Here is a 230686-nt window from a genome sequence, read left to right as displayed (position 1 = left end):
CCAAGCGTCTGACGATAGCATTGAGCAAGCGATCGGGCGCATGAAAGGCAACTTTAGCGAGCTGGTGCGGCTGCAGTTGGAGCAGACACGATATACCAACCCTGTGATCGGCACGGTGGTGGATTATATCAAACAGCATTACAACGAACCCCTGACGCTGACGTATATCGCCAATAAAATGCACATGAGCAAATCTTATCTGTGTTACCTGTTTAAGCAGGAGACGGGGATCAACCTGCACCACTATATCAAAGATACCCGGGTCAAGAAAGCCAAGGAAATCATCTGCGGCGGAAGCAAGAAGATTTATCAGGTCGCTGCCGCGGTCGGCTTTGAAAACGTCAGGTATTTCAGCACGATCTTCAAGGATATCACAGGCTTGTCGCCCGTCGACTATAAGAAACAAATGCAACGGGGCGAACATTTGGCAGGACTATGAAAGCAGTCGTATTGCACGGGAAAAGCCATCTTGATATCGAGGAGATACAGGACGTGCGGGTGCGAAAGCCGCAGGAGATCCGCATAAAGGTACGCTTCGCGGCCATGGATGAGCGCGAGAAGCGGGTGTTTGCGGGAGAGGAAATGCTTGCGGACAGCTCCGAACCGCAGATTGCGGGCAGCATGATGTCCGGGGTCGTTGTGGAAGTGGGGGATGAAGCGGCCCGGTTTGGGTTCCAGGTAGGGGACAGGGTGGCGGGAAGCGACGTAGGGCCATGCGGGAACTGCGCCAATTGCCTGATCGGCCTTGAAAGCGCGTGCCTGGACATGCAGCAGGTGGGAGGCGTATGTTCACAATTCGTGGTTTTGGATAAAAACCAGTTGGTCAAAATTCCCGACGGACTTGGTTATGCGGAGGCTTGTTTTGCTATTCTGCTGGCAAAAGGGACGAAAGCTATCGAAAAAACGAATGCCGAGCCCGCGGGCGCGCTCGCGATCCTAAGTGAAAGCGGCATCGGCATCATGCTCCTGCTGCTGGCCATGCGTACGGACATCGGTAAAATAGCCCTAGTCGACCAGTCAGCATACAGGAGGAAATTGGCAGGCCTGCTGGGGGCGGATCACGTGATCGATCCCCAGACACAGAATTTGTGGGAGGCGGCGGCAAAGATCACGGACTCAAGGGGGTTTTATGCCGTGCTTGATACTACGGCAAAGGAAGAATTGCTGATGCCGATGTTTTACAACATCAAAAAAGGCGGCATGCTGGTATTATTATCGGATCACCATGCAAACCAAGTATTTTCGTTCAATATGCTGCATGTCACGCAAAATTGCCTGAAAGTTGTCGGGTTGAGCGGCTTTTCCATGAAAGACCTGTGGAAAGCGGTGAATGTGCTTGGCAAGTACGGGATCGGGCGGATCGTCAGGGAATATCCCATGGAGGAGGCCAATGGAGCGATGCGGGACTGCGTCGATGGCAGGAACGTATTGCCGCTGCTCCGTATGGAGGGTTGACGGAAACAAATTTATCCGGCAGTCAATGAATGGCTGCCGGGCTTTTTTATTTTCCATACCAGTATTGGAGCTGTTCTTCCGTAAGGCTGCTGATGACCCAAAAATCGTCGGATAAGTCCTGCCGCGTATATTTTGCGAGCGTATCGTCTGTGATGGCAGTACAGGGCAGAATATTGAATTTGGCGACGGATTCGCCCTGCAGGATGGCAATGGCGGAGCGTAACCCCTCGGCAGCGATCCAAGTGGGATAGCCGGGGGCAATACTGCTGAAACCGGTTGGGCGCAGGGTCGTCCATAGCTTTAGGAAACCGTTGTTGGATTCCCCGGTAATGGGGACAAGCTCGTATCCGTTTTCCAGCATAACCTCGATCGCACCCTGGCTCAATGCGCCGCCGTGGGAAAATACGCCGTCTATCTTATCGTACTTGGACAGCGCATCCTGCATGATCTCGCGTCCCTGGTCGTACGACCATTCGGAATAATATGTTTCCAGGACGTTGATATTGTCGCCGTGGTCGGGAAGGGAGTGCAGGACGTCAAGCCAGGCTTGGTGGCGGTCGTTGGTGATCTGGTTGCCCTCCATACCACTGATGATGATGATGTCGCCTTTGCCGTCAAGCTGTTCTAAAAACCAGGTGGCGCTGATATAGCCGAATTCATAATCGTCCACGCCAATATAGGCGGTATAGCTATCCTCCCCCTGTATCCTCGTGCTGATAATGATAACGGGGATCCCCGATTCTATGGCCTGTTTTGTAAGGTGGCTGGTGGCGATTGGAGAATCTGGGGCGACCAATAGTGCGTCGACCTGCAAATCGATCAATTCCTGTATATCGGCCTCCTGCTGGGCAGGGCTGTCGCTTGCATCGCGGATAATGAGGTCGACGCCTTGGCGCTCGGCCTCGGCGGTAAGCTCGTTGGCCATTTGCACACGCCAGGTATTCGCCAGCGAAATATTGGAAAAACCGATTGTGTATGGGCCGTCCTTTTTAAAGGATTGGGTATCTAAAATAGCATCGTTGCCCGAAGGCGCGGCAGGTACCGTACTTTCTTCGGAAACGGGCGCATTAAGAATGGTAGCCTGTTCCTGCTCGCGGGAACGGATATAGAACAACAAACAAACCACCGTTATGGCAAGCAGTATTGTGATAACCAAAACAACACAATATTTTTTCTTTCCAGTCATAATAGAACATTCACTTTCAAAATAATCCTTTATGCCAGGGATGATTCGGGCCGAAGAAGATAAGGCCAATGATCCATGAAGAATGTAACATCTATCAGTTTAAGGTAATCAAATTATAACATATCTTCCAACATTTAAAAATATGAATATATTATGGGGCACACCCGCAGCAACCTAAATATTTTGAACGATTTCTTTTGGGTAGGGCTCAAAAAGGAAGTAATATTTTGAACCATTCGAAACCGTGTTGCATTTTTATTCGATCATTTAGCACCTATAATACACATAACTTCAAAACATTTTATGGATACAGGCAAAATCGAACGATCCCCGAAAGCTGATTTGCAGAAATGCAAAAGTAAATATTAGGAGGAAGAATATGAAGAAAAGAGTTATTGTACTTGCCGTTGTTGTAATGATGGTGCTTGCGGTATTCGCGACGGGCTGCACGACGGCTGAACAGGCTGCAGAAGGTTCGGGCAGCGCTGAAACAAGCGCTCCTGTGGCGGAGGAAAGCGCACAGGAATCATCAGGGGCCGGCAGTACGCAAAAAGCAACGGACGGCGCTGCGGGCGACGGGAGCGCAGCCGCGGCGGACGGGTTTGTGGACTGGGAAGTCGTAGGGACAGCCAGCGGCGAGAAAGTGGATACGACCGAATTTAAAAAGGATGGCCCGTATAAGATCGGTTTTTCAAACTTCTCTGTAGACAATACGTGGCGCGTGCAGATGGTAACGGAATTGGAAGAAGAAGCAAAGAGACAGGGCATTGAATTATATGAAGCGGATGCAGGCGGAGATATCTCCAAGCAGATATCCGACATACAGGATTTGCTGGCCAAAGGTATTGATGCCCTGTTATTGGCGCCGAATTCGCCGACCGCGACCAATGTCGTGACAAAACAGGCGATCGCGCAGGGGATTCCGGTTATTACGTTCAGCTCGCAAATCGAGGATGAAACGGCCTATACGGCGTATATCGGCTGCGACGATTATGATTTTGGTAAAGTAAGCGCGGAGTTCCTGCTGGATAAAATCGGCGGCAAAGGCAAAGTCGTCGTATTGAGCGGCATGGCAGGGAACGATATCACCGCGCAAAGGACACAGGCCTGGGAAGACGCCCTCGCGGCATTGCCGGACGGCGGCGCGGGGATCGAAGTTCTGGCGGAATATTTCACGGACTGGGATTATGCCAAAGGGAAACAGGCGATGGAAACCGCACTGGCTGCATATCCGGAGATCGACGCGGTGTTTTCGCACGGCGGCGCGGTAGCGCAGGGGGCGATCGAAGCGATGCAGGCGGCAGGACGAGACCTGGTGCCAATTACAGGGGAAACGAACAACGGCTTCCTGAAGATGTGGCTGAACCTCAAACCGGAAGGCTTTGAGAGCGTAGGCCCCGGCTATCCCTCATGGATCGGCGGCGAAGCGCTGCGCATCGCGCTCAAGTGTTTGCAGGGCGAGGAAGTCGACAAAAGCCTTATCTTTGAAAATTCCGTGGTGACACAGGATACGGTGGAGGAATATGCACGGCCGGATCTCTCGGATTCTTACTGGGGCATGAGCGCTCTTCCGGAAAGCCTGCTACAAGAGCTGTATGGAGAATGATATGACCTAAGGTAAGTTGGAGGCCGGGCGGCGCCGGAAAAACGCCGTCCGGCAGCACCAACGCTAAGAGGCGGATGTGAGGAGAAGTCTTGTGGAAACATTATTGGAAGTAAAAAATATCAAAAAATCATTTGGCGATAACGTTGTGCTGGAAAATATCGATATGAGTATCCTGAAGGGTGAGATCCACGCGCTGGTCGGGGAAAACGGCGCGGGAAAATCGACCCTGATGAACATCATTTGCGGGGTGCTCTCCAAAGATGAAGGGACGATCTGCCTGGAGGGAAAAGCGGTAGATGTACAAAACCCGCTACAGGCGAGCGATTATGGCATCAGCATCATCCACCAGGAATTCAACTTGATCCCGCATTTGTCGGTTGCGGAAAATATTTATTTGGGAAAACAGCCTTTACGCACCAAGCATTTCATCGATTCCAAGAAGATACACCAGAGTGTGCGGGAACTAAGCAAGCGCCTGGAGGTAGATATCCGGCCGGATACCTTGGTAAAAGAATTGAGCGTCGCGCAGCAGCAGATGGTGGAGATCATGAAGGCGCTCAGCGTGGATGCGAAGCTGATCATTATGGATGAACCGACCGCGGCCCTTACGCCGCAGGAGGTGAAATTCCTCTTTGACATCGTGCAGTCGCTAAAAGCACAGAACAAATCCATTATTTTTATTACGCACAGGATCAATGAAATCATGGAAATATCCGACAGGATCACGGTGCTCAAGGACGGTCATATGGTCAGCACCGTGAATACGGGGGAAATCAGCAGGGACGACATCGTAAACATGATGGTTGGGCGCAAGGTGGACAGTATCTTCCCTGCGTTTGAAAAGGATAAATGCGGCGAGACCGTACTGGAAGTGGACGGCCTTGTCGTCAAAAAGGGGAAGCAGGGCGCGAGCTTTGCCGTAAGGAAAGGGGAAATCGTTTCGATTGCCGGGCTGGAAGGCCAGGGCCAACGAGAGGTCATCAGGGCAATCTTTGGGCTGGAAACCATACTTTCGGGAACGGTGAAGCTGCACGGGAAGGAACTGCGGATCCGGTCGACAAAGGATGCGGTGCAAAATAAGATTGCCTTCCTAAGTGACGACAGGAAGCAGGAATGCCTGTGCCTGGGCCTACCCATTTATAACAATATCTGTTTACCCATTTTAAAAAAAATATCCAAAAAGGGCCTGTTCGTAACGGCCAACGAGGAAAGAAAGCTTTCAAAAGAGATGGTAAAGCAATTGCGCATCAAAACGACATCTCTGGACTTGGAGGTACAGTCGCTTTCCGGTGGGAACCAGCAAAAAGTCGCTTTGGCCCGCTGCCTAGTGGCGAAGCCGGGACTTCTGATCATCCATGAACCTACAAGGGGGATCGATGTCAACGCAAAAATGGAAATTTACCGGTTGTTGCGTGAGCTTGCGGACAGCGGCGTAGCGATACTGATGGTTTCCAGCGACCTGCTGGAGACGATCCATACCAGCAACAGGATACTGGTATGCTACGACCACCATATCATCGGGGAAGTCGATCCTGAAAGCGCAACGGAAGAAGGGATCATCAACCTGGCAGTGGGCAACAAGGCGCAAACGAAAACAGCCGGATAACATGCAGACGAAAGGGTAGCAGAGATGAACAGTATGGCTTTAAAGCAATTTGTAAAAAAGAATGACGCCATTGTGACCGTTTACATTGTGCTCATTATTGAAATCATCATTGGGCTTTTGGTAAGTAACCGTTTTATCAGCGCCGTCAATTTAGGCAATATCTTTGAGCAGGCGGTAGGACTGGGCATCGTATCGATTGCACAGGCATTGATCATCCTCACCGGGGGAATCGACCTCTCGCTGGGCGCGATGATCAGCGCGACGTGCGCGATGCTGTCGGTGATCACGGCCGACAGCCCGGTGGGAATACTGATCGGGATCGTGGTGGCACTGGCTTTCGGCATCGGCTTTGGCGCCTTGAACGGCTGGGGCATCACCACGCTCAAGGTACCGCCGTTCGCGATGACGCTGGCAACGATGTCGGTGCTGACGGGGATCGCCCTGGTATTCCGGCCTACGCCGGGCGGCTCCGTACCCTACGCCTTGACGGAGTTCCTGACCTACCGGCTGGGGGTGATACCGGTAGGGATCCTGATCATGGTTGCGTTTTTTGCCATCATGATCACCGTCCTGGGAAAAACGCGTTTTGGACGTAACATCTATGCGGTGGGCGGCAGTGAACGCACTTCGCAGCTATCGGGCATCAACACCAAAAAAGTAAAAATTGCGGTATATGCGCTAGGCGGTATGCTGGCGGCGATCGCAGGCATCTACCTGACCGCAAGGATGGGTACGGGCGACGCGTCGCTTGGAAAAAATTTCTCGCTCGATTCCGTCACCGTCTGCGTACTGGGCGGGCTGAGTCTTGCGGGTGGCGTAGGCAGGCTTTCGGGAATCATAGCGTCCACGTTCGTTATGACTATTTTGAACAACATATTGAACCTCGTTGGGGTCGATTCGTATTGGCAATACGCGCTAAAAGGAGCGATACTGATCCTCATTGTGCTGATATATGCGGTCAAGGATCGTAAGGAGAACTAGGGAACCGGATGAAGGAGACAGTAACATGAATGAACATTCTCTTGAAAAAGAAAAAAACAGTTTGGGGAAAGTATTGCATAAGATACCGCCTGTTTTATGGGCGCTGGTCATTGCGGTCGTGGTATTGGGGATCGTTTCGCCATCATCGATCGAAGGCGCGCATTTACTCGACTTTACGCGGCAGGCAGCCCCCCTGATCATCGTGGGCATAGGCCAGACGCTGGTGATGCTGATCGGCGGTATCGACCTTTCTGTAGGCGCGATGATGTCGTTTACAACGGTCATGGCGTCGGGCTTGATGATGGGGCATCCGGAAAATGCAGGCTTTGGCGTGCTCTTATGCATCTTGATCGGCATCGGCGTGGGACTGGCAAACGGGCTGTTCTGCGCAAAGCTGCGGATGCCGCCGTTTGTGACGACGCTCGGCATGAGCATGCTTTTGTTTGGCGTGATGATGATCATGTGCAACGGCGCGCCGAGCGGGAAGATCCCGGAGAACCTGCGGTTTTGGGCGACAGGGTTTATCGCAGGCATCCCGAGCGCGTTTTATGTATGGATCCTGATCGCCGTGGTCGTGATGATATTGATCAAACTCACGCCGCTGGGACGTTATATTTTCTGCACAGGCGCCAATGAACGCGCGGTAAACCTAGCCGGGCTGAACGTCGTGAAAATAAAGCTGATCGCCTATGGACTGTGCGGCCTGCTGGCGGCATTGGCAGGACTGGTTTTGGCAGCCTATATCGGCACGGGCAGCCTTACGGTCGGGGACGACTACCAAATGGATTCCCTGACCGTGGCTATACTGGGCGGGGCCGCCTTTGACGGAGGCAAGGGCTCCATTGTGGGGACGATACTGGCTTCGCTGTTCCTGATGGTGCTGTTCAGCCTCATTGCGGTGCTGAACCTGGATATCGCGATCAGGACGATGATCAAGGGGATCATACTGGTGTTTGGTTTCCTGCTGAACAATTTGCAGGGACAGCGCGGCCGGAGGCGCAAAAAGGTAAAAGCGGCAGTGAACTGCGCGGAATAAATGGAAAAAAATATAAATATATAAGGAGGAGATCAAAAATGAAAGCAGCAATCGTAAGAAAGCACGGTGAGATCAACGTTGAGGAAGCACCCGTACCGGAGATACAGGAAGGCGAAGCATTGATCAAGGTTAAGTACAATGGAATTTGCGGCTCCGACCTGCACGTGATGGCAGGGGAGCACAAAACGGCCGCGCTGCCCGTTATCATGGGGCATGAATTTGTCGGCGAGCTGGCGGATTTTAAATCGAAAGAAGCGGTCGACCTGAAGGTCGGCGACCATGTGGCGGCACAGCCGTATAATTCCTGCCGTACCTGCGAAGCATGCATCACAGGGCTGGAAAATGTGTGCTCCAAACTAAGCATCATCGGCGTGCATGAGAACGGCGGGTTTGCGGAATATGTGAAAGTACCGCTGCGCAAAGTATTCAAGCTGCCGGAAGAAATGGATTTGAAACTGGCGGCGCTGATAGAGCCGTTGGCGGTTGCTGTCCATGATGTGCGGCAAAGCAATTTCCTGGTGGGGCAAAGCGCGTTTGTGATCGGCGGCGGCCCGATCGGGATATTGATTGCCCTGGTCGCACGCTTAAGCGGCGCCTCCAAAGTAGTGATCAGCGAGATCAACGAATACCGCAGCAATTTCGCACGGGAGCTTGGTTTTCAAGTGATCAATCCGGCGGAAGAGGATGCTGCCGCCGCTGCGCTTTTGATGACGCAGGGCAAGGGCTTTGACGCGGTATACGAAGTTTCAGGGACTGCGCCCGGCGCCGCGTTGATGACGAAGGTATGCAAAACGGGTGGCAAGGTCGTGATCGTAGGCGTACCGACCCAGCCTGTGCTTGTGGATACGATAGACGTATTTTCCCGCCAGCTGAACATCATTGGCGTACGGATACACAGCCAGCTCAATTTTGGCGCCGCGATCGGCATCATTGAATCGGGTGTGATCGACGAAGCCCTGGAAAAATTCATCACAAAGGTCTACAAGCTGGACGATGTGAAGGAAGCGATGGATTATTCCTACAATGATAAGGAACACTTCAAGGTACTGCTGCAGGTGTATTGAGCAGTTAGCCTGAAAGGAGCTTATGATGGCAAAAATAAATAGTGTGACAGGGCCTCTGGATACCCGGGACCTGGGGAGGACGCTGATGCACGAGCACATCCTGATATGCGACTGGTCGGTGCGGATAGCGAACAAAAACTGGTTTGACAGGGATGAGCTGGTGCGTATGGCGGTACGCGAACTGCAATTGACGAAAGAGACGGGCGTCAAGACCATTGTGGATTGTACGCCGATCAACCTCGGACGGGATGTCGATATCTTAACAGAAGTAGCCGACAAGTCGGGGATGCAGATCATAGCGTCGACGGGCTTTTACTGCCAGGAGGAACCGTGGATGATTGGGAAGCCGGAATCCGAGCTGGTGCGCGTGATGGTGGACGACATTGAAAAGGGGATGCAGGGAAAAGCGGTTAAAGCAGGTATCATCAAGGTGGCGACAGACGATACGCTGGGCCTTACCGAAAACAACATCAGGGTATTAAAAGCTGCGGCAAAAGCGCATTTGGAGACAGGCGTACCCATAACGACACATTCCAACGCAAAGCAAAAGACCGGGCTTTTGCAGCAGGATATCTTTGAAGAAGCGGGCGTGAACCTGAAAAACGTCGTGATTGGGCATGTGGGCGACAGCAATGATATCGGCTTTTTGGAAGAGGTGCTGGGGCGCGGGAGCTTTATCGGTATGGATCGCTTCGGCGACAATAATTTCAACCCGCTCAGGAAGCGGATCGATACGCTCGTCAAAATGATTAAAAGAGGCCATGAAAGCCATATCATTTTGTCGCAGGACAGCGACGTGTTTATTGATTTTGGAGCCAACACGTGGGAGATCAAGCGGAAGAAAACGCCTGAAAACCGTACGCCCGAGGAACGCGACCTAAGGTATATCGACAGGCTGGTATTACCGGAGCTGCGGAAAAGCGACGTGACGGAAGCACAGATAAACAAGGTGCTGGAAGATAACCCGAGAAGGGTATTTGAACAAGGAAATTGAGGGGTGACAAAACTATGTTGAGTCAAAAAGAAATTCTGGAACTGAAGCGTTTTGCGGCAAAGATCAGGATCGAGACGGTACGTGAGATCGGTTTGCTGGGGGTCGGGCACATCGGCGGCACCATGTCTGTGGCCGAATTGATCGCAGTCCTGTACGGGAAGGTGCTGAAGATCGATCCCAAAAACCCTGAATGGGAAGAGCGCGATTATTTTGTAGTGTCAAAAGGCCATTGCGGGCCCGCTGTGTATGCGGCGTTGGCGATGAAAGGGTATTTCCCGATGGAATGGCTGGAAACGCTGAATAAGGACGGCACGAACCTTCCCAGCCATACCGACAGGCTGAAAACGCCCGGTGTTGACATGACGACCGGATCGCTGGGCCAAGGCGGGTCGCAGGCGGCGGGAATCGCGCTGGCCCTGAAAAAGGACAACAAGCCCAATTACGTCTACACCTTGTTCGGCGACGGGGAATGCAACGAAGGACAGGTATGGGAAATGGCCATGTTCGCCAACCAATTCAAGCTGACCAACCTGATCGCGTTTATCGATTACAACCAGCAGATGCTGGATGGATTTACCAAAGAGCAGAACGACATCGGGGATGTGGCGCAGAAGTTTGCGGATTTTGGCTGGTATGCACAAAGCATCGACGGGCATAACGTGGAAGCGATCTACAAAGCGATCCAGAACGCCAAAGCACAGGGCAAGGCGCCTTCCATGATCGTACTTAACACAGCCAAGGGAAAAGGGATCAGCTGGGCGGAATTAAAGCCCGGCAATCATAATATGCCTGTTTCACGCGAATTGATGGAAGAGACAATCGCAGAATTGCAGAGTGTCTTGGAGTCGATCCGATAGAAAGGAAGGAAAGTATATGAACATCAAACTGGCAAAAGAAAATGTTCTCGAAACAACTGAGATGAGAAATGCATATACGGATGCATTGATCGAGCTGGCGGAAAACAACAGGGATATTATTGCCTTGGACTGCGACTTGATGGGCGCGATGGGTACGGCACGGTTTTTGAAGCGTTTCCCAGATCAAACGGTAAACTGTGGGATCCAGGAGGCGAATATGTACGGCGTGGCGGCGGGGATGTCGCGGCTGGGGAAAATACCGTTCGCGCATACGTTCGGCGTGTTTTCGGCCAGGCGTGCCTGCGACCAGATTTATGAGTCGTGCTGCTATCCCCGGCTGAATGTAAAGGTGGTGGGCAGCGATCCGGGCATCTCGGCGCAGATCAACGGCGGGACACACATGGCATTTGAAGACCTGGGAATCATGAGGAGTTTCCCGACGATGACGGTGATCGAGCCGACGGACTCTACGGTCATGAAATGCATGGTCAAGCTGGCGGCTGAAACATATGGGAATTTCTATTTAAGGCTGGTTCGCAGGAGCGCAGTCAAGGTCTATGAAGAAGGATCGGTTTTCGAGATCGGAAAAGCAGTGCCGATCCGTGACGGAAAAGACGTTACGCTGATCGCGATGGGCCTGTGTGTGGCGGAGTCCATCAAAGCGGCAAAGCTGCTGGAGGAAAAGGGGATTTCCGCACGCGTGATCGATATGCTCACGATCAAGCCTTTAGATGAGCAAGCGATTGTTGAAGCGGCGCGCGACACCGGGGCGATCGTAACGGCGGAGAACCACTATACGGAAACAGGGCTGGGAGCGGCAGTCTCGGAAGCAGTCGTACAGAACTATCCCGTACCAGTGGAAATCGTCGGTATGCCGGATACCTTCGGCGAAGTCGGCCAGCTTGAATATCTGAAGAAAAAATTTGGCATGACAGCGGAGGATATTGCGACCGCGGCGGAAAAAGCGATCCGAAGGAAACAAAAATAATGAACGAAGTAGTAATCGTAAGCGCCTGCCGTACGGCGATCGGAAACTTTATGGGGGCATTGCAAAATGTCCCCGCCAGGGAATTGGCCATCACTGTCGGTAGGGAAGCGATAAGCAGGGCCAACCTTTCCCCGGAGATGATTGACGAGATTTGCATGGGGCAATTGTATACCGGTATGCAGGGCTCGCTGCCCGCCCGGCAGGTTTCCATGAGAATCGGGATGCCGGAGAAAAGCAATGCCGTCAACGTGAACCAGAACTGTGCATCGGGTATGCGCGCACTGGAAATCGCCTGCCACAATATCATGCTGGGCAAGACGGATTTTGGACTGGTCGTGGGAGTGGAAAGCATGACGAATGCGCCGTACCTTCTTCCCAAGGCGAGGATGGGGTATCGCATGGGGCCGGGCAGCGTGGAGGACAGCATGCTGTGCGACGGGCTTTATGACGAACTCGTGGGCGGGCATATGGGGGTCACGGCGGAAAACGTGGCCGAAAGATACAAGATCACGCGCGCGGAATGTGACGAGCTGGCAATGCTGAGCAACAACAGGGCGGTCGAAGCGATCGACCAAGGGCGCTTCGAGCGGGAAATTATCCCTGTGACGGTCAAAAGCAAAAAAGGTGAAACCTGCTTCTGCAGGGATGAACACCCGGTGCGCATAGACAGCATCGACGAGATCGGCGGATTGCGGCCGGTGTTCAAAAAAGAGGGGGTTGTTACGGCGGCAAACGCATCCGGGATCAACGACGGGGCGGCTGCGGTCGTGGTGACATCGGCAAAAAGGGCGGCAGAATTAGGGATCAAGCCGCTGCTCAAGCTGGTCAATATCTGCGGGGAGGGTGTGGCCCCGGAGGTGATGGGACTCGGCCCGGCGGTAGCGATCCCCAAATGTTTAAAGCAAGCGGGCATGCGGTTTGAAGAAGTGGAGTATTGGGAGATCAACGAAGCGTTCGCGGCCCAGTGGCTGGGCGTTGGACGCATGCTGGAAGAAAATGGGATATCCCTTGCCATGGACAAGGTCAATCACAATGGCTCGGGCATTGCCCTGGGGCATCCCGTGGGATGTACCGGACTGCGCATCGTCGTTTCCCTGCTGCATGAAATGCAGCGGCTGGATCTCAAGAACGGCGGGGCGTCATTGTGCGTGGGCGGCGGCCCGGCGATGGCATCGCTTTGGACACGGGCATTTTAAATGGATGGGAGAATATGAGCTATGATGACGGGAAACGAATACAGGGAAAGCTTGAGGAAGCTTAAACCGGTCATATATTTTGAAGGAAAAAGGATCACGGTTGACGACCCGATGATCGCGCCGCACGTGAATGCCGCAGCCATGACCTATGACGCTGCGCATGACGCGCTCACGGAGGATCTGGCGACAGCCACCTCGCATATCAGCGGGGAGAAAATCAACCGTTGGACACATATCCACCAGAGCCAGGAAGATTTGGTGAAAAAGGTAAAACTGCTGCGCATGGTCGCCCAGCGTACAGGTTCCTGCTTCCAGCGCTGCGTAGGATGGGACGCACTGAATGCGCTTTATTCTACCACCTATGATATGGACCAGAAGCTTGGGACGGATTACCACCAGAGATTTGTCAAATATCTGGAGTATGTCCAGAAAAGCGATATCATGGTCGCTGGAGCGATGACGGATCCCAAAGGCGACAGGGGGCTTGCCCCCTCGCAGCAGGCAGACCCGGATCTCTTTGTACATATTACTGAAAGGCGCGAGGACGGCATCGTCATACGCGGGGCCAAAATGCACATGACGGGCATGGTGAATTCCCATGAGATGCTCATTATGCCCACCGCCGCGATGAAGGAAGAGGATCGGGACTATGCCGTTTCCTGCGCGATCCCGGTGGACGCACCCGGCGTGACGCATGTTTTTGGCCGCCAGACGAACGACGACCGGAAGAAATGCAAAATGGATCAGGGCAATTGCATGTACGGGATCGTAGGCGGGGAGGCGATCACGATCTTAGAAGACGTATTCGTGCCGTGGGACAAGGTGTTTATGGCTGGGGAATATGAGTTCTCCGGTTCCCTCGTGGAGCGTTTTGCCACGCTGCACCGCCAAAATTACGGTGGATGCAAAAGCGGGGTGAGCGACGTTGTGACGGGTGCTTCGGCCGCGATGGCGGAATACAACGGCGCGGGAAAGGCCTCCCACATAAAGGATAAACTCATCGAAATGATGCACCTGACCGAAAGCCTGTACTGCTGCTCTGTAGCATGTTCCGCAGAAGGCGGCAAGCTGCCGTCGGGCGCCTATTATCCCGACCCGATGCTGGGAAATATCGTAAAACAGAATGTGACCCGAAATATCTACGAGATCGACAGGCTTAGCCACGATATCGCGGGAGGACTGATCGCGACCTTGCCCTCGGAACAGGATTTCGAGGATCCCGAGATCGGCGGGAAGCTGAAAAAGTATTTGGCGGGCAAAGCCGATTATCCTGTCGAGGACAGGTACCGGATGGCGCGGCTATTAGAAAATATGACGGGCGGCACAGCGCTGGTGGAAAGTATGCATGGGGCGGGTTCGCCGCAGGCGCAGCGGATCATGATGTACCGCATGGGCAACCTGCCGATGAAAGTAAAGCTGGCGCAGGATCTGGCGGGGATCGACCGGGAAAAGGAAAAGAAGTAAACGGGAAACGTGTGGAAAGGCAGCAAAGGATATGGAAAAAATACTCGTCGCGGGAGCCGGGACAATGGGCAGCGGGATCGCGCAGGTTTTTGCGCAGGCCGGTTATTGCGTCCTGCTGTACGATATCGGGCAACCGTTTGTCGACAAGGGGATCGAAAGGATAGAAAAGACGCTTTCCAGGATGGTTGGAAAAGCGCTGCTCGAGGGAGAGGACAAGGCGAAGATACTGGGCAATATCGCGCCGCTTTACGACCTTTGCGGGGCTGACGGGATCAGCTTGGCGGTTGAGGCCATCAGCGAGGACATGCAGGCGAAAGTACGGCTGTACGGGCAGCTTGACGATATCTTAAAGGATGGCGCCCTCATTGCCTCCAATACCTCGGCCCTCAGCATCACAGAGCTGGCGGCGCAAACCAAAAGGCCGGAAAACTTTATTGGGATGCATTTTTTCAATCCTGCCAACACCATGAAGCTGGTCGAGGTCATCAAAGGGCTCCAGACTTCGGACGCGACGCTTTACAAGGCGAAGGAATATGTGCGGCGGATCGGGAAGACGGGCGTGGAAGTGGAAGAATCCCCCGGCTTTGTCGTGAACCGCATGCTGGTGCCCATGATCAACGAAGCGGCCTTCCTGCTTAGCGAGGGCATAGCGAGCGCCAACGACATCGATTATGCGATGAAGCTGGGAGCCAACCATCCGATCGGCCCGCTGGCACTGGCAGACCTGATCGGCGTGGATGTATGCCTTGCCGTGATGGAAACGCTGTATGAAAAATTTGGAGATACCAAGTACAGGGCGTGCCCGCTGCTGCATAAGATGGTCGCCGCCGGTTATTTGGGCAGGAAGACGAAAAAAGGATTTTACGCATATTGATACGGGGCGGAAGAATGAAATCGATTAAGGTGGAAAAAAAAGAGGGGATCGCGATTCTGACGGTCGACCGGGCGGAAAGTATGAATGCGTTAAGCAGCCAGGTGATCGCGCAAATGCATGCTGCGCTGCAGGAATTGGACGCCGACGCGTATGTGCATGCGGTCATCCTTACCGGGGCTGGGGAAAAGGCCTTTGTTGCGGGAGCGGACATCGCCGAACTGGAAAGCATGTACATCCATGACGTAGCAAATTATATCGGCAGCGGACAATCCCTGCTTTTCAAGCTGGAGCAGATGAAAAAGCCGGTAATCGCCGCCATCAATGGATTTGCGCTGGGCGGCGGCTGCGAGCTGGCCATGGCGTGCGACATCCGTATTTGTTCGGAAAATGCCCGCTTCGGCCTACCCGAGGTAACGCTGGGGATATTCCCGGGTTTTGGCGGTACGCAGAGGCTGCCGGGGATCGTTGGCAAATCGCACGCCATGCGGATGATATTGACCGGGGACACGGTCGATGCGCAAACGGCGGAAAAGATCGGCCTGACAGACCTTGTGACGACCAGGGAAGGGCTGATGCCCGAGGCGGAAAAGCTTGCGAAGCGGATACGCGCCAATGCGCCGCTTGCAGTAGAATATGCGAAAAAAGCGGTCAATTACGGCGCGGTAAGCAGCCGGGAGGGATACGGCTATGAAATGCGCCTTTTCTGCGAATGCTTTGCGACCGGCGATAAGGAGGAAGGAATGAGCGCCTTTTTGGAAAAGCGCAGGCCCTGTTTTCAGGGAAAATAGACAGAATGGATGAAATGGAGGAATGGAAGATGAATTTGCCGATGTTTGATTTGACGTCAAAGGTGGCGATCGTTACGGGGAGTACCAAGGGGCTGGGACGCGGTATAGCCAACGGGCTTGCGCAGGCGGGCGCAAATATTGTCGTTTGCAGCAGGACAGCCGGTGAATGTGACGCGGTGGCACGGGAAATCAAGGAGACATATGGGGTAGAAACGCTGTCAAAAGCGACGGACGTTTCGAGGCCGGAATCAGTCGAAGCGCTTCTGCAGGCAACTCTCGATAAATTTGGGAAGATCGACATCCTGGTGAACAACGCGGGTACGGCCGTCACCAAGCGGGCGGAGGAGCTCACGATAGACGAATGGGATCGCGTGATGAACGTAAACCTCCGGGGCGTATTTATGCTGACGCAGGCCGTCGGCAAAAAAATGATCGCGCAAAAGGCGGGGAAAATCATCAACATCGCTTCCATCTTCGGGATCGTGGGGGATAAAGCGGTATTGCCTTACCTCGCAAGCAAGGGAGCGGTGCTGCAGATGACGCGGGGGCTGGCGTTGGAATGGACAAAGTACAATATCCAGGTCAATGCCGTTGCGCCGGGTTATGTGATGACGCCCATGAACGAAAAAGAACTGGGCGAGGAGAAGGTCTACCAATATATCACCGGAAAGATCCCCATGCGGCGTTTGGGGAAAGCCGAAGAAATTGCGGGGGCGGTCGTTTATTTGGCCTCTGAAGCGGCAAATTATGTGACGGGTTCGACGATCGCCGTAGACGGCGGATGGCTGGCGCAGTAAGGCGAAGAGGGGAAAGCTATGACGAATTGGAAGAAACAACATGATAAAAGGACAACGCTCAAAGAAGCGGTGTCGCGGTTTGTCGCGGACGGGTCGAGCATTTGCTTCAGCGGTATGGGCGGGGCGCAATGCGTGGCGCAGACCTATGAAGTGATACGGCAGGGAAAAAAAGACCTGACGCTGATCGGCGACAGCCCGTGTGAAGCGGGGGATCTGCTGGCCGGGGCGGGCTGCGTCAAAAGAATGGAGATCGCGTTTTGCTCTTACGCCGTAGCGGGGCTGGGATACAATTTCCGCCGTGCCGTGGAGAGCGGGATCCCGCATAAGGTAGAGGTCGTGGATTATTCAAACTATACCATCGGGCTGCGTTTCCTCGCGGGGGCGCTGAACATTCCCTACATGCCCTCCCGTTCGCTGATGGGTTCCGACCTGCCGACGTACAACAAGGATATCAAAATAGAAAAGGATCCATATACGGGGGAGCTGGTCTCGCTCGTTCCGGCAGTTGCGCCGGATACGGCCATCATACACGTATCGAGGGCCGACAAGCGGGGGAACGGACAGATGTTCGGCTTCTCATCAAACGCGGAAAACATGGCCAGGGCGGCAAAGCATACGATCCTGACCTGCGAAGAGCTGGTCTTGACGGATGAGATCAGGAAAAACGGGAATTTGACGATCATACCGGAGTATTGTGTCGACGCGGTCGTGGAGCTTCCCTATGCCTGCCACCCATGGAACATGCCTTTTGCTTACGCGTACGATATTCCTTTCCATGCCCGGCAGCTGGAACAGTTTGCCCAGCGGGAGGATTTTTTGAAGTGGCTGGACGAATGGTGCTACAAAACAGGCAGCCATGAAGGATACCTGGAAAAGGTAGGATATGGACGGCTTTCCGAACTGGCGCGTGTCGAGCGCAGGTTCAGCAAGCTTAGATATTGAGGAAAGGAACAAAACCATGGCAGAATATGCAAAAGAATACAGCATGTCCGAATTCCTTGTGGTTTCGTCGGCAAGGGAGATCAAAGAAAATGATACCGTTTTTGCGGGAGTCGGGATCCCTACGCTGGGGGCTTTGCTGGCAAAAATGACGCATGCGCCAAGCGCAGTCATCGCGACGGAATCAGGCAGCATCGGGCCGGCGCCCAAGCGGATCATATTGGGCATCGGGGACAACGCAGGGGTGGAGGACGCATTGGTGGATACGTCGCTGTGGCGCCTTTTCAGCGACCAGCAGCGGGGCTTTTTTGATATCGGTATGCTGGGCGGCGCACAGGTCGACAGGTACGGAAACTTAAACAGCACCGCGATTTTCGGCGGGGGAGACTATTTCCATCCGGCGGCGCGGCTGCCGGGGAGCGGCGGGGCCAACGATATCGCCTCTTGTGCGCTGCGCACCATCATCACGCTGCCGCTGCAAAAACGCAGGTTTTTGGAACGCGTAGACTATATCAGCTCTCCCGGATACCTGGATGGATACGATTCGCGCGAGAAGGCGGGGCTCAAGCAGGGCGGGCCGTCCGCCATCATTACCAACAAATGTATTTTCAGGTTCGACGAAGTGACGAAGGAAGCCTATTTGGCGAGCGTCCATCCCGGCGTGAGCGTAGAGGACGTGAAAAACGAAGTATCGTGGGATCTGAAAGTGGCGGACGACGTACGGGAAACGGAGCTGCCCACGGTAGAGCAGATTAAAATCATACGCAGTTTGGATCCGCAGGGCATCTATATCGGGAACGGGTTAAAAGAGATCACGTTTGAAAGCTATATTAGGATGCTGGAAAATTCTTTGGAAAACTTTTGAGGTAGTGATGGAGATGGAATTTACAAAAGAAAATGACTTAGTACGGCAGATGGTCAGGAAATTCGCCGAAAACGAGGTGGCGACGGTCGCTGCCGAGATCGATAAAACGGAGCAATTCCCGCTTGATACGGTGAAAAAAATGGCCAAATACGGCCTGATGGGGATGTCGTTCCCAAGCGAATACGGTGGGAATGACTCGGACTTTGTGAGCTATATCATCGTCATGGAGGAACTGGCGAAGGCCTGCGGCACGACCTCTGTCATCGTGGCTGCGCATACTTCGCTGTGTGCATCCCCGATTTTCAATTTCGGTACAGAGGAGCAAAAGAGAAAATACCTTCCCGGCCTGCTTTCAGGGGAAAAGCTGGGCGCGTTTGGCCTGACCGAACCAAATGCGGGTTCGGATGCGGGAAGCCAGCAGACGATGGCGGTATTGGAAGGAGATCATTATATCCTGAACGGCTCTAAGGTATTCATCACAAACGCGGGCTTTGCGGACGTTTACATCATTTTTGCGATGACGGACAAGGCCAAGGGAACGCGTGGGATATCGGCCTTTATCGTAGAAAAAAACTTTCCGGGCTTTTCAATCGGGAAGATCGAGGAAAAATTGGGCATACGCGCATCGTCGACGGGGGAGCTGGTTATGGCCGACTGCAAAGTGCCGAAGGAAAACCTGCTGGGTAAAGAGAACAAGGGCTTTGGCGTGGCGATGGCTACGCTGGACAGCGGGAGGATCGGGATCGCGGCGCAGGCGCTGGGGTTTGCGGAAGCGGCATACGCACAGTGCCTGGAACATGTAAAACAGCGCCGGCAATTTGGCAAACCGCTGTCAAAATTCCAGGGGCTGCAATGGTATTTGGCGGATATGAACGTACAGGTAGAAGCGGCAAAGCTGCTGGTCTATAAAGCGGCGTTCAAGAAGCAGCAGGGGCTGCCCATATCGCTGGATGCGGCGCAGGCCAAATTGTTTGCGGCCCAGACTGCCAATGCGGTGGCGACAAAAGCGATACAGGTACTCGGCGGCTATGGATATACGATGGATTATCCGGTGGAACGGATCATGCGCGACGCGAAGATCACAGAGATATACGAGGGGACTTCCGAAGTGCAGAAAATGGTGATCGCCGCCAATATATTGAAATGAGGAGCAAAAGCAGATGAATATCGTTGTTTGTATCAAGCAAGTGCCGGATACCAATGAAGTGCGGATCGATCCCGTGACGGGGACGCTGGTCAGGGACGGGATCCCCACTATCATAAACCCCGACGATCTGAGCGCGCTGGAGGAGGCATTAAAGACCAAAGAAGAGCTGGGCGCGCATGTCCTTGTCATGACAATGGGGCCGCCGCAGGCGGAATACGCGCTCAGGGAAGCGCTGGCGATGGGGGCCGACGAAGCCGTGCTGCTCACGGACAGGCAGTTTTCCGGGGCGGATACGCTCGCTACCTCCAGGGTATTGGCGGCTGCCGTCAGGAAGCTGGGATATGCTGTGGACATCATCTTTGCGGGCAGGCAAGCGATCGACGGGGATACCGCACAGGTGGGGCCGGAGATGGCGGAGCACCTTGGACTGCCGCAGGTAACGTATGTGGAAGGCATGAAGGTTCAAGGCGGCAGGCTCGTTGTCAAGCGGTCGCTGGAGGACGGATATGAATGTATATCGGTGAAAATGCCCGTGGTGCTGACTACGATCAAAGAATTAAACGAGCCGCGGTATATGGGTATCAAAGGGATATCCGGCGCGTTCGGTAAAGAGATCAGGCAATGGGGCGCAGGGGATATCGGTCTAGACCCGGCGCTTTTGGGGCTCAGCGGTTCGCCTACGCGGGTAAAGAAATCTATGACGAAAGAGCTTCGGCAGGTCGGGCAGCCGTACGAGGCGCCGGCAAAGGAAGCCGCGGGATATGTTGCGGGCGTGCTAAAAGAGCTGCACATCTTGTAGGCATAGTGAGGATGGAGGGACTTATGGAGAAGGAAGAATATAAGGGTGTGTGGATTTTTGCGGAGCAGCGTGAAGGAGCGCTGCAAAAGGTGTCCTTGCAGATATTGGGCAAAGGGCGTGAACTGGCGGACGAACTGGGCGTGGAGCTGACCGCCGTATTGCCGGGCGAAGGGATCAAAGGGCTGGCAGGCGAGCTGTTTGCCCACGGCGCAGACCGCGTACTGGCAGTGGAGCATGCCTTCCTGAAAAACTATACGACGGACGCTTATACAAAGGTCGTCTGCGAGCTTGTGAACGAAAGGAAGCCGGAAATATTTATCATTGGGGCAACGAATATCGGCAGGGACCTGGGGCCGCGCGTCGCCGCGCGCCTTGAAACAGGGCTCACGGCGGACTGTACGGGGCTCGCGCTTTGCCCGGACACCGCCAACCTCCTGATGACACGGCCCGCTTTCGGCGGCAACCTGATGGCGACGATCATCTGCCAGGAGCACCGCCCGCAGATGTCTACGGTGCGGCCGGGCGTGTTTGAGATCCCGCAGGGTTGCAGGACGGGAAAAGGAATTCTGGAAGAAATCATACCGGACTTAATGCCGGAGGATATCCGTACGGATATCGTGGAAATCGCCAAAGCGGCAAAGCAGGTCGTAGATATTGGTGAGGCCAAAATTTTGGTATCCGGCGGCAGGGGCGTCGGCTGCAAAGAAAATTTTTCGCTGTTGTACGACTTGGCGGATGAGCTTAACGGGGTCGTGTCCGGATCGCGTGCGGCAGTGGACGCGGGCTGGATCGATAAAGCGTACCAGGTAGGGCAGACGGGCAAAACAGTGCGTCCCCAGGTATATATCGCCTGCGGGATTTCGGGAGCGATACAGCATTTGGCGGGGATGCAGGAATCCGATTATATCATCGCCATCAACAAGCAGATCGACGCGCCGATCATGCAGGTCGCAAACAGTGCGGTCGTCGGGGATATGCATAAGGTGATCCCGGAGCTGATCGCAAAAATAAAAGAAATAAAGAGTATGGAAACGACTTGTTGAAGGTTGGCGGTTATGAGGAAAAAACTCGGTGTACTGACAAGCGGCGGAGACACGCCGGGCATGAACGCAGCCATCCGTTCCGTGGTTTTGGCTGCGGATGACAATGGTTTTGTGGCCATGGGCATCAAAAAAGGATACGCCGGGCTGATCAGCGGCGACGTATCCCGTATCAAACCGGAGGACGTCCGGGATATCGCCAATATGGGCGGTACGATCCTGAAAACGGCGCGATGCCGGGAATTCATGACAGACGCCGGCCGGCAGAAAGCCCTCAATGTCATCAAAGCATACAATATCGAAGGGATGGTCGTGATCGGAGGGGACGGGAGCTTTGCGGGAGCCGAAGTCCTCGACAGGCACGGCATACCGACGGTCGCTGTCCCGGCAACGATCGACAACGATTTGCCTTACACGGATTTTACGATCGGCTTCGATGCGGCCGTGAACCTCGTGATCAGCGAAATGGCGAAGATACGGGACACGATGAATTCACACGAACGTATCGGCGTGATCGAAGTGATGGGGAACCAATGCGGGGATATCGCGCTGTATGCGGGGATCGCCGGCCCGGCCGAAAATATCGTGATCCCGGAAAAGGAAAAAGACCTGGACGAAATCTGTGACAGGCTGGTCTCGGAGCGTATCAAAGGCAAAACGGCGAGCCTTGTGCTGGTTGCGGAGGGAGCGGGCAGCGGGATAGAGACCGCACAGTATATCCACGATATGACGGGGCTGGAGGCAAAGGCCATCGTACTCGGATATACCCAAAGGGGAGGAAGCCCCAGCGCCGCCGACAGGATGAGGGCCTCGTCGTTTGGGATACACGCCGTGCAGCTTTTAGCAAGGGGGAACGGCGGACGGGCCGTCGGGATCAGGAACAATAATCTTTTCGATGAGGAGATCAAGGCCGCGCTGGCAACGGAGCCAAGGGCGCAAACGCAGCTTTTGGAAGAGTACAGGATCCTTTCAAGGAACGGCTGATGTGAAAATATACAGGACATTTCAACCATCTGTAGCAAAAAAGCCCACGCAATCGCGCGGGCTTTTTTGCTTTTACAGCGATCCCCTTAAAATCTTAGGAAAAAAATACTTGACACCAGAAACTGTAAGCGCTAAAATTACATTAAACTGATACAAAATAAATTACATATGGAGAAAAAATATGAAACGAAAATGGATGGGATTGATGCTCACAGGCGTGGCTGCGGTCATGGTGCTCGCGGGATGTGCCCCGGCAGGGGACGCGGGGAGCAAAGGAGTAGAGGATGGCGTAGCGGCGGAAACGACAGCCGAAATGGCCTACCATAAGATCGACGCGGAAGAAGCAAAGCGGATGATCGGGGAAGGGGACGTGACGATCGTGGATGTGCGCAGGCCTGAAGAATATGCGGAGAAACACCTTGAGGGGGCGCTCAACATCCCCAATGAAACGATCGGGGAAGAGCCGCCCGCAGAGCTTGCGGACAAGGATGCAAAGCTGGTCGTGTACTGCCGCACAGGAGTGCGCAGCAAGCAGGCGTCCGATAAACTGGTAAAAATGGGTTATCATAATGTATACGACATGGGCGGGATCGCCGATTGGCCGTATGAAACGGTAAGTTAAACAAGGAGGCATGGTATGAAAAGGCAGGGAAAAACGATTTTAATATCGCTGTTGGTTGCGGCGGCATTGATGATAGCGGCGTGTGCAGGGCCGGCGTCCCCGGACGCGGGCGCACCGCAAACACAGGCGCAAACAACGCCGGAGCCGTCGGCAAATGAGAAGGAAACACAAACGGCCGCCCCGGAAGTAACGCCGCTGTTTGGGGCGTTCAAAGCGGAGGATTCAAACGGAAATGAAGTGACGCAGGAAATTTTTGCCGGGCATAAGCTGACGATGGTCAACATCTGGGCAACGTTCTGCGGGCCGTGCCTGCGCGAGATGCCCGAGCTTGGGGAACTGGACGAGGAATACCGGGATCAGGGGTTCCAGGTCGTGGGCATGCCGACGGATGTCATTGACCAAGACGGCGCGATCGACCCGGAGCAGGTGGCGCTGGTCAACGAGATCGCCGAAAAAACCGGCGCGGACTATCCGCACATCTTGCCTACGCAGGAGCTGGTCGACGCGAAGCTGGGCAGCGTGACGGCGGTGCCGGAAACGGTGTTCGTGGACGAAAACGGAAACCAGGTGGGAGAGTCTTACAGGGGCGCGCGCGACAAAGCCGCATGGAAGGAGATCATAGACGGCCTTCTTGCCTCCATGCCGGAGCCAGACAAACCCGCGGAGTAAGAAAAGCTTGATTTTTGCATACGCATCATTTATGATTGCATTGTTGAAAAAATTGCTGGAAGGGAATGTTTTATGACAGGCGAATTTACCATAGCTGTCCATGCGCTGGTTTATTTGAACCACAAGCAGGAAATGCTGAGCAGCGACGAGCTTGCAAAAAATGTATGCACCCATCCGGCGCGCATCCGCAAAGTGATGTCCAAGCTCAAAAAAGCGGGGCTGCTTACCACAAAAGAGGGCGCTGTCGGGGGGTATGCCTTCCGGCTTGACCCAAAAGGGGTGACGTTACGCATGGTGAGCGACGCGCTCGAAGAGCCGCTCGTTGCGGCGGGGTGGCGCTCGGGCAACGCGGACATGAAGTGCCTGGTGGCGTCGGGCATGGCAGCGGTGATGGACGGGATTTACGCCGGCCTAGACCGGGCGTGTAAGGAACGACTTGGCAAAATCACGATTGCGGATATTGACGCAATGATTTTTAAGGAACATTCAAAAACCGGCTCCTGAAGCCGGCAAGGGTATCTTTTTATCCCGCCCCGGGAGGGCGGGATTTTCGTTTTTTCGTCGTTTGCGGTAGTCTGGAACACGTTAAAATGATATAATTGTAACGCAAAAGAAATTATAGACGGAGGATCAGTGAATTGGGCGGTGTTTTCGGCGTAGCAAAAAGAGGGAATTGTGCATACGATCTGTTTTTCGGGACGGATTACCATTCACATTTAGGAACCTATCGCGGCGGTATGACGGTATATTCGGAAGGGCGGTTCCTGCGGGCGATCCATGGGATCCAGAATTCCCCGTTCCGTACGAAGTTTGAGCGGGATGTAGAAGACCTCACCGGGCCGATGGGTATCGGCAGCATCTCTGATACCGCGCCGCAGCCCCTTACCGTACGTTCGCATTTGGGCACTTATGCCGTTGCAACGGTGGGACGCATCAACAACGCCGACGAGATCATCCGCAAATGCTTCCAAAACAGCTTTGCGCAGTTTTCGGAAATGGGGAACGGCAAGCTGAACCCTACGGAGCTGGTGGCGGCTCTGGTGGGAAGCCAGGCGACGCTGGCGGAGGGGATCCGCTATGCACAGGAACATATCGAGGGCTCCATGACCATGCTGGTGCTCACCCCTGACGGCATTTATGCCGCGCGGGATAATGTAGGCCGGACATCGCTGGTGCTGGGCGAAAAGGAAGACGGCTATTGCGTGGCCTCGGAAAGCTTCTCCTACCTGAACCTGGGATATCGTGACGTGCGTGAATTAGGGCCGGCCGAGGTCGTCCTGATCACGCCCGAAGGGATCGAAGAAGTATTGCCCCCCAAAGAAGACATGAAGATCTGCAGTTTCCTGTGGACGTATTACGGCTACCCGACCACCTGCTATGAAGGCGTAAATGTGGAACAGATGCGCTATGAGAGCGGACAGCTTCTGGCCTCCCACGATTGCGTGCAGCCGGATATGGTCGCCGGGATACCGGATTCCGGTACGGCGTACGCCATCGGCTATGCGAATGCCTCGGGGATTCCCTTTGCCCGCCCGTTTATCAAATATACGCCCACCTGGCCGCGCTCGTTCATGCCGCAAAAGCAGGACTTGCGCAACCTGATCGCGCATATGAAGCTGATCCCGGTCGAGGGGTTGATCCGGGGGAAAAAACTGCTGTTGATAGACGATTCCATCGTACGCGGTACACAGATGCGGGAAACGACGGAATTTTTGTACGAGAGCGGCGCTAAGGAAGTACATGTGCGTTCGGCCTGTCCGCCGATCCTGTACGGCTGTAAATATTTGAGCTTTTCCCGCTCGACGTCCGATCTCGAACTGATCGCGCGCAAGCTGATCGCGCAGAAAGAAGGGGACGTTTCTGAAAAGGTGCTGCGGGAATATGCCGAGCCGGACAGCGCGCGCCACGCGGAATTGACGGAGCAGGTGTGCGCGGAACTGCATTTTACTTCCCTGCGCTACCACCGCTTAGACGACTTGCAGGCTTCGGTGGGGATCGACCCATGTAAAATGTGTACTTATTGCTGGAATGGGAAAGAATGAGCGTAAGGCGTCAAAAGGGCTTGCCTGCGGGACGAGCTCTTTTTTATTTTAATGAAAGTGTCAAGACAAAAATACGATACCTATCGAAAAAACGTATCGAACGTTTTTTTGCAAGCGAAAAATCAAGTTGAAAAACGCCCCGTTATGTGGTATACCAAGTGATAAGAAACCAATTGTGCGCGATGGTTTGCAAGCGAAATACAATCGTGCTTTTTTCTGCGAAGACGGCGAATGGGGTGAGTGCTTATTGTGAGGTGCCCTGCTTCAAAAAAGATATGTTTATCCAGGATATTGTGCGCTGCTTTATGCGCCTGCCTGTTGTTTTTTGCCTTGCCGCAGCCCGGGCGTGCCGCTCCGCAGAAAGCGGTAAGGGTAGGCGTATTTGAGCTGGAAGGTTTTTATGGCAAAGACGCAAAAGGGCGTGACGCCGGCTATGGCTTTGACTATTTGAACGAGATATCCCAATATTCCGGACTTACCTTTGAATATGTATATGGTACGTGGGACGAATGTTTGAAGCGGCTGGAAGCAGGGGAGATCGACCTTTTGGATTATGCCCTGAAAACACCGGAACGGGAAGCGAAGTTTGATTTTACCGCTTATCCTACGGGTACGAATTTCGGCCGCATGTACGCGCTTGATGAAAATGAGGCGCTGACCTTCAACGATTATGACGTTTTTGATGGGATCAGGGTCGGTTTTATGGAGGCGAACAGCAGGAACGAAGATTTCCGTACGTTTGAAAAAGAGCATGGTTTTACGGTAACAAAAGTCCTGTACCCGGATATGGCGTCGCTGGTCTATGCTCTGCACGCCGGCGAAGTGGATGCAATCGTGTCCAACAACTTCCGCAATACGGAAGGGGAAAAACCGGTCGCGCAATTTGCCCCGGCTTCTTTTTATATGATGACCGCCAAAGGGAACGCACAGCTGCTGGAAACGGTGGACGAGGCCCTGGAACAAATACAGATCGAAAAGCCGGGCTTTGATGAAGCGCTTTACCAGGAATACTTTGGAGGGCAATCGGAACAGCTCCTGCTGACGGCCAAAGAGATCGACTATATCAACAACGCCCCGCCGATCCGCTTTATCTGCGACCGGCGCTGGGCGCCGTTCGAGAGCCTTGGCGCGGATGGGCAGCCGCAGGGGATCAACGTGGATATCCTGCGCCTGGTCGCGGACAAAACAGGGCTGGATTTTGATTTCATGGGCGGATACGAGTATGACGAAGCCATTGATATGGTCGGCAGCGGCGAAGCGGATATGCTCCTTAGCTATGATAACAACCCGGACGAGGCGCGAAACCTGGGGATGTCCCTTTCCGACACCTTTTTAAAGTGTCCGATCGTGATCGTGGGAAGGACGGTCGCGGTCGCGCCGGATGCCGTATTCGCACTTCCGTCCATCTATGTGCCGCACAGGGAATATGTGCAGCACTACTACCCGCAAAATAAAATCGTATATTACGACAATGTGGAAGACTGCTACCAGGCGATCGAAGCGGGCGAGGCGGATTTTACGATGGAAAACCTGTATGCCGCCACCGACTCCATCCACAAGCGCTACCCGTCGCTGATGATCTCGGCGGTGACAACGCTTTCCGATGAATTTTCCTTTGCTTTCAGGGAGGACGCAGACCCTGTCCTGCTCGGCATCCTGAATAAGAGTATTCCTTCGATCACGGAGGCGCAGTTCAATTCGCTGCTTTTGGAAAACACCTCCGCACAGCAGGCGTCGCCGCTGATGGTTATGGTCGAGCAATACAGTACGCAGATCATAGCGGTCATGCTCGTTATTATCGGCTTGCTGATCGCCTCCCTCGTCTATATCGTCGTCAGCCAGAAAAAATATAAGCAGCGCCTGTGGAAGATGGCGTATATCGACCCGCTTACGGGGCTGGGGAACCTGAATAAATTCAAGGCGGACGCACAAAAGCTGCTGGAGCAGAACGGGAAGGTTACCTATAATATCGTGAAGCTCGACATCAGGGGCTTCAACCTCATCAACGAAATTTACGGATTTGACGAAGGGAACAGGGTGCTGTGCGGCGTTGCAAAGGCGATCGGGATGCTCGCCGATCCGCGGACGGATGTATATGGACGCTTGAACGACGACGAGTTCGCCCTGTTGAAGGCATATGAAGGGCCGGATAGTGCGCGGCGCGATACGGAAGAAGATTTTGAGCGCTTCAAAAAAGAGAGCAGCCGGATCACGGGGCGCAACCTGCTTTTTTCCGTGGGTCGCTACATGATCGGGCAGGGTGAAACGGATATCGAGTCGATCTTTGAAAAAGTCAATTATGCCCATAATTTAGCGCGCAAAAGCCCGGATGGGCGCGAGCAGGTGGATTACGACAAAGAGCTCAAGGAAAAGGCGATCCGTACGCAGGAGATCGAATCTACCATGGAAGAAGCGATGGCGCGCGGGGAATTCCGCGTCTATTTGCAGCCAAAGTACCGCTTGCGGGATGAGAAATTGGTGGGGGCGGAAGCGCTTGCGCGTTGGCGGAAGAAGGACGGAAAGCTGGTCGATCCGGTGGATTTTATCCCTGTCTTTGAAAAAAACGGCTTTGTCGTCAAGCTTGACCTGTATATGTTCACACAGGTGTGCGCGATCGTGCAAGGCTGGATAGATGAGGGGCGGGAGCCGGTGACGGTATCCGTTAATTTTTCACGCCTGCACCTAAGCGACCCCGGTTTTGTGAAAGGGCTTTCGCGTATTGCGGATGAATACGGCGTACCGAAGAAATACCTGGAGATCGAGCTGACGGAAACGGCGATCGTCGGTAACGAGGCGGCCTTCAAAAAGGTGCTTGACCAACTCCACGGCGAAGGGTTCGCGTTATCAATGGACGATTTTGGCTCCGGCTATTCGTCGCTGGGACTGCTAAAAGACCTGCTCGTGGATGTGATCAAGATCGACCGCGCGTTTTTTGCGGGGAGCAGTGACAAGGAACGCGCGAACACGGTGATCCGCAATATTATCAAAATGGCCGACGAGCTTGGGATACAGACGGTTGCGGAAGGAGTGGAAAGCGCCGGTTACGTTGATTTCCTGCGGGATGCAGGCTGCGGGATCGTGCAGGGATATTATTTTGCAAAACCCATGCCAGCGGAGGATTTTTTCTCCGATTGAAAGAAATGATATTGAAATCCGCCGGCCTTTGTGATAGATTATTAAAACAGCGGTAAGAAGAAAAGGAATGGTGAGGGGTCATGGTTCAGTTTTCATTGTTTGGATTGGCAGATGCGAAAATAATAGCGGGCGAATATGCGGCGCCAGGACAGGATAAAAAAGCCGACGGCGCAGGCCGCATAGACATGCACCCGATCCACTGGATCTGGGACGAGCCGCTTAGGAGATATACGGAAATGGATTTCGATCCGATCAGTTACAGGGATTGTTGAATATCGTTTGGCGAGGCGGCGCATCCGGCATAGGGATGCGCTTTTTGTTTGCCGTGCGGCGCATTGACACGGTTTGTGAAATCTCTTACAATAATAGTGATTGGAGAAAGTTGCATGCACAGTGTGATCATTGTCGACCAGGATCCGATGGTATCTTACCTGATTCGCGGATATGTGGAAAAGGACGGCGGGTTTTGCGTTGCAGGGGAGTTCCGGAAATTAAAAAGTGCGCTTGCGTTCCTTGATAAAAATGACGTTGACCTGATGATCCTCGATCTGTGCGTCCCGGATTATGACGGCGGATTGCTGGAAAAGGCGCTGCTTAACGAAAGCTGCGAAACCTACCTCATCGTGGTGACGGCGGCAAGGGATGCAGGCGCGCTGCAGGCCGCGGCGCATCTGGGCGCGGTCGATTATCTGGTCAAGCCGTTTTCCTGCGAACGCTTAAAGGAGGCGCTCGGGCGCTATACCGACCACGAGCAAACGGTGCGCGGGCTGCGTTCCGTGGACCAGGAAACGGTGGATCATTTACTGCACGCGGCACTGGGAGCAGAAACCGGATGCCCCAAAGGCACGGGCGGTATGGAACAAAGGATCTTGGAATATATGGAAGATAGGCCGGGGCAGGACGTCACCGTGAAAGAGCTTGCCGGACAGCTTACAAGTTCGGTTGTAACGGTGCGGCGTTATTTAAAGCGGCTGGCGGACGCGGGACGCGTCGTTGCGGACATCGATTACCATACGGGCGGGCATCCGCGCGTGCGGTACCGCCTGCCGTGACCGGGAGGAAAAAGGATGAAAACGAGGGAACCTGCCTACTACGAAAATGGCGGCCCCAATAACCTGTTAAGCGATCTTGACAAAGCGCGCGGCGTCCTTGAAGTGGTGATTGAGGCATCTTACGACGGCATCTATATCACGGACGGCAGCGCCAATACGCTGATGGTCAATACGTCCTACGAGATCATTTCAGGACTGAAGCGCGAGCAGGTGATCGGAAAAAATATGCGCGACCTGGTGTCGCACGATATCATCAACCAGTCGGGGACGCTGGAAGCGATCCGCACGCGGAAAAGCGTGACGCTGGAGCAGGAATTCCAGACGGGCAAGCGTGCGGTCATCACCAGTACGCCGACCTTGGACGAAACGGGCGAGGTCGTCATGGTCATGACGAACGTGCGCGATATCACAGAGCTGCATGAGCTGCGCCTGCGCCTGCGGGAAAACGAAGCGAACGTTTCCGAGCTGGAGGCCATGCGCAGGGAGCTTTTGGGAGACAGCGAGCTCATCGTGCGGGACCACGCCATGATCTCTATGATGAAGATGATAGACCGCGTTTGCAAGCTGGATACGACCGTACTGCTGACGGGGGAAACGGGCGTCGGCAAGGATCGGATCGCTTCTTATATTTATAAGGAAAGCAACCGCGCCAAGGAGCGCTTTATCAAGGTGAATTGCGGGGCGATCCCGGCGACCCTTATCGAAAGCGAGCTTTTCGGCTATGAGCGCGGCGCTTTTACAGGGGCCAACAAGGAAGGGAAGATGGGCCTTTTTGAGGTAGCGGATAATGGGACGATCTTTTTAGACGAGATCGGCGAGCTGCCGCCTGATATGCAGGTGAAGCTGTTGCGTGTGCTGCAGGAAGGAGAGATCGAGCGTATCGGCTCGAATAAGCCGGTCAAGGTAGACGTGCGCGTCATCGCCGCGACCAACAGGAATTTGGAAGAGATGCTCAAGGAAAAGACGTTCCGTGCGGATCTTTTTTACCGCCTCAACGTTTTCCCTGTGACCATCCCGCCGCTGCGGGAGCGCCCGGGGGATATCCTGCCCCTTGCTTACCGCTTTTTGGAGGAGCTGAACCATAAATACGGTATGCGCAAATACCTGACGCCGGCCGCCGAGGACGTGCTCGTGGAGTATCGCTGGCCGGGCAATGTGCGCGAGCTTAAAAACGTCGTGGAACGGGCGATGATCATGAGCAGTACGGACGAGATCACGGTGGGCAGCCTGTTTTTGCATGTGGCGTCGGCCGAAGCGCAGCTCTTGTCGAGCGGGGAGGGCATCGACCTGAAATCGCTGGTAGAGCGTATGGAGCTCGATTACATCAACCATGCCTACCAGCGCTGGGGAAACGTACGCGACGCGGCCAAAAGCCTGAATATGGATGCGGCGACCTTTGTACGCAAACGGAAAAAGTACCGGCAGAAACATATGCTGTTGCAGGAATGAAACGCGTTGCGAAAATGAAACGCATAAGCCCGGCACATCAAAAAAGCACGGTGATTTCTATATAAAACGTAAAACATTTAAAAATAACAGCGCGGATTGTTGCAAAAATAAAACAAATCGTGCTTTTTTTGCTGCTTTTTTGTACCGGATGGGCAAAGTGGAAGGGATTTCTTTGCCTGTTGGGAAAAAAAATCTGTTTTAGGGTATGTTTTTTTAATAAAAGGGGCGAAATGTGGAAAAAAAGTGCATTTTTTTCGGAATTGTGATATATTTAACATAGCTTGGCACGGTTTTTGCATATAATAATAGTGAAGAGGTTTTAGGAACAGGGGCCGTCCGGGTTCCGGACGGCCAACAAAATCGATCCGAAAATAGAAAGGAAACAGAATTATGGCACTTATGACTGGCGAAGAATACATTGAAAGTATTCGCAAAATCAATATGGAAGTTTACATGTTTGGGAAAAAGATCGATAGCCCCGTTGACGATCCGATCCTCCGTCCTTCGCTCAATTCGGTACGCATGACATATGACCTGGCGCAGATGCCGGAATATGAAGACCTGATGACGGTGACGCTGGAAGACGGGCGTAAGATCAACCGCTTCACGAACATCCACAGGAATACGGACGACCTGATCAAAAAAGTAAAAATGCAGAGGCTGCTCGGACAGAAAACAGCCGCCTGCTTCCAACGCTGCGTTGGTATGGACGCGTTCAACGCCGTATACAGCACGACCTATGAAACGGACAAGGCTTGCGGCACGAATTACCATGAGAATTTTGTTAAATTCATGAAGTATTGCCAGGATAACGACCTGACGATCGACGGCGCGATGACAGACCCCAAAGGCGACCGTTCCTTAGCGCCGCACGCACAGGCAGATCCGGATATGTACCTGCGCGTGGTGGAAAGGCGGCCGGATGGGATCGTCGTACGCGGTGCAAAGGCACACCAGACGGGTATGCTCAACTCGCACGAAGTGATCGTCATGCCGACGGTCGCGATGCGCGAAGAGGACAAGGACTACGCGGTCTCCTTCGCGGTTCCGCTGGACGCCCCCGGCCTGTTCATGATCATCGGACGCCAGTCGTGCGATACGCGTAAGCTGGAAGGAAGCGAGCTGGATGTAGGAAACGCAGAATTCGGCGGCGTGGAAGCGCTGACGATCTTTGACGATGTGTTCGTACCCAACGACCGTATCTTCCTCAATGGGGAAACGGAATTCGCCGGTATGCTGGTAGAGCGTTTTGCAGGCTATCACCGCCAGAGCTATGGCGGCTGCAAGGTCGGCGTGGGCGACGTGCTGATCGGTGCGGCTGCGGTTGCTGCCGACTATAACGGCGCTGCCAAGGCTTCGCACATCAAAGATAAGCTCATTGAAATGACGCACCTGAACGAAACGCTGTACGCATGCGGCATCGCCTGCTCGGCGGAGGGCAGCCAGACGGAGTCGGGCAACTATATGATCGACCTTCTGCTGGCAAACGTATGCAAGCAGAACGTAACGCGTTTCCCGTACGAGATCGTGCGCCTTGCGGAGGACATCGCCGGAGGCATCATGGTTACGGCTCCTTCCGAAAAGGATTTCCGCGACCCGAAGCTGGGCAAATATGTTGAGAAGTACTTAAAGGGCGTAGACAGCGTTTCGACGGAAAACCGCCTGCGCATCCTGCGTTTGATCGAAAACCTGGCCTTGGGCACGGCAGCCGTCGGTTACCGTACGGAATCCATGCACGGCGCGGGCAGCCCGCAGGCACAGCGCATCATGATCGCGCGCCAGGGCAACCTCGCAATGAAGAAGGAACTGGCTAAAACGATCGCGCATATCAAAGAGTAAAGAGAGATAAGGGAAAGGACGGGCAGGGGGATGCAGCAGGAATTGCTTAAAAAAATCGAACGGGTATTACATGAGCGTGTGCGCCCGACCCTGGGCGAGCACCAGGGCGATATCGAAGTCGTCGATTTCGAGGATGGCGTGCTTAAAGTGCGGTTTTTGGGCAAATGCAGCAACTGCCCCTCTGCTTCCCTGACCTTGGAATCGACTGTCGCGGAGGCGGTCAGGGAAGAAATTCCTGAAGTAACGGACGTGGTACTTGTGACGGGCGTCAGCGATGAGACCCTTGACCTGGCGCGCAGTATTTTAGCACAGAGAAGGGCGCAGCGGGAAAAGCAATGACGATAGGGATCAAATATTGCGGAGGCTGCAACCAGCGTTACGAACGTACGGAAATCGCGCGGAATTTAAAGAGGGATTTCCCGGAAAGCCGTATCGTTACGGCCGGAACGGGAGAGATTGATTTTGCGGTCATTATCTGCGGATGCACGAGCGCATGCGCCCTGCACGATACGATCGAAGGCCGCTACGGCAAAATGATCCTGACGGAAGAAAGCGGTTATGCCCCCCTGAAAGGGGAGCTTGACCGGATTGATAAGGAAATAAACCAAAAAACTGATTGAACGATGAGGGGAGATACAGCCGATGGATTGGAAGGAAATATATCAGTCGAGAGTTACGAGCGCGGAGCAGGCGGTGAAAAAGATCAAATCCGGCGACCGCGTCGTGATCGCGCATGCGACGGGTGAGCCGGTGCATGTGACGGACGCGATGGTAGCGAATGCGGATGCTTATGAAAATGTGGAGATCATCCACATGGTTTCGATGGGCAAATCCGCTTATTGCGCGCCGGGCATGGAAAAGCATTTTCGTCACAACGCCTTTTTCCTTGGCGGGACGACGCGTGCGGCCTGCGCGGAAGGGCGCGCGGACATCACGCCCGTTTATTTTTCAAAGGAACCGGAGCTTCTTCGCGGGGGCTGTAAGCCCGACGTGGCGCTGGTGACGGTGACGCCGCCGGATAGGCACGGTTATGTGAGCCTGGGTATTTCCGTGGACTATACGATGGAAGCGGTCAAGCAGGCGCCGGTCGTGATCGCGCAGGTCAATAAGTACATGCCGCGTATCCACGGGGATTCCTTCGTGCACGTTTCCGAAATTTCTGATTTCGTGGAGTTTGACGAACCGGTACTTGAGCTGCCCAACCCGAAGATCACGGATGTGGAACGCGAGATCGGCCGGAATTGCGCGTCGCTCATCAACGACGGAGACTGCCTGCAGCTGGGAATCGGCGCGATCCCGGACGCAGTGCTTTTGTTCCTGAAGGACAAAAAGGATCTCGGTATCCACAGCGAGATGATCTCGGACGGCGTGGTGGAGCTGGTGGAAGCGGGCGTTATCACAAACAAGAAGAAAACGCTGCATACCGGCAAGAGCATCCTGACTTTTGCCATGGGCACGCGCAGGCTTTACGATTACCTTAACGACAACCCGGCGGTAGGTATCTACCCGGTGGATTATGTCAACGACCCGCTGGTGATCGCGCAGAACGATAACATGGTATCCATCAATTCCTGCGTGCAGGTAGATTTGATGGGGCAGGTGGTCTCGACCTCCGTTGGGCATAAGCAGATCAGCGGTGTCGGCGGGCAGGTGGATTTTGTACGCGGCGCAGCGATGAGCAAAAACGGCAGGAGCATCATGGCAATGCCTTCGACGGCGGCCAAGGGCAAGGTTTCCAAGATTGTCAGCATCATCGATGAAGGCGCGGCAGTGACCACTTCGCGCTATGACGTACAGTTTGTCGTCACGGAATACGGCGTTGCCGACCTGCGGGGCATCACGCTGCGTGAGCGCGCAGTGCGCCTTATTCGGATCGCGCATCCGGATTTCCGTCCACAGCTCATCGAGTTTTTCGAGAAGAAGTTTTGCTGTAAATATGAGGACCAGGACTAAGGAAGGGAAAAAATTATGAAAGAACTGGCAATTAAACCGGAAATTTTCTCGTTTGATACCTGCAAGGAATTCTGCGAGGAATTTGGGATCGGTGAGGGAGACCTTATCATCACAAACGAATATATCTACAATCCCTATTTCACGGATTTGGGCGTAAAGGCCGACGTGCTGTACCAGGAAAAGTACGGTGCGGGCGAACCGTCCGACGAAATGGCGGAAGCGATGTATGCCGATATGAAGGGCGACTATAAGCGGATCATTGCGATCGGCGGCGGCACGATCATCGATATCTCCAAGATATTCGCGCTGAAAAACGTGAGCCCGATCCTCGACCTTTACGACAGGAAAGTAGAAATCGCCAAGGATAAAGAATTGATCCTGGTGCCGACGACATGCGGTACGGGCAGCGAGGTCACGAACATCGCGATCCTCGAACTCAAAAGCCGCCACACAAAACTCGGTCTTGCGGTGGACGAGATGTACGCGGACAGCGCGGTGCTCATCCCGGAGCTTTTGAAGGGGCTGCCCTTCAAGTTCTTTGCGACAAGTTCGATCGATGCGCTCATCCATGCGCTTGAGTCCAGCCTTTCGCCCAAAGCGACGCCGTACACGGAGATGTTTGGCTACAAGGCGATCGAAATGATCCTCAAAGGATACCAGGAGATCGCGAAAAACGGACAGGAGGCGCGCATTCCGCTCTTGAAAGACTTCCTGATCGCCAGCAACTATGCGGGCATCGCCTTTGGCAACGCAGGCTGCGCTGCCGTGCACGCGATGAGCTATCCGCTGGGCGGTACCTACCATGTCCCGCACGGGGAAGCGAATTACGCTTTGCTGATCGGCATATTCAAGGCATATATGGAGATCGATCCCAACGGGAAGATCAAAAAATTAAACAAATTTATCGCGGATATCCTCGGCTGCGGCGAAGATGTGGTTTACGACGAAATGGAGAAGCTCTTAAACCAGATCATCCAGTGCAAGCCGCTGCATGAATATGGCGTGAAGCAGGAAGAACTCGATACGTTCACGGACAACGTCATGGAAAAGCAGGGGCGGCTGATGGCGAATAACTATGTCGAGCTTTCAAGGGATAAGGTATACGAGATTTACAGCAGGCTCTATTGATTGGGAGAGGGTTTGATATGTATCGGATGACGGTGCTGAAAAGTGAATTCGGCCGGTTTGGGCGCTATGCGGATGCAAACGTGGGCGACGGCCGGTTTGCGATACGGATACTGCCGCTTTATGAAGGAATGGACGCCGGGGAGCTGTTGAGCGACCCGGTAGACCTGCTCGTTGTGGACGCGTGCACGGATCCGGCGGCGGGCCTTTCCCTAATGCGCCAGATCCGTCTTTGCGGCGTGCGTACGGAAATGATCGCCTATATCGCGAGGGGCGATTGTGAAACGCTCAAGGCGGTGCTTAGGCTCGGCGTCCTTGATTGCTTGGTCGATCCGCTGGATACGGATCGTTTCAACCAGGCGGTCGAACGCTTTTTGCACCGGGCGGCCCTGCGCGGCAAAAGCGGGCCGCTTTCACAAAAGGTCGTGGACAATTACCTGTACGGGGGCTGCGGCGGTCTTACGCTGCCAAAGGGATTGCAGCGAAAAACGCTCAACATGATCCGCGCGGTGTTCAACGCAAGTCCCAAAGCGCGTTTTTCCTGCGAGGACATCGTAGGGACGGTCAAGCTTTCACGCATCACGGTACAAAGATACCTGCAATACCTGCACGAGAACAACGAACTGACCCAGAAAATGAATTACAGTACGGGAGGGCGGCCATGCTCGCTTTACCAGTATAATCCGGGGTTGTTCGCATAGGGAATAAAAAAACCGGCGCCCATGGGCGCCGGTTTTTGTTTTGCTTATTTATCCTTGAATACGTCTTTTAAAATGTGCGGCGTTTGCTGGGCCGCGCACTCTTTGCAGCTGCGATTTACATATTCGCGCAGCATGGGGCGGAAGTCCGGATGGGCGCAGTTTTCGATGATCGCGTGCGCACGCTGGCGGGGCGTTAGGCACCGCAGGTCGGCATACCCGTATTCCGTCACCAGGAAATGTATATCGTGCTCGGTATGGTCTACGTGCGTCACGAAGGGAACGATACACGACAGCGCGCCGTTTTTCGCGGTGGACGGCGTCATGAAGATGGAAAGCCCGGCATTCTGGGCAAAGTCGCCGCTGCCGCCGATCCCGTTCATGATACGCGTGCCGTTGATGTGCGAAGAATTTGTGTTGCCGTAAATATCCACCTCGATGGCCGTGTTCATAGCGATAATACCAAGGCGGCGGATCACTTCGGGATGGTTGCTGATCTCCTGCGGGCGGAGCATGATCTTCCCGCGGTAATTTTCAAAATTCGCGTGGTACTGTTCCTCAAAATCGGGAGAGACTGTGAGCGAAGTACCGGAGGCAAAGGCGATCTTGCCTGCGTCGATCAGGTCAAAAACCGCGTCCTGCAACACTTCCGAATAGACCTTCAGGTCGGTGAAATCGGATTTTTTAAGCCCGGCGAGCACCGCGTTTGCCACGCCGCCCACGCCTGATTGCAGCGGGGGAAGCGGCACGCTCAGCCGCCCGGCCTGCGTTTCTTTGGTGATGATCTCGATGATATTGTCCGCGATCTTCTGGGATGTTTCGTCCACAGGCGGCACGGCGCGGCCGTGGTCGGGGATATCCGTGAACACGATCGCCGCGATCTTATCGAAATCGCAGGGATAATATTCCGTACCGATACGGTCTTCCGGATGGACGATGGGGATCGGCTGGGAATTTGGTACGCGCTCCACCGTATATACGTCATGGATGCCCTTCAAGGACTCCGGCTGCGAAGTGTTGATTTCCAAAATAACATGCTTTGCACAATCGATATAGGTGTTGGCCATACCGATGGACGTCGAAGGGATCAGGTGGCCTTCCTCGTCAATGCCGACGATCTCCACGATGGCAAAATCGATCTCACCGAAAAAGCCGTTTTTTGCCCATACGGCCATCTGGCTCAGATGTACGTCGAAATAGTCCACCTCGCCCGCGTTGATCGCGTTGCGCACCGTTGAATTCGTCTGGTAGGGGGTACGGCGTTTCATGGCGCCCGCCCGTACCAGCGCGCCGTCGATCTCGTCACCTACGGAAGCGCCCGTCATGACGGTAAGGTTAAGCTTTTCGCCCGTTTCCTCGACGCGTTTTGCGATCGCAAGCGGGACGGCTTTGGCGTGCCCGGCGGGTGTAAAGCCGCTCATGCCGATCGTCGCACCCGGATAGATGAGCTTGGCAGCGTCCTGCGCGCTCATTACCTTGCTAAGATATTTTTCACACTTGATTCTCTCGTTCATACTGCCCCTCCATTGTTAAAACAGGTATCCGTAACTTTTACAAATATACATTATACACTGAAAGAAAAAAGTTTGCACGCGATATGCCCTTTAGAATACCTTAACTAACTAAGAAAGCATCGTTATCGGCGGCGGGCTTTTTTTAGTTACAAAACGCATGGAAAATAATTTGCGCCGGAGGTTAGAAAGTATGCCGATGTGTTTAGTAATGGCTCATATTCAAGCGGGAAGGAAAATGTTATGGCAAAAATACGGTCTTTTTTCCAAACGGTAACCGGAGCGTCGTCGTTCCTGCTCAATAGTTCCCTGATCGCCATTCCCTATTTGTTGTTCCTGCGGCTGGTCGACGGGACAAACCTGGAGAGCATACTTCCGTTGGTGATATTTTATACGCTGCGTATGACGGGAGTATTTTTGCTGCACAGCATCAAAACCGGTGCGGGAAGCTATTCCATACTGATGTTTTCATTCGTGCTGGGGCTTGCAGGAGCGCTGTTCGGCATGCTTGGTACGCTGTATTTTCCGCTTTTCATCCTTTCCGCGATCCTGATGGGGCTTGCGACCGCCTTTATTAAGCCGGTCTTTACGACGCTGAATTTCCATAAGCGCGAAGAGAAAGCTGCGGGCGGCCCGGCGGAAAAGAAGAAGGGCAAGATGTTGCCGCTCGCATTTGTGGTGGTATTCCTGCTGGCGCTGATGGCGCTGCCGGGCAAAATACAGACGTTTGCTGTGATGCTGCTGTACCTGGTGCTGTTTGCCATGGCGATTTATTCGACTTCCCGTGACCCGGAATACCAATTCAAGTTTGTACACCTCAGGGATACCACCGTTTCGCTGAAAGGTGCGGCGGTCTTTATCATCTTCTTTGCTTTGCTGGCAGCCTTGCGCATTGCGCGCAGGACGATGGACGCAAAGCGGCTCGACCTGGTCGCCATCTGTTTTTCCGTCGCTTTTTGGATCGCGATCCTCATTGTTTTCCTGAAAAGGAAACGGGCGAAGCTGCCGTTGTGGCTCAATATCATATCGCTGGCAAACGGGATGTGCGGAAACTTCCTGTTCATCTTCGGGTCGTTTTACATCGGCGCGCTTTACGGGATCAATGCGGCGACAGCGCAGGTATATATCCCCTTCGTACTGGGGATGGGGGCAGCGATGGCATTTTCCGGGAAGGTACAGCGGTTGTTCAAAAACACCCCGCCCATCGTGGTGCAGGTTGTGGGGCTGTGCGCCAGCCTGACGCTCATGATGACCCCTTTCCTTTTTCCGGCCAGCGTTTTCCTGGTCAGCTTTTTCTTCAGCGGGACGAGCTCCTGGCTGGACAGGAAGTTTTATGAAACGGAGGCGATTCCGTATGAAAGGCGGCTGGTGAGCAAATATTCGCTGCAGGACATCGGCAGTATCACATACCAGTTTGTCATTGCCGCACTGATCCTGGCCATATTCCAATCCTACCAGCTGCCGACGGGCGCGTTCTTCACGCTGACGGAAAACGTAGTGCATTCGCAATCTCTTATCGCAGCGATGGATACCGCTAAATTCTGGGGCTGCCTCATTTTAGCCGCGCTCTTGATCGCCGCCCTGATCCATATGGGAAAAACCTGCGGCAACAAAAAGGAAAACAACAGACTTACAAAAAGAGGACGCAAAAAAGAGTAAATAATGTTTATAAGTATATAAGGCTTATTAGCAAATAAAATATTTAAAAATAAAGAAGCCAAAAAATAAAGGAGAAGTCATGAAAAAAAGAGAATGATCAGTATTTTACTCACTGTGGCTTTAGTCGTCGGAGTATTCAGCTTCGCTTCTGCCCAGGAGATATATACAACAAATGAGAGCGACAGCCAGGCTTTAGCGACGGATGTTTTTTCAAATCCAGAGATAATACCGGATGGGAACGATATAGAAACGGAAGTACCTGGTGAAAATGCGCTGCAGGACGATGAAAAGCCGGAAGCGGGTGTTCCTGAAAGTGAAGCAGGCGGGAGCAAGGAAGAAGCTGAACCCTCCGCATCTGCAGAGGTTCCCGGGCAGCCTGCGAAACCGGCACAGGAACCCCCGGCCGAAAGTAACGGCATGGTTATGCCGGCACAGGAGGAACTCCCGGCAGAGGAAGAGCTTTTGGCCGCTCCTTTGGCGGCAGGCGACGAAGCAACGCTGCGCAGCGACATCGCAAACGCCGCTCCCGGCGGAGTGGTAGAGATATCGGGCAATATCGAGCTTACGGGAACGCCCCTGACGGTAGATAAAAACCTGACGTTCCGCTCAACGGGAGGTACGGTTCAATTAACTGTTGGGGGAAACATCCGCCATATCGACGCCGCGGCGGGCGTTGCGCTGACATTCGAGGGTGTGGAGCTTGTGGGTAACGCACCCGCGGACGGCGGCGGGATCAACGCGCTGGGAGCGGTTACGCTGAATGGAGCGGTGCTCAAAAATTGCCAGGCTGCGCAAGGCGGGGGCGTCTACGCGGCGGGCGGCATCACTTTGAATGGTTCGACCCTGACGGGGAATAAGGCAACAGCGGGCAATGGCGGCGGCGCTTATGGAAACGGGGCTGTTTATGTAGCAGGCGGCGCCATCAGCTCGAATACAGCGACAGGCAATGGCGGCGGCATCTATTCGGCCGGCACTTTCACCCTGGTAAGCGGGACGATCAACGCAAACAATGCGGATAAAGGCGGCGGAACCTACACGCCTGCGCCAAACGCGTTCTTGCGCGGCGGCACGGTCAGCAACAACACGGCGACCGACGGCGCGGGATTTTACGGAGCAACTGTTCATATCCTGGGAGGCACGATAACTGGCAATCAAGCGGTAGAAACAGGCGGCGGATTATTTGCGGTCAGTGCTACGCTGGAAGATGGAGAGATCAGCGGCAACACAGCCGGCGATAACGGCGGCGGCATCCATACGGAACAGGATTTTGAAATCAACGGCGGCACGATCCATGGCAATACGGCGGCGACCGGCGGCGGTGCGGACGTATCCGGCGAGGCGCAGTTGAACGCCGGTGTGATTTCGGCCAACAAGGCTACAACAGGCGGCGGACTTTATGTGAACGGTGCTACGGATTATGTGGGCACGGAAATCAACGGGAATACGGCCGCAGACAATGGCGGCGGCATCTACGCGTATGGCGGTATCGTCGTATCGGGCGGAGCCCTGACAGGGAACACCGCAACGTCCGGCCATGGCGGCGGGATTTATGCGGCAAGTAATTTCAGCCTCCAAGACGGCACGGTCAGTGGTAACACGGCCGGCGCGAACGGCGGCGGGATCTATACAGCGGCCCCGAACGCATTCCTGCGGGGAGGCACGATCAGCGATAATACGGCGCGGCAGGACGGCGGCGGCTTCTATGGGCCGATCGCCTATGTAATGGGGAGCACGATCTCCGGTAACACAGCGCTGGTGGACGGCGGCGGGCTGTTTGTAGTCAGGATTACGGTAGAAAGCGGGCTGGTCAGCGGCAATACCGCGGATGGCAACGGCGGCGGGATCTACGCGGACGACTGGATAGAGATCAACAATGGAACGATCAGCGGCAATACGGCGGCAAACGGCGGCGGGATAAGCACGTTTGGGGATATTGACTTCAACCGGGGCTTTATCACCGGTAATACAGCGTTGGTGGACGGCGGCGGGATCTATGGAACCCTTGCCAATATCACGGTCAATTCCGGCGCGGTGTTTGCAGGCAACAGCGCTTCGCGCGCTTACCTGATCAAAGAAGAGGACAAGGCGCTGTATGCGACGAAGGTATTTACAACGCAACTGACCCAGCCTTTTACCTACGCATACAACAACTTTGATATCAACTATGTAGGGATCGCGATCGAGTATGTGGTGACCTTTGACACACAGGGAGGCAGCGCAATAGGGCCTGCCCTGGTGACCGCCGGTGATGCGGTGGCGCGGCCGTCCGACCCGGTAAGGGAAGGGTATACGTTCACCGGATGGTTCATGGATGCGGCGGCAACGCAGCCGTGGGATTTTACAACGGCAGTCAACGGCAATATGACGCTGTATGCGGGGTGGCTGGAAAATCCTGCCCCGGTGGTGACTTACACGGTAACGTTTGATTCGCGCGGTGGCAGTGCGGTCGCGCCGATCACGAATATTCCCGCTGGCAGCACGATCAATGCGCCGGCAGATCCTACGCGTGAGGGCTATACGTTTGATGGATGGTTCACGGATGAAGCGGCAACACAGAAATGGGATTTTGCATCTGGCGTCGTAAATGGAAATATGACCTTGTATGCCAGGTGGAACGCCGTTGCAGGGTCGTCGGCGACCTCCGCAACGGACACGCCGAAAACAGGGGACGCGGCTGACCTGTGGACTTATGTGTGGATCGCGATTGCAGGGACTGCGATCCTTGCGGGATTGTTGGTTAGAATGAAATACCAGCAGAAAAGAAAGTAACGGACAAAGGATCGAACAACATACGAAAACCGGCGCTGCTGATAGCGCCGGTTTTTCTATTGCTTTTTATTCGACAGATGCGCCTTGATGGCTTTTTCTATGTTCGCAAGGTCATGCAGGGATATCCTCAAATTAATCTTTACAAATAAGGGAGTTTTATTCCAATCATGATCCGATAAATCGATCGTACCGATAATGACATCGGCTTTGTCGATGGAATCGATAAAATGCAACATATATCGGTTGGAAAAATGGGTTTTGATATATTCCTCGATATACTTTGTATACATCGCCGTCATATCTGAAACAATAAAAACATTTATTTCAGGGAAATAATGGCAAAAGGGGGCAAGATATATGCAAGTCATCAAGCTATCTATTTTAAAAAATTCGGAAGTGAATTTATCCGCGCGGCTGCAATATTCCTTCCAGAACGATTCATAAATATCCAAATATTTGGGGTATTGATTTTGGAGCGTACCGAAATCAACGCCCCTAAATACCGATATAATAGCCTCGTCGGGAACGAACAAAGTCTCTGAAATAAAAAATTTAAAGAATTTTTCATAGATAAACTGTATTTGCCGCTTATCCAGTTTGGTAAAATATTTTTCAAACAACTCGATCCAAATAAGGGTATTGCCGGGCCGTATCGTTTGGTGCACGTTGTTCATATGAACGGATAAATCCAATTTATAAAAATCAGAGGAATAGACCGAAAATACAAGGTAAATCCAATCCAGATAAGACCAGCCGGATAAACAATCGGGGATGTCCTTGATCTCAACATTTTTCAGGATGTTTTCTTCCAGCGTGGACAATACGAGCGTTTTGTTTTTCTCGATTGCGTTTTGGATAACAAAAATCCAAAGGCCGAGTATTCCCGTTTGGTTATTGCCGGTTCCGAGCATTAAATACCGGGCAACCTTTTCGGCTTTTGCGAGGTAGGAGGAATCATTTTTCAGATATGGGATCTTTGATAGCTGCCGATGGAAAAAGAGCAGGAATATGAAGTGAAACGCCCTTATTTTCCGTTCCTTCCCGTTGATCTTGATTTTGCTGTAAAGGGAGATCTTAAGATCGTAATTCGCCAAAAAGGAATTGATGGTGCGGACCTTCCTTCGCAGCTGTGATTCGCTGATATAATGTAAATTGCAAAAATCCGTTGTTGAGCACTCCCGTTCCAGCAAAACAGTCCATAATATTTGATATGCCAAATCGGTTGAGAAAATATGCTGCATAATATCCTGCACCGTCACAGTATGCCTGGACAACCGAATCCCATAATGCCTGTTGACGTCCAAAGTAACTTCCTTTTGCGTATAGACGGAATCAATGGTCGCTTTTAACCGGGTACATGCCTTTTTTACCGTGGCGAGGCTGGCAGAACCGATTTGCCGGGTAAGCTCTGTGGTGGATAAATATCCGTCGGTATGCTCCAATATATCCAGAATATTGTTTTTGAGCAATATCATATTAGAAATTCCAAACATTGGTACGCTCCTTTATAAAAAAGTATACTCCAAAATTCAGTACAATCCATTGAATAGCTACAGACTATTAAAATGTGGGCAGGAAATCGAACCCTTATTCGTTATCATATAGATAGCAGATATGAAGAAGGTTTAAACAAATAATATCATATTGGCATGAACTTCCAATCACAAGTATACCGGAAATGGAAAACACTTCCGAAAAGCAAGGCGCCCGGCAAAGACAGGATATAGCGGCGACCAAAGGAGAGTGCGGGATATGACCGTCCAAACCAGGGAGGAATTGATGGAGCAGCTTCTGGAACTAAAACAGGAGCTGAAGAGAAGCAGGCTGGATCAGGAAAAATTGCGGCGCCGGGTAAACAGGCTGAAAAACGATATATACAGTATCAATACTATGTATGAGAATACCCTTCGGCTGCGGGATTTCGATATGGCTGAAAAAGAAAGGCAATATACATACAACCAGCTTCTGCTGGATGCCTTTCCGCATATTCTTGCCGTTTTGGATCAGGATATGAATTATGTTTTGGGAACGGACAGGCTGATCATGAAACGGATGAAGCTTTCCGATCCCCAGAAGTTGAAACGAATGTCCGCCCAAACGATCTTGAGGCTGATCCCGGACAAGGAATGGGTCAACCGGATCATGCTGCAAATCCATAATGCGCTTAGCCATACGGTTTCTTCGCGTTTCAGCGATAAGATCAATTTGCCGGGAGGCGATACGGTACACGTATCGACCACTTTGTCGCCGGCGATCGACAAAGAAGGAAATGTACAGGGGCTGGTACTGATGGTACAGGATATCACGGAAGTAGTCCTTGCAAAGGAAGCTGCGGAAGCCGCGGCACGCTCGAAGTCGATTTTTTTGGCCAATATGAGCCATGAAATCAGGACGCCGATGAATGCCATTATTTCGATCGGGCATCTCCTGAACGCATCGGAAAAAGACGACAACAGGAAAGAACACTTAAGGAACCTGCTGATGGCTTCGGAATCCCTGATGAATATCATAAACGATATCCTGGACTTTTCTAAAATCGATGTCCAGAAACTGGAAACGGTTTCGCAGCCGTACCGTGTGATCGACATGTTAAGCGAAGTGATCAACCTGATTGCTTTAAAAGCAGCGGAAAAAGATTTGGAATTTATGGTAGAGATAGACCCGCAGCTTCCCCGTGTGCTCATGGGCAACGACCTGCGCATCAAACAAGTACTGATCAATCTCCTGTCCAACGCAGTAAAATACACGAGGAGGGGACATGTCATACTTCGCGTAGGACAAACCAGAAAAAGGCAAGCGGTAAAACTGGTATTTACCGTGCAGGATACAGGGATCGGCATCAAAAAAGAGGAAATGCCCTATCTGTTTGAAGCTTTTACGCAACTGGACATAATCAAGAACAGGGGAATACAGGGAACGGGCTTGGGGCTTGCGATCAGTAAGGGGATCGCACAAAAAATGAACGGGGCTATTTCCGTCTCCAGTACCTACCGCAAAGGAAGCACGTTTGAATTTACGCTGCAACAGGAGATAGCGGATGAAACGCCCATTGTACGCGTAAAGGAGCCGCAAACAAAACGCGCCTTGGTCTTTGGAAATAGTACTTCGGCGCAAATGCTGGCAAATACCCTGAATCAAATACAGGTACGGTGCGACCTTGTAAGGACGGGGGAAGGGTTGGTACGGCATATGAAAGAACATAGGTATACGCACATGTTCTTTTGGGAAAGAGAATATAAATACTGCCCATACAAAATTCCGGACGCGGGCGCCAAACAGGTCATCGTCAAAAAAACGTTCCATATCCACGCGGGTGAAACGGATCAAAGCAATATCCTGCTAGAGCCGCTCCTCATTTCAGACGTGGTACATGTAATTAATCACGGTAAAGTCAAAAAGGGACATACACGGTGGGAAGAGGACACATTCCGGCAAATGAGGGTACGGGATGTTTCCGCCCTTGTTGTGGACGATATCGAGGTGAATTGCCTGATCACGCAAGAGATCCTGAGGCAATACGGGATGTGCGCCGATACTGCGCTAAGCGGGGCGGAAGCTTTGGAGCTCGTGCGAAAGAAGCGGTATGATATTATTTTTATGGATCATATGATGCCGGATATGGACGGCTGTGAGACGACCATGCGGATCAGGAACCTGGGAGGCTGGTATGCGGACGTGCCTATTATTGCATTAACGGCAAATACGGCGGAAGATATCAAAGAGCCGTTCGAGCAAAAAGGGATGGACGGATATATGGGCAAACCGCTGGAAATAAAGGAACTGAACCACATACTGCGTACATTCCTGCCGGGCGGCAAAATCATTTAAACAAAAAGAAGAGAACGGAACGCGTTATGAAATCAATTTATGCAACCACTGATGAGATCGATCTGGACTGTGCCGTAAGGGAATTGCTGGGGAAAATCGAAGCACAAGCGCCTTTGCTGAAAAATACCGTGGGGATCCTGTTTTATGATTATGAAATGGAGGGGGCGGAGCTGTGCGGGCGGTTGCAGGCAGCGTTGCATGTTGATATCCTTGGCTGTTCGACGATAGGCACGCTAAGCAACGAAAGCGGGTATTTGGATATGGCGGCGGCATTGACGCTGCTGACTGCGGACGATTGCGAATTCCACGCAGATATTACGCAAGGGCTTACGGATCAAAATTTCGTAAACAGCATCTATGGATCATACCGCAATGCCAAGGACAAGGCAACACGAAAGCCCGCGCTCATATATTGCCTGCTGCCTTGCAGGACGGAAATCATTTTTGACCACTATCTTGACGAGTTATCCAAAATGGCGGACGACCTGCCGATGATCGGCGGCGTGCCCACCAACCATGGAAAGCCTGGAAAGTCGATGGCCTTTAATGGGCGTTATTGTGCAAACAGCGCGATCACGCTGCTGATTTCAGGAAATATAAAACCTGTTTTTTCCATGGCGAATGTGGTAGAAACGTTATCCGGACCTAAAGGAACGATTACCAGGGCGGAGGGGACAACGATCTATGAAGTGGATGGGAAACCGTTTGCCGCATATGTCAAGAGCTATGGAATGGACATACGTGAATTCAATAAAAAAGAGAGCAGGGCATTTTTCCAGCAATATCCCTTGCTGATAGAAACAGGGGAAGGAAAGGCGGAAACCGGGCTGCCTTATGTCCGTATCATTGAAAGCATCGACTGGGAAGACGGCAGCGGGATTGCCTTTGCGAGTGTGCCGGAAGGGGCGAAGGTGACGCTGGCGAACCTGCACAAGGCAACCATTGCGGAAACGGTCAAAAAAGGGCTCGATGAACTGTTTGCCAAAATTGCAAAGTCCGGAGCCGAGTATTCGGTGATCCTGTGCATTACATGCGCGGCACGCCATTTTATTTTGAATCCATACTATGACATCGAAGGAAAACTCATACGGGAAATGGTTCCCGGTCAATACCAATTGAGCGGCTTTTACAGTTTTGGGGAATTGTGCCCCATCTCTGTTGAAGATGGAAAAGCAAGAAACCGGCTGCACAACGGATCGATCGTTTTTTGCGCCCTCTAGCGATCGCCATACAGCGAAAGAAGCATTTTTAGCAAATGCTTTATTTTTTGAAATAGAACCCCATGGTTAAGGCAAAAAAGTTCCTTTTCAATTTTTTTAGTTACATAACATTGCAATTTTTTCAAAAACTACTATAATAAGACACGATAAACTTGTGAAAAAAATATCATTTTAATATATTTTATTTTAGGAGGATGGAACAAAAATGGCAAATGTGGCGGAAATTTTTGAAAAAGCGCGGATCGCGCAGGCAGAATATGAGAAAAATGCCAGCCAGGAACAGGTGGACGCAGCGGTAAAGGCGATCGGCCAGGTCGTTTATGACCGTGCGGAGGAGCTCGCGAAAATGGCGGTCGAAGAGTCCGGCATGGGCGTTTACGAGGACAAGGTTGCCAAGTGCAAAGGGAAATCCAAATGTATCTGGAACAGCCTGAAAGGCAAAAAATCCTATGGCATCATCGATGAAAACAAAGAAACGGGTATCATCAAGGTCGCAAAGCCGAAAGGCGTCGTAGGCGCGGTCACCCCGGTCACGAACCCGGTGGTAACGCCGATGTGCAACGCGATGTTTGCCCTGAAGGGGAAAAACGCGATCGTTATTGCGCCGCATCCGCGTACCAGCAACCTCAATAAATACGTTGTGGACTTGTTCCGTGCGGAGCTCAAAAAGCTTGGCCTGCCGGAAGACCTCGTACAGACGATCGAAAACCCGTCGCTCGACATGACGCAGGAAGTCATGAAGACGGCGGACGTGGTCGTGGCGACAGGCGGCGCGGGCATGGTGAAATCCGCTTATTCGAGCGGCAAACCGGCGCTGGGTGTTGGCCCCGGCAACGTACAGGTCATCATTGACCGCGGCATCGACTATGATGAAGCGGCCCGCATGATCATCGACGGCCGCAAGTTCGATAATGGCATCATCTGTTCGGGCGAACAGAGCATCATCGTTCCCAAAGACGAATATGAAAAAGTGGTCAAGGCGTTTGAAAAGAACGGCGCTTATTATATCGACGATCCTTCCGAAGTCGAGAAATTTGCACAGACGATCTTCCCCGGCGGTGTGATTTCCAAGGATGTAGTAGGGCAGAGCGTACAGAAGATTGCGGGCATTGCGGGCGTCAGCGTACCGGAGGGAACGAAGGTAGTCGTTTTGAAGGCGCGCGGCGTGGGCAGGAAAGACCTGCTGTGCAAAGAGAAAATGTGCCCGTTTATGATCGCGATCCCGTACGATACCTTTGAAGAGGCGATGGATATCGCTTATGAGAACCTGGATTACGAAGGAAAGGGACATACCTGCTCGATCCACTCTGGCGACATGGAGCATGTACGCATGGTCGGCGAGCATATGCCGGTCAGCCGTATCGTCGTGAACCAGCCTTCCTCCACAACGGCGGGCGGCGCGCTCACGAACGGTTTCTCCCCGACGACGACGCTTGGGTGCGGAAGCTGGGGAAACAACAGTATTTCGGAAAACTTAAACTACACGCACCTGATCAACGTTTCGCAGATCGGCCTTTACAACAAGGACAAAAAGATCCCGACGGACGAGGAAATCTGGGCGTAACCACAAACAGTAAACCTGCGATGGAGCCGATCTTTGGCTCCATCGCAGGTTTATCGAAAAGCAGGACGATATGGTTCAGATAGGGATCGAACAAAAACAGGTACAGGCCCAGGTTTTGGGCCAGCAGCTGCAGCAGGCGCTTTTTTTGCTGAAAATGAATGCGCTGGAATTGAACGACTATCTGAAGCAAAGGGCGACGGAAAACCCTGTGCTGGAGCTTGCGGAAGCACGGCAGCCGCTGGCGGGCGAACTATTCCGCCTGGCGCGGGGCGGACGCGCGGTCGGTATGGATTCGAGGGAAGCGCCAGGGCGGGACATTGCCGGCAGGACGTCGTTAAAAGACGACCTGAAAAGGCAGCTCGGGACAGGAAAGCTTGGACGGCGGGAAAAACAGGCCGCGCTGGCGGTGATCGAAAGCCTCGATTCCAAAGGTTACTTCACGGAGAGCCTGAGGGAACTGGCGGATTTTTTACAGATATCCCACAAGCAGGCACAAGAAGCGCTGGCAACCGTACAGGCACTGGAACCTGCGGGGGTCGGTGCGCGCAATACACAGGAATGCCTGGTATTGCAGCTTGCGCGCAGGGGGGTCAAGGAGCGTTATCCTTACGAGATCGTCCGCCATCATATGCGCAGGTTGGCACAGGGGAAAATAAAAGAGATCGCGCGTATCCTCCGGATATCGGAGGAAGCATGTCAAAAGTATTGTGAAACGGTGCGTTCCCTGCATCCGTCCATAAACAGTATGGACGACGGGGAACCGCTGCAATATGTCTGGCCGGAGATCGGCGTGGTATGCAAAGAAGGCAGGCTGGCCGTCGAGCTGAAGGAGGAAAGGCTCCCAAAGCTGTCGCTCAACCCGGAATACCGGAGGCTGGAAGAGGCGGACGAGGAGACCAGGGAATATTTACGGGAACGGTATAAAGAAGCGAACCGCATGCTAAGCTCGCTTGAACTGTGGAAGACGACGGTGCGGCGGGTCGCGGAAGCGGTCGTTTCGGCACAGGAAAGCTTTTTCCTGCGGGGTGAACCCCTAAAGCCGATGCGCCTTTGCGACATTGCGCAGGTTTTAGGGCTGAACGTATCCACGGTGAGCCGGGCCGCGGCGGGGAAGTACCTGATGTGCGAAAGTGGCGTATACCCGCTCAAGTATTTCTTTGCAAGGGGCTTTCCCTTGGAAAACAAAACGGTGAGCAGCGACCACATCTGCCGCCTGATCCGCGAAATGCTCGCGGACGACGTATCGCTTTCCGATGTGGAGCTGGCGAAGCGGCTGGGCGAAAAGGGGATCGGCATTGCGCGGCGCACCGTTGCAAAATACCGGATGAAGATGGGCATCGAATCGGTTTACCACCGAGTGAAGATATTGTAAAAAACGCTATATTTAGGAGAGAGATATGGATTTCACATTAAGCAAAGAACACCAGATGCTGCAAACGCTTTTCCGCGATTTTGCAGAAAACGAAGTGAAACCGCTCGCGGAGGAACTGGACGAAGAGGAACGTTTCCCGGTCGAAACGGTTGAAAAGTTGAAAAAGTATGGCTTTTTGGGCATACCCTTCCCCAAGGAATATGGTGGACAGGGCTGCGATACGCTTGCGTACGTGATGTGCGTGGAAGAGCTTTCCAAGGCATGCGCGACGACGGGAGTTATCGTGTCGGCGCATACGTCGCTGGGCTCCAATCCCATCAAGCAATTCGGCAGCGAGGAGCAGAAGCAAAAATATCTGGTTCCGCTTGCGAAGGGGGAAAAGCTGGGGGCATTCGGCCTTACGGAAGCGGGTGCGGGCACGGATGCGTCCGGCCAGCAGACCAAGGCTGTGCTGGAAGGCGACCACTATGTACTCAACGGCAATAAGATATTTATCACCAACGCCGGGTACGCGGATATCTACATTATTTTTGCGATGACAGACAAATCCAAAGGCAACCACGGTATTTCCGCGTTCATCGTGGAAAAAGATTTCCCGGGCTTCTCGGTCGGGAAAAAAGAGCGCAAGATGGGCATCCGCGGCAGCGCCACGGCAGAGCTGATCATGGAAAACTGCATCGTCCCCAAGGAAAACCTGCTGGGAAAAGAAGGGCAGGGCTTCAAGGTCGCGATGAACACGCTGGACGGCGGCCGTATCGGTATTGCCGCACAGGCGCTGGGCATTGCGGAAGGCGCTCTTAATGAAGCGATCGTCTATGTCAAGGAAAGAAAGCAGTTTGGACGCCCGCTCTCCAAATTCCAGAACACGCAATTCGTGATCGCCGACTTAAAAGCGAAGGTCGAGGCGGCGCAGCTGCTCGTTTACCGTGCGGCGATCGCCAAGGATACGCAGGAGCGTTTCTCTGTGGAATCCGCGATGGCAAAGCTGGTGGCGGCGGAAACGGCAATGGAAGTAACGACCAAGTGCGTACAGCTTTTGGGCGGCTACGGATATACAAGGGATTACCCGCTGGAGCGCATGATGCGCGATGCGAAGATCACAGAGATCTACGAGGGAACCAGCGAAGTGCAGCGCATGGTTATTTCCGGCGCGGCGCTCAAGTAAACGGAAGGGGGAAAACACATTGAATATCGTTGTTTGCATCAAACAGGTTCCGGATACGAATGAAGTAAAGCTGGACCCGAATACTGGGACGCTCATCCGCGAGGGTGTGCCGTCCATTATCAACCCTGACGACAAGGCGGGCCTTGAGGCCGCGCTGCGCCTGAAGGATTCCATGGGCGCTAAGGTAAGCGTGATCTCTATGGGGCCGCCGCAGGCGGATCTCGCCCTTAGGGAAGCGCTCGCGATGGGCGCAGACGAGGCGATCCTGGTTACGGACAGGGCGTTTGGCGGTGCGGATACATGGGCGACGTCGTCCACGCTTGCGTCGGCCATCAAGAAACTGCCCTTTGACCTGATCATCACAGGCCGCCAGGCGATCGACGGGGACACGGCGCAGGTCGGCCCGCAGATTGCGGAGCATCTGAAACTGGTCAATATCAGCTATGCGGAGGAGATCAAGGTCGAGGGCGACAGCGTTGTCGTGAAGCGCCAGTATGAGGACAGGTATCATATCCTGAAAGCAAAAATGCCGTGCCTTTTAACCGCGCTTGCGGAGCTCAACGAGCCGCGTTACATGACGCCCAAGGGCGTATTTGACGCGTACCGTGAGCAGGAAGTCAAGATCTGGACGCTGGAAGACCTTGACGTTGACAGGAGCAATATCGGGCTCAAGGGTTCCCCGACGCACGTGTTCAAATCGTTCACCAAGCCGCTGAAGGCTGCGGGTACGGTTGTGAATACGGATGCAGCGGAATCGGTTGAATTCCTGATGGAAAAACTCCGCAGCAAGTTCATTATTTGACGGAAAGTGGTGATATGATGAATATACAGGATTATAAGGGCGTATTCGTATTCGCACAACAGGAAGATAACAAGCTGACAAGCGTTTCCCTGGAGCTGGTCGGCAAGGGAAAAGAGCTTGCGGCGGACTTAGGCACGGAAGTGACGGCTGTCGTACTGGGCTCGGACATCGGCGCGATGGCGGAAAAGCTGGGGCGTTACGGCGCGGACAACGTGATCTTAGCGGACGATCCCGCGCTCAAGGTCTATATGACAGAGCCTTACGCGCATGTTCTGACGGAAATTATCAAGGCCAAAAAGCCGGAGATCGTACTTTACGGCGCAACGGCGATCGGCAGGGATCTGGCGCCGCGCGTATCCGCGCGTGTACATACCGGCCTCACGGCGGACTGTACGGGGCTTGAGATCGATCCGGAAACAAAAAACCTGCGTATGACGCGTCCTGCGTTCGGCGGGAACATCATGGCGACCATCATCTGCCCGGATTACCGTCCGCAGATGGCAACGGTGCGCCCGGGCGTGATGCAGCGTATTTCTCCCATCGAGTCCCAGGCCAAGGTGGAAAATTATCCGGTGAACGTTCCCAAAGAGAGCGTGAACGTGGAGATTCTCGACATCATCAAAAAGGTGAGCGACAAGATGGATATCCAGGACGCGAAGATCCTCGTTTCGGGCGGCCGCGGGATGGGCTGCCCGGAAAACTTCAAGCTGCTCGAGGATCTGGCGGAAGCGTTTGGCGGCGGCACGACGGTGAGTTCGTCGCGCGCGTGCGTGGACGCGGGCTGGGTGGAAAAGGACAGGCAGGTCGGCCAGACAGGCAAGACGGTACGTCCGGATTTATACATTGCATGCGGCATTTCCGGCGCGATCCAGCACCTGGCGGGCATGGAGGATTCCGAAGTGATCATCGCGATCAACAAGGACGAGACAGCGCCCATCTTTGAGGTGGCTGACTTCGGCGTGGTAGGCGATGTGACAAAGATACTGCCGCTGTTCACCGAGCAGGTGAAGCGTGCGATCGCAGAGAGAAAAGACGCGTAAAGGCATATTGAAACGAAAAGGGCATCGGGAGCCGATGCCCTTTTTTATGTACCGTTTCCTCAGGTGCGCGCGCTTTGCTCCGCGATGCCTAAAAATCCGCGCAGGGGAGGCGAGAGGTGCTTTTCGCGGTGGTATACCGTATAGTTGGTGTTCTGCAAATGCATGTCCCGTATGCCTGCCTGTACCAGGCTGCCGCCCGTAAGCTCGCTTTGCACCAGGAGGGCGGGCAGGATAGCGATGCCAAAGCCGTTTTGCGCCGCACGGATCAGGGCCTGGGAATCCACGCTTGTCCATTTTGGGTCGCAGACAAGGCCGTGCAGCATGAGCGCGCTGTCGAAAACATCGCGCACGGAGCTTCCTTTTTCGCGCAGCAGCAGCTCCGCGTTGGCGAGGGATTGCGGCGTCAGGGGAGCGGGAAGCGGATAATCCGGCGCGCATACCGCCACGATATCAAAGGCGGAAAAAGGATGCTCCGCAAGGCGGTTATCAGAGATCGCGCCCTCGATCAGGGCGGCGTCGATATCGCCGCGAAGAAGCTTTTCCGTGTTGTGCCGCGCGGTATCGACCTCGATGCGCACAGGGGTATTGCTAAATTCTTTTTGAAATTCGCGCATGATACCCGGCAGCAGGAAGTTTGCAATGGTGATACTGGAGCCGATGCGGATGGGGGAAGCGAATTCGAGGCTGCCGCTGCTTCGCTCGAGGTCTTCGTATAATTCCACGATCGCCGATGCTTTGCCGTAAAAGGCCCTGCCTGCGCCCGTTAAGGATATCCCGCGCGCGACGCGGTCAAAAAGGACGCAGCCTGTTTCGCGTTCCAGCTCTGCGATCACATGTGAAACGGCGGGCTGGGTCATATAAAGGCTTTGCGCTGCCTTGGTAAAGCTCATTTCCTTGCATACCGTACAAAACACGCTTAGATGACGCAAATTCATGATTTGTTTCCCTTCCTGATACATTACTAATTTATTATAGATATAATAAAATAATAACATTTTATTTATGGATATACAATTGTTAGAATGAATGCGGAGGGAAGCTATGGAAAAAAAGATATCGCTGTGGTGGCTGTTTGGCATCAACCTGTTCATCAGTGCATTTACCTTTGGCGGCGGCTACGTGGTCGTGCCGATGATACGGAAATATTTTGTGGAAAAAAAGCAGTTGTTTGGGGAAGAAGAGCTCATGAACCTGGCGGCGGTGGCACAGTCCTCGCCGGGGGCGATCGCCGTCAACCTTGCAACCGTGACGGGCTTTTCTACCGCGGGGAAAAAGGGCGCTTTCATCGGTTGTATCGCAGCGGTGATCCCGCCGCTCATCATCCTGACGGCGGTATCTGTTTTTTATGCGGCTTTCCGCGATAATCTGGTCGTGGCGGCGGCGCTCAAGGGAATGGAAGCGGGCGTATGCGCGCTGGTGGTCGACGTGGTGATCGATATGGGCCGTGCGGTATTCAAGGAAAAACAGCCGGTGCTTTCCTGCCTGCTGCCATTGTCCTTTGTGCTGGTTTTCTTCCTGCAGGTCAATGTGATCGCCGTGATCCTGGGGAGCGCTGCGGTGGCGTTCGCCGCGGGCTGGCTCAAGAGGAGGGCGGGGAATGGAACTGTTGTTTAACCTCTTTGCAAATTTCCTGCAGGTGGGCCTTTTCAGCTTTGGCGGCGGTTATGCGACGATACCGCTGATCCAGCAATACATCGTGGACGCGCAGCAATGGATCACCTTCCAAGAGCTGACGGATATCCTGACCATCTCACAGATGACGCCCGGCCCCATAGCCGTCAACACGGCCACGTTCGTGGGAACGCGTATCGCCGGTTTCCCGGGGGCGCTGGCTGCGACCTTGGGCTGTATCTTGGCGGGCGTGCTCTTGTCGTCCACCCTTTATTACCTGTTCCGCAAATACAGCGGGATCGACGGGGTGACCGATGTGTTAAGCGGCTTGCGCGCCTGCTCGGTAGGGCTGATCGCTTCTTCGGCGTGCACCATCCTCTTGATCGCGCTCACGGGAACCGCCCAGCCAACGGCCCTTGATATCGACCTGATGACGGCCATCCTTTTTGCCGCGTCTTTATTCCTATTGCGTAAATTCAAGATGAATCCCATGCTCGTCATGCTTCTTTGCGGCGCGGCAGGCGTGGGGATTTACCTGCTGGGCACAGCGCTGCCATAAGGCGGAAATCCCGGAGGCAAAAAGCCTGGGCCATACTGCAAAAGTAAGTGAAAAACATATCAAACTTTACATATGTGAAAGAATAAACAATAATTTGGTTAAAATTCACGTCTATTTTACATGATTATGTAGATATCTATTTACAAAACACGGATGATTTGTTAAAATATACACAATCTAGTTTTTTATTACGCAGTATGTGTGAAAAAAAAGACAAATAATAGAAAACAAGAGGAGAAATTTGGAATGAAGGAGCTTAAGGATGCCGCCCGCAGGCGGATAGGACAGGCAGTTTTCCACCTGTGGTAAGGGTGGGGCTGCGCATAACGATTATGCTTGGAATTGTGCTTACCAAAACAGAAGAAGGAAGTAAAAAAAGGCGTACATGCCGGATACGACCAGCAAAGCCTGCTGGCGGCATGGAATGCCTGCTTTTTATGTATAAGGGGGATTTTTAATACAATGAGCAGGAAGGTAACGATCATCGGCGCGGGCAGCGTCGGGTCGACGATCACATACACGATGGCGGTGACAGGACTTGCCTCTGAAGTGGTGATGATCGATGTGAACACGGAAAAAGCACTGGGCGAGGCGATGGACGTTCGCCAGGGTACGCCTTTTTGTTCCCCGATGAAGATTTATGCGGGGACATACGAGGACGCGGAGGGATCGGATGTTGTAATCATCACCTCCGGCCTGCCGCGCACGGCGGGACAGTCGCGCATAGACCTGGCGCAGACGAATGTCGATATCATCAAGCAGATCACACCGGAGATCGTCAAGCACGCGCCGGATGCGATCTACATTTTGGTGAGCAATCCGGTAGACGTATTGACTTATACGTTCTGCAAGGTGTCCGGGTTGCCGGAACGCCAGATTATCGGCTCGGGTACGATACTCGATACGGCGCGCCTGCGCACGAGGATCGCGGAATACCTTTCCTTAAGCCAGAAGAATGTACATGCGTATGTGCTGGGGGAACATGGCGACAGCTCGTTTGTGCCATGGTCTATCGCGCAGGTCGGGAGCGTCAATTTCCTTGACTATAAAAAGCGTTTCAACTGCAAGGATATGCTCCAGCCCGATATCGATACGGAAGAGATCGAACGCTATATCAAAACATCCGGGGCAAAGATCATTGGCCGCAAGGGAGCGACGTTCTATGCGATCGCAATCTCGGTATGCACGATCGTGGAATGCCTTTTCGGCAGTGTGAACACGGCGATCACGGTTTCCTCCATGATGCATGGGGAATACGGAATTAATGACGTGTGCCTGTCTATCCCCTTCCTTGTAGGGCCGGACGGCGTATGCGGAAACGTGCTCCCGCCGCTTACGGACGGGGAAGTGGAAAAGCTGCGCCACAGCGCGGATGTATTGAAAAACGTAATCAGCCAGGTCAATTTATAAAATAAAGTTTTGGGAGGCAAGGGCAATGGAATATCGTATTGAATGTGATTCGATGGGCGAGATGCAGGTAAGAGCCGACCGTTATTGGGCGGCTCAGACACAGAGAAGTCTGCAAAATTTTGAGATCGGTGACGAGGTCATGCCGAGGGAGATCACCCATGCATTCGGCATCTTGAAAAAGGCTGCGGCGATCGCCAATTTCAATTTGGGCAAGCTGAGCGAGCAAAAGCGCCAAGCGATCGAGCAGGCATGCGACGAAGTAACGGCCGGCAAACTGAATGGCCATTTCCCGCTGGTGGTATGGCAGACGGGCAGCGGTACGCAGTCCAATATGAACGCGAACGAAGTGATCGCAAACCGCGGCAACGAGATCGCGGGGGAAAAGCTGCTGCATCCCAATGACGACGTCAACATGTCGCAGAGCTCCAACGATACGTTCCCCACGGCAATGCACATTGCTGCGGTGCTGAACATCGAAGATAAACTGATGCCGGAAATGGATCGCCTGATCGAGACATTCAAGCGGCTGGAAAAAGAAAACGAAGGAATCGTAAAGAGCGGGCGTACCCATTTGCAGGACGCGACGCCCATCGCCTTCTCGCAGGAGATCAGCGGCTGGCGCAATATGATCGAAAAAACGAAGGAAATGCTGAAGGCGGCGCTGCCGGGCCTTAAAGAGCTCGCGCTCGGCGGCACGGCGGTCGGTACGGGCCTGAACGCCCCCAAGGGTTTTGCGGAAGAGATCGCAAAGCAGGTGGGAAAGCTGACGGGCAAGGAATTCGTAACGGCGGCAAATAAATTCCATGCGCTGACCTCCAAGGACGACCTCGTGTTTGCGCACGGCGCACTAAAGGCGCTGGCGGCAAACATGATGAAGATCGCCAACGACGTACGCTGGCTGGCAAGCGGGCCGCGCTGCGGCTTAGGGGAAATATTCATCCCCGAAAACGAACCGGGCAGCTCGATCATGCCGGGCAAGGTCAACCCCACCCAGTGTGAGTCCATGACGATGGTCGCCGTACAGGTGATGGCAAACGACGTGGCGGTAGGCATGGCGGCATCACAGGGGAATTTTGAACTGAACGTGTTCATGCCGGTATGCATCTACAATTTCCTGCAGTCGGTAAGGCTTTTATCCGACGGACTGCGTTCGTTCAACGACCACTGTGCGTCGGGCATCAAGGCGGACAGGGAAAAGATGAAACATAACCTGCACAATTCCCTGATGCTGGTAACGGCATTGAATCCGTATATCGGCTATGACAACGCCGCCAAGACGGTCAAAAAAGCGCATAAGGAGAACATCTCCCTAAAGGAAGCGTGTGTCGCACTGGGCTTTTTGACCGCTGAAAAATTTGACGAAGTGTTCCATCCGGAAGAGATGGTTTGACAAAAGAGGAGAAGGAAACAATATGGTTTTTAGTTATTATCCGGGCTGTACGCTGAAGACAAAGGCAAAAGAGCTGGATGAATATGCACGCAAATCCGCACAGGCGTTAGGCGTGGAGCTTATAGAGCTGCCCGAATGGCAGTGCTGCGGCGCAGTATACCCCATGGCAAAGGACGAGATCGCGACCAAGCTTTCGGCCGTACGCGCTCTTGATAGCGCAAAAGGCTTGAAGCAGGAGCTCGTTACGCTTTGCAGCGCTTGCCACCATGTGTTGAAACGCGTGAACAACGATATGCGTACAAATGACGATATCCGCATGAAGGTCAACAATTACCTGAAGCTTGAGGAAGACTACGCGGGAGAGGCGACGGTGCTCCATTACCTGGAGATGCTTCGCGACCGCATCGGCTTTGGTGAATTGCGAAAAAAAGTGAAGAATCCGCTTACGGGTAAGAAGATCGGCGCTTATTATGGCTGCCTGCTGCTGCGCCCCAATGACGAGATGCAGTTTGACGATCCGGAAAACCCGTCCATCATCGAAGACTTTATCCGGGCGATCGGCGCGGAGCCTGTCATTTATGCTTACCGCAACGAATGCTGCGGCGGTTATGTGGTGATCGAGGATAAGGACGCATCCAAAAAGATGTGCAATAACATCCTTTCTTCTGCGCAGGCCAAGGGTGCCGAAATGATCGTGACGGCATGTCCGCTGTGCCGCTACAACCTTGATCAGAACAGCGCAGGGTATACGGTTTCGGTGCATTATTTTACGGAGCTTCTGGCAGAGGCGCTCGGCACATCGGAAGGGGGCGGCGCGAAGTGAACATGAGCAGTGAAGATATGCGCGAGCAGGTATTGCGCATGAGCGGTGTTGACCCCAGGAAGTGTATGACGTGCGGGAAATGCTCGGGCACCTGTCCTGCATACGACGAAATGGAATACCATCCGCACCAGTTTGTATCCATGGTGCGCAAGGGGCGCATCGAAGAGCTGATGAATTCGGAGTCCATTTTTAGGTGCCTGTCCTGCTTTGCCTGCATAGAGCGTTGCCCGCGCAGCGTGGAGCCGGCAAAGCTGATCGAGGCGGTACGCCTGCTGAAGATCCGTTCGCAGGGCGAAAACCACCTCAAGGTCACGGAAATACCGGAAATACTGGATGAAGATATGCCGCAGCAGGCAATCACCAGTGCGCTTAGGAAATACAACAAATAACAGGAAGGGAATGAGATTTTCTTGCAGAGAATAGGAGTATTTGTCTGCTGGTGCGGCAGCAATATCGCGGCGACGGTCGACGTCGAAGCGGTCGCGCAGGCTTTGAAAAGCGAGCCGGGCGTCGTATATACGGCAGACTATCAATACATGTGCTCGGAAGGCGGGCAGTCGAAGATCAAGGAAGCGGTCAGGGAACACCATTTGACGGGCATCGTGGTCTGTTCGTGTTCGCCGAGGATGCACGAAGCGACGTTCCGCAAGACGGCGGTCGCAGCGGGGATCAACCCGTACATGGTAGAGATCGCAAACATCCGTGAGCAGTGCTCGTGGATCCATAAAGACAAGGCAGAGGGTACGGAGAAAGCCATTATCCTCGCAAAAGCGGCGGTCGCAAAGCTCAATTTGAACGCGCCGCTGACGGCGGGCGAAAGCCCGGTCGTAAAGCGCGCGCTGGTCATTGGCGGCGGCATCGCCGGCATTCAGACAGCGCTCGATATCGCGGATGCGGGGTATGAAGTGGATATCGTGGAGAAATCCCCGACGATCGGCGGCAAGATGGCGCAGCTCGATAAGACGTTCCCCACGCTCGACTGTGCGGCGTGTATCTTGACGCCAAAAATGGTGGACGCTGCCGCGCATGAAAAGATCAATATCTATACATACAGCGAAGTGGAGAAGGTTTCCGGCTTTGTGGGAAACTTTAAGGTGGATATCCGCAAAAAGGCGCGCAACGTAAACAGCGACCTTTGTACGGGCTGCGGGCTTTGTACGGAAAAATGCCCGTCGAGAAAAGCCAAGAGCGAATTCAACATGGGGCTTTCTTGCCGCGGCGCGATCTATATCCCCTTTGCACAGGCAATCCCCAATGTACCGGTGATCGACCACGACGCGTGCATCCACTATAAGACAGGGAAATGCGGGCTGTGCGAAAAGGTGTGCAGCGCGAAGGCGATCGATTTTGACCAGCAGGACGAAATCGTGACGCGCGAATACGGCGCGATTATTGCGGCGACGGGCTTCAATCCGATTTCACTGGAAAAGTTCGACGAATATGGCTATTCGCAGAACCCGGACGTGGTCACATCGCTGGAGTTTGAACGCCTGACCAATGCGGCAGGGCCGACCAAAGGCGTGCTGCTGCGTCCGTCCGACGGCAAGCACCCCAAAAAGATCGTGTTCATCCAGTGCGTAGGTTCGCGCGATACGTCAAGCTGCGGCAAGACGTACTGCTCGAAGATATGTTGCATGTATACCGCGAAGCACGCGATGCTCACGCGGGAAAAATATCCGGATACGCAGGTGACGGTATTTAATATCGACGTGCGTACGCCGGGCAAGAACTTTGACGAATTCCAGCGCCGTGCGGTAGAGCAATATGATGTGAACTATATCAAGGGAATGGTCGGCAAGGTCGCGGAGCAGGACGGCAAGCTGATGGTACAGGGCTCCGACCTGATCAGCAACACGCAGGTCACGATCGACGCGGATCTCGTTGTATTGGCCGCGGCCATCGAGCCGGACAAGACGGCGCGCAGCTTAGCGACGATGCTCACAGCGAGCATGGATACCAACGATTTCTTTACGGAAGCGCATCCTAAGCTGCGCCCGGTGGAAAGCCCGACGGCGGGCGTATACCTCTCCGGCGTATGCCAGGGGCCGAAGGATATCCCGGAAACGGTCGCGCAGGCAGGCGCTGCCGCGGCCAAGGTGATCGGCCTGCTTGCCAAGGATAAATTGAGCTGTAACCCATGCGTTGCCCTCAGCGACGAGCTGCTGTGCAACGGGTGCAGCGCGTGTGCAAACGTCTGTCCGTACGGTGCGATCGATTATATCGAAAAAGAAGTGAACGACCACGGCGTGCGTGAGGTGCGCCGTTTGGCGCAGGTCAACGAGGCGGTATGCCAGGGCTGCGGCGCATGTACGGTCACATGTCCTTCGGGTGCGATGGACCTGAAAGGATTTACAAACAGGCAGATTATGGCGGAGGTGGATGCGATATGCAAGAACTGAATGAAGCAAAAAACAGCGAATTCAAGCCGCTGATCGTCGCTTTCTGCTGTAACTGGTGCAGTTATGCGGGGGCGGATCTCGCGGGAACGAGCAGGCTTTCCTATCCGGCGGACGTGAAGATCATCCGCGTGCCGTGCTCTTGCCGTGTGAACCCGATGTTTGTACTGCGCGCGTTCCAGCGCGGGGCGGATGGCGTGATCATCAACGGCTGCCACCCGGGCGACTGCCACTATTCCACGGGGAACTACTACGCGCGGCGCAGGCTCGCCCTGCTGTTCAGCATGCTGGATTATCTGGGTATCGAAAAGGGACGGACGCGCGTGGAATGGGTTTCCGCTGCGGAAGGACAGAAGTTCGCGCAGGTGATGAACGATTTTGCAAAGACGATCCACGAGCTGGGCGAGAACAAGAGGCTGGAGGATTTGAGATGCAAGGAATAGAGAAGATCATAAAAGACAGGGCGAAGCGGCTGCTTGAAGAGGGCATCGTTGACCGCGTGGTCGGCTGGAAAAAGGGCGAGTACGGATATGACAATACGCCCGCCGTATTTTACGGCGGCGACCTTTCAGGCCTCGTATACAACAGCTTTTGCGGCGCAAACCTGAGCAAATACCTGATTGCGGAAAGCAAGAAGGACGGGAACATCATGGTTCCCTTAAAGCCGTGCGATACCTACAGCTTCAACCAGCTCGTAAAGGAGCACCGGATTGACCGCTCCAAGATCTATGTGCTGGGTATCCCGTGCCATGGCATGGCGGATAAGGATAAGATGCACGCCAAGGGGATCAAAGGGATCACCGGCGTGAAGGAACACATCCACATCAAGGGCGTGGAAGACGAAGAGGACGATTACAGCGAATTGCAGGTATCGACCGTTTACGGCGACAAAACGTGCAGGACGCAAGATGTGCTGCTGGAAAAGTGCATGGCCTGCAAGAGCAAGAAGTGCGTCGTGTTCGACGAAGTCGTGGAGGACGAACAACCGCTCCCCGAACGTGCTTACGACCGTTTCGGCATGGTGAAACGCCTCGAAAACATGACCCCAGACGAGCGCTTTGCGTTCTGGCGCAGCGAGCTTTCCAAGTGTATCCGCTGCAACGCCTGCCGCAACGCGTGCCCCGCGTGCTCGTGCTTAAAGTGCGTGTTTGACAACGACGATTCGGGCATCAGCAGCAAGGCGAACGTGGATACGTTTGAAGAAAACATGTTCCATATCATACGCGCATACCACGTGGCGGCGCGCTGTACGGACTGCGGCGAATGCAGCCGTGTGTGCCCGCAGGGGATCCCGCTGCACCTTTTGAACCGTAAATTCATCAAGGATATCAACGATTTTTACGGCGAATACCAGGCGGGCAGCGACGACGAATCGCCGTGGCCGTTGGTTCAGTACCGGCAGGACGATATTGAGCCGGGCGCGCATAAAGGAGGCGGGAAATGATGAAAAAATTGCCTATGAGCCGTATTGGCGAGCTTTTTTCCGCAATCGACGAGAAAAAGGAATTGTACCTGCCCGTTTTCAAGGCGGGAAAGACGAATTACGAACGCTGGACGAAGGATGCGAAGGTAAAACTGAATGTGCTCAATACGGTGAAATCGCCTAAGGATATGTTTTTTCCGCAGAGCGAAGACCTCGTGGCTTTCAAGATGCAGGATAAAAACATCGAAGTGCTGCCGCCGGAGGAGCCGGATACGCCGTTCGTGGTGTTCGGCGTGCGGCCGTGCGACAATAAGAGCCTCGATATACTGGATATGGTGTTCCTTGCAGAGCCGGTGGATACCTACTACAAGGCCCGGCGTGAAAACGGCGTGGTGGTAGGGCTTGCGTGCAGTGAGCCGGAGGAAACGTGCTTTTGCGGTGCGTTCGGCATTGACGCGACGCAGGCAAACGGAGATGTTGCGACGTGGATCACGGGCGACACCCTGTACTGGAAGCCGTTAACGCAAAAGGGTGAGGAACTGACAGCGCAGGTAGAATCGCTTTTTGAAGATGCAGAGGACAGCGAAATTGACGGGGCTGTCGCGAAGGCCAAAGAGATACTGGATCAATTGCCGTTAAAGGATTTGAGCCTCAAGGGCTTTGACGGGGACGCGACGGGCAGGCTGTTTGACTCGCCAAAATGGGAAGAGCTTTACCGCGCGTGCATCGGCTGCGGGACGTGTACTTTCGTATGCCCGACCTGCCAGTGTTACGATATCCGCGATTTTGATACGGGACACGGCATAAAGCGCTACCGCTGCTGGGATTCGTGTATGTATTCCGATTTTACGCGGATGGCGCATGGGAATCCGCGCAAGACGCAGCTTGAACGCTTTAGACAGCGCTTTATGCATAAGCTGGTCTATTTCCCGGCAAACAACGGCGGGGAATATTCGTGCGTGGGCTGTGGGCGGTGTGTTTCCAAATGCCCGATTTCCATGAACATCGTAAAGGTAATAAAAGCTTTGGGAGAAACAGAAGATGGCAAGTAATCTAGATATAGACAGGAAGGATACGCTCATCCCGGACATCGGCGTCATCACGGACATCAGGAAGGATACGCCGGACGTCAAGACGTTCCGCGCGCAGGGGAGGAGCGGCGGCGTATGCTTTGCGCATATGCCGGGGCAGTGCGCGATGCTTTCCATTCCCGGCGTGGGGGAGGCGATGTTTTCCATTACCTCGTCGCCCACAAACACGGAATTCATGGAATTCAGCATCAAAAAGTGCGGCTGCCTGACGGACTGGCTGCACCAGATGGACGTCGGACAGCAGATCACGATCCGCGGGCCGTACGGCAATGCGTTTCCGGTAGAAACGGAACTTGTGGGCAAAGACCTGCTCTTCATCGCAGGCGGCATCGGCCTTGCCCCGCTTCGTTCGGTGATCAATTACGTGCTGCACTACCGTGAGAAGTATGGCAAGATCGACATCGTCTATGGGTCGCGCTCCATGGAAGACCTGGTGGATTTCAATGAAATTAAAAACGAGTGGAGCAATGCAAAGGATGTGCAAGTACACCTGACGATCGACCAGGAGGAAGGCAAGTGGGACGGACATGTCGGTTTTGTTCCAAACTATGTCAAGGAGCTTGGCTTTCAGACGGACAGGACGGCGCTCGTGTGCGGGCCGCCCATCATGATCAAGTTCACGCTGCAGGCCTTAGAAGAGCTGGGGTTCGATAAAAAGCAGGTATATACGACGATGGAGCTGCGCATGAAGTGCGGCGTGGGCAAATGCGGACGCTGCAACATCGGTTCCAAATATGTGTGCAAAGACGGCCCGGTATTCCGTTGCGACGAGCTTTCGGAACTGCCGGATGAATATTGAGAGGAGAGACAGGGTAATGGAAGAAATGGTAAATGTCTTTCTGATGGGCAAAAAATACAGCGTCCCGTCAGGCCTTACCATCATGGGGGCAATGGAATATGCGGGATACCAGCTTGTGCGCGGGTGTGGCTGCCGCAACGGTTTTTGCGGCGCGTGTGCGACGATCTACCGCATCAAGGGCGATAACACCTTGAAGTTCTGCCTGGCGTGCCAGACAACGGTGGAAGATAACATGTATGTTGCGATGCTGCCGTTTTTCCCGATCGTGAAGCCGGTTTATGATATGGAGCAGACGAAACCGACAGAGCAGATCATGATGCAGCTCTATCCGGAGATTTACAGCTGTATCGGCTGTAACGCATGCACCAAGGCGTGCACGCAGGAATTGAAGGTCATGCAGTATATCGCGCATGCACAGCGCGGCGAATATGAAAAATGTGCCGAGAAATCCTTTGACTGCGTGATGTGCGGCGTATGCTCCGCGCGTTGCCCGGCCGAAATTTCCCATCCGCAGGTGGCGCTTCTCGCGCGCCGGCTGACGGGGAAATACCTGGCGCCCGAATCAAAGCACCTGACCGAGCGCGTCAAGGAAATCGAACACGGTGATTTTATCAAGCTCTTAGAGGATGTGGCAAACAAACCCATCGAGGAGCTGAAAGAGCTTTACAACCACAGGCAGATCGAACAATAAGGAGGCGGGGTTAGTATGTTTACACCAGAAATGCTTGCGTCCATCGAAAAGGTGGAGGAGACGAGACAGGCAAGGATCGGCGTGGAACCAAGAAGAATGACCGCCGACGAAAAAGAAGCGCTATTAAAGCAGTTCCACCCGGATTACCGGGAGGACAGCTTTGAGGCGCTTAGGATCGGGCCGAATCAAGGGGACAAGGTACCGAAAGAGCTGGCGGCGCTGCTGCAGGCAAACAGCAGGGTCAAAGGTTTAGACCTTGATCTTGAACGGGTGGAGTACGACGTGGATGTGCTCATCATCGGCGGCGGCGGCGCGGGTGCGTCAGCGGCGGTCGAGGCGCATAAGGCCGGCGCGAACGTCATGGTCGTGACCAAGCTGCGGATGGGCGATGCGAATACGATGATGGCAGAGGGCGGTATCCAGGCGGCGGACAAGCCGAACGATTCCCCGGCGATCCATTATCTGGACGCGCTTGGCGGCGGGCACTATGCAAACAAGCCCGAGCTTTTAAAAAAGCTGGTCACGGAAGGACCGGGCGCGGTCAAATGGCTGAATGAGCTGGGCGTGATGTTCGACAAGGAAGCGGACGGTACGATGATCACTACCCACGGCGGCGGTACGTCCCGCAAACGGATGCACGCCGCGCGCGACTATTCGGGCGCGGAGATCATGCGCGTGCTGCGCGACGAGGTGATGAACCGCCAGATCCCAATCGTAGATTTTACGGCGGCGATCGAGCTGCTCCTTGATGAAAACGGCAGGGCTGCGGGCGCGGTGCTGATGAATATGGAGACGGGCGAATACATGATCGCGCGCGCGAAGACGGTGATTATTGCAACAGGAGGCGCAGGCAGGCTGCATTATCAGGGCTTTCCGACATCCAACCATTATGGCGCGACGGCGGACGGCCTGATTCTCGCCTACCGCGCGGGCGCTCCGCTGCTGTATGCGGATACGCTGCAATACCATCCTACAGGCGTCGCTTTCCCCGAACAGATCTTCGGTGCGCTGGTGACGGAAAAAGTCCGTTCTATGGGCGCAATGCTGATAAACTCCGAAGGGGAAGCGTTCATGCATCCGCTGGAGACGCGCGACGTGGCGGCCGCCTCCATCATCCGGGAGTGCAATGAACGGCACAAGGGCGTAGAAACGCCCGAGGGATATGGCGTGTGGCTGGATACGCCGATGATCGATATCATCCATGGCGAGGGGACGCTGGAAAAACGGCTGCCCGCCATGCTGCGCATGTATATGAAATACGATATCGACATGCGCAAGGTACCGATCCTCATTTATCCGACGCTGCATTACCAGAACGGCGGCATCCGTATCACGGTGGACGGGCAGAGCCAGGTCGAAAACCTGTTTGTCGCGGGGGAGGCCGTAGGGGGCATCCACGGCAGGAACCGCCTGATGGGGAACTCGCTGCTTGACGTGATCGTATTCGGCAGGAACGCGGGCATCCATGCGGCGGAGAAAGCAAAGTCCGTCCATGTCGGAGGGCTGACCTTGTCGCACGTCGACGCGTATGCAAAGGAGATGGAGCAGGCGGGCATCGTGAGCGATAAAGTATCTCCGCTGCTGCTTCCGACGTACACGCACGGCAGGGAGAAACGCCAGACGGAATAAAGGATAAGCAAAACAACCCTTCTTAAGTGAAGGGTTGTTTTTGATTCTGTGCATATGCTACAATCTATGATGTAAAAAATAATCCAGTATGGGAGCCAGGATATGGAAAAGAAAAGGGTAAACATCAAAAAGTTGAAAAGAGAAGCCATCATCCCCACCTATGGCTCGGAATTTTCCGCGGGAGCGGATCTTTATGCATGTGTAGAAGAGGATATGATTTTAAAGCCGGGCGATACGCGGCTCATCCCCACGGGCATCGCGCTCGAGATACCGGCCGGCTATGCGGGCCTCATTTACGCGCGCAGCGGCATTGCGACAAAGCGCGGCCTTGCCCCGGCAAACAAGGTAGGCGTTGTGGACAGCGATTACCGCGGCGAGGTGCTGGTATCCCTTCATAACCATTCGCAGGAGGCGCAGATGGTCGCCCCCGGCGAGCGGATCGCGCAGCTTGTGGTCACGCCGGTGCTGGCAGTCGATTTTTGCGAAGTGGAAGAGCTGGAAGAAACGCGGCGTGCAGGCGGCGGGTTCGGCTCCACGGGGAAATAGGATATGGGTATCGTAAAGTTAAGCCCGGCCTTTAAGGACTATCTTTGGGGCGGGGAAAAGCTGAAAACAAAATATAACAAGCAAACGAACCTGCGGCCGCTTGCGGAAAGCTGGGAATTGTCCACGCATCCGGACGGCCAGAGCACAGTGGTGACGGGGAAATATGCGGGCTGTACGTTTTCGGAATACCTTGCCGGAATAGGGAAGCCTGCGTGGGGAACAAACGCGCAGGAATTTGAGGACTTCCCGGTACTGATCAAATTCATCGATGCAAAGCAGTCCCTTTCCATACAGGTGCATCCCAGCGACGAATATGCGCTGCGTGTCGAGCGCGAATACGGCAAGACGGAAATGTGGTACATCCTGGATTGTGAGATCGGCGCATATCTATACTTTGGCGTTGCGCACGAAATCACCAAAGAAGAGTTCGGAAAGGCGATCGAAGATGATACGCTGTGCGGTCTGCTTAAGCGCGTGCCTGTCAAAAAGGGCGATGTGTTTTTTATCCCGGCCGGGACGGTACACGCCATCGGCGCGGGCATCATGATCTGCGAGATCCAGCAGAATTCAAATTCCACCTACCGCGTATACGATTTCGGGCGGCGCGATAAGCAGGGGAACCTGCGTGAGCTGCACATCGATAAAGCGCTTGCCGTGAGTAATTTGCAGCCCTCGGAGAGAAGCGTGTCAGGAAAAAAATGGATGGATGGGTGCGGCGCGGCGCATACGGCGCTTGCAAGCTGCCCGTATTTCACGACAGAGCTCATTACAAGTACGGGACAGGTAGTAGTTCATGCGGGAGAAGAAAGCTTTGTATCGCTGGTGATCCTTGAAGGCGCAGGCACAGCGGCCTGCGGGGATGACAGGATCGACTTTTTGGCGGGCGACAGCCTGTTTGTTCCGGCAAGCAGCGGGAAGGTCACGGTCATGGGCGAGTGCGCGCTCATTAAGACGACGGTATAGCGCATGTAGCGTTTTGATGTTACGATTTGATCGCGCTTGATTTTTTTTGATAATTATTGTAAAATCATACTATAGAATTTCACATGATTTTGGGGAGAGCTGAATGAAATATTATTTGGGGATCGACCTCGGCGGCACAAATATCGCGGCGGGCGTGGTTGACGAAAATTACAATATCATTGCCCGGCACAGTATTCCGACTGGCGCGCACCGTTCTTTTGAAGAGATCGTCGCAGACATAGGGCGCGCGGCAAAGGAAGTGGCGGAAAAAGCGGGCTTGCCGCTTTCGTCGTTTACCTCGCTCGGTGTGGGGAGCCCCAGCTATATCAATCCCAAAACGGGCCTTTTGGTATTTGCAAATAATATGAACTGGCGCAATGTGCCCCTCATAGAGGAGATCAAAAAGCATATCGACCGGCCTGCGTTTGTGTGTAACGACGCAGATTGCGCGGCGCTGGGCGAAGCGCTCGCGGGAGCGGCCAAAGGGTATAAAAACGCGCTGATGGTAACGCTTGGAACGGGCGTGGGCGGCGGTATGATCCTGAACGGAAAGATATTCAAAGGCGCTGATGGCGCAGGTTTCGAGCCGGGCCATACTGTCATCGTATACGGCGGCGTGCGGTGTACGTGCGGCAAAAAAGGCTGCCTGGAATCTTACGGCAGCGCAACGGGGCTCATCAACCAGACAAAAATGGCCATGCAGGAACATCCGGAATCCCTCATGCACAAATTTTCCAAAGACCACGGGGGCGAGGTAGATGGCCGCACGGCTTTTGAATCGGCAAAACAGGGAGATAAGGCCGCGCGCTGCGTCGTAGACCAATATATTTCGTATGTTGCGGTCGGTATCGGAAACCTGGTCACCGTGCTGCGCCCCGAAATTGTGATCGTGGGAGGCGGCATCTGCAACCAGCGGGAGTTTCTTTTGGATCCGCTTAATGAAAAGCTGCAGGATTATGTCTTTGGCGCAGCGGATGTGGGCGCGCCCAAAGCGGTCGCCGCGACACTGGGGAACGACGCGGGAATTATCGGCGCGGCGCTGCTCGAAGAATGCATGGAATAAAGAGCTGCAGGTGGGGAGAAGGATAAGAAAATGATTGCTTCTGAACGTAAATTGTACATCATGAATTGCTTGAATGAAAAGGGGATCATCAACTTAAAAGAGATCGCCAAGGAGCTTTCCATTTCAGAAATCACCGTGCGCCGGGATTTTGAGAAGCTGGAAAAGGAAGGAAAATTGAGGCGTGTGCAGGGCGGCGCGGCACTGGAAGAGGTGCTTGAGGACGCAGAGCTCACAATGAAGGAAAGAATATCCATCAACATGGATGAAAAACGCCGGGTGGCAAAATACGCCGCCGGCCTCGTGGAGGACGGGGACTGCGTTTTTGTCGATGCGGGAACGAGCATGGTACCTCTGGCAGAAAACCTGGTGAATAAGCGGATCCGGTTGGTTACATGCAACGAACTGATCCTGCGCAAGGTAACTAACCCGGCAGCCGAAATCATCGTTGTGGGAGGGAAATTCCTGCCTTACTACAGCATGACGGTCGGCCCGATCGCGCAGGACGTGTTGAAGCAGTTCCATTTCAGCCTTTCATTCATCGGCTGTACGGGGATCGACGCACAGCAGGGGGTCGTTTATACGACGGAGACGGAAAGTATGCTGATGAAGCGGATCGCCCTTGAAAATACAGACCGCTGCGTGCTGCTGATGGACGACAGCAAGCTGCAGGTGCGCGGGTTCCTGAAGTTTGCGGAAGTCGCGGATTTTTCCACGGTGGTGTGCAATGGCAGCCCGCCGGAAGGCGAGATGCCGGATAATATTGTGTTCGTATAAAGCGTGACAGGGCAGGAGCCGTGAGGCATCCTGCTTTTTTGTGGACACAGATCCTCAGGCTGCCGTATAATGGGTACAGGGAAACCCGAAAGGAAAAGGTAAATGAGCAAAACAAGGCAAAGCAAAATAATGCGTCTGGCGGCCCTGCTGGCCGTATGTTGCCTGCTGCTGGGCGGCGGCGTGGGATTTGCCCAGCCAAACACGGTAGAAGAAGTAGAAATATCTGCCTCTTCCTGGACACTTTATGACGATACGGAAATCTACCTGATATGTCCGACGCCGGGCGCTGTTGTTCGATATACGCTGGACGGCGCCGACCCAACGGAAACAAGCGAGATATATGACCCCGATACGCCGCTTTTAGCGGGGGATATCGCGCAGGCGCATACTGCGGGTGGTTTTCTTTTGAAAGCGCGCGCATACCTTGATACGGAAGCGGGAAATATTACAGAACAACAGTTTACGCAGGTATTATGCGCGCCGGTAACCTTTGCTCCGGACAGCGGCTTTTATACGGACGGTACCCAGATAGGGCTCGCCTGCACGACTCCGGGTTCACAAATATGGTATACCACGGACGGCGCCGATCCCTTTACCGCGGGAACGCTGTATACGGATGCTATAACGATTGCAGATGGTATGGAGGTCAACGCATTTGCAAAGGCGGCAGGCTACCAGGATGGTGAAATAGCGCAGGCCTGGTATGGTACGGACGGCGTCGATGCATACGAACCAAACGATACGCTGAAAGAGGCGGCGCCAATCACGATTCCTGCAAATATCCGCGCGACGATATCGAATGGAAGCGACCTGGATTATTATTCTTTTGCTTTGCCGCAGGGGGGGCGAACGCAGCTCGTGCTCACACAGCCGCAGGATGAAAGCTTCTTTTATAAGTATGAGCTGCGGCTTTTTGACGGAGATTGGAATAAGATTGACGTTGTCATGGACAGCACCGATGTCAGGATTGTGCGTTACCTGGCACCGGGAACCTATTATGTAATGGTAAAAAGCGGAGACCATTCGTATTCCAAGGCAGAGTATGGATTAAGTATATCGGCTTTGGAAAGCGATCGTTATGATTTTTCCGAATATAACCTGGTGAATGCTGCATTTCACCCGGATTCACGATTTGCCTTTGACCGGGGCCGGCGCGGGGACATCTTGAGCCCTGCGGCTGCCTATACGTCGGCGGCCTGCCTCTCGCGCTGGGATGGCTACCTGACGGAACAGCAGGATCCCTATGTACTCTATTACACCGAGGATGATATCGTTGACCGGTCGGATTCCTTTTACCATACGGGCATAGCGGCGTACCGCCTCAAGGACATGCTCCTGCTGCCGCAGCGCATGGACGCCCTTGACAATAGCTATTATAAAAATGCGATCTATACATATGGCGCGCTTTACTGCGGCATCATGGAAGAAGAGGAATATTACAGGGAAAACAAAACATATTTTTACCATCCGCCGGAGCTTACGGACGGTTCGGGGCATGCGGTCACGATCGTGGGCTGGGACGACAGCATCCCCAAAGAGCAATTTGCGGTACAGGTAGGCGGAGAGGAATATGTTCCTGAATACGACGGCGCATTCCTCGCGAAAAACAGCTACGGCGAAACAAGGGGGAAGGAGGGGTATTTCTATATCTCCTATTGCAGCGGATATTTTTCGAATAATCCGGCGGCCGTGATGAAGGCAGAGCCGCGCAGACAGGATGTCAACGTGTTGTACATGCACGATCCATACGGCTATACCGGGTTCATTGATGGGGAAGCCCCGTTTGGGGGCGGCGAAATGTGGGCGAAAAATGTCTTTACGGCATCTTCCGGCCAGACGCTCAAGTCCGTATCGTTTTACGCATTGGGCATGGAGCAGGAATACGATATTTGGATCGGGATCAACGGGGAAGAGATTCCTGCGGCAAGCGGCGTCCATCAGCATGCAGGGTACTATACGGTGGATGTGCGGGAAGGGATCAGGCTGGAAAAGGGGACGGAATTTTCCGTGACGGTAAGGCAGAAAAACATCGACGGGAAACAGGTGACGGCCGCCCTGGAAAGGCCCGCGGCAGGTTATGCCTCCCGCGCGACGGCTAAGGCGGGACAAAGCTTCCTGCGCATAGACGGCGGGGAATGGCAGGATATTTCACAAGAGCTTTCCGCCAATAATTGCATCAAAGTTTATGCCTGCGACGAAGCGGCGGGGGACGATGCGATCGTGACGGAGGAAACGGGCGGGGATGCTGCGGGAGTGCAGGCGGATACCATGCAAACGATGTCTTTGCCGGAAATACAAAATGGGGCGTTTGCCGGTGAAGATGGCGCTGTGCCTGCTTTTTTGCCTGCGGCGTTTGATTTGCGGAACATCGGTGCGGTCACGTCCGTAAAAAGCCAAGGGAATCCGCCGACCTGTTGGACGTTTGCAACAATGGGGAGCAGCGAAAGCGTGCTGCTGAAAGCGGGATCCGGGTTCGATACAGGCATATCCATTGCCGCGCATGCACAAACGACAGGCATTGAGGCCGGTGGAAACGCGGTGGCGGCAGCCACTGTGCAGCAGCCGTCAGGCAATGGCGGCAAGGTATACTGGCAGTTTTCAGGAGACCTCGGCGCGGTGGAGCTCAAAAACAGGGTGAGCGAGAGCGGCCAAAGCGTCGTACTGTTCGCTGCCCGCCATAAAGGGACGGTCAGGGCAACGGCGGTCAGTGCTGCCGACGGAACCAAAACGGCTGACATCGTCTTTGAGGTCAGGGAAAAGGAAGAACCGGCGTCCTCGCAGGAAACAGGCGGCGACGGCGGGGAGGAAGGCGGCAAGGCGCGTCCCAAAGCCCCGCTGACGCGGGATACGAGGAGCCTTATACCTCTTGCTTTGTTGGCGGGCAATGCAGGATTGTGCATCGCGCTGGCGGCAGGATGGCTGCAATACAAAAGAAGATAAAGCGGCATATGGCTGTGAGAAAAAGATTTTCCACTTGTGGAGAGTCTTTTTTGATTACTGGGATGATCGGAAATGATAAGTGAAAAGATGATTATACAAGCAAATGTGCACAAAATTTTTGTAAATAAATGATAAAAAATGATAAAAACAGATTGCAATTGTCATAGGGTAGGTATATACTAAATATAGAAATAAGCTATCATAATTTTGATAAAAAAAACATGTGGAGAAGTGAAGATGAAAACAACTGACGCAAGAAAAAAAGCAATATTGGAATCATTTAAAAACGGACTGATCGTGTCCTGCCAGGTGCAAAAAGACGACCCGATCTATTCGGAAGAGATGGTCGTAAAGATGGCGGAAGCCGCTAAATGGGCAGGCGCGGTGGGTATCCGTGCCAACACCCCGGAGCAGATCCGTTCCATCAAGGATAAAGTGGATCTGCCGATGATCGGTTTATACAAGATCTGGCACGACAATACGGACGTGTTCATCACGCCGACACTGGAAGCTGCGGTGCAGGTATGGGAAGCGGGCGCGGAGATCATCGCCATGGACTGTACGAACCAGATCAACCATCTGGGGAAACCGGCGTACGAGCTTTTGCCTATCGTTAAAAAGGAGATCCCCGAAGCGATGCTCTTTGCGGACGTCTCCAACTACGAAGAGGCGAGGCGCGCGATCGATAACGGCGCAGATATCGTAGGGCCGACGCTTTACGGATACACGAAGGAAACAAAGCACATCGAGCTGCCCGACCTGCGCGAGTTTGCGCGTATGTGCCGCGAAATGGGCGATGAAGCGTACATGGTGATGGAAGGCCACATCTATACGCCGGAAGATGCAATGAAATGTATTTATCTGGGCGCGCACGCCGTTGTGGTGGGCAGCGCAATCACACGGCCGCACCTGACCGCAAAACGCTTTGTAGACTTGCTGGGCGGCTACCAGGACAACTGGCGCGAGGCGGAACGCAAAAAGCACTAAGGTACGAAGATACATATGTTACGTTCGTCAGGAATGAATCTGTTTCGTGAAGTGGAAGCCGAAGGGAAACATCCTTAAGCAAAAGGGGCGCGCGGGGGAAATGTAATTTTCACCCGCGAAGCGAACTGAGTGAGCGTAACTTGGAAGGAGCGATTAGCATGGCAAAATTTGACGTGAACGGCGCGCAGAATGTGGAAGTGAGTAAAAAACTTCCCTGCGAAAAACCACTTGAAAAACAACTAGAGATCATGGAACAGTATACGGCAGCGCATCAGGCGTTCACGGGGCAGGCGAAAGAAACGCGCGAAGTGGAATGCCTGAAAGTACTTTATCCGACGCTGTTTCGCGAAATAGAACCGGAGGATAAGATCATCGGGCGGATCGACTTTTTGCCCATTGGTTTTGGCTGCGTCACATCGCTGGGCGGGGTAGGGCACTATTGCGTATTTAGCAAGCTGCTTGCTTTTAAAGAGGAGCTTGCGGATGAAAGCCTGAAAAAGCGTGTGGACGCCCTGTACGATTACTGGCTCGATCACGACGTAAAAACGCTTTACTGCAAGGACGTACTGACCGAAGATACCATCGGGCGTTTTATCGACGTCAACTATCCGATGATCGCGACGGCGCGCCTGTCGGGTATGATGCTCGATTACCAGAAGCTGATCGATCTTGGGATCGGCGGCCTGAGAAAAGAAATACAGGAGAAGATGAAAGGATCGCCGGACAACCACTTTTATACGGCGGCGCTTGCGTGCCTCGACCTGTTCGTGACATGCGCGGAGCATTTGCAGAATATGGCGTGGCGCCATATGAAAGGCGCGGACGCGAAGCGTAAAAAAGAGCTTCAGACCATCTGGGACAGCCTGGAAAAGGTGAAAACCGACAAGCCGGAAACGTTCCACCAGGCATTGCAGCTTTTCTGGCTGTATGCGCTGCTGGCGGGCGTAATCAACTACGGCCGCCTGGACGACTATATGGGGCCGTTTTTGCAGCATGACCTCAAGACGGGGCTGATCACCGAGGATGAAGCTTATGAATATGTAAAATCCTTATGGACGATGATCGAAAACCGCCGGACGACGGTCAACGGGCGTATCATTGTGGGCGGCCGCGGACGGCGCAACCCACAGGCGGCGGATGTATTTTTGCACATCGCGATGAAAGTGGCAAAAAACTGCCGTTATGTGGAGCCGCAGTTCACGCTGCGCATCACGGAGGATATGTCCGACCAGATCTGGGATGAAGCGCTGGACGCGCTGGGAGCGGGCGCTACCTATCCGACGCTTTACAACGACGATGTGAATGTGCCTGCCGTTATGTACGGTATGCGCATAGACGAGAAGGCTGCGGAGCAGTATGTGCCGTTCGGCTGTACGGAGTTCGTCATCCAGGGACAGAGCACGGGCACGCCCAATGTGTGCATGAACCTTTTAAAGCTGCTGACGATCACCCTAAACGAGGGCGTAGACCCAATGGACGGGCAGAAAAAATGCGGCCCGGTGAAGATCAAACCTTTGAGCGAGTTTAAGACGTTTGACGACCTGTACGATAACTATAAGGAGCTGCTCAATTACTACTTCGACCTTGCGGTCGACGCGCAGGTATATTCGTACAAGCTGATGAACGAGCAGGTATCGTTCCTGTTCACCAGCATTTTGACGGACGACTGCATTGCGCGCGGTAAGGCGCTTTTAGACGGAGGGGTACGCTACCTCGGCGGTACGAACGAGACATACGGCAACATCAACACGTCGGACGCGCTGTGGGCTATCAAGCACCTCGTATACGATACGAAAAAGTATACGCTCAAGGAGCTGAACGAGGCGGCGCTTAAAAATTTCGAGGGCTACGGCCAGATACGCAAGGATTGCTGGGAATGCGACAAATACGGCAACGACCTCGATACCGCGGACGGCATGGCGCTTGACCTGTACCATTTTGTCTCGCAGGGCGTGCGCGACAGGGGAATCGCGGCAGGGATGCAGTATTTCCTGATCGTGATCTCCAACAACCAGCTCAATACGGAATGGGGCAGAAAGACGGCGGCTTCCCTTGACGGGCGTTACAGCGGGCAGTACATGAACCCGGCCAACAACCCGCAGGGCGGCGCCAATACCAACGGCCCCACGGCGATGCTCAACTCGCTGGCGAAGTTTGAAGCCAAATACCACGGCGGTTCGGTACAGAACATCAAATTCTCCCCGTCTATGTTCAATGAGAACAGGGAGATGATCAAGGCGCTGTTCAAGACGTATTTTAAAAAGGGCGGCTGCCACCTGATGGTCACGGTGGTAAACAAGGGAGACCTTGAGGATGCGGTCGCGCATCCGGAGAACCACCAAAACCTCATCGTGCGCGTGAGCGGGTTCTCGGCGGTGTTCGTAGACCTCGAACCGGATATCCAGCAGGAACTGATGAGCAGGGTACTTTACGACGATAAGGAAGCATAACAAAACATGACGCAACAGTTAAAAACACTAGAGATCGAACGGTTTGCGATACACGACGGACAGGGGATACGGACGACTGTTTTTTTGCAGGGATGCCCGCTCTTCTGTCCGTGGTGCGCAAACCCGGAATCACAAAAATTGAAACGGCAGCTCCGCTATATGGAACACAAATGCGCAATGTGCGGCACATGCGCGCGCGTATGCCCGCACGGCGCGGTCACGATGCAGGAAGGAAAGCCGGTTTTTGACCGCGATAGGTGCGTGGTATGCGGGACATGCGGCAGGTACTGCCCGGCAGGGGCGATCGTGTATGCGGGCGACGGTATGGATGTTGGGGATATCTTAAAAACCGTGCTGCGCGACAAGGACTATTATGATACGACAGGAGGCGGCCTGACGGTTTCCGGCGGGGAGCCGTTCGTCCAGTTCGACGGTTTTTTGGAGCTGTTGAAACAGGCGAAACGCTCGGGACTTAACACCGCGGTGGAAACGACGGGCAATGTTTCAGAGGAAAAGTTTATCGAGGCGGAGCCGTACATTGATACCTTTTTATTCGATATCAAGCATTACGATGCGGATAAACTGAAACAGGCGGTGGGCGGGGACTTGCCACTCATCCTGAAAAACCTCGCGTACGCGGTTTCAAAAGGGGCAGATCGCGTCATCGCACGTGCCCCGGTGATCCCGGGCTTCAACTATGACGAGGAATCGCTGCGCGGGATCTTCGGACTGGTAAAAAAATGCGGCGTGAAAACAGTCCATTTGCTTCCCTACCACACGCTGGGACGGCGCAAGTACGAGCAGCTCGGCTGGAAATATACGATGGACGACGCCAAGATGGTTTCAAAAGAAGAGTTAACGCCATATCAGGAAATGGGCGAAAACATGGGACTTACGGTACAAATAGGAGGCTAATATGCAGGATTTGGTAAAAAGGCTGGAAGAGGCGACGCTGCCGAAGCTCCCTCAAAAAAAGGATTATAAGATCGGTATCATTGGCGCGGGCTTCATCGTGAAGAACTGCCATCTTGTCGCTTACAAAAAGGCGGGTTTTCACCCGTACGCGATCACTTCGCTGGATTTAGGGCAGAGTAAGGACGTCGCCGCCGAGCACGGCCTTGAGAAGATATACGGGGACTGGCACGATATGGTCGACGACCCGCAGATCGAGATCATCGACATCGCCGTACCGCCGCATGTACAGCTTGAAATGGTTCGATATATCTGCACCAAAAAACACATCAAAGGTATTTTGTGCCAAAAACCGATCGCGATGTCGCTTGCGGATGCAAGGGAGATCGTACGCCTCGGCAAGGACGCGGGAATACCCATCGCGGTTAATTCCAACATGCGTTACGACCAGTCCATGCGGGCTATGAAATATATCTTAGACCAGAAACTGATCGGAGCGCCGGTATTGGCGACCATCGACATGCGGGCGATCCCTGACTGGCAGGGCTTTTTGCGCGCGTATAACAAGCTGGAGATATTTTCTATGGGCATCCACCATGTAGACATCTTCCGCTACCTGTTCGGTGATCCGGAAAAGATCACCGCAGTATGCCGCACAGACCCGCGTACAAAGTTTGAGCACACAGACGGCATCGTGCAGTTTACTTATCAATATAAGGACGGTATGATGGCTACGAGCCTCGACGATGTGTGGGCATGGCCGGAAAAGCCTTGTAAGAAAGACAATTATATCCGTTGGCGCGTAGAGGGACTTGACGGCTTTGCGGAGGGTGAATTCGGCTGGCATAAACGCGAAGGTTTTGCGGGCAGCACCTTAAAGCTGACGTGTAAATCCTGCCCGGATGAGTGGATCGAGCCGAAATGGGATACGCAGTGGTTCCCGGACGCGTTCGTGGGGACGATGGCGAACCTGCTGTGCGCGGTGGAAGACGGTACGCAGCCGGAGATCAGCGCGGAAGACAACGTGAATACGATCGCCTGTGTGGAAGCGTGCTATCAATCCATCGAGGAAGAACGTACCGTTTATTTAAGCGAGATCATCGGTTAAGGAGGGGAAAAGGCAAATGATTGCGACAGGCATTTTTACAGGATATTATCCGGAAACGATCGACGATACGATCAAAAAAATCAAAGCAGGCGGGTTTTCATGCGTGCAGCTCGATGTGTCCTTTAAAGACTGCGACGCGGCCAAAGAAACGCTGACCAAGGAAAAGGCAAATATGATCCGCGATAAGTTCCGCGACGCGAACCTGCCCGTCGTGGCGGTCTCTGCGTACACGAATTTTGTGCATAGCGATCCGCTGCAGCGTAAAAAAAATATGGACTATATCAAAAGCATGATGGAGCGTGCGCTCGACCTCGGCAGCCCGTATGTGGCGAGCGAGACAGGCACATACTGCAAAGACAGCGACTGGGTATGGGACGACAAAAATGCGACGGAGCAGGCGTATGAGCAGGCGTGCGAGGCCATCTATGAGCTGACAAAGTTCGGGCGCGAGGTAGGCGCGGCGTTTATCATGGAGAATTACGTGAACAACGTGATCGGCTCCATCGAGCAAATACAGCGTGTTTTTAAAGATGTGAACATGCCTAACTTAAAGCTGATATGCGACCCGACGAATTATTTTAACCAGGACAATATAAACGACGTGGATGGACAGCTTGAGCGTATTTTCAACGCGCTGGAGGATAAGATGGTGATTGCGCACGCAAAGGATATCAAGCTTGCGCAGGACACGGGCGAAAAGCACGCGGATATCGATGCGGATGAATCCCACAGCTTCCGGGGTTCCGGGGCGGTTGAGCTGCCGGCGGCGGGGCTCGGGGTTCTCAATTACGATCTGTATATGAAGCTGCTCGGCAAATTCCATCCGAATATCCCGCTCATCATCGAGCATTTGGACGAAGGGGATATCCCGCGTGCAAAGGGCTTTGTTGACGCTACCCTCAAGCGGCAGGGAGTATAAATGATCACAACCAATACATCTGGGGATAAGAAAAAGCGCGTAACCGGAAAGGCTGCGCGCTTTTTCGTTGCAATTTACCGCTTATGGCACAGGATCGCCAGGATGCTCTTCAGAGAAATATTTTCGGATAGCTTCGGCCCGCGGACTGTCCGCAGCAGGCACAAGCTCAGGCGTGCCGAGATAAAAGCCCTGCATGAAGTCAATCCCATAGGTGATCAGCTTCCGCATTTCCGCGGCTGTTTCAACGCCTTCGGCAATGGTGAGGATATTCCTGTTGTGCAGGTAGGCAAGCAGGTTTTCCAATAGCATCTGGCGGTTCTGGTCGGTATCGATGTTGCGTATGATCGACATATCGATCTTGACGTAATCCGGATGGATGGACAGCAAGGCGGAATCGTTACTGTAGCCTGCGCCGTAATCGTCGATCGCGACCTGCGCATTCCACTTTTTGACATAACGCAGCTTTTGCGCGGTAAAGGATTCATTCAGGTGTTCGCTTTCCATCAGCTCAAAAACGATACGGTCGAGCAAACCGCTGAATTCTTCACGGAAAGCGAGCAGGTCTTCTTCATCCAAAATCTGGCTGGGAAGGGTATTGATAAAAATCTTACGTTTGGCCGCGATATCGGGATATTTCGCAAAGGAACGCATCGAACTGAACAACGTCAGCTTTTCCACGCGGTGCAGCTGCACCTGGGAATGTGCGATGCGCAGGAGGTCGGCAGGCGTGACCAGCATCTGCGAAGTAGGGCGCATCAGCGCTTCGTAAGCAAAAATTTCGCCGTTCCTCGCATTGACGATGGGCTGGAACGCGTAATCGACGGATTCCTGCTCGAGGATCAGGTTCAGCTCCTCGTTGCCGTGCAGAAGAAAGGCGTCGCGGTTGTAAAGCGCCCGGTCAAATTCCGCCACGCGGCCTTTTCCTGTGTTTTTGACTGTATACATCGCAAAATCGGCATACTTGATCAAGTCGAAATAGTTGGCGGCATCGTCAGGGTACCATGCTACGCCCACGGAGGCGTGGATACGCGATTCCGCGGATCCCGGGAGACTGATCAGCGTGGTGTCCATATTCGTTTTGACGGTATTGATGATCCGGCGTATTTCGTCTTTGCTATCGTATCCGTAAAGGAAAATATAAAACTCATCCCCGGACATACGCGAAACGATGGCGTTGTTATGCATCATGAACTGTTTCAGTACGTCCGCCGTCTTGCGGATATAGGTGTCGCCGTAATCGTGCCCGTAGGTATCGTTGACATACTTAAGGTTGTCGAGATCCCAAAGCATGAAAGCCGCGGTCTTGATGTCGGTAGCATGCCGGAACAGGTCTTGCATATAGGCGTGGAAGGCGCGGCGGTTCAACAGGTTGGTCAGCAGGTCGTAATCCCGTTCATATTCGATCTTGCGCTTTTCGAGCGTTTCCTGCGTGATATCGGAAAGCACGCCGAGGGAGGCGCTTCCTTTATTGATCACCTTCAAGCGGAGCCAGCGCACATCGCCCGACCCCAAGACGATCTTATAAATGTAGGTATTGGGTTCTGCATTGCGCTCACGGTGGATCGCGAAGGTATCCATTTGCTTCCTGAACTCCGAAGCCGGCATATAATACGAATTCAGGTCGGATTCTGGAAGGCCGAACAGGGAGAAGAAACGCCCGGTGATCAGTACCTGGTTCGTCGCGGGGAAAAACTCAAAGGCGCCGATGGGAATATTGGCAGCCTGTATGATCTGCGATAATTTGGAAGCGGCCTCCGAAACGTCGTGGTTCAAAGTCTCCACGGCATCCGCAAGGCTGTCGATTTCCGTGATATGCGTTTTGGGAAATACCACGGGCAGCTGTGCGCTGGAATTGCGCATGATACCCACCAAAGACGAGATGGGGCGTGTCAGCTTGCGCCCGACGACGTTGATGCAGATCAGCCCGAACACGATGGCGGCGCCAAGCGAAATAAGCACCATCACAATCACCTGGAAGGAAGAATCAAGCAGGTAACGTCCCTCGATGAAGCCGGACAGTACCCACTGGTCCTGCTCGAAAGGGGTATTGGTATTGTAAAGGCGCAAAGGCTGCACGTTGGCGTAAACAGCGCTGGTGACGCGTTCGTTTTCCGCCAGCTCATATATCCCGTCGTAATCGCTTTTATCCACCAGCGTCGTTGTGGGGTCGCTGCCGATGAACTGTTTTGCCATGGGGCCGCTCGTGAGAACATTGGCCAATGTTCCGGAACCGGCAGTACCGATGCCCAGGAGGTAGGAACCTTTACCGTTCATGTTGATCTCCTCGTAGGGCAGCAGGGAAGCGATATAATCCGTTGAAATGCTTGTGCCGAGTACGCCGATCACCGTACCGTCCTTCGTACGGAGCGGCCGTGTATAAGAGATCACGTTCTGCGATGAATCTGGGGAAACCCGGTAGGGCAAGCTCCAGTACCCAAGGTCTTTGACGTCCACGTCAGGGTAATACATTCCAGCGTCGAATGCTTTGTAGTAGTAGGCGCTTTTCGGATCGCCCGGATCCAATGTAAAATCAGGGCTCCAGGTACTGTTGAGGGGGAAGCCCAGTTGCTTGGTGACGGAGGAAGGCGCATACTCAATGAGCAAATCCGAATTGTCTGCGGAATTGGTGGCAGGATCCATATCTATAAAATAGATGCCGGATTTTGTCGCGGAGCCGTCCTGCCCATTGAGGATCAAAAAGGTTCCGCTGACGCCACATTCCCGCAGCATGGAAACAAGGTCGTCCGTGACCGCGCCCAAAACCTGCGTTTCGTCCGCGCGCGTAAGCTGCGCGGGCGAAATACCTTTCTCCGTAAGGAGCGTATCGATTTTATCAGTAATGGTGTCCGCGAAATAATCCAGATTGGCCCAATGCTGCACCATTTCGTTTTGCAGGTAGTTTTTGCGGCTTAAGGTACGGCTTGCCAGGATATCAAAGGAATTGCTGTTTAAGTGGCGGATGGCGCCGCCGAATAAAAAGATGCACGCAAACAAGAGCGCCTGGATGACCATAATGATCAAAAGGGGAATCATGAATTTCCGGAAAATAGATTTTTCTTTGACCTTAACGGACATAGATACCTCTTGTGCCAGCGCTCTTTTGCCGGTTTATTTCTGGGTGTCGTTTAACTTTTGTTTCAGTTCATCAAGCCATGCCTTGAAATTGTCATCCGTATCGTAAACGGCGACGGCTTCCTGGCGTCCCATGCCGCCTACCATCGCGGTTTCGACCGCTTCACGGTCTGCCTTCGCTTTGTCTATGAGGGCGTATTCCAAGGCGTTACGTGCCGCAAGACCGTTTTCAAAGGCCGTGCTCGTATAAAGCTGGTCGTTGTTTACTTCTTCGATAGAAGTAAGGATGGAAGCCTCGAGCGGGGCGTTGCGCTCCTCCTCGCTGGAAGAGAACGCTTTCTTTATCAATTCCGCGTTGTTTGCTTCTTTTTTGACGGGAAGGTAACCGGAACCAACGGAAAAGTCGATGTTGCGCTGGGCATCGGTAAACCATTTCAAAAATTCGGAAGCGGCGTATTCGGTTTTTTCGTCTGATTTGGTGACGACCATGCCCGCGCCCTGCTGGATGCTGTAGCGGTCGGCCCCTTCAAAACAAGGGTTCTGCAGAACCGTACATTCGATCGGATAGCTTTCATCATCATTGATGGTGACCTCGGTCGGGAAATAGGCCGACCCGCTGGTGGAGCATATCAATGCGATCAAATCACCGGTTTTGGCGTCGTCCGAACGGAATTTTCCGTATGCGCCGAAATAGCCGTTGATGTAGGGAACATAATAGTTGTCCCAGATCTTGCGCAGTGCCGTTTCGTCCAAATTGAAGGTGGCGTTGCCGTCGTCGCCCACGTCAAAGACGGAGACGCCCTGCTGTTTCATCCCGCTGATGATATAGTTTGCGACAGCATCCCTGCCGAAAAACGCCTTGCCGTCGTCCGGCGTATCGGTTAAGCTGTCCGTCCATTCGTAATACTTTTCGGCTGTTGCTGTTACGCCTTCGATGGTAGAAAGGTCGTCTTGCGTAGCGCCGGTCGCCTGGGCAAATTTATCCCAGTCGGTCTGGTTGACCATCATCACTTCCGTAGATTTTGCGATAGGGAAGATTTTTAAGGATTTTTCCTTGTCGAACCGCCCTTCTTCTATATAAGAAGGGAAGTATGCATCAAGTTCTTCCTTGGTGAAGTAAGGGTCGAGATCGGCAACCAGCCCGAGCTGGTCGACCGCGTATGCGGTATCGGAATAGGCCGCGAAAATATCAGGGATCTCGTCGGCGCCTACTTTCTTATTGGAAGCGTCCACCACCTTGTTGAGCAGTTCGTCGATGCTGCCTTGGCTGAATGCCTCGACGATGATTCCCTTTTCAAGGCCGGCTGTTTCGTTGAATTCGGCGACAAGGTTATCAAAAGCGATTTTCTGCGGGCCATTATAGTAGTGCCATAATTCCAAAGTGACAGGATTGTCAGGATCGAGCTTCGAGGCAGTGCCGGCCGCCGAGCAGCCCGCCGCCAGAAATACAACCGCCAGTAAAGCGGCAATCAGCTTTAAGAAAGGTTTAAGCTTATTCAATTTGATTTCCCCCAAAATTTTGTTCCTTTTATAATAGCATACCTGATAGGAAAAGTACATATTTATAGAACGTCTTCAAGAAAGAAAAAAGAAGTGAGAAAGTTTGCAAATGAGGGTTTACAACGAAGGGGGGCTATGATATTATAATACACGGAAAAAAGATTTCCTGAAGTGTGCGTAATGCTTTGTATTTTAAACCCACATTCTAAATCCGGGAATCCAGCGTCTTTTCAGCGGTGAGCACGTCTGCTGCGCGCAGGAAGCCTAAAGCTGGGAGCAGGATACCCACCTGCCGAGAGGCGGGTGTTAGGATTCAAAGCGTACGGCACTTTGGGTCATATTTTATAGATAGCCGAATGGTGTAACGGTAACACTAACGACTCTGACTCGTTCATTTAAGGTTCGAATCCTTATTCGGCTGCCACAAGCCCTTGCCTTTATGGCATGGGCTTTTTTTATTTGCAAAAATGCGGCGGATTCACTATACTGGATAAGGGAAATTTACGACAGGAGAAAGAAATGGGCAACAATTTTTTAGAAGGTTACGATGCGGTTATTTTTGATTTGGACGGTGTGATCATCAACAGCGAGCCGATCCATATGGACATCCTGAACGATATGGTAAGGCCGTATGGCGGCGAGCTTGAGACCTGGGACTACAATGAGAATTTTGTAGGAAAATGCGAACAGGACTGCTGGGGAGAGATCAAACGCCGGTACCAGATACCGTATTCGGTAGAAGAACTGATCGAGCGTTATGTGGACGGGATATCCCGCTATTTTGAAACGACGCAAAACCCGCCGGTGCTGCCGGGGGTAAGGGAACTGGTTGGCATGATCAGTGCAAAAAAAAGGAAGCTGGCGGTCGCTTCTTCCTCGTCAAAAAAGAATATCATGCTGTCTTTGAAAAGCGCAGGCATCCGGGACTACTTCGATGCGCTCGCGAGCGCGGAGGATGCGGGGCGGGGTAAACCGGCGCCGGACGTTTACCTGAACGCCTGCGAGGCGCTTGAGGTACAGCCGCATAAGGGCATTGCGATTGAGGATTCCGCCGCAGGCGTAAAGGCGGCGAAAGCGGCGGGGCTGTATGCGATCGGTCTTAAGAATCCGGATTCCGGCGAGCAGGACTTGTCCCTTGCGGACAGGGTGGTCGGTTCATTGGAAGAACTGCTGCAGTGAAGGAGAAAAGGCGTATGGGTGCAAGGGTATTGGTGATCGGGGGAAGCTATTTTATCGGCCGCGTGTTTTCCATCCTGGCGGCGCGTGAAACGGATTTTGAATTGTGCGTATTGAATCGCGGGCGTTTTCCGCTCAAAAATGGGAAAATCAGGGAAATCCGCGCAGACCGGCACGATGCGCAGGGGATGCGCGATGCCCTTGCGGGCGAGGTGCCCTTTGATGCGGTCATTGATTTTTGCGCGTACGATCCGGGGGATGTCCGCAGTGCGGTGCAAAGCCTGCCGGTCGGGACAAAGCAATACATCTACATCAGCAGCTGCAGCGTGTTTGCGCCGTCTGCGGGCGCTCCGAAAAAGGAGGACGCGCCGCAGATCACAGAGCAGGGGCAATATCCCGGCGCGGAATATGCGTACGGCAAGATGCTGCTGGAAAAAGAATTGAAGGCAGTGTGTACAGGAAGCGGGATAGCGTACACTATCCTGCGTCCTGCTTTTGTGTACGGGCCCTTCAACTATGCGCCGCGTGAGTCGTATTATTTTGAATTGATGGAAAAGGATCGGGAGATCCCGTTCCCTGTGGATTCACACTGTGCATTTTCCTTCGTCTATGTAAAGGATATCGCGCGTATCCTGATGGGGTGCGCGGCGAACCCGGCTGTATACGGGCAAACGTATAACCTTGCCGGGCCGGAGCGTGTCTCGTATCAAAGCCTGACGGAGCTGTTGGGGGCTTTGGCAGGCCGGCCCCTCAAGAGAAGGAACGTCACGGTGGAGGAAGTTTACCGCGAGAATATCCCTCTGCCGTTCCCGCTCGATGCCGACGAGCTCTACGACGGGAACAAAATCAGCGAAGCGATTGGGTTTAGATATACGCCGTTTGATACGGGGCTTGCCGAAACGTACCAGACCTTCCTTAGGTCGCGCTAAAATTTTGCGCCGCAGGTTGCGGAAACAGCACTTATTTGATAAAATATATTGGTTAAGTTTTGAATAGGTTTCAGGGAGGCGGATGTATGTCTGAATTGATGAAGATAACGATTGGGGATTTGCTCACAAAACAGGCGGAGCGCTATCCGGATCATGAAGCGGTGGTGGCGCCATATTTGGGAATCCGCTATACCTATAAGGAGTTCGACGAGCTGACCGACAGGGTCGCGCGCGGCTTTATGGGCATGGGGATCGAAAAAGACGATAAGGTCTCGATCTGGGCGAGCAATTACCCGGAATGGATCATTACACAGTTTGCGACCGCCAAGATGGGGGCGGTCATGGTCACGGTCAATACGAATTACAAGCAGTTTGAGCTTGAGTACCTCTTAAAGCAGAGCGATACTAAGGCGCTCATTATGATGCAGGGGGTAAGGGACAACAATTATGTCGACCATATTTACGGCCTGTGCCCGGAACTTAAGGAATGTAAGCCGGGCGAGCTTAAGTCGGAAAGGCTGCCTTGTTTGAAAAATGTGATCTTTCTCGACAAAGAGGACAAGCCGGGCATGTTCGCCTGGGGCGATCTGTTTGAATTCGCAGAGAAGGTGAGCCCGGAAGAGCTTGCGCAGCGCAAAAGCGAACTGGACATCCACGACGTGATTAACATGCAGTATACGTCGGGTACGACAGGGTTTCCCAAGGGCGTCATGCTGACGCACTACAACCTCGTCAACAACGGGATGGCGATCGGCGACTGCATGAAATTTACGCCCAACGATATCCTGTGTATCAATGTGCCGCTGTTCCATTGCTTCGGATGCGTGCTCGGCGTTATGGCCTCGTATACGCATGCCGCGACGATGGTGCTGATCGACCACTTTAACCCGGTCAAGGTCATGAACGCGATCCAGACGGAAAAATGTACCGCGGTGCATGGCGTGCCGACGATGTTCATTTCCATGCTCGACCATCCGGATTTTGAAAAATACGACTTTTCCACGCTGCGTACGGGCATCATGGCAGGTTCGCCGTGCCCCATCGAATTTATGAAGCGCGCGATGACCGATATGAATATGAGCGAGATCACCATCACATACGGACAGACGGAGTCTTCTCCCGCCATCACGATGACGACGACGACGGATCCGATCGAAGTGCGCGTGGCGACGGTAGGGAAGAAAATACCGGGCGTAGAGGCGAAGATCGTCGACCCGGAAACGGGCGAGGACGCGCCGTTTGACGTGCAGGGAGAGATCGTGGCCCGCGGATATAATATCATGAAAGGCTATTATAAAATGCCGGAGGCGACGGCGCAGGCGATCGATAAAGACGGATGGCTGCATACGGGCGACCTCGGTACGATGGACAAGGACGGGTACTTCAAGATCACCGGGCGCCTAAAGGATATGATCATCCGCGGCGGCGAAAACATTTACCCGCGCGAAATCGAGGAATTTTTATACACAAATCCCAAGGTGCGCGACGTGCAGGTGATCGGCGTGCCGGACAAGCGCTACGGGGAAGAGGTGCTTGCCTGCGTCATTCTAAAAGACGGCGAAACGGCGACGGAAGAAGAGATGGTCGATTTCGTCAAGAACGGCCTTTCCCGTTTCAAAGCGCCGCGTTATATCCGCTTTGTGGACAGCTTCCCAATGACGGCAAGCGGCAAGATACAAAAGTATAAAATGCGCGAGTGGGCGATCGAAGAATTGGATTTGAAGGATGCGGCAAAGATCGAAACCGCATAACGTGGCATAGCAAAAATGATTGATAACATTGCAATACATAATTTGTTCGGCATAGAAGGGCTCAATATTGCCTGGTACGGCATCATCATCGCCTGCGGGATCGTTGCGGGTGTGGCGCTCGCCATATTTGAAGCAAAGCGCAGGGGCTATACCGCGGAGTTATTGATCGATTTTATGATTTTGGCGCTGCCTCTTTCCATTGTCGGCGCGCGCATCTATTATGTGGCGTTTGAATGGGAATATTTTTCCCAGCACCCGGAGCAGATCGTTGCGGTCTGGCAAGGGGGCATTGCGATCTACGGTGCGATCATCGGCGGCATCGTTGCCGCGCTGATCCTTTCTAAATGGAAAAAATTTCCGCTGGGACGCTTGCTTGATGTGTGCGCGCCCGGGCTTATTTTAGGGCAGGCCATCGGACGGTGGGGGAATTTTGTCAACCAGGAAGCGTTCGGCAATGTGGTCACCGATCCCAACCTCCAGTTTTTCCCGTACGCGGTGTATATCCAGGAGCGCTGGACGGGAACGGAAATGATCGTCAACCAATGGGTGCAGGCGACTTTCTTTTACGAGAGCATGTGGGACTTAGGCGTTCTTGCGTTATTACTCATCTATGCGCGGCGTGCAAAGCATGACGGCAATGTGTTCGCCATGTACCTGATCGGCTATGGGATCGGCCGTTTCTGGATCGAAGGCATCCGCATTTCCACGCTGCAGCTGTGGCCGGGCATGCCCGTTTCGCAGTTCTTATCCATAGTCCTGATCGCGATCGGTGCGGTCTATATCCTTGCAATGAGGAAGCGCAATAAGCCGAATGTCCTGTATGAAGGGCAGTATTGCCAGGATTTCAAGAAAAAGGAAGCATAGACAAATGTAGCCGGGCGGGATTTTCCGCCCTTAAATTTTATCTTCATGAGGTGTGTACCATGAGAAATTTGACCATGATGACGGATCTTTACCAGCTTACAATGATGTACGGTTATTTCAAGGCAGGAAAGCACAGGGATAAAGCGGTCTACGACCTGTTTTTCCGCCGCCAGGGAGACGAAACCAATTATGCGGTATGCGCGGGACTGGAACAGGTGATCGAGCTGATCAACAATATCTCCTTTGCACAAGAAGATATCTCTTACCTGCGGTCGCTAAACCTGTTCGGGGAGGATTTCCTGGAGTTTTTGAAAGATTTCCGCTTCACAGGAGAGATCATGGCGATCCCCGAAGGGACGGTCGTGTTTCCCATGGAACCGCTTCTGCGGGTATGCGCCCCCATCTGTGAGGCGCAGCTCATCGAAACGGCGCTTTTAAATATCGTCAACCACCAGACGCTGATCGCGACCAAGGCGAGCCGCGTCGTTTATGCGGCGCAGGGCGATCCCGTGCTGGAGTTCGGCCTGCGGCGGGCGCAAGGCCCGGATGCGGGGATATACGGTGCGCGTGCGGCGCTCATCGGGGGCTGCAGTTCTACCTCAAACGTCCTGACGGCGCAGATGTTCGGCGCAACGGCGGCAGGTACGCATGCGCACAGCTGGGTGATGAGCTTCCCGGACGAGCTGACAGCCTTCCGCGCCTATGCGGAAACGTTCCCGCAGAATTGCATGCTGCTGGTGGACACCTATGATACGTTGAAAAGCGGCGTACCCAATGCGATACAGGCTTTCCGCGAGCTGCAGGAAAAAGGCTATGAGCCGGTGGGGATCCGCCTGGATTCCGGCGACCTCGCATACCTTTCCAAGCAGGCGCGCAAGATGCTGGACGCGGCGGGCTTCGCACAGGCGCGCATTTTTGCTTCGGGCGACCTGGACGAATACACGATCGCCGACCTAAAGCAGCAGGGGGCGAAAATCGATGTGTGGGGCGTGGGCACCAAGATGATCACCGGGCACGACCATCCGGCGCTGGGCGGCGTGTATAAGCTGAGCGCGGCGGAAACGCCCGGCGGGGAAATGACGCCTAAGCTGAAGATCAGCGAGAACGTCTGGAAGATCACCAATCCGGGAATCAAAAAAGTCGTGCGTATCTATGGAAAATCAGACGGCATGGCGATCGCCGACCTGATCATGCTTGCGGATGAAGCGATCGACGAAAGCAAACCGCTGACTATTTTTGATCCGCTGGAAACATGGAAAAAAATGACGCTCACCGATTTTACGATCCGCGAGCTGTTTGTGCCGGTATTTGAGGACGGCAAGCAGGTCTATACCTCGCCCTCCTTAAAGGAGATACAGGAATACGCGCGCGCCGACATGGCAACCTTCTGGGACGAATTCAAGCGCATCAAGCGTCCGCACCTGTACAAGGTGGACCTTTCCGACGGGCTTTATAACCTGAAGAAAAAGCTGCTGAATAAGTGATGGCGGCGGTCGGGGCAGGACGGCGGCAAAGGATGGAATAGAAAACGTGAAAAGCCGGGCATCAGCGAATATCCGGCTTTTTTTGTCCTTGTAAAACAAAAGCAACGCCTTATAAAAAAGCGCCGCCTCTGCATAATTGGTCCCCACCAATATAACAATGTGATATTGTTATTTTAGCAAAAAATGGAAGAAAAAGCAACCAGCAGTCCAAAGCACTGAAAAAATGAAAGACAATATTTTCCAAATTGCAAAAAATACTGATTTCAGGTCGAAAAATAAGAAAAAATAGCTTGTTTTTGAATTTTAATGATGATATAATGTCATCCATAAGGTGTATTTACCAAAAAATAATTTGGAGGTCAAACTATGTCGTACGTTGAAAGAGTTTTAGACAGCGTGAAAAAGAAAGACGCGGGCCAGGCGGAGTTCATCCAGGCGGTCAGCGAAGTACTTCCGGCGCTTGAACCAGTGCTGGCAAAGCATCCTGAATATGAGAAGGCGAGCCTTTTGGAGCGTTTGGTGGAACCGGAACGCGTCATCATGTTCCGTGTGCCGTGGGTGGACGATAAGGGCAATGTGCACGTGAACCGCGGGATGCGTGTGGAATACAACAGCGCGCTCGGGCCGTATAAAGGCGGGCTGCGCCTCCATCCTTCCGTAAATCTTGGGATCATTAAATTCCTGGGCTTTGAGCAAGTACTCAAAAACAGCCTCACGGGAACACCGATCGGCGGCGGCAAAGGCGGCAGCGATTTTGACCCCAAAGGAAAGAGCGACAATGAGATCATGAGCTTCTGCCAGTCGTTCATGTCGGAGCTTTACCGCCATATCGGCGCGGATACGGACGTTCCGGCCGGGGACATCGGCGTGGGCGCACGAGAGATCGGTTTCATGTTCGGTATGTACAAAAAGCTCAAAAACCGCTACGAGGGCGTGCTCACGGGCAAAGGACTCGAATACGGCGGCAGCCTCGCTCGCAAGGAAGCGACAGGTTACGGCCTTATTTACTTTATGAAGGAAGCGATCGAAGCAAAGGGCAAATCCTTCAAGGATGCGACGGTCGTCATTTCCGGTTCAGGCAACGTTGCGATCTATGCGACGGAAAAAGCACAGCAGTATGGCGCAAAGGTCGTTGCGCTCTCCGATTCCAACGGTTATGTTTATGACCCGGACGGTATCAAGCTGGATATCGTAAAAGAGATCAAGGAAGTCAAACGCGGCAGGATCAAAGAATATGCAGATGCAGTCAAGGGCGCGACCTATACGGAAGGATGCAAAAACATCTGGACGGTAAAATGTGATATCGCCCTGCCGTGCGCAACGCAGAACGAGCTTGACGAGCAGAGCGCAAAGACGCTCGTCGAAAACGGCGTATATGCGGTGGGGGAAGGCGCGAACATGCCCACGACGATCGAGGGGACGAATGTGTTCCAGGATGCCGGCGTGCTCTTTGCGCCCGGTAAAGCGGCGAATGCCGGCGGCGTAGCGACGTCTGCGCTTGAAATGACCCAAAACAGCATGCGCCTTCCGTGGACGTTCGAGGAAGTGGACGAAAAGCTGCACCAGATCATGATCAACATTTACAAGAGCTGCTATGCCGCGGCAAAGGAATACGGTTACGAGGATAACCTCGTGGTCGGCGCAAATATCGCGGGGTTTGAGAAAGTGGCCAAGGCAATGATGGCGCAAGGCGTTGTCTGAGCGTTTTTTAAACGGGAAAACATGCAAAAAATGCGGGGAAAGATCAATTTCTCCGCATTTTTCGTTTCATGAAAAAGAGTCTTGTTTATATTTAATACTGGGAGTAATATGGAAATATCATAACAGCAATTCAGTAATGGAGGTATGAGAGGTTGGAGATTCAGGTAAGATATGATGACCAGGCAAGGGAGATCAAGGTAGGGCTTGACGGCGATCTTGATCTTAACAGCGTCAATGATTTCAAAATGCGCATGGACGAAAGCATCGAGGAGTACAAGTCGGGCGTAAGCATCGACTGTTCGGCGCTGCGGTATATCGATTCCACAGGGCTTGGCGTTTTGGTGAGTATTTTGAAGAAGGTGAAGGAATACGGCGGGACAATGAAGATATTGCAGCTTAAGCCATATTTATTCAAGATATTTGATGTAACGGGACTGACTAAAGTATTTGAGATAGAGGTGGCTTAAAGATGGCTGAGATCATTGAAATGCGGTTTCCCGCAAAACGGGAATACATCAAGGCAATCCGGCTTGCGGTTTCCGGTATTGCGTGCAATATCGAATATACCGTTGACGAAATTGAAGATTTAAAAACATGTGTTGCGGAATCGTGCATCCTGTTTTTGTGCGGACAGACCTGCGAGGGGATCGAGATCGGGATCGAGTGTACTGACAGCATCAGCATCAGGGTGAAGGGCCTCGAAATCAGTCCGGTATGTGAAGAGTGCGAGGATTGTACAGGCTTCAACGAAGAGATCAGCAGGCTGATGATCCAGTCCCTCGGTGAGGAAGCCCGGTTTGTGGAGCGGGATGGCATGCTTCATGAGATCGCCTTCAAAAAGTCTCCGGCGGTGTGAAGATTTGCAAGTAGAAACGAGGGACTGTAAAGTGACGGATTATGCGGCAATGGACAGCGATAGGCTGTTTGAATTGTATATTGAGACCCATGATGTTGACATCAGGAATATCTTGATCGAGCGTTTTTTGTATATCGCCGAGATCGCAGCAAAGAAATTTGCGGGCCGGGGCGTCGACTACGAAGACCTGTTCCAGGTGGCGAGCCTTGCGCTTGTAAAAGCGATCGAACGGTTCGAGCCGGAACGGGGGATCAAGTTTTCGAGCTATGCCACGCCTTCGCTGATCGGTGAGATCAAGAATTATTTCCGCGATTCTTCACGCGTCATGCGTTTGCCGCGGCGGGATACGGAGCAGCTCAAAAAGATCAAGCTTTATGTACAGGAATATATGGCGCAGCATGGACTGAAGCCGTCGCCTAAAAAGATCGCCGAACACCTGGATCTTTCGGTGGAGCGCGTGCTGGAAGTCTTGGAAATGCAGCAGGCAGATAATGTGCTTTCCCTGGACAGCGCGCTCGCGGACAGCGAGAATTTTTCGCTGGGGAATGTATTGGGACAGGATGACGCAAGCTTTGAACATATCGAAAACCACGATTTTATCAATTATTGTATGAGCCTCTTAAATGATACGGAGAAAAAGATCATTGAACAGAGGTATCTAGGCAACAAGACCCAAAAGCAGGTGGCGGATATGTTGAATGATTCACAGATGCAGGTCTCGCGTATGGAGCGTAAGATTCTGGGTAAGCTGGCTGCGGTATATAAGAAATAGCGTATATTAAGAAAACTTAATGTACGGATACGTTTTGGGATACAGCCGGTGGTTACATATAATGTAAGGACATACAGGATATAGTAGTGTCCGGCGGTTTGGTATATGGTCAGAGGGAAGCAAAAGTGCGGATAAAAAAATTATTGAGCAGTTTTACAGAGCTCAACGACACAATAGAATGTATTATAAACGGCGTAGAGCAGGAAGTACAGCTTGACGACGAGCAGGAATACCGGATCAGGCTCGTATTGAATGAGCTGGTCATGAATATTTTCAAATATTCCGACGCGGATAGTGTCAACGTATACGCGGACTATTGTGATATGCAGCTTAAGATCCGGCTGGAAGACAATGGCAGCGGGTTTGAAAGCAAAAAAGTCATGGAACGCAACGTGAAAAACGAGAACCTCCTGATGTGTGAAAGCGGCAGGGGTGTTTTTTTAGTAAAGGTGATGGCGGACAGCCTGAGCTACAGCGAGATCGGCAATGCAGTGGCGGTCACCTTAAAGCTGGGCTGAGTGTGATCTGGAACTTGTATACAATAAGATAAATGTGGTATAATTGCAGGAAAGTGTCAACAAGATGTAGAATATATCGTTTGACAGTACGGCTAGGGAAAGGTTGCTTATGGCGGTAAAAAGAAGACCTCCTGCAAGGCGCGCAAGGCGAATCAATCCAAAATTCTACGTGTTTCTGGGCATCGTCGCAGCTGCGGTGATCGCTGTTGTTTTTTTTATCACCAATACGAATACGGCGCTGGTGGAACAAGGGGAGATCATGTTTGAAAGGGCGCTTCCTGTCGTTGTGGTGCGTGATGAGCAGGTCGTTTCCGCGCAGAATTACGGAAAGCCCAATTACCTGGTGCAGGAAGGCGAGCGCGTGGAAGCGGATGCCGATGTGGCCGAGGTCTATAAGGGCGGCTATAACGACAAGGTGATCACCGAACTTTTGGAGATACAGGCAAAGATCGAGGAATACCAGGAGAACCTGATCAGCACTGACGAGCAGCTGCTTTCGTATAACAGCCAGATCGCACAAAAGGCTGCTGATATGCGACAGATCGTGAACGGTGAGATGGAAGGCGATGTGGTAACGGCGGAAGGCGAATTGAAATCGCTGATGGCGCAAAAGCAGCAGTACCTGCGCGATACGGTGACGGCCGATGCGACGCTCAATGATTTTTACAGCAAGGAAACGGAGCTGCAGGGACGCGTCAACGAATGGAAGGAAGCAGTCAAAGCACCGGAGGCCGGAGTGGTCAGCTTTTATTTTGACGGTGCGGAAACATTGCTCAATGCGGATAATATCTCAACGATCACATCCGCGGATGTCGATGAGATATTGAACGGCGGGGCGGATGAAGGCCGGAATACGTCAACGGACGACGCGGCGGAAAAACCGCTGTTCCGCCTGGTCAACAACTACCAGTGGTTTTTGGTGACGCAGTCGGATACCGAGATACCGGAATTTGCGCAGGGCAATGTATTCTCGATCGCCTTTGACGATTACCTCGACAAGCCCTATTCGGGCACGGTCGTGGGCACGGTCAAGGAAGAGGACGGTTACATTTATGCCCTGGAGATCACGGACGATATTGGCCAGCTGCTGAACGCGCGCAGGACGGACGCCAAGGCGTTTGCCAAATTTGAAGGTATGAAGGTGCCTGAAAAGGCCATACAGGAACAGGACGGGGTAACAGGGGTCACGGTCGTTGCGGGCAATGACAAGACCTTCGTCCCTGTAAACGTGAGAATTATCAAGGATGGAAGTGCGATTATAGAACCGGCAGAGGCAAACAGCATCCTGACCGTCAACCAGCACGTAGAGGTGTAGGAAATGGATTTAGCGGAAAATATAAAAAACGTACAGGAAAAGATAGCGGATTATGCGGGCCGGGCGGGCGTACCGGCGGAAGGGATACGGCTGGTCGCGGTATCCAAAACGGTAGACGCGGACGTGGTAAGGCAGGCATACGGGCTGGGGCTTGATACCTTTGGCGAAAATCGCGTGCAGGAGTTCCTGCGGAAGAGCGAAGCGCTGCCAAAAGATATTAAATGGAATTTAATTGGACAGTTGCAAACAAACAAGGTTAAGTATATAATTGATAATGGAGTAGATTTAGTACACTCCTTGGACAGGCTCCCGCTCGCACAGGAGCTGCAAAAGGAATGCGTCAAAAAAGATGCTTTTATTGATGCATTAGTACAGGTAAACATCGCAAAGGAAGAAACCAAATCCGGGCTTTATTTAGAAGAGGTCGAAGACTTTTTTGAGCAGGCCGGGGGTTTTGACAGGATACGCTTCCGCGGTTTTATGACCATTGCTCCATACACGGACGACCGTGCTTACCTGCGAAAAATATTTGCGCAAGCAAAGGCGCTTTATGATCACTGGAAGCCGCATTTCAAAGGGTTTGATTATCTTTCCATGGGGATGTCGGGCGATTATGGCGAGGCGATCCTTGAAGGCGCAAACATGGTGCGTGTCGGTTCCGCAATATTTGGCGAAAGAATCTATAAATAAACGCTGGGAGGCTTTGATTCATGGGAAAAATGGGCGATAAATTACTATCCTTCATAGGGCTTGAACCGACAGACGAGGAAGTAGACGACCGTTATTATGATGAACAGGATGATTTGCAAGACGATATGATGGGTTTTCCTGAAGACGACTTTGTACCGCCTGTTGAAGAAAAGAAAGTCAAAAAAAGAGGAGAGACAGCAAAAGTGGTTGGGATTCCTGATACGAGCAAAGTCAGGGTGTTGATCTATAAGCCGGTTTCGTATGAAGATACGCAGAGCATTATCGACCACCTGAAGGAGAAAAAACCGATTATCGTCAATTTGGACGAGTTGGATACGGATGTCGCGCAGCGCATCCTCGATTTTGTCAGCGGGGCGGTATATGCCCTAAACGGCAACATCAGGAAGGCTGCCCGGAATATCTTTGTGGTCGCGCCTTACAACGTAGACGTATCGACAAATACGGCGGAAGCGGCGACAGATGAATTCGGCTTCAGCTATCTGGAACGTGAATAACGATAAAACGAGCGGGGGGAACGCCTGATGAATATAACGCCGAAAGATATTCTGGAAAAAGAATTTGGAAAAAAATTCAATGGATACGATCCGGAACAGGTTGATGAATTCCTGGACGAGGTGATCAAACAGTTTGAATCCCTGATGGAGGAAAACGAGAACATTATCGCAAAGAACGAGGAAATGAAGTCTGAGATCGCGCGATTGAAGCAGAAAACGGATAAGCTGGATAATATCGAAGACAAGCTGATGTCTACCGTAATTACGGCGCAGCGCAACGCGACGATGTATATCGAACGTGCGGAGATGCAGGCGCAGAAGATAATGGATATTGCGAACCAGAATGCAAAAACAGTGATCGAAAGCACGCAGCTGAGGATGGAAGCGGCTAAACAGGAACTGAAAAAATACGAAAAGCAGATTACTGATTATAAAAAACGTTTCCGGATGTTTTTGGAAGACCAGATGTCCTATGCGGAAACAAAGCTGGACGACGAAGCCCTGGTGGGGCACCAGGCGGCGGAGATCAGCCAGTCGATCAGCAACCTCACAAACCAGATGGCGGACCTTGATACGTCGTCCGTGCGTGAGTCCATCCACTTAAACGAGATCTTAAAGCAGTCCAAGGAGGACACGGTGAACGATTTCCGCAAGAGCACGGCAGATTTGCAGGATATCGTAAACGAGATCATCGACGACTGACCAAAAAAAAATGATAAATACCGCCCGTTTTTGCGGCGGTATTTTTTTTCGCCTTTGAATATGATATAATACGACGTAGATTTGCGAACGGAGAAATGGTAATGATTTATGTGTTGTTGATTGCCGCGATCGTAGCGGGAGACCAGGTCGTAAAGATGGTTGTGGCCTCCACCATGGCGGTAGGCCAGTCCTTTCCCCTAATCCCGGGGTTTGCCAATATCACCTATATGCAAAATACGGGTGCAGCCTTCAGCTTGTTTTCGGACGCTACCTGGGTGCTCGCCCTTTTGTCGGGCGTGATGGCGGTGGTCGTGATCTGCATTTTATTCAAATATAAAAAGAAATTCAAATCCAACTTGTTCAACCTGGCGATGGCCTTCATCGCGGGCGGCGCGATCGGCAACCTGATCGACCGCGTGGCGCATGGATATGTGATCGATATGCTGGAATTCGATTTTGTCAACTTCGCGATCTTCAACGTGGCGGATTCCTTTGTCTGCATCGGCGCGGTCATGCTGGGTATCTTCGTGATATGGTTCTGGGACAAACATAAAAAGGCGGAGAAGGCAGATGACGGACAGTCATAAGGTCATTGCCGGGGAGCCTTGCGCGCGGCTTGATTCTTTTCTTGCAGGGGCATTTCCGCAATATACACGTTCCTACTTAAAGCAGCTGATCATGGACGGCGGTGTCTTGCTGAATGAAAAACCGGCGAAAGCAAGCATGAAGGTAAAGGCCGGGGACGAAATTGTGCTCGACGTACCAAGGCGGCAGGCAACCGATATCCTGCCGGAAGATATTCCGCTTACGATCGTCTACCAGGATGAGGACATCGCGGTGGTCAACAAAGCGCAGGGCATGGTGACGCATCCTGCACCGGGCAACTACACGGGAACGCTTGTCAACGCCCTTTTATACCAGCTGGAAGATTTATCAGGCATCAATGGGGAGCTCCGGCCGGGTATTGTGCACAGGTTGGACAAGGATACCTCCGGGCTTTTGGTGGTGGCAAAAAACGACGAAGCACACAAATCCTTGAGCACGCAGATCGAAGAAAAAACAGCCAGCCGCGTTTATCAGGCGCTTGTGTACGGCAATATCAAGGCCGATGAGGGCGTGATCACGACGCAGATCGGACGCGACCCGCGCGACCGGAAGAAAATGGCGGTACTGCGCAGCGGCGGGCGCGAAGCGGTCACGCAGTACAAGGTGCTTGCGCGCTACGAAGGATATACACTGGTGGAATGCACGCTCAAAACGGGGCGGACACACCAGATACGCGTCCACTTAAAGCATCTTGGTTTTCCTGTGGTGGGCGACCCCGTCTACACAAAAAAGAAAGACAAGTTCGGCCTGCGCGGGCAGCTGCTGCACGCCTGCAAGCTGGGGCTTACCCATCCGCGGACGGGGGAACGGATGGAGTTTTCGGCTCCCCTCCCGGATTATTTTGAAAATGTACTTCGTTCGCTCAAAAAAATATGAAAAACGCATTGAATCCCCGGGTGTGATTTGATATACTGGTACAGGAGAAAATAAAACCTTTAAACTGGTCCGTTGAGAGGCCGTAAGGTGTACATAAGAAATGCTTTTTGTGTGCCTTGCTGCGTCTTGAATCAAGATGTGACAAGGTATTTTTATGGGAGTTTCAGGATGGAAAGCGTAAAGAAAACAACGATCATGGACAAGGAAACGATGCAGCGCACCTTAAAGCGCATCGCACACCAGATCATTGAAAATACGGACGGTGCGGACGGCCTGTATATGATCGGCATCCAGCGCCGCGGCGTTACCATTGCAAAGCGTATCGCTTCGTATATCAAAGAGTTTGAAGGGGTGGATATCCCTTTGGGGACGCTCGATATCACGTTTTACAGGGACGACCTCTCAAAGGATTCGGAGCAGCCGGTCGTGGGCGCGACGCACATCGATTTTGATGTTACGGATAAAAAGATCGTGCTGGTGGACGATGTGCTCTATACGGGACGTACGGCGCGCGCGGCGATGGACGCGATTATGGACATGGGACGCCCGAACTGCATCAAATTTGCGGTGCTTGTGGATCGCGGACACCGTGAATTGCCCATCCGCGCAGACTTTGTGGGGAAAAACGTACCGACGGCGACGCATGAGATCGTTTCCGTCAAAGTAGATGAATTCGACGGCGGGGAAAGCGTCGACATTTGCGACTCGAAAACAGGTATGTGAGCCTTATTCATGGATTGGATAAGGCTTTTGCATATATGGAATCATTATATATGAATTGGGAGGTATCATAATGGACAAAACAATCCAGCAACAACAGCAAGGATGGGGCAAAAAAGCGATCCTTGGCTTCCAGCACCTGTTCGCGATGTTTGGCGCGACGGTACTGGTGCCGCTTCTTACCGGCCTGAATCCTGCGGTGGCGATTTGCTGCGCGGGTATCGGCACGCTTATTTTCCACCTGATCACCAAAGGCAAGGTGCCGGTGTTCCTCGGCTCCAGCTTTGCCTTTATCGGTGTTATCATCATCGTGGCGACGCAAATCAGCGGCGTCGACCCGTCGGTGGAAGGCTTCCTTGCTTCGCCGGCTTACCAGGCGGCGCTGCCGTACGTGGCGATCGGCATCATTTCGGCAGGCGCATTGTACCTGATCCTTGCCCTCGTCGTGAAGCTGATCGGCGTCAAGCGGGTAATGGCGGTGTTCCCGCCGGTGGTGACCGGCCCGATGATCATGGTCATCGGCCTGACGCTCGCGCCTACGGCTTTTAACAACATCGTGACGGCCCCCGCGGCAGAGGGGATCCCGGATCTTTTGTGGATGCGCTGGGTGATCGCGCTGATCGTGGTTGCGACGATGGTCGTCATCTCCATCTTTGCCAAAGGCTTTTTCAAGCTGGTGCCCATCATCATTGCGATCGCGGTCGGGTATGTGAGCGCTGCCCTGATGGGACAGGTCGACTTTTCGGGTTTCCAGAACGGTGCGAACCTCGGCTTCCAGGTGCCGCAGTTCAATCTTTTCTTCACACATGAACTGGATCCCTCCAAAGTGGTTACCGCCATTGCCATCATCGGGCCAACGGCGATCGTCACCTTCATGGAGCACATCGGCGATATCACGACGAACGGCGCCGTGGTCGGCAAGAATTTCATCGAAGACCCGGGCCTGCACAGGACGCTGATGGGCGACGGTATCGCTACGATGGTCGCCGGCCTTCTGGGCGGCCCTGCGAACACGACATACGGTGAAAACACAGGCGTGCTCGCGGTTACCAAAAACTATAACCCGGCAACGCTGCGTATCGCTGCGGTCTTTGCCATCATCATCAGTTTCTTCGGCGTATTCACGGCGTTCCTCGGTTCCATTCCGGGCGCGGTCATGGGCGGCGTATCCATCATGCTCTTCGGTATGATCGCAACGATAGGCCTGCGGACGCTGGCGGAAGCAAAGCTTGACTTTTCGCACAGCCGCAACCTGATCATCGTATCGCTGATGCTGGTGATCGGCCTTGGGCTTTCGGGCGGCATCCAGTTTTCGGAGTCGTTCACGCTGTCCAACATTTTCTTGAGCGCGCTGGTGGGGATCATCCTAAACGCGGTGTTGCCCAAAAACATTTAACGGTGCTGCGGGCGGGGCCGCAGGCTCCGCCCGGCATCATAAAACAGGAGAAATATGACTTTATTAATCAAAAATGTAACGATATGCAACGCAGACAATGTGGAAGAGGACGCCGATATATTGATAGAAGGCGGCATGATCGGCAAGACGGGTAAAAATATACAGGCAGGAGCCGACCGTGTGGTTGACGGACAGGGGCTTCACGCTTTCCCGGGGTTTCTTGATTTGCATGCGCATTTGCGCGACCCGGGATTCACACATAAGGAAGATATCGTTTCCGGCACAAAGGCGGCTGCGGCAGGCGGGTATACCGCCATATGCTGTATGCCCAATACAAAACCGGTCGCAGACAGTGTGGAAACGGTTCGCTATATGATCGAAAAAGCGCATGGGGCAGGATTTTGTGAGGTTCTGCCCGTTGCAAGCATCACAAAGGGGATGCAGGGCAGGGAGCTGACGGATTTTGCAGCGTTGCTTGATGCAGGCGCGGTGGCTTTTTCCGACGATGGACTGCCGGTGACGGAAGATGGAATGGTTTTGGCGGCCATGGAAAAGGCGAAAAAGCTGGGTACTTTTTTGATGCTGCATGAAGAAGACCTGGCCCTGCGCGGCGAAGGCGTCGTGCACGAAGGGAGCAATGCCAAACAGGCCGGGATATGCGGTATCCCGCGTGCGGCGGAAGAATGCATGACGGCACGCGACATTATGTATGCGGAAAAAACGGGTGCGCATATCCACATCTGCCATGTCTCGACGGAGGGCAGCGTGCAGCTCATACGCCGGGCCAAAGGCCGCGGCATGCGGATAACGTGCGAAACCGGGCCGCATTATTTTTCAGCAACGGACGCGATGATACTGGACAAAAACCCCAACGCCAAGATGAACCCGCCGCTGCGCGAAGAACGCGACAGGCAGGCTGTTTGCCAGGGAATTGCGGACGGGACGATCGATGTGATCGCGACGGATCACGCGCCGCACAGCAGCAAGGAAAAAGCGATAGGGATAGAGAAGGCGCCCTTCGGCATCATCGGTTTTGAAACGGCGTTCGCACTGGCGGTGACAAACCTTGTGGATGTGGGGATAATAGACTGGAAGGATTTAGCAAGGCTGCTGTCAGAAAGGCCGAACGCGCTGCTAAAGCGCAAAGGCGGGAAAATCGCGGCGGGTATGCCCGCAGATATGGCGCTTTGTAATGTGCATGAAAAATATATTTACAGCGAAGGAAGCATCCTCTCCAAGGCAAAAAATACGCCGTTTATCGGTAAAGAGCTTTGCGGCAGGGTAACAATGACGATCCGGGAAGGAAAGGTCACATATGATAGACAAGCTGATTGAACAGATCATACAAAAAAAGAGCCCGATCTGCGTAGGGCTGGATACGAAATTTGAATATCTGCCGCAGGAATTTTTGTCGCGCGGGGATTTCATGGATCCGCTTTCTTATGCGGCGGACAATATTTTCCAGTACAACAGGGTGCTCATCGACGAGATCGCGGATATCGTCCCGTCCGTTAAAGTACAGGCGGCCTACTACGAGATGTACGGCTGTGAAGGCATGAAAGCCTTCCGCGATACGATCGCATATGCAAAGGATGCAGGCCTTGTGGTGATCGCCGACATCAAACGAAATGATATCGGCGCGACGGCGAGCGCCTATTCGAGCTCTTACCTCGGCAGGGCGAAGGTCGGCGAAAAGGAAGTCCCTGTTTTCGATGCGGATTTTGCCACAGTAAACGGATACCTCGGCACAGACGGGATCGCGCCGTTCACAGCCGATTGTGAAAAGTATGATAAAGGCATTTTCGTACTGGTCAAAACGTCTAACCCAAGCTCGGGAGAGCTGCAGGACAAGCAGATCGGCGGCAAAACGGTATACGAATGCATGGCCGGCATGGTGGCTGAATGGGGCAAAGACCTGATCGGGAAGTACGGGTATTCAGAGGTCGGCGCGGTGATCGGCGCGACCTATCCGCAGCAGGCGGAAAAAATACGCGGGAAGCATCCGTCGATCTTTGTGTTGATCCCCGGGTATGGCGCGCAGGGCGGCAGCGCACAGGGACTGGTTCCGAATTTTGACAAGCGCGGGCTTGGCGGCGTGGTAAACAATTCGCGTGCGATCCTTACCGCTTACCGGAATGAAAAATATAAAGGCATGGACTTTGCAAAGGCGGCGCGGCAGGCGGCGCTTGACATGCAGGAGGATATTTTGGACACGTTTGCGAAAAACGGGATTGGATATTAGTACCAATAACAATGCAGGGGAGCGAAAATAGATGGCTTATTTGACACTGGAAGACGGGACGATTTTCAAAGGGGAGTCCTTTGGAAAACAGGCGGACGTGATGGGTGAGGTCGTTTTCAATACGGGCATGACAGGCTACCAAGAGGTTCTTACGGATCCTTCCTATTGCGGCCAGATCGTGACCATGACCTACCCGCTGGTCGGCAATTATGGGATCGATGAGGAGGTATCCGAATCGGACGGGCCAAAGGTAAGCGCGTTCGTCATGCGCGAAAAGTGCAGCGAACCTTCCAACTGGAACAGCAAAATGACGTTGGAGGAGTATCTGGTCAAAAAACAGATCATCGGCCTTGCGGGTATTGATACGCGCGAGCTGACAAGGAAGCTGCGCGACAAAGGAACGATGCACGGGATCATCACACAGGTGCCGCCATCCGCTATGCAGATCGAGGAAATGAAGAATTATCATATAGAGCTGCCTGTGGAGCAGGTGACGTGCAAGGAAAAGTACCAGTATTCGCAGGGCAGCCGCTCCTTAGCGGTGCTCGATTTTGGGCTGAAACGCAATATCCTGCGCAGCCTTGAAAAGCGCGACTGTGCGCTTACCGTGTTCCCGGCGCTTACAGACCCCAAAGAGATCATAGCGGGGAACTTTGATGGGCTGATGCTGACAAACGGCCCGGGAAACCCGAAGGACAACGTGCAGATCATTGAAAACCTAAAGCAGCTGATCGGTAAGCTGCCGGCATTCGGCATCTGCCTGGGGCACCAGCTGGTGGCGCTGGCCATGGGTGCGGATACGGAAAAGCTCAAATACGGACACCGCGGCTCTAACCATCCGGTCAAGGATATGCAGCGCAACAAGGTGTATATCACCTCGCAAAACCACGGTTACACGATCATGAGCCGTTCCCTGCCGGCGTGCGCTGTCGTATCGCACAAAAACTGGAACGACCAAACGATCGAGGGCGTAAAATATATCGGTTATCCGATGTTCACGGTGCAGTTCCATCCGGAGGCAGCACCGGGGCCGGAGGATACGGCATACTTATTTGACGATTTTATGGAGATCATCGACAGGGAGAAGGCAAAAAAAAATGATTAACAAACACACGATAGAAACGGTTCTGTCAAACGAGCTGATCGCGGACAACACATACCTCCTGAAAGTGACGTGTACGGACGATTTCCTGCGGTATTTCCGTCCGGGACAGTTTGCGCATATCGAGATACCGCACGCAAAGGAGCTTCTGCTCAGAAGGCCGATCAGCATCAATTATGTGGATGAAGGCAAAAAGGAAGTGCATCTTGCTTATGCGGTCGTTGGCAAAGGTACGAGGCTGCTTTCCTTGGCGCGGGCAGGCGATACGCTGGATATCCTGATGCCGCTGGGCAACGGTTTCCAGCTCAAGGACGACATGAAAAAGGTATGGCTCATCGGCGGCGGGATCGGGATCGCCCCCCTAAAGTCGCTCAAAGTGAAATACCCTGACCGGGAATATTCCGCCTTCCTCGGATACCGCAGCGCAAGCTGTGTGTACGAGGTACAGGATTTTGAGGGGTTTGCCTCGACTTACGTCGCTACGGATGACGGGACGTTTGGCGAGCATGGCTTTTGTACCAACCTGTTAAAGGAGCGTTTGCAGGAAGAAAAACCGGACGTGATCCTCTCTTGCGGGCCGATGCCGTTCTTTCAGTCCCTTGCGCGCGTCCTTGAGGGGACGGACATCCCGGCGTATGTTTCCATGGAGCAGCATATGGGCTGCGGTACGGGGGGCTGCGCGGTGTGCGTGTGCAAAATAAAGGGACAGCACAAAAAAGTGTGTATCGAGGGCCCCGTATTCGATATGAAGGAGGTCGACGCGCTTTATGAGTGACATGAGAGTGAACATCGCGGGCGTACAACTCAAAAATCCGGTGATCACGGCATCCGGGACGTTTGGATATGCGGAAGAGTATAATCTGCATATGGACGTTTCAAAGCTTGGCGCGGTGACACTGAAAGCGCTGACAAAGGCGCCGCGGCTGGGAAACCCGCCTGTGCGCATTGCGGAGACGGCCAGTGGGGTACTCAATGCGGTCGGCCTGCAAAATCCGGGTGTGGACGAATTCCTTCGCTCCATTTATCCGCGCATCAAAAACTATGATACGGTCAAGATCGCGAATATCGCGGGGGCGTCCGCCGAAGATTATGCTTATGTGGCGGAGCGCTTAAACGATACGAATATCGCGCTTTATGAAGTCAATGTGTCCTGTCCCAACGTAAAGCAGGGCGGCGTGAGCTTTGGTACGGATGTATGCGCGATAAACGACATCGTAGGGGCGGTCAAGCGCGTGGCGAAAAAACCGCTGATCGTAAAGCTGACGCCCAATGTCACCAAAGTCGCGGATATGGCGAAAGCGGCGCGTGACGCAGGGGCGGACGCGGTATCGCTTATCAACTGCATCACAGGGATGGCGATCGATGCAAAAACGCGCAGGCCGATCCTTGCAAATGTTACAGGCGGACTTTCCGGCCCTGCGGTAAAGCCGGTGGCATTGCGGATGGTATGGGAGGTGTTCCAGGCAAAGCTTGGTATCCCGATCATCGGGCTGGGAGGCATCATGAGCGGGGAGGACGCTGCGGAATTCATGATCGCAGGGGCGAGCGCCGTTATGGTCGGCGCGGCAACCATGCGCAACCCTTCGGCTACAGCTATTATCCTTAGCGAGCTGGAGCAATACGCAAACGATATGGGGATCGAAAAGATCAGCGGGCTTACGGGCACGCTGAGCATATAGAAAAGGTGGTATGGCAATATGATGACGCGTGAAGAGATCATTGCGGTTTTTAAAGAAAAAGAAGTAATGTTGGAAGGGCATTTCCTGCTCACGTCGGGCAGGCATTCGGATAAGTACATGCAGTGTGCGAAGCTGTTCCAATATCCGGATGTATCGGAGCTTATTTGTAAGCAGCTTGCGGAACAGTTTGCGGATAGGAAGATCGACCTCGTGGTCGGGCCGGCGATCGGCGGCATCATCATGGCCTATGAGATGTCGCGCCAGTTGGGCGTAAAGAATATCTTTGCAGAGCGTGAAAATGGAAAAATGACGCTGCGCAGGGGTTTTACGGTAGAGCCGGGGACGAAAATACTGGTAACGGAGGACGTCGTAACAACAGGCGGATCCGTCAAGGAAGTTATTGCGCTGCTTAAGGATTTGGGTGCGGAAGTCGTGGGCGTGGGCAGCGTAGTCGACCGCAGTGCGGGCGCGGTAGACTTTGGCGTACCGTTCCGCGCGGTGCTTTCTATGGAAGTGAAATCATATGGGCCGGACGAATGTCCCATCTGTAAAGCAGGTGAAACGCCGCTTGTAAAACCGGGAAGCAGGGCGCTGCCGGTAAAATAAGGCAGTGAAAAGGCGCGCATACCGCGCGCTTTTTTTGTATCATTTTTTTGGCAGCAGGAAATGCTCCTGCGGGTCTTTGGGCGGCAGGTCAGCAAGCGCGATATCACCGGGACGCCGCAGGTAGCGTTGCAGCCACTTGTCAAACGGCCAGATCGCGGTGATGCTTTTAGGCAGCTGTTTTTTGAAATATTGGTTTTTGTCATACAAGAATAGCTGCATAAATCCCTTGCCGCTGTCCTTTTCGCCGAGGTCAGCATAAAAACTGCGGATTTCGCGCCCAAAGAGGTTATCCGCGCAAACTATGCAATATTTTCGCGTCAGTACGGTGGGCGGGATCCGTCGCCGGATGATGGATTCGATGTGAAAGTCGCACTCAAAATAGGCACGCGTGCTTTCATCCGGATAAAAGATATAGGCGATCAGTTTTTTGACGACATTTTTTTCGTACCATAAAAACATGGTCTCGTTCATCCGCACATACTCCCAGCCGCTGCAAACAGGGGTCATTTGCAGCTTGATGCGGTTTTTATTGGAAAGTGAAAACCAGCCGTTGGGCGAATGGCCGCGTTTGATGATATATTTGTCGGCGATGGTTTCATTCCTGTTCTCGTCCATATCGCTGCCGGAGCAGGAAAACAAATCATAAATCTGTTCGCTCGTCACTGGTATTCCTCCGCTTTGGGGATGTGCCCTTTGCCCGCGTCCACGTATACGGTAAAGTAATCGTCATAGATCACCTTGCCGGGGCGTGCGCCCGGCGGTTTTTTCAGGTTTTTGCGCTGCGTATAGTCGACAGGGGTCTTGCCCGACTGTTTGGCGCGCGAATGAGCGGCTGCAAGCTCGGCGGCCATCACGATCGTTTCGTCGTCGATATCGTTGAGCTGCGTGCCGTCGGTAAGCAGCAGGACATGCGAACCGGGCGTCTTTTGCGCGTGGAACCAGAGGTCTGTTTTTGCGGCAACGCGCATGGTCAGGATATCGTTCTGGCGGTCGTTTTTGCCTACGAGGATCGTATATCCGCTGGGGGACGTATAGGCGAGGGGGCGGGAGGAAGTTTCCTCTTCTTTCTTATTCTTGTTTACAGGCGCAAGATAACCCGCACGTACCAGCGTGTGCCTGATATCGGCGATCTCATCCGTGGACTCCGCATTCTCGGTGAAGTGGAGCACGCCTTCCAAAAATTCGCGCTCTTCGAGGGCTCTTTCCAGCCTTTCGCTGTTGAGCGCGGCGGCTGTCTTATACTTGGCGATTTTTTTATACAGCTTTTGAGCCGTCTCCTGCGGCGTACGCGAAACATCGAGCGGGATCGTGATCGTTTGCCCGGTTTCATAATCGACGGCCTCAAACGAAGCCATACCCTTTTTGAGGCGGTAAATGTTCGCGGTGATATAGTCCGCACGCTGCTGCAGTTTTTGCGCCTTGTTTGCATCCTGGAGGCTGGCTTCATAAATATGGATCAGCTTCTGCAGCTTGGAATAAAGCTTGCCTACCGTTTTTAACAGCGCATCGCGCTGCGCTGCGAGGCGGAAAATCTCCAGGCGGCGGCTGTAATAATAATCGAGCATCCCGTTTACCGAATCAAAATATTTACGCGTTTGCTCCGGATAGGTCTCGTAAGGAACACAGGAAAAGAAAACGGGAAGCTGATCCGCGTTGAATTGCACGCATGGGCGGGGATTTTTGACCGCTTCACGCAAAAAGTCCTGCATTACGCCCGCAAGCCGCTTTATTTGCTTTTCCGAAAGGGAGGAAGCGTCCTGCTCGCCGATCCCGGCCCGCGCGAGGATTTCCTGCGCCGTCTGCATGGAAAGACCGTCGAACGCGGAAACGATATGGGAGGTGACCTTGGTAGCCTTGCGGGTATGGAGGACTTCCTGAAGCGTATTTTGCGAAAGTTCCAGCGGATCGTATTTTTCCTGCGGCGGATTTTCGTACCGCACGCCGGGCAGCACCTGCCGTTTGCTGCTCACATCGACGGATACCCGGCGGATACTGTCGAGTATTTTTCCGCTTTCGTCCGTTAAAATGATGTTGGAATATTTGCCCATGACTTCTACGATCAGCTTGAGCGTCACGGGGTGGAGCATCTCGTCTTTGGAGGCGAGCGTAAAGGTGACGACACGGTCGAGCCCCCGCTGGCCGATGCCCGTAATATGCGCGCCGCTCAAATATTTGCGCAGGAACATGCAGAATACGGGCGGCGTTTTTGGGTTCGGCTTGTTCTGCCCCGTCAGGTAAAGCGCGCAGTCCCCGGCGTCCGCGGAAAGCACGAGCCTCAAAGTCCCTGCGCCGGCAGAATAAAGCTGCAGCACCACTTCTTCCTTGCCGGGCATCAATATTTTTTGTATCTTTGCGTCGCGCAGCTTTTCCTGCAGCTCGCCTACGCAGATTTTCATAGTTAAACCGTCTAATGTCATATGTTTTTCTCCTGTCAACATTATACCACAACAATTGAACGTGCAGGCAATGTATGCTAAAATGATTGCAGCAAATCAAGGGGAGGACAGCATGAGAAAAGATGGCAGGAATGCAGAACAGGCGCGGCCGCTCGATATGCGGGTGAACGTGCTGAAAAACGCACAGGGAAGTGTGATCATCAGTACGGGGGATACGCAGGTGCTGTGTACGGCAATGCTCGAAGAGGGGGCGCCGCCGTTTCTGGAAGGCACGGGCAAGGGATGGCTGACGGCGGAATATTCCATGCTGCCCGCATCCACGCCCATGCGCAAAAAGCGCGACGGACTGAAAAAGGATGGGCGCGGCGTGGAGATACAGCGGTTGATCGGCCGTTCGCTGCGCAGTGTGTGCGATTTTGAAGGGATGGGCGAATACACCCTTTATGTGGACTGCGACGTGCTCAACGCGGACGGAGGGACGCGTACCGCCTCCATCAGCGGGGCGTTCGTTGCGGCGGCGCTGTGTATCAAAAAGGCGGTGGATGCAGGCGTCCTCAAACGATCCCCGCTCAAACGCCATGTAGCGGCCATTTCCGCAGGGATCGTGGAGGACGAAGCGATCCTTGACCTGTGTTACAGGGAGGACAGCAGCGCGCAGGCGGACATGAACATGGTGGCGACGGACGACGGCAACATTGGGGAGATCCAGGTATGCGGGGAGAAGCGTACAATTACGGAAGAAGAATTTGAACAGCTCAAACAGCTGTGTAAAAAAGGGATCAGGGAGATCATTGCAAAACAGAAAGAAATTTTGAAAGGCGAGGGAATCGAGATATGAGCAAATTGATCATAGCGACAAACAACCAGGGAAAGGTAAGGGAGATCAAGGCGATACTGGGAGGCTTTTATGACGAGATCCTCTCTTTAAAGGACGCAGGCATCGTGGCGGACGTCGTAGAGGACGGCAAGACCTTCCACGAAAATGCCGCTAAAAAGGCGGTCGAGATCAGCAGGATGGTCGATGGGGACGTCCTCGCCGACGATTCCGGACTGTGCGTGGACGCGCTCGACGGCGCGCCGGGCATTTATTCCGCACGCTTCTCCGGCGAAGGGGCCGACGACCGGAAAAACAATGAAAAGCTGCTTTCCCTTGTGAAAAACGAGAGCAACCGCCGGGCAAGGTTCGTATGCGCGCTGGTTCTTGCCAACGGCGGCAGGGAGAAGCTGTACGTGGAGGATTGCGCAGAAGGGAAGATCATCGACGAACCGCGCGGCGAAAATGGTTTTGGCTATGACCCCTTGTTTTATGTAAAGGAATATGGACAGACGTTTGCGCAGATCCCCGCCGAGACAAAGAACGTGATCAGCCATCGCGCAAAAGCGCTTGAAAAGCTGAAGAAGGAAGTCGAAAAGCTGTGAGGGAATATGTCCACGCGCTCGTTTTGAGCGACACGCACGGGAATGCGGAGGCAGTCAAACGGGTGCTGGACGCATGCCCGCAAGCAGGGTACGTGTTCCATTTGGGCGATCATGTATCGGATGTGCGGCTGATCCATGAAAACAGCCGTGCGCATGTGGTAAACGTCAAGGGGAACTGCGATCCGGGAGAGGCGGTAAGCGAGTTTGAGGAAGTCGTTATAAAGGGGCAGAAGATCATCCTGACGCACGGGCATCTCCTGAAAGTCAAGTTTTCTTATGACCGCGCTTTTTATTATGCGCAGGAGCACGAAGCAAAAGCGATCCTTTTTGGCCATACGCACAGGCAGTATTGTGAATATATCGACGGGATTTGGATGGTCAATCCGGGAAGCGCGGGCGAATCCCCGGGCGGGGAAGCAGAATATGCCACGCTGCTGATCGGCGATATGGGGATTGTCCCCAAGCTAAAGAAGATTTGAAAGGGCTTTGCCAATAGCGGCAGGGCCTTTTATATATCCCCGAATGGGTGCTTTTTCACATAACGGCATACGGCCCATAAAATAAATGCGGGAACGCCCAGCAATACCAGAATCAATATCAGTACGACCATCCCTATCATCCCCCTACGTTTATTTATTGTAGGCCGAAAAAAATAAAGATGGCGTTAGAAAATGTTCGATGGAAATTAAAGATGTATAAAGAAAAAGCGGAAAAGCTTTCTTTTCCGCTTGACGTCCTATCTTATTGGTTTTGCGGCTGCTCAAAATCCTCGATCGATTTTGTGATGTTGTGCGGGATCGGCTCCCAATGGATCTTTTTGAACAGCGCAGCGATCGAAATCGGGATATACGTCAGGATAAAGAAGGGGAAGGTGAACGTATACAGGATCTTCTTAGCCGGTTTTGCATGGATCTCGTTCCACTCGGTAATGGTGGTAATGACGCCCATGACAAACAATATAACGTAAAAATTCGCAACCGACGAAAAAATGGAAGTCGCCGTTGTCGTGATGATCAGGGGATTGACCGTCGTCCCGTGGAAAGCGCTCAGCATAAAAATCAGGTTCATGATAATGCTGGAAAGCGTCACGAAGATCGCGGGGGCGATGGTGATGAACATATCGTAACAGCTGAAGCGGCGGTCGACGACAAAGCCTTTTACAAGACGCTTGCCATATTTTCCGAGCACCTGGTAAAAGCCCTTAGACCAACGCAGGCGCTGCGTCCACGATTGCTTCCATGTGCAGGGCTGTTCGTCATAAAGTTTGGCGCTGCCGCAGTAGCCGATGGTTTCGCCGTTGATCACATTGTCAACGGAAAATTCGATGTCCTCGGTAAGCAGGTGGTGCTTCCAGCCGTGGTTTTTGCGGATGATATCGTTATGGATCAAAAAGCCTGTACCGGAAATCGCGCAGCTGGTATTGAGCAACATGCGCGGATAATTCAGATATTTGGATTCGCGCAGGAACCACAGGGAATATCCGGCGGAGATCCAGTTGGAGGCATAATTTTTTGAGTTGCGGTAACAGGTGAGGATACGGTAGCCTTTGTCAAACTGATTATTCATCTCCGCAACGAAGTTCTCATCGAGAAGGTTGTCCGCATCGAAAACAAAATAACCTTCATAGGTATTTTCGCCGTAATCCTGTGCGATCTGGTTTAAGACATAGCTTAAGGCATATCCCTTTCCGACGAGCTGCGTATTGAAGCGCTCGTAGACGATCGCGCCTGCCCTGCGGGCTACATCGGCGGTATTGTCCGTGCAGTTGTCAGCAACGACAAATATATCGATCAGGTTCTGGGGATACTTCTGTTTTTTGATGCTGTCGATCAAATTTCCAATTACGGTATTTTCATTCCGCGCAGCGATCACGACCGCATAACGGTGGTTTTGTTTCGCGGTCATGGGCATAGGCTTTTTGTGGAAAAGCGCTACCGCAACATAGATGATCTGGTAAGCATACAGCGCTGTGAATACAACAAACAACGCCATGTTAAATGTGCTGATAAACGATAACAATTTTCAATCCTTTCCCTGATGTATCCAAAAGGATAGATCAAGCCTTAAACTTATATTCAATGCCAAAACCAGGCATCAGCTAACCCCATATATAAACCGTAGTTGATTATAATCACATCCGATTGTATTTACAAGATATTTTAATGATAATTCAATAAATATTAATAATTGGGATACAAGTAAGCGGCTTTCGGGGGGCGCGGTTGGCGACAAAAGTTTTTATTTGCAGGTTAGCGTATAAACAACGAAATGTTGTTGACTTTTTTAAGCCTGTTTGCTATAATTTTTAATTGTCAGCCGAGGCGTAAAATATTGTTTTTACGCGGCATACATCTGGTTATGCGCCTGTAGCTCAGTTGGATAGAGCAACGGCCTTCTAAGCCGTGTGCCAGGGGTTCGAATCCCTTCAGGCGCGCCATTGGATAATAATAAGCTACGTGGTGGGTATAGCCCAGTTGGTTAGAGCGCCAGGTTGTGGCCCTGGAGGTCGTGGGTTCGAATCCCACTACTCACCCCACTTTATTATCTGTGACGGCCTGCGATGGGGTATCGCCAAGCGGTAAGGCACAGGATTTTGATTCCTGCATGCGCTGGTTCAAATCCAGCTACCCCAGCCATTTAAAAGCAAACGGCATATGAAAAAATGCTGTACAAGATAATCGGGCCGTGCTATAATAATGAACGTTCCAAAAAATGACCCACTAGCTCAGTTGGCAGAGCACTTGACTTTTAATCAAGGTGTCCGGAGTTCGAATCTCCGGTGGGTCACCAAAGAAAAAGCCCTTAACTAGCAGAGTTAAGGGCTTTTTTGTTGCCCAAAATCATCGGATTCAAAAAAAGTAAATAAATGTCAGAGGAACATTATTGACTCATAAGAACATATGTGCTAACATGTAATTGTGCATGAAGCAGTGATAACAAGCCAAGGAAGGCATTATGTAAACCAGCAGAAGCTGTTATATAGGGTTACGTACATAGTTTATATCGGTCTTTTACGGATAGTAGGGATCAAAATGGAGGTTTGAGTTGTGAACGGTAGAATTGAAGCACTAAAAGACACGTTTCTTTCGGCTACGAGGATGGTGGATACCGAACGGGCAGTCCTTGTTACGGAAAGCTACAAAAACAATGAGGATAAATCTGATCCAATGAAGCGCGCGCTTTCCATACGCCACGTGATGGAAAACATGACGATCACGATACGTGAAAACGAGCTTTTGGTCGGGTGTCATACGCCGTATGTACGGAGCGCGCCGTTGTTTCCTGAATATGCGTCGGGGTGGATCTCTGCGCAGATCGGCGATTTCAGCACGCGCCAGGGAGACCAGTTCGCGGTGACCGACGAGCAAATGGCGGAAGTCCACGAATGTTTGAAGTATTGGAAAGGGCGGTCGCTTGACGAGCGTATTGCTGCCTGCGTGCCCGAGGAGCTGCAGCGCATTATTGATTATAATGTTTTTTATAATGCAAACTACCCCTCGCAATCGCCGGGACATATCGTCGCGAATTTTGAGTACCTGCTCAAAACAGGGTTTGATAAAATCATCAATATATGTAAGGAAAAGATAGCCGGGCTCGATATCAACGAAGATGATTTTATAGACAAGCGTGAATTTTATTTGTCCTGTATCGAAATTATGCAGGCGACGATCGACTATACGAAACGGTTTGCCGTGCTCGCGCGTGACCTGGCGGAAAAGGAAAAAGATCCTGCCCGCAAAGCGGAGCTTCTGCAGATCGCTGAAAATTGTGAGAATGTACCGGCGAAACCGGCATCCTCTTATTGGGAGGCGCTGCAGTTTGTTTTCATCGTCCAGATGACGATCCTGCTGGAAGGCAACGGCCTTGGCGTGGCGTTGGGAAGGATCGACAAATACCTTTATCCATATTATGAAGCGGATTTGAAAGCCGGCAAAATCGACCACGACGCAGCGCTGGAGTTGATGGAATGTTTCTACCTGAAACTGTCGGAATTGGATAAGATCGCTTCCAACGAGTCTACGGCGGTCAATACGGGGCCGGCCCACGGGCAAACGATCACGATCGGCGGAACGCTGGAAGACGGCAGTGATATCACAAACGATATATCGATCCTGATCCTTGAAGCAGACCGGGATGTGGGCCTTTCGCAGCCGGATATCGCTGTCAGGATCCATCGGAATACTTCGCAGCGCCTGATCGATGCGGCTACCGTAAATGTAAAATCCGGCCTGAATAAGGTAAAGATCTACAACGATGTACTGATCAAGGAAGCGGTTGAGCGGATCGGTTACAGCAAGGATGAATCGTACAATTTCAGCTTTTTGGGATGCAGCGAACCTGTGGTCGACGGAACGACAAACAGCTGGGGGAATTCCGGGCATATCAACCTCGTTAAATGCCTGGAGCTGGCGCTCAACGATGGGAAATGCATGCTCACAGGTGTCCAGATGGGGCCGCATACAGGGGAAGCGTCTGGCTTTAAGACGATAGACGACGTCAAGGCCGCATACAGGAAGCAGGTAAACTACTTCACAGATGCGCTGGTACAGTATGACCGGATCATCGATATGTGCCATAAAAAATACAGCTCTCTGCCGTTCTGTTCGGTGGTGATCGACGGGTGTATCGAAAAAGGCGTTGATTTTGAACGCGGCGGCGCCAGGTACAATTTCACTTCGCCGCTGGGCGTTGCGCCCATTACGGTCGGCGATTCCCTGATGGCGGTCAAAAAGCTTGTTTTCGATGACAAGAAGCTGGAAATGGACCAGCTGATCCATGCGCTCAAAAATGATTTTGCAGGGGAAGAGCCGCTGCGGATGATGCTGAAAAACCGTGCTCCTAAATTTGGCAACGATATTGACGAAGCGGACGAAATGAGCAGCTTTGCAATGGCGGTATACTGCGATGCATTGGAAAAATATAAGAATGCACGGGGCGGGATCTTTACCGCCGGGATCTATTACCTTACGGCCAATGTACCGAACGGTGAACGCACGGCGGCTACGCCGAACGGCAGGCATGCGGGCGAACCGCTCAATGACGGCGGGATCTCCCCGACGCACGGCGACGACAAGCAGGGTGCGACGGCCATCTTTAAATCTGCCGGGAAGCTGTGCAATGTACGTGCGGGCCATGGCTCGGTCTTGAACCAACTCCTGCATCCTTCCATTTTCAATGGCAAGGACGGCGAGCGCGTATTCGGCGAGTATATGCGCAGCATCGTGGATTGCGGGGTCTGGGAAACGCAGTTTAACGTGATCACGCGCGACGACCTTATCCGCGCGCAGCAGTCGCCTGATGAGTACCGTTCCCTCGTTGTCCGGGTCGCGGGCTACAGTGCGTTCTTTACAGTGCTGGGCAAAGGAGTCCAGGACGACATCATAGACCGTACGAGCCTGCTTGAGTATTGATATGGAAGGTTGCGTATTCGATATCCAGCGCTTTTGTGTGCATGACGGGCCGGGCATCCGTACCACGGTGTTTTTGAAAGGGTGTCCGCTGCGCTGCAAATGGTGCTGTAATCCGGAATCCATGCATGCAAAACCGGAGGTGCTTTTCAACCCGGAATTGTGTATCGGCTGCGGTGCGTGCGCGGCGGCTTGCACGGCAGGGGCCGTTCGGGGCGGCGATGGGATGGATCGATCCATATGCACCGGCTGCGGGAAATGCGCAGAGGAATGTTATGCCGATGCAAGATATGTAAAGGGCGGCTATATGACGCCCGCACAGGTGCTGGACGAGGTGCTCAAGGATACTACCTTCTACGAAAGGACGGGCGGAGGCGTCACGTTCAGCGGCGGGGAGCCGCTGCTCCAGGTGGATTTTCTGGAAGAAACGCTGGCGCTCTGCCGCGAAAATGGGCTGGGTACGGCGATAGAAACGTGCGGCAACGTTCCATATGCTTCTTTTGAAAGGATCGCAAATTTGGTCGACCTGTTTTTGTTCGATATCAAGAGTACGGACAGCAAGAAGCATTTGGAATATACCGGTGTGGAAAACAGGCAAATACTGGACAACTGCGAGCAGCTTGCGAAGATTGCAAAACGTGTCGTGGTACGCGTGCCGGTCATTCCTGAATTCAACTTTGATACAGGAGAGCTTGGGAATATCGTTCGCTTTGCGGAAAAGATCGGTGTGGATGAAGTGAATTTCCTGCCGTATCACAGGATGGCGGCAAATAAATATTCCTTCCTCAACCGTGCATATTGGGATCCGGGCATCGAGCGCCTGGACGAAAGTGAAGTGGAAAATTGTATCAAAGGCATCTTAACTTCCGTGAGGATGGAAATAGGCGGATAAAGCATAAAAAACTACGTTGGAAAACGTAGTTTTTTTGTTGCCGGCGTTATGAACACTTGTGTTTGCCGGGGTTTGCGGATAATATATAAGTGAATACAAGGTAGGCTGACCTGCCGTTTAAGGTCTTATCAATATGGGTATCTGGTTATTACAATAATTAGCAAAGAGGGGAGATCGCAAGATGGATAACGACGTATATTTTAATCCGACCAAGGTCTTTTTTGGCAAGGGGACGGAGCTTCTCGTAGGGGAAGAGATCGCAAAATACAGCCAGAAGGTACTGCTGCACTATGGCGGCGGCAGCGCCGAGCGTTCCGGCCTCCTGGACAGGATCCGGAAATCCTTGAAAGACGCGGGGCTGGCGGTGTTTGAACTGGGCGGCGTCCAGCCCAACCCGAGGCTGGGCCTCATATACGAGGGCATCAATATATGCCGCCACAACGGGATCGGCTTCATCCTTGCGGTAGGCGGCGGCAGCGTTATCGATTCTGCGAAAGCGATTGCCTGCGGCACGCCCAACAGCGACGACGTATGGGATTATTTTCTGGGCAAGAAAAAGGCCCTTGCGATCCTGCCGATCGCCACGGTGCTGACGATCCCGGGCGCGGGAAGCGAGTCTTCCAACGGCATGGTGGTCACGCGGGAAGATACGATGGAGAAGATGGCTTATGAGGACGAGCGTTCAAGGCCGGTGTTTTCGGTGCTGAACCCCGAGCTTACCTACACCGTTCCGCCGTACCATACGGCCGCGGGGATCGTGGATGCGTTTGCACACATCATGGAACGGTATTTCACCAATACGGAGGACGTGGACGTTACGGATCGCATGTGCGAGGGCGTGATGAAGTCTTTGCTGCGCTACGGGCGGACGGCGGTCACAGACCCGCAAAATTACAGGGCGCGCGCAGAAACGATGTGGGCATGCAAAATGGCGCATGACGGTACGCTGGGCGTGGGGCGCGAAGAGGATTGGGCCTCCCACATGATCGAGCACGAGCTGTCCGCGAAATATGACGTATCGCATGGCGCGGGGCTTTCCGTGATCTTTCCTGCGTGGATGAAGTATGTGTACTCCAACAAGCCGGAGCGCTTCGTACAGTTTGCGATGCGGGTGTTTGATGTGGAATATTCCTTTGACAATCAGGACTGGACGATCAAAGAGGGAATCAAACGCATGATGACGTTCTTCAAGAGCCTGAATATGCCGACTTCGCTGCGCGACCTGGGGATCAATGACAAGGATTCCCTAGGCGAGATGGCTAGGCGCTGTGTGGAGCATTGCGGCGGCAGCGTCGGGCATTTCGCGGAGTTGGGCGAGGCGGACGTACGCAACATTTTAGAGATCGCCTATTGACGAAAAGAAATAAGAAGGCTGCCCGCAAGGCAGTCTTTTTTATTTCATGCTGCGGTGGAATATGATAAGATAAGAAAAGAGACATAAGCGGAAGGAGCGCACGGCAGTATGCGTTTTTTACACACATCGGACTGGCATCTGGGCTTTTCGTTAAGCAATATGCCCATGATCGAAGAACAGAAACACTTTGCAGGACAAATATTGGATATCGCGCGCAGGAAAAAGGTGGATGCGGTGGTTATCGCAGGCGACATGTTCGACCACGCGGTCTCCAATCCTGACGCCATAGGCGTTTATAACGATACCATGACAAGGCTGTGCATGAAAAGCGGGGTCCCGGTCATTATCTGCGCGGGCAACCATGACGGCGCTGCACGGCTTTCCTCCTGCGCGGATTTGCTGGGCAAGGCGGGCCTGCATATCGCGGGAAGCATTAAAAACGGGATACCATCTATAACGCTGGAAGATGCAACGATCCATATCCTGCCTTTCTTTTCCATAGAAGAAGCGCGTTACCTGTACCCGGATGAAGAAATCAGGAATTACGATATGGCCATGCGCGCGATCATAAAGCGCCTGCCGCTTGGAAAAGGACGCAATATCCTGGCGGCGCATTGCTTTGTCAGCAGCGCGGAAGTATCGGAAAGCGACCGTTCGGCGATGGTCGGCGGAGCCAATATGGTGGGCGCGGACGCGTTTGGCGTATTCGATTATGTTGCGCTGGGGCATTTGCACAAGCCGCAGGACATCGGCGAAAACATACGTTACTGCGGTTCCCCGATGAAGCTGTCTTTTTCGGAAGCGGAACAGGAAAAGAGCGTGACGATCGTGGATACGTCGGATATGTCGCGGGAGCTGGTCAGCCTTTCCATGGTCAACGATCTGCGCGTCTTAAAGGGAAGCTACCGGGAGATACTGGAACGCGCCGGGAGGGACGGTAAATCATCCGACTATATCAAGATCGAGCTTGCGGATGAATATGCTCATATGGAACTGCGCAATACGCTCAGCGAATATTACCCGAACCTCTTATCGCTGGCAGGCAAAGAATTTGAGGGCGGAAAGGAAAGCGACCTGTCTGTGGAGCAGGTGGCGAGCCTTAGCCCGCTGGAGATCATGATGAAGTTTTACGAGGAATACTCCGGCGGACAGCAGCCGAGTGAAAAGCAGGTGGAATGGTTTTTAAAGGCGCTCTCCGTAAAGAAGGAGGGAAAGCTGCAATGACGCCTGAAATTTTGAGCTTTGAAGCGTTTGGCCCGTATGTAAAAAAGCAGGAGATCGATTTTTCCGTATTCCGAAAGACGGGCCTGTTCTTGATACATGGAAGGACGGGCGCGGGCAAGACAACTGTGCTGGACGCAATGACCTACGCCTTGTTTGGGGAGAGCAGCGGCGGCGGGCGCGGGGATTTTGCCGCGATGCGCAGTGATTTCGCGCCTGATGAACAAAATACATGTGTCAGCTTTGTTTTCAGTATACGCGGGAAGCGTTATAAATTTACGCGGGAATTGCGCGTGCGTACCAAGCGTAACGGGGAAAAAGAGCTGCAGGCGGCACAGGATGCTTTTTTTGAAGATGAGGCAGGCAGCTTTGTACCGTTTTTTGAAAACCCGGGCATCAAGAACATCCGGCAAAAGGCGGAGGAATTGTTGGGGCTCACCTGTGAACAGTTCCGGCAGGTTATTTTACTTCCGCAGGGGAAATTTGAAGAACTGTTGGTGGCGGATTCCGCAGCGAAGGAAGAGATCCTGGTAACGCTTTTCAAAGCGGAGCAATGGCAGGAGCTGACTGACTGGCTGTGTGACAGGGCAAACGACCTGAAACGGGAGAAGGAAGCGCACGAGCAAAAGATCAGGAGCATCCTTGAGCAGCACGCATGCGACAGCGTAGAGGCCTTGCGTGGGTCATTGGAGGAAATGCGGAAGCAGGAAGCGGGGGCGAAGGCGCGGCAAAAGGATACGGCCACGCACCTTGGGCAGGCGAGAGCAGCCTTGCAGGATGCGCAAACGGTAAAGAACCTGTTTGACGAACGGGACGGTGCGGAAACCAAATGCATGCAAATTGCGGGACGGGAGAAAGAGACCGCCCTGCTGGAAGAGAAGATCAGCCGTGCGCTGCTGGCGGAGGAAATATTGCCGCTGCGCAAGGAAGCGGCGCAAATACAAGGACAGAAGCAGCAGTGGGAAGAAAAGCAGCGACAGGCGGAACACGAAAAGCTGGAAGGAGAAAAAAGACTGGCGCAAGCGGTGCAAAGGCTGCAAGCGGTCTTTCGCAGTATACGGGAGGAGCAAGCGGCGCTGGTGAAAGCGGCCGCCCAACTGAAAGGGCAAAAAGCGATCCGGGAGGCAGAATACCAAAAAGCATTTGAAGCCTATATGAAGGATGCGGCCTTTGCGCTCTCGGAAGGGCTTACCGAAGGGCAGGCATGCCCGGTGTGCGGAAGCGAGCACCATCCAAGCCCTGCGCGGCATTCGGAAACCAATACGACGCTGGAGCAGGTGAATGCCGCCAAAAAAGAAATCGGAAGGATCGACAAGCAGCTCCTGGCACAGGAAAAAGAGGGACTTGTATTGCAGCATCTTTCGCAGGCCTGCGAAACGTCGATCGAAAGGTATTGCAAGGATCAAAAGCAGGATACAGGTACGGCACGGGAAGATAAGGCAAACCTGAAGAAGTGGACGGCGGCGGCAGACGAAGCGTTCCAGGCCCTGCAAGCGGCCGCGGCGGCATATGATCTGGCAAAGCAGGAAAACGAAAAGCTCCAATCCGCCTTTGCGGCTGCGATGGACGTCTTTAAAGAGGCGTGCCTTGCGCGCGGGTTCCAGACGGATGAACAGTTCCGCGCGAGCTGCATGAGCAAGGAGGAACGCACTGCGGCGCAGGCAAGCATACAGGACTACCATGTACAGTTGAAGGTGGCACAGCAGGCGCTGGAAAACCTGGAAGGCAAGATTGCGGGGCTACAGAAGCCGGATACGCAGGCGCTGCAAAAAGAGGTGGAAGAAAGGGAGCGGGAAAAACAGGAAACGGATACGCTGCTGGCCTCTGTACAAGCAAAGGCCGGATTGATCGGCGATGCTCTGAAGAAGGCGTCCGCAGCACAAAAGGAATTGGAGGAAAAGGCCGCGGAGTATGTGGAGCTGGATGTGTTTGCCAAGCTCTTGCGTGGGGATAAGGGCGTTGGCCTTAAGCGCTACGTGTTGGGCGTAATGCTTTCTGCGATCACAGGACAGGCAAACCGGCTGCTTAAAAAGGCGCATGACGGGCGTTACCAGCTCTACCGGACGGCGGAGGGGCAGGGCCGTGCGCGCAAGGTCGGGCTGGATTTAGAAGTTTTCGATGCATATTCGGGTGAACGCAGAAGCGTCAAAAGCCTTTCGGGCGGGGAAAAATTCCTGGTTGCGCTTTCACTGTCGCTGGGGCTTTCCGCAGTGGTGCAGGCGCAGAGCGGGGGAATACGGATCGACGCGATGTTTGTGGATGAAGGCTTTGGTTCGCTTGATCCCTCGTCCATCGAAAACGCGCTGGATATCCTTGCAAGCATCCGCGGCGGGCAGCGGCTGGTGGGGATTATTTCCCACGTTCAGCTCCTCAAGGAGAACATAGACGCTTCCATCGAGGTCAGAAAGCAGCGCGCAGGAAGCGAAATTGTGGTCAACATCTGACAAAAATGTTATTGAAGGCCGGTATATGCAGGAGTATAATATCGATAAAACGAATGGGGGGACAGCAAATGGCATTTGATAAGATGGACTGGCATGCAGGGAATTTTCCGGACAGTATTGCATATGAGTGTGCAGGAACCCACATCGGTATGTACCTGGCATGGCTGATCGAGAATGACCTGATCGATGAAGAATGGTACGAAGAATTTGATACGGAGATGGACAAGGTAAAAAACCGTGAGATAACGGGACGGGATCTTCTTGTAGAGTGCTTTGACGAGAGCCTGATCGAAGATATGATGACGGACGAGGCGCTCGAATTCACCGCGGATTATTACGATTCTCAATATATAGACGATTATGCGGACGTATTGGGGCAAGAGGACGCGGACTGCGAATTTGCCGTCTATTTGCACGAAGACACATGGGAAAACTACGACCGTGTGGAACCGGTCGTCAGTGCAAAGTTTGAAAAATGGAAAAACAAGCAATTCGATTGAATGTCAGGTCACGCCGCGCAGGAAATGCCCGCGTGTGAATGCTCCGGGGGGTTTGACCGCTTTGCCCTGCAGGGCAAGGCGGTATTGCCGGGCGATGTTTAAGCATTCCTGCGGGGTCTCTATCGTGAACTTGAGCCGCAGGACGTCGGCGCTCACCTGGCCCAGTTTATCCGCCATGAAAAGCGGCAGGGGATTCAAAATGGAAACGCAGCACCCGTCGCCTGATTTGACGATGGGGAAGCGTTTGCCCATACGGTCTGTAAGAAACAAGTTGCCGTTTGCGCGGCAGCTTTTTTTGTCGCATTTGACGGGACAGTGGATGGTGGTCATGAGCGGCAGATGGCCATAGACGACCACTTCCGTGGGGAGTGGGGAACAAAGATCCCTGATCTGCGCCAGGTTGAGTTCTGCACTCAAGGTTGCGCGCTCATATTCAAGGCCATGCAGCACATGGAGCGTTTCGCTGTTCATGACGTTGAAGGACAGGTCGGCAACCTTATGCGCGGCAGCCTGATGCAGAAGGGTGGCATACATTTCACCATCAAAAGGCGGAAGGGCTTGCGGGCTGCGGCAGGAATCGACAAGCGGGTGCACGCCGATGCACCGCTTATTCGACCGCTGCGCTTTTTGTACGATCTCCTGCGCCCATGGCGCGTCTGCGGGAACATACAAAATATCAACGTCCTCAAGGACGGCCAGCGCTTGTCCTTTGGTCAGCAGTTGTGCAGCCAGCATACGGGGCTTTTTCTTTTTTCCTGTGGGAAGAGGAGTATATTCGCCGAAAGAAGCGTTGCCTGCAGGCATCACAGGCCGCTTGCCGGGAGCGGCTGTACCGCGCGGCCCTGCTTTGGGCATTTGCATACTGAACGGACGGGAAGTGAATCCGCGCCTGCTGAATGCCTTTAAAAGGTCGTCTTTATCCTTTTGCGTGATCTTGCCGCCGTCAAGGGCCTTGCGGTAAATACGCGTTACCGCAGCAACGTAGTGCGCGGGCTTCATGCGCCCCTCGATTTTGATGCTGGCGATCCCGGCATCTTTGATGCTGCCGATGTAGTCGACCAGGCACAGATCCTTTGGACTCAACAGCCGTCCGGATTTGTTTCCCAGGCGGTAATCGAGACGGCAGGGCTGCGCGCATAGCCCGCGGTTGGCGCTGCGCCCGCCAAACATACTGCTCATCAGGCACTGGCCGGAATAACACACGCACAGCGCACCGTGCACAAAGATCTCCAGCTCCGCGCCCGTCTGCTTGCGGATATCGCAGATTTGCGCAAAGGAAAGCTCGCGTGCGAGGATCACGCGCTCAAAACCGAGGCCTGTAAGCGCCTGTACGCCGCTTGCATTATAAGCGGTCATCTGCGTGCTCGCATGGAGCGGGATGCCCGGGCATAAACGTCTGAGCAGCATAGCGCAGCCAAGATCCTGCACGATGAAAGCGTCGATGCCGGCTGCCGCCGCTTCGTCGGCAGTGCCGATCCAATCGGGGATTTCGCGGTCGCGCACCAGCGTATTGAGCGCCAGGTATAGCTTGACGCCTGCCGCATGCGCATAGGAAACAGCCTGCGAAAGATCGCCGAAATTTTCCGCGAGGTTGCGCGCACTGAAATTTTGTGCGCCGATATATACTGCGTCCGCACCGTTTTCCACGGCCGCTTTTAAACTGTCAAACCCGCCTGCGGGAGATAATAATTCCATAACAATATTATACAACAACTTGTCAACAGCAAGCCGCCTTGATTTCGCGCGCGTTTTAGTATATAATAAATTGTTTTTGAAAATAAAGGAGATTGAACAAAATTGGTAAGAGAAGATTTGAGGAATATTGCGATCATTGCGCACGTAGACCACGGCAAGACGACGCTTGTGGACGAAATGCTCAAGCAGGGCGGCAGCTTCCGCGACAATCAGGTGGTGGCAGACCGCGTGATGGACTCCGGAGATTTGGAGCGGGAGCGTGGGATTACGATCCTGGCGAAAAACACCGCGACTTTTTATAATAATGTAAAGATCAACATTGTGGATACCCCCGGTCATGCCGACTTTGGCGGCGAGGTAGAGCGTGTGCTCAAAATGGTGAACGGCGTGGTGCTGCTCGTGGACGCGTTTGAGGGGCCGATGCCGCAGACAAGGTTTGTGCTGCAAAAGGCATTGGAGCTCAACCACCGTGTGATCATCGTGGTCAACAAGATGGACAGGCCGGACGCGCGGTTAAACGACGTGGGCGACGAAGTACTGGAGCTTCTTTTGGAGCTGGACGCAACGGACGAACAGCTCGACAGCCCGATTATCTATTGTTCGGGCAGGGACGGCACGGCAACGGTGGATCCCAACCACCCGGGCAGCGACTTAAAACCGCTGTTCGATACGATATTGAACTACATTCCCGCGCCGGAGGGGGACGAGGATGCGCCGCTGCAAATGCTCGTTTCGTCCATCGACTACAACGAATACGTCGGGCGGATCGCGGTCGGGCGCATTGAACGCGGCGTCATCAAGCAAGGACAGGACGTGTCCCTGTGCGATTATCACGCGGAGGACTTATGCGCAAACGGCAAAGTCACGGCAATTTACCAATACGACGGATTGAAGCGCGTGCCGGTGGAAAGCGCAAAGGCGGGGGATATCATAGCCTTTTCCGGGTTGGAGAATGTGAATATCGGCAATACGGTGTGTGCACAGTATGAATTTGAGCCGATCCCGTTCGTAAAGATATCGGAGCCGACGGTAGAGATGACGTTTTCTGTCAACAACAGCCCATTTGCAGGGCGGGATGGGAAATACGTTACGTCGCGGCATTTGCGTGACCGCCTGATGAGCGAGCTGCGCAAGGACGTATCGCTTGCGGTGCACGAAACGGATAGTGCGGAATCCTTCCGCGTGCTCGGGCGCGGCGAGATGCATCTTTCGATCCTGATCGAAACGATGCGCCGCGAAGGGTATGAATTCCAGGTGGGCGCGCCCAAGGTGCTGTATAAGACAGTGGACGGGCATATGTGCGAGCCGATCGAGCGGCTGCTTGTGGACGTCCCTGCGGAAAGCGTGGGTAATGTCATTGAAAAACTGGGTTCAAGAAAATCGGAAATGGTGCATATGACGCCGCAGGGAGAGCGGATGCGCATTGAGTTCAAGATCCCCGCACGCGGCCTTTTTGGCTATCGCAGCGAGTTTTTGACGGATACAAGGGGCGAGGGGATACTCAATACGGTATTCGACGGGTACGAGCCGTATAAAGGAGATATCGAGAAGCGTTCGCTGGGTTCCCTGGTCGCATTTGAGACGGGGGATTCCATCACCTATGGGCTGTATAACGCACAGGAGCGCGGCACCCTGTTCATCGGTGCGGGCGTACCCGTGTATATGGGGATGGTAGTCGGCTGTTCGCCCAAAAACGAAGACCTGGTCGTGAACGTATGCAAGAAAAAGCATGCCTCCAATGTCCGTGCGTCCGGCAGTGACGACGCGCTGCGTTTGGTACCGCCGAAGAACATGAGCCTTGAGGAAATGCTTGAATTTTTAGGCGACGACGAGCTTTTGGAAGTCACGCCGAACAACCTGCGTATCAGAAAGAGGATACTGGACCATCAGCAGCGCATGAAGTCCAATAAGAAATAATATGGGAATTACAAAAAAAGTTCTGGAAAACTGCAAAAGGCCACGGGGAATGATGGGCAGGCAAACCATCAAAAGGATGAATAAAAGCCATGCGGAGCTTACGGCATGGGGATTTTCCCAAATCGACATCGGAAAAAGCGACGTCATATTGGACGTCGGCTGCGGCGGCGGGAAGGCGCTTAAGCTGTTGTCAAAAAAAGCGGCAAACGGAGCCCTTTACGGCATCGATTATTCGGAAACATCCGTTGCCTGCGCCCGCCGGGAGAACAAAGCGGACGTGCGAAGCGGTAAAATGGACATCTTGCACGGAAGCGTTTCCGATATGCCCTTTCAGGATGGATTTTTCGATTTGGTCACTTCGGTGGAAAGCTATTACTTCTGGCCAGACCTCGACCATGATTTAAAGGAAGTCCTGCGCGTGTTAAAAGAAGGCGGAACCTTTTTGATCGTGGCGGAAATGTACGACCATGCAGGGCAGAGCGAAAAGGATAAGCAGATTGTCGATTTGCTCAACATGCATAACAACACCCCCGAAGAGCTTCAGGATATGCTGGGCAGGGCCGGATACCGCGGGGTATGCGTGGAGGAAAACAAAGAACGCGGCTGGATCTGTGCAAGGGGAATCAAATAAGAAACAAAAAAACGGCAGGGCGCCGTTTTTTTCTTGGACGTATTATTTGGAAAGTTTGCCTAACATAAAGGCCATGTTTTCGCCCAGCGTCTTTAAGGTGCGGGCGGCTTCTTCGTCCTTTTGCCATTCGCCTTTTTCATAGGCCATGGTAAAATTCCAGTAAGTAGAGCTTACGATGGGCATCTGGTTGATGGTGAACAGGTAATTGATCGCCGCCATAGTAAAGTTGGATCCGGCGCGCCGCGCGGTCACGACCGCAGCGCCCGGCTTGTTCTTCAGCGTAAACCCGTTTTCACGGGTGATGCGCCCCAAACGGTCGATGAGAGCTTTCGTTTCGGTGGTCATACTGCCGAAATAGACGGGCGAGCCAATGAGGATCCCGTCGGCGGCGTTTGCGGCGGCAATGAAATCGTTCATTTTATCTTTTTCAATTGCACACTTATTGTTGTGGACACGCATACATTCTTTGCAATCGAGGCAGCCGTAAAGCAGATTTCCCCCCACCTGCACGATTTGCGTATCGATGCCGCGTGCATCGAGCTCGTCGCATACCATTTTCAGGCTGTGGTATGTATTCCCGTCCCTGCGCGGACTTCCGTTAAAAGCAACTACATTCATAAAAGCCACCCCTTTTCAGATATTGGATACGCTAAGTATAGCATGAAAGGGAAAATGTGAGAAATAAAATTTATCTAAAAAAACGGAAAAGCGGTTTGAAAAGAAAAGATTAGATGATATACTGTTAACGGTATTTTACTTCATATTTATATTTTATGTAGGTTAAAGGAGAACTCGATGGAATTTCTTGTGAACGGCATTATGGCGCTTACGTGGCAGCAAGTAATTATGTTTGTCATAGGCGGCGTGTTGATTTTTCTGGCAATTTCCAAAAAGTTGGAACCGGCGCTTTTGCTGCCAATGGGGTTTGGCGCAATCCTTGTCAATATCCCGCTTTCGGGCGCGGTTGACCAGGTGATGGCAGGCGTAGGAAATGTAAACGGCATCGTTGACTGGCTGTTCAGCGTAGGGATCGAAGCATCGGAGATGATGCCATTGCTCCTGTTTATCGGGATCGGCGCCATGATCGATTTTGGCCCGCTGCTCAAAAACCCGAAGCTGCTCTTCTTTGGGGCGGCCGCCCAGTTTGGTATTTTTGCTACCATTACAGCATCGGCGGCGCTCGGGTTTTCGATCCAGGATGCGGCTTCGATCGGCATTATCGGTGCGGCTGACGGCCCGACGTCCATTCTTGTATCGCAGGTGCTGGGCAGCGGCTTTGTAGGGCCGATCGCCGTTGCGGCATATTCGTATATGGCGCTGGTGCCCATCATACAACCGATGGCCATAAAGCTGGTCACCACCAAAAAAGAGCGGGCCATCAAGATGGAATACCATGGTGAAGATATTCCAAAGATTGCAAAAATATTGTTCCCGGTCGTTGTAACGATGATCGCGGGGCTGGTCGCGCCGGCGTCCATCGCGCTGGTCGGATTCCTGATGTTTGGGAACCTGCTGCGTGAATGCGGCGTACTGGATTCGCTTTCGGAGACCGCTTCTAAAGTGCTGGTCAACCTGATCACATTACTATTGGGTATCACGATCGCATCTACGATGAAAGCGGAAGCTTTTGTTACATGGCAGACACTGATGATCATGGGGCTCGGCTTGGCGGCGTTCTTCTTCGACACGATCGCCGGCGTTATGTTCGCGAAGCTGGTCAACGTATTCAGTAAAAAGAAGATGAACCCGATGATCGGCGCCGCAGGGATATCGGCATTCCCGATGTCTGCGCGTGTGGTGCAAAAGATGGGGCTTGAGGCAAACAACCAGAACCATCTGCTGATGTTTGCGGTAGGAGCGAATGTTTCAGGGCAGATCGCTTCTGTGGTCGCAGGCGGCGTCATCCTCGGTCTCGTACCGATCATGATGTAGGGAAAGGAAGGCTGTTATTATGAACGAAGTATTGATAAATTCTCTGGATTTGATGTGGAAGGGCATGCTTTCCATCTTTGTCGTGATCGCGGCGATCTGCATTGTTGTCATGATCATGAACAGGGTAACCAGGAAGAAAAAACAGAAAGAATAACCGTGGAATACGAGAAGATATTGGAAGGCCGCTTTATCAGCCTGTACGGCAGCGCATTATTGCCGGAAAGCCTGCGTGTATATGATGGCCTTGACTATGCAATCTCATTTGCCGTCCCGCTGCCGGATGCGGTCGTTGATGCGGTGGTGGATGGGCCGACAAAAACGTATTTCCACCATTACAGGACGTGCAATGCGTTTTTAGACCAGACTGCTTTTTTGCTGGTGCAGGCGATCAGGCGGGAAGGGTATGACGCTGCTTATGTCCCGGCCTCGCAGTCCGTGAGCGGAGGCGGGTACCGCGGCCTCCTGCCGCATAAAGCAGCGGCCCGGCTGTGCGGCCTCGGCGGGATCGGCGACAACGACCTGTTCATGACGCGCGAATACGGCTGCAGGGTACGGCTGTGTACGGTGCTCACAGATATGCCCCTTGAAACAGCGAACGTGAGAGAGAACCCCTGCCTGCATTGCGGTATGTGTGCAAGGGCTTGCCCGAGCGGGGCGCTTTACGGAAGGGAATGGAGCGAAGGGATCGATGTCCGGGAGATCGTGGATGTCGAGATGTGCAGCAGGCACATGAAGAAGGCGTACCAGGGGATCGGCAGGGGCGCCGTATGCGGGATATGCATGGCGGTTTGCCCGGTAGGCAAAAAGAAATAAGTGTTTTAAGAGCTTGCAGCAAGGGTATTATTAAAATCGTCATAAAAAAATTATTAATAATTTATTACAAAACTATTTACAAACGAAGAATGGCGTTGTATAATGAACCAAAGCTATAAATTTAGACATAAACTCATGACGAGTGAAAACAGAGGAGCGTAATATGAAAAGTATTATATCTAATGTTAAGGATGGTCTTTTGAAGACGGTTGGCACCGTAAAAGGCAAACTGTCGGAAGTGACCGGCAATATCTCTAACATGAGAAAAGTACAGAAGAGAAAAGTATTGAGGACGTATCAGAATACGGCGGTAAAACGCAGCGGCGGCGTTTCCCCCATGCGTGCGTCCCGTATGGGCAGCGCGGCGTCCCCGCAGCCGACAGGCCGTGTGGTTCGCAGGTATGCTGCTAAGAAAGTCAATATGAAGCGTTTCACAGCGGTCATCGCGATTGCGCTTGTGGCAGTCATGGTACCGGTGATGGTATTGGCGGCCAATGGCGATGCCACGCAGACGCCCGAACCGGAAACAACACCGGTAGTAGCGGCTGCAGCGACGGCAGAGAGCCCTTCGGAAGCTCCACAGGTCTCCGAAACGAAGCAAGAAACGACGCAGGTATCGGAAGAGAGCAGTTCACTTACGGCTGAATCGGTCGAAACACCGGAAGCTACGGCAGAACCGGAACCGACGCCCGAGCCAACGCCACAATATGTGACTCTGACGGCAGGCATGAACGATCCTTCTGTCCCGGCATTGCAGCAGCGCCTGATGGATCTGCATTACATGTCCCAGGATCAGACAACGGACTACTTTGGACCTGCAACGCTGATGGCTGTACAGGCTTTCCAGCGCAAGCATGGCCTTGACGTAGACGGTGCGGCGGGGGCTGAAACGCAGGCGGCGATCTTCTCTGCCGATGCAAAAGAATATACGGCGGCCCTTGGCGCTGATGGCGACGATGTGTCCCGTATCCAGGAAAGATTATTAGAGCTTGGTTACAATGTAAGCGTAACAGGCCATTTCGGTGAAATGACGGATAAGGCTGTAAGGGAATTCCAGCGCATGTGCGGCCTGACGGACGACGGCAGCGTTGGCAGCGTGACAAAGGATGTATTATTCTCTGATAATGCTGAACCTTCGACAGCGAAAGTTGAGGCCGATAAAAAAGCGGCTGAAGAAGAAAAGAAGAAAGAGGAAAGCAGTTCCTCCAATAAAGGAAACGGTTCTTCCAGCAGTGATAAGGGCAGCAGCTCTTCCGGCTCTTCGGGTAGCTCCTCAAGTGGCGGCTCCTCGTCGGGCGGTTCCAGCAGCAAACCTTCTTACTCTGCTGATCCGGGTAACGTTGAAGCGTTTATAGACGTAGCAATGGCCCAGGTTGGCAAGCCGTATCGCCTCGGCGGTAAAGGCCCGGATTCGTTTGACTGCTCCGGTTTCGTATACTATGCCCTCAGGGAGAGCGGCAACGGCATCGGATATATGACCTCCGGTGGTTGGGCAGGCGCAGGTTTCACGACAGTAGGCTGGGATGATCTCGAACGCGGCGACATTCTCTGTTTGAGCGGACATGTGGCGATCTACCTGGGAGACAACACGGTGGTGGATGCTTCTTCGAGTTCTGGAAAGATCGTAGTCAGAAGCATGGGTTCTTACTTCTCAAATAACTTCATCTGTGCGAAGAGACCCCTCTAATCGTAAAGTTAAAATCTTGAAGAACGGATGCGAAAGCATCCGTTCTTTTTTCTGTTCTTGTATAGTTCATACTTATTTGATATAATGTTTTGTCAGCAGGAGGTTTTGTATGGCAAAATACGCTTTAGGGTTGGACATCGGTTCTACTACCATTAAGATTGTCTTAGTAGACGGTGACAACACCATTTTATTCGATAGATACAGAAGGCATTTTTCGGACGTACGCGGCGAGCTTTTAAATCTTTTCAAAGAGATTGCGCAGGAATGCGGCGAATATGAGGTCACCTCGGCTATCACAGGCTCTGGTGGCCTTACTGTTGCAAATCTGCTTGGCCTGCCGTTTGTGCAGGAGGTAGTTGCGGGAGCGCGGGCAACGCAAAAGTATATCCCGCAGGCGGATGTCGTTTTGGAGCTCGGCGGCGAGGATGCCAAGATCACTTACATGAAGCCATCCTTAGAACAGCGCATGAACGGTACCTGTGCTGGTGGTACGGGCGCATTCATCGACCAGATGGCCACGCTTTTGAATACTGACCCGATGGGGCTTAACGAGCTTGCAAAGTCCTATCATACCCTTTATCCGATCGCTGCACGCTGCGGCGTGTTTGCCAAGACGGACGTGCAGCCGCTGATCAATGAAGGCGCGGCCAAGGAGGATATTGCCGCGTCTATTTTTCAGTCCGTAGTGAATCAAACGATATCCGGCCTTGCATGCGGCCGGCCGATCCGCGGGAACGTAGCTTTCCTCGGCGGGCCTCTTCATTATTTGACGGAGCTGCGGCAGCGGTTTATTGAGACGTTGCATTTGGAGGGGGAGGCGATCATCCATCCGGACAATTCGCATTTGTTTGTGGCGCTGGGCGCCGCCCTGATGGCGGAGGGAAAAACTTTCCAGGTCAAGGAACTGCCGGATATGCTCACCGCAGCAGGGGAAGGCGCGCACGAAACGCGCCGTTTGCGTCCGCTGTTTGAGTCGGATGAAGAATATGATGCCTTTACAACGCGGCACGCGCAAAAGAACGTGCAGCGCGCAGAGATCGGCAAGGCTGACGGGGCATGTTATCTGGGGCTCGACGCCGGAAGCACGACGATCAAGGCGGTATTGATCGACGACCAGTACCGTATGCTTTATTCGCACTATCATTCCAACGAGGGCAATCCTCTGGATTCTGCGGTAGAAATCGTAAAGGATGTTTATGACAAACTGCCTCCAAAGGCTTATATTGCCGGCGCCTGCGTCACCGGTTACGGCGAAGCGATTATCAAGGAAGCTTTGAAGCTTGACCTCGGCGAGATCGAGACGATGGCACACTATAAGGCGGCGGAATTTTTTAATAAGGATGTAGACCTGATTATTGATATCGGTGGACAGGACATGAAATGCCTGCGCATTAAAAACGGCGTGGTGGACGGGATCATGCTGAATGAGGCATGTTCTTCCGGCTGCGGCAGTTTTTTGCAGACCTTTGCATATTCCCTCGGCATACCGATCCAGGAATTCGCGCAGGAGGCGCTTAAATCTCGCAACCCCGTTGATCTGGGGACGCGCTGCACGGTATTTATGAACAGCCGTGTGAAGCAGGCGCAAAAGGAAGGCGCTACGGTGGGGGATATTTCCGCCGGCCTTTCCTATTCCGTAGTTAAGAATGCGCTCTACAAGGTCATCAAGGTCAAGGATCCGGCTGATTTGGGCAAAAATATCGTTGTGCAGGGCGGCACATTCAAAAACAATGCGATCCTGCGTACGTTTGAGCTGGAGCTTAACAGGGAAGTCGTACGCCCGGATATCGCGGAGCTGATGGGTGCGTTTGGCGCGGCCCTGCTGGCCAAAAAGGAGATGCAGGGGAAACGTTCGTCGATGCTCGGGCGTGATGAGCTTTCAAACTTTACCTATAAGGGGAGCTTTGCCCGCTGTGGGAAATGCGAAAATCGTTGTATGCTCACGATCACGACGTTTGAGGACGGCAGGAAATTTGTTTCCGGCAACCGGTGCGAAAAGGGGAGCGGCGTCGTGAAGAAGAACGACATGCCGAACCTTTACGATTATAAGCTCAAGCGTGTCTTTGACTATGAACCGCTGCCGGAGGACCAGGCGCCTAACGGGACGATCGGGATACCGCGAGCGCTGAACATCTTTGAAAATTATCCGTTCTGGCACGCGATGTTTACCAAACTAGGCTTTCGGGTGGTGCTTTCTGATCCGTCCAGCCATGCGATTTTTGAAAAGGGCATGGAGACGATCTCGTCCGATACGGTTTGTTATCCGGCGAAGCTGATCCATGGGCATATCGAAAACCTGGCGGAAAAGGGAGTCAAAAAGATTTTCTATCCGTGTATTCCTTTCGAGCGCAAGGAATTTGGCGATTCCAACAACCATTACAATTGCCCGGTCGTCACATCCTATCCGGAAGTGATCAAAAGCAATATGGACGTCCTTTCCCGAAACGGCATCGAATTCATCAATTTCTTCGTAGCGCTCGACGAGAAGGAATTCATGCCGCAGAAGATCATGAAGGAATTCGGAAAATACGGGGTCACGGAGCAGCAGGCGCGCGAAGCCGCAGACGCCGCGTATGCGGCGCTTGACCAGTTCAAGCAGGATATGCGCGACCAGGGCGAAAAAACGCTTGCATGGCTGCAGGAGACCGGAAATACGGGCATCGTGCTCGCGGGACGTCCTTACCATGTGGATGCGGAGATCAATCACGGGATTCCGTCGCTCATCACGAGCTATGGCCTTGCTGTGCTCACGGAGGACAGCGTAGCGCATCTGGGGCATTTGGAGCGCCCGATCCGCGTGATGGACCAGTGGGCATTCCATACGCGCCTTTATGAGGCTGCCGCGGCCGTTGCACGTTATGATTGCCTGCAGTTGGTGCAGCTCAATTCGTTTGGCTGCGGCCTGGACGCGATCACGACAGACCAGGTGCATGAAATCATTGAAGCGGCAGGAAAAATTTATACGGTATTGAAGATCGACGAGATCAGTAACCTCGGCGCCGCCAAGATCCGGCTGCGCTCCCTGATCGCCGCTTTAAAAGAACAGAAAGAAGATGCTATAGAGCATCCGGGCAAAAAAGAAGAGACCAAAAACGCAGTGTGGCGCCGACGTATCTTTACCAAGGAAATGCGTGAAAAGGGGACGATCGTCTGTCCGCAGATGGCCCCGCTGCAGTTCCAGTTCTTAAAACAGGCGTTTGATCCGACAGGTTACAACTTCAAGGTGTTGACGGAGGTGACCAAGGAAGATATCGATGTGGGCCTTAAATACGTCAACAACGATGCGTGTTATCCGACGATCATCGTCGTAGGGCAGCTTGTGAACGCTTTTCTGACGGGCAAGCTTGACCCGGACAATACGGTTATCATGCTGACGCAGACAGGCGGCGGATGCCGTGCTTCCAACTATCTCGCGTTCCTGCGCAAGGCGCTCAAAGAAGCGGGTTTCCCGCAGGTCGTTGTCGTATCCATTAACTTCTCAGGTTTGGAGAAAAACCCCGGCTTCCGCTTTACGCCGGGCCTTGCAATGCGGCTGCTCCTTGCGATTCCGCTGGGGGATCTGCTGCAAAAGCTGCTGCTCGCGACCCGGCCTTACGAAAAGAACAAAGGCGAGACAAATGCGCTCTTTGATAAGTGGGTTGGCAAAGTGCAGGATATCGTGCAACACACGCGCTATTTCGGTTACCGTAAGGCAGCGAAACAGATGGTCAGGGACTTCGAGGCGGTAAAGCGTACGGATGCTGTCAAGCCGAAGGTCGGCATCGTAGGAGAGATCTTGGTAAAATACCATCCGGACGCCAACAACCATGCGATCGAGGTGATCGAGCGGGAAGGCGGCGAAGCGGTGATGCCTGCCCTGATGGAATTTTTCACCTACAGCCTTTACAGCTGCAAATTCAAGCATGAAGAAATGGGCAAATCCAAAGGGGTCTATAAGGCGTCCATGTTTGGTATCTGGCTGGTAAACTGGTTCCGCAACCCCATCCAGCGTGCGCTCAGGAAGAGCAAATATTATACGCCTTATCCGAATATCCAGCATCTGGCGGAGCAGTCGGAAGAGATGATCTCCTGTGGAAACTGCACTGGGGAAGGGTGGTTTTTGACTGCGGAGATGCTGCACCTGATCGAGGAGGGGGCGCCCAACATTATTTGCGTACAGCCCTTTGCCTGCCTGCCCAACCATGTCGTGGGCAAGGGCATGATCCGCGGGATCAGGAACAAGTATCCGCAGGCGAACATTGTCGCGGTCGACTATGACCCGGGAGCGTCCGAGGTCAACCAGTTGAACCGTATCAAGCTGATGATCTACAGCGCGTTCGAGAACTTAAAGCTGCAGCAGGAACAAAAACAGGGATAAACGGCAACATGCTGTCAAGACGGTTTGTACAAGCCGTCTTTTTTGTTCGTTTTTTTGACAAAAATTCAGTAAATGAACGCAAAAAATTCAAATGAACGGATGAGAGCGTTGACGATGTTCATTTATAGTGCTATAATATCATGACGGAAACAAGTGAACAGAAATTATACTTTTTCGTTCAGGGAAAATATGCGTAAAAAAACACCCCGAAGGGTGTTTTTCACCTAAAATTTATTTGTTTTGGACTGGAATGAAAAAGTATGAGTAATGATACTGGGGGGGTAGGGATGAAACGATTTCTGATAATTCTATTGGCTGTTTTATTATGCATTTCGTTTACCTCCTGTTCAGGTAAAGGAGAGAACACGGTCGTGATCTACTCCAGTGCGGAACAATACCGCAATGAATTTATTCTTTCACGCCTTAAAGAACAATTTCCACAATACGATATCATACTTGGCTATATGCCGACAGGCAACCAGGCCGCCCGCCTGTTGGTGGAAGGGGAGAAGTCTGAATGCGACATAGCCTACGACATGGAATATGGATATGTCGATAAATTAAAGGACGTTTTTGCAGATTTGTCGGATTATGATATGTCGCGTTTTGAACCGGATATGCTGGACGAGGATCACAAGGTTTTACCGGAATGCCGGAACGGCGGTTGTATTGCCGTCAATGTGGATATTTTAAAACAAAAGGGTTTACCGGAACCTAAAAACTATGGGGATTTATTGAAACCGGAATATCACGGCCTGGTATCCATGCCCAACCCGAAATCGTCCGGGACAGGATATATGTTTTTGAAAAGCCTGGTCAATGCGTGGGGAGAAGAACGGGCTTTTGATTACTTTGATCAATTATCCCAAAATATTTTGCAGTATACCTCCTCCGGCTCGGGGCCGGTCAACGCCCTGGTGCAGGGCGAAGCTGCGATCGGCCTTGCGATGACGAGCCAGGCTGTGAAGGAAATCAATAATGGAGCGCCGCTTAAAATCCTGTATTTTGAGGAAGGTTCTCCGTATTCCCGTTACGGCATAGGCATGGTAAAGGGAAAGGAAAACCGCCAGTGCGTACGGGATGTATTTGACTACCTCGATTCGACGTTGGTAGCCGAGGATAAAGAGCTGTTCTTTCCTGAAAAAATTTATAAGGATATTGATTTCGAGATGGAGAACTTCCCGAAAGATATTAAGTATGCGGATATGAGCAACGATACCAAGGCAGAAAAGGAACGTCTGCTGGAAAAGTGGGTACACTAGATGAATGAAAAACTTGTAGTTGAGAACCTTTCAAAGGTGTTTGGGACAAATGAGGTGCTGCACGGCATCGGTTTTACGGTGCGCGAAGGGGAATTTTTATCCGTGCTGGGGCCATCCGGCTGTGGCAAGACGACGCTTTTGCGCATGCTGATCGGCCTTGAGCAGCCCACGGACGGCAAGATATACAAGGACGGCAGGGATATCACGAACAGTGCGCCCTTTGAAAGGGGCATGGGTATCGTATTCCAGAACTATGCTTTGTTTGAAAACATGACCGTTCTCGGCAACGTAGAGTATGCGCTCAGGAAGAATCCGGCTTTTAAGGAAAAAGCCCGCGAAACGGCGGAACATTTGATTGAGCAGGTCGGGCTCGCGGAGCATAAAGAGAAGCGGCCGGGCAAACTTTCTGGCGGGCAGCAGCAGCGCGTGGCGATCGCGAGGACACTGGCCTTAAACCCTGACATCATCTTGTTTGACGAGCCAATGTCTGCGTTGGATGTGGATACGCGCCTTTCGCTGCGCGGCGAGCTGAAAAATATCCAGAAAAAATTTGGTTCGACGATGATCTATATCACGCACGACCAGGAAGAGGCGTTTGCGATGTCCGACCGGATCATGGTTTTAAACGAGGGCAAAGTGCAGCAGCTAGATACCCCCAGAGGCATCATCGACCATCCGGCCAACGACTATGTGGAACGCTTTGTAATCCACAATATCCAGTTGAAGATCGACTCACTGATCCAGTTTGCGAGGACAAAGGTATGAGCCTGCGGAAAAAGGGCCTGTCGGGCGTAAAATTACTGTTGGCTGTGTTCTTTATTGTCGCTGTACTGCTGCCGCTCATTTATATGCTCACGACAATGGCGGGGGAAGACGTCGGCGGGCTGGTCACCTCCGAAGGGTTCGCGACGGCGCTGGGACATTCCGTGTGGGTGTCGCTGACGTCTACCTTGATTTCCGTGGGACTGGCAGTCGTGCTTGCATGGTTCATCGAACGTTCCGCCATACGGTGTAAGGGCCTTTTTACGATATTGTTCACGCTGCCCATGCTTATCCCGTCCATATCGCACGGCATGGGGCTGGTCGTGCTTTTCGGTTCTAACGGCGTACTGACAAACCTGCTGCACATCGATGGCAATATATACGGTTTCTGGGGTATCGTGATCGGCTCGGTGATGTATTCGTTCCCGGTGGCTTTCCTGATGGTGTCGGACATGATGCGCTATGAAGACAGTACGCCTTACGAAGCGGCTTCCGTGCTCGGGATATCCAAGGTCAACCAATTCAGCGCGATTACGCTGCCATATATGCGCAAGCCAATGGTATCCGTTATTTTTGCGGTGTTTACGTTGGTCATTACAGACTATGGCGTACCGCTCACGGTAGGCGGCCAATTCACAACGTTGCCGGTGATGATGTACCAGGACGTCGTCGGGCTCCTGAATTTCGGCAAGGGAAGTGTGATCGGCCTTATTCTGCTTGTTCCGGCGTTTATCGCCTTCCTGATCGACCTGCTGGATAAAAACAAGGCGAGCCTTTCCTATGTGATCAAACCTTTCCGCATCCTGAAAAACAAAATAAGGGATGGGATCGCTTACCTTTCGTGCAGTATCGTCAGCCTGTGCATCCTGCTGCCCATCGCGGCCTTTGCGGTGCTGACCTTTGTAAAAAAGTACCCGATCGATATGTCGCTCACGCTTGATAATATCACCAAAACAATGGAGATCGGCGCAGACAGGTATTTGGCAAATTCGCTGATCATCGCGGCATGCGTTTCCGTGATCGGTGTTGCGATCGCCTATATCACGGCTTATATGACGGCGCGTGTCCCTTCCAAATCGTCGAAAATGCTCCACCTGGTCTCTATTATCACACTGGCGATCCCGGGACTGGTACTGGGCCTTTCCTATATGATATTTTTCAACGGCTCGTTTATCTATGGCACGCTCGCGATCTTGATACTGGTCAACATCATGCACTTTTTTGCTTCACCCTACCTGATGATGTACAATACGTTCGGCAAGCTGAACCAGAACCTGGAAGCGGTCGGGGCAACGCTGGGCGTTAGCCGGGGGCGCATCATCCGGGACGTGCTGATCCCGCAGTCAAAAGCGACGATCGCAGAGATGTTCGCATACTTTTTTGTCAATTCGATGATGACGATCTCCGCGGTGTCATTCCTCTCGACGTTTACCACGCAACCGTTGTCATTGATGATCACGCTTTTTGAGGCGCAGATGATGCTGGAGAGCACGGCGTTCGTTTCGCTGCTGATCTTGGGCGTCAACCTTGCGCTCAAGGGTGGGATCAACCTATATAAGAGAAATTTGAGGAAAAAGGAACTGGCATGAATTTAACGAGGAATCAATTCGATCTTTTGACTTGCTTGGAAAAGAACGGGGCGCTGACGCAGCGCGAACTTGCAAAGCAGCTGAATAAGGCGCTGGGAACCGTCAACAAAGGCATGGCGGAGCTTTTGCAGCTTGGCTTTTTAAAGGATGGCACGATCACGAAAAAGGGGCTGCAGGCCTTGGAGCCTTACCGGGTAAAAAGGGCTGTTTTTATCGCCGCGGGGTTTGGATCGCGCATGGTACCGATCACGCTCAACACCCCCAAACCGCTTGTGCGGGTACATGGCATGAGGCTCATCGATACGCTGCTGGATGCCGTCCTTGCGGCTGGCATCGAGGAAGTGTATGTGGTGCGCGGTTACCTGGCGGAGCAGTTCGACCAGCTCCTGTATAAATACCCGAATATCCGCTTTATTGAAAACCCGGTATACAACGAGGCCAATAATTTATCATCCGTTATGTATGCGCGCGGGCTGCTGGGAAACGCCTATGTGCTGGAAGCAGACCTGCTGCTTTACCATCCGCAGATCATTACCAAATACCAGTATTGCTCCAACTATTTGGGCGTGCCCGTCAAAGAAACGGACGACTGGTGTTTTTACAGTGCAAACCATAAATATATCACGAAAATGAGCGTCGGCGGTACGGACTGTTACCATATGTTCGGGATATCCTATTGGACGCAGGAAGATGGCGCGCGCCTTTCCGAATGTGTAAAAAACGTATACGAAAGCCCGGGCGGCAAAGAGCGCTACTGGGACCAGGTTCCGCTCGAATATCATTTAAAGGATTTCAACGTGGAGATCCGGGAATGCAGTTTTGACGATATTATAGAAATCGATACCTATAACGAGCTGAAAAAGCTCGACCCCACTTACGGCGAGGTTTGAGCTTTTGTAATGCTAACGTTTTCGCTGCCTGCAAGAAACGCAAGCAAGCGTTCTTTTTGCGCCATGGCGTCTTGATAACCGACCTGGTATTGTGCGGAAAGCTTTTGCGGATCCTTTTCCATCCGGCCGGCGATGATCGGCTGGGTAGGACGGATGATGAGTGCGTTGCCGTTTTTTTCTTCCCATTCGGCGAGGCGGATGCTTTCATTGTAGTACTGATAGCGGTTGACGACAGTATGGGCAAATGCACGATGGGCGGGGTAGCGTACATAGGCGTACCAGCCCATTTTACTTTTGTGGTGCCGGAACCCGGCGTTGCGCGTCAGGACGATCACGTTTTTCCGGTTGCCCCTGCTAAGGGAATAAGCGATCGGTACGGAATCGCTGGCGCCGCCGTCCATCAGCTTATGCCCGTCGACATGTACGATGGTGGAAGCCATGGGGATCGCCGCAGTCGCGCAGAGGTATTTCATATCGGCTTCGTCGTTTAAATCGTGCAGCTGCCGGTAAAAGGGCTTGCCGTCCGCGACATTGGTCGCCACGATCGTCAGTTTTTTACGTGAGTGTCGGAACGCGCCATAATCAAACGGGATGATATTGCGCGTTACTTCATAAAATACATATTTCATGCCAAAAAAAGAACCGGTGGTCAAAAAATTCCAGAGGCTCAAGTATTTACGATTGATGCAGGTATTGTAGATTTCAAGGTTCCTGCCGTACTGGCCCGAAACATAGGAGATCGCATTGGCCGCTCCTGCCGAAACGCCTATGATGTCCTCCATCTGTATGCCCATCGATAAGAAAGCATCCAAAACGCCCGCCGTGTAAGAGCCGCGCATGCCCCCGCCTTCCAAAATCAAACCTGTTTTTGCCATATGCCGCCTCCTTGCTCTGCCTATTATAACTTTTTTATCAAATAAAATCAAAACTGTGGTAGAATGGTTACAGGGGAGAGTGAAGAATGGGAGCATTGATTGGGATCGTGATTGCAGCAGCTGCCTTGTGCTGTATCTATTTTTTTATGACTTCTACGAAAGCGTCGGAAAATGCCGGCTGGATGAAGGAATACCGCTATGCGCACCGCGGGCTGCACAATGAGCGGATGCCGGAGAATTCGTTGGAAGCTTTTCAAAACGCTATCGACCACGGCTATGCGATCGAGCTTGACGTGCACCTGTCAAAAGACGGGCATGTCATGGTTTTCCATGACGATACGCTTGCGCGCGTCACGGGGGAAAGCGGAAAAATTGAGGATTATACGCTCGCGGAATTGAAGCGAATGCGGCTTGCGGGCACGCAATGTACGATACCGACGCTTCGGGAAGCGCTAGCGCTTGTGGATGGCCGTATGCCCCTCCTGATTGAGACAAAAAACACAGGCGGCGCCGGGCAGTTGGAGGTCAGCCTGTATCAGATCATGCGGGAATACCGCGGGAAGTATGCGCTGCAGTCCTTTTCGCCTTTTTCGATGCGCTGGTTTAAGAGCAATGCGCCGGAGGTTTTGCGCGGACAGCTTTCGGCAACATTTTCCTATGGGGCGGAGGAGATCCCAAAATGGAAGCGCTCGATGCTGAAGCATTTGTGTACGAATTTTGTTTGCCGTCCGCATTTCATCAGCTATGAAATGGAGGGATATTGCCTTCCTGTCGTACAGCGGATGCGCAAAAACGGCTTGCCGCTTTTGATTTGGACGGTTCGCTCGGAGGAAAACAAGGAACGCATCCTCAAAAATGCGGATGCCGTGATCTTCGAGAATTTTAACGCGTGAGGAAAAACGATGAAAGAAATGATGCAAAACAAACAAAACAGGGTGATTCCCATCTTATTGGTGGTCTGGGGCGCGCTTTCTTATTTGGTTTTAATCCCGCAGGTCTGGTGGCTGGGGCTTGCCTTCGCCGCGCTGGCGGTGATTTGGGGCGGCATTACGCTTAGGCGGTATCACATGTTTTCCGTGGTTGCCGTACTGCTGGGGATCGTAGCATGCCTCATTTATGTTTTTAGCAGGTAAGGATTATCATATTGGCATGGAAGGCGCCGGGATTGACGGTGCTTTTTCACATCAGGGGCTATTCTGAAAAAAGGGTGGCAAATACTATCCTTTTCAGATAAAATATGTATATCAAAAATAATGGGAGGGCGTTTCCTTGTTAAAGCTATATAAGGGCCTCGGTAAATATGCCGGCCAGCTTCTTTTGCTCGTGCTTTTGTTGTTGGGGCAGGTGTTTGCCCTTTTGATGCTGCCCAATATGATGTCCACTATCATCGATCAGGGGGTTATCGTAGGGGATATGGGCTATATCACCACGGCCGGCCTGATCATGCTGGGGATCTCTTTGGGAGGGTCTGCCTGTGCCATCGGCGTAGGCTATTTTGCATCCAAAGTCGGCGTAGGTTTTTGTACGGATGTGAGGAAAAAACTTTTCCATAAGGTCGGGGAATTCACAATGGCGGAATTCGACAAGGTCGGTACGGCGTCGCTTACGACCCGGACGACCAACGATATCATGCAGATACAGGATTTTACGATCATGCTGTTCCGCGTGATCATCCTGGCGCCCATCATGTGTATCGGCGGGGTCGCCATGTCCATGCAAAAGAACGCACAGCTTGCGTGGGTGATCATTGCCTGTATGCCGCTGATCGTGGTGTTCCTTGTGCTGGTTATGCGCAAAGCGTTCCCGATTTTTAAATCCGTGCAATCAAAGCTTGACCAGGTCAACCTTGTGATGCGCGAGAACATCACGGGTGTGCGCGTCATCCGCGCGTTTACCGCGGAAGGCAGGGAGGAAAAAAGGTTTGAGGAAGCCAACGAGGTCATGACGCAAACGTCCATCAAATCCCAGACGCTGCTTTCTACCCTGATGCCGATCTTGATGCTGATCGTCAATTTGGGGACGATCGCCGTCGTCTGGTTCGGCGGGCAGCAGATCGCGCAGGGTTCCCTTGCGGTAGGGGACTTGATGGCGTTTATCCAATACCTGGTACTGATCATGTATGCGCTCGTGATGATGTCCATGATTTTTGCCATGATGCCGCGTGCCAGCGTATGTGCAGACCGTATCAATGAAGTGATGGATATCGAGCCGGATATCGTGAACAGCAAGAATCCCCGGATGCCGCAGGAAAAGACGGGCGTCGTGGAATTCAAAAACGTTACCTTCAAATATGGCGATGCGGAAAAGCCGGCGATCGCCAATATATCCTTTTGCGCCCAGCCGGGGCAGACGACGGCGATCATCGGCGCGACGGGGAGCGGCAAGTCTTCCGTCATTATGCTGATCCCGCGCCTTTACGATACGACGGAGGGCGAAGTGCTGGTCGACGGCGTCAACGTGCGCGACTACGATGTGCATGAGCTGCGCAGGCGCATTGGCTATGTGCCGCAAAAAGCGGTGCTGTTCTCCGGTACGATCAAAGAAAACATTGCCTATGAAGATGAGGACATGCCGGAAGAGAAGTTGGAAAAGGCGGCGCGGATCGCGCAGGCGGATACTTTCATCGAGCAGAAGAAAAAAAAATACGACGACCCGATCGCCCAAGGCGGCTCCAACGTGTCCGGCGGCCAAAAGCAGCGCCTTGCCATTGCGCGCGCATTGGCAACGGACGCCAGTATTTATGTGTTCGACGACAGCTTTTCCGCGCTCGACTTCAAGACGGATGCAGCGCTTCGCAAAGCGATCAAGGAAAATACGCAAGGGGCCACGGTCATCATCGTGGCGCAGCGTATTAATACGATCATCGATGCGGACAACATCCTTGTGCTTGACAAGGGGCGGATCATCGGGCAGGGTACGCACGACGAACTGGTAAAGACATGCGGTGTCTATGCCGAGATCGCACGTACGCAGATGTCCTGAAGGGGGTGTTTTATTGTGAAAACGACGAATAAAAAGCAAGATGCTGCAAATAATAAGGCAAAAAATTTCGGCGGCACGGTAAAGCGCCTGCTCGGTTTTTTTGCACCGTATAAAAAACAATTGGTTGCCGTACTGGTTTTCGCCCTGTTGGGAACCTTGTTCCTGATCATTGGCCCCAAGGTGTTGGGCGAAGCGACCAATACGATCTTTGCCGGCGTGGCGAGCGCGGCAGAGGGCAATGAGGCGGGAGCGGGGATTGATTTTGTACGCCTATCCAAGATACTGGCTTCGCTTGTCGTCATCTATGGCCTTTCCGCGCTGTTCACATATATGCAGCAGCGCGTAACCGCACGGGTGGCGCAGCGTACGGTGTTTGACCTGCGCGAGGCGGTCGACCATAAGATCCAGCGCCTGCCGCTCAATTATTTCGATACGCATACGCATGGGGATATCCTGTCCCGTACGACGACGGATATCGAGCGGATCAGCGCGACGATCCAGCAGTCCATGACCCAGCTGATCACAGCGGTTTTCACGATCATCGGCATCATCGTCATGATGTTCTCCATCAGCTGGCAGATGACGCTGATCGCGTTGCTGGTTTTGCCTGCGGCCTTGTTCTTATCTTCAATGGTCGTCAGAAAATCGCAGAAATACTATATCGGACAGCAAAATAAGCTGGGCAGCGTCAACAGCTATGTGGAGGAGATGTATTCCGGCCATAACATCATCAAGCTGTACAATACGGAACAGCGCACGGAAAACGAGTTCGACGAGATGAACGATGCCCTTTACGAGGATGCGCGCCGTTCGCAGTTTGCTTCCAGTATCCTGATGCCCATCACGAACCTTGTGGGCAATGTCGGTTATGTAGGGATTTGCGTACTGGGCGGCATTATGACCTCAAACGGTACGCTTACCGTTGGTGCGATCCAGGCTTTCATCCAGTACATGCAGCAATTCACGCAGCCGATCGTGCAGACGTCGAATATCATCAACCTGCTGCAATCTACGGTTGCCGCCGCAGAGCGCGTATTTGAGCTGTTGGACGAGGAAGAACAAGAGCCGGAGAACAAAGAGCTGAAAACGCTTGAGGATATCAAGGGAGAGATCACCTTTGACCATGTGCGCTTTGGCTATACGCCGGACAGGATCCTTATTTCGGACATGAACGTGCATGTTTCCCCCGGGCATAAGGTGGCGATCGTAGGGCCGACGGGCGCGGGCAAAACGACGCTGGTTAACCTGCTGATGCGCTTTTATGAGCTCAACAGCGGCAGTATACAGGTGGACGGTATCGATATCCGCGATATCTCCCGTAAAAACCTGCGCCAGCAATTCGGCATGGTACTGCAGGAAACGTGGCTGTATTCCGGGACGATCCGTGATAATATCCGCTATGGGCGGCCGGAAGCAACGGACGAAGAGGTATATGAGGCCTGCCGCATGGCGAATGTGGATTCGTTTATCAGGACGCTGCCGGGCGGCTACGACATGGTCATTAACGAAGAAGGCAGCAATATCTCGCAGGGGCAAAAGCAGCTGCTGACAATCGCGCGTGCATTCTGTGCACGGCCGCAGGTGTTGATTTTGGACGAGGCGACGAGCTCGGTCGATACCCGGACGGAGAAGCTGATCCAGGACGCAATGGACAAGCTGACGCAGGGGCGTACGAGCTTCATGATCGCACACAGGCTTTCCACGATCAAGGATGCGGATATCATCCTCGTGATGAAGGACGGGGATATCATCGAGCAGGGGAGCCATGACGAGCTGATGGCGCAGAATGGATTTTATACGGGACTTTATAACAGCCAGTTTGCGTAACGCTTAAAAAGAAAAATGGAAGGGAGTGCTGAAGCGATGACGGAAGATTTTTACCAATTTACAAGTTCACGCCTTGACAGTCTCTCCAACACGGAGCGTCAGATTTTTAACTATGTCGTCAAAAACATGCACAAGGTCAAGAAAATGAGCATCCGTGAGTTGGCGACAGCCTGCTTTGTGTCGACTACCACCCTGTTCCGCTTTGTAAAAAAGCTCGGCTTCTCCGGATACGCGGAGTTTACGGCGATGATACAGCTGACGGAAATGTCCTCGCGTGAGATCACGATCCCCAATGTGATGCACAAGGAGAACTACCAGGAAGAATACCTGAAAAATGTGATCGAAGCCGTAAAGGTGATCAGCAACGACAAAATCGAAAAGTTCAACCGGATCATGGATCGTTATCCCAAGGTATATATTTTAGGGTGTGGGCTTTCCGAAGATGTGGCGCGCTACATCCGCCGTATCCTGATGGTGCTCGGCTACGACGTGGAAACGCCGGTGGAGGATTATGAGATCGCATCCATCGTCAAGCGCATCAAAAGGGAGGATGTGTTGCTGGTGCTTTCTTATTCGGGCAACAACAAAATCCTGGCGCGCTACATCGAGCAGATCGTAACGGTGGCGACGCCGACAATCATTTCCATCACGCGTGCGGACAACAATATCATCCAGAACATGAGCGATTTGAATTTTTATATCTTTGCGGACGACGTTTCGTATGACGACCTTGACATCACGTCGCGCTGCGGCATGATCGCGGTCATCGAAACACTGATGTACAAGCGGATCACCGAACAAAAATAAGCAATAAAAAAGCGCATGCCATATGTATGCGCTTTTTTGTATTCTTTAAAACAGCCCGAGCGTTTCGCCGTTTTCGTCGATATCGATGCTGATGGCCGCCGGCTGTTTGGGCAGGCCGGGCATACGCATGATGTTCCCGCACATGGCTACGATAAAGCCCGCGCCTGAATTGAGGCGAACGTCACGCACTTCGAGGCGGAAACATTCCGGCGCTCCCAGTTTGGAGGCATCGTCGGAAAAAGAATACTGTGTCTTTGCAATGCACACAGGGAGGTTGCCATAGCCCTGTTGCTCAAACATATGCAGTTTTTGTAAGGCCTTTCGTGTAAAATCAACGCCTTCGGCGCCATAGATCTTTGTCGCGATGCCGCGGATTTTTTCTTCAATGGACTGCGCATAGTCGTATGGATGGCTGGGAGAGGAATGTACGGGGATCGCCTCCTCGACCAATTGCGCCAGCTCGATCGCGCCTTCCCCGCCCTTGGCCCATACGTCGCACACCGATGCCGGAATGCCGAGATGGCCGGCGTGCTGCACGAGCGCCTCGATCTCCGCTTCCGTATCAGAGGTGAAACGGTTGATGGCGATCACTACCGGGAGCCCGTAGATATCCGTTAAATTGTGAACATGGCGGTCGAGGTTCACAAGGCCGCGCTTCAGGGCATCCACATTTTCTTCCGACACCAGATCCTTTTTGACGCCGCCGTGGTATTTCATTGCGCGCGCCGTGACGACAAGGACAACGGCGTCCGGCCAGATATCCGCATTGCGGCATTTGATGTCCAAAAATTTTTCCGCGCCAAGGTCTGCGCCGAAGCCCGCTTCCGTGACCGTGTAGTCTGAAAAGGCAAGGGCCATCCTGGTTGCAAGGATACTGTTGCAGCCGTGGGCAATGTTGGCAAAGGGGCCGCCGTGCATAAAGACGGGGGTATGCTCGAGCGTTTGTACCAGGTTCGGCTTGAGCGCTTCCTTTAAAACAACAGCCATGGCGCCGCCCGCCTTCAGGTCTTTGGCAAAAACGGCCTCGCCGTCCAGGTTGTAGCCGATGGTGATATTGCCCAGGCGTTTTTTCAGGTCGGCCAGGTCGGTCGCCATACATAAAATGGCCATGACCTCTGAAGCCGCGGTGATATTGAATCCATCTTCACGCGGTACGCCGTCGCTGCGCTGCCCGAGCCCGCATACGATGTTGCGCAGGGCGCGGTCGTTCATGTCCATACAGCGTTTGAACACGATATTATTGACGTCGAGACGCAGCTCGTTCCCATGGTAAATGTGGTTATCGATCATGGCGCACAACAGGTTGTTTGCAGTCGTCACGGCAGAGATATCGCCTGTGAAATGCAGGTTGATATCCTCCATGGGGATCGCCTGTGCATATCCGCCGCCCGTCGCGCCGCCCTTGATGCCGAAGATCGGCCCTAAGGAAGGCTCGCGCAGGGCAAGGCAAGCTTTTTTCCCATTTCTGGAAAGACCGTCGGCAAGACCGATGGATACGGTCGTTTTGCCTTCGCCGGCAGGGGTAGGGCTGATCGCGGTGACCAGGATAAGTTTGCCGGATGGAGCTTCCTGCATTTTTTCAAGCGCTTCCAGGGAAACTTTGGCAATGCTTTTTCCGTAGTGGATCAGGTATTCTTCGTCAATGCCCAGCGTCTCCGCTATGCGGTCGATTGGCTCGGCGGTAATGGAATTTGCTATTTTTAAGTCGTTGTTCATCGTGTTTTCTCCTCAAATCATATGCGAAATTGCAGCAAGTATTTCTATTTTGATATATATATGGGAGTTTGTCAACCAACGGGGATGTGCTATAATAACCTTATGAAAAGAGAACTTGATTTTGTAAACATAGACGGAAAGTATTACGGCGGAGATCAAAACTGGCATACGCATCCGATGATGAAGCTGGGCGGATGCTCGGCCGTATGTGCATGTGAAGCCTGCATTTACCTGGCCAAAGAATTCCCGCAATTCAAAAAGCTGTATCCTTACGACACGGAGTGTGTGACAAAGGAAGATTTCCTGCGCTTTTTTGAAACGATGTTCCAGTATATCCATCCGGGAATCGGCGGGCTTACGAGCATTGATAAATTTGAAAAAATGTTCATGAAATATATTGCGACGACCGGGGTGGATGTTACGCTGAAGAAGCTGCCGGGATGCGAGGCCCCCCTTGCGGCGCGTCGGTTTGTAAAGCAATCCATAGATGGCGGCCTGCCGGTCATGTACCTGATGCTCAAGCACGCCGACCCGGGCTTCGACGAATACGAATGGCATTGGTTCAACCTCACGGGATATGAGGAAAAAGGGGAAGATATGGAAGTTACCTTTGCGACGTGGGGCCAAAAGCATGTCTTTGATTTTGACAGGGCATGGGATACGAAAAAGTGCTGGCGGGGCGGTATGCTGAGCATAGAAATATAGTGTCTGTTTTCAATGAAAAAACTTTACATCCGGCAGCGTTTTTACTATACTATTATAAGGTGTTTTTGCGAAAGGGGCAAACAGGGCAAATATGAAGAAAAAACTTATACTATTATTGGCGGTTACCATGGTGGCTGCATTCATCTTTAGCGGCTGCAACGGCGCGCAGGAAATCAAGCGCCCGGAGCCGGACGGAACGACAACAGAGGCGACGGGTTCCTGCCAGGCCGTGCTGAATGGGGATACATTGACGGTCTCAGGGGAAACAAACCTGATGGACGGTACCAACGGTATTATTTCCGTTCTGAATGCAAACGGCATTACGCTTGAGCAGCAAAAGATCACCAAAAACGGCGATAACCTGACATGGGATTTCAAAGTCGTGGACGAATGGCCGGAAGTGGTATATGGTTTTATCACGTTCGATACGCAGAAAGCGGACGGACAGCCGGATGAAGTCAAAAAGGCATACGGCAATAAATTCCAGAACCTGACAGGGAAGCATACGATTTGGGATCAGAAAGGCGTCATCGCGGTATTCCAAAGTGAAGAAGTCAAAGTAAAGTAGAATAGACCCGGGGCTCTGTGCGGCAGCATGGAGCTTTTCTGTGTGGAAAGTTGGTGTAAGGATGGATCAGATCAAGGAAATTGCGCAGAGATTGCGTGCACTTCGTGAAATCGAGGAGATCACGCCTTTAGAAATGGCGGAACTTACCGGAAAGACGGAAGAAGAATATCTGGAATATGAAGCGGGAAACAGGGACTTTCCGTTCAGCTTCCTGTATACGGCCGCAAACCGGCTGGGGATCGACATCACCGAGCTTTTGACGGGTGAAAATGCGAAGCTGAAGACGTATTCGCTGGTCAGGAAAGGCGAGGGCCTGAAAATGGAGCGGCGCAAAGCGTATAAATACCAGCATCTGGCATATATTTTCAAAAACCGGCATATGGAACCGTTCCTGGTAACGGTGGAACCCAAGGATACGGATGCCGTTCAGAAAAATACGCACGAAGGACAGGAACTCAATTATGTTGTGGAAGGAAGTATGACGCTTTTCATACAGGATTCGGCAGTCCTGCTCCATGAAGGCGACGTCGTTTATTTTGATGCTTCCACGCCGCACGCGATGCGTGCGGAAAATGGGCAGCCCTGTAAGTTTTTAGCGATCATTTCCAAGTGAGGACAGGTATAAGACGCATGAGGATATTTGAGAAATACAGTACGACAGGATTTTCAAGCTACGAAGATTTTGCGCAAAGGTTCAAAACGATCGTGCCGGAGGATTTCAACTTCGCTTTCGATGTTTTGGACGTATTGGCAAAAGAACAGCCTGATAAGCGGGCGCTTTTGTGGACAAACGACGCAGGGGAAGAACGCATATTCACGTTTGCCGATATGAGCAGGCTTTCCAGCCAGGCGGCTAATTTCCTGAAAGCGGAAGGAATCAAAAAAGGCGACAAGGTCATGCTGATCTTAAAGCGCCATTATGAATTTTGGATCGCGATCATGGCGCTGCACAAGCTGGGGGCGATCGCCATCCCGGCGACGCACCTGTTGACCAAAAAGGATATCGTATACCGCAACAACGCTGCCGGCGTCAAGATGATCATCAGCACAAAGGACGGCGAATTAAAAGAACATGTGGAAGATGCGGTTGCGGATTCGCCCACGCTGGAAAAGAAAGTGATCGTCGGCGAGCAACGCGACGGATGGCTGGAGTTCTGGACGGAAATGGAAAAGTACGGCGATGTTTTCGAGCGCCCGCAGGGAGAGGAAGCAACGCATAACGACGATATCATGCTTTTATACTTTACATCCGGGACAACGGGTATGCCTAAGATGGTCGCGCACAATTTTGTGTACCCCCTGGGGCATATCGTGACGGCTGTATATTGGCACAATGCCGACCCTGACGGTATGCACCTGACGGTTGCGGAAACCGGCTGGGCCAAAAGCGCATGGGGTAAGCTCTATGGGCAATGGCTGGCGGAAACCTGTATTTTCGTATATGATATGGACAAGTTCGTGCCCGACAGGCTGCTCAAGAAAATCGAGCAGTACAAGATCACGACGTTTTGTGCGCCGCCGACGATCTACCGGTATTTCATCAAGGAAGACCTTACAAAATACGATCTTTCGTCGTTGAAATATGCAACGATCGCCGGGGAACCGCTGAACCCGGAGGTATATTACCAGTTTTTGGAAGCGACAGGGCTCAAGCTGATGGAAATTTACGGCCAGACAGAGCTCACCGTTACGATCGGCAACTTTATCTGGATGGAACCGCGTCCGGGCTCTATGGGGAAACCGAATGCGATGTACGATATTGATATCATCAATGAAAAAGGGGAGTCTTGCTCTCCCGGCGAAACAGGGGAAATCGTCGTACGTACGGATAAGAAAATCCCGACGGGGATGTTCCTTGGATATTACAAAGACGACGAACTCACGCGGAAAGTTTGGAACAATGGGCTTTACCGTACGGGAGACGTTGCATGGAAGGATGAAGAGGGGTACTTCTGGTATGTCGGACGTGCAGACGACGTCATCAAGTCTTCCGGGTACCGCATTGGGCCGTTTGAAGTGGAAAGCGCGCTGATGGAGCATCCGGCGGTATTGGAAACGGCGATCACCGGCGTGCCGCATCCGGAACGCGGACAGATCGTAAAAGCAACGATCGTCCTTGCGGAGGGCTATGAGCCGAGCGACGCGCTGAAAAAAGAGTTGCAGGATCATGTTAAAAAGTCGACCGCACCGTACAAATACCCGCGCGAGATCGAATTCGTAACGGAATTGCCTAAGACTATCAGCGGGAAGATCAGGCGTGTGGAGCTGCGGGAAAAAGACAGTAAATAGTTTTTAAGCAATGGGAAGTATCACATCATTACATATGCTTTTATAAAGAAAGGAAGGTATCTTCAATGGAAGAAACAGTAAAAAAAGAGCAATTGTCGAAGAAACGGGCAAACTGGGGAGTGATAATCGTTTCGATCCTGTTGGTCTTGGTCGCAGTAGGGTTTTTTGTATCATTTTTTGGGTTCATGTCAACATACGCCGCAACAGCGGGCGCAACTTTGTCTTTGGAGATTTATCTGAATAATGTATATATCGTCGGCGGCTTCGCATTGATAGCGATGGTATTATTTATTCTCTCTATCTTTGTGGCCAGGGAAAAAAGGGAAGTTTTTTCGAAGGTGTTCATGTGGGGCGTGCTGATTTTAAGTACGATGTATTCAACGACATTTTTTTCAAGCTGGGCGCAAGCTGCGACGAATATCAACTTCTATGCAACTTATATCCCTTGGATCGTGCTTACAGTCGCAGCGGTCACAATGGTTGCTGGCTGGGACAGTAGCGACAAAAAAAGAATCAATGCGATTCAGTGGGCATGCTTGGCAGCATCGGTGGTCATGTCTGTTATTTTCTTTGTTATCATGCTCACGTCGTTGATGTCTACTGAAGCCTTGGCAATCTATAATTTGGTCGTGGCACTGTCTATTAATGCAGCGCTCAACCTTTTTATCCTTTTGCTCGCGTTGATCACGCGCAGTAAGCGGACGTTTGACAAGGTGATTTTTGCCATGAGCGACGAGGAAGCGGATATCGTAGAGCGCATTGAAGCGCGCGTGGACGAGATCGCGGACGAAGTAGAAGAAATGGCTGCAGAAGGCGAAGCGTTTGTGGAAGCGAAAGCAGCTGCGGAGATCATGGAAGAAGAAGCGGCACAGGCGGAAGAAAAAGCAGCGGAAGAAGAAGTGGTCATCGAAACGGAGGTCGTAGCCGAAGAGACGGTGGAAGACAAGCCGGAAGAAGAGAAATAAGAAGGTAAAAGCAAGGAAATAAAACACCCGCAGGTTATCTTGCGGGTGTTTTGGCTTGTGAATAGACAGAAATTTATGATATAATATAATATCTATTGTTACGAAGAAGAGGATGCTGTTGCGATGAAAAGTTATCGGAAGATTCTAGAGCTCAATATACCAAACAGAAGGCAATTTATAAACATTACGCCGCATGTAAAAGAAGCGCTTGCAAAAAGCGGGATCAAAGAAGGCTTGTGCCTTGTCAACGCCATGCATATTACGGCGAGCGTGTTTATCAACGATGATGAAAGCGGACTGCATGCAGATTTTGAAAAGTGGCTGGAAGGGCTGGCGCCGGAAAAGCCGTACAGCCAGTATGCGCATAACGGCTATGAGGACAATGCGGACGCGCACCTGAAGCGCTCGATTATGGGGCGCGAGGTCGTTGTTGCGGTCACGGACGGAAGGCTGGACTTTGGGCCATGGGAACAGATATTTTATGGCGAGTTTGACGGAAAAAGAAACAAAAAGATTATGATCAAGATTATTGGGGAATAATGTGGAAATGACTGAAGAGGGCCGGAAAACAGAAGCGGAAGAAGCCGCAGGGGAACAACCGCAGCGCAGAAAAGGTACTGCCGAAAGGATGTGGGCTCCGATCAAGCTGCATCTTGACGAAGATTACCAGTATATGACGAAAAATGTTTTTTTGCGCTTTTTATACTATTTTGCCATGTTTGTGGGAATGCCTTTTGCCTATCTGTTTTTTAAGATACGCTGGGGGTTCCATGTGATCGGAAAAGAAAATGCCAAGCTGGTGAGGAAGACCTCGGCCATCACGGTGGCAAATCACGTGCACAATATGGATTCGCCGATGCTTACGTATGTCTTTTATCCCAGCGCGCCTTATTTTGTGGCATTGAAGCATAACTTTGAGGCCTTTATTATCGGAGGGCTGGTACGCGTGTTGCGTGGGGTTCCACTGCCGTCTGACCTCAAGAACTTCGAGCGCTTTTTCGAACAGATGAACGATACGCTTCAAAACACAACGCGCAAGGTACACATTTATCCGGAAGCGGAGATATCGCCGTATTGCAAGGGACTGCGGAAATTCAAAAACGGTGCGTTCCATTTTGCGGTAAAAAACGATGTGCCGGTACTGCCGCTGACCTTTGTTTTTCCCAAGAAGAATAAAATTAACCTGATTGTCGGCAAGCCGGTCTATTTAAAAGACGTGCCGGGAACGGAGGGCTTAAAAGAGCCTAAACAAACGGTTCTTATGTGCCGCTATGTAAAAGAACAGATGCAAAAAATGATAGATGACTATTATGGAGGACTGAAATGAAAATCAGAAAAGCAGTGATCCCGGCGGCGGGCCTTGGAACCCGCTTTTTACCCGCGACAAAGGCGCAGCCGAAAGAGATGCTGCCTATCGTCGATAAGCCGACGATCCAATACATCGTGGAAGAAGCGGTTGCCAGCGGGATCGAAAGCATTGTCATTATCACTGGCCGGAGCAAACGTGCGATCGAAGATCATTTTGATAAATCGATCGAACTGGAGCTGGAACTCAATAAAAAGGGAAAATGCGACTTGCTGCAGCTTGTAGATGATATCGCAAACCTCGTCCATGTGATGTATGTGCGGCAAAAAGAACCGCTGGGTCTCGGCCACGCGATTGGTACGGCGCGCGACTTTATCGGCGATGAGCCGTTCGGCGTGATCCTGGGCGACGATATTGTCAAAAGCAATCAGCCGGCGCTTAAGCAGCTGATCGATGCCTATGAAGAATGTGGTTCCACCGTGATCGGCGTACAGAAGGTGGCGGCAAAGGATACGGATAAATACGGTATCATCGCTACAAAGGATATGGATGGGCGGCTGCACAAGGTGGAACAGTTGGTCGAAAAGCCGTCAAGCGAAGAAGCGCCGTCTGACCTGGGGATCATGGGAAGGTATGTCATCACGCCCGAGATATTCCATGCGATCGATAACACGCAGCCCGGAAAAGGCGGCGAGATACAGCTTACGGACGCGCTGCAGAACTTGCTTGCAAAGGAGCCGATCTATGCCTATGAATTCGAGGGAAAACGCTATGACGTAGGCGACAGGCTGGGATTTTTGAAAGCGACGTGCGAGTTCGCGCTGGATCGTGACGATTTAAAACAAGATTTTGGGGCTTACCTGAAAGAGCTAATGGAGGAAATGAAATGAGCGACATTGCAAATATTGCCTTAGCACCATCCGGAAAACAGAAAATTGAATGGGTCAAGCGCTATATGCCTGTTCTTCGGAGCTTTGAAGAAGAAGTGGCGCCGCAAAAGCCGTTTGCCGGCTATAAGATGTGCGTCTGCTGCCATCTGGAGGCGAAGACCGCCTACCTGATCCAGGTGATCCAGGCGTGCGGCGCACAGGTTGCCGCGTGCGCTTCCAACCCGCTTTCCACACAGGACGACGTGGTGGCGGCGCTTGTATCCGGCGGGGCGGACGTTTATGCGATCCACGGTGAAACACCGGAGGTATACGAAGGGCATATCAGGAGCGCATTGCTGACGAAGCCCAACCTGATCGTTGACGACGGCGGAGATGTGATCACCATGCTGCACGAGCAGCTGCCTGAGCTGATCGAACATGTCATTGGCGCCAGCGAAGAAACGACGACAGGCGTACTGCGCCTGAAGGCGATGGAAAAGGCGGGCGCACTGAGAATCCCGGTGATTCCGGTAAACGATGCGCAATGCAAATATATGTTTGATAACCGCTATGGCACGGGACAGTCCGTGTGGGACGGCATCATGCGTACGACCAACCTGATCGTTGCGGGCAAGCGTGTGGTTGTCGCGGGATATGGCTGGTGCGGAAAAGGTGTCGCCAAACGTGCGGCTGCCCTTGGTGCGCGCGTCATCGTGACGGAGGTCGACCACATCAAAGCAACGGAAGCCTTGATGGACGGTTTTGACGTGATGACAATGGACGATGCGGCGCCGTTAGGAGACATTTTTGTTACGGTTACGGGCTGCGACGATGTGGTCGTGGCACGCCATTTTGACAAAATGAAAGACGGCGTGATTCTTGCCAATGCAGGACATTTTGACTGTGAAGTCAATGTAGGGCAGCTTCGCGAGATGAGTGATAAAGTAGTTGAGATGCGCCACAATGTGGAAGGCTATGTGCAAAAGGACGGCAGGATATTGAATGTGATCGCCGGCGGACGGTTGGTGAACCTCGCATCCGGCGACGGACACCCGGCGGAGATCATGGACATGAGCTTTGCCCTCCAGTTTTTAGCGCAGAAATATATTCTGGAAAACCATAAATCCATGAAGCCGGGATTGATGAACCTGCCGAAGGATATCGACTACAGTGTGGCAATCCGTAAACTCAAAGCAATGGGCGGCGCTGTGGATGTTCTTACGCCTGCGCAGCGCAAATATTTATATGGGGAATAAACAATGAAAATCAGGATAGAAAATGCGACGGTCATCACCAACAACGAGAATAAGGACGTGCTGCGGCATGCGGAAATACAAGTCGACGGGGAGCGGATCGTGTATGCAGGAGCGGCAGACCATGCGCCTGCCACGGAAGCGGATCGCGTGATCGACGCACAAGGAAACCTCGTGATGCCCGGTTTTTTTAATACGCACACGCATGTACCGATGAATATGTTTCGCTCGTATGCCGACGACCTGGACTTAATGACATGGCTCAATACGCGGATCTTCCCTGCGGAGGATCGCTTGACTGATGAGATCGCCTATTGGGCGAGTATGGCTGCGATGTGCGAAATGGCCGCGGCAGGTATCGTTGGGTTCAATGAGATGTATTTCTTTATGGGTTCTGTTGCAAAAGCGGCACAGGAAAGCGGTTTGCGCGCCGTGCTTTCGCGCGCGGTTGTAACGCCTGCAGAGAACGTCGCGCAGCGTACTTTTCGGGAGGGCGTGGAGCTGTTTGAAAAGTATAATAACACAGGCAGGCTGAAAGTATATCTTTCGCCGCATGCACAGTATACGGTCAACAACGAGATGCTCGAAAAGATCGCTAAGGAGGCCGCGCGGCTTCAAACGGGGATCCATATGCATATTTCGGAAACGAAGGGCGAGCATGAAAATTGCCTCAAGGACCATGGCATGACGCCCATTGAACTGAGCGAAAAGCTGGGGCTTTTAGATGTTCCGTTCCTCGCGGCCCACTGCGTGTGGATCAGCGAACACGATATGGAGCTTATGGCGCAGCACGGATCGTATGTGTTAAGCTGTCCGAGGAGCAATTTAAAGCTCGCAAGCGGTATCGCCCCATTAAGCCGTATGCTGGAGCGGGGCGTACGCGTTTCGCTTGGGACAGACAGCGTTGCTTCCAACAACAAGCTTTCCATTATGGAAGAAATGACATATGCGACACTCTTGCAAAAGGGAACGACATACGATCCCAAAGTGATGCCGGCCGCGCAGTCAATCGACCTTGCCACGCGCCAGGGAGCGCGGGCAATGGGCTTTGAGAGCGGCGTAGTCGAAGCGGGCAAAAATGCGGACATCATTATGCTCGACACAAGCGGTATCCGCTATACCCCCGATTATGATATCGTCTCAAACGTCGTGTACAGCGCGGACGATACGGATGTTTGTATGACAATGGTCGGGGGGGACATCGTCTACGAAAATGGACGCTTCAGCTTTGCGGATGTCGAGGAGATCAAGGCAAAGTTGCATGAATACTCTGCGGTCATGAAAGCGATTTAAAAATACGGAATAAGAGTAAAATGAGGAGAAATATGTTCAAAAAACGTTTGCTAATGATCATTTGCCTGGTATGTACCGCTGCCTTGCTGCTCGCTGCATGTGCTGTTTCGCCGGATACACCCTCGGCGGAAGCTACCACCGGTGCACGGGTGGTTAACGGAACCGTGGAGGGGGGAGACGCGTCTTTGGGGAATGATGTCAACCTCAAGGATATCAATATCGAAAAGCAAGGCGACAACACGGTGATCACGATGTCGTTTTTGAACGGTTCACGTACGGCGGGGGTCGATGAATCCAAACTTTCGTCAGTGCCCCGGTATGCGCTTACGGTGCTTCCGTCGCCAGTCAGGCTGCAGGTAGACCTCAATATCGGATTTTGGGACTATTCCAACAAGAGCGAGTGGTTTACGGACAGTGTGATCTATGGTATGTTCAATACGGTTCATTCGGACAGCAACAACGTATCGGTATACTTCCAGATGAACGAGGAAGTGGCGGCGACAGTATCAGAAGATGCCGACAGGCTGGTCATTACGCTCACACCGGAAAAGACAAGTACGGAAAATGCTTATTTCGTAGGCCTGAATGCCTATGAGGAATATGAACAGAACCTGATCACTCCGGGCCTCGGTTTCACGCCGACGATGTGTGAGGGATTGTCGGATATCATATTGGTATCCTCGCCGAAGCGGGATGAAGCGTCGGCCAATAAGCTGGCGGAGGAAACAAACTTAAAAATCGCAAGCGTCGCCCCTGCCAAAAAGGCGTACGTCTTTGAGATGAGTATGGATGCTTTGCCTGTCTACAATAAAGAGGTGGATGCGCAGGGCATACAGCAGGATCCGGTGATGATGGTTGCCGGCGCGCCCATTACGCTTCCGGTTCTGGTGGAAAACGGAAGGTATTTGTGCCAGATGCCGGAGGGAAGCATTTTATACGCGCGCTCGTATGTGCCGAACGCCAACGAGGATACGGAGCAGGTGCTGAAGGAAAAGTTGTGGCGGATTGAGACGAACGGAAAGAAAACACAACTTGAGCTGCCGGATTTCTACGGCATAGAAAAAGCGGAGCCCTCGGCGGATGGCAGGTACGTTGCGATCCTTGATTCCGGGATCGAGAACAAGGTACTGTATGTGTTTGATACACAGGAGAATGTATTGCATAACCTGGGTGAGGAAGGGTTTGGCGATGCAACGACCTCTTTCGTATGGGATGCGGAGCAGCCTGTCATCTATGCCATGAAGGGCCTGGGAACGTTGCAATTGATGAAGTACGATTTTTCTGTTGACGATGCCGACCGGGTACAGGCGGTCGAGGAGAAGAAAGGCGCGGAATCCAAAATCGCGCTGCGCAACGGAAAGATCTATTTTGCGGATAAAACGGAAAACAACGGACTGGGCATGCTATATTCGCTGGATCTTAAAACCCGGGAACGTGCGGAAGTCACGGCAGGGATCGATTTTGCGGTTTCGCAGGATGGGGCCAACCTTGCTGTGCTGGTGCCTGTGCAAGGACAGGAAGAAGATATCAGTTATAATGTGCAGATGCTGAATACGGGAACGGCGGCAGCCACGGACGTGATCAGTGATGTCCTCATCAACAGCATGGCGTTTGGCGCGGATAACGATACGCTTTACTTTACGACGCCGACCTATGACGGGACAACGGAGCAATATCCGTTCGCGGTGGTCAAATACTCCGTATCCAAGGGCGAGCTGGCGCTGGTCGGCTATTCCAAGACGTCCGAAATCGTTCCGGGCACTAAGACCGGTGAGCTTTATGTGGTGGACTATTTCAACCAGGGAGATAATAGCTTTTACATCACTTATCTTTATGAGGACAAATAGGGAGCAGGGAATCGGGGGCCGCAACGCGTTTGCGGTCTCTTTTTATAAGGAAGAATAATATGAAAACGATTTTGACGGCAATCAACGCAAGCTATGTGCATACCAATCCGGGGATCCGCTCCCTTGCCGCTTCCGTCAACTATGCGGATACGAAATTCTGCGAATACAACATCAACCAGCCATTGGCGGATATCCTACAAGACCTCTTAAAGCAAAAGGCGGGGTGTGTTTGCTTTTCCTGTTATATATGGAACATCAACATCGTATTGCGCATTGCGGAGGATTTGAAACGGATAGAACCCAGGTGCGTGATCATACTTGGCGGGCCGGAGGTTTCATTTGCCGCGCGCGAGGTGATGCATGGCGCGTCCTTTATCGATTATGTCCTGTGCGGCGAGGGGGAGGAACTTCTTCCGCGCCTGCTGGAGCTGATCTCTGCAGGCGGCATGGTCGGCGGGCTCAAAGGTATCCTTTATCGAAAAGATGGCAAAATCTGCGGCGATGATACTTATGCGGTTGTCGCGGATATCGAAAAGCTGCCGCCGCCGTTTGCAGGCGAGCAGGATCGGTATGACGAAAACCGTATCTATTATTATGAATCGTCGCGGGGATGCCCCTTTTCCTGCGCTTACTGCCTTTCCGGTGTGACGCCCGGCGGCGTAAGGGAAAAATCCGTTTCCAAGGTCAGGGAAGAGATCGGCCTGTTTGTAAAGCGCGGCGCCCGGCTTGTGAAGTTTACAGACCGGACGTTCAATGCGAACCGCGAACGCGCTATGGCAATCTGGCGTTATGTAATCGAGGATACGGGAAACACCTGCTTTCATTTTGAAGTAGGTCTCGACCTTTTGGATGATGAGGCGCTTGCCCTGCTGCTTAGGGCGCCGAAAGGCAAGATACAGCTGGAGGCGGGCGTGCAGTCTTTAAACAAGGACACGCTTTGCGCGGTGATCCGCAAAACAGATATCAAGCGACTGAAAAACAACGCGCGTTCCGTTATGCTGGGCGGAAATATCCATTTGCACCTCGACTTGATCGCAGGGCTTCCATGCGAAGATATGCAGAGTTTTGAACGTTCGTTCAACGAGGTATATACGCTCTATCCCGATGCGCTCCAACTTGGCTTTTTGAAGCTGCTCAAAGGAACGAGCCTGCGGAAAAGGGCGGGGGAGTATGGCATCGCCGCCCGCAGCTATCCGCCGTATGAAGTATTGAAAACCGCAGATATGCAGGCGGAAGAGTTGCTGCTTTTGCGCGGGATCGCAGGGCTTGTAGATCGATACTACAATACCGGCAGGATGCGGCGCGCGTTTGATTTTGTGACAAAACAAGTGATGCAGCCGTTCACATGGTATTTTGAGCTCTACCGGTATGCTGAACAAAACGGCTGCGCGACACGGCCGGTAAGTGCCCGCAGCCAGTTTGAGCTGGTGATCTCCTTTGCGGAGGAAAGCTTAAGCAAAGGGCAGCTCCAGTCCTTTCTTAAGGCGCTTAAAGATGATTACCAAGCGGCAAAAGTCAAGGGGACGCCGCCGCTAAAATTTCTTGAAATTCATTAAATAATTTTTAAAGAAACTGTTTACAATAAAAAAATTTCGGTTATAATAAATATGAAGGTCAAAGAAAGTCAAAGAAAGGAGGCGCGAATATGTCGGTATTGAGCGATCATATTGAGGATTTCATCAAGGAACTATTGATGGAGGACGAAGGAATGGCGGAGCTGCAGCGCAATGAGCTTGCGCAGCGTTTTCATTGCGCGCCCTCCCAGATCAATTACGTCCTGACTACAAGGTTTTCCCCAAACCGGGGTTACATTACGCAGTCAAGGCGGGGCGGAGGCGGCTATATCCGTGTCATCCAGCTCGATGTGGATGAAAGCGAGTATATCAGCGATATCATCGATGAAAAGCTGCAGGGAGGCATAGGCATGCGCCAGGCGGCAGAGCTTGTGGAAGGCATGCGGGAAACGGGACTGATCGATAAAAAGTCGAAAAACCTGATCCTGGCGGCAATATCGGATAAGGCGCTATGTGTACCGGGTGAAATAAGGAATGAACTACGGTCATGTATTTTAAGGGAAATTTTGATATCAACACTTTTAAAGGAGGACGATTGATATGTTATGTGATAAATGTAAACAAAGGGAAGCGAATGTACATATACAGCAGAGTGTGAACGGCGTCACTACGGAACGGAACCTGTGCAGCGAGTGTGCGAGCAAAGAGCCGGGCTTGATGAATGCGTTCTCACCGGAAAGTTTTTTTGGGGATTTGTTTGAAACGAGCTTATTGAAGCGCGGTTCCGGCAGGCTTAGCAATATGTTTGGTATGGGCAGCCTGTTAGGAGGCGTTTCGGCAGCGCCGCGGGATCGGCGCAGTATGGAATTTGATGACGTCGGCGGCCCGCTTGTGGGCGGGATCGAATTGCCGGAAATCAACCTCGGTAAGCCGGAACCTGCAGACACAAAAGAACAGGCGACAAAAAAGGCCGATGATTTGAAGGCGCAGCTCCAAGCGGCGATTGAGGCAGAAGATTTTGAAAAAGCCGCAGAACTAAGGGATAAGATCCGCGCAAAAGAAGCGGGTAATAAAGAAGGGAAAACCGATTAATAAGGTTGTTTAGGACAGGCTGGTTCGTTTACATTAGTAACAAAGCAAAGAAAGGCCAGCAACGATTGGCGTGCCGTTTGCCGGAAAAACGGCAGCTGCCGTATCCCGGGACGATAAGGCGATACGGCAGAGTTTAGGAGGATTATTATGAGCAATATGTCTGGATTCACCGCAGGCGCGCAGGAAGCCGTAAATAAGGCGGCGCAATTTGCCAGCGGGATGGGAGAAAATTATGTAGGAACGGAGCACCTTTTGTTGGGGCTTGTCCTAGAAGGCGGTACGGCTGCGGAAATTTTGGAAAAGCAGGGTATCAACGAAAGGAACGCAAGGGAATATATCGAATCCGTTTCGGTTGACGGCGGTTATGGAAATCCGCAGGTCATGGGATATACGCCCCGTACGAAAAAAATCATTGAAATGAGTGTGGCGTTTTCGCGCCAATTAGGACAGAATTTTGTGGGCACGGAGCATATGCTGCTCGCGCTTATCAACGAGAGGGAAAGCATGGGGTTCCGTATGCTGCATGACCTGAATGCGGATATGGCGGCAATGCAGCAGGAAATCCTCGCGATTGCGCAGGGTGCTCCTTCTGCCGGGGAAGAAAAGACAAAATCCCCTACGCCCAAGCTTGACAAGTTTGGACGCGACCTGACGCTCGCGGCCAAAAACAACGAGCTTGACCCTGTGATCGGCAGGGCCGGGGAGATCGAACGTATCATCCAGATCCTCAGCCGGAGAACGAAAAACAATCCTGTGCTGATCGGTGAACCGGGCGTCGGTAAATCGGCGATCGCGGAAGGCCTGGCGCAAAAGATCGTGGAAGGCAATATCCCGGATATGCTGAAAAACAAGCGTGTCGTCATGCTTGATTTGGCAGGGATGCTGGCCGGCTCCAAGTTCAGGGGCGAATTTGAAGAACGTTTAAAGGATGCGCTTGACGAATTGCAGCAGGACGGCAATGTGATCCTGTTCATCGACGAGCTGCATACGCTGATTGGCGCCGGCGCGGCCGAAGGCGCAATGGATGCGGCAAATATCTTAAAACCGATGCTTGCACGCGGCGAGATCCAGGTGATCGGCGCTACGACGATCGACGAATACAGGAAGCATATAGAAAAGGATGCGGCACTGGAACGCAGGTTCCAGCCGGTCAATGTGGGGGAGCCTACGCCGGATGAAGCGCTGCAGATTTTGGAAGGATTGCGTGACCGCTATGAAGCGCACCATAAGGTGACGATCACCGATGAAGCGCTGAAGGCGGCAGTCGACCTTTCGACGCGCTATATCATGGACAGGTTTTTGCCGGACAAGGCGATCGACCTGATCGACGAGGCGGCCTCCAAGGTGAGGATTTCGATGTTTACTTCGCCGCCGGATCTGCGCGAGCTGGAAGAAAAGCTGGAAGAGATCGGCAAGGAAAAAGAAAACGCGATTGCGCATGAGGACTTTGAAAAAGCAGCCAAACTGCGTGATGAGGAAGCGGATACCAAACGCGACATCGAGCATTGTTCGGAAGAATGGCGCAAGGCTGTTGCCAAGGAAAAGGGGATTGTGACCGAAGAGGATATTGCACAGATCATTTCGAGCTGGACACATGTGCCTGTGAGTAAGCTGACAGAGGATGAAAGCAAAAAGCTGCTGAAACTTGAAGGTATGCTGCATGAGCGCGTGATCGGCCAGGACGAAGCGGTGACGGCAGTCGCCAAGGCGATCCGCCGTGCGCGTGCAGGCCTTAAAGACCCCAACCGGCCCATTGGTTCGTTCATCTTCCTGGGGCCTACAGGCGTCGGAAAAACGGAGCTTACAAAAGCACTGGCTGCATCGATGTTTGGTGATGAGAACGCGATGATCCGCCTTGATATGTCGGAATATATGGAGAAGCACAGCGTATCCAAGCTGGTTGGTTCGCCTCCGGGATATGTCGGTTATGATGAAGGCGGCCAGCTGACGCAGGCAGTACGGACAAAACCGTATTCGGTCGTGTTGTTTGACGAGATCGAAAAAGCGCATCCGGATGTATTTAACATCCTGCTGCAGGTTTTGGAAGACGGCAGGCTGACGGACTCCAAAGGCCGTACCGTAGACTTTAAGAATACGATCATCATTATGACTTCCAATGTAGGCGCGCATGAGATCGCCAAGAGCAAGATCGGGTTTACGAACGGCGATGAGGCTGATATGGAGCAGCTCAAAGAATATGATGAGATGAAGGAGCGCATGATGGAGGCGTTAAAAGAGACGTTCCGTCCGGAGTTCCTCAACAGGATCGACGATATCATCGTGTTCCACAAGCTGACGGAAAAGGATACGCAGCAGATCGCAGAGCTGATGCTGGGTAGCGTGGTCAAGAGGCTGCAGGACAGGGAAATCGACCTTACCTATACGAAGGACGCTGCAAAGCTGATGGCCAAAGACGGTATGAGCGACCAGTATGGTGCGAGACCGCTGCGCCGGATGATCCAGCAGACGGTAGAGGACAAACTCTCGGAGGAGATCCTTGCCGGCAAGATCCAGATCGGCGATAAAGTAAAGATGTTCGTTGAAAACGGAGATGTTGCATTTAAAAAAGAAAGTTGATATAATGTAACAAAGTTCAAGTGCGGCAAAGCGCAAGCTTTGCCGCTCTTGTAATATTTTAATCTTGATATCTACGAAAGGACCTTGGGATTCGAATGGAATTACGCAGCGGTTTGTTGATCCTGATAGCGTTTCTGTTTACGTTTTTCATGACGTATACGACAACGCCGCTCGTCCGTAAATTTTCGATCAAGGTCGGCGCAGTGGATATTCCAAAAGATAATAGAAGGATGCATAGCAAGCCGATCCCAACGATGGGGGGGCTTGCTATATTTGTTGCCTTTGCCTTTGGGGTGATGGCTTTTGTGCCGCTTGATTCCACTTATGTCGGCTTGCTCCTCGGCGCCCTTATGATCACCATCATGGGCATGTTTGACGATATTTATGACCTGAAGGCGTGGATCAAGCTGTTGGTACAGATCGGCGCGGCATTGGTCGTGTGCTTTTCGGGAATCGTCATCAAGCAGGTGACGCTTTTTGACCAGATTATATATTTTGGGAACTGGGCGATCCCGATCACAGTGCTGTGGATCGTAGCGATCACCAATACGATCAACCTGATCGATGGGCTCGACGGGCTTGCCTGCGGGATATCCGCGATTTCTTCCCTGGCACTTCTGGCCGTGTCGCTGCTTTCCGCTGGGAATCCGACGGTCACCGTGATCGCGGCTGTTTTGGCTGGTTCGTGCCTGGGCTTCCTGCCTTACAACCTGAACCCGGCAAAAATATTCATGGGCGACGTCGGTGCTACGTTCCTTGGTTTTGTGCTCTCGGTGATTTCCATCCAAGGCTTCTTCAAGGTGAATGCGGTGGTTTCGTTTGTGATCCCGTTCCTTGTATTGGGCCTGCCGATTTTTGATACGTTATTTGCGATTATCCGCCGGGTATTCAAAGGGCAAAGTCCTTTCCATGCGGACAGGAAACACCTGCACCACCGGTTGGTGGACATGGGTATGAACCAAAAGCAGTCCGTTGTTTTGCTATACGCTATTTCCGCGCTGCTTGCAATTTCGGCAATTTTATTTGCAGAAAGAATGTTTGGCGCGGCGGTGATCGTGTTGGTCGTATCATTTGTGATCGGATGTATCAACTGGTTTTCCATGAAGAGGGATCATATCGAGATGCTTGAGAAGCTGGACGCGGAAGCAAGCGAGGAAGAGCAAGCAAAAAAAACAGAAGAGAAAAAGCCGCAAGCATAACTATGCCATGCGGTTTTTTGATAGGGGTGCTGTGAACGAATGAAGGGCTGCGAAGACAAAACCTGCCTTTATGGGGGCGAAACGGTGTGTAAAGACCACCCGCAGATCAGGCTGCGCGGGGAGATAGACAGCTTGCTTGCTTATGCCGTGTATGCGCTTGCATTTGCAAAAGAGCGGGGCGATCGCCAAGCGGCGGACGATTTGCGGGATGTTGTACGCGTGATACGCGATCTCATGCGCGCGGAAGCATGCGCTGTGCCGTTGGAACTTAACGGTATGATTGGGCTCACGCTTGACGAACTGCAGGACTACTCTTATCATCCCCAGCAATATTTAGGCGCCGGGCATGTGTTCCCGGATGAAAATTCGGACATGATGTTTGCCGTCCTCAACCTGCTGCGGACGAAAGTCAGGCAGGCGGAGCGCATCTGCATTGCCGCAGGGCTCGGCGCATATGCGAACGCAAGCATCCAAAAGGGATTGAACCGGCTGTCCTCTGCTGTGTATATTATTATGCTCAAGCATAGTATGAAATAATTAAATGGAACGAATCGAAGAAAGGGAGAAATGTTTATGAAGATTACGCAGGGATTAACATTTGATGACGTGCTGCTGAAGCCGAAGAAGAGCGATGTGGTACCGAACGAGGTTGATGTTTCCACCTACCTGACCCCTAGGATCAAGCTGAACATTCCAATCATGAGCGCCGCTATGGATACGGTTACGGAAAGCGGCCTTGCGATTGCGATCGCACGTGAAGGCGGTATGGGTATCATTCACAAAAACATGTCCATTGACAAACAGGCGGAAAACGTCGACAAGGTAAAAAGAAGCGAACACGGCGTCATTACGGATCCGTTTTTTCTTTCGCCGGATCACAGTGTTTCGGATGCGGATCAGCTGATGGGGCGTTATAAGATATCAGGCGTGCCGATTGTAGAACCGGATGGAAAACTCGTGGGGATCATCACCAACCGGGATATGCGTTTTGAAACGGATTATTCACGCAAGGTAAGCGAAGTGATGACGAAGGATCATCTGATCACGGCACCGATCGGTACGACACTCGACGAGGCGCAGGATATTTTAAGGAAATATAAAATCGAAAAGCTCCCGCTCGTGGATGACAACGGAAAGCTGATGGGGCTGATCACGATCAAGGATATCGAAAAAGCGATCCAGTACCCGATGTCCGCAAAAGACAGCGGCGGCAGGCTGCTGGTAGGCGCCGCCGTTGGTACGGGCAGCGGAACATTGGAACGTGTGGAAGCATTGGTAGCGGCAAAGGTAGATGTGATTGCGGTCGATACGGCGCATGGCCACCAGCAAAATGTCCTTCATATCGTGGAGAAGATACGCAATAAATTCCCGGAGATCGATATCATCGCAGGAAATTGTGCGACAAAGGAAGCGGTGCATGACCTGATTTCCGCAGGCGCGACGTGTGTGAAAGTAGGGATCGGCCCAGGTTCGATCTGTACGACGCGTGTGGTAGCAGGGATCGGCGTACCGCAGCTTTCGGCAGTGATCGAATGTGCGGAAGAAGCGGCGAAAAGCGGCAATAAGATCATTGCCGACGGCGGTATTAAATACAGCGGGGATATTACAAAAGCGATCGCGGGCGGCGCGGCAGCCGTCATGATCGGCAGCTTGTTCGCCGGGACAAAGGAAAGCCCGGGAGAAATGGAAATTTACCAGGGAAGAAGTTTTAAGGTGTACCGCGGTATGGGCTCCGTATCGGCGATGCAGCAGGGCAGCGCAGACCGTTACTTCCAGGAAGGGTCACAAAAACTGGTTCCGGAAGGCGTAGAGGGCCGTGTACCGTTCAAGGGGCCGCTTGCAGAAACAACATACCAGATGGTCGGCGGTTTAAAGTCCGGCATGGGTTATTGCGGTGCGAAGGACATAGAAACGCTGCAAAAGAACGCCGAATTCATCCAGATCACAGGCGCAGGGCTTTTGGAAAGCCATCCGCATGATATCAGTATCACGAAGGAAGCGCCGAATTACAGTGCGCAGTAAATGAACGGGCCACAGCAGGATTTCAGCAGACTAGTCGCATATATGGAAGAATATCCGTACGCGGCCCTTGCGTTTTCCGGTGGAACCGCATCCGCATTGCTGGTGTGCGCCCTTTATGAGTCGCATGGAAAAGGTGCGCCGCTGCTGACGGCTAATACACCGTTTTTTACGCAGGAAGAAATTTACCGTGTGCACGAAGTACTGGATGATTTTCCCAAAATGCGCAGTGAGCGCGTGGCGATGCCGGAGCTGCTTGCTGTGCGGGAAATCATCGGGGCATCGGCAAAAAAACGCTGTGAAGTGTGTGCATGCGAAATCTCAAAAAGATTGTTTTACGCGGCGCAGGGGGTTGGCGCGCAGGTTTTGTTCGACGGAAAGGCGGCAGGAGCCCACAGCTGCACGATCTTAGCTGGAAGCGTCCGTGAGGTGCAAGCGATCAGTCCGCTGTTGGAGCTCGGATATACACGGCAGGATGTAGAGGCCATGTTGCGCGCGATCGGAAGGACATATTACATTCGGCCGGCAAATGGCTGCCTGGCGTGCCGCTTTGCACCAGGCGTAGACATCGACGCGCAAAAGCTGGATTTCATTGAAGAAGCGGAAAAGTATATCAGGCGGTATACGCGCAGCAGGATGCAAGTGCACATGGAAAAAAATTGCGTTCAGGTGATGGCGGAGGAACTGTTACAGGACAGTCAAAAACAAGATGTCGCGGATCGCCTTCTCCTGCAAGGGAAGGAACTGGGCATCTCGCATATTATTATCGACGACGGACTGAAATCATTTTGGAGGGATGCAGATAGATGAGGGAAACAATCATTGTGCTGGATTTTGGCGGGCAGTATAACCAGCTGATCGCACGCAGGGTGCGCGAAGCGCATGTTTATGCTGAATTGCTGCCATACCAGACAAGCGCGGAGACAATCAAAGACAAGAAGCCAATTGGAATTATTTTTACAGGCGGCCCCAAAAGTGTATATGAGGAAGGCGCGCCGGTTTGTGATACGGAAATATTCAATCTTGGCATCCCGATCCTGGGCATATGTTATGGAAGCCAGCTGCTTTCCATGAAGCTGGGCGGGCATGTCGCTTCGGCACCGGCGGGGGAATACGGACAAACGAACATCACGTATAGTGCGGAAAATGTGCTGTTGCAGGATATGGAAAAAGAATCCGTATGCTGGATGAGTCATATGGATTACATCGACAGGGCGCCGGAAGGATTTGCTATATTGGCAAGAACGGCCTCCTGCCCGGTGGCAGCCTTTGGAAACGACGAAAAGAAAATATACGGCGTGCAGTTTCATCCGGAGGTGCAGCACACGGTAAACGGACAAAGTATATTGGAGCATTTTTTATTTGATATATGCGGTGCAAAAGGAGATTGGGATATGAATGATTATGCAAAACAGTCGATCGAAGCGATTCGTGAGAAGGTAGGGGACAAGAAGGTATTGCTGGCCCTGTCGGGCGGTGTGGACAGTTCCGTATGCGCGGTGCTGCTCCATAAGGCGATCGGCAAAAACCTGACATGCGTCTTTGTGGACACCGGCCTCATGCGCAAGTATGAGCCCGAAGAAGTAGAGAACGTATTCAAAAAGCAGTTCGATATGAATCTTGTGCACGTCAAGGCGGAGCAGCGCTTTTTGGAGAAACTCGCAGGCGTTACGGAGCCGGAAAAGAAGCGTAAGATCATTGGCGAAGAGTTTATCCGTGTGTTCGAGGAAGAAGCGAAAAAGATCGGCAAGGTGCATTTCCTGGCACAAGGAACGATTTATCCCGATGTTGTGGAAAGCGGCGTGGGCGATGCAGCGCTTATCAAGAGCCACCACAATGTTGGCGGACTGCCGGATCATGTTGATTTTGAAGAAATCATTGAACCGCTGCGCGAGCTCTTTAAAGATGAAGTGCGCGAGCTGGGCGAAGAATTGGGATTGCCGCGCCACATGGTGTGGCGCCAGCCGTTCCCGGGCCCGGGACTTGCGATCCGCGTGATTGGCGAAATCACAAAAGAAAAGCTTGATCTCTTGCGCGACGTAGACTTTATCTTCCGCGACGAAATCGCAAAAGCGGAACTGGATGAAAAAATCTGGCAGTACTTTGCTGTGCTGACCGATATGCGCTCTGTGGGCGTAATGGGTGACGAGAGAACCTACGATTACACAGTTGCCCTGCGCGGCGTAACGAGCGTGGATGCGATGACGGCGGACTGGGCGCGCATACCGTACGACGTACTGGGTGTGATTTCCAACCGCATTATCAACGAGGTACCGCACATCAACCGTATTGTGTATGACATTACGAGCAAGCCGCCGGCAACGATTGAGTGGGAGTAAGGTTTTTGGCTTAACCATGCTGGTTTGAGCCGGACGGCGTTTGAGTGGGAATAGCATATTTTTTCAAAAAATAGGTGGTAATCATGACCACCTATTTTATATTTTTGGAGGTGTTATTCCCAATGGAAAAACAGACGAAAGAACCACAGGTAACGAGAAGGAAAGAATTATCGGAAGATAATGTGCCTGCCGCATTATTAAGTTAATGAGCGCATATATCACGCTTGAAATGTAAAGCGAAGAACATAGTAAAATGCCGAATAAAGTAAAGAAAATTAGAATATACACTGGTCGTTATTTATTTTCTAAATGAGTTTTGTATGCTATACTAAAAAGCAGCATCGACAATACATTTATATGAGGGATCAAAATCAGAAATTGAAGGTAGCAAAGAAAATACTGATCCAGATGTTGTTTTAGTTCGCGTATCTTCTTTCCGAACACTGAAAGCAGCATATCTTAACTATTTTCTGATATTGGGCAGTTTATTGATATTGATGGAAGGGAAGCGTTCACCATGAAAATGCCGGAAACAATCGATCCCAATATGCTTGCACCCTGCGGAATGAACTGTATGGTCTGTTATAAGCATTGTGATTCCCCAAAACCATGTGTGGGTTGTTTCTCAGTGAAGGAATACAAGCCGCCGCATTGCCGAAAATGCAAAATCAAGGACTGTATCAGGGAAAAAGGTATTTCGTATTGCTTTATGTGCGAAGAACATCCCTGTGCCGTAATCAAAAGGTTGGAAAAGGGCTATCGGACGAAATACCAAACGAGCCTGATCGAAAATAGTAAAGTGGCAAAGAAGAGTGGAGTGGAGAACTTTATGCGACAGCAGCAAGCTAAATATACCTGCAGCGTGTGCGGTGGTATTATTTCACTGCATGATGCAATGTGCAGCGAATGTCACGCAAAAAAACTGGATAAATAAAGGAATTCAGTTATTTCGCCTGTACAATAGTTCGTAATAATACGAACTATTAATTCGATAATCATATAATAATTCGTATTAATATTGCGGCCATGCCTTTAATTTAGTATGATACCTATATGAGTTTTTATACTTATATATTCTAATTGTAGGAGGTATCATATGGAAAAGTTTTTTAAACTCAAAGAGAATGGCACAAAAGCTTCAACCGAAGTCATTGCCGGTTTTACAACGTTCTTTGCGATGTCTTACATCATCTTTGTAAACCCGAGCATCCTTTCGGCGACAGGCATGCCTTCTCAGGCGGTATTCTTGGCAACGATCATTGCAGCGGCGATCGGCACGCTCGTAATGGGACTGTTTGCAAATGTACCGTACGCACAGGCTCCCGGTATGGGTCTCAATGCGTTCTTTACCTACACGGTATGCTTCGCACTTGGCTTTACCTGGCAGCAGGCGCTTGCTATGGTATTCATCTGTGGTATCGTAAACATTGTGATTACGGTGACCAAACTTAGAAAAGCAATCATCAAATCTATTCCGGAATCCTTGCAAAACGCGATTGGCGGCGGTATTGGTATCTTTGTAGCCTATATCGGTATCAAGAATGCTGGCATCATCCAATTCACATCCGATCCGGGTACGATCATGTCCATCAATGGCGCGCCGTTTGCGGCGGATGCGGCCTACTCGGGAATCACGAGCGTGGTTTCTTCGGGCGGTGCGGTTCCGGCATTGGTCACCTTCAATTCACCGGCAGTTATTCTCGCTATTATTGGTATCGTTCTGACGATCATCCTGTTGGTTGCAAAGGTGAAAGGCGCGATCCTCATCGGCATCATCGCGACAACAGTGATCGGTATCCCGATGGGCGTAGTTGACCTTTCTACAGTAAATTTCGCTGCGGACAGCTTAAGCGCTTCTTTCCAGGATCTCGGCACGACCTTTGGTGCCGCCTTCGGGCCGGAGGGGATGCAAACGCTGTTTGCAGATCCGGATAAGATACTCATGGTCATTATGACGATCTTTGCCTTCAGTATATCGGATACCTTCGATACGATCGGCACGTTCATCGGAACGGGCCGCAGGAGCGGCATCTTCAGTGCGGATGACATGAAGATGATGGAAACGAGCAAGGGATTCAAATCCAAAATGGATAAAGCCCTTTTCGCAGATGCGATCGCTACATCCGTAGGCGCTGTATTCGGGACATCCAATACGACAACTTACGTGGAGAGCGCGGCGGGTATCGGCGCAGGCGGGCGTACAGGACTAACCAGTGTAGTTACGGCGCTCATCTTCCTGGCGTGTATGTTCCTGGCGCCGGTCATGGGCATCGTGCCTTCCCAGGCAACCGCCCCGGCGCTTATTGCGGTCGGTATCATGATGATGGCAGCCTTCAAGGACATCAAGTGGGGGGACTTCGAAGAAGCGGTTCCTGCCTTCTTCGCGGGCGTGTTCATGGCGCTTTGCTACAGCATCTCTTACGGTATCGCAGCAGGCTTCCTGTTCTACTGCATCGTTAAGATCATTCGCGGTAAGGCAAAAGAGCTGCACCCGATCCTGATCGTGGCTACCATCCTGTTCGTCCTGAACTTCATTGTACTGGCCCTGATCTAAAAGAATATGTAAGTGGAGAGTTGAGCCGGCTATATGCCGGCTCAATCCTTCCACAGCTATTGATCAAGTTCTGAATTTAAAGGAGAGACAAAAATGAAAGTTGCAGTGATTATGGGTTCCAAAAGCGACCTGCCGGTATTGAAGCCGACGATCGATACGTTGAAGGATTTCGGTATTGAGGTGGAAGCGCATGTGATGTCTGCGCACCGTACGCCCGAACTGGCGGCGGATTTTGCGAAAAATGCAAAGGACAATAGTGTTGAAGTAATCATTGCCGCAGCCGGAAAGGCTGCCCATCTGGCCGGTGTTATCGCCGGACACAGTATTCTCCCCGTGATTGGATTGCCGATCAAGTCCTCTACGATGGACGGGCTGGATTCCCTGCTTTCTACCGTGCAGATGCCCGAGGGGATCCCGGTGGCTACCGTAGCCATCAATGGCGGTAAAAACGCCGCTTTACTGGCAGTGCAGATTCTCGCATTGAAATATGATACTTTAAGCGATTTATTATATAAATTTAAAGAAGACATGCAGCTCAAGGTTGTGGCTGCGGACGCTGAACTCAAGGAGGAGCTATAAGATGAAAAAAACAGAACAGTTATACGAAGGAAAGGCAAAAAAGGTTTTCAAGACAGACGATCCGGATTATGTGATCGTTGATTATAAAGACGATGCTACGGCCTTTAACGGATTGAAAAAGGGTACGATCGTAGGAAAAGGCGTTGTGAACAACAAAGTCTCGAACCATATGTTCAAGATGCTTGAAAAACAGGGGATCCCGACACATTTTGTAGAGGAGCTTTCCGACCGTGAAACGGTTGTAAAAAGCGTTTCTATCGTCCCGGTCGAAGTCATTGTCAGGAACATCGCCGCCGGCAGCATTTCCAAAAGGTTAGGCATCCCGGAAGGGACAAAGCTGAAATCCACGGTACTGGAATACAGCTATAAGGACGACGACCTCGGCGACCCGATGATCAACGATTACCACATCTACGCGATGGACTTGGCGACGCCGGAGGAAATGGCAAAGATAGCGGAATATTCCTTCAAAGTCAATGATATCATGACGGAATACTTAAAACAGTTCGGAATCGAGCTCATCGACTTCAAACTGGAATATGGCCGTTTCAAAGGCGACATTATCCTGGCAGATGAAATCTCACCGGATACCTGCCGCTTTTGGGATTCCAAAACAGGCGAAAAGCTGGATAAAGACCGTTTCCGCCAGGATCTTGGGAACGTCGAGGATGCGTACCAGGAGATACTGCATCGCCTGATGGGAGAATAAAGTATGCTTCTTGCACCAAACGCGCAATATGAACGTTGGAAGCCTGCGGACGACATTATGCCGGAGGAATGTGGTGTGTTCGGTATCTTTATGAACGATCGCCATTACGATCCGGCGGAAGCGGCCTATCTGGGGCTTTATGCCCTGCAGCACAGGGGGCAGGAGAGCGCCGGTATTGCGGTAACGGATGGAAAGTGCGTGAAGCAGCATAAAGGTATGGGCCTTTGCTCAGAAGTTTTTAAGGACAATCTGGACAAGCTGCTGGGCGGCCATATCGCCATTGGGCACGTTCGTTATTCTACGACGGGCGAAAGCAAAGGCGAGAACGCACAACCGCTGGTGATATCCTACCGCGGCGGCAAGCTTTCCCTGGCGCATAACGGGAACCTGATCAACAGTACCACGCTGCGGGAAAAGATGGAGGAGGAGGGGACGGTTTTCCAAACATCTCTGGATACGGAGGTGATGGCCAACCTGATCGCCAAATACTCAAAACGCGGCCTGTTGAATGCGATATCTGCTATGATGAAGGTCGTGAAGGGATCCTACGCGTTGATGATCATGACGCAGGATGAGCTTGTCGCTGTGCGTGATCCGCTTGGGATTCGTCCGTTGGCACTTGGAAAGCTGGACGACAATTACATCGTGGCATCGGAGTCGTGCGCTTTTGACGCTATAGATGCCGAGTTTGTGCGGGATGTCCGCCCGGGAGAGATCATCGTGGTCAACAAGGACGGCCTGAAATCCTATCAGGCGCAGTCATCGATGGAAACGGCCCTTTGCGTTTTTGAATACGTATATTTTGCCCGCCCTGATTCGGACATCGACGGTATCAGCGTATACCGTTCGCGTGAAAATATGGGAACGCGGCTGGCGCAGGCTTTTCCGATCGATGCGGATCTTGTCAGCGATGTGCCGGATTCGGCAACTCCGGCGGCGTCCGGCTATGCGGCGGAATCAGGCATTCCCTATGCGAAGGCTTTATCAAAGAATCGATACGTAGGCAGGACGTTTATCCAGCCGTCGCAGGCGCTTAGGGAACGCGGCGTCAAGCTGAAACTGAACGCTATGAAACGGAATGTTCATGGGAAGCGCCTGATCCTGATCGACGATTCTATCGTGCGCGGAACGACGAGCCGGAAGATCGTGGAGATGCTGAGGCTGGCAGGCGCGCGGGAAGTGCATATGCTTATCAGTTCACCGCCCGTTATTTGCCCGTGCTTCTTCGGTATCGATACGCCGTCGCACGATCAATTGATCGGGTCAAAGAACTCAGTGGAAGAAATACGCCGGATCATCGGCGCGGATACGCTTCATTATTTGTCGATCGGCGATTTGCTGAAAACAGTGGAAGGAGCCGGATGCAACTTTTGTACCGGATGCTTTGACGGGCATTATCCCATTGATATGAAAAGAGCATTGGAAGAAACGGAAGCGGTTGAACTGTCCGGTATAGAATAGGACGGTAACTGGAAGGAGATAGAAGAATGGCTGTAACATATAAAGACGCCGGCGTTGACGTTGAGCGTGGATATGAAGCTGTAAGGCTGATGAAAGAGCATGTCAAAAAGACGTTTGACGAAAATGTGATCACCGATTTGGGTACGTTTGGAGGCATGTATGATTTAAATAACGGTCAAGTGCTCGTATCCGGAACGGACGGCGTAGGCACGAAGCTGATGGCGGCTTTTGCTACGGGGAAGAACGACACGGTAGGGATCGACTGTGTAGCGATGTGTGCAAACGACGTCGTTTGCCATGGCGCACGTCCTTTGTTCTTCCTGGATTATATTGCTACAGGGGCGCTGGTGCCTGGCGTAGCTGCTGATATCGTGAAAGGGATCGCGGACGGCTGTATGCAATCCGGCTGCGCACTGATCGGTGGTGAAACGGCGGAAATGCCCGGGTTCTATCCGGAAGGGGAATATGACCTGGCAGGTTTTTGCGTTGGTATCGTCAACAAGGATGCTATCATCAACGGTTCTGGCATTACGCCGGGCGACAAGGTGATCGGCCTTGGTTCCACGGGTATCCATTCAAATGGATTTTCCCTTGTCCGTAAGCTTTACGCAATGGATCCTACCTTAAACCAAATACATATCGAAGAAACGGGGACGTCGCTTGGGGAAATGCTGCTGACCCCAACGAGAATATATGTAAAGTCCATCCTTGACCTGATTGGGCAAGTGGATGTAAAAGGGATCGCCCACATCACAGGCGGCGGTTTTTATGAAAACATCCCGCGCATCCTGCCGAAAAATGTGGATGCGAAAATCACGCTGGGCTCGTGGGACATGCCGTATGTGTTTGAAAAACTGATACAGGATGCACAGCTTTCACAAAAGGACGCATACAATACGTTCAATATGGGTGTCGGCATGGTCGTAGTGGTAAGCGCCGACCAGGCTGAAAAGACGATGGAAGCGTTAAAGGCATCCGGCGAAAGGGCCTACCTGATCGGCGAGATCACCGAGGGCAGCGGAGGCGTCGAGCTATGTTAAAGTTCGCTGTCATGGCGTCGGGCGGCGGTACGGATTTCCAGTCGTTGATCGACGCGGTAGAAGCCGGGCAGATATCCGCGGAGATATGCTGCCTGATCGCGGGGAAGCCGGGTATCTACGCGATCACGCGTGCGCAGGACGCAGGGATACCGGTAGCGGTCGTACAAAAAAAGTCTTTTGACAGCATGGAGCGGTTTGACGAAGCAATTTTAAAGACCTTACAGGAATTTGGAGCGGACTTCGTTGTGCTGGCGGGGTATTTGAGCATCATAGGAGAAAAGACGCTGGCCGCTTATCCCAATAAGATCATCAATGTCCATCCCTCGCTCATTCCAAGCTTTTGCGGGATGGGGATGTATGGGAGCAAGGTACACGAAGCGGCGATCGCATATGGCGTAAAGTTTTCCGGCGCTACGGTACACTTTATCGACGGACAGGCCGACACCGGCCCGATCATCATGCAGGCCGTCGTCCCGGTAAGCGAAGGGGATACGCCGCAGGACCTGGCTGCGCGCGTACTTGAGACCGAGCATAAGATCCTTCCGCAGGCAGTCGCTTTGATGGCGGAGGGGAAGCTGGAAACAGAAGGCAGGATCGTTAAAATTTTAAAATAGTTTGGAGGAGAATAAAATGGCGAAAAGAGCATTTTTGAGCGTATTTGACAAAACCGGTGTCGTTGATTTTGCAAAAGGCTTGATTGGCCTGGGCTTTGAAATCCTTTCGACGGGCGGTACACAAAGGGAACTGGAAAACGCAGGCCTTGCGGTGACCAATGTTTCGGAGATCACGGGCTTTCCTGAGTGCCTGGACGGCAGGGTAAAGACGCTGCACCCGAAGATCCACGCAGGGATATTGGCGATGCGTGGAAACGAAGAGCATATGAAGCAGCTAAAAGAGTTGGGCGTGGAAACGATTGATGTGGTCGCGGTGAACCTCTATCCTTTCAAGCAGACGATTTCCCAAGCGGATGTGACGCTGGAAGATGCGATCGAGAATATCGATATCGGCGGGCCGACGATGCTGCGCGCCGCTGCAAAAAACTGGCAGGATGTTGCGGTCGTCGTGGACGCTTCCGATTACCAGAAAGTATTGGATGAACTGAAAGCGGACGGCAGCGTATCGCGGGACACTAAATTTTATTTAAGTGCAAAAGTGTTTGAGAACACCGCGGCGTACGATGCGCTGATCGCACAGTATTTGAGGAAACAGATGGATGTGGAAACGCTGCCTGAAAAGCTTACGCTTACCTATGAAAAACAGCAGGAGATGCGCTATGGCGAAAATCCGCACCAGAAGGCCGCGTTTTACAAGGAGCCGCTGCATGTGGCAGGAAGCCTGGCCAATGCAGAGCAATTGAACGGCAAAGAATTATCCTTCAATAATATCAGCGATGCGGCGGGCGCCCTCGACTGCCTGCGTGAGTTTACAGAGCCGACCGTAGTGGGGGTAAAGCACGCGAACCCATGCGGCGTCGGGAGCGCGGAAACGCTTTATGACGCTTATATGAAGGCATATGAATGTGACCCTGTTTCTATTTTTGGCGGGATCGTGGCCTGCAACCGCGAGATCGACGAAAAAACGGCGAGCCAGATGAGCAAGATATTCTTGGAGATCGTCATTGCGCCATCCTATACGAAGGAGGCGCTGGATATCCTTTGCCAGAAAAAGAACCTGCGCGTTCTGCGCCTGCCGGAGATATCCGCGCCGCTGCCCAAAGATGGGCTGGACACCAAAAAGGTGCTCGGAGGACTTCTGGTACAAGGACTCAACGACAAGATGTTCGACGGGGATTTCAAAGTCGTTACGAAGCGCCAGCCCACGGACGAGGAGCTGGAAAACCTGGAATTCGCATTCAAGGTCGTTAAATATGTGAAGTCCAACGGTATCGCGGTCGCAAAAGGTATGGGAACGCTGGGGATAGGCCCGGGACAGACTAACCGCATATGGGCGGCGGAGATGGCGATCGAAAGAAGCGGCGAGGACGTCAGGGGTGCGGTTTTGGCATCCGACGCTTTCTTCCCCTTTGACGACTGCGTGGAAGTGGCGGCGCAGGCTGGCATTACGGCGATCATCCAGCCGGGCGGTTCGATCCGCGATGAGGATTCCATCAAAAAATGCGACGAGAACGGAATCGCGATGGTATTTACGGGCATTCGCCATTTCAGACACTAGAGGGTAGGATAACGGTCATGTATAAGATATTGGTAGTAGGCGGCGGCGGCCGTGAACACGCGATTTTATGGAAGTTGAAGCAGGGGAGCCGGGAAGTGGAGCTTTTCTGCGCGCCGGGAAACGGCGGAACGGCACAGCTTGCGGAAAATGTGCCTATCAAAGCGGACGACGTAGAGGGGATTGTCGACTGGGCAAAGCAAAACGGTATGGACATGGTGTTTGTCGCACCGGACGACCCGCTTGCGCTCGGCATGGTCGACGCGCTGCAGGAGGCTGGAATCCGCACATTTGGGCCGACAAAGGCGGCGGCGGAGATCGAATGGTCAAAATCTTACTCCAAATGGCTGATGAAAAAATATGGCATCCCGACCGCGGAATTCGAGGTGTTTGACGAAGCCGACCAGGCGATCGGTTATTTGAAAACGGCGAAATACCCGATCGTGGTCAAAGCGGACGGCCTAGCACTGGGGAAGGGCGTACTGATCTGTGAAGATTTTGAACAGGCAAAACAGGCGGTCAGTGATATCATGCTGGATAAAAAATTCGGCAATGCGGGGGCGCGTGTCGTGATCGAGGAGTTTATGACAGGCCCGGAAGTCTCGGTACTGACGTTTTGCGATGGCAAAACGATCGTGCCGATGCTGCCGGCGCAGGATCATAAACGTGCGTACGATAACGATGAAGGGCTGAACACCGGCGGCATGGGTACCTTTGCGCCGACGCTGAAGTTCACAAAGGAAATGCAGGAATATGCCCAAAAGGAAATATTTGAAAAAACGGTACAGGCTTTAAACGCCGAGGGCCGCATATTTAAGGGCGTTATCTTCTTTGGGCTGATGCTCACGCCGGACGGTGTCAAGGTGCTGGAATATAACGCGCGGCTGGGCGACCCGGAAACACAGTCTGTGTTCATGCTGCTGAATTCGGATCTTCTCGAGGTGATTGACGCGGTGATCGACGGTACCCTCGACCGGATGACCCTTGACTGGAAAGACGGAAGCGCGGTCTGCGTGGTCATGGCCTCTGGCGGATACCCGCAAAAATATGAAAACGGGAAACTGATCGAGGGGCTGGACAGTATAGAGGACGGGGTTGTCGTTTTCCATGCGGGGACAAGGAAAGAAGGCGGCAAATGCTACACCAACGGCGGCCGCGTGCTGGGCGTAACGGCGACAGGAAAAGACATCGCGGATGCACGGAAGAAGGCATATGCCAACATCGAAACAATCAACTTTGAAGACGCGCAATACAGAACGGATATCGGTATTAAGTAAAGGAAATGAAAAGCGCCTGCAAAAGCAGGCGCTTTTTGCTTTTTGTAAAATCAGGAACGTCCCAGGATCTTATCGGCGACATACAGGCCGTTTGCGGCAGCCTGTGAAAGGGAACGGGTAAAACCCGCGCCGTCGCCGGTCGCATAGATCCTGTCGAAACCATCCAGTTCAAAATCCTTGGCGTATGGCCGTGCAGAATAATATTTGCACTCGATCCCATACAGCAGCGTATCGTAATTGGCTGTTCCGGGGGCCACCTTATCGAGTGCATAAAGCGTTTCGATGATATTATCGAGCTGGCGTTTGGGCAGGCAAAGGCTCAAGTCGCCCGGCACCGCTTTCAGTGTGGGACGTGTCGTCGACTGGGCAAGGCGTTTTGCATCTGTCCTGCGCCCGGCGAGCAGGTCGCCGAAGCGCTGTACCAGTACACTGTCGCCGCTGATCAGGTTTGCAAGGCTCGCGACGTGGCGGGCATATTCAATGGGCTCCTTAAACGGCTCGGTAAAACGGATCGTCGTCAGGAGCGCAAAGTTGGAATTGTTGGTTTTCCGCGATTTATCACGGTAGGAATGCCCGTTGACCGTGAGCACGCCGTTGGTGTTTTCAGTGACGACGCTGCCTTTTTCATTGAAGCAGAACATTCGCGTCGTATCGCCGTATGCTTTGCTGCGGAACCAGATCTTAGGTTCGTAAATGTGGCGGGAAAAGTGTTCCCAGACGCTGGAGGGGAGCTCTACACGCACGCCGATATCCACCTGGTTATTCGTCAGCCCGACCTTGTTCTTTTTGCACCAGGCGGCAAAAAATTGGCTGCCTACACGCCCTACGGCAAAAATGATATCCTTCGCCTGGAATTCAAGGGATTCCTTTTTGGACTGCGCATATACGGTATGCGAGGATGCATCGACATCGGTTACCTTCGTATCTGTGTAAATATCGCACCTTTTTGCGATATGCTCGATCATTTTGCGCATCGTATCAAAGTTTTCATCCGTACCCAGGTGCTTTAGCTGTGCCTGGGACATGTGAAGGTCGTACTTCAAGCATTCGGATTTCAAATCGTTGTTGGGCATGAAACGCTCGGTTGTCGCCCCAAACGAAACGAGGAGCTGATCCGCCTGCTCGATATAATCAATGACTGTTTCAGGCTCCAAAAAGTCAGTAAGCCAGCCGCCGTATTCTGTGGAAATGACATATTTGCCATCGGAAAAGGCGCCGGCACCCGCCATGCCTTCCATGATAGCGCAGGAAGCGCACTTGATGCAGTGATCCGCCGTTTTTTTGATGATCGGGCAGATACGTTTGGAAATCGTGTGGCCTTTTTCCAGCAGGGCCACTTTGAGGGCAGGATTTTTTTCGGTGAGCCGATATGCGGACATGATCCCGCTGATCCCGCCACCGATGATAATAACATCGTATTTTTTCAATGGGAATACCTCGTATTTATAGTTTGAAAGCTTCTGTAATAGCTTTTACAGCCTTTGTCGTATCATCCTTGCCGATACAGAAAGAAATTTTCGTAGCGGAAGCAGAGAAGAGATAGGTCTTGATCTGCTCTGACGACAGGGCCTTAAAGAGCTTGGCGGTTACATTGGAATGTGTAAGCATACTGCGGCCTTCCAGCGTGAACTTTGTCAGGCCATGCTCCGCGTTTGCCTTGACGTCCTTTAAAGTCTTGAGGATGGAAAGCGCACGCTGCAACTCTTCCGCGGCCACACAGAAGGAAAGCGCCAGGGTATCGTCCGTAAGGAAACACTGCTGGACAAGGTCAATTTCGACATTCCCTTTGGAAAGTGCGTCAAAAATGGCGGACAATGAAGAAGGGGAACCAGGCGTACAGTTTACGCACAAAACAGCGGTGTTTTCTTCTGTATACAAACTCATGGTCGCGCCGACTTCGGATATGATATCAAACATCGAATAAAGACCCGCAGGCTTGCCCGAAAGGAATTTTGCGGCACGGATCGCGCCTTCCGCAAATATATTCCGGGAAAGGGCGGTGTGGTGCACCTCGATGATCTCGTCGTTGCCGATGAACAGCACGTCGTGCTGGCCGACGATCGTACCGCCGCGCACCGCATGGATGCCGATTTCTTTTTGCTCGCGTTTCGCACGCACCTTCGGCGTGCGGCCATAGATGTATTCCTTCGTATTCATAAAAGCGGTATTGATGTAATCCGCGATCGCGAGAGCGGTACCGCTGGGCGCATCGACCTTTTGGTTGTGGTGCTTTTCGACGATCTCGATATCAAAATCATTCCCCAGGAATTCCGCCGCTTTTTTTGCGAGCTCCATCTGGAGGTTGACCCCCAGCGACATATTCGCGGAAAAGAACACGGGGATATGTCCCGCGTATTTGACGATCATCATTTTATCGTTGGCACTGTAGCCTGTCGTGGCCAGAACGCAGGCGGCATTTTTTTCCTGTGCAAACGTAAGCAGGCCGCTTAAGGCGTCCGGGCGCGAAAAGTCGATGATCACGTCAACCGATTCGATGACATGCGTAAAATCCTCATAAACGGGGAAGGGATTTTCGTGTACACGCGGCATTTTGTCAACGCCTGCGACAACGACCATGTCCTCCGTCTGGCCAATATACGATACGAGCGTTTGCCCAAGGCGGCCGTTAACGCCGCTCAATAATACTTTAATCATGTTATGTTACCGCCTTTATCAGAGGAGACCGTATTTTTGCATACACGCCCTGAGCGCATCCGCGTTTGCCTGCGACATTTCTGTTAGTGGAAGGCGCAGCGGCCCCATCTCAAAGCCCATCAGCCGCATAGCCGTTTTAACGGGGATGGGGTTGACTTCCATAAACATCGCATTTGCCAAAGGATTGAGCGCAAGCTGCATTTCACATGCGGCAGCTACATCGCCCTCCAGATAGCGCATGACCATGTTGTGCATATACTTGGGCATAATGTTTGCAACAACGGAAATGACGCCCATCCCCCCTAAGGAGAGCAGGGGGACGACATGGTCGTCGTTGCCGCTGTAAAGCGAGGCCTTGCCGTTTGTGACACGGGCCACTTCGACGATCTGTGAAATATTGCCGCTCGCCTCCTTGATCCCGGCGATCCTGTCGTGGCAGCACAGCTCCTGGTATACAGCCGGGCAAATATTTACGCCTGTCCGGCCGGGGACATTGTACAGGATGATGGGAAGCTCGGTACTGTCCGCGACTGCGTTGAAATGCGCGATCAGGCCTGCGTTGCTGCACTTGTTGTAATAAGGCGTCACGGCGAGGAGCGCGTCCGCGCCAAGATCCTGCGCCATTTTTGCGCTGGCGACCACATGCGCGGTATTGTTGCCGCCCACGCCCGCAATCACAGGGATCCGTCCAGCCGTCTTTTCTACGGAGAATTTGATCACATCATGCTGCTCTTCCATCGTCATGGTGGAAGGTTCGCCCGTCGTACCGCATATGAGAAGGGCATCGGTTCCGTTGCTGATCTGGAATTCGATCAGGCGCTCCAGTTCGCTGAAATTGACGCCGCTGTCTGTAAAGGGGGTAGACAGCGCTACGGCGGATCCTTTAAAAATCGTAGCCATAATAACTCCTGTTTTTTATTTATTTTTGCATATCCATCCAAACCTGTGCGATCTGGACAGCGTTCGTTGCCGCGCCCTTGCGGATGTTGTCCGCAACGACCCACAGGTTCACGCCCGAATCAACGGAACGATCCCTGCGAATACGGCCTACATATACTTCATCTTTGCCGGCGATATCAAGCGGCATCGGATATACGCCTTTGCTTTCGCCCTGGACTACTTTATCCATCAGGACAATGCCGGGGAAATCCGCCAGCGTCTTTTTCAGGTCGTCCAAATCATAATCCTTCTCGAATTCCACGTTGATGGATTCGCTGTGCCCATGGAAAACCGGGACGCGAACTGTCGTAGCCGTGATACGCATAGCATCGTTATGAAGAATCTTGCGCGTTTCGTTGACCATTTTCAATTCTTCCTTCGTATAATCATCCTCATCAAAGACATCGATCTGCGGCAGACAGTTTCCAAAGATAGGGAAAGGAAACTTTTTGGGCGCATCGCCGTTGATGCCGTTTTCAAGGTCGCTGTAGCCGCCCATCCCGGCGCCCGACACTGCCTGGTACGTGGAATATACCACGCGCTTGATTTTATACTTATCATCGAGGGGCTTTAAAGCAACCATTGCCTGGATCGTGGAGCAGTTGGGGTTGGCAATGATGCCATTGTGCCACTCGATATCCTCAGGGTTTACCTCCGGCACGACGAGCGGGACTTTAGGATCCATACGCCATGCGCTGGAATTATCAATGACAAGCGCACCTGCTTTAACGGCACATGGCGCAAATTTTTCGCTCGTTCCGCCGCCTGCGGAGAAGAGGGCGATATCAATATCCTTGCCGTCGAAGCACGTTTCCGTGAGTTCCTCGATCGTATATTCTTTTCCCATAAAGTCAACCTTTTTGCCGGCGCTCCTCGCGCTTGCGAAAAGATAATAGTTTTCCACGGGAAGCTTGCGTTCCTCCAGTACCTGCAGGAACTTCCTTCCGACCATACCCGTTGCGCCTACGACGGCAACATTAAACTTCTTCATACGTTTCTCCATTCCCGTACGGGATTTATGCCCATACAATATTTAAATTTCCAGCGGGAAAACCCGCGTAAGCTCTTTGTAAAAAAAGAACGGCGCACTTCGCGCGCCGCAATCGAAATCTTTGCCTTGATTCAGTAGCAGCAGCGCAACACCACGAAAGCGGTGACAGTGATACAGCTGTTGACTGTATCCCCAGATGTAAGCGTACGGCACAACTTACTCTTCGGCGTTACGCCCTTTCTCACAAAATGCAACCGCCTCGCCGAAAGGCTCGATCATTTTGGATACTGATGCTATAACGCTCCTCTGTCTGTTCTGTAATATTATACATCATGGGGAAGAATGTGTAAATAGTTTATCCGTGAAATACTTGCGAAAGAGGCCCGGACAATGTATTATCATAATAGTAATTTTATTATAAACGGAACTGCTTATCTTTGGTAGGCATATGCGAGGTTGGATAGTGTGGAAATAAGGCATGAAGTAAAAGAGTGCTTGGACGAGCTGGTAAAATTGCGCCGTGACCTGCACCGGATCCCGGAATATTCGTTTGATACCTTTAAAACGTCGCAATATGTGACGGCGTATTTGAAGCGGCTGGGGCCGGATCAATTGACCCCTGTCGCAGGTACGGGAGTCAAGGCTGTTTTTATGGCCCGAAATCCGCAAAAGACGGTCGCGATCCGCGCGGATATCGACGGGCTGCGGGTGCCGGAGCATACTGGGCTTGCCTTTGCTTCCACGCATGAGAATATGATGCATGCGTGCGGGCATGACGGGCATATGGCGATCGCGCTCCTTTGCGCCAAACTCATCAGCAGGGCAAAAGACCGTATCAAGAATAACTATGTTTTCCTGTTCCAGCCGGCAGAGGAGACCGTCGGCGGGGCACAGCCGATGATCGAAGAAGGCGCGCTGGAAAACCCTAAAGTGGACGAAATATACGGAATCCATCTATGGCCGGACGTGCCGTTGGGCAGCGTGGGAATGAAGCCGGGGCCGGTCATGGCGCAAATGTGCGATTTCAATATTGATCTTGTGGGGAAAAGCGCGCATGGGGCAAAACCGCAGGCGGGGAAAGACGCACTTGTGGCGGCGGCGCAGTTGATCAGTGCAGTGCAGGCGATCGTTTCGCGCAGCATAGACCCATACGAAACGGCAGTCCTCACGATCGGACGTATGGAGGCCGGGCAGACGCGCAACGTGATTTGTGAAAAGGCGCACTTGGAAGGGACGATGCGCGCATTTGAACCATATGTAATAGACCTTATCAAACGCAGGCTGCATGAAATATTGGAAGGGCTGCATACGATGTATGGGATAGAATATACTTATTTTGAACCGATGGGATACCCGGCGGTCATCAATGATGAAAGCCTGTATGAGCAGGCGCGAAAACGGTTCCGTGCAGGGGAAACAATGCGGGTGAAGCCGTATATGATGGCAGAGGATTTTTCCAATTACCAGCAGAAGATTCCGGGGCTTTACTCGTTTATCGGCGTCGGTGAAGGTGAAGATACGCCGCCGCTGCACTCCGGCTGTTTTGATTTTAACCAACAGGCATTGTTAAATGGTGTAGAATATTTTTTGAGGGTAACGGATTTTGAGTAATCAGTTCCAGGCACTGGCAAGCGTTTATGATGAACTGATGTATGACGCCGGCTATGGCGAATGGGCGGCATATATATTGGATCTTTTGCAGAAAGCAGGTGTGGAGCCGGGCGGCAGCATACTTGAGTATGCATGCGGCACGGGCAATATCACGCTGCCGCTTGCAAAAAGCGGCTATCGGATGACGGCAATGGACATATCCGAGGAAATGCTCTTTGCGGCACAGGAAAAAACGCGTCAAAACGCGCTTCATGTGACATATGCCGCAGGGGATATGTGCGATTTCGCAGTCAATAAACCTGTGGATGCGGCTGTTTGCGCATGCGACGGCGTAAATTATGTGCTGGATGATGAGCGGTTGAAGGCGTTTTTGGGGCAGGCATACCGGAATTTGAAGCCGGGCGGCCTCTTGTTGTTTGATTTGAGCTCTGCCTATAAGCTGGAGCATGTGCTGGGGAATGAGTTTTACTTTGACGACGGCGACGGGCAAACGTATTTCTGGCAGAACGCGTACGACGAAGAAAAGAAACTGCTGGAAATGGATATCACCCTGTTTGTAGCAGAGGAAGGCCTGTACAGGAGGTTTGACGAACGCCACACGCAGCGTGCGTGGACGCAGGAAGAAATAGGGCAGGCGCTTGACGGGGCAGGGTTTGAAAAAATACGCGCATACTCGTTCTTGTCGGACGGGCCGGCGCGGGAATGTGACGAGAGAATACAGTTCCAGGCAACCAGAAAGGAATTAAGGGATGAGTGATATTTTAGTACGGGCCATGATCAACGGCGAGCTTGCGGTTTGTGCATGCAACCTGTCCGAAATGGTGGAGGAAGCAAGGGTGACCCATGATACGCTGCCGGTCGGCACGATCATTTTAGGCAGGACGATTGCGGCGGGAACGATGATGGCCTCGATGCTGAAAAGCAAAAATGACAAGCTTACGTTGATGCTCAACGGAGGCGGCCCGGCCGGGTCGATCATCGCGGTCGGGGACGCGCAGCTGCATATGAAGGCATATATTGCCAATCCCAAAGTGAATACGCCGCCGAATGACAAAGGCGGCTTCAATATCGCCGATGCGGTCGGAAAAGATGGCTTCGTCACTGTGGTCAAGGATTTAGGGCTCAAGGAGCCTTATATTGGAAAAACACCCATCGTAAGCGGTGAGATCGGGGAAGACGTTGCGAATTACCTGCTGACGTCCGAGCAGCAGCCTTCGATCGTCTATGTCAATACGTGGCTGGAAACGGATATGAGTGTGGTAAACGCGGGTGGGATCATCTTAAGGCCTATGCCCGGCTGCAGCGAGGAAACGCTGGAGGCGATCGAGCAAAGGGTGCCGGAGATTTCAAATTTTGCGATGTACATGTTTGCTGACACGACTGAAAACGTCTTGAAAAAAATATTTGACGGCCTTGCGCTGGATATCCTCGATACGCAAAAACCGCTGCTGCAGTGCGACTGTTCCAAAGAACGTTTGGAGCAGGTAGTGGTTTCGCTGGGGAGAAAAGAAATACAGGATATGATCGACAAGGATGATGGCGCGGAGATCGTATGCCGGTTTTGCAACAAGAAATATTGGTTTGATGCGCAGAAACTGGCTGATCTTCTAAAACAGGCAACAAAGGAATAGGAATGGGAAACGCAAAAATACTGGAATTTAACAGGCCGGCTGAATTTTATTCGCGGACGGCACAAAAAATGACGGAGTCCTCAAATTATCTGGGGGCGCTGTCCATGATGCGCCATGCGCTTGAAAAGGACAAGGACAATGCGGAATATACGATGCAGATGGCGGAGATACTGACAGGCCTCGGAAAATATGAAGAATCGAACAGCCTGCTGTTTGATTTGCTGCTCCACTCCGATGATTTGCGCAACGAGTGCTTTTTTGGGATGGGATGTAACTTTATCGGCTTGAATGATTTTGAAAAAGCGCAGGAAAGCTTTGAAAAGTATATGGATGAAGAACCATATGGGGAGTTTTCAGAGGAAGTCGAGGACTTCCTGATGCTGTTTGACGACGCGATGGAGTATGAGGATCAGTTTTTGGAGGACGCACAGGATCGCGAATATCAAAAGCTGGCGCAGCAAGGGAAACATTTGCTGGATAACGGGGACTACCAGGAGGCGGTCAATGTCCTTTGTAAGATCGATACCAATAATCCGGAATTATTATTTGCCAAGAACAATTTGGCCCTTTCATACTATTGCATCAAGGAATTGGATAAAGCGATCGAATCGGCCAAAAGCGTGCTGTCGGTGGATGAAAATAATATCCATGCCAATTGCAGCATGGCGATCTTCCTCATGGAAAAAGGAGAGAAAGCCCAAGCGGAGAAATATTTGAACAATGCGCAAAGCCAGCCTTTGGAGGCGCAGGATGATATCTTTAAGGTGGCGATCACCCTGTGTGAGTTAAAGCGGCACGAGGAAGCGCTGCAATACCTGGGGAATTTTTTACTGACCAGCCCTTATGATGAAAAGGCGTTGTTTTTCGCAGCCATAGCTTCCTACAATTTAAGGCGCTATACGGATGCGGTAAAATACCTGTCGGATATTGCAAAGCTCGACCCGAACGACAGCATTGCTTCCTATTATGTCAGCCATGTCAAAGCTGTGATGAAGGATGAGACGATGTTTGCGGAGCTGGGGTATATCTACCAAGTGCCGCCCAAGGAAGCGCGCAACCGAATGAAATACCTAAACGATTGCATCAAGCTGCCGGATCACGTTTTTCGTGATATGTGGGAATCTGACAGGAAGCTTGAGGACGTAATATTGTGGGGTCTTGAGTATGGCGACCTTTTCATCAAGCGCGCGGTCGCAGAGATCATTGGCGGATTCGGCGGGGAAAAGTCCGAGCGCATACTGCGGCGCTATATCCTGCGCAGGAACCAGCCCGATGAAGTCAAAAATGATATTTTTGTCATTTTGAAACGCATGGAGGCGGCGGAACCATATGTGGCCTATTTCAACGGCGGGATCGTGGAAGTGAAAGTGGGCATGCTGGACGCCGAGCCGGAATCGGACTACAAAAAGCTGTTCGACCTGCTGGTCAGCAAGGTAAAAGAGCATTATTCGGAGCGGATGGCGGGCAAGGCGGCCAGCCTCTTAAAAAAATACAAGGACATGGGGCAGGGCGGCAAATATATACCGGAAACCAATGAATTTGCCGCTGCCATTACGTTTGTGACCTTGTACTTCAGCGAGATGACGCATGAACCGTCGACGGTGGCCAAAATTTTTAACGCAGACGTAGAAAAAATGTCCGGGATGGTGATGGATATTATCAATGCCTTGGATAAAGATGGGGAAGAGGAAGAATGATTACATTTGAAGATATCAAAAACAATGAAAAAATCCGTATGATGGTGGAAAAAGCAAACAGTAACTTGGAAACGCTGGGGTATACGGATCACGGCCCGCGCCACGTGGGTTATGTCAGCCGGATCGCAGGAGAGATCCTTGAAAAACTTGGGTACGGCGAGCGGGAGATCGAGCTTGCGAAAATAGCCGGCTGGACGCACGACGTTGGCAATATGATCAACAGGAAATACCATCCGCTCACGGGGGCAACGCTGTTGTTCGACGAATTGCAGGGTATTGGCATGGATTTTAACGATGTTTGCGATATTTGTACCGCGGTGGGGGCGCACGACGAAGAAACGGGAGCGCCCGTTAGTTCCGTTTCCGCAGCGCTGATCATTGCGGACAAGGTAGACGCATATAAAAAGCGTGTCCAGAAAGCCGACCCCAACGATATCCACGACAGGGTCAACCTTTCGATTTACGAAACGGACGTCAGGGTATCGCAGGAAAAAAACCAGATCACCTTTGAACTGAAGATGAAGGAACACGCTACGCCTATGGAATTTTTGCAGATCTACCTGAAACGTATGCAGATGTGTGAGGACAGCGCCAAATTTCTGGGCTGTACCTTTAAGCTGGTGATCAACGGGCTCGTGATGAATAAAGTCGGGGGACACCAGTCGTGAAATACCGGTGTTATGCGTCCTGTGCGTTTGGTATGGAAGGGATCCTTGCAAACGAGCTGCGGGACTCTGGATTTGAAAATGTATGCGCGCAGGATGCGCGCGTTTATTTTGATGCGGATATACAGGGAATTGCGCGGGCGAATGTATTCCTGCGGACAGCTGACCGGGTCTATTGGGTGTTGAAAGAATTCAAAGCGCTTTCTTTTGAGCAGTTGTTTGAAGGGGTCGCCAGCATCCCGTTTGGAGATATCCTGCCCTCGGATGCGCGTTTCCCGGTGGATGGCAATGCGGTACACTCGGCCCTGGGCAGCGTTTCGGACGTACAATCCGTTGCCAAAAAGGCTGTCGTGAGGGCCATGCAGCGCGTATACAAACAGGAACGTTTCCCGGAAAACGGGAATGTGTTCAACCTGTACATCAACATCTTAAAGGATAGGGTGACGGTGGCCCTGAATACCAGCGGGGCAGGGCTCAACCGGCGCGGATACAGGCTGAAGAACGCACAGGCGCCGTTAAAGGAAACATTGGCGGCATCGCTGATCATGATATCGAAATGGCGGACGAGGGATTTTTATGATCCCCTGTGCGGCAGCGGCACGATCGCGATCGAGGCGGCGATGATGGCCAGCCACATGGCCCCGGGTATCAAACGCAGGTTCGATGCACAGAGTTATGATAATGAATTTAAAAAAGCGTTCCAGTTGGAACGGGAACATGCGAAAAGCCTTGTCATCCCGCCGCAGATGCAGGTGTTTGCCAGCGATATCGATCGCAAAAGCCTGGATCTTGCGCGTGAGCATGCGCACAATATGGATGTTGCACAGTGGATCCGTTTTGACCGCAGGGATGTGCGTGATTTTGTGCAGCCGAACCGCCCGGCTTCGGTGATCACTAATCCTCCGTATGCGGTGCGGATGGGGGAGGCAAAGGAAGTAGCCGCCCTGTACCGCGATATGGGTAAGGCGCTGTTGCCGCTTGAAGACACACTGGTTTTTGTGATTACGGCAGATGAACAGTTTGAGACCAAATATGGTGCCAAAGCGGACAAACGTCGCAAGCTGTACAATGGAAATTTGAAATGCACCTATTACCAATATTTCAGGAAACACAGGTGACGGCGGGTAAGACGGCGCTTTGAGGCTGTATGCCATACTTTTTTGTACCATAAACAAAAAACCTGACAACCATAAGGTTATCAGGTTTTTTTGGTCGGGGTGACAGGATTTGAACCTGCGACCTCTTCGTCCCGAACGAAGCGCGCTACCAAACTGCGCTACACCCCGACTTGGAGCCAACGAGCGGATTCGAACCGCTGACCTGCGCATTACGAATGCGCTGCTCTACCAGCTGAGCCACGTTGGCACTCCATGTGCTGACTTATAATATTTTATCAGATTTCAAATAAAAATCAACTGTTTTATGAAAAAATGTTTTTTGAAGTTTTTGGGAACTTTTTTTTCGCCTGCTGCGTCTAAAAATATGAAAGAATCTTAACAATTCTTTAATAAGCGGTTTTTATCGCTTTGCAAAATTGCGCTGCAAAGCCTGTAATGATATAATATTTGGAAAGAGAAAGATATTACAAAGCTGAAAAATTTCCGGGACGATCCGGGGGTTGGGAATAAAGATGAAAAAACTGCAAATAGGAAGGTATTTGAAATGTTTAAAAAAATTATTCTGATTGTTTTAACCGTGGCACTGTCGGTGGGGATGCTGGTGGTACCTGCTTTCGCAGCAGATAAGGAAGCGCGCGTTGTGATCGGCGCGGACAATACGGAATCGCAGATTGCGGACGTGTACAGCTTTTTCAACATCAACCGCGGCGACGTCAAGGAGCTGCAGGTTACAAACAGCGAGGAAAGAAATTATTTGAGCGGGATCGCGCCGGATGAAAAAATCGGCAATGTGGCCCTTTCGTGTGTCTATATTGAGCCCAACGACGGCGGTGGGATCGATATGAGCATCAACAACATCAACTGGGTAACGGAGAAAATGTACCAGTCGGCGCTTGCGACCGCGGGTATCACGGATGCAAGGGTCAAGATATCCGCTTACAAGCCGGTTTCCGGTACCGGGGCGCTTGCCGGTATCTATAAGGCATATGAGGACATGACGGGAAAACAGCTTGACGAAACGGCAAAGAGCACGGCAGTGGAAGAGCTGGTTGTAACGGGCGAGCTGCAGGACGCGCTGGGGGATGTGTCTTCGGATATTATCAACGACCTGAAAGGAAAGCTCAGCGAAACCAAAAATATGACGGACGACGAGATCGTCCAATTGATCAAGGACACGGCCGACAAGTATGAGGTAACCTTGACAGAAGACCAGATCCAGCAGATCTTAGAGCTGGTCAAAAAGTTCAATGAACTGAACATCGACCCGGATACGTTCCTGAACCTGTTCCAGGCAAAGCAAGGCGTGGAGGGTTTCTTTGAAAGCGTGGGGGACTTCTTCAAGGGGATCGGCGATTTCTTTGTCAGCTTATTTGGCGGCGGGAATTAAGCAATAGGAAAACCAAAGAGACTGCTGCTTTTGCGGCAGTCTCTTTTTTTTGCCCGGATGAGTATGTTATAATGTGTAGGAACGGATAACGCGCTTTCCGGCGGTTAGGAAAAGCGGAAAACGGGTTATCAATAATAAAGGGGTAATCAGGCGTTGGAAGATCGTTTCTCGGCTGGAAAAAAGGTCGCGGCACTGGGGATCGCGGTCAATATATTGTTATTGATATTCAAACTGGCAGCCGGGTATGCAGCGGGAAGTCAGGCTATGATTGCGGACGGCTTCAATAGCCTGGGGGATGTATTTGCCTCGGCTGTTACGATGTTTGGAAGTTTGTATGCCGCCAAACCAAAAGATGCGGATCATGTTTGGGGGCATGGAAAAGCGGAATATATCGCTTCCATGATCATTGGCTTCTCCATGATCGCAATGGCTATTTATACGATCAGCGGCTCGGCCGATTCCCTGATCCAGCAGTCCGCTTTGGAGTTTTCCTGGTGGCTCGTTGGGGTTGCCGCCGTGACGATCGGTGCAAAGGCCTGCCTGTATGTATTTTGCAATAAAAAGAGCAGGCAGTATAAGAGCGTGCTGATCAAGGCGAATGCACAGGATCACAGGAACGATGTGTTCGTAACGTCAGGAACGCTGCTTGCGATCTTTTTGAGCTTGCTGGGACTGCACTGGGTCGACGGCGTGATCGGTATCGCCATTTCCTGCTGGATCATCTACAGTGGACTGCTGATCATAAAGGATTCAGCCGGCGTACTGATGGATACGGGCAGCGATGCCAAGACGCTGGAGGAATATAAGGATGAGATATTGAAGATCGGCGGGATCGACCATATCGACAGTGTCAGCACAAAACCGGTCGGTGCGAAGATCATCCTGATCGTGAAGGTATCTGTCGACAAAAATATGACGGTTATAGAAAGCCATAAAATAGCAAAAGCAATAGAGCTCGAAATGATGCGTGACAGGCCGGAGATCGACGACGTGATCGTACATATCAATCCGGATTTGCCGCACCTTTAAGAGGGGAGTTTGGACAAAATGCAAAAAGAAATTGTGTTGAATATCAAGGGCATGAATTGCGCGGCTTGCTCCGCTTCGGTGGAAGGCGCGCTTTCTCGCGTAGAGGGCGTGATTTACGCGAGCGTCAACCTGGCGGCGAATAGTGCGGTCGTTGTTTCAGAGGAGGGCGTTACAGAGCAGGAGCTGATCACGGCGGTGGAAAAAGCCGGATTTGGCGCTTCCGTTGCCAAGGATGGGCAAATGGTCACGCAGGACGAGCACCGCTTCCATAAGTGGGAGATCATTTTAGCGATCGTTTGCGGAGTGGTCGTTATGTATATCGGCATGGGCGCGCACTGGAACTGGCCTTTGCCGTCTGTGGTTTCCCCGGACATCCAGCCGCTCAATTATGCGCTGATCCAGCTGATCATTACGATCCCGGTCATCTTTGCGGGAAGAAGCTTTTTTACAAACGGGATGAAAGCACTTACAAAAGGACATCCGACTATGGATACGCTTGTAATGCTGGGTACGGGAAGCGCCCTTGTATACAGCATTGTGATGACATGCTTTATCCCCACCGACGCGCACGCAGTACACAGTTTATACTTTGAGAGTGCGGCAGTAGTCGTTGCCCTGGTGCTTCTTGGAAAATACCTGGAGGAGAGCAGCAAGAACCGTGCCAAAAGTGCGATCTCCAATCTTGCCAGCCTTGTGCCGCAGGATGCCGTAATCATAAAAGACGGACGGGAACAAAAGATAAAGGCCGGCGATGTGAAAAAGGGCGATATCGTGCTCGTAAGCATTGGACAGCGTATCCCGGTGGACGGGGTTGTGAAGGAAGGGCAGGCCAGTGTGGACGAATCTACCCTGACGGGGGAGAGCCTGCCTGTTTATAAGGGGGAAGGATCCAAAGTATCGGGCGGTACGCTGGTTTCGGACGGCGTATTGCACGTCGAGGCGACAAATGTCGGAAGCAATACGGCGATTTCACAGGTGGTCAAGCTCGTCGTGCAGGCACAGCAGAAGAAAGCGAAGATATCACGTCTGGCAGACAAGATATCGGCAGTCTTTGTCCCTGCGGTGACAGCGATCGCAATTATTTCCGCGGTGATCTGGGCGATCGCAGGACAGGACGCTAATTTTGTGGTAAATATATTTGTTTCGGTATTGGTCGTCGCTTGTCCATGTGCTTTGGGGCTGGCGACCCCCATTGCAGTCATGGTGGGGACTGGCCGCGGCGCGCAAATGGGTATTTTGTTCCGTGGCGGGGATGTCGTGGAAACGACGGGAGCTGTGAACACGGTACTGCTGGATAAGACGGGGACAATCACCAAAGGACAACTGCATGTTACCAACGTCGTTGCGGAAAACGGGGATGAGGATACATTGGTACGCCTTGCCGCTTCCGCGGAATACGGCGCGACGCATCCGATCGCCAAAGCAATCATCGATTATGCGAAATTCATGGATATCGAACCGCGGAAACCGGAAAACATCAAAAATGTTGCGGGGCGTGGTGTGATCGCGCAGATCAAGCAGGGCGAGATCGTGATCGGTACGAAGGAATTCATGGACTTGCAGGGGATCCCCACAGAGGAATCCCGCACGCCGGGGACTACGCGCGTATATGTGGCTTTCAATGGGGCCATGCTGGGCGTGATCGCGTTGGCGGATGAGATCAAGGAGGATGCCGCCAATACGGTCAAGATGTTGCACCAGGCCGGGATCGAAACGGTGATGATCACGGGTGACAATGAAAAAGCAGCCCAGCTGATCGCGATACAGGCCGGGATCGACCGGTTTGTGGCGAATGTATTGCCGGAGGACAAGGCGGCAGAGGTGCAAAAGGTAAAAGACAGTGGGAAAAAAGTTGCCTTTGTAGGCGACGGCATCAACGATGCGCCCGCCCTTGCAACGGCTGACGTAGGCATTTCAGTATTTGGGGGTACGGATGTGGCGGCGGATTCCTCCGGGATCATATTGATGAAGGACGATACGGACAGCATCGCGCAGAGCATCCTGCTCTCACGCCGGATCATGCGGACGATCAAGCAGAACCTGTTCTGGGCCTTTATCTACAACGTGATCGGTATCCCGATTGCTGCGGGTGTTTGGTTCGCTTTTGGAGGGCCGACGCTCACGCCGATGTTTGCGGGGCTTGCCATGGCATTTTCCTCCGTATGCGTCGTTCTTAATTCGCTGCGGCTGTCGGTTTATAAGAAAAAAAAATCTGCTGAATGATCAGCAGATTTTTTCGGAAGTATCATTATATATTTAAACGCCGGAGGCGATTGTTTTTTCCCGCTTTTTGTTTATGCTTTGATTTTACAGAGAGAATTTTAACCCTCTGTGAATGATTTATGAATATTAAATGAATAATGAAAAAGACAAAAGCGGTTCGGTATGTTATAATAATCCATGCATGATACATGATAAAAAATACGCAGGAGGAACAACGCAACGTTATGAGCGTATATGATGATTTGAGCCTTTATGTGCAGCAGGGTCGTGTCAATAATATCAAAGAAATTATTGCGGCGGAGCTTGAAAAGGGCAGTAATCCCAAGGATCTGCTGCAAAACGGGCTTCTTGCCGGGATGTCGGTTGTCGGGGATAAATTCAAGAATAACCAGGTATTCGTACCGGAGGTCTTGATCGCCGCACGTGCGATGCAAGCGGGCATCGATGCGCTGGCGGTGGCGCTTGCGTCGGAAAAGATGGAAAGCAAGGGCAAGATCGTACTGGGAACCGTGAAAGGCGATTTGCACGATATTGGAAAAAACCTGGTGAAGATCATGATGGAAAGCAAGGGGCTGGAAGTCATAGACCTGGGCGTGGATGTATCTGCGGAGAAGTTTGTGGAAACTGCGATCAGCAATGATGCGCAGGTGATCGCTTGTTCCGCGCTGCTGACAACAACGATGTCGGTTATGAAGCAAGTCGTGGAGCTTTTGGAAGAAAAGGGACTGCATGGCCAGATCAAGGTCATGGTAGGCGGTGCGCCGGTGACCGAAGATTTTAAATGCAAGATCGGAGCCGACTATTATACTGCCGACGCCTCCAGTGCAAGCGACGTTGCTTTGTCGATTTACCAGTAAAATGAGTCGAAATTTGGAAAGCTGCCCTTAAGCGGGGCGGCTTTTCTTTTCAGGAGAAACAAATGTCGGGAATCATGACACAGGGCATTTTGCCCAGAGTAGTGAGCGATAAGACAGGATATGGCGTCGCAGTGGATATCGGTACTACGACGATCGCGGCTTATCTTTACGATATGGGCGCTAACAAGCGCCTTGCCGTAGAGAGCCGTATGAACGCCCAAAGCCGTTATGGCGCCGATGTGATCTCACGTATCCAGTATTGCGGCGAGCACAAAAAAGGTTTGCAGACGCTTCGGCAGGCAGTCATATCGGAGCTCAATGATATGATCCGAACGATGTGCGGCCTTGCGGAGATACCGGAAGATGATATTATCTACGGCGTTGTCACCGGCAATACGACGATGCTGCATTTGTTGTCGGGCTTGTCGCCGGAATCTATGGGCGTCCTTCCTTTCAAACCCCTGTCTGTCTTTGGGAATACCGTACCAATGGCCGGGCTCGGTTTGCATGCTGCAAAAGGAGCCATGTGCTACCTGCCGCCGTGTATGTCTGCCTTTGTGGGAGGGGATATTTCCTGCGCACTTTTGCCGGCGGGCTTCCTGGAAGGGCAGGACATCTGCCTGCTCATGGATATTGGCACCAATGGCGAGCTTGTGCTGGGAAACAAGGATTTCGTGTACAGCACCTCTACAGCCGCCGGGCCGGCGTTTGAGGGAGCGCATATCACATGCGGTATGGCAGGCGTCAAAGGAGCTGTGAACCGCGTATATGAGGAAGATGGGCAGTTGAAAACAGAGGTGGTCGGCAATACAGGCGCAAACGGGATTTGCGGCTCGGGCCTGCTGGATGCGATCGCGGTATTAAGGCGCAATGCCGTTATTGACGAGACTGGACGCATCACAGAGGTACATAAAGAATGGCAGCGTATGTTTGAGGGGCAGGAGGCCGTGCAAATAACAGATAAGGTCTTTCTCACGCAACAGGATATCAGGGAAGTGCAAATGGCGAAAGCGGCAATTGTTGCAGGAATAAGGGCTTTGTTGAAAAGTGCGAAGCTTACATGTACTGACGTAAAAAAGGTCTTTTTGGCAGGAGGGTTTGGGAATTATATGGATCAGCAAAGCGCCAGAGAGATCGGGCTTCTCCCATCAGGGTTCACAGAAGTGATCGGTTTGGGCAATGCCGCAGGCTCCGGGGCAATCATGACGCTTTTGAACGACTGTTACCGCAATGAGATGCAGGGTTTTTGCAGAAGGGCGCGGCACATTGAATTGGGGCATAACCCATATTTTATGGAAAAGTATATGGAAGAGATGTATTTTTGATATGAAGATTGAAATCATGGACGGCATTTATGCGGTCGGAAAACTGGATGGCTGGCCGCAAATTGGGCAAATGCGTGCAAACGGCTCCTTTTGCGCCGTAACGGTTACAGCGGATGAAACTTCTGTAGTGTGCAAGCAGGACAGTATGCCGCCATGCAGCGAAATACAGACGGATTTTGTTTTGATGAGGGTAGCGGGGGTGCTCGATTTTTCCCTGACGGGAATATTGGCGGGGATCAGCGATGCGCTTGCAAAAGCGCAGGTATCGATCTTTTGTATTTCTACCTACAATACCGATTATGTCATGGTGCGCGCTCAAAAACTGGAACGGGCGGTCAAAGCCTTGAAGGCCGCCGGATATGAAGTGCGCAAAGCTCAATAAGAAAGCAAACAAAAAGAACCGAATCAAGTCGTCCGGTTCTTTTTTTGGTGGAGATAAGCGGATTCGAACCGCTGGCCTCTTACATGCGAAGCAAGCGCTCTACCAGCTGAGCTATACCCCCACAAGATTTACCCCGTGCGTGATATATTCTATCAAAAAAGAAATAGAAATACAAGATAAAAATGAAAAATAAAAGCCGCTTTTTTAGGGCGGCTTTTTATCCGTTTAATCAGGTAAAGCGTTTGGCCCCAAGGAAGTTCCTGTTGTAATAGCCGGAGGTGATGCTGCTGATGTTTACACCGCCGCTGGAGGGGGCGCAATGGATCATGCTGCCGCCGCCAATGTAGATGCCGATGTGGCTGACAACGGAGCTCTTATCGGATTTGAAATAGATCAGGTCGCCCACGGAAAGGGAACCCATATCCGAAACATCGTCCCAGCTGGAAACATTGGAATAGCCCGCGGAACTGAGTCGGCCGGTAGCAACGCCCGAATTTTTCAGGCAATAATAGACGAAGCCGGAGCAGTCATAAGAATTTGGCCCACTGGAACCGTAGGAGTAGGGCTTACCCATCTGTGAGTTCGCAATGTCCAAGACGCGCTGGATCGTAGAGTTGGAGCTGCTTGCAGACGAACCGGAAGCTGAAGAGCTGTCAGAGGATCCGGAAGAAGAACTTTCAGAAGAGCCTCCCGGCGCAGCCTTCGCGTCGTCTGAATAGAGCAGGGCGCGTGTATTTTTGCCCACAACGCCGTCTACGCTCAGTCCATTGACGTCCTGAAAGCGCTTGACTGCGTTTGTGGTGATGCTGCCAAAATAACCGGTAGACGTCCCGTCAAAATAACCCAATTGGGAAAGACGATCCTGCATCGATTTGATATCGTCGCCGCTGTCTTGCGGATACATAGTGTAGTATTTGACGCTGTCCGAATAGAGCAGGGCGAGGTTTTCCGCCGTCATGATACCCGTTGCATCCAAATTATTGGTACGCTGAAATTTTTTAACAGCTTCTGTAGTCACCGGGCCATAATAGCCGGTGATGCTGGAATAGTCATAGTATTCGCGATCCTTTAAGCGCTCCTGCAGCTTTGAAATCTCCGAACCCTTGTCGCCGGGGTTCAGTGTGTTTGCGTTTTCAGCAGGGGCAGAAGAAGGATCCGCCGCAGCCTGGTTTGCCAAGCGGTTGCTGATGTTGCGCGAAGAATCGATTGCAAAATAATCGTCGCCGTAAACCGCTTTCCTTGTATCAGGGCCAGCCTTGCCATCGACGGCAAGGTCTTTCTCGGTTTGGATCTGAATGACCGCCGCCTGCGTATCCGTACCGAAGTAGCCGGTGGCAGGGGTTTTTAAGTAACCCATATCGTTTAACTTTTTCTGGAAATCATAAACCCAGGAATCCGAGCTATCTTCATCGCCGATCTGCAATACTTCGTGCCGTTCCACTGCAAAAGCCGAAATAGGCATGAATGCCATGATTGTAAAAGCGACGGTAACTGCTGCTGCCAGTTTCTTGATCATATTTCCTCCTAAAATCCCTCAATCTATAACGTGTAATAATTGTAACAATTTCTTAACAATTACACAATGGCGATATTTCACAAAATACAAGAAATAAGTTTAATGAATTGATTTTATTTGGATATATCAGTATAAATATATCAAAATGCTACGAAATGCTTTCAAATTCAATGTAATGCAGTGAAAATATGTATTTTTCTTTCTATATTATTTTGAATATGCATTACGATATAAAAAAGACGCACCGGGCGGTACGTCTTTTTTCGTCATTTTTTCCATTAATCGAGATGCTTTCCTTCAAGCTCCATATATGCCTTTAATGTTTTCATCAGGTTGTCGAAAGCTGCGGGGGTGAGGGATTGCTTACCGTCGGAAAGGGCATGTTCCGGATCGTTGTGCACCTCGATCATCAAACCGTCCGCCCCGGCAGCAATCGCAGCTTTGGAAAGGGGCTCCACCAGCCAATTGAGACCGGCAGCATGGCTGGGGTCGGCAATGACAGGTAGATGTGATTTGTTCTTCAGGACAGGGATCGCGCTTAAGTCAAAGGTATTGCGCGTAAATGTTTCAAAGGTGCGGATGCCGCGTTCACACAAAATGACATTTTCATTCCCGCCCGCCATAATGTATTCCGCGCTCATCAAAAACTCTTCGATGGTATTGGCAAGTCCGCGCTTCAGGAGAATAGGCTGCTTGAGCTTTCCGAGTTCTTTGAGCAAACGAAAATTCTGCATGTTGCGCGCGCCCACCTGGATCACGTCCACATCCTCGAAGTAAGGGATGTCGGAAACGCCCATGATCTCTGTTACGATCGGGATGCCGAACTGCTTTTTACATGCGGACAGCAAACGGATCCCGTCCTGTTCAAGCCCTTGGAAGGCATAGGGAGAGGTGCGCGGCTTATATGCGCCGCCGCGCAGGAAATTTGCCCCGCTTTTACAAATGTCGCGCGTGATCTCCAGCATCTGTGCTTCGCTTTCTACGGAACAAGGCCCGGCTATGACCGCAAAGTGACCGCTGCCGATCAGGTGTCCGCCTGCGTCGATCACAGTATCATCCGTATGGAATTTACGGTTTGCTTTCTTATATGGCTCTGAAACCCGCCTGACGTCTTCTACGATATCCTTGGCTTTGATGTTGTCGATATCCACAAGGGAGGTATCGCCGACAAGGCCGATGATCGTGGTATTGTCGCCTTTGCTCAGGTGGATCTTGAAATTCTGCTGCTCAAGATTATGGATCAGCTCATTGATCTTATTTTCAGGCGCCTTCTGCTTGACTATAATAATCACTTTGTCGTTACCTCTTGCATCTACCGGCGATAAATTGCTTTGCAGCCGGTTTTTTAACCATTATATAGTAATTTTATAAGATACGCAAAAAGAAAATTAATATTACTGAAAATTTACATAAATCTGACAAAAAAAGAGAACCTCCGGCAGAAGCGGAGGCCCCTTTATAAATATAGTACTGGAGGAATATTATACAAAAAAGCTTTTCTTTAGTGCTAGAATAACATGGTTTTTCGTGAAAGGGGTTGCAAATGGAAAAGGAAGCTTTGGGAATGGTGGAAACAAAAGGACTGGTTGGGGCCATCGAAGCAGCTGATGCCATGGTCAAAGCGGCAAATGTACGCCTGATCGGCAAACAGCAGATCGGCTCAGGGCTGGTAACTGTCATGGTGCGGGGCGACGTAGGCGCCGTTAAGGCTGCGGTGGATGCAGGCGCTGCCGCGGCAAAAAGGGTGGGAGACCTGTACGGCGTACATGTGATCCCCAGCCCGCATGGCGATGTGGAAAGCATCCTGCCCACGGTTTAAAATGTTTCATAAATTTCATTAATATGTGTTGGAGTGACACATAAATGAATTGAGGCTATTCAATAAGGAGGAAAATTATGAAAAAGTTAGTTGTATTGGTACTCGCTGTTGCAATGCTCGTAGCAGTATTCGCAGGCTGTACAGCTGCTCCGGCAGCTTCGGAAGGCCCAAGTGAAAGCGCGGCTGCATCTGAATCGGCAGCGGCTCCGTCCGAATCTGCCGAGGCTCCGTCCGAGTCGGCGGCTGCCGGCGGCGATGCCGCGATCCCGGAAGGCGTACAGGGCGGTAAAAAAATCGCCGTAGTACGCAATCTTGCAAATGGCGACCACACACAGCAGTTTTTAGCTGGCTGTGTATCTGAAGGCGAAGCCTTTGGATTCACGGTTGACACCTTTGTAACGGACGGCGACGATGCGAAAACGCAGCAGACGGTCGCACAGTGCATCCAGAAGGATTACGATGGTATCATCGTTTCCCATGGACAGCTGTCCTATTCCTATGACATGCTGAAACCCGCCGCCGATAAAGGCATGGTGATCTCTACATTCGATACGATGCCTTTCAAAGACGGTAATGCCGACAATGAACTGCTCGCAGGCGTAACGTCCACATCGCAGGATGACCAGAAGCTGGCGACGCTGTCCCTGACAGATATGATCGAAACAGTTGGCAAGAAGCCGATGAAGATTCTGAAGACGTTCATGGGCCCTGGCGTACCGCCGCTTGACAGACGTAACGAAGTTTATACGCAGATGGAAAGCGAAGGCCTGATCGAGACGTTGGAAACGATCGCACCTTCCGACAGCGCAAATGCACGTGGCGACATGACAACAAAGACGGCCGCGATCCTGCCGAAGTATCCGGAAGGCTCCGTAGACGCGATCTGGGGCTGCTATGATGAGCTCGCAAAGGGCGTCCTGCAGGCACTGAACGACGCCGGACGTACGGATATCCCGATGTTCACCATCGATATCTCCAACGACGACATCAACCTGATGCTCGAAAACCCGGATGTATGGATCTCCACCGCTGCGGTTGACCCGAAGCTGATCGGTATCGCCAATATGCGGCTGATCGCCCTGAAACTGGCTGGCGAAGAGACGCCGGATTACTACACGCTGGATGCACAGCTCGTTAAGACATCGCAGCTCAACAAAGACATCACGATGGAAAACCTGAACACAGTTGTTGACGGGTGGGGAACACTTGAGAGCATCTCTGACCTCAATACACCGTGGATGGACGCGCTCCGTGCCCAGAACGGGAAATAAGGGCCCTTACTCTTTATAATCACTATCACTAAATGAAATATACTGGCTTGCCCCGAAAAAGAGACACTCCATCTGATTCGGGGCGGCCGGTATAATCTAATGTAAGCAATTCTGTTTCAATTTTGTACTACTATTGATTCGTTTGATTAGATGGAGAGTCAACCAAATTTAAATTATTTATCGTTATGATAATTACACATACGACAGGCAGGTGATATGCAGATGGAGAACGTAAAAATAGAAATGAAAGACATTTCGATCGAATTCCCGGGCGTGAAAGCGCTGTCTAATGTGGATTTCACAATGGAAACGGGCAAATCGTATGCGTTGGTCGGTGCGAACGGCGCCGGAAAATCGACCCTTATGAAGGTTCTGGCAGGTGCGAACACTCACTATACGGGCCAGATCTATGCAAATGGGCAGCCGATCGAGATCAGGTCTCCGAAAGATGCGGTCGAACAGAAAATCGCGATCGTATACCAGGAGGTAGACACTGCTTTGATCCCCTATTTATCCGTAGCGGAAAACGTTATGTTTAATATTATGGTTAATGAAATGGGAAAAAAGCAGCTTGTAAAATGGAATGAAATCCGCAGGCAGGCGAAAGAGGTATTGAAACGCTTCAATGTTGATATCAATGTCAATACAGTGGTTTCGGAGCTGTCCCTTGCGCAAAAGCAGATGGTTCTGATCGCGCGTTGTGTAGCGGAAAATTGCCGGTTTTTGATATTGGACGAGCCGACAGCTCCGCTTTCCAACACGGAAACGGAGGAGCTGTTTCGTGTCGTACGGGAACTGATCCAGAACGAAAATGTCGGCGTCGTATTTATCTCGCACAGGTTAAACGAACTTTATGAGATCTGTGAGGAGATCACGATCATGAAGGATGGACAGAACGTGATCAGCCTTCCGCTGACAGAAGACCTTTCGGTAAACCAGATCGTGGAGTATATGCTTGGACGCAAATTTGATGAAAACTTTCCGAAACAAAAGGTTGAAATCGGGGATGTGCTGCTTCAGGTGGAAAACCTTACCGAGAAAGAAGAAAAAATCAAAGACATTTGTATGACGGTACGCCGGGGAGAGATCGTCGGGGTATCGGGGCTGGTTGGCGCAGGTAAGACGGAGCTGTGCAAAACACTGTTCGGAGCCTTGAAGCACAGCAGCGGAACCATCGAACTGAATGGCAAAAGAATCACTGTGAAAGACCCTCATGCGGCTGTCAGGAGCGGTTTGGCGCTCGTGCCCGAAGAACGTAGGAAAGAAGGCGTTTTGATCAAAGACCCGGTGTACAGCAATATCACGGTTGCGGCGATGAAAAAATATACGGGTGCGCTTTCCGTGGTCAATAAAGCCAAAGAAAAGGAAGACGCCAGGCAGATGATCAAGGACTTGGGGATCAAAACACCCAGTGAAAACCAAATCGTCGCATTATTATCGGGCGGGAACCAACAAAAGGTGGCCGTTGCGAAATGGTTGAATTCCGATGCTGAAATCTATATTTTCGACGAACCGACAAAAGGCGTAGACGTTGGGGCGAAACGCGATATCTTTGAGCTGATCGAGCGTCTTGCTGCGAATGGGAAAGGCGTCATTTACGCTTCCTGTGAGTTCAGTGAAATTTTGGCGATCGCAGACCGGACATACGTTATGTACGACGGGAAGATCGTAGCCGAGCTGGACGTCGAAGAGATCGGCGAAAAAGAGCTTCTATACTATTCCACGGGAGGAAATTGAGATGAATCCGAAAGAGGCTGCATTACAAAAGAAAAGTAAAGGTTCTCCGCTTGATTTTATAACAAACTGGGGAATGTTGTTGATTATTGCCGTATTGTTCATTTTCTTTACGTTTGCCATGCCGGGGATGTTTTTGACCGGCGACAACATGATCACAATACTGCGGAATATTTCGATTACGACAGTCATTGCCGTAGGCCTTACATTCTCGCTGACCGTTAACGGCATGGATCTTTCCATCGGCGCAAATGCCAACTTTGCGGATGCCTTCATTACGACGATGTTCGTATGGTACGGCGTACAGAGTATGGGATTGTCCATTTTAGCAACGGTAGTCGTATGTTTGTCCGTTGCGGCAGTCAACTGCCTGTTGATCGTAAAGCTCAAGATCATGGATATGATCGCCAGTTTGGCGACGATGTTCATCTTCCAGGGGGTGGCGCTTACCTATACGCGCGGAGGAGCGATTACGGAACGTATGATGCGCCCCGACGGTACGCAGGCGCCCGGCCTGATCCCGGCGGAGTTCAAGGCGCTTGGCAAGGCGGAATTCCTGATCCCGATCATGCTGATCGTCGTTGTATTCGCGTTTTTCTTCCTGACTTACACGAAGCACGGCCGCTATATGTACGCGGTTGGCGGGAATCCGGAAGCGGCGCGGCTGTCCGGCATTTCTGTCAGCAAGTACAGGGTGCTTGCCTATATGTTCTCCGCAATCTTTGCCGCCCTCGGCGGGATCATGCTGGCGGCTTACATCGGCAGTTCGCAGGTCAAGGCAGGCGACGCGTACCTGATGCCTTCCGTTGCGGCGGCGTATATCGGGTTCTCGGTCGCTGGAGCGGGAAAGGCAAATCCATTCGGTACACTTGCAGGCGCCGCGCTGGTCGGCCTGCTCGATAATGGGTTTATTATGATGTCCGTGCCATATTATGCGATGGATATTGTGAAGGGCGGCGTACTGGCTGCAGCCTTGGCGCTTACCTACGCCCGTAAGAAAAACTAGGTATCTGGATAGACGGAAAAAATATCATACGGCGGAGCTTTTATGCTTCGCCGCATGATATCAGCGATGAAGGAGGTAAGGGACATGGCTGGTTTCAATGAGTACTTTTTGATGGGTACGGACGATGTAATCGAATATGCAAAAGAAAAACTCGACATGTTTTCCGGGGATGCCGTATTGCAAGCAAAAGAGATCGGCGACGGCAACCTGAACTACGTGTTCAAAATATGGGAAGAAGCGACGGGAAAATCTGTGATCGTTAAGCAGGCGGGTGTGGAAGCGCGGATTTCTTCCGATTTCAAATTGTCCACAGACCGTAACAGGATCGAGGTGGAAATCCTGACCCTCGAAGGGAAGCTTTGTCCGGGATTGGTTCCGCACATTTATATGTACGATCCGGTGATGAACTGTTTTGCGATGGAAGACCTTTCCGACCACCAGGTCATGCGCAGCGCGCTGTTAAAGCACGAGCAGTTTCCGCAGTTTGCAGAGGATATCACGACTTTTTTGGTCAACAGCCTGCTGCTGACCACGGACAGGGTCATGGATTCCAAAGAGAAAAAAGAGATGGTCAAGCGGTATATCAATCCGCAGCTTTGTGCGGACATCTCCGAACCGCTTGTTTATACAGAGCCATATGACGACAACCTTGGAAGGAACCTTGTGTTCCCGCCCAATGCGGATTTCGTGAAGAAAGAGCTTTATGACGATAAAGCGCTTCAACTGGAAGTGGCAAAGCTCAAATATGATTTTATGAACAATGCACAGTCCCTGATACATGGCGACCTGCACACGGGTTCCGTATTTATTAAACAGGGGTCTACGCGTGTGATGGATCCGGAGTTTGCTTTTTACGGGCCGATGGGATATGATATCGGTAATGTGATTGCGAACATGATTTTTGCATGGGCAAATGGCGATGCGACGATCGGCGACGCGCAGGAAAAAGCGGATTATCTTGGGTGGATCGAAGATACGATCACCAATATCGTAGACCTGTTCAAGGAGAAGTTCATCAGGGCTTTCGACGCAAATGTGACTGAGCCAATGGCAAGGACACCCGGATACAGGGAGTATTTCCTGGATACGGTGCTTGCGGACACGGCTGGCGTCGCGGGGCTTGAAATGAACCGCCGTACGGTCGGCATGGCGCAGGTCAAGGACCTGACGACCATTCCCGACGAAGCGAAGCGCACGCGTGCGGAGCGCATCGTGATTTTGTGTGCAAAGGATTTTATCATGAACAGGACGCAGTATAAGACAGGCAAGGCTTACATCGATAAGTTAAAGTCGGTCGCTGTGGAAATCTAATTTTGCGAGGTACAAGCGAATGAAACAAAGCATTATGGAGTATGATACCGTTGCGCTTGATGACGAAAACAGCGCGCTGGTTATCATTGACCAGACGCAGCTTCCGTACAATACGGAAATCCTGCACCTGAAAGACCAGAAGAGTATCTGGGATGCGATTTACCTGTTGCAGGTGAGGGGAGCCCCGGCGATCGGCGTTGCAGCGGGGATCGCGATTTACCTGGCTGCCAAAGAGATCGACGCGGATAACTTTGATGATTTTTATAAACAGTTTGTAAAGGCGAAGGATTATTTGGATTCCGCCCGCCCGACAGCGGTGAACCTTTCCTGGGCACTAAAGCGCATGGATGATGTGGTACGTGCAAATAAGGATAAATCCATTGCGGAAATCAAAGAGATTTTGCACAAAGAAGCGGTCAAAATCAAGGAAGAGGATACATGGGTGTGCAAGACGATCGGCGAATATGGCTTGTCGCTTTTGAAGCCGGGGATGGGATTGCTCACGCATTGCAATGCAGGACAGCTTGCGACCTCCAAATATGGCACGGCAACGGCGCCAATGTATTTGGGGCACGAGAAAGGATATAACTTCCGTGTGTTCTGTGACGAAACACGCCCGCTGCTGCAGGGAGCGCGCCTGACCTCTTACGAGCTGCAAGAGTCGGGCATCGATACAACGCTGATCTGCGACAATATGGCTCCGTCCGTCATGAAAAAAGGCTGGGTGGATGCGGTATTCGTAGGATGCGACCGCGTAGCGAAAAATGGGGATACGGCAAACAAGATCGGTACTTCCTACGTTGCGCTGGCAGCGAAATATTACGGCATCCCGTTTTATGTATGTGCGCCGACCTCGACGATCGATATGAATTGTGCAAGCGGCGACGACATCCACATCGAACTTCGGTCGGCGGAAGAAGTAACGGAAATGTGGTATGAAAAGAGAATGGCTCCCGAAGGCGTAAAGGTGTTCAATCCGGCGTTCGACGTGACGGACGCACAGAATATCACGGGGATCATCACGGAATACGGCATTGCGTATGCGCCGTTTGAAGAATCTTTAAAGGAAATATTCGCGAAAAAAGAAACTGCTGCTAAGAAATAAGATTTTGTTTTTGAATCCTCCGAAAGCATAAAGTGAAGCACAGCAGGATGAAGACGGTATGGCCGGCAGGGCGATGCCGTATTTATTATATTGCTGCGGTAATAAAAAACCGCCGGCACAACATGCAGGCGGAATATAACAGAAATAAAACCTATGCCTCACATTCATAAAGATTGATCCCATGCTCTTCCAAAAACTCGTGCCAGTCTTCAGAGAGAGGCTCGTCCACGACGATGGCATCGATCTTGTCAAAATCACAAATACTCACGAAAGACACCTTGTTGAATTTGGAATGATCCGCAATCAAAAAGACTTTGTTTGCACGCTCAATCAAAAGTTTGCGGATGGCGGCGATATCCTCACCGGCTTCGGTAATCCCGTGCGTCATATCGAGGGAACGGCAGGAAACGAATACCTTATCAACATAGTATTCCCGTATGGTCTGGCGGGCCATTTTGCCGATAAAACTATAGTAGTTGTGCTGCAGCGTGCCGCCGGTCGCGATCAGGTTGATATTATCGTATTCTGCAAGGTAGTTCACGATTTTCAGCGAATCCGTCAAAACCGTCAGGCGCATATGCTTGATCTCGTTGCAAATGTGGAAAGCAGTCGTCGATGCATCTAGGGTGATCGTGTCGCCGTTGTGGATAAATTCAGCACACTTTTTCGCGATCTTCTGTTTGTTGGGCACCAGGATATTTTCGCGAAGGGCCATCTTGATTTCGTTGACAACCCCCTCCTGGATAAATGCACCGCCGTATGTACGGATCAGCACCCCGGACTCTTCAAGGGATTTCAAGTCCCGGCGTATCGTTTCTTCCGTGACGGAAAACTGTTTGGCAAGCTCTGATACGGTAACGTTCTTTTTCTCCAGAATCAGTTCCCGGATCTGGTTCTTTCTGGTTAATGCAAGCATTGGCATAACTCCTGTTTTATATTATGACATCCATGTTATACATAAGGAAAGGGATTCTATACAATAATTATACGAAATTTGGTACAGTTGTAAAGGGAAAAGCGGAAAATATTTTGTTTTCTAGATGAAAAATCAACTAAAACCAAATAAACAGAAAAAAATATCACACAAACACAGAAAAATACGGTATTTTTTATTGACAGTGCAGTCAAATAAATGTACTATTATAGTAATAAATAAAGAATTTTTACAGCGTTTATGTTATGACGGCAAAACAACATAACCAGGCACACATTTTTAATATTTTTTGCAAACGAGGTAAAGAACATGGCGAATTTTCCTTCGACTTTTGAAGCAAAAGAACAGATCCTTGAAATTGGACGGAGAATGTACCAAAAAGGTTTCGTCGCGGCAAACGACGGAAATATCAGTTGTAAAATTGCTCCGGATGTGATTTTGACGACGCCGACGGGCGTATCCAAAGGGTTTATGGATCAGGATATGATCGTGAAGATGACCCTGGACGGGGAAGTGTTGTCCGACGATAGCAAGTATAAACCATCGTCTGAAGTGAAGATGCACATCCGTGCCTATAAGGAGAATCCGGAAATCATGGCGGTGACACACGCGCATCCGCCGGTGGCGACATCGTTTGCAATTGCCGGTATCGGCCTTGACCAGCCTATTTTGACGGAAGCGATCATGGGGCTGGGAAGTATCCCAATCGCGAAATACGCAACGCCGGGAACCAATGAAGTGCCGGATTCCATTGCGCCGTTCTGCAGGGATTACAATGCGGTATTGCTCGCCAACCATGGCGCCCTGACATGGGGCACAAGCCTGATGCAGGCATTTTACAGGCTGGAATCCGTTGAGTATTATGCCACGATTATGATGTATACGGGAAATATCATCGGAAAAGCAAACCCGTTGAGCTGTGAGCAGATCGCTCCGCTTTTGGAAACACGCGCCAAACTTGGGATCCATGGCGGCGGTATTCCGGCCTGCGCAGTGAACACGACAAACGACAAAGACGTCATTCCGGCGTCCGGGCCGATTGGCGGCTGCCAGTGCGGCGGGGACAAGAGCAAGACGGTATATGGCGGAAATGCAAGCCGGCAGCCCGCTCCGCAGCCAGCACGCTCGGAAATCGACAACCTGGTGGATCAGGTAACGAACGAAATACTGGCCAAATTACGGTAAACGCTGTTTTGGCAGCCGGAGGAACAAGGATTTGAAAGTTATTGTGGCAGGGGGAGTGGCGGCAGGGATGTCCGCCGCTTCTAAAATAATACGAATACAAAAGGACGCGCAGGTAACCGTGTATGAAAAGGGCGGTTATCTTTCGTATGGGGCATGCGGCCTTTCTTATTATGTCGCCGGGTACAACGACGACCATACCAAAATGATCGCACGTACGCGGGCGGCTTTTGAGGAAATGGGGATCAGTACCTTTTTACATCATGAAATCATTGCTGTGGATGCACAGAATAAAGTGGTGACGGTCAAAAACTTAAAGACGGGCGAAACGTTCAAGGATATTTATGACAAACTGATGATCGGTACGGGAGCATCCGCGATCAAGCCGCCGATCCCCGGTATTGAGAAAAAAGGGATATACGTCCTCAAGACGATGGAAGACGGGCTGCGGCTCAAGGAAGTGATGGCCGGGTACGGGATCCAAAATGTCGTGGTCGTGGGCGGCGGCTATATTGGGGTCGAGGTTGCTGAAGCGATGCATGCCTTGGGGAAAAATGTGGTATGTATTGAGGCGGCCGACAAAATCCTCGCGCCGTTCGATGATGAGATCACTGCGATCGCGATGCAGGAATTGCAGGATAAAGGGATCGAAGTCCACACCGGTGAAAAGGTGATGGGATTTGGGGGGACGGAAAGCGTCAATGAAGTGATCACCGATCAGCGCAGTTATGTTGCGGACTTAGTGGTGGTTTCGGCCGGCGTGCGCCCCAATACGCAGCTTCTCGCGGGGACGGATGTAGCGTTGGAGAAAAATGGCGCGGTGATCGTAGACCGTGAGATGCGCACCTCGAATCCGGATATTTTTTCGGCAGGCGACTGTGCGATGGTTTACGACCTCGTGAAACAAAAGAATGTGTATTTACCGCTGGGAACGGCCGCCAATAAATGCGGACGGATCGCGGGTACGAATATTTGCGGCGGGCACGATGTATTCGTGGGCATGACGAGCTCGGCGGCGCTTAAGGTATGCGATATGCAGCTTGGCCGCACGGGGCTTGGGGAACGCGAGGCGATCGATATGGGTTATACGGTCGGCAGCGTGACGATCGAGGGCAGGAACCATCCCGCGTATTTCCCGGGGATGGAGCCCCTGACGATCAAGGTGATCTATGAAAAACCCAGTATGCGCATTTTAGGGGCGCAGCTTGCCGGCAAAGACGGCGCTGCGCTGCGGACAGACGTATTCGTAGTGGCGATCAATGCAGGTATGACGACTAAGCAGCTTGGCATGATGGATTTGATTTATTCGCCGCCGTATGCGGGCGTTTGGGATGCGATACAGATCGCATGCAATGCTGCGAAATAAGCGAGGGACATTGTGGGAAAAGTAATGAAACTACAGGACGCTGTTGCCCTGATCGAAGATGGCAGCGTACTTGCGATAGGCGGGAATGTCCTGCACCGCGCGCCTATGGCGCTTGTGCGGGAGATCGCGCGCCAGGAGAAAAAGGGACTGAAGCTTGTAAAGACCGCGGGGGCGATGGATGTCGACCTGTTGTGTTTTGCGGGATGTGTCGCAAGCGTAGATGCAGGCTTTATCAGTTATGAATCCAAATATTCGCTGGCAAACCATTACCGCTATGCGGTTCAAAACGGCGATGTGCAGGCACATGAGCACGCGTGCTATACGGTCATATCGGCATTGCGCGCCGCGCAGGCAGGTATTCCGTTTATGCCGGTGAAAGGGCTTATGGTAAGCGACCTGATCACCCAGAACGATTATTTTACGAAAATCACAGATCCTTTTTCAGGACAGGAAGTGACGGTGGTACGGGCGATCGTACCGGATGTTTGTATTTTACATGTGGAAGAAGCGGACGAGTTGGGAAACGCTGTGGTCACGCCGCCCCTGTTCGAGGATATATTGATGGCAAAGGCGTCGCGCAAAGTGATCGTTACAGCTGAAAAGATCGTACCGACTTCGCGGATCAGGCGTGAAAATGAGCGGGTATTGCTTCCGCATTTCCTTGTCAGCGCCGTGGCTTCCACAGAGCAGGGTGCGGCTCCTTGTTCGTGTTATCCGCTTTATGATATCAATAGGCGGGACATCGAAAGGTTCAAGGCGCTGAAGACACAGGAAGAGCTGGGGGAATGGCTAAAATCGTATGAATACGCAGACCGCGTATCGAGGGAGGTTTACTGATGATCGACAAAATAAGCGAACCGGCCCGGGATTACACGGCTGCGGACATTATGATATGTACGATGGCACGGCTGATACAAAACCGTGAGACCGTTTTTCACGGCGTTTCATCGCATATGCCGATGCTGGCCTTGCTGCTGGCAAAAAGCATGCATGCGCCCGATGCGGTATATTTGAATATTCCGGGCGGCGTAGACCCGGAAGTGATCAAAATTAAGGATTATACAAGCGCGGGCGGGGAGTTGTGCGAGGACGCGCAGGCAATGTTCCCGCTGCAGGATATCTTTGACCTTTCCATGCGCGGAGGGCTGGACGTTGCTTTTTTGAGCGGGATACAGTTTGATGAGCAGGGGAATATGAACGCTTCGGTGATCGGCGATTACAAACGGCCCAAAGTCCGTATGCCGGGCGGGGCGGGAAGCGCTGTGCTGATCCCGACGGCAAAGAGGGCGATCATCTGGCGTACCAAGCACGATGCGCGGACTTTCGTAAAAAATGTTGACTTTATAACGACGCGCGGCAATATCGATAAGATCGTAACGCCGCTGTGCGTGTTCCGTTTCCGGCAGGGTAAGCTGGAACTCGATACGGTGCACCCGACCGCTACCTTCGAGCAGGTACAGGACAATACAGCTTTCCCGCTTTCCCAAAATGCGGTGGGGATCACACCCGCGCCTACCGTCGATGAAATGTCGCTATTGAACCGCATCGATCCGCAGGGCATCAGGGAAATCGAGTTTGCAAAATAGTAAAAGGATCAATGGCCGCATCCCTTTGTGTTGGGGATGCGGTTTTCTTTTATTTTTGAGTACACAAACAAATAATTTTCGTGTATAATGACAAAAGACACAGTTTTGTTATATTCTTGTAATGAAATAGCCTTTTTTGGTGGGAGTTTGTATGAAAAACAAGTATTTCAAAAAAAGAAGGTATAACAGCCGGCCCGGCCGTGTAAAAAATTTTTTCCGGGATTTTTGGTCGAACCTTACGAAAATGTCCAAAAAGAATAAAATCATATTGTATGCGGGAACGGCCGTTGCAGCAGTCGCGGTGGTGGCCGTTGTATTGTCTGTAAATGGAGGCTTGCCCACGATGGCGATGGGCTCGAACGACCAGCAGGCACCTGCGGTACAGGAATCCGCTGCCGTTGCCGCTGTCCCTACGCTGCAGCCGATACCGGAGCCGACTCCTGCCCCTACGCCGGATCCGACCTTGAAAGAGGGCATGGAAAACGAAGAGGTTGCAAAGCTGCAGCAAAGGCTGATGGATCTCGGTTTCCTGCAGATCGACGAAACGACAAATTATTATGGGCCGGCGACTAACCTGGCAGTGCAGTATTTCCAGAGACAGCATGGATTGGAACAGGACGGCGTGGCCGGCCCGCTGACGCTTGCGCAGATCTATGCGGAAGATGCAAAGCCGTATACGCTGCTGCAGGGCACGGAAGGCGAGGATGTACAGAGCTTGCAGCGCCGCCTGCAGGAGCTCGGATATCTGGGGACGGTCTCAGGATATTATGGCACGGACACGATCGATGCGGTCAAGGCTTTCCAGTCGAGGAACGACTTAGGCGTCGACGGTAAAACAGGCGAGATGACGTTAAACCTGATCTATTCCCCGGACGCGGAGCCGACGGAGGAGATGAAACAGGCAGTACAGCGTAAGGGGAACATCGATTCCTTTATCAGTGCCGCGGAAGAAAAGCTTGGCTGTAAATATGTATGGGGCGCGGAAGGGCCTAACACTTTCGATTGCTCAGGACTGGTCACTTATTGCCTACGCCAGGCGGGGTCGAGCACAGGCCGTTACAACGCCGCGGGATTTTCGCAGAACAGCGCATGGGAGAAAATCTCCTTTGACAACCTGCAACGGGGAGATTTGATTTTTTATACCAATAATGCCGGGAACCGCGTAGGACACGTGGGGATCGTGATTGGCGACGGGATAATGATAGACGCGTCTTCCGCCAATGGCAAGGTCATCAAACGGACGTATGATTCCTCGTATTGGCGCTCGCATTTCGTGTGCGGACGCCGGCCGTGGTGAGGGCGGTAAAACCGTAAGATTAATTTCAAAAAACGAGGAACTTTTCAAGCGGATGTTACGTCTTAATTACAAAATGTAAAATAAGCGGGAATCATTATGACATGCAGGCAATGTAAAAATTTAATCAATGAATATTTTGACGGGGATACCCGCGTCAAAAACGAGGTCATGGCACACATTGCTTCTTGTTCCCGGTGTGAAAAATATTACCGGCAGATGCTGAAGATCGACAGGCAGTTAAAGCGCAGGATCGAGCAGCCTGTACCGGACGAATTCCGCTATGCGTGGAGGAACGAAATCCGCAGGCAGCCGAAAAAGAAAAAATTCCAATATAAATTTTTGATCCCGGCGTTAGCGGGAGCCTTATGTTGTGTATTTGTAATAACGGCTTTTGCAACGGGCGGGTTCACGATCCATTCACAAAGCAATGTTATGCTAAGCGGAGCGCAGCATAATGACGAGGCGGTTGCCGCAGCCCCCGAAGCGGCGGACGAGCCTGCAGCGAAGGATGCGGGGGAAGATGGCGCAGCGCAGGAAGAACAGGAAACACAGCAGCCTATCGTGGAATCCGAACTGACGGAAAGCACGACAGATTCCAAAGCAGCCCCGGCACCTGCGGCAACGGCAGAAAGTACGCCCCAGTCCGCACCGCCGCAGGCGGGAAATGGACGCGCCGCTTCCATGATGGATGCGGCGCCGGAAAAGATCCAGGCGGGCAGTGCGGTGGACAGGCAGGCACTGATCCAAAAAGGAAATGAACTGGGGATCGCGCTGCAGGAGCTGGAAAACAGCGTCTTGCTGCAGGACGATGGCACAGGTAAGATCGACCAATTGCTCAAGGACTTCTCCTTGAGCCGCAAAAACAGCGGGACAGACGTAGAAGTTGTTTTTGCATAAAATTGTTTCTCTGGAAAGGGTAGACGGATGTTACAAAGCAAAGAATATGAAAGCAAGCTCCGTTATATGATCCTGACGATGCCTGAAGTGATCAGCCGGGCGCCGGGAATCAAGATATTCGGAAGGACGCTGCGGTCTTTCCTTTTTACAACAGATACTTCCCTGATCAAAAACACGGACGCGGACGCGGTCATGGCCGTATATCCTTTTCCGCCGCAGCCGGCGATCAACCAGGCGATCCTGAATACTGCAAGTATCCCTGTGATGTGCAGTGTGGGCGGCGGTGAACTGGCCGACGACCGGGTGCTTCACATGGCGATGGAAGCTGAATGGGGAGGCGCGTTCGGCGCGGTGCTGAACCCTGTTGCAGATAACGAGCTTGTGGCAAAGCTCAAAAAGCGTATCGATATCCCCACGGTAGTGACCGTGGTATCCGAGCGGGAGGATGTGGAAAGAAGGATCGAAAGCGGCGCTGACATCCTGAACGTTTCAGGTGCTGAGAATACTTGTAAGATCATAGAGCAGATACGGAATAAATGTCCTTATATACCGATCATTGCGACGGGAGGGCCGACGGATGAAACGATCCGCGAAACGATCGAATGTGGTGCGGACGCGATCACGTACACGCCGCCTTCCAATGCGGAGCTGTTCCGTATGACGATGCAGGTATACCGCGAAAAACTGTAAGAAAAAGGCCCCGGAGCTTCCGGAGCCTTTTTTATATTCCAGATCAATCAGGAACCGCTTGTGAACTGGCCTGTCGCAATGCCGTAAATAACGAAGATCGCAAGGAAAACGATCAAACCGATGAGCCAGAATTTCACGAATACCCGCGTGGAAAGGCCGAGCTTGCGTTCCACCGCACGCTGTATGAGCAGCACAGCGGCAAATACGATGACAAACAGGTATTGCAGCAATACGTTGTCTGAGCCGGAACCAAAGGTGATACAAAGCCATATTGCACCGCCCGCGGCGATCCCTAAGATAGCCTGGATGATATTGATCGTTTTTTGTGAAAACTTGGATACGTGGGTGATAACGGGAAGGGTATCCTCTTCCTCTTCTTCAGGAGTTTCCGTGTCCGCGTTTTCGTCCTGGACTGTCAATTCGGTTTCCGGTGTTTCTTCCTGCGCTGCCGGAGTCTCCTGTTCTTCTACTTTCTCTTTATCTGTTTCGCTCATGGGACACATACCTCACAATTTGATTAATTTATAGCGACTTCAATATTATATATAATATTGCCCCGTAACACAAGAATTTCAGTGCAACAATAAAAAAAGATTTCCTTTTTCAGGGGATATCTGTTAAACTAAGAATATACATTTTATCCTATTTTTTGAATTTTAAAGACTTCACATAAATAATTACACTTGGAGGTCTGGTTATATGAAAGAATACAATCCACAAGACATCTTGAACATAGCTGTCGTCGGGCACGGCGGTGAAGGAAAGACCACGCTTACAGAAGCGATGCTTTTTGATTCCGGTGCGCTGGAGCGTATGGGAAAAGTGGAAGACGGAAACACGGTAACAGACTATGACAGCGAAGAAATCAAGAGGCATATTTCAATCGGGATGGGTCTTGCGCCTGTCGAGTGGAAAAATAAAAAAATAAATTTGATCGATGTGCCGGGTTATTTTGATTTTGAAGGCGAAGCGGTTGCGGCGTATGAGCTTGCGGATAGCGCGCTCATTGTTTTAGGGCCGAACGGTGTCGTTCCGGTAGGTGCGCAAAAAGCATACGACTATTGCGTGAAGCATGATATCCCGCGTGCGTTCGTCATCAATCAGATTGATAAGGAAAACACTGATTTTGCAAAGACGGTCGGCGCGCTGGGGACAAAATATGGCGCTGCGGTAACGGCAGTACAGATGCCGATCATGAACAGCGGAAAATTTGAAGGCGTGGTAGACCTGATCGATATGAAAGGATACCTCTTTGACGGGAAATCCCTGAAAGAAACGGATATCCCGGCGGATATTGCGGACGAGGCGAACGCGCTGCGGGAAACCCTGGTAGAAAATGCCGCGGGCAATGACGAAGCATTGATGGAAAAATTCTTTGACGGGCAGGAATTGTCCAAAGAGGATATCATCAACGGCATGCGGGCAGGCATCCTGCAGGGAACGGTTGCTCCTGTTTTTGCGGCCGCTGCAGCAAGCGACCTGGGCGTAAACGTACTGATGGACGGCCTGCTGGCACTGATGCCGTTGGCCGCTGAAATCGCTCCGATATACGCAGAAGACGCGAGCGGTAAGGAAATCGAGCTCAAGAGGGATCCGGCAGCCCCGTTTGTAGCGCATGTCTTAAAGACGATCGCCGACCCGTTTGTTGGAAAGCTTTCGATTATTAAAATCGTACAGGGAACGCTTACCTCGGATATGACGGTCACCAATGGAAATACCAGCAAACAGGAGAAATGCTCGAACCTGGGCATGATGCGCGGCAAAAAGCTGATCAATGCAGCCAAGCTGGTGGCGGGCGATATTGGCGCGATCGCCAAATTGCAGAACACGGCGACGGGAGACACCCTGTGCACGGGCGCGTGTACGCTGCGTTTTCCGCCGATCGCATTTCCGGAGCCTTCGATTTCCCTTGCGGTTACGGCAAAGAAAAAAGGCGAAGAGGAAAAGGTTTTTGCCGGGCTGCACAGGTTGGAGGATGAGGACCCGACGTTCAAGCTCGTCAAAGATACCGAAACGGGCGATATGCTGGCGAACGGTATGGGAGAAATGCATCTGGAAATCATCAACAACAAACTGAAGAGCAAATTTAATGTGGAAGGCGAATTGCACGATCCGCGTATCCCTTACCGGGAAGCAATCAAAAAACCTGTCAAGGCACAGGGAAAACATAAAAAGCAGTCGGGCGGCCATGGGCAATACGGCGATGTATGGATCGAATTCTCGCCGGTGCCGGACGGGCTTGCAGACTTTATCTTTGAGGATAAGATCGTGGGCGGCGTAGTACCGCGCCAGTATATCCCTGCCGTGGAGAAGGGACTCAAGGAGAGCATCAAGAAGGGCGTGCTTGCGGGTTATCCGGTCGTAGGCTTGAAGTGTACGTTGTACGACGGATCGTACCACACAGTAGACTCTTCCGAAATGGCTTTTAAAGTGGCGGCGAACCTTGCGTTTAAAAAGGGCATGGCCGAAGCGAACCCGGTTCTTTTGGAGCCTATCGTCAAGGTCGTGGTCACGATCCCCGACGAATATATGGGCGATATCATTGGAGACCTGAACCGCAGGCGCGGCAGGATACTGGGAATGAACCCGGCAGACGGTATGCAGGAAGTGACGGCGGAAGTCCCGATGAGCGAGATGTTCAAATACGCGACTGACCTTCGCTCCATGACACAGGCGCGCGGAAGCTTCAAGCAGACGTTTGAGCGTTACGAGGAGGTCCCGGCCCAGATGGCGGATAAAGTAATCGCGCAGGCGAAACAGGATATGGAAGAATAAAAAACGTTATCTGTGAGCTGCATCAGAAAGTGGTGCAGCTTTTCTTTTGTAAAAATGTGGGGTAGCATACGAGCATTTTGTCCGTATTTGTGATAGAATAGAATCATTGTGATGAATCATAAAAATTTATATATATGGAGCGTTATGACATGAGGAAAACAAAGATTATATGTACGCTTGGCCCCGCCTGTGAAGACGAGAACACCATTGAGAGAATGATGGAAGCGGGCATGGATGTTGCGCGGTTCAATTTTTCGCATGGCGAGCATGAAGTGCAGAAGGAAAGGATCCAGAAGATCCGCAAGATCAGCAAAAAAATGGGACGTTATATCTCCTGCATGCTGGATACCAAAGGGCCGGAAATCAGGATCGGCAAGTTTGAAAACGGCTCTGTAGAGCTGAAAACAGGCAACACGTTCACGTTGACGACACGCGAGGTGCTGGGAGACGAAACGGTGGTATCGATCTCGTTCAAGGACTTGCCGCGTGATTTAAAGCAAGGGGCGGTGATCCTGATCGACGATGGCCTGATCGAGCTGCAGGCGACCAACATCACCGAAACGGATATTGCGTGTAAAATATTGAATGGCGGGAAATTGGGAGACCGAAAAGGCGTCAATGTTCCCGGGTTTTCGATCTCCCTGCCTTATATCAGCGAAAAAGACAGGGCGGATATTGTTTTTGGCATCGAAAATGAATTTGATTTCATTGCGGCAAGCTTTACGCGTACGGAGCAGGATATCCTTGATATCAAAAAGATATTGGAGGAACACCACAACAGGAGCATCCGGGTCATTGCCAAGATCGAGAATGCGGAAGGCGTTAGGAACATCGACGATATCCTGCGGGTTTCGGACGGCATTATGGTCGCGCGTGGGGACATGGGTGTGGAAATCCCCTTAGAAGACGTCCCGGTCTACCAGAAACGCCTGATCGATAAAGCGTATACGGCGGGCAAGATCGTCATTACGGCAACACAGATGCTGGATAGCATGATACATAACCCGCGCCCCACAAGGGCCGAAACGACGGACGTCGCGACAGCGATTTACGACGGCACGAGCGCGATCATGCTTTCAGGGGAAACGGCGGCGGGAAGCTACCCGGTGGAAGCGGTGCAAACGATGGCTCGTATTGCGCTGCGCGCGGAAAAAGATATCGATTATAAGGAACGCTTTGAACAAAACGATATCGATTGTTTTTCAGATGTGACGAATGCGATCTCGCATGCGGCATGTACCACGGCTTATGACCTGGGGGCCTCGGCGATTATTACCGTCACCAAAACGGGCACGTCGGTGCGTATGACCTCAAAATACCGACCGTCCATCCCAATCATCGGCTGCTCGCCAGATCCGATCGTGTGCAGGCAATTGAGCATGTCTTGGGGTGTGATCCCGCTGGAGGTGGAGCAGAAAAACAATACGGATGAATTGTTTTCCACAGTGGTGGATACGGCAAAACAGGCAGGATATTTAAAAAATGGCGACCTGGTCGTAATCATGGCGGGCGTGCCGCTTGGGATCGCCGGAACCACGAATCTTTTGAAGGTGCATATCGTGGGCAATGTCCTAGTGAAAGGCGTGGGTGTCAACAATCTCTGTGCCTCCGGAAATTTGTGTGTGGCTAATACGGAAAAGCAGGCACGGCAGCTGTTCAAGCAAGGAGATATCCTGGTCATTCCGAAAACCTCCAACTATATTCTGGATTTAATGAAGCAGTCCGCGGGTATTATAACAGAGGACGACAACCTGGATTCGCATGCTGCCATCGTCGGCATGGCGCTTGATATCCCCGTCCTTGTGGGCGCGGTCAGTGCGACGCAGATCCTGAAGAGCGGGACGCATATCAAGCTGGACGCGGAGCGCGGACTTGTTTGCAATGAAAACAGTGAGGAATGATTGGATTTATGCTGAATTTTAAACCGTTGGAGGTCGAAGACAAACCTCTTTTTGACAGCTTTGTGCTGGTGAACGACTACAGGCACTCGGAAGCATCCTTTTCCAACATGTATACCTGGCAGGAAGCCTGGGATATCCAGATGGCGGTGTATGAAAACGCGTTGTTTGTCAAGATGTACAGCGACGTCTATAAGCCGTTTATGCTTCCGCCGTACTTAAAGGACTTAAGCCAATCCATTGCGCCGTATATGCAGATGTGTGAAGACTATATGGCAAAGGAGAACGGCGTTTTTTACATCAAATGCGCAACGCCGGAGATGGTGGAAAAGATCAAACGCGATTGCGGCGACCGCTACAGCTTCGCGTATGACGAATACAACTCGGAATATGCCTATAATACCGAGGATTTGATCAATTTATCAGGCAAAAAGTATCATTCCAAGCGAAACCATGTGAACGCGTTTTTGCGCGACTATGAAAGCACGGTGGAGCCCTATGACGATCAGTACAGGGACGCATGCCTGAAGCTTCAGATCGAATGGTCAAAAGAAAAGGACGGCGATCCGCGCGAGGCGCAGGAGGAGCTGCTTTCCATTGAGAAAGCGCTCGACCACTGGCGCGAGCTCAATTTTAAAGGCTGCGTGGTCAAGATCAAAGGGGAAGTAGTGGCGTTCTCATTTGGAGAACAAATCAACCGCGATACGGCGATCATTCATATTGAAAAGGCAAAGGCAGGCGTCAACGGCCTCTATGCTTTTATCAATCATGAGTTCGTCAAACGCGTATGGTCGCACTGCAAATATATCAACCGCGCGGAGGATATGGGCGTCCCCGGGATTCGGAAAGCGAAAAAGTCTTATCACCCGGCATTTATGCTGGAAAAATACGATGTGCTGTTGAGTGGGGAAGAGCGATGAACATCCGGCCGCTTGATGGATCGCGCGCGCAGGAGGCAAAGCAAGTCTGGAAGACCTGCTTTGGCGATTCGGACGCATTTATCGATCGATATTTTAAAAGTTTTGTGCAGTATGAAAGAACCCTTGGCTGTTACGAAGGCGGCAAGCTGTTAGCAGATCTTTTTATGCTGCCGTTCTGCGGAAAGCTGCAGGGAAGGCTGTATGAAGCGGACTTTTTGGCAGGCTGCGCAACGCTGCCAGAGGCAAGGAAGCAGGGGCTGATGCGTAGGCTTGTCCGGGAAGCGATGCTGGACATGAAAAAACGCGGCAGGGTGGTTACCTACCTTCATCCGTTTTTGCATGCCTTTTACCGGCAATTCGGCTATGAAACGGTTGCTTATGTCCGGCGGGAAAGTATGAAGCCGCGACGTACAAACGGCGATGGGGATATGGCCAGGATCGATACGGCGTTTCAGGACGTACCTGTGAGGCGAATGTTTGACGCATACGGCAAATATATCGCGCGTTTCGATAATGCTTTTGTCCGTACGGAGGAACGCTTTGAAGGCTGGCTGCGCTTACTGTTTGCAGACGGTGGATGCTGTGCCACGCTGGCGGGAACGGATACCTGTGCTTATGCACTTTACTATATGGAAGGCGATATTGCAGAGGTCTTTGAGCTGGTATGCGCGGAGGAAGCGCAGCGGCAGCATTTGCTGGATGCGATCCCGGCGGAAACGGTCAATTATTTTCTCCCGGCCACAAATGACACGGGCGGCGAGGAAGAATTCACGATGATGCGTGTGCTCGATCCTGCCGCTGTACTGACGGGACTTGTATTAAAAAAAGACAGGTTCACGGTCGCGGTTGCCGATCCTTTTCTGGGAGAGGATTATTTGTTTGAAATCATAGCGGCGGATGGTCAGAAGAACAGGGTGGAGCCTTTTGCGGGTTCGCCGGATATCGCGCTTTCTATTTCGGAATTTGCCAAAGCCGCCGCAGGAGCGTTCCCGGCGGACGATATATGCGCGGATTTTTTTCAAAGGCAGACGGCTGTCTTTTTCGAGACCTATTGATTTTGCTGTTCAGTTTTTTAGTTCGTTTTTTTATGCCCGGCATTACTTGCATTATCAAGCAAATAGGATTATTATAATATATAATTTTATGGGAGAAGGAAGCTGCCATGTGGGGAGTCTTTGTAGGGATCGGCCTCGGGGTACTGGAGATCGTGATCTTGAAAAAGTTGATTGCTATGATGACGGCTACGCGCAGTTCGGCGGCAATCGCAGTGCCGGTCACGATATTGAAGCTGGCCCTGATTCTGGCCGTTCTTTTTCTGATGGCAAACTTTGTTTCGATCGAGGCGATGCTCTGGTGCGCGGCGGGCACTGCGGCAACGATGATCGTCATCCCGGTCTTAAACAGTATTGCTACTATAAAAAAATATAAGCATCAGCAGCATGGAGGTGAGCAAAAGCAATGAATATACCCAGTGTATTTCCCGCAAAGGTTACGATATTCGGCGGAATACAGGTGAGCCAGACCTTGATCGCTGCTTTCGGAACAACGATCGGCATCATTATTTTTGCGCTTATCTTTCGTTTTGTTATTTTAAAAAATTTCAAGAGGGTTCCCAAAGGATTCCAAAACGTCATGGAGCTCATGGTGGACGGCGTCAATAAATTCTCTTCGTCGATCATGGGCGACAAAGCAAAGGCGATCGCGCCATATATCCTGACGGTGTTTGCCTTTATCATCTTAAGCGGTGCGTTGGAATTTTTGGGGATACGTTCCCCGGCTACCGACCTTGACTGTACGATCGGGCTTGCACTGATCACTTTTGTTCTGATCATTGCCTTTTCCATCCGTTACAGGGGTGTGAAGGGATGGCTGAAAACATATGCGGAACCCAAACCGTTTATGGTTCCGATCAACGTGCTTTCTTCGCTCGCTGTCCCGGTCTCGCTTGCCTGCCGGTTGTTTGGCAATATGTTCAGCGGGCTTGTGGTTATGGATATGCTTTATGGGGCGCTCGGTTACTTTGCGATAGGTATTCCGGCCCTTGCTTCGATCTATTTCATATTATTCCACCTCGGCATGCAGTCTTATGTATTCACGATGCTGACCATGTCGTTCATGGAAGAAAAGCTTTAAGAGGGTTCAAAACCGTGTAACGCGGATAAAAAATTTTTATTGCAATAAATGGAGGTAGAAAAAATGGATGTTGGTTTGATCGCAATTGGCGCAGGTATCGCTGTTTTCACTGGCATGGGCGCAGGGATTGGTATGGGTATCGCTACGAGCAAGGCTTGTGAGGCGGTGGCGAGGCAGCCCGAAGCAACGGGCAAGATCAACCAGGTGCTTTTGATTGGCCTGGCATTGGCAGAATCTACGGCAATTTATGGATTTGTTATTTCTATTATCATGATTTTCACGATGGGAAAATAGGGATAACGATTTTTGACAGAAGGCTCATGAGGGATTGGTATGGAAATCAATGTAGTTGAGATACTGCTTTATATCGTAAATATCGTAATACTGTTTTTCTTTTTGCGGTGGCTTCTTTATAAGCCGATCACAAAGTTTTTGGCAAACCGTACGAACGAGATACAAAAACAGATCGACGAGGCTGCGCAGAAGTATTCGGATGCGGAGCAATTGAAAGCAAGATATGACGAGATGATGCACAACGCGCAGGACTTGGCGACGGAACTGATCAACAAAGGCAAGTCGGTCGCAGACGAGCAGGCGCGCCAGATTGTTGCGGAAGCGGAAGAAGCGGCGGAAGAGATCCGTGCGCGTACGGATAAGCATATTGAATCGCAGAAGCAGCAGGCAGTGATTGAGATGAGGCAAGAAGTGACCAAAATGGCGATCCAGATCGCGGAGAAGGTTTTGGAGCGCGAAGTGTCTTATGAGGATAACAAGAATATCATCAACAAATTTTTTGAGAAGGTGAGTTAACAGTTGGAATTAAAGGGAAAACTCGTTTGCGCAACTGAATTTACACCCGACGAAATTTCTGCGATTGTCGCAAAGTTTGAAAAGCTTTTTGATGCGAAAATAGATTTCAAGGTCGAGATCGACCCTACGCTTATCAGCGGGTTTACCGCAACGGTAAACAATATGGTTTACGATTTGAGCGCGAAGTCTTATCTTGACAGGATGCAGGATTATATCGGCGACCATTCGGGACAGGCAAGCTCGGAGAAAATCGAGGACATCATAGAGACGCTCAGGCAGAAAGTGAGCGGGGAGCTTAGGGAAAGTTCCATTGGGAGCGAGCTGGAAAAGAAAATTACGCAATATGATGTGAAATATGATATTGCCATGATCGGTATCGTGGAACGTACGGGCGACGGCGTTGTCTTTGTACGCGGCCTTGAAGGGTGCAAATACGGCGAGCTCCTGCAGTTTGAAAACGAGGCATACGGAATCGTCATGAACCTGGAAACGGAACGCGTGGGAGCGGTGCTCTTAAACGGCGTTGCAGATGTTGTGGAAGGTTCCATGGTACGGCATACGGGCGATGTGGTAAAAGTTCCGGTGGGCGATGCCGTGCTGGGGCGCGTCGTGAACCCGTTGGGGCATCCGATCGATGGGAAAGGGAACATCCTGACGGATGAAAGCCGCCCGATCGAAACGCCCGCTCCGTCGATCATCGACAGGCAGTCGGTCGATACGCCATTGCAGACTGGCATCATGGCCATCGATTCGATGATCCCGATCGGCAGGGGCCAGAGGGAACTGATCATCGGCGACCGCCAGACGGGAAAGACGGCGATCGCGGTCGATACGATCATCAACCAAAAGGGCAAAAACGTGAAGTGCGTATATGTTGCGATCGCGCAAAAGGCCTCTACGATCGCGGAGATCGTCAACAGGCTGGATGAATTCGGCGCGCTCGATTATACGGCAATCGTGGCCTCTACGGCAAGCGACACAGCGCCGATGCAGTACATTGCACCGTACGCGGGCTGTGCGATCGCGGAAAGCTTTATGTATCGCGGAGAGGATGTGCTGATCGTCTATGACGACCTTTCAAAGCATGCGGTAGCTTACAGGACGATGTCCCTGCTGCTCCGCAGGCCGCCGGGACGTGAAGCGTATCCGGGCGATGTATTCTACCTCCATTCGCGCCTTTTGGAACGCGCGGCCAAGCTTTCAGATAAGTTGGGCGGCGGTTCTATGACGGCACTGCCGATCATTGAGACAATGGAAGGGGATATTTCGTCTTATATCCCGACGAACGTGATCTCGATCACAGACGGGCAGATATACCTTGAGACGGAGCTGTTCAACTCCGGACAGCGGCCGGCAGTTAACGTAGGCCTTTCGGTATCCCGTGTCGGCGGCAGCGCGCAGATCAAGGCAATGCGCAAGGTGGCGGGGCCGCTGCGCTTAGAGCTTGCGCAGTATCGCGAGCTGGAAGTGTTCTCGCAGTTTGCATCCGACCTGGACAAAGCGACGCAGGACGCACTGACGAACGGCCTGAAGGTAACGCAGGCATTGATCCAGCCGCAGTATGCGCCCTACCCTGTGGAAAACCAGGTCATTTTGCTGTGTGTGGCGACCAATAAGCAGCTGATGGATGTGCCGGTCGATAAGGTGCGGACGTTCAATGACGATTTTCTGGACTTTGTCAACGCGAAATATCCACAGGTAAAAGGCGGGATCAAAGAAACAGGCCAGTTGTCCGAAGAAAACGAGAAATTGATTTTGGATGCGGTAGCAGAATTCAAACGCGGCTTCCTGAAGGAAAAGGCGCAGACGGAGGAGTTCCCCGTGGCTGAATCGCTGGAAGCGAAAGTGAGTGTGGACGCGGAATGAGGAGCACGGCTGATGTAAAAAACAGCATACACGCCATAAACGATACCAGCAAGATTACAAAAGCCATGAAGCTGATCGCTACCTCCAAGATGAAAAAGGCGATTGCGCGCTACGACGCGAACCTGCTGTATTTTAACCGTGTCAGGAGTGCGCTTAAGGATATTTTGGTTCATTCGCATGAGCTGCACCATACATTTCTGGAAAAGCATGAGCAGGGCAGCCCTGCGTATATCGTCATTGCGGCGGACAAAGGTTTGTGCGGCGGTTATAACCACAATATCCTGAATTTTGCGCATGATTTCATGACGGAAGGCGATAAGTTCGTTATTACGATCGGACAGGAGGCGCGTGCGTTTTTTGAAAGAAAGGGTACGCCCATCGATGTGGAATACCTGCATATCTCGCAGAACCCCACGCTTTATGAAGCGCGCAATTTGGCATCCGACCTCTCTACGCTTTACAAAAGCGGAGAGATGAACGAGGTATACCTGATTTATACGAGGTATTTTTCGTCTGTCAAACAGGTGCCGACGGCGCTCAAGCTGCTTCCGGTTGAGCTTGACGAGTTTGACGATATCGAGACCGAAGTGGACTATGACAATGAAATGAATTATTATCCGTCGCCGCGCAAGGTCTTTGATATTTTGGTACCGCAATATATCATCGGGCTGATTTACGGCGCGCTCATACAGGCGTTTGCCAGTGAAAACAGTGCGCGTATGATGGCGATGGACGCTTCTTCCAAAAATGCGGACGAAATGCTCGGCAAGCTGGGGATCGAAATGAACCGCGCGCGCCAGGCGGCGATCACGATGGAGATCACGGAGATCGTGGGCGCGATGGATGCGTTAACCTAAGAGGAGTTTTGAATATATGTATGATTATAAGATTGTGAGCGAAGGCGAAATCATCAAGATCACAGGGCCGGTTATCGACGTGAAGTTCGAGGAAAATGCCGATCCGTCTATCAACACGATCCTGTATGTGGAAAATGAAGGCAGCACACCGGTCTGGATGGAAGTTGCATCGCAGATCGGCGATAATGTGGTGCGCTGCATCGCATTGGAGGCGACGGAAGGACTGGCCTGCGGCATGAAGGTAGCCAATACCGGCGAGCCGATCAAGGTTCCGGTGGGCGACCAGATTTTGGGCCGCGTTGTGAACGTCATGGGTAAGGCGATCGATGGGAAAGAAGACATCAAGACGGATGAATATTGGCCCATTTACCGTCCGGCTCCTGATTTTTCGGAGCAGAACCCGGTTTCGGAGATTTTTGAAACGGGCCTTAAGGTCATCGACCTGATCTGTCCATACGCAAAAGGCGGCAAAATCGGATTGTTCGGCGGCGCCGGCGTTGGCAAAACGGTATTGATCAATGAATTGATCCATAATATCGCGACGGAAAGCGGCGGGTATTCCGTTTTCACAGGCGTAGGGGAAAGAAGCAGGGAAGGAAACGACCTGATCAGCGAGATGGCGGAAAGCGGTGTGCTGGAAAAAACAGCCCTCGCATTCGGGCAGATGAACGAACCGCCGGGATCGCGTATGCGCGTTGCGATGACGGGCCTTACGATGGCGGAGTACCTGCGCGACAAAACAGGGCAGAACGTACTGCTGTTTATCGATAATATTTACCGCTTTATCCAGGCGGGATCGGAAGTATCCGCGCTTTTGGGACGTATTCCTTCGGCTGTTGGATACCAACCGACGCTGGCGAACGAATTGGGGGCGCTGGAAGAACGTATCACTTCCACCACACATGGGTCGATCACTTCGGTGCAGGCGATCTACGTCCCTGCCGACGACCTTACGGATCCGGCGCCGGCGACGACCTTTTCGCACCTTGACGCGATCACGGTGCTGTCAAGAAGCGTTTCCGAGCTTGGTATCTACCCGGCGGTCGACCCCCTGGAATCCACATCGAGGATCCTTGACCCGCGCATCGTGGGCGAGGAGCATTACGATGTGGCAAACCGCGTAGTGCATACGCTGCAAAGGTACAAGGAACTGCAGGACATCATCTCGATCCTGGGCATGGAAGAACTCGCGCCCGAGGACAAGATCACTGTATTCCGCGCACGGAAAATACAAAAATTCTTGTCGCAGCCGATGTTTGTGGCGGAGGTCTATACAGGTATCGCCGGAAAATATGTTTCGCTGAAGGACACGATCAGGAGTTTTAAAGCGATTTTGGACGGCGAGGTGGACGATTTGCCGGAGCAGGCGTTCCACATGGTCGGCGATATTGACGATGTAAAAGAAAAAGCAAAGGATATGGAATAAATGGCTGCAGAATTCCTGGTGGAAATTTTAACGCCCGAACGCTCTTTTTTCTGCGACAATGTCCAATCCATCATTTTTCCGACGGAGGATGGGCAGATGTCTATCCAGAAAGGGCATGAATCGGAAGTTGTGACGGTCGTGCCGGGCGAGGTGAAAATAAATACGGGAAAGAAATGGCTGATCTGTTCTGTCGCGGAAGGCTTTCTGGAAGTGCGCCCGGATGAAACGATCATGTTTACACAGGCCGCGGAATGGCCGGAGGAAATAGACGTAAAACGTGCGGAACGTGCAAAGGAACGCGCGGAGGAACGCATGCGGCAGCGGATGAGCGCGGAGGAATACCGGCGCAGCAAGATCGCGCTTGCGCGCGCGATGGCAAGGCTGAGCCTGACAAAAAGAAAAACGACGCTGTAGCGGCGTAAAAAGACGAGGATATCGGCCCCGTCTTTTTTATCGACAAAGGGGAGAAAACAGCTATGGGAAGGATCATCATGCTGACCGGAGGCGCGCGCAGCGGGAAAAGCGCGTATGCACAGCAATTTGCTTCCGGCTACAGGGATGTGGCGTATGTGGCGACGGCGATCAATACAGACGAAGAGATGGAAAAACGGATCAGGCGGCACAGGCAGGATCGTCCGCAGGAATGGACGACCTATGAGGAACCATATGACCTGAAAAAAGTGACCGCTTATGGGAACCACGATGTTTATCTGATCGATTGCCTGACCGTTTATATCACGAACCTGATCTGGGCAGAAAAGAATGATTGGGATGAATGGGAAATCCTTTCGGCCGGCGAACAAGCGGAGCTGGAATATAAAATCGAAACAAAAATCAGGGAGCTTCTTGCGGCGTGCAGCGCAAGCAAAGCGGATTTTATTATTGTGACCAATGAAGTGGGGATGGGACTCGTGCCGGAGAATTCCCTGGGAAGGCTGTTCCGCGATATCAGCGGCAGGGCTAACCAGATGCTGGCACAACAGGCCTATGAAGCGTATTTTGTGGTAAGCGGGATGCTGATGCTTCTGAAAGGCGGCGCAT

The 230686-nt window shown here is 52.1% G+C and carries 204 protein-coding genes, 8 tRNA genes, 1 other RNA gene, 2 pseudogenes and 1 riboswitch (3 of these 216 cut by a window edge); of the genes and pseudogenes, 190 read left to right on the top strand and 25 right to left on the bottom strand.

Going from position 1 to position 230686, the window contains the following annotated elements:
- A protein-coding gene (locus BN6471_RS10725; protein ID WP_066648826.1) for a helix-turn-helix domain-containing protein crosses the window boundary here: on the top strand, nt 1-439 show its final stretch. 1172 nt of this gene lie to the left of the window's left edge; the window shows 439 of its 1611 coding nt (coding positions 1173-1611); its start codon lies beyond the left edge, outside the window; its stop codon occupies nt 437-439.
- A complete protein-coding gene (locus tag BN6471_RS10720; protein WP_066648824.1) occupies nt 436-1455 on the top strand; it encodes a zinc-dependent alcohol dehydrogenase in 1020 nt (339 codons plus the stop codon). Before BN6471_RS10725 ends, BN6471_RS10720 begins: the two co-directional genes overlap by 4 nt.
- A gap of 46 nt (nt 1456-1501) precedes the next feature.
- Here the strand turns inward: BN6471_RS10720 and BN6471_RS10715 are convergent, their stop codons facing one another.
- A complete protein-coding gene (locus tag BN6471_RS10715) occupies nt 1502-2641 on the bottom strand; it encodes an ABC transporter substrate-binding protein (RefSeq protein ID WP_066648823.1) in 1140 nt (379 codons plus the stop codon).
- Between the two features lie 379 nt (nt 2642-3020).
- Here BN6471_RS10715 and BN6471_RS10710 point away from each other — a divergent pair, with 379 nt between their 5' ends.
- The 33 genes from BN6471_RS10710 (at nt 3021) to BN6471_RS10545 (ending at nt 37253) form a co-directional block, all read left to right on the top strand.
- A complete protein-coding gene (locus tag BN6471_RS10710) occupies nt 3021-4247 on the top strand; it encodes an ABC transporter substrate-binding protein (RefSeq protein WP_066648821.1) in 1227 nt (408 codons plus the stop codon).
- A gap of 91 nt (nt 4248-4338) precedes the next feature.
- Nucleotides 4339-5853 (top strand): sugar ABC transporter ATP-binding protein, encoded by a 1515-nt coding sequence (locus BN6471_RS10705; protein WP_066648819.1) that lies wholly within the window; start codon nt 4339-4341, stop codon nt 5851-5853.
- 33 nt (nt 5854-5886) lie between these two features.
- The gene (locus tag BN6471_RS10700) at nt 5887-6834 is read left to right on the top strand and encodes an ABC transporter permease (RefSeq protein ID WP_066648817.1); all 948 of its coding nucleotides are present in this window, start codon (nt 5887-5889) and stop codon (nt 6832-6834) included.
- Between the two features lie 25 nt (nt 6835-6859).
- Complete coding sequence (locus BN6471_RS10695; RefSeq protein WP_066648809.1) at nt 6860-7870, top strand: ABC transporter permease; 1011 nt, start codon at nt 6860-6862, stop codon at nt 7868-7870.
- Nucleotides 7871-7908: 38 nt separating this feature from the next.
- The gene (locus tag BN6471_RS10690) at nt 7909-8934 is read left to right on the top strand and encodes a zinc-dependent alcohol dehydrogenase (protein ID WP_066648808.1); all 1026 of its coding nucleotides are present in this window, start codon (nt 7909-7911) and stop codon (nt 8932-8934) included.
- 25 nt (nt 8935-8959) lie between these two features.
- Nucleotides 8960-9928, top strand: coding sequence for a phosphotriesterase family protein (locus tag BN6471_RS10685; protein WP_066648806.1), 969 nt, complete (start codon nt 8960-8962; stop codon nt 9926-9928).
- A gap of 14 nt (nt 9929-9942) precedes the next feature.
- Nucleotides 9943-10785: a transketolase gene (locus tag BN6471_RS10680; RefSeq protein WP_066648803.1), complete on the top strand. Its 843-nt coding sequence runs from the start codon at nt 9943-9945 to the stop codon at nt 10783-10785.
- A gap of 16 nt (nt 10786-10801) precedes the next feature.
- Nucleotides 10802-11773, top strand: a complete 972-nt coding sequence (locus tag BN6471_RS10675; RefSeq protein ID WP_066648801.1) for a transketolase family protein — start codon at nt 10802-10804, stop codon at nt 11771-11773.
- Complete coding sequence (locus BN6471_RS10670; RefSeq protein WP_066648799.1) at nt 11773-12969, top strand: thiolase family protein; 1197 nt, start codon at nt 11773-11775, stop codon at nt 12967-12969. The genes BN6471_RS10675 and BN6471_RS10670 overlap by 1 nt, the downstream gene beginning before the upstream one ends.
- 21 nt (nt 12970-12990) lie before the next feature.
- A complete protein-coding gene (locus BN6471_RS10665) occupies nt 12991-14433 on the top strand; it encodes a 4-hydroxyphenylacetate 3-hydroxylase family protein (RefSeq protein ID WP_066648797.1) in 1443 nt (480 codons plus the stop codon).
- Nucleotides 14434-14464: 31 nt separating this feature from the next.
- Nucleotides 14465-15307 (top strand): 3-hydroxyacyl-CoA dehydrogenase NAD-binding domain-containing protein, encoded by an 843-nt coding sequence (locus BN6471_RS10660; protein ID WP_066648794.1) that lies wholly within the window; start codon nt 14465-14467, stop codon nt 15305-15307.
- Nucleotides 15308-15321: 14 nt separating this feature from the next.
- Entirely contained in the window at nt 15322-16095 is a 774-nt protein-coding gene (locus BN6471_RS10655; protein ID WP_066648791.1) for an enoyl-CoA hydratase/isomerase family protein, read from the top strand.
- A 5-nt stretch (nt 16096-16100) separates the two neighbouring features.
- Nucleotides 16101-16892, top strand: a complete 792-nt coding sequence (locus BN6471_RS10650; RefSeq protein WP_082903446.1) for an SDR family NAD(P)-dependent oxidoreductase — start codon at nt 16101-16103, stop codon at nt 16890-16892.
- An 18-nt stretch (nt 16893-16910) separates the two neighbouring features.
- Entirely contained in the window at nt 16911-17834 is a 924-nt protein-coding gene (locus BN6471_RS10645; protein ID WP_066648788.1) for a CoA transferase subunit A, read from the top strand.
- A 16-nt stretch (nt 17835-17850) separates the two neighbouring features.
- Complete coding sequence (locus tag BN6471_RS10640) at nt 17851-18696, top strand: CoA-transferase subunit beta (protein WP_066648786.1); 846 nt, start codon at nt 17851-17853, stop codon at nt 18694-18696.
- A 7-nt stretch (nt 18697-18703) separates the two neighbouring features.
- Complete coding sequence (locus tag BN6471_RS10635; RefSeq protein WP_066648784.1) at nt 18704-19843, top strand: acyl-CoA dehydrogenase; 1140 nt, start codon at nt 18704-18706, stop codon at nt 19841-19843.
- A 13-nt stretch (nt 19844-19856) separates the two neighbouring features.
- Entirely contained in the window at nt 19857-20642 is a 786-nt protein-coding gene (locus BN6471_RS10630; RefSeq protein WP_066648782.1) for an electron transfer flavoprotein subunit beta/FixA family protein, read from the top strand.
- Between the two features lie 23 nt (nt 20643-20665).
- Nucleotides 20666-21685: an electron transfer flavoprotein subunit alpha/FixB family protein gene (locus BN6471_RS10625; RefSeq protein ID WP_066648779.1), complete on the top strand. Its 1020-nt coding sequence runs from the start codon at nt 20666-20668 to the stop codon at nt 21683-21685.
- Between the two features lie 12 nt (nt 21686-21697).
- Nucleotides 21698-22666: an ATP-dependent 6-phosphofructokinase gene (locus tag BN6471_RS10620; RefSeq protein ID WP_066648777.1), complete on the top strand. Its 969-nt coding sequence runs from the start codon at nt 21698-21700 to the stop codon at nt 22664-22666.
- A 181-nt stretch (nt 22667-22847) separates the two neighbouring features.
- Nucleotides 22848-23288 (top strand): rhodanese-like domain-containing protein, encoded by a 441-nt coding sequence (locus tag BN6471_RS10615; RefSeq protein ID WP_066648774.1) that lies wholly within the window; start codon nt 22848-22850, stop codon nt 23286-23288.
- Nucleotides 23289-23303: 15 nt separating this feature from the next.
- On the top strand, nt 23304-23957 hold the full coding sequence (locus tag BN6471_RS10610; RefSeq protein ID WP_066648771.1) for a TlpA family protein disulfide reductase: 654 nt from the start codon (nt 23304-23306) through the stop codon (nt 23955-23957).
- Nucleotides 23958-24029: 72 nt separating this feature from the next.
- Nucleotides 24030-24461, top strand: coding sequence for an RrF2 family transcriptional regulator (locus BN6471_RS10605; RefSeq protein ID WP_066648768.1), 432 nt, complete (start codon nt 24030-24032; stop codon nt 24459-24461).
- Between the two features lie 134 nt (nt 24462-24595).
- Nucleotides 24596-25999: an amidophosphoribosyltransferase gene (locus BN6471_RS10600; protein ID WP_066648765.1), complete on the top strand. Its 1404-nt coding sequence runs from the start codon at nt 24596-24598 to the stop codon at nt 25997-25999.
- A 318-nt stretch (nt 26000-26317) separates the two neighbouring features.
- Nucleotides 26318-29134 (top strand): EAL domain-containing protein, encoded by a 2817-nt coding sequence (locus tag BN6471_RS10595; RefSeq protein ID WP_066648763.1) that lies wholly within the window; start codon nt 26318-26320, stop codon nt 29132-29134.
- Between the two features lie 80 nt (nt 29135-29214).
- Nucleotides 29215-29406, top strand: a complete 192-nt coding sequence (locus BN6471_RS10590) for a hypothetical protein (protein WP_066648759.1) — start codon at nt 29215-29217, stop codon at nt 29404-29406.
- A gap of 114 nt (nt 29407-29520) precedes the next feature.
- Nucleotides 29521-30186 (top strand): response regulator, encoded by a 666-nt coding sequence (locus BN6471_RS10585; RefSeq protein WP_066648755.1) that lies wholly within the window; start codon nt 29521-29523, stop codon nt 30184-30186.
- Nucleotides 30187-30201: 15 nt separating this feature from the next.
- A complete protein-coding gene (locus tag BN6471_RS10580) occupies nt 30202-31635 on the top strand; it encodes a sigma-54 interaction domain-containing protein (RefSeq protein ID WP_066648753.1) in 1434 nt (477 codons plus the stop codon).
- A gap of 390 nt (nt 31636-32025) precedes the next feature.
- Entirely contained in the window at nt 32026-33474 is a 1449-nt protein-coding gene (locus BN6471_RS10570) for a 4-hydroxyphenylacetate 3-hydroxylase family protein (protein WP_066648748.1), read from the top strand.
- 30 nt (nt 33475-33504) lie between these two features.
- Complete coding sequence (locus BN6471_RS10565) at nt 33505-33813, top strand: NifU family protein (protein WP_066648745.1); 309 nt, start codon at nt 33505-33507, stop codon at nt 33811-33813.
- Nucleotides 33810-34094 (top strand): hypothetical protein, encoded by a 285-nt coding sequence (locus BN6471_RS10560; RefSeq protein ID WP_066648742.1) that lies wholly within the window; start codon nt 33810-33812, stop codon nt 34092-34094. The genes BN6471_RS10565 and BN6471_RS10560 overlap by 4 nt, the downstream gene beginning before the upstream one ends.
- A 22-nt stretch (nt 34095-34116) precedes the next feature.
- The gene (locus tag BN6471_RS10555) at nt 34117-35427 is read left to right on the top strand and encodes an acetyl-CoA hydrolase/transferase family protein (RefSeq protein ID WP_066648738.1); all 1311 of its coding nucleotides are present in this window, start codon (nt 34117-34119) and stop codon (nt 35425-35427) included.
- A 15-nt stretch (nt 35428-35442) separates the two neighbouring features.
- Nucleotides 35443-36555 carry a 4-hydroxybutyrate dehydrogenase gene (locus tag BN6471_RS10550; protein WP_066648735.1) on the top strand — a complete coding sequence of 371 codons (1113 nt, stop codon included), beginning with the start codon at nt 35443-35445 and terminating at the stop codon, nt 36553-36555.
- Nucleotides 36556-36572: 17 nt separating this feature from the next.
- Entirely contained in the window at nt 36573-37253 is a 681-nt protein-coding gene (locus BN6471_RS10545; RefSeq protein WP_066648730.1) for a response regulator, read from the top strand.
- A 44-nt stretch (nt 37254-37297) separates the two neighbouring features.
- On the opposite strand, the gene BN6471_RS10540 is transcribed toward BN6471_RS10545, so the two are convergent.
- A complete protein-coding gene (locus BN6471_RS10540) occupies nt 37298-38764 on the bottom strand; it encodes a succinate CoA transferase (RefSeq protein ID WP_066648727.1) in 1467 nt (488 codons plus the stop codon).
- Between the two features lie 240 nt (nt 38765-39004).
- Here BN6471_RS10540 and BN6471_RS10535 point away from each other — a divergent pair, with 240 nt between their 5' ends.
- Together BN6471_RS10535 and BN6471_RS10530 are read left to right on the top strand one after the other, a co-directional pair.
- Nucleotides 39005-40420 (top strand): hypothetical protein, encoded by a 1416-nt coding sequence (locus BN6471_RS10535; protein WP_066648724.1) that lies wholly within the window; start codon nt 39005-39007, stop codon nt 40418-40420.
- Between the two features lie 93 nt (nt 40421-40513).
- Nucleotides 40514-43189: an InlB B-repeat-containing protein gene (locus BN6471_RS10530; protein ID WP_066648721.1), complete on the top strand. Its 2676-nt coding sequence runs from the start codon at nt 40514-40516 to the stop codon at nt 43187-43189.
- Between the two features lie 56 nt (nt 43190-43245).
- Here the strand turns inward: BN6471_RS10530 and BN6471_RS10525 are convergent, their stop codons facing one another.
- On the bottom strand, nt 43246-44682 hold the full coding sequence (locus BN6471_RS10525) for a helix-turn-helix domain-containing protein (protein ID WP_066648715.1): 1437 nt from the start codon (nt 44680-44682) through the stop codon (nt 43246-43248).
- A gap of 259 nt (nt 44683-44941) precedes the next feature.
- On the opposite strand from BN6471_RS10525, the gene BN6471_RS10520 reads away from it, so the two are divergent.
- The 7 genes from BN6471_RS10520 (at nt 44942) to BN6471_RS10490 (ending at nt 54180) form a co-directional block, all read left to right on the top strand.
- Nucleotides 44942-47017: an ATP-binding protein gene (locus BN6471_RS10520; RefSeq protein WP_066648711.1), complete on the top strand. Its 2076-nt coding sequence runs from the start codon at nt 44942-44944 to the stop codon at nt 47015-47017.
- 26 nt (nt 47018-47043) lie between these two features.
- A complete protein-coding gene (locus BN6471_RS10515) occupies nt 47044-48237 on the top strand; it encodes an FIST C-terminal domain-containing protein (RefSeq protein ID WP_066648708.1) in 1194 nt (397 codons plus the stop codon).
- 205 nt (nt 48238-48442) lie between these two features.
- The gene (locus tag BN6471_RS10510; protein ID WP_066648705.1) at nt 48443-49801 is read left to right on the top strand and encodes an aldehyde dehydrogenase family protein; all 1359 of its coding nucleotides are present in this window, start codon (nt 48443-48445) and stop codon (nt 49799-49801) included.
- A 70-nt stretch (nt 49802-49871) separates the two neighbouring features.
- On the top strand, nt 49872-51173 hold the full coding sequence (gene rpoN, locus BN6471_RS10505) for an RNA polymerase factor sigma-54 (protein ID WP_066648698.1): 1302 nt from the start codon (nt 49872-49874) through the stop codon (nt 51171-51173).
- A 25-nt stretch (nt 51174-51198) separates the two neighbouring features.
- On the top strand, nt 51199-52338 hold the full coding sequence (locus BN6471_RS10500; RefSeq protein ID WP_066648695.1) for an acyl-CoA dehydrogenase: 1140 nt from the start codon (nt 51199-51201) through the stop codon (nt 52336-52338).
- Between the two features lie 19 nt (nt 52339-52357).
- Nucleotides 52358-53140, top strand: a complete 783-nt coding sequence (locus tag BN6471_RS10495; RefSeq protein ID WP_066648693.1) for an electron transfer flavoprotein subunit beta/FixA family protein — start codon at nt 52358-52360, stop codon at nt 53138-53140.
- A 17-nt stretch (nt 53141-53157) separates the two neighbouring features.
- Nucleotides 53158-54180, top strand: a complete 1023-nt coding sequence (locus BN6471_RS10490; RefSeq protein WP_066650084.1) for an electron transfer flavoprotein subunit alpha/FixB family protein — start codon at nt 53158-53160, stop codon at nt 54178-54180.
- A gap of 59 nt (nt 54181-54239) precedes the next feature.
- On the opposite strand, the gene BN6471_RS12940 is transcribed toward BN6471_RS10490, so the two are convergent.
- A complete protein-coding gene (locus tag BN6471_RS12940; RefSeq protein WP_066648692.1) occupies nt 54240-55115 on the bottom strand; it encodes a LysR family transcriptional regulator in 876 nt (291 codons plus the stop codon).
- Nucleotides 55116-55221: 106 nt separating this feature from the next.
- On the opposite strand from BN6471_RS12940, the gene BN6471_RS10480 reads away from it, so the two are divergent.
- From BN6471_RS10480 to BN6471_RS10370, 23 genes are all read left to right on the top strand, one after another.
- On the top strand, nt 55222-55794 hold the full coding sequence (locus BN6471_RS10480; protein WP_066648686.1) for a chromate transporter: 573 nt from the start codon (nt 55222-55224) through the stop codon (nt 55792-55794).
- Nucleotides 55778-56350: a chromate transporter gene (locus tag BN6471_RS10475; RefSeq protein ID WP_066648682.1), complete on the top strand. Its 573-nt coding sequence runs from the start codon at nt 55778-55780 to the stop codon at nt 56348-56350. Before BN6471_RS10480 ends, BN6471_RS10475 begins: the two co-directional genes overlap by 17 nt.
- 462 nt (nt 56351-56812) lie before the next feature.
- Nucleotides 56813-57760: an L-lactate dehydrogenase gene (locus BN6471_RS10470; RefSeq protein WP_066650082.1), complete on the top strand. Its 948-nt coding sequence runs from the start codon at nt 56813-56815 to the stop codon at nt 57758-57760.
- 25 nt (nt 57761-57785) lie between these two features.
- A complete protein-coding gene (fumC, locus tag BN6471_RS10465; protein ID WP_066648679.1) occupies nt 57786-59150 on the top strand; it encodes a class II fumarate hydratase in 1365 nt (454 codons plus the stop codon).
- Nucleotides 59151-59172: 22 nt separating this feature from the next.
- Nucleotides 59173-59973: a CoB--CoM heterodisulfide reductase iron-sulfur subunit B family protein gene (locus tag BN6471_RS10460; protein ID WP_066648678.1), complete on the top strand. Its 801-nt coding sequence runs from the start codon at nt 59173-59175 to the stop codon at nt 59971-59973.
- Between the two features lie 2 nt (nt 59974-59975).
- Nucleotides 59976-60362: a 4Fe-4S dicluster domain-containing protein gene (locus BN6471_RS10455; RefSeq protein ID WP_066648677.1), complete on the top strand. Its 387-nt coding sequence runs from the start codon at nt 59976-59978 to the stop codon at nt 60360-60362.
- 21 nt (nt 60363-60383) lie between these two features.
- Complete coding sequence (locus BN6471_RS10450) at nt 60384-62372, top strand: CoB--CoM heterodisulfide reductase iron-sulfur subunit A family protein (protein ID WP_066648676.1); 1989 nt, start codon at nt 60384-60386, stop codon at nt 62370-62372.
- Nucleotides 62360-62812 carry a hydrogenase iron-sulfur subunit gene (locus BN6471_RS10445; protein WP_147554017.1) on the top strand — a complete coding sequence of 151 codons (453 nt, stop codon included), beginning with the start codon at nt 62360-62362 and terminating at the stop codon, nt 62810-62812. Before BN6471_RS10450 ends, BN6471_RS10445 begins: the two co-directional genes overlap by 13 nt.
- Nucleotides 62809-63813, top strand: coding sequence for a 4Fe-4S dicluster domain-containing protein (locus BN6471_RS10440; protein WP_066650077.1), 1005 nt, complete (start codon nt 62809-62811; stop codon nt 63811-63813). Before BN6471_RS10445 ends, BN6471_RS10440 begins: the two co-directional genes overlap by 4 nt.
- Nucleotides 63810-64844 (top strand): 4Fe-4S dicluster domain-containing protein, encoded by a 1035-nt coding sequence (locus BN6471_RS10435; protein WP_330384478.1) that lies wholly within the window; start codon nt 63810-63812, stop codon nt 64842-64844. Before BN6471_RS10440 ends, BN6471_RS10435 begins: the two co-directional genes overlap by 4 nt.
- A complete protein-coding gene (locus BN6471_RS10430; protein ID WP_066648675.1) occupies nt 64834-65682 on the top strand; it encodes an FAD/NAD(P)-binding protein in 849 nt (282 codons plus the stop codon). Before BN6471_RS10435 ends, BN6471_RS10430 begins: the two co-directional genes overlap by 11 nt.
- 16 nt (nt 65683-65698) lie before the next feature.
- The gene (locus tag BN6471_RS10425) at nt 65699-66373 is read left to right on the top strand and encodes a 4Fe-4S dicluster domain-containing protein (protein WP_066648673.1); all 675 of its coding nucleotides are present in this window, start codon (nt 65699-65701) and stop codon (nt 66371-66373) included.
- Nucleotides 66374-66388: 15 nt separating this feature from the next.
- Nucleotides 66389-68002, top strand: coding sequence for an FAD-dependent oxidoreductase (locus tag BN6471_RS10420; protein WP_066648671.1), 1614 nt, complete (start codon nt 66389-66391; stop codon nt 68000-68002).
- 102 nt (nt 68003-68104) lie between these two features.
- The gene (gene dut, locus BN6471_RS10415) at nt 68105-68548 is read left to right on the top strand and encodes a dUTP diphosphatase (RefSeq protein ID WP_066648668.1); all 444 of its coding nucleotides are present in this window, start codon (nt 68105-68107) and stop codon (nt 68546-68548) included.
- 3 nt (nt 68549-68551) lie between these two features.
- Nucleotides 68552-69511, top strand: coding sequence for a type I phosphomannose isomerase catalytic subunit (locus tag BN6471_RS10410; RefSeq protein ID WP_066648667.1), 960 nt, complete (start codon nt 68552-68554; stop codon nt 69509-69511).
- Nucleotides 69512-69614: 103 nt separating this feature from the next.
- Complete coding sequence (locus BN6471_RS10405) at nt 69615-70574, top strand: ROK family protein (protein WP_066648665.1); 960 nt, start codon at nt 69615-69617, stop codon at nt 70572-70574.
- A 30-nt stretch (nt 70575-70604) separates the two neighbouring features.
- The gene (locus tag BN6471_RS10400; protein ID WP_066648663.1) at nt 70605-71348 is read left to right on the top strand and encodes a DeoR/GlpR family DNA-binding transcription regulator; all 744 of its coding nucleotides are present in this window, start codon (nt 70605-70607) and stop codon (nt 71346-71348) included.
- Nucleotides 71349-71450: 102 nt separating this feature from the next.
- Nucleotides 71451-74288 (top strand): lectin like domain-containing protein, encoded by a 2838-nt coding sequence (locus BN6471_RS10395; RefSeq protein WP_066648660.1) that lies wholly within the window; start codon nt 71451-71453, stop codon nt 74286-74288.
- 237 nt (nt 74289-74525) lie between these two features.
- Complete coding sequence (locus tag BN6471_RS10390) at nt 74526-75275, top strand: N-acetylmannosamine-6-phosphate 2-epimerase (protein ID WP_066648659.1); 750 nt, start codon at nt 74526-74528, stop codon at nt 75273-75275.
- A 158-nt stretch (nt 75276-75433) separates the two neighbouring features.
- Nucleotides 75434-77725 (top strand): pyruvate formate lyase family protein, encoded by a 2292-nt coding sequence (locus tag BN6471_RS10385; protein ID WP_066648656.1) that lies wholly within the window; start codon nt 75434-75436, stop codon nt 77723-77725.
- 6 nt (nt 77726-77731) lie between these two features.
- Complete coding sequence (locus BN6471_RS10380) at nt 77732-78640, top strand: glycyl-radical enzyme activating protein (RefSeq protein WP_066648647.1); 909 nt, start codon at nt 77732-77734, stop codon at nt 78638-78640.
- 1 nt (nt 78641) lies between these two features.
- A complete protein-coding gene (locus BN6471_RS10375) occupies nt 78642-79745 on the top strand; it encodes a Gfo/Idh/MocA family protein (RefSeq protein ID WP_066648645.1) in 1104 nt (367 codons plus the stop codon).
- 16 nt (nt 79746-79761) lie between these two features.
- The gene (locus BN6471_RS10370; RefSeq protein ID WP_066648643.1) at nt 79762-80664 is read left to right on the top strand and encodes a sugar phosphate isomerase/epimerase family protein; all 903 of its coding nucleotides are present in this window, start codon (nt 79762-79764) and stop codon (nt 80662-80664) included.
- Between the two features lie 81 nt (nt 80665-80745).
- Here the strand turns inward: BN6471_RS10370 and BN6471_RS10365 are convergent, their stop codons facing one another.
- Nucleotides 80746-83739 carry a bifunctional diguanylate cyclase/phosphodiesterase gene (locus BN6471_RS10365; protein ID WP_066648637.1) on the bottom strand — a complete coding sequence of 998 codons (2994 nt, stop codon included), beginning with the start codon at nt 83737-83739 and terminating at the stop codon, nt 80746-80748.
- A 33-nt stretch (nt 83740-83772) separates the two neighbouring features.
- The gene (locus tag BN6471_RS10360) at nt 83773-85236 is read right to left on the bottom strand and encodes an extracellular solute-binding protein (protein WP_242861859.1); all 1464 of its coding nucleotides are present in this window, start codon (nt 85234-85236) and stop codon (nt 83773-83775) included.
- A gap of 160 nt (nt 85237-85396) precedes the next feature.
- Here BN6471_RS10360 and ssrS point away from each other — a divergent pair.
- The 26 genes from ssrS (at nt 85397) to pyrE (ending at nt 107736) form a co-directional block, all read left to right on the top strand.
- Nucleotides 85397-85577, top strand: a non-coding RNA gene (ssrS, locus tag BN6471_RS10355) — 6S RNA.
- Nucleotides 85578-85586: 9 nt separating this feature from the next.
- Nucleotides 85587-85660 (top strand) — tRNA-Gln (locus BN6471_RS10350).
- 95 nt (nt 85661-85755) lie between these two features.
- Nucleotides 85756-86415 carry an HAD family hydrolase gene (locus BN6471_RS10345; RefSeq protein ID WP_066648626.1) on the top strand — a complete coding sequence of 220 codons (660 nt, stop codon included), beginning with the start codon at nt 85756-85758 and terminating at the stop codon, nt 86413-86415.
- Between the two features lie 14 nt (nt 86416-86429).
- Entirely contained in the window at nt 86430-87341 is a 912-nt protein-coding gene (locus tag BN6471_RS10340) for an NAD-dependent epimerase/dehydratase family protein (protein ID WP_066648624.1), read from the top strand.
- Nucleotides 87342-87427: 86 nt separating this feature from the next.
- Entirely contained in the window at nt 87428-89092 is a 1665-nt protein-coding gene (locus BN6471_RS10335; RefSeq protein ID WP_066648621.1) for an AMP-binding protein, read from the top strand.
- Between the two features lie 15 nt (nt 89093-89107).
- Nucleotides 89108-89956: a prolipoprotein diacylglyceryl transferase gene (gene lgt, locus BN6471_RS10330; protein ID WP_066648618.1), complete on the top strand. Its 849-nt coding sequence runs from the start codon at nt 89108-89110 to the stop codon at nt 89954-89956.
- A gap of 59 nt (nt 89957-90015) precedes the next feature.
- A complete protein-coding gene (locus BN6471_RS10325; protein WP_066648616.1) occupies nt 90016-91440 on the top strand; it encodes a nicotinate phosphoribosyltransferase in 1425 nt (474 codons plus the stop codon).
- A gap of 366 nt (nt 91441-91806) precedes the next feature.
- Complete coding sequence (gene gdhA / locus BN6471_RS10320; RefSeq protein WP_066648614.1) at nt 91807-93141, top strand: NADP-specific glutamate dehydrogenase; 1335 nt, start codon at nt 91807-91809, stop codon at nt 93139-93141.
- A gap of 152 nt (nt 93142-93293) precedes the next feature.
- On the top strand, nt 93294-93608 hold the full coding sequence (locus tag BN6471_RS10315; RefSeq protein WP_066648612.1) for an STAS domain-containing protein: 315 nt from the start codon (nt 93294-93296) through the stop codon (nt 93606-93608).
- A 2-nt stretch (nt 93609-93610) separates the two neighbouring features.
- On the top strand, nt 93611-93997 hold the full coding sequence (locus BN6471_RS10310; RefSeq protein WP_066648610.1) for an ATP-binding protein: 387 nt from the start codon (nt 93611-93613) through the stop codon (nt 93995-93997).
- A gap of 4 nt (nt 93998-94001) precedes the next feature.
- Entirely contained in the window at nt 94002-94769 is a 768-nt protein-coding gene (locus tag BN6471_RS10305; protein WP_162270204.1) for a sigma-70 family RNA polymerase sigma factor, read from the top strand.
- Between the two features lie 143 nt (nt 94770-94912).
- Nucleotides 94913-95287: an ATP-binding protein gene (locus BN6471_RS10300; protein WP_162270203.1), complete on the top strand. Its 375-nt coding sequence runs from the start codon at nt 94913-94915 to the stop codon at nt 95285-95287.
- Nucleotides 95288-95396: 109 nt separating this feature from the next.
- Nucleotides 95397-96602 carry a biotin/lipoyl attachment domain-containing protein gene (locus BN6471_RS10295; protein ID WP_066648604.1) on the top strand — a complete coding sequence of 402 codons (1206 nt, stop codon included), beginning with the start codon at nt 95397-95399 and terminating at the stop codon, nt 96600-96602.
- Between the two features lie 3 nt (nt 96603-96605).
- Entirely contained in the window at nt 96606-97292 is a 687-nt protein-coding gene (locus BN6471_RS10290; RefSeq protein ID WP_066648601.1) for a YggS family pyridoxal phosphate-dependent enzyme, read from the top strand.
- A 20-nt stretch (nt 97293-97312) separates the two neighbouring features.
- Nucleotides 97313-97807: a cell division protein SepF gene (locus BN6471_RS10285; RefSeq protein WP_066648598.1), complete on the top strand. Its 495-nt coding sequence runs from the start codon at nt 97313-97315 to the stop codon at nt 97805-97807.
- Nucleotides 97808-97834: 27 nt separating this feature from the next.
- Complete coding sequence (locus BN6471_RS10280; protein ID WP_066648592.1) at nt 97835-98509, top strand: DivIVA domain-containing protein; 675 nt, start codon at nt 97835-97837, stop codon at nt 98507-98509.
- A gap of 101 nt (nt 98510-98610) precedes the next feature.
- Nucleotides 98611-99096 (top strand): signal peptidase II, encoded by a 486-nt coding sequence (lspA, locus tag BN6471_RS10275; RefSeq protein ID WP_066648590.1) that lies wholly within the window; start codon nt 98611-98613, stop codon nt 99094-99096.
- A complete protein-coding gene (locus tag BN6471_RS10270) occupies nt 99080-99991 on the top strand; it encodes an RluA family pseudouridine synthase (RefSeq protein ID WP_066648588.1) in 912 nt (303 codons plus the stop codon). The genes lspA and BN6471_RS10270 overlap by 17 nt, the downstream gene beginning before the upstream one ends.
- 168 nt (nt 99992-100159) lie before the next feature.
- Complete coding sequence (gene pyrR / locus BN6471_RS10265) at nt 100160-100714, top strand: bifunctional pyr operon transcriptional regulator/uracil phosphoribosyltransferase PyrR (RefSeq protein WP_066648586.1); 555 nt, start codon at nt 100160-100162, stop codon at nt 100712-100714.
- Between the two features lie 70 nt (nt 100715-100784).
- Nucleotides 100785-102107, top strand: coding sequence for a uracil-xanthine permease family protein (locus BN6471_RS10260; RefSeq protein ID WP_066648584.1), 1323 nt, complete (start codon nt 100785-100787; stop codon nt 102105-102107).
- 54 nt (nt 102108-102161) lie between these two features.
- Nucleotides 102162-103442 (top strand): dihydroorotase, encoded by a 1281-nt coding sequence (locus BN6471_RS10255; RefSeq protein WP_066648583.1) that lies wholly within the window; start codon nt 102162-102164, stop codon nt 103440-103442.
- A complete protein-coding gene (pyrF, locus tag BN6471_RS10250) occupies nt 103423-104349 on the top strand; it encodes an orotidine-5'-phosphate decarboxylase (protein WP_066648580.1) in 927 nt (308 codons plus the stop codon). Before BN6471_RS10255 ends, pyrF begins: the two co-directional genes overlap by 20 nt.
- A gap of 31 nt (nt 104350-104380) precedes the next feature.
- Nucleotides 104381-105454 (top strand): carbamoyl phosphate synthase small subunit, encoded by a 1074-nt coding sequence (locus tag BN6471_RS10245; RefSeq protein ID WP_066648574.1) that lies wholly within the window; start codon nt 104381-104383, stop codon nt 105452-105454.
- Nucleotides 105447-106226: a dihydroorotate dehydrogenase electron transfer subunit gene (locus tag BN6471_RS10240; protein ID WP_066648573.1), complete on the top strand. Its 780-nt coding sequence runs from the start codon at nt 105447-105449 to the stop codon at nt 106224-106226. Before BN6471_RS10245 ends, BN6471_RS10240 begins: the two co-directional genes overlap by 8 nt.
- Nucleotides 106219-107130 carry a dihydroorotate dehydrogenase gene (locus BN6471_RS10235; RefSeq protein WP_066648571.1) on the top strand — a complete coding sequence of 304 codons (912 nt, stop codon included), beginning with the start codon at nt 106219-106221 and terminating at the stop codon, nt 107128-107130. The genes BN6471_RS10240 and BN6471_RS10235 overlap by 8 nt, the downstream gene beginning before the upstream one ends.
- A gap of 21 nt (nt 107131-107151) precedes the next feature.
- Nucleotides 107152-107736, top strand: coding sequence for an orotate phosphoribosyltransferase (pyrE, locus tag BN6471_RS10230; protein WP_187118784.1), 585 nt, complete (start codon nt 107152-107154; stop codon nt 107734-107736).
- 39 nt (nt 107737-107775) lie between these two features.
- Here pyrE and BN6471_RS10225 read toward each other — a convergent pair whose 3' ends face one another.
- Both BN6471_RS10225 and BN6471_RS10220 read right to left on the bottom strand, forming a co-directional pair.
- Nucleotides 107776-108399: a hypothetical protein gene (locus BN6471_RS10225; protein WP_066648566.1), complete on the bottom strand. Its 624-nt coding sequence runs from the start codon at nt 108397-108399 to the stop codon at nt 107776-107778.
- Complete coding sequence (locus BN6471_RS10220) at nt 108396-110153, bottom strand: Rqc2 family fibronectin-binding protein (RefSeq protein ID WP_162270202.1); 1758 nt, start codon at nt 110151-110153, stop codon at nt 108396-108398. Before BN6471_RS10220 ends, BN6471_RS10225 begins: the two co-directional genes overlap by 4 nt.
- A 91-nt stretch (nt 110154-110244) precedes the next feature.
- On the opposite strand from BN6471_RS10220, the gene rph reads away from it, so the two are divergent.
- The 3 genes from rph to BN6471_RS10205 are packed head-to-tail and all read left to right on the top strand — an operon-like array spanning nt 110245 to nt 112030.
- The gene (gene rph / locus BN6471_RS10215; RefSeq protein WP_066648561.1) at nt 110245-110970 is read left to right on the top strand and encodes a ribonuclease PH; all 726 of its coding nucleotides are present in this window, start codon (nt 110245-110247) and stop codon (nt 110968-110970) included.
- On the top strand, nt 110967-111551 hold the full coding sequence (locus BN6471_RS10210) for an XTP/dITP diphosphatase (RefSeq protein WP_066648558.1): 585 nt from the start codon (nt 110967-110969) through the stop codon (nt 111549-111551). Before rph ends, BN6471_RS10210 begins: the two co-directional genes overlap by 4 nt.
- Nucleotides 111548-112030: a YfcE family phosphodiesterase gene (locus BN6471_RS10205; RefSeq protein WP_066648555.1), complete on the top strand. Its 483-nt coding sequence runs from the start codon at nt 111548-111550 to the stop codon at nt 112028-112030. The genes BN6471_RS10210 and BN6471_RS10205 overlap by 4 nt, the downstream gene beginning before the upstream one ends.
- A 262-nt stretch (nt 112031-112292) precedes the next feature.
- On the opposite strand, the gene BN6471_RS10200 is transcribed toward BN6471_RS10205, so the two are convergent.
- Nucleotides 112293-113543 carry a glycosyltransferase family 2 protein gene (locus tag BN6471_RS10200; RefSeq protein ID WP_066650070.1) on the bottom strand — a complete coding sequence of 417 codons (1251 nt, stop codon included), beginning with the start codon at nt 113541-113543 and terminating at the stop codon, nt 112293-112295.
- A gap of 368 nt (nt 113544-113911) precedes the next feature.
- Between BN6471_RS10200 and BN6471_RS10195 the strand changes: the two genes are divergently transcribed.
- From BN6471_RS10195 to BN6471_RS10150, 10 genes are all read left to right on the top strand, one after another.
- Nucleotides 113912-113988: transfer RNA gene (locus BN6471_RS10195), tRNA-Arg, on the top strand.
- Nucleotides 113989-114010: 22 nt separating this feature from the next.
- Nucleotides 114011-114087, top strand: a tRNA-His gene (locus tag BN6471_RS10190).
- Between the two features lie 25 nt (nt 114088-114112).
- Nucleotides 114113-114187, top strand: a tRNA-Gln gene (locus BN6471_RS10185).
- Nucleotides 114188-114265: 78 nt separating this feature from the next.
- A tRNA-Lys gene (locus BN6471_RS10180) sits at nt 114266-114341 on the top strand.
- A gap of 257 nt (nt 114342-114598) precedes the next feature.
- On the top strand, nt 114599-116962 hold the full coding sequence (locus tag BN6471_RS10175) for a glycyl radical protein (protein WP_074025775.1): 2364 nt from the start codon (nt 114599-114601) through the stop codon (nt 116960-116962).
- Between the two features lies 1 nt (nt 116963).
- Nucleotides 116964-117851, top strand: coding sequence for a glycyl-radical enzyme activating protein (locus BN6471_RS10170; RefSeq protein ID WP_066650067.1), 888 nt, complete (start codon nt 116964-116966; stop codon nt 117849-117851).
- Between the two features lie 181 nt (nt 117852-118032).
- Nucleotides 118033-119205 (top strand): iron-containing alcohol dehydrogenase, encoded by a 1173-nt coding sequence (locus BN6471_RS10165; RefSeq protein ID WP_066648548.1) that lies wholly within the window; start codon nt 118033-118035, stop codon nt 119203-119205.
- A gap of 108 nt (nt 119206-119313) precedes the next feature.
- The gene (locus BN6471_RS10160; RefSeq protein WP_066648546.1) at nt 119314-120429 is read left to right on the top strand and encodes an exonuclease SbcCD subunit D; all 1116 of its coding nucleotides are present in this window, start codon (nt 119314-119316) and stop codon (nt 120427-120429) included.
- On the top strand, nt 120426-122870 hold the full coding sequence (locus tag BN6471_RS10155; protein ID WP_066648545.1) for an AAA family ATPase: 2445 nt from the start codon (nt 120426-120428) through the stop codon (nt 122868-122870). Before BN6471_RS10160 ends, BN6471_RS10155 begins: the two co-directional genes overlap by 4 nt.
- 68 nt (nt 122871-122938) lie before the next feature.
- Nucleotides 122939-123370, top strand: coding sequence for a DUF7832 domain-containing protein (locus BN6471_RS10150; protein WP_066648542.1), 432 nt, complete (start codon nt 122939-122941; stop codon nt 123368-123370).
- Nucleotides 123371-123373: 3 nt separating this feature from the next.
- On the opposite strand, the gene BN6471_RS10145 is transcribed toward BN6471_RS10150, so the two are convergent.
- Nucleotides 123374-125065, bottom strand: a complete 1692-nt coding sequence (locus BN6471_RS10145; protein ID WP_066648537.1) for a U32 family peptidase — start codon at nt 125063-125065, stop codon at nt 123374-123376.
- A gap of 102 nt (nt 125066-125167) precedes the next feature.
- Between BN6471_RS10145 and typA the strand changes: the two genes are divergently transcribed.
- On the top strand, nt 125168-126982 hold the full coding sequence (typA, locus tag BN6471_RS10140) for a translational GTPase TypA (protein ID WP_066648535.1): 1815 nt from the start codon (nt 125168-125170) through the stop codon (nt 126980-126982).
- A 49-nt stretch (nt 126983-127031) separates the two neighbouring features.
- Nucleotides 127032-127613, top strand: a complete 582-nt coding sequence (locus BN6471_RS10135) for a class I SAM-dependent methyltransferase (RefSeq protein ID WP_162270201.1) — start codon at nt 127032-127034, stop codon at nt 127611-127613.
- A 42-nt stretch (nt 127614-127655) separates the two neighbouring features.
- Here the strand turns inward: BN6471_RS10135 and BN6471_RS10130 are convergent, their stop codons facing one another.
- Nucleotides 127656-128231, bottom strand: coding sequence for a flavodoxin family protein (locus BN6471_RS10130; RefSeq protein ID WP_066648531.1), 576 nt, complete (start codon nt 128229-128231; stop codon nt 127656-127658).
- Nucleotides 128232-128408: 177 nt separating this feature from the next.
- On the opposite strand from BN6471_RS10130, the gene BN6471_RS10125 reads away from it, so the two are divergent.
- From BN6471_RS10125 to BN6471_RS10090, 9 genes are all read left to right on the top strand, one after another.
- Nucleotides 128409-129545: a sodium ion-translocating decarboxylase subunit beta gene (locus tag BN6471_RS10125; protein WP_066648527.1), complete on the top strand. Its 1137-nt coding sequence runs from the start codon at nt 128409-128411 to the stop codon at nt 129543-129545.
- A gap of 19 nt (nt 129546-129564) precedes the next feature.
- Nucleotides 129565-129699 (top strand): sodium pump decarboxylase gamma subunit, encoded by a 135-nt coding sequence (locus BN6471_RS12935; RefSeq protein ID WP_147554016.1) that lies wholly within the window; start codon nt 129565-129567, stop codon nt 129697-129699.
- 2 nt (nt 129700-129701) lie between these two features.
- Nucleotides 129702-130358 (top strand): 4Fe-4S dicluster domain-containing protein, encoded by a 657-nt coding sequence (locus BN6471_RS10120; RefSeq protein WP_066648524.1) that lies wholly within the window; start codon nt 129702-129704, stop codon nt 130356-130358.
- A gap of 163 nt (nt 130359-130521) precedes the next feature.
- Entirely contained in the window at nt 130522-132045 is a 1524-nt protein-coding gene (locus BN6471_RS10115) for a C40 family peptidase (RefSeq protein WP_066648518.1), read from the top strand.
- Between the two features lie 109 nt (nt 132046-132154).
- Nucleotides 132155-136402: a 2-hydroxyacyl-CoA dehydratase gene (locus BN6471_RS10110; RefSeq protein WP_066648515.1), complete on the top strand. Its 4248-nt coding sequence runs from the start codon at nt 132155-132157 to the stop codon at nt 136400-136402.
- A gap of 287 nt (nt 136403-136689) precedes the next feature.
- Nucleotides 136690-137664 carry an extracellular solute-binding protein gene (locus tag BN6471_RS12930; RefSeq protein ID WP_066648513.1) on the top strand — a complete coding sequence of 325 codons (975 nt, stop codon included), beginning with the start codon at nt 136690-136692 and terminating at the stop codon, nt 137662-137664.
- Nucleotides 137665-138429 (top strand): ABC transporter ATP-binding protein, encoded by a 765-nt coding sequence (locus tag BN6471_RS12925; RefSeq protein WP_066648511.1) that lies wholly within the window; start codon nt 137665-137667, stop codon nt 138427-138429. It begins immediately after the preceding gene.
- Nucleotides 138426-140015 (top strand): ABC transporter permease subunit, encoded by a 1590-nt coding sequence (locus tag BN6471_RS10095; protein ID WP_066648509.1) that lies wholly within the window; start codon nt 138426-138428, stop codon nt 140013-140015. The genes BN6471_RS12925 and BN6471_RS10095 overlap by 4 nt, the downstream gene beginning before the upstream one ends.
- Nucleotides 140012-140905: an NTP transferase domain-containing protein gene (locus tag BN6471_RS10090; RefSeq protein WP_066648506.1), complete on the top strand. Its 894-nt coding sequence runs from the start codon at nt 140012-140014 to the stop codon at nt 140903-140905. The genes BN6471_RS10095 and BN6471_RS10090 overlap by 4 nt, the downstream gene beginning before the upstream one ends.
- Here the strand turns inward: BN6471_RS10090 and BN6471_RS10085 are convergent.
- Nucleotides 140890-141780, bottom strand: a complete 891-nt coding sequence (locus BN6471_RS10085) for a patatin-like phospholipase family protein (RefSeq protein WP_066648503.1) — start codon at nt 141778-141780, stop codon at nt 140890-140892. The two genes, BN6471_RS10090 and BN6471_RS10085, sit on opposite strands and share 16 nt — an antisense overlap.
- Nucleotides 141781-141866: 86 nt before the next feature.
- Between BN6471_RS10085 and BN6471_RS10080 the strand changes: the two genes are divergently transcribed.
- From BN6471_RS10080 to BN6471_RS10060, 5 genes are all read left to right on the top strand, one after another.
- On the top strand, nt 141867-142673 hold the full coding sequence (locus tag BN6471_RS10080) for a glycerophosphodiester phosphodiesterase family protein (protein WP_082903434.1): 807 nt from the start codon (nt 141867-141869) through the stop codon (nt 142671-142673).
- Nucleotides 142674-142682: 9 nt separating this feature from the next.
- The gene (locus BN6471_RS10075) at nt 142683-142913 is read left to right on the top strand and encodes a hypothetical protein (RefSeq protein ID WP_066648500.1); all 231 of its coding nucleotides are present in this window, start codon (nt 142683-142685) and stop codon (nt 142911-142913) included.
- Nucleotides 142914-143049: 136 nt separating this feature from the next.
- On the top strand, nt 143050-144762 hold the full coding sequence (locus BN6471_RS10070; RefSeq protein ID WP_066648497.1) for an ABC transporter ATP-binding protein: 1713 nt from the start codon (nt 143050-143052) through the stop codon (nt 144760-144762).
- A 15-nt stretch (nt 144763-144777) separates the two neighbouring features.
- Nucleotides 144778-146589, top strand: a complete 1812-nt coding sequence (locus BN6471_RS10065; RefSeq protein WP_242861858.1) for an ABC transporter ATP-binding protein — start codon at nt 144778-144780, stop codon at nt 146587-146589.
- A gap of 36 nt (nt 146590-146625) precedes the next feature.
- Nucleotides 146626-147396 (top strand): MurR/RpiR family transcriptional regulator, encoded by a 771-nt coding sequence (locus BN6471_RS10060; protein ID WP_066648491.1) that lies wholly within the window; start codon nt 146626-146628, stop codon nt 147394-147396.
- Nucleotides 147397-147441: 45 nt separating this feature from the next.
- Here the strand turns inward: BN6471_RS10060 and BN6471_RS10055 are convergent, their stop codons facing one another.
- A complete protein-coding gene (locus BN6471_RS10055) occupies nt 147442-149112 on the bottom strand; it encodes a formate--tetrahydrofolate ligase (RefSeq protein WP_066648488.1) in 1671 nt (556 codons plus the stop codon).
- Nucleotides 149113-149214: 102 nt separating this feature from the next.
- Here BN6471_RS10055 and BN6471_RS10050 point away from each other — a divergent pair, with 102 nt between their 5' ends.
- The 29 genes from BN6471_RS10050 (at nt 149215) to purD (ending at nt 180736) form a co-directional block, all read left to right on the top strand.
- Nucleotides 149215-149817, top strand: coding sequence for a hypothetical protein (locus tag BN6471_RS10050; RefSeq protein ID WP_147554015.1), 603 nt, complete (start codon nt 149215-149217; stop codon nt 149815-149817).
- Nucleotides 149818-149908: 91 nt separating this feature from the next.
- Nucleotides 149909-150385 carry a hypothetical protein gene (locus BN6471_RS10045; RefSeq protein WP_147554014.1) on the top strand — a complete coding sequence of 159 codons (477 nt, stop codon included), beginning with the start codon at nt 149909-149911 and terminating at the stop codon, nt 150383-150385.
- A gap of 61 nt (nt 150386-150446) precedes the next feature.
- Nucleotides 150447-150998 (top strand): cupin domain-containing protein, encoded by a 552-nt coding sequence (locus BN6471_RS10040; RefSeq protein WP_066648479.1) that lies wholly within the window; start codon nt 150447-150449, stop codon nt 150996-150998.
- 23 nt (nt 150999-151021) lie between these two features.
- Nucleotides 151022-152674: an AMP-binding protein gene (locus BN6471_RS10035; RefSeq protein ID WP_066650061.1), complete on the top strand. Its 1653-nt coding sequence runs from the start codon at nt 151022-151024 to the stop codon at nt 152672-152674.
- A 65-nt stretch (nt 152675-152739) separates the two neighbouring features.
- Nucleotides 152740-153639: a hypothetical protein gene (locus BN6471_RS10030; RefSeq protein WP_066648476.1), complete on the top strand. Its 900-nt coding sequence runs from the start codon at nt 152740-152742 to the stop codon at nt 153637-153639.
- A 123-nt stretch (nt 153640-153762) separates the two neighbouring features.
- The gene (locus tag BN6471_RS10025; RefSeq protein WP_066648473.1) at nt 153763-154179 is read left to right on the top strand and encodes a secondary thiamine-phosphate synthase enzyme YjbQ; all 417 of its coding nucleotides are present in this window, start codon (nt 153763-153765) and stop codon (nt 154177-154179) included.
- A 7-nt stretch (nt 154180-154186) separates the two neighbouring features.
- The gene (locus tag BN6471_RS10020; protein WP_242861881.1) at nt 154187-154966 is read left to right on the top strand and encodes a lysophospholipid acyltransferase family protein; all 780 of its coding nucleotides are present in this window, start codon (nt 154187-154189) and stop codon (nt 154964-154966) included.
- Nucleotides 154963-155835: a UTP--glucose-1-phosphate uridylyltransferase GalU gene (gene galU / locus BN6471_RS10015; protein WP_066648468.1), complete on the top strand. Its 873-nt coding sequence runs from the start codon at nt 154963-154965 to the stop codon at nt 155833-155835. Before BN6471_RS10020 ends, galU begins: the two co-directional genes overlap by 4 nt.
- Nucleotides 155832-157070: an adenosylhomocysteinase gene (locus tag BN6471_RS10010; RefSeq protein ID WP_066648465.1), complete on the top strand. Its 1239-nt coding sequence runs from the start codon at nt 155832-155834 to the stop codon at nt 157068-157070. The genes galU and BN6471_RS10010 overlap by 4 nt, the downstream gene beginning before the upstream one ends.
- Nucleotides 157071-157073: 3 nt before the next feature.
- Entirely contained in the window at nt 157074-158360 is a 1287-nt protein-coding gene (locus BN6471_RS10005; protein ID WP_066648463.1) for an amidohydrolase, read from the top strand.
- A 32-nt stretch (nt 158361-158392) separates the two neighbouring features.
- The gene (locus BN6471_RS10000) at nt 158393-160207 is read left to right on the top strand and encodes a hypothetical protein (protein WP_066648461.1); all 1815 of its coding nucleotides are present in this window, start codon (nt 158393-158395) and stop codon (nt 160205-160207) included.
- 59 nt (nt 160208-160266) lie between these two features.
- Nucleotides 160267-161763, top strand: coding sequence for a B12-binding domain-containing radical SAM protein (locus BN6471_RS09995; protein ID WP_066648458.1), 1497 nt, complete (start codon nt 160267-160269; stop codon nt 161761-161763).
- 89 nt (nt 161764-161852) lie between these two features.
- On the top strand, nt 161853-162320 hold the full coding sequence (locus tag BN6471_RS09990) for a CtsR family transcriptional regulator (RefSeq protein WP_066648455.1): 468 nt from the start codon (nt 161853-161855) through the stop codon (nt 162318-162320).
- Nucleotide 162321: 1 nt separating this feature from the next.
- A complete protein-coding gene (locus BN6471_RS09985) occupies nt 162322-162813 on the top strand; it encodes a UvrB/UvrC motif-containing protein (protein ID WP_066648452.1) in 492 nt (163 codons plus the stop codon).
- 147 nt (nt 162814-162960) lie between these two features.
- Nucleotides 162961-165390 carry an ATP-dependent Clp protease ATP-binding subunit gene (locus tag BN6471_RS09980; protein ID WP_330384476.1) on the top strand — a complete coding sequence of 810 codons (2430 nt, stop codon included), beginning with the start codon at nt 162961-162963 and terminating at the stop codon, nt 165388-165390.
- Between the two features lie 95 nt (nt 165391-165485).
- The gene (locus BN6471_RS09975) at nt 165486-166589 is read left to right on the top strand and encodes an MraY family glycosyltransferase (protein ID WP_066648450.1); all 1104 of its coding nucleotides are present in this window, start codon (nt 165486-165488) and stop codon (nt 166587-166589) included.
- A 39-nt stretch (nt 166590-166628) separates the two neighbouring features.
- Complete coding sequence (locus tag BN6471_RS09970) at nt 166629-167126, top strand: hypothetical protein (protein WP_066648448.1); 498 nt, start codon at nt 166629-166631, stop codon at nt 167124-167126.
- A gap of 36 nt (nt 167127-167162) precedes the next feature.
- Complete coding sequence (gene guaB / locus BN6471_RS09965) at nt 167163-168611, top strand: IMP dehydrogenase (protein WP_330384475.1); 1449 nt, start codon at nt 167163-167165, stop codon at nt 168609-168611.
- The gene (locus tag BN6471_RS09960; protein WP_066648442.1) at nt 168612-169418 is read left to right on the top strand and encodes an adenine nucleotide alpha-hydrolase family protein; all 807 of its coding nucleotides are present in this window, start codon (nt 168612-168614) and stop codon (nt 169416-169418) included. It begins immediately after the preceding gene.
- The gene (guaA, locus tag BN6471_RS09955) at nt 169415-170947 is read left to right on the top strand and encodes a glutamine-hydrolyzing GMP synthase (RefSeq protein ID WP_066648437.1); all 1533 of its coding nucleotides are present in this window, start codon (nt 169415-169417) and stop codon (nt 170945-170947) included. Before BN6471_RS09960 ends, guaA begins: the two co-directional genes overlap by 4 nt.
- A 517-nt stretch (nt 170948-171464) precedes the next feature.
- Nucleotides 171465-171881 (top strand): DUF3795 domain-containing protein, encoded by a 417-nt coding sequence (locus tag BN6471_RS13330; RefSeq protein ID WP_066648432.1) that lies wholly within the window; start codon nt 171465-171467, stop codon nt 171879-171881.
- A gap of 162 nt (nt 171882-172043) precedes the next feature.
- Complete coding sequence (locus BN6471_RS09945; RefSeq protein ID WP_066648430.1) at nt 172044-173501, top strand: NCS2 family permease; 1458 nt, start codon at nt 172044-172046, stop codon at nt 173499-173501.
- Between the two features lie 93 nt (nt 173502-173594).
- Entirely contained in the window at nt 173595-174080 is a 486-nt protein-coding gene (purE, locus tag BN6471_RS09940; RefSeq protein WP_066648427.1) for a 5-(carboxyamino)imidazole ribonucleotide mutase, read from the top strand.
- 1 nt (nt 174081) lies between these two features.
- Nucleotides 174082-174789 (top strand): phosphoribosylaminoimidazolesuccinocarboxamide synthase, encoded by a 708-nt coding sequence (purC, locus tag BN6471_RS09935; RefSeq protein ID WP_066648424.1) that lies wholly within the window; start codon nt 174082-174084, stop codon nt 174787-174789.
- 3 nt (nt 174790-174792) lie between these two features.
- The gene (purF, locus tag BN6471_RS09930) at nt 174793-176250 is read left to right on the top strand and encodes an amidophosphoribosyltransferase (protein ID WP_066648422.1); all 1458 of its coding nucleotides are present in this window, start codon (nt 174793-174795) and stop codon (nt 176248-176250) included.
- A gap of 26 nt (nt 176251-176276) precedes the next feature.
- Complete coding sequence (gene purM / locus BN6471_RS09925) at nt 176277-177290, top strand: phosphoribosylformylglycinamidine cyclo-ligase (RefSeq protein ID WP_066648420.1); 1014 nt, start codon at nt 176277-176279, stop codon at nt 177288-177290.
- Complete coding sequence (gene purN, locus BN6471_RS09920; RefSeq protein ID WP_066648413.1) at nt 177284-177904, top strand: phosphoribosylglycinamide formyltransferase; 621 nt, start codon at nt 177284-177286, stop codon at nt 177902-177904. Before purM ends, purN begins: the two co-directional genes overlap by 7 nt.
- A 16-nt stretch (nt 177905-177920) precedes the next feature.
- Nucleotides 177921-179462: a bifunctional phosphoribosylaminoimidazolecarboxamide formyltransferase/IMP cyclohydrolase gene (purH, locus tag BN6471_RS09915; protein ID WP_066648411.1), complete on the top strand. Its 1542-nt coding sequence runs from the start codon at nt 177921-177923 to the stop codon at nt 179460-179462.
- 17 nt (nt 179463-179479) lie between these two features.
- Nucleotides 179480-180736 (top strand): phosphoribosylamine--glycine ligase, encoded by a 1257-nt coding sequence (gene purD / locus BN6471_RS09910; RefSeq protein ID WP_066648409.1) that lies wholly within the window; start codon nt 179480-179482, stop codon nt 180734-180736.
- A 50-nt stretch (nt 180737-180786) separates the two neighbouring features.
- Here purD and BN6471_RS09905 read toward each other — a convergent pair whose 3' ends face one another.
- The 5 genes and pseudogenes from BN6471_RS09905 to BN6471_RS09890 form a co-directional block, all read right to left on the bottom strand.
- The gene (locus BN6471_RS09905; RefSeq protein WP_074025774.1) at nt 180787-182163 is read right to left on the bottom strand and encodes an NAD(P)/FAD-dependent oxidoreductase; all 1377 of its coding nucleotides are present in this window, start codon (nt 182161-182163) and stop codon (nt 180787-180789) included.
- 16 nt (nt 182164-182179) lie between these two features.
- Nucleotides 182180-182620, bottom strand: a complete 441-nt coding sequence (locus BN6471_RS13325; protein WP_407919474.1) for an ACT domain-containing protein — start codon at nt 182618-182620, stop codon at nt 182180-182182.
- 12 nt (nt 182621-182632) lie between these two features.
- Nucleotides 182633-183391: pseudogene (gene dapB / locus BN6471_RS13320) on the bottom strand (4-hydroxy-tetrahydrodipicolinate reductase); the annotation flags it as partial.
- Between the two features lie 18 nt (nt 183392-183409).
- Entirely contained in the window at nt 183410-184291 is an 882-nt protein-coding gene (gene dapA / locus BN6471_RS09895) for a 4-hydroxy-tetrahydrodipicolinate synthase (RefSeq protein WP_066648404.1), read from the bottom strand.
- Nucleotides 184292-184310: 19 nt separating this feature from the next.
- Entirely contained in the window at nt 184311-185321 is a 1011-nt protein-coding gene (locus tag BN6471_RS09890; RefSeq protein ID WP_066648401.1) for an aspartate-semialdehyde dehydrogenase, read from the bottom strand.
- Between the two features lie 133 nt (nt 185322-185454).
- Nucleotides 185455-185638: riboswitch (Lysine riboswitch) on the bottom strand.
- A gap of 148 nt (nt 185639-185786) precedes the next feature.
- On the opposite strand from BN6471_RS09890, the gene BN6471_RS09885 reads away from it, so the two are divergent.
- From BN6471_RS09885 to BN6471_RS09860, 6 genes are read left to right on the top strand one after another with little or no spacing between them, the layout of a single operon-like run.
- Nucleotides 185787-186932 (top strand): M20 metallopeptidase family protein, encoded by a 1146-nt coding sequence (locus tag BN6471_RS09885; RefSeq protein WP_066650050.1) that lies wholly within the window; start codon nt 185787-185789, stop codon nt 186930-186932.
- Nucleotides 186925-187689 (top strand): class I SAM-dependent DNA methyltransferase, encoded by a 765-nt coding sequence (locus BN6471_RS09880; RefSeq protein ID WP_082903431.1) that lies wholly within the window; start codon nt 186925-186927, stop codon nt 187687-187689. Before BN6471_RS09885 ends, BN6471_RS09880 begins: the two co-directional genes overlap by 8 nt.
- Nucleotides 187682-188563 (top strand): Hsp33 family molecular chaperone HslO, encoded by an 882-nt coding sequence (gene hslO, locus BN6471_RS09875; protein ID WP_066648399.1) that lies wholly within the window; start codon nt 187682-187684, stop codon nt 188561-188563. The genes BN6471_RS09880 and hslO overlap by 8 nt, the downstream gene beginning before the upstream one ends.
- A 2-nt stretch (nt 188564-188565) precedes the next feature.
- Nucleotides 188566-190260, top strand: coding sequence for a tetratricopeptide repeat protein (locus tag BN6471_RS09870; RefSeq protein WP_066648397.1), 1695 nt, complete (start codon nt 188566-188568; stop codon nt 190258-190260).
- Nucleotides 190257-190928, top strand: a complete 672-nt coding sequence (locus BN6471_RS09865) for an HD domain-containing protein (RefSeq protein ID WP_066648394.1) — start codon at nt 190257-190259, stop codon at nt 190926-190928. The genes BN6471_RS09870 and BN6471_RS09865 overlap by 4 nt, the downstream gene beginning before the upstream one ends.
- A complete protein-coding gene (locus tag BN6471_RS09860) occupies nt 190925-192043 on the top strand; it encodes a THUMP domain-containing class I SAM-dependent RNA methyltransferase (protein ID WP_074025773.1) in 1119 nt (372 codons plus the stop codon). Before BN6471_RS09865 ends, BN6471_RS09860 begins: the two co-directional genes overlap by 4 nt.
- A gap of 91 nt (nt 192044-192134) precedes the next feature.
- Here BN6471_RS09860 and BN6471_RS09855 read toward each other — a convergent pair.
- Nucleotides 192135-192211 (bottom strand) — tRNA-Pro (locus BN6471_RS09855).
- Between the two features lie 3 nt (nt 192212-192214).
- Nucleotides 192215-192290: transfer RNA gene (locus BN6471_RS09850), tRNA-Thr, on the bottom strand.
- A gap of 297 nt (nt 192291-192587) precedes the next feature.
- On the opposite strand from BN6471_RS09850, the gene BN6471_RS09845 reads away from it, so the two are divergent.
- From BN6471_RS09845 to BN6471_RS09820, 6 genes are all read left to right on the top strand, one after another.
- Nucleotides 192588-193430 (top strand): DUF1002 domain-containing protein, encoded by an 843-nt coding sequence (locus BN6471_RS09845; RefSeq protein WP_066648391.1) that lies wholly within the window; start codon nt 192588-192590, stop codon nt 193428-193430.
- A 153-nt stretch (nt 193431-193583) separates the two neighbouring features.
- Nucleotides 193584-194459 carry a cation diffusion facilitator family transporter gene (locus BN6471_RS09840; protein ID WP_066648389.1) on the top strand — a complete coding sequence of 292 codons (876 nt, stop codon included), beginning with the start codon at nt 193584-193586 and terminating at the stop codon, nt 194457-194459.
- An 18-nt stretch (nt 194460-194477) separates the two neighbouring features.
- Complete coding sequence (locus BN6471_RS09835; protein WP_074025772.1) at nt 194478-196682, top strand: heavy metal translocating P-type ATPase; 2205 nt, start codon at nt 194478-194480, stop codon at nt 196680-196682.
- A gap of 224 nt (nt 196683-196906) precedes the next feature.
- Nucleotides 196907-197539 carry a corrinoid protein gene (locus BN6471_RS09830; protein ID WP_066648386.1) on the top strand — a complete coding sequence of 211 codons (633 nt, stop codon included), beginning with the start codon at nt 196907-196909 and terminating at the stop codon, nt 197537-197539.
- Between the two features lie 62 nt (nt 197540-197601).
- Complete coding sequence (locus BN6471_RS09825; RefSeq protein WP_066648384.1) at nt 197602-198864, top strand: ASKHA domain-containing protein; 1263 nt, start codon at nt 197602-197604, stop codon at nt 198862-198864.
- 1 nt (nt 198865) lies between these two features.
- Nucleotides 198866-199246, top strand: coding sequence for an ACT domain-containing protein (locus BN6471_RS09820; RefSeq protein WP_066648382.1), 381 nt, complete (start codon nt 198866-198868; stop codon nt 199244-199246).
- A 45-nt stretch (nt 199247-199291) separates the two neighbouring features.
- On the opposite strand, the gene BN6471_RS09815 is transcribed toward BN6471_RS09820, so the two are convergent.
- From BN6471_RS09815 to aroF, 3 genes are all read right to left on the bottom strand, one after another.
- Nucleotides 199292-199367 (bottom strand) — tRNA-Ala (locus tag BN6471_RS09815).
- A gap of 108 nt (nt 199368-199475) precedes the next feature.
- On the bottom strand, nt 199476-200762 hold the full coding sequence (locus BN6471_RS09810) for a C40 family peptidase (protein WP_066648379.1): 1287 nt from the start codon (nt 200760-200762) through the stop codon (nt 199476-199478).
- 278 nt (nt 200763-201040) lie between these two features.
- A complete protein-coding gene (gene aroF, locus BN6471_RS09805; RefSeq protein WP_066648376.1) occupies nt 201041-202054 on the bottom strand; it encodes a 3-deoxy-7-phosphoheptulonate synthase in 1014 nt (337 codons plus the stop codon).
- Between the two features lie 251 nt (nt 202055-202305).
- Here aroF and BN6471_RS09800 point away from each other — a divergent pair, with 251 nt between their 5' ends.
- The 6 genes from BN6471_RS09800 to mtnA all read left to right on the top strand — a co-directional run bounded on the left by BN6471_RS09800 (nt 202306) and on the right by mtnA (nt 209008).
- Nucleotides 202306-202581 (top strand): BMC domain-containing protein, encoded by a 276-nt coding sequence (locus BN6471_RS09800; RefSeq protein WP_066648373.1) that lies wholly within the window; start codon nt 202306-202308, stop codon nt 202579-202581.
- 77 nt (nt 202582-202658) lie between these two features.
- On the top strand, nt 202659-203852 hold the full coding sequence (locus tag BN6471_RS09795; protein WP_147554013.1) for a sugar ABC transporter substrate-binding protein: 1194 nt from the start codon (nt 202659-202661) through the stop codon (nt 203850-203852).
- A 222-nt stretch (nt 203853-204074) separates the two neighbouring features.
- Nucleotides 204075-205589, top strand: coding sequence for a sugar ABC transporter ATP-binding protein (locus BN6471_RS09790; RefSeq protein ID WP_066650042.1), 1515 nt, complete (start codon nt 204075-204077; stop codon nt 205587-205589).
- Nucleotide 205590: 1 nt separating this feature from the next.
- Nucleotides 205591-206592, top strand: coding sequence for an ABC transporter permease (locus BN6471_RS09785; protein WP_066648370.1), 1002 nt, complete (start codon nt 205591-205593; stop codon nt 206590-206592).
- A gap of 84 nt (nt 206593-206676) precedes the next feature.
- A complete protein-coding gene (gene mtnK / locus BN6471_RS09780) occupies nt 206677-207903 on the top strand; it encodes an S-methyl-5-thioribose kinase (protein ID WP_066648367.1) in 1227 nt (408 codons plus the stop codon).
- A 19-nt stretch (nt 207904-207922) separates the two neighbouring features.
- The gene (gene mtnA / locus BN6471_RS09775; protein ID WP_066648363.1) at nt 207923-209008 is read left to right on the top strand and encodes an S-methyl-5-thioribose-1-phosphate isomerase; all 1086 of its coding nucleotides are present in this window, start codon (nt 207923-207925) and stop codon (nt 209006-209008) included.
- 151 nt (nt 209009-209159) lie between these two features.
- On the opposite strand, the gene BN6471_RS09770 is transcribed toward mtnA, so the two are convergent.
- Nucleotides 209160-209924, bottom strand: coding sequence for a DeoR/GlpR family DNA-binding transcription regulator (locus BN6471_RS09770; RefSeq protein WP_066648361.1), 765 nt, complete (start codon nt 209922-209924; stop codon nt 209160-209162).
- A 327-nt stretch (nt 209925-210251) separates the two neighbouring features.
- Between BN6471_RS09770 and BN6471_RS09765 the strand changes: the two genes are divergently transcribed.
- The 7 genes from BN6471_RS09765 to BN6471_RS09735 all read left to right on the top strand — a co-directional run bounded on the left by BN6471_RS09765 (nt 210252) and on the right by BN6471_RS09735 (nt 216960).
- Nucleotides 210252-211127: a class II aldolase/adducin family protein gene (locus tag BN6471_RS09765; RefSeq protein ID WP_066648359.1), complete on the top strand. Its 876-nt coding sequence runs from the start codon at nt 210252-210254 to the stop codon at nt 211125-211127.
- Between the two features lie 31 nt (nt 211128-211158).
- A complete protein-coding gene (locus BN6471_RS09760) occupies nt 211159-212490 on the top strand; it encodes a CoA-disulfide reductase (protein WP_066648357.1) in 1332 nt (443 codons plus the stop codon).
- A 12-nt stretch (nt 212491-212502) separates the two neighbouring features.
- A complete protein-coding gene (locus BN6471_RS09755) occupies nt 212503-213327 on the top strand; it encodes a CoA transferase subunit A (protein ID WP_066648355.1) in 825 nt (274 codons plus the stop codon).
- Complete coding sequence (locus BN6471_RS09750; protein WP_066648353.1) at nt 213327-214076, top strand: CoA-transferase subunit beta; 750 nt, start codon at nt 213327-213329, stop codon at nt 214074-214076. Before BN6471_RS09755 ends, BN6471_RS09750 begins: the two co-directional genes overlap by 1 nt.
- A gap of 151 nt (nt 214077-214227) precedes the next feature.
- The gene (locus tag BN6471_RS09745) at nt 214228-215373 is read left to right on the top strand and encodes a C40 family peptidase (protein WP_066648349.1); all 1146 of its coding nucleotides are present in this window, start codon (nt 214228-214230) and stop codon (nt 215371-215373) included.
- 96 nt (nt 215374-215469) lie between these two features.
- On the top strand, nt 215470-216270 hold the full coding sequence (locus BN6471_RS09740) for an anti-sigma factor (RefSeq protein ID WP_066648346.1): 801 nt from the start codon (nt 215470-215472) through the stop codon (nt 216268-216270).
- A gap of 27 nt (nt 216271-216297) precedes the next feature.
- A complete protein-coding gene (locus tag BN6471_RS09735; protein WP_066648343.1) occupies nt 216298-216960 on the top strand; it encodes a beta/alpha barrel domain-containing protein in 663 nt (220 codons plus the stop codon).
- Nucleotides 216961-217007: 47 nt separating this feature from the next.
- Here the strand turns inward: BN6471_RS09735 and BN6471_RS09730 are convergent, their stop codons facing one another.
- Nucleotides 217008-217454, bottom strand: coding sequence for a hypothetical protein (locus BN6471_RS09730; protein WP_066648341.1), 447 nt, complete (start codon nt 217452-217454; stop codon nt 217008-217010).
- Between the two features lie 205 nt (nt 217455-217659).
- On the opposite strand from BN6471_RS09730, the gene fusA reads away from it, so the two are divergent.
- On the top strand, nt 217660-219735 hold the full coding sequence (gene fusA / locus BN6471_RS09725) for an elongation factor G (protein WP_066648335.1): 2076 nt from the start codon (nt 217660-217662) through the stop codon (nt 219733-219735).
- A 149-nt stretch (nt 219736-219884) separates the two neighbouring features.
- Nucleotides 219885-221636: a pyruvate kinase gene (pyk, locus tag BN6471_RS09720; protein ID WP_066648333.1), complete on the top strand. Its 1752-nt coding sequence runs from the start codon at nt 219885-219887 to the stop codon at nt 221634-221636.
- An 8-nt stretch (nt 221637-221644) separates the two neighbouring features.
- Entirely contained in the window at nt 221645-222553 is a 909-nt protein-coding gene (locus BN6471_RS09715) for a DUF2156 domain-containing protein (protein ID WP_162270200.1), read from the top strand.
- Entirely contained in the window at nt 222550-223608 is a 1059-nt protein-coding gene (locus BN6471_RS09710; RefSeq protein ID WP_066648332.1) for a GNAT family N-acetyltransferase, read from the top strand. The genes BN6471_RS09715 and BN6471_RS09710 overlap by 4 nt, the downstream gene beginning before the upstream one ends.
- Nucleotides 223609-223715: 107 nt before the next feature.
- The gene (locus BN6471_RS09705; protein ID WP_066648330.1) at nt 223716-224015 is read left to right on the top strand and encodes a hypothetical protein; all 300 of its coding nucleotides are present in this window, start codon (nt 223716-223718) and stop codon (nt 224013-224015) included.
- Entirely contained in the window at nt 224012-224686 is a 675-nt protein-coding gene (gene atpB, locus BN6471_RS09700) for a F0F1 ATP synthase subunit A (RefSeq protein ID WP_066648328.1), read from the top strand. The genes BN6471_RS09705 and atpB overlap by 4 nt, the downstream gene beginning before the upstream one ends.
- A 63-nt stretch (nt 224687-224749) precedes the next feature.
- Nucleotides 224750-224980, top strand: coding sequence for an ATP synthase F0 subunit C (gene atpE, locus BN6471_RS09695; protein WP_066648325.1), 231 nt, complete (start codon nt 224750-224752; stop codon nt 224978-224980).
- 39 nt (nt 224981-225019) lie between these two features.
- Nucleotides 225020-225496: a F0F1 ATP synthase subunit B gene (gene atpF / locus BN6471_RS09690; RefSeq protein WP_066648322.1), complete on the top strand. Its 477-nt coding sequence runs from the start codon at nt 225020-225022 to the stop codon at nt 225494-225496.
- 3 nt (nt 225497-225499) lie between these two features.
- Nucleotides 225500-227296: pseudogene (atpA, locus tag BN6471_RS09685) on the top strand (F0F1 ATP synthase subunit alpha); the annotation flags it as partial.
- Nucleotides 227297-227358: 62 nt separating this feature from the next.
- Nucleotides 227359-228219: an ATP synthase F1 subunit gamma gene (gene atpG, locus BN6471_RS09680; RefSeq protein ID WP_066648317.1), complete on the top strand. Its 861-nt coding sequence runs from the start codon at nt 227359-227361 to the stop codon at nt 228217-228219.
- A 34-nt stretch (nt 228220-228253) separates the two neighbouring features.
- Nucleotides 228254-229645 (top strand): F0F1 ATP synthase subunit beta, encoded by a 1392-nt coding sequence (gene atpD, locus BN6471_RS09675; protein WP_407919473.1) that lies wholly within the window; start codon nt 228254-228256, stop codon nt 229643-229645.
- Nucleotides 229646-230059 carry an ATP synthase F1 subunit epsilon gene (atpC, locus tag BN6471_RS09670; protein WP_066648313.1) on the top strand — a complete coding sequence of 138 codons (414 nt, stop codon included), beginning with the start codon at nt 229646-229648 and terminating at the stop codon, nt 230057-230059.
- A 62-nt stretch (nt 230060-230121) separates the two neighbouring features.
- Nucleotides 230122-230686: the 5' portion of a bifunctional adenosylcobinamide kinase/adenosylcobinamide-phosphate guanylyltransferase gene (gene cobU / locus BN6471_RS09665; RefSeq protein WP_066648310.1), read on the top strand. It continues 2 nt past the right edge of the window; only the first 565 of its 567 coding nucleotides appear in the window; it begins with the start codon at nt 230122-230124; the stop codon is cut by the window's right edge — 1 of its three bases falls inside, at nt 230686.
- On the top strand, nt 230685-230686 hold a 2-nt sliver of the coding sequence (gene cobS / locus BN6471_RS09660) for an adenosylcobinamide-GDP ribazoletransferase (protein WP_066648307.1). The gene runs 736 nt beyond the window's last position; just 2 of its 738 coding nucleotides fall inside the window; the start codon is cut by the window's right edge — 2 of its three bases fall inside, at nt 230685-230686; the stop codon falls past the right edge of the window. Before cobU ends, cobS begins: the two co-directional genes overlap by 4 nt.

Origin of the sequence: Christensenella timonensis (assembly GCF_900087015.1) — a bacterium.
In the GTDB taxonomy this organism is placed as follows: domain Bacteria; phylum Bacillota; class Clostridia; order Christensenellales; family Christensenellaceae; genus Christensenella; species Christensenella timonensis.
This window is presented reverse-complemented; position numbering and strand designations above follow the sequence as displayed.

What these genes read in the sequence shown, in the direction of transcription:
- BN6471_RS10720 (WP_066648824.1), top strand. Translation starts at nt 436, where the DNA reads ATGAAAGCAGTCGTATTGCACGGGAAAAGCCATCTTGATATCGAGGAG.
- BN6471_RS10715 (WP_066648823.1), bottom strand. Translation starts at nt 2,641, where the DNA reads ATGACTGGAAAGAAAAAATATTGTGTTGTTTTGGTTATCACAATACTG.
- BN6471_RS10710 (WP_066648821.1), top strand. Translation starts at nt 3,021, where the DNA reads ATGAAGAAAAGAGTTATTGTACTTGCCGTTGTTGTAATGATGGTGCTT.
- BN6471_RS10700 (WP_066648817.1), top strand. Translation starts at nt 5,887, where the DNA reads ATGGCTTTAAAGCAATTTGTAAAAAAGAATGACGCCATTGTGACCGTT.
- BN6471_RS10695 (WP_066648809.1), top strand. Translation starts at nt 6,860, where the DNA reads ATGAATGAACATTCTCTTGAAAAAGAAAAAAACAGTTTGGGGAAAGTA.
- BN6471_RS10690 (WP_066648808.1), top strand. Translation starts at nt 7,909, where the DNA reads ATGAAAGCAGCAATCGTAAGAAAGCACGGTGAGATCAACGTTGAGGAA.
- BN6471_RS10685 (WP_066648806.1), top strand. Translation starts at nt 8,960, where the DNA reads ATGGCAAAAATAAATAGTGTGACAGGGCCTCTGGATACCCGGGACCTG.
- BN6471_RS10680 (WP_066648803.1), top strand. Translation starts at nt 9,943, where the DNA reads ATGTTGAGTCAAAAAGAAATTCTGGAACTGAAGCGTTTTGCGGCAAAG.
- BN6471_RS10675 (WP_066648801.1), top strand. Translation starts at nt 10,802, where the DNA reads ATGAACATCAAACTGGCAAAAGAAAATGTTCTCGAAACAACTGAGATG.
- BN6471_RS10670 (WP_066648799.1), top strand. Translation starts at nt 11,773, where the DNA reads ATGAACGAAGTAGTAATCGTAAGCGCCTGCCGTACGGCGATCGGAAAC.
- BN6471_RS10665 (WP_066648797.1), top strand. Translation starts at nt 12,991, where the DNA reads ATGATGACGGGAAACGAATACAGGGAAAGCTTGAGGAAGCTTAAACCG.
- BN6471_RS10660 (WP_066648794.1), top strand. Translation starts at nt 14,465, where the DNA reads ATGGAAAAAATACTCGTCGCGGGAGCCGGGACAATGGGCAGCGGGATC.
- BN6471_RS10655 (WP_066648791.1), top strand. Translation starts at nt 15,322, where the DNA reads ATGAAATCGATTAAGGTGGAAAAAAAAGAGGGGATCGCGATTCTGACG.
- BN6471_RS10650 (WP_082903446.1), top strand. Translation starts at nt 16,101, where the DNA reads ATGGATGAAATGGAGGAATGGAAGATGAATTTGCCGATGTTTGATTTG.
- BN6471_RS10645 (WP_066648788.1), top strand. Translation starts at nt 16,911, where the DNA reads ATGACGAATTGGAAGAAACAACATGATAAAAGGACAACGCTCAAAGAA.
- BN6471_RS10640 (WP_066648786.1), top strand. Translation starts at nt 17,851, where the DNA reads ATGGCAGAATATGCAAAAGAATACAGCATGTCCGAATTCCTTGTGGTT.
- BN6471_RS10635 (WP_066648784.1), top strand. Translation starts at nt 18,704, where the DNA reads ATGGAGATGGAATTTACAAAAGAAAATGACTTAGTACGGCAGATGGTC.
- BN6471_RS10630 (WP_066648782.1), top strand. Translation starts at nt 19,857, where the DNA reads ATGAATATCGTTGTTTGTATCAAGCAAGTGCCGGATACCAATGAAGTG.
- BN6471_RS10625 (WP_066648779.1), top strand. Translation starts at nt 20,666, where the DNA reads ATGGAGAAGGAAGAATATAAGGGTGTGTGGATTTTTGCGGAGCAGCGT.
- BN6471_RS10620 (WP_066648777.1), top strand. Translation starts at nt 21,698, where the DNA reads ATGAGGAAAAAACTCGGTGTACTGACAAGCGGCGGAGACACGCCGGGC.
- BN6471_RS10615 (WP_066648774.1), top strand. Translation starts at nt 22,848, where the DNA reads ATGAAACGAAAATGGATGGGATTGATGCTCACAGGCGTGGCTGCGGTC.
- BN6471_RS10610 (WP_066648771.1), top strand. Translation starts at nt 23,304, where the DNA reads ATGAAAAGGCAGGGAAAAACGATTTTAATATCGCTGTTGGTTGCGGCG.
- BN6471_RS10605 (WP_066648768.1), top strand. Translation starts at nt 24,030, where the DNA reads ATGACAGGCGAATTTACCATAGCTGTCCATGCGCTGGTTTATTTGAAC.
- BN6471_RS10590 (WP_066648759.1), top strand. Translation starts at nt 29,215, where the DNA reads ATGGTTCAGTTTTCATTGTTTGGATTGGCAGATGCGAAAATAATAGCG.
- BN6471_RS10585 (WP_066648755.1), top strand. Translation starts at nt 29,521, where the DNA reads ATGCACAGTGTGATCATTGTCGACCAGGATCCGATGGTATCTTACCTG.
- BN6471_RS10580 (WP_066648753.1), top strand. Translation starts at nt 30,202, where the DNA reads ATGAAAACGAGGGAACCTGCCTACTACGAAAATGGCGGCCCCAATAAC.
- BN6471_RS10570 (WP_066648748.1), top strand. Translation starts at nt 32,026, where the DNA reads ATGGCACTTATGACTGGCGAAGAATACATTGAAAGTATTCGCAAAATC.
- BN6471_RS10565 (WP_066648745.1), top strand. Translation starts at nt 33,505, where the DNA reads ATGCAGCAGGAATTGCTTAAAAAAATCGAACGGGTATTACATGAGCGT.
- BN6471_RS10560 (WP_066648742.1), top strand. Translation starts at nt 33,810, where the DNA reads ATGACGATAGGGATCAAATATTGCGGAGGCTGCAACCAGCGTTACGAA.
- BN6471_RS10555 (WP_066648738.1), top strand. Translation starts at nt 34,117, where the DNA reads ATGGATTGGAAGGAAATATATCAGTCGAGAGTTACGAGCGCGGAGCAG.
- BN6471_RS10550 (WP_066648735.1), top strand. Translation starts at nt 35,443, where the DNA reads ATGAAAGAACTGGCAATTAAACCGGAAATTTTCTCGTTTGATACCTGC.
- BN6471_RS10545 (WP_066648730.1), top strand. Translation starts at nt 36,573, where the DNA reads ATGTATCGGATGACGGTGCTGAAAAGTGAATTCGGCCGGTTTGGGCGC.
- BN6471_RS10540 (WP_066648727.1), bottom strand. Translation starts at nt 38,764, where the DNA reads ATGAACGAGAGAATCAAGTGTGAAAAATATCTTAGCAAGGTAATGAGC.
- BN6471_RS10535 (WP_066648724.1), top strand. Translation starts at nt 39,005, where the DNA reads ATGGCAAAAATACGGTCTTTTTTCCAAACGGTAACCGGAGCGTCGTCG.
- BN6471_RS10530 (WP_066648721.1), top strand. Translation starts at nt 40,514, where the DNA reads ATGATCAGTATTTTACTCACTGTGGCTTTAGTCGTCGGAGTATTCAGC.
- BN6471_RS10525 (WP_066648715.1), bottom strand. Translation starts at nt 44,682, where the DNA reads ATGTTTGGAATTTCTAATATGATATTGCTCAAAAACAATATTCTGGAT.
- BN6471_RS10520 (WP_066648711.1), top strand. Translation starts at nt 44,942, where the DNA reads ATGACCGTCCAAACCAGGGAGGAATTGATGGAGCAGCTTCTGGAACTA.
- BN6471_RS10515 (WP_066648708.1), top strand. Translation starts at nt 47,044, where the DNA reads ATGAAATCAATTTATGCAACCACTGATGAGATCGATCTGGACTGTGCC.
- BN6471_RS10510 (WP_066648705.1), top strand. Translation starts at nt 48,443, where the DNA reads ATGGCAAATGTGGCGGAAATTTTTGAAAAAGCGCGGATCGCGCAGGCA.
- rpoN (WP_066648698.1), top strand. Translation starts at nt 49,872, where the DNA reads ATGGTTCAGATAGGGATCGAACAAAAACAGGTACAGGCCCAGGTTTTG.
- BN6471_RS10500 (WP_066648695.1), top strand. Translation starts at nt 51,199, where the DNA reads ATGGATTTCACATTAAGCAAAGAACACCAGATGCTGCAAACGCTTTTC.
- BN6471_RS10490 (WP_066650084.1), top strand. Translation starts at nt 53,158, where the DNA reads ATGAATATACAGGATTATAAGGGCGTATTCGTATTCGCACAACAGGAA.
- BN6471_RS12940 (WP_066648692.1), bottom strand. Translation starts at nt 55,115, where the DNA reads ATGAATTTGCGTCATCTAAGCGTGTTTTGTACGGTATGCAAGGAAATG.
- BN6471_RS10480 (WP_066648686.1), top strand. Translation starts at nt 55,222, where the DNA reads ATGGAAAAAAAGATATCGCTGTGGTGGCTGTTTGGCATCAACCTGTTC.
- BN6471_RS10475 (WP_066648682.1), top strand. Translation starts at nt 55,778, where the DNA reads ATGGAACTGTTGTTTAACCTCTTTGCAAATTTCCTGCAGGTGGGCCTT.
- BN6471_RS10470 (WP_066650082.1), top strand. Translation starts at nt 56,813, where the DNA reads ATGAGCAGGAAGGTAACGATCATCGGCGCGGGCAGCGTCGGGTCGACG.
- fumC (WP_066648679.1), top strand. Translation starts at nt 57,786, where the DNA reads ATGGAATATCGTATTGAATGTGATTCGATGGGCGAGATGCAGGTAAGA.
- BN6471_RS10460 (WP_066648678.1), top strand. Translation starts at nt 59,173, where the DNA reads ATGGTTTTTAGTTATTATCCGGGCTGTACGCTGAAGACAAAGGCAAAA.
- BN6471_RS10455 (WP_066648677.1), top strand. Translation starts at nt 59,976, where the DNA reads ATGAGCAGTGAAGATATGCGCGAGCAGGTATTGCGCATGAGCGGTGTT.
- BN6471_RS10445 (WP_147554017.1), top strand. Translation starts at nt 62,360, where the DNA reads ATGCAAGAACTGAATGAAGCAAAAAACAGCGAATTCAAGCCGCTGATC.
- BN6471_RS10435 (WP_330384478.1), top strand. Translation starts at nt 63,810, where the DNA reads ATGATGAAAAAATTGCCTATGAGCCGTATTGGCGAGCTTTTTTCCGCA.
- BN6471_RS10430 (WP_066648675.1), top strand. Translation starts at nt 64,834, where the DNA reads ATGGCAAGTAATCTAGATATAGACAGGAAGGATACGCTCATCCCGGAC.
- BN6471_RS10425 (WP_066648673.1), top strand. Translation starts at nt 65,699, where the DNA reads ATGGAAGAAATGGTAAATGTCTTTCTGATGGGCAAAAAATACAGCGTC.
- BN6471_RS10420 (WP_066648671.1), top strand. Translation starts at nt 66,389, where the DNA reads ATGTTTACACCAGAAATGCTTGCGTCCATCGAAAAGGTGGAGGAGACG.
- dut (WP_066648668.1), top strand. Translation starts at nt 68,105, where the DNA reads ATGGAAAAGAAAAGGGTAAACATCAAAAAGTTGAAAAGAGAAGCCATC.
- BN6471_RS10410 (WP_066648667.1), top strand. Translation starts at nt 68,552, where the DNA reads ATGGGTATCGTAAAGTTAAGCCCGGCCTTTAAGGACTATCTTTGGGGC.
- BN6471_RS10405 (WP_066648665.1), top strand. Translation starts at nt 69,615, where the DNA reads ATGAAATATTATTTGGGGATCGACCTCGGCGGCACAAATATCGCGGCG.
- BN6471_RS10400 (WP_066648663.1), top strand. Translation starts at nt 70,605, where the DNA reads ATGATTGCTTCTGAACGTAAATTGTACATCATGAATTGCTTGAATGAA.
- BN6471_RS10395 (WP_066648660.1), top strand. Translation starts at nt 71,451, where the DNA reads ATGAGCAAAACAAGGCAAAGCAAAATAATGCGTCTGGCGGCCCTGCTG.
- BN6471_RS10390 (WP_066648659.1), top strand. Translation starts at nt 74,526, where the DNA reads ATGAAAACAACTGACGCAAGAAAAAAAGCAATATTGGAATCATTTAAA.
- BN6471_RS10385 (WP_066648656.1), top strand. Translation starts at nt 75,434, where the DNA reads ATGGCAAAATTTGACGTGAACGGCGCGCAGAATGTGGAAGTGAGTAAA.
- BN6471_RS10380 (WP_066648647.1), top strand. Translation starts at nt 77,732, where the DNA reads ATGACGCAACAGTTAAAAACACTAGAGATCGAACGGTTTGCGATACAC.
- BN6471_RS10375 (WP_066648645.1), top strand. Translation starts at nt 78,642, where the DNA reads ATGCAGGATTTGGTAAAAAGGCTGGAAGAGGCGACGCTGCCGAAGCTC.
- BN6471_RS10370 (WP_066648643.1), top strand. Translation starts at nt 79,762, where the DNA reads ATGATTGCGACAGGCATTTTTACAGGATATTATCCGGAAACGATCGAC.
- BN6471_RS10365 (WP_066648637.1), bottom strand. Translation starts at nt 83,739, where the DNA reads ATGTCCGTTAAGGTCAAAGAAAAATCTATTTTCCGGAAATTCATGATT.
- BN6471_RS10345 (WP_066648626.1), top strand. Translation starts at nt 85,756, where the DNA reads ATGGGCAACAATTTTTTAGAAGGTTACGATGCGGTTATTTTTGATTTG.
- BN6471_RS10340 (WP_066648624.1), top strand. Translation starts at nt 86,430, where the DNA reads ATGGGTGCAAGGGTATTGGTGATCGGGGGAAGCTATTTTATCGGCCGC.
- BN6471_RS10335 (WP_066648621.1), top strand. Translation starts at nt 87,428, where the DNA reads ATGTCTGAATTGATGAAGATAACGATTGGGGATTTGCTCACAAAACAG.
- lgt (WP_066648618.1), top strand. Translation starts at nt 89,108, where the DNA reads ATGATTGATAACATTGCAATACATAATTTGTTCGGCATAGAAGGGCTC.
- BN6471_RS10325 (WP_066648616.1), top strand. Translation starts at nt 90,016, where the DNA reads ATGAGAAATTTGACCATGATGACGGATCTTTACCAGCTTACAATGATG.
- gdhA (WP_066648614.1), top strand. Translation starts at nt 91,807, where the DNA reads ATGTCGTACGTTGAAAGAGTTTTAGACAGCGTGAAAAAGAAAGACGCG.
- BN6471_RS10310 (WP_066648610.1), top strand. Translation starts at nt 93,611, where the DNA reads ATGGCTGAGATCATTGAAATGCGGTTTCCCGCAAAACGGGAATACATC.
- BN6471_RS10295 (WP_066648604.1), top strand. Translation starts at nt 95,397, where the DNA reads ATGGCGGTAAAAAGAAGACCTCCTGCAAGGCGCGCAAGGCGAATCAAT.
- BN6471_RS10290 (WP_066648601.1), top strand. Translation starts at nt 96,606, where the DNA reads ATGGATTTAGCGGAAAATATAAAAAACGTACAGGAAAAGATAGCGGAT.
- BN6471_RS10285 (WP_066648598.1), top strand. Translation starts at nt 97,313, where the DNA reads ATGGGAAAAATGGGCGATAAATTACTATCCTTCATAGGGCTTGAACCG.
- BN6471_RS10280 (WP_066648592.1), top strand. Translation starts at nt 97,835, where the DNA reads ATGAATATAACGCCGAAAGATATTCTGGAAAAAGAATTTGGAAAAAAA.
- lspA (WP_066648590.1), top strand. Translation starts at nt 98,611, where the DNA reads ATGATTTATGTGTTGTTGATTGCCGCGATCGTAGCGGGAGACCAGGTC.
- BN6471_RS10270 (WP_066648588.1), top strand. Translation starts at nt 99,080, where the DNA reads ATGACGGACAGTCATAAGGTCATTGCCGGGGAGCCTTGCGCGCGGCTT.
- pyrR (WP_066648586.1), top strand. Translation starts at nt 100,160, where the DNA reads ATGGAAAGCGTAAAGAAAACAACGATCATGGACAAGGAAACGATGCAG.
- BN6471_RS10260 (WP_066648584.1), top strand. Translation starts at nt 100,785, where the DNA reads ATGGACAAAACAATCCAGCAACAACAGCAAGGATGGGGCAAAAAAGCG.
- BN6471_RS10255 (WP_066648583.1), top strand. Translation starts at nt 102,162, where the DNA reads ATGACTTTATTAATCAAAAATGTAACGATATGCAACGCAGACAATGTG.
- pyrF (WP_066648580.1), top strand. Translation starts at nt 103,423, where the DNA reads ATGATAGACAAGCTGATTGAACAGATCATACAAAAAAAGAGCCCGATC.
- BN6471_RS10245 (WP_066648574.1), top strand. Translation starts at nt 104,381, where the DNA reads ATGGCTTATTTGACACTGGAAGACGGGACGATTTTCAAAGGGGAGTCC.
- BN6471_RS10240 (WP_066648573.1), top strand. Translation starts at nt 105,447, where the DNA reads ATGATTAACAAACACACGATAGAAACGGTTCTGTCAAACGAGCTGATC.
- BN6471_RS10235 (WP_066648571.1), top strand. Translation starts at nt 106,219, where the DNA reads ATGAGTGACATGAGAGTGAACATCGCGGGCGTACAACTCAAAAATCCG.
- pyrE (WP_187118784.1), top strand. Translation starts at nt 107,152, where the DNA reads ATGACGCGTGAAGAGATCATTGCGGTTTTTAAAGAAAAAGAAGTAATG.
- BN6471_RS10220 (WP_162270202.1), bottom strand. Translation starts at nt 110,153, where the DNA reads ATGACATTAGACGGTTTAACTATGAAAATCTGCGTAGGCGAGCTGCAG.
- rph (WP_066648561.1), top strand. Translation starts at nt 110,245, where the DNA reads ATGAGAAAAGATGGCAGGAATGCAGAACAGGCGCGGCCGCTCGATATG.
- BN6471_RS10210 (WP_066648558.1), top strand. Translation starts at nt 110,967, where the DNA reads ATGAGCAAATTGATCATAGCGACAAACAACCAGGGAAAGGTAAGGGAG.
- BN6471_RS10200 (WP_066650070.1), bottom strand. Translation starts at nt 113,543, where the DNA reads ATGGCGTTGTTTGTTGTATTCACAGCGCTGTATGCTTACCAGATCATC.
- BN6471_RS10170 (WP_066650067.1), top strand. Translation starts at nt 116,964, where the DNA reads ATGGAAGGTTGCGTATTCGATATCCAGCGCTTTTGTGTGCATGACGGG.
- BN6471_RS10165 (WP_066648548.1), top strand. Translation starts at nt 118,033, where the DNA reads ATGGATAACGACGTATATTTTAATCCGACCAAGGTCTTTTTTGGCAAG.
- BN6471_RS10160 (WP_066648546.1), top strand. Translation starts at nt 119,314, where the DNA reads ATGCGTTTTTTACACACATCGGACTGGCATCTGGGCTTTTCGTTAAGC.
- BN6471_RS10155 (WP_066648545.1), top strand. Translation starts at nt 120,426, where the DNA reads ATGACGCCTGAAATTTTGAGCTTTGAAGCGTTTGGCCCGTATGTAAAA.
- BN6471_RS10150 (WP_066648542.1), top strand. Translation starts at nt 122,939, where the DNA reads ATGGCATTTGATAAGATGGACTGGCATGCAGGGAATTTTCCGGACAGT.
- BN6471_RS10145 (WP_066648537.1), bottom strand. Translation starts at nt 125,065, where the DNA reads ATGGAATTATTATCTCCCGCAGGCGGGTTTGACAGTTTAAAAGCGGCC.
- BN6471_RS10135 (WP_162270201.1), top strand. Translation starts at nt 127,032, where the DNA reads ATGATGGGCAGGCAAACCATCAAAAGGATGAATAAAAGCCATGCGGAG.
- BN6471_RS10130 (WP_066648531.1), bottom strand. Translation starts at nt 128,231, where the DNA reads ATGAATGTAGTTGCTTTTAACGGAAGTCCGCGCAGGGACGGGAATACA.
- BN6471_RS10125 (WP_066648527.1), top strand. Translation starts at nt 128,409, where the DNA reads ATGGAATTTCTTGTGAACGGCATTATGGCGCTTACGTGGCAGCAAGTA.
- BN6471_RS12935 (WP_147554016.1), top strand. Translation starts at nt 129,565, where the DNA reads ATGAACGAAGTATTGATAAATTCTCTGGATTTGATGTGGAAGGGCATG.
- BN6471_RS10115 (WP_066648518.1), top strand. Translation starts at nt 130,522, where the DNA reads ATGAAAAGTATTATATCTAATGTTAAGGATGGTCTTTTGAAGACGGTT.
- BN6471_RS10110 (WP_066648515.1), top strand. Translation starts at nt 132,155, where the DNA reads ATGGCAAAATACGCTTTAGGGTTGGACATCGGTTCTACTACCATTAAG.
- BN6471_RS12930 (WP_066648513.1), top strand. Translation starts at nt 136,690, where the DNA reads ATGAAACGATTTCTGATAATTCTATTGGCTGTTTTATTATGCATTTCG.
- BN6471_RS12925 (WP_066648511.1), top strand. Translation starts at nt 137,665, where the DNA reads ATGAATGAAAAACTTGTAGTTGAGAACCTTTCAAAGGTGTTTGGGACA.
- BN6471_RS10095 (WP_066648509.1), top strand. Translation starts at nt 138,426, where the DNA reads ATGAGCCTGCGGAAAAAGGGCCTGTCGGGCGTAAAATTACTGTTGGCT.
- BN6471_RS10090 (WP_066648506.1), top strand. Translation starts at nt 140,012, where the DNA reads ATGAATTTAACGAGGAATCAATTCGATCTTTTGACTTGCTTGGAAAAG.
- BN6471_RS10085 (WP_066648503.1), bottom strand. Translation starts at nt 141,780, where the DNA reads ATGGCAAAAACAGGTTTGATTTTGGAAGGCGGGGGCATGCGCGGCTCT.
- BN6471_RS10080 (WP_082903434.1), top strand. Translation starts at nt 141,867, where the DNA reads ATGGGAGCATTGATTGGGATCGTGATTGCAGCAGCTGCCTTGTGCTGT.
- BN6471_RS10075 (WP_066648500.1), top strand. Translation starts at nt 142,683, where the DNA reads ATGAAAGAAATGATGCAAAACAAACAAAACAGGGTGATTCCCATCTTA.
- BN6471_RS10060 (WP_066648491.1), top strand. Translation starts at nt 146,626, where the DNA reads ATGACGGAAGATTTTTACCAATTTACAAGTTCACGCCTTGACAGTCTC.
- BN6471_RS10055 (WP_066648488.1), bottom strand. Translation starts at nt 149,112, where the DNA reads ATGAACAACGACTTAAAAATAGCAAATTCCATTACCGCCGAGCCAATC.
- BN6471_RS10050 (WP_147554015.1), top strand. Translation starts at nt 149,215, where the DNA reads ATGAAAAGAGAACTTGATTTTGTAAACATAGACGGAAAGTATTACGGC.
- BN6471_RS10045 (WP_147554014.1), top strand. Translation starts at nt 149,909, where the DNA reads ATGAAGAAAAAACTTATACTATTATTGGCGGTTACCATGGTGGCTGCA.
- BN6471_RS10040 (WP_066648479.1), top strand. Translation starts at nt 150,447, where the DNA reads ATGGATCAGATCAAGGAAATTGCGCAGAGATTGCGTGCACTTCGTGAA.
- BN6471_RS10030 (WP_066648476.1), top strand. Translation starts at nt 152,740, where the DNA reads ATGGAAGAAACAGTAAAAAAAGAGCAATTGTCGAAGAAACGGGCAAAC.
- BN6471_RS10025 (WP_066648473.1), top strand. Translation starts at nt 153,763, where the DNA reads ATGAAAAGTTATCGGAAGATTCTAGAGCTCAATATACCAAACAGAAGG.
- BN6471_RS10020 (WP_242861881.1), top strand. Translation starts at nt 154,187, where the DNA reads ATGACTGAAGAGGGCCGGAAAACAGAAGCGGAAGAAGCCGCAGGGGAA.
- galU (WP_066648468.1), top strand. Translation starts at nt 154,963, where the DNA reads ATGAAAATCAGAAAAGCAGTGATCCCGGCGGCGGGCCTTGGAACCCGC.
- BN6471_RS10010 (WP_066648465.1), top strand. Translation starts at nt 155,832, where the DNA reads ATGAGCGACATTGCAAATATTGCCTTAGCACCATCCGGAAAACAGAAA.
- BN6471_RS10005 (WP_066648463.1), top strand. Translation starts at nt 157,074, where the DNA reads ATGAAAATCAGGATAGAAAATGCGACGGTCATCACCAACAACGAGAAT.
- BN6471_RS10000 (WP_066648461.1), top strand. Translation starts at nt 158,393, where the DNA reads ATGTTCAAAAAACGTTTGCTAATGATCATTTGCCTGGTATGTACCGCT.
- BN6471_RS09995 (WP_066648458.1), top strand. Translation starts at nt 160,267, where the DNA reads ATGAAAACGATTTTGACGGCAATCAACGCAAGCTATGTGCATACCAAT.
- BN6471_RS09990 (WP_066648455.1), top strand. Translation starts at nt 161,853, where the DNA reads ATGTCGGTATTGAGCGATCATATTGAGGATTTCATCAAGGAACTATTG.
- BN6471_RS09985 (WP_066648452.1), top strand. Translation starts at nt 162,322, where the DNA reads ATGTTATGTGATAAATGTAAACAAAGGGAAGCGAATGTACATATACAG.
- BN6471_RS09980 (WP_330384476.1), top strand. Translation starts at nt 162,961, where the DNA reads ATGAGCAATATGTCTGGATTCACCGCAGGCGCGCAGGAAGCCGTAAAT.
- BN6471_RS09975 (WP_066648450.1), top strand. Translation starts at nt 165,486, where the DNA reads ATGGAATTACGCAGCGGTTTGTTGATCCTGATAGCGTTTCTGTTTACG.
- BN6471_RS09970 (WP_066648448.1), top strand. Translation starts at nt 166,629, where the DNA reads ATGAAGGGCTGCGAAGACAAAACCTGCCTTTATGGGGGCGAAACGGTG.
- guaB (WP_330384475.1), top strand. Translation starts at nt 167,163, where the DNA reads ATGAAGATTACGCAGGGATTAACATTTGATGACGTGCTGCTGAAGCCG.
- BN6471_RS09960 (WP_066648442.1), top strand. Translation starts at nt 168,612, where the DNA reads ATGAACGGGCCACAGCAGGATTTCAGCAGACTAGTCGCATATATGGAA.
- guaA (WP_066648437.1), top strand. Translation starts at nt 169,415, where the DNA reads ATGAGGGAAACAATCATTGTGCTGGATTTTGGCGGGCAGTATAACCAG.
- BN6471_RS13330 (WP_066648432.1), top strand. Translation starts at nt 171,465, where the DNA reads ATGAAAATGCCGGAAACAATCGATCCCAATATGCTTGCACCCTGCGGA.
- BN6471_RS09945 (WP_066648430.1), top strand. Translation starts at nt 172,044, where the DNA reads ATGGAAAAGTTTTTTAAACTCAAAGAGAATGGCACAAAAGCTTCAACC.
- purE (WP_066648427.1), top strand. Translation starts at nt 173,595, where the DNA reads ATGAAAGTTGCAGTGATTATGGGTTCCAAAAGCGACCTGCCGGTATTG.
- purC (WP_066648424.1), top strand. Translation starts at nt 174,082, where the DNA reads ATGAAAAAAACAGAACAGTTATACGAAGGAAAGGCAAAAAAGGTTTTC.
- purF (WP_066648422.1), top strand. Translation starts at nt 174,793, where the DNA reads ATGCTTCTTGCACCAAACGCGCAATATGAACGTTGGAAGCCTGCGGAC.
- purM (WP_066648420.1), top strand. Translation starts at nt 176,277, where the DNA reads ATGGCTGTAACATATAAAGACGCCGGCGTTGACGTTGAGCGTGGATAT.
- purN (WP_066648413.1), top strand. Translation starts at nt 177,284, where the DNA reads ATGTTAAAGTTCGCTGTCATGGCGTCGGGCGGCGGTACGGATTTCCAG.
- purH (WP_066648411.1), top strand. Translation starts at nt 177,921, where the DNA reads ATGGCGAAAAGAGCATTTTTGAGCGTATTTGACAAAACCGGTGTCGTT.
- purD (WP_066648409.1), top strand. Translation starts at nt 179,480, where the DNA reads ATGTATAAGATATTGGTAGTAGGCGGCGGCGGCCGTGAACACGCGATT.
- BN6471_RS13325 (WP_407919474.1), bottom strand. Translation starts at nt 182,620, where the DNA reads ATGAGTTTGTATACAGAAGAAAACACCGCTGTTTTGTGCGTAAACTGT.
- dapA (WP_066648404.1), bottom strand. Translation starts at nt 184,291, where the DNA reads ATGGCTACGATTTTTAAAGGATCCGCCGTAGCGCTGTCTACCCCCTTT.
- BN6471_RS09890 (WP_066648401.1), bottom strand. Translation starts at nt 185,321, where the DNA reads ATGAAGAAGTTTAATGTTGCCGTCGTAGGCGCAACGGGTATGGTCGGA.
- hslO (WP_066648399.1), top strand. Translation starts at nt 187,682, where the DNA reads ATGAGTGATATTTTAGTACGGGCCATGATCAACGGCGAGCTTGCGGTT.
- BN6471_RS09870 (WP_066648397.1), top strand. Translation starts at nt 188,566, where the DNA reads ATGGGAAACGCAAAAATACTGGAATTTAACAGGCCGGCTGAATTTTAT.
- BN6471_RS09865 (WP_066648394.1), top strand. Translation starts at nt 190,257, where the DNA reads ATGATTACATTTGAAGATATCAAAAACAATGAAAAAATCCGTATGATG.
- BN6471_RS09845 (WP_066648391.1), top strand. Translation starts at nt 192,588, where the DNA reads ATGTTTAAAAAAATTATTCTGATTGTTTTAACCGTGGCACTGTCGGTG.
- BN6471_RS09835 (WP_074025772.1), top strand. Translation starts at nt 194,478, where the DNA reads ATGCAAAAAGAAATTGTGTTGAATATCAAGGGCATGAATTGCGCGGCT.
- BN6471_RS09830 (WP_066648386.1), top strand. Translation starts at nt 196,907, where the DNA reads ATGAGCGTATATGATGATTTGAGCCTTTATGTGCAGCAGGGTCGTGTC.
- BN6471_RS09825 (WP_066648384.1), top strand. Translation starts at nt 197,602, where the DNA reads ATGTCGGGAATCATGACACAGGGCATTTTGCCCAGAGTAGTGAGCGAT.
- BN6471_RS09820 (WP_066648382.1), top strand. Translation starts at nt 198,866, where the DNA reads ATGAAGATTGAAATCATGGACGGCATTTATGCGGTCGGAAAACTGGAT.
- BN6471_RS09810 (WP_066648379.1), bottom strand. Translation starts at nt 200,762, where the DNA reads ATGATCAAGAAACTGGCAGCAGCAGTTACCGTCGCTTTTACAATCATG.
- BN6471_RS09800 (WP_066648373.1), top strand. Translation starts at nt 202,306, where the DNA reads ATGGAAAAGGAAGCTTTGGGAATGGTGGAAACAAAAGGACTGGTTGGG.
- BN6471_RS09795 (WP_147554013.1), top strand. Translation starts at nt 202,659, where the DNA reads ATGAAAAAGTTAGTTGTATTGGTACTCGCTGTTGCAATGCTCGTAGCA.
- BN6471_RS09790 (WP_066650042.1), top strand. Translation starts at nt 204,075, where the DNA reads ATGGAGAACGTAAAAATAGAAATGAAAGACATTTCGATCGAATTCCCG.
- BN6471_RS09785 (WP_066648370.1), top strand. Translation starts at nt 205,591, where the DNA reads ATGAATCCGAAAGAGGCTGCATTACAAAAGAAAAGTAAAGGTTCTCCG.
- mtnK (WP_066648367.1), top strand. Translation starts at nt 206,677, where the DNA reads ATGGCTGGTTTCAATGAGTACTTTTTGATGGGTACGGACGATGTAATC.
- mtnA (WP_066648363.1), top strand. Translation starts at nt 207,923, where the DNA reads ATGAAACAAAGCATTATGGAGTATGATACCGTTGCGCTTGATGACGAA.
- BN6471_RS09770 (WP_066648361.1), bottom strand. Translation starts at nt 209,924, where the DNA reads ATGCTTGCATTAACCAGAAAGAACCAGATCCGGGAACTGATTCTGGAG.
- BN6471_RS09765 (WP_066648359.1), top strand. Translation starts at nt 210,252, where the DNA reads ATGGCGAATTTTCCTTCGACTTTTGAAGCAAAAGAACAGATCCTTGAA.
- BN6471_RS09750 (WP_066648353.1), top strand. Translation starts at nt 213,327, where the DNA reads ATGATCGACAAAATAAGCGAACCGGCCCGGGATTACACGGCTGCGGAC.
- BN6471_RS09745 (WP_066648349.1), top strand. Translation starts at nt 214,228, where the DNA reads ATGAAAAACAAGTATTTCAAAAAAAGAAGGTATAACAGCCGGCCCGGC.
- BN6471_RS09740 (WP_066648346.1), top strand. Translation starts at nt 215,470, where the DNA reads ATGACATGCAGGCAATGTAAAAATTTAATCAATGAATATTTTGACGGG.
- BN6471_RS09735 (WP_066648343.1), top strand. Translation starts at nt 216,298, where the DNA reads ATGTTACAAAGCAAAGAATATGAAAGCAAGCTCCGTTATATGATCCTG.
- BN6471_RS09730 (WP_066648341.1), bottom strand. Translation starts at nt 217,454, where the DNA reads ATGAGCGAAACAGATAAAGAGAAAGTAGAAGAACAGGAGACTCCGGCA.
- fusA (WP_066648335.1), top strand. Translation starts at nt 217,660, where the DNA reads ATGAAAGAATACAATCCACAAGACATCTTGAACATAGCTGTCGTCGGG.
- pyk (WP_066648333.1), top strand. Translation starts at nt 219,885, where the DNA reads ATGAGGAAAACAAAGATTATATGTACGCTTGGCCCCGCCTGTGAAGAC.
- BN6471_RS09715 (WP_162270200.1), top strand. Translation starts at nt 221,645, where the DNA reads ATGCTGAATTTTAAACCGTTGGAGGTCGAAGACAAACCTCTTTTTGAC.
- BN6471_RS09710 (WP_066648332.1), top strand. Translation starts at nt 222,550, where the DNA reads ATGAACATCCGGCCGCTTGATGGATCGCGCGCGCAGGAGGCAAAGCAA.
- BN6471_RS09705 (WP_066648330.1), top strand. Translation starts at nt 223,716, where the DNA reads ATGTGGGGAGTCTTTGTAGGGATCGGCCTCGGGGTACTGGAGATCGTG.
- atpB (WP_066648328.1), top strand. Translation starts at nt 224,012, where the DNA reads ATGAATATACCCAGTGTATTTCCCGCAAAGGTTACGATATTCGGCGGA.
- atpE (WP_066648325.1), top strand. Translation starts at nt 224,750, where the DNA reads ATGGATGTTGGTTTGATCGCAATTGGCGCAGGTATCGCTGTTTTCACT.
- atpF (WP_066648322.1), top strand. Translation starts at nt 225,020, where the DNA reads ATGGAAATCAATGTAGTTGAGATACTGCTTTATATCGTAAATATCGTA.
- atpG (WP_066648317.1), top strand. Translation starts at nt 227,359, where the DNA reads ATGAGGAGCACGGCTGATGTAAAAAACAGCATACACGCCATAAACGAT.
- atpC (WP_066648313.1), top strand. Translation starts at nt 229,646, where the DNA reads ATGGCTGCAGAATTCCTGGTGGAAATTTTAACGCCCGAACGCTCTTTT.